Annotated in this window: 177 protein-coding genes, 2 tRNA genes, 3 pseudogenes and 1 riboswitch (1 of these 183 only partly in view); of the genes and pseudogenes, 77 read left to right on the top strand and 105 right to left on the bottom strand. The window is 59.7% G+C overall.

Annotated features, from left to right (window positions below):
* The 5 genes from fis to LOY38_RS26480 form a co-directional block, all read left to right on the top strand.
* A protein-coding gene (fis, locus tag LOY38_RS26460; RefSeq protein ID WP_003186237.1) for a DNA-binding transcriptional regulator Fis crosses the window boundary here: on the top strand, window positions 1-123 show its final stretch. It extends 198 nt beyond the left edge of the window; 123 of the gene's 321 nt are visible here — the last part of the coding sequence; its start codon lies beyond the left edge, outside the window; its stop codon occupies window positions 121-123.
* A gap of 80 nt (window positions 124-203) precedes the next feature.
* Window positions 204-1,811: a bifunctional phosphoribosylaminoimidazolecarboxamide formyltransferase/IMP cyclohydrolase gene (gene purH, locus LOY38_RS26465; protein WP_258697743.1), complete on the top strand. Its 1,608-nt coding sequence runs from the start codon at window positions 204-206 to the stop codon at window positions 1,809-1,811.
* A gap of 152 nt (window positions 1,812-1,963) precedes the next feature.
* Window positions 1,964-3,259, top strand: a complete 1,296-nt coding sequence (purD, locus tag LOY38_RS26470) for a phosphoribosylamine--glycine ligase (RefSeq protein WP_258697744.1) — start codon at window positions 1,964-1,966, stop codon at window positions 3,257-3,259.
* A 99-nt stretch (window positions 3,260-3,358) separates the two neighbouring features.
* Window positions 3,359-6,136, top strand: coding sequence for a hybrid sensor histidine kinase/response regulator (locus tag LOY38_RS26475; RefSeq protein ID WP_258697745.1), 2,778 nt, complete (start codon window positions 3,359-3,361; stop codon window positions 6,134-6,136).
* Between the two features lie 64 nt (window positions 6,137-6,200).
* Entirely contained in the window at window positions 6,201-6,797 is a 597-nt protein-coding gene (locus LOY38_RS26480) for a MarC family protein (protein WP_017336334.1), read from the top strand.
* Between the two features lie 16 nt (window positions 6,798-6,813).
* Here LOY38_RS26480 and LOY38_RS26485 read toward each other — a convergent pair whose 3' ends face one another.
* Complete coding sequence (locus tag LOY38_RS26485) at window positions 6,814-7,521, bottom strand: hypothetical protein (protein ID WP_258697746.1); 708 nt, start codon at window positions 7,519-7,521, stop codon at window positions 6,814-6,816.
* Window positions 7,522-7,580: 59 nt separating this feature from the next.
* Window positions 7,581-8,405, bottom strand: coding sequence for a hypothetical protein (locus LOY38_RS26490; protein WP_258697747.1), 825 nt, complete (start codon window positions 8,403-8,405; stop codon window positions 7,581-7,583).
* 242 nt (window positions 8,406-8,647) lie between these two features.
* Between LOY38_RS26490 and LOY38_RS26495 the strand changes: the two genes are divergently transcribed.
* Window positions 8,648-9,298: a hypothetical protein gene (locus tag LOY38_RS26495; RefSeq protein ID WP_258697748.1), complete on the top strand. Its 651-nt coding sequence runs from the start codon at window positions 8,648-8,650 to the stop codon at window positions 9,296-9,298.
* A gap of 122 nt (window positions 9,299-9,420) precedes the next feature.
* On the opposite strand, the gene LOY38_RS26500 is transcribed toward LOY38_RS26495, so the two are convergent.
* The 6 genes from LOY38_RS26500 to cobG form a co-directional block, all read right to left on the bottom strand.
* Window positions 9,421-16,455, bottom strand: a complete 7,035-nt coding sequence (locus tag LOY38_RS26500; protein WP_258697749.1) for a TcdA/TcdB pore-forming domain-containing protein — start codon at window positions 16,453-16,455, stop codon at window positions 9,421-9,423.
* 76 nt (window positions 16,456-16,531) lie between these two features.
* Window positions 16,532-23,617 (bottom strand): TcdA/TcdB pore-forming domain-containing protein, encoded by a 7,086-nt coding sequence (locus tag LOY38_RS26505; RefSeq protein WP_258697750.1) that lies wholly within the window; start codon window positions 23,615-23,617, stop codon window positions 16,532-16,534.
* Between the two features lie 587 nt (window positions 23,618-24,204).
* Window positions 24,205-25,908, bottom strand: coding sequence for a precorrin-3B C(17)-methyltransferase (gene cobJ / locus LOY38_RS26510; protein ID WP_258697751.1), 1,704 nt, complete (start codon window positions 25,906-25,908; stop codon window positions 24,205-24,207).
* The gene (locus tag LOY38_RS26515; protein ID WP_258700795.1) at window positions 25,908-26,639 is read right to left on the bottom strand and encodes a precorrin-2 C(20)-methyltransferase; all 732 of its coding nucleotides are present in this window, start codon (window positions 26,637-26,639) and stop codon (window positions 25,908-25,910) included. Before LOY38_RS26515 ends, cobJ begins: the two co-directional genes overlap by 1 nt.
* Window positions 26,639-27,265 (bottom strand): precorrin-8X methylmutase, encoded by a 627-nt coding sequence (locus tag LOY38_RS26520; RefSeq protein WP_007937188.1) that lies wholly within the window; start codon window positions 27,263-27,265, stop codon window positions 26,639-26,641. Before LOY38_RS26520 ends, LOY38_RS26515 begins: the two co-directional genes overlap by 1 nt.
* Complete coding sequence (cobG, locus tag LOY38_RS26525) at window positions 27,258-28,580, bottom strand: precorrin-3B synthase (protein WP_309475861.1); 1,323 nt, start codon at window positions 28,578-28,580, stop codon at window positions 27,258-27,260. Before cobG ends, LOY38_RS26520 begins: the two co-directional genes overlap by 8 nt.
* 144 nt (window positions 28,581-28,724) lie before the next feature.
* Here cobG and cbiE point away from each other — a divergent pair, with 144 nt between their 5' ends.
* The 25 genes from cbiE (at window position 28,725) to LOY38_RS26650 (ending at window position 55,188) form a co-directional block, all read left to right on the top strand.
* Complete coding sequence (cbiE, locus tag LOY38_RS26530; RefSeq protein WP_258697753.1) at window positions 28,725-29,936, top strand: precorrin-6y C5,15-methyltransferase (decarboxylating) subunit CbiE; 1,212 nt, start codon at window positions 28,725-28,727, stop codon at window positions 29,934-29,936.
* Complete coding sequence (locus LOY38_RS26535) at window positions 29,929-31,026, top strand: cobalt-precorrin-5B (C(1))-methyltransferase (RefSeq protein WP_258697754.1); 1,098 nt, start codon at window positions 29,929-29,931, stop codon at window positions 31,024-31,026. The genes cbiE and LOY38_RS26535 overlap by 8 nt, the downstream gene beginning before the upstream one ends.
* Complete coding sequence (locus tag LOY38_RS26540) at window positions 31,023-31,757, top strand: cobalt-precorrin-6A reductase (RefSeq protein WP_258697755.1); 735 nt, start codon at window positions 31,023-31,025, stop codon at window positions 31,755-31,757. The genes LOY38_RS26535 and LOY38_RS26540 overlap by 4 nt, the downstream gene beginning before the upstream one ends.
* A gap of 270 nt (window positions 31,758-32,027) precedes the next feature.
* Entirely contained in the window at window positions 32,028-32,426 is a 399-nt protein-coding gene (locus tag LOY38_RS26545; protein ID WP_258697756.1) for a DUF2946 domain-containing protein, read from the top strand.
* A gap of 48 nt (window positions 32,427-32,474) precedes the next feature.
* The gene (locus LOY38_RS26550; protein ID WP_258697757.1) at window positions 32,475-32,954 is read left to right on the top strand and encodes a copper chaperone PCu(A)C; all 480 of its coding nucleotides are present in this window, start codon (window positions 32,475-32,477) and stop codon (window positions 32,952-32,954) included.
* A 21-nt stretch (window positions 32,955-32,975) separates the two neighbouring features.
* Window positions 32,976-33,413: a DUF2946 domain-containing protein gene (locus tag LOY38_RS26555; RefSeq protein ID WP_258697758.1), complete on the top strand. Its 438-nt coding sequence runs from the start codon at window positions 32,976-32,978 to the stop codon at window positions 33,411-33,413.
* 84 nt (window positions 33,414-33,497) lie between these two features.
* Window positions 33,498-35,615 (top strand): TonB-dependent copper receptor, encoded by a 2,118-nt coding sequence (locus LOY38_RS26560; protein ID WP_258697759.1) that lies wholly within the window; start codon window positions 33,498-33,500, stop codon window positions 35,613-35,615.
* A gap of 124 nt (window positions 35,616-35,739) precedes the next feature.
* Complete coding sequence (locus LOY38_RS26565; protein ID WP_258697760.1) at window positions 35,740-37,119, top strand: PepSY domain-containing protein; 1,380 nt, start codon at window positions 35,740-35,742, stop codon at window positions 37,117-37,119.
* Between the two features lie 150 nt (window positions 37,120-37,269).
* A complete protein-coding gene (locus LOY38_RS26570; RefSeq protein ID WP_258697761.1) occupies window positions 37,270-39,390 on the top strand; it encodes a TonB-dependent siderophore receptor in 2,121 nt (706 codons plus the stop codon).
* 184 nt (window positions 39,391-39,574) lie between these two features.
* Window positions 39,575-40,363 carry an ABC transporter ATP-binding protein gene (locus LOY38_RS26575; RefSeq protein ID WP_258697762.1) on the top strand — a complete coding sequence of 263 codons (789 nt, stop codon included), beginning with the start codon at window positions 39,575-39,577 and terminating at the stop codon, window positions 40,361-40,363.
* Window positions 40,360-41,307: an ABC transporter substrate-binding protein gene (locus tag LOY38_RS26580; protein ID WP_258697763.1), complete on the top strand. Its 948-nt coding sequence runs from the start codon at window positions 40,360-40,362 to the stop codon at window positions 41,305-41,307. The genes LOY38_RS26575 and LOY38_RS26580 overlap by 4 nt, the downstream gene beginning before the upstream one ends.
* Window positions 41,304-42,314, top strand: a complete 1,011-nt coding sequence (locus tag LOY38_RS26585) for an iron ABC transporter permease (RefSeq protein ID WP_258697764.1) — start codon at window positions 41,304-41,306, stop codon at window positions 42,312-42,314. Before LOY38_RS26580 ends, LOY38_RS26585 begins: the two co-directional genes overlap by 4 nt.
* A 528-nt stretch (window positions 42,315-42,842) precedes the next feature.
* Complete coding sequence (locus LOY38_RS26590; RefSeq protein WP_258697765.1) at window positions 42,843-43,214, top strand: DUF6124 family protein; 372 nt, start codon at window positions 42,843-42,845, stop codon at window positions 43,212-43,214.
* Between the two features lie 385 nt (window positions 43,215-43,599).
* On the top strand, window positions 43,600-44,865 hold the full coding sequence (gene urtA, locus LOY38_RS26595) for an urea ABC transporter substrate-binding protein (RefSeq protein ID WP_258697766.1): 1,266 nt from the start codon (window positions 43,600-43,602) through the stop codon (window positions 44,863-44,865).
* 140 nt (window positions 44,866-45,005) lie between these two features.
* The gene (gene urtB, locus LOY38_RS26600) at window positions 45,006-46,508 is read left to right on the top strand and encodes an urea ABC transporter permease subunit UrtB (protein WP_258697767.1); all 1,503 of its coding nucleotides are present in this window, start codon (window positions 45,006-45,008) and stop codon (window positions 46,506-46,508) included.
* Window positions 46,508-47,587, top strand: a complete 1,080-nt coding sequence (urtC, locus tag LOY38_RS26605) for an urea ABC transporter permease subunit UrtC (RefSeq protein ID WP_258697768.1) — start codon at window positions 46,508-46,510, stop codon at window positions 47,585-47,587. Before urtB ends, urtC begins: the two co-directional genes overlap by 1 nt.
* A complete protein-coding gene (gene urtD, locus LOY38_RS26610; RefSeq protein WP_258697769.1) occupies window positions 47,584-48,453 on the top strand; it encodes an urea ABC transporter ATP-binding protein UrtD in 870 nt (289 codons plus the stop codon). The genes urtC and urtD overlap by 4 nt, the downstream gene beginning before the upstream one ends.
* A gap of 139 nt (window positions 48,454-48,592) precedes the next feature.
* The gene (gene urtE / locus LOY38_RS26615) at window positions 48,593-49,291 is read left to right on the top strand and encodes an urea ABC transporter ATP-binding subunit UrtE (RefSeq protein ID WP_007907370.1); all 699 of its coding nucleotides are present in this window, start codon (window positions 48,593-48,595) and stop codon (window positions 49,289-49,291) included.
* Between the two features lie 30 nt (window positions 49,292-49,321).
* Window positions 49,322-50,161 carry an urease accessory protein UreD gene (locus tag LOY38_RS26620; protein ID WP_258697770.1) on the top strand — a complete coding sequence of 280 codons (840 nt, stop codon included), beginning with the start codon at window positions 49,322-49,324 and terminating at the stop codon, window positions 50,159-50,161.
* A 158-nt stretch (window positions 50,162-50,319) separates the two neighbouring features.
* Window positions 50,320-50,622, top strand: coding sequence for an urease subunit gamma (ureA, locus tag LOY38_RS26625; RefSeq protein ID WP_007937143.1), 303 nt, complete (start codon window positions 50,320-50,322; stop codon window positions 50,620-50,622).
* A gap of 9 nt (window positions 50,623-50,631) precedes the next feature.
* The gene (locus LOY38_RS26630) at window positions 50,632-51,165 is read left to right on the top strand and encodes a GNAT family N-acetyltransferase (protein WP_258697771.1); all 534 of its coding nucleotides are present in this window, start codon (window positions 50,632-50,634) and stop codon (window positions 51,163-51,165) included.
* 5 nt (window positions 51,166-51,170) lie between these two features.
* Window positions 51,171-51,704 carry a GNAT family N-acetyltransferase gene (locus LOY38_RS26635; protein ID WP_258697772.1) on the top strand — a complete coding sequence of 178 codons (534 nt, stop codon included), beginning with the start codon at window positions 51,171-51,173 and terminating at the stop codon, window positions 51,702-51,704.
* Entirely contained in the window at window positions 51,704-52,012 is a 309-nt protein-coding gene (locus tag LOY38_RS26640) for an urease subunit beta (protein ID WP_008011171.1), read from the top strand. Before LOY38_RS26635 ends, LOY38_RS26640 begins: the two co-directional genes overlap by 1 nt.
* Window positions 52,013-52,138: 126 nt before the next feature.
* Complete coding sequence (gene ureC / locus LOY38_RS26645) at window positions 52,139-53,839, top strand: urease subunit alpha (protein WP_258697773.1); 1,701 nt, start codon at window positions 52,139-52,141, stop codon at window positions 53,837-53,839.
* Window positions 53,840-54,060: 221 nt separating this feature from the next.
* Window positions 54,061-55,188, top strand: coding sequence for a sensor histidine kinase KdpD (locus LOY38_RS26650; RefSeq protein ID WP_258697774.1), 1,128 nt, complete (start codon window positions 54,061-54,063; stop codon window positions 55,186-55,188).
* A gap of 123 nt (window positions 55,189-55,311) precedes the next feature.
* Here LOY38_RS26650 and LOY38_RS26655 read toward each other — a convergent pair whose 3' ends face one another.
* Both LOY38_RS26655 and LOY38_RS26660 read right to left on the bottom strand, forming a co-directional pair.
* Window positions 55,312-55,617: a chaperone modulator CbpM gene (locus LOY38_RS26655; RefSeq protein ID WP_258697775.1), complete on the bottom strand. Its 306-nt coding sequence runs from the start codon at window positions 55,615-55,617 to the stop codon at window positions 55,312-55,314.
* Window positions 55,618-55,641: 24 nt separating this feature from the next.
* Window positions 55,642-56,589: a DnaJ C-terminal domain-containing protein gene (locus LOY38_RS26660; RefSeq protein WP_258697776.1), complete on the bottom strand. Its 948-nt coding sequence runs from the start codon at window positions 56,587-56,589 to the stop codon at window positions 55,642-55,644.
* A 297-nt stretch (window positions 56,590-56,886) separates the two neighbouring features.
* Between LOY38_RS26660 and LOY38_RS26665 the strand changes: the two genes are divergently transcribed.
* On the top strand, window positions 56,887-58,161 hold the full coding sequence (locus tag LOY38_RS26665; protein ID WP_258697777.1) for an Hsp70 family protein: 1,275 nt from the start codon (window positions 56,887-56,889) through the stop codon (window positions 58,159-58,161).
* Between the two features lie 122 nt (window positions 58,162-58,283).
* Here LOY38_RS26665 and LOY38_RS26670 read toward each other — a convergent pair whose 3' ends face one another.
* The 3 genes from LOY38_RS26670 to LOY38_RS26680 form a co-directional block, all read right to left on the bottom strand.
* Entirely contained in the window at window positions 58,284-59,297 is a 1,014-nt protein-coding gene (locus LOY38_RS26670) for an AI-2E family transporter (RefSeq protein ID WP_258697778.1), read from the bottom strand.
* Between the two features lie 119 nt (window positions 59,298-59,416).
* Complete coding sequence (locus LOY38_RS26675) at window positions 59,417-59,722, bottom strand: PsiF family protein (protein ID WP_258697779.1); 306 nt, start codon at window positions 59,720-59,722, stop codon at window positions 59,417-59,419.
* Between the two features lie 72 nt (window positions 59,723-59,794).
* Window positions 59,795-60,583 (bottom strand): helix-turn-helix transcriptional regulator, encoded by a 789-nt coding sequence (locus LOY38_RS26680; RefSeq protein WP_258697780.1) that lies wholly within the window; start codon window positions 60,581-60,583, stop codon window positions 59,795-59,797.
* Between the two features lie 98 nt (window positions 60,584-60,681).
* Between LOY38_RS26680 and LOY38_RS26685 the strand changes: the two genes are divergently transcribed.
* Complete coding sequence (locus LOY38_RS26685) at window positions 60,682-61,557, top strand: DMT family transporter (protein ID WP_258697781.1); 876 nt, start codon at window positions 60,682-60,684, stop codon at window positions 61,555-61,557.
* Between the two features lie 103 nt (window positions 61,558-61,660).
* On the opposite strand, the gene LOY38_RS26690 is transcribed toward LOY38_RS26685, so the two are convergent.
* The 3 genes from LOY38_RS26690 to LOY38_RS26700 all read right to left on the bottom strand — a co-directional run bounded on the left by LOY38_RS26690 (window position 61,661) and on the right by LOY38_RS26700 (window position 63,605).
* On the bottom strand, window positions 61,661-62,551 hold the full coding sequence (locus LOY38_RS26690) for a triacylglycerol lipase (RefSeq protein WP_258697782.1): 891 nt from the start codon (window positions 62,549-62,551) through the stop codon (window positions 61,661-61,663).
* A 109-nt stretch (window positions 62,552-62,660) separates the two neighbouring features.
* Window positions 62,661-62,966, bottom strand: a complete 306-nt coding sequence (locus tag LOY38_RS26695) for a multidrug efflux SMR transporter (RefSeq protein ID WP_258697783.1) — start codon at window positions 62,964-62,966, stop codon at window positions 62,661-62,663.
* Window positions 62,967-63,605, bottom strand: coding sequence for an FMN-dependent NADH-azoreductase (locus LOY38_RS26700; RefSeq protein WP_258697784.1), 639 nt, complete (start codon window positions 63,603-63,605; stop codon window positions 62,967-62,969). It abuts the gene before it with no gap.
* Window positions 63,606-63,714: 109 nt separating this feature from the next.
* On the opposite strand from LOY38_RS26700, the gene LOY38_RS26705 reads away from it, so the two are divergent.
* On the top strand, window positions 63,715-64,671 hold the full coding sequence (locus LOY38_RS26705; protein ID WP_258697785.1) for a LysR substrate-binding domain-containing protein: 957 nt from the start codon (window positions 63,715-63,717) through the stop codon (window positions 64,669-64,671).
* Between the two features lie 35 nt (window positions 64,672-64,706).
* Here the strand turns inward: LOY38_RS26705 and LOY38_RS26710 are convergent, their stop codons facing one another.
* Window positions 64,707-66,782 carry an AsmA family protein gene (locus LOY38_RS26710; protein WP_258697786.1) on the bottom strand — a complete coding sequence of 692 codons (2,076 nt, stop codon included), beginning with the start codon at window positions 66,780-66,782 and terminating at the stop codon, window positions 64,707-64,709.
* Window positions 66,783-67,206: 424 nt separating this feature from the next.
* Here LOY38_RS26710 and LOY38_RS26715 point away from each other — a divergent pair, with 424 nt between their 5' ends.
* The 7 genes from LOY38_RS26715 (at window position 67,207) to LOY38_RS26745 (ending at window position 72,487) form a co-directional block, all read left to right on the top strand.
* Window positions 67,207-67,719 (top strand): hypothetical protein, encoded by a 513-nt coding sequence (locus LOY38_RS26715; RefSeq protein ID WP_258697787.1) that lies wholly within the window; start codon window positions 67,207-67,209, stop codon window positions 67,717-67,719.
* Window positions 67,720-67,875: 156 nt separating this feature from the next.
* Window positions 67,876-68,508 (top strand): TetR family transcriptional regulator, encoded by a 633-nt coding sequence (locus LOY38_RS26720; RefSeq protein WP_258697788.1) that lies wholly within the window; start codon window positions 67,876-67,878, stop codon window positions 68,506-68,508.
* A gap of 275 nt (window positions 68,509-68,783) precedes the next feature.
* Complete coding sequence (gene ureE / locus LOY38_RS26725; RefSeq protein WP_258697789.1) at window positions 68,784-69,284, top strand: urease accessory protein UreE; 501 nt, start codon at window positions 68,784-68,786, stop codon at window positions 69,282-69,284.
* Window positions 69,281-69,955, top strand: a complete 675-nt coding sequence (locus LOY38_RS26730; protein WP_258697790.1) for an urease accessory protein UreF — start codon at window positions 69,281-69,283, stop codon at window positions 69,953-69,955. Before ureE ends, LOY38_RS26730 begins: the two co-directional genes overlap by 4 nt.
* A 23-nt stretch (window positions 69,956-69,978) precedes the next feature.
* Entirely contained in the window at window positions 69,979-70,593 is a 615-nt protein-coding gene (ureG, locus tag LOY38_RS26735; protein WP_258697791.1) for an urease accessory protein UreG, read from the top strand.
* A gap of 28 nt (window positions 70,594-70,621) precedes the next feature.
* Window positions 70,622-71,194, top strand: coding sequence for a HupE/UreJ family protein (locus LOY38_RS26740; protein ID WP_258697792.1), 573 nt, complete (start codon window positions 70,622-70,624; stop codon window positions 71,192-71,194).
* Between the two features lie 165 nt (window positions 71,195-71,359).
* On the top strand, window positions 71,360-72,487 hold the full coding sequence (locus LOY38_RS26745; RefSeq protein ID WP_258697793.1) for an AGE family epimerase/isomerase: 1,128 nt from the start codon (window positions 71,360-71,362) through the stop codon (window positions 72,485-72,487).
* Between the two features lie 119 nt (window positions 72,488-72,606).
* Here LOY38_RS26745 and LOY38_RS26750 read toward each other — a convergent pair whose 3' ends face one another.
* The 8 genes from LOY38_RS26750 to LOY38_RS26785 all read right to left on the bottom strand — a co-directional run bounded on the left by LOY38_RS26750 (window position 72,607) and on the right by LOY38_RS26785 (window position 82,697).
* Window positions 72,607-73,377, bottom strand: a complete 771-nt coding sequence (locus LOY38_RS26750) for an SDR family oxidoreductase (protein WP_258697794.1) — start codon at window positions 73,375-73,377, stop codon at window positions 72,607-72,609.
* A gap of 836 nt (window positions 73,378-74,213) precedes the next feature.
* On the bottom strand, window positions 74,214-74,930 hold the full coding sequence (locus LOY38_RS26755) for an ABC transporter ATP-binding protein (RefSeq protein ID WP_258697795.1): 717 nt from the start codon (window positions 74,928-74,930) through the stop codon (window positions 74,214-74,216).
* Complete coding sequence (locus LOY38_RS26760; RefSeq protein WP_258697796.1) at window positions 74,927-75,799, bottom strand: ABC transporter ATP-binding protein; 873 nt, start codon at window positions 75,797-75,799, stop codon at window positions 74,927-74,929. Before LOY38_RS26760 ends, LOY38_RS26755 begins: the two co-directional genes overlap by 4 nt.
* Window positions 75,796-77,055, bottom strand: coding sequence for a high-affinity branched-chain amino acid ABC transporter permease LivM (livM, locus tag LOY38_RS26765; protein ID WP_408980643.1), 1,260 nt, complete (start codon window positions 77,053-77,055; stop codon window positions 75,796-75,798). The genes LOY38_RS26760 and livM overlap by 4 nt, the downstream gene beginning before the upstream one ends.
* A gap of 28 nt (window positions 77,056-77,083) precedes the next feature.
* Window positions 77,084-77,998 (bottom strand): ABC transporter permease subunit, encoded by a 915-nt coding sequence (locus LOY38_RS26770; RefSeq protein ID WP_007939055.1) that lies wholly within the window; start codon window positions 77,996-77,998, stop codon window positions 77,084-77,086.
* Between the two features lie 267 nt (window positions 77,999-78,265).
* Entirely contained in the window at window positions 78,266-79,399 is a 1,134-nt protein-coding gene (locus LOY38_RS26775) for a branched-chain amino acid ABC transporter substrate-binding protein (protein WP_258697798.1), read from the bottom strand.
* 364 nt (window positions 79,400-79,763) lie between these two features.
* The gene (locus LOY38_RS26780; RefSeq protein ID WP_258697799.1) at window positions 79,764-81,047 is read right to left on the bottom strand and encodes an FAD-binding oxidoreductase; all 1,284 of its coding nucleotides are present in this window, start codon (window positions 81,045-81,047) and stop codon (window positions 79,764-79,766) included.
* Window positions 81,048-81,206: 159 nt separating this feature from the next.
* Window positions 81,207-82,697 carry an aldehyde dehydrogenase family protein gene (locus LOY38_RS26785; protein ID WP_258697800.1) on the bottom strand — a complete coding sequence of 497 codons (1,491 nt, stop codon included), beginning with the start codon at window positions 82,695-82,697 and terminating at the stop codon, window positions 81,207-81,209.
* A gap of 186 nt (window positions 82,698-82,883) precedes the next feature.
* Here LOY38_RS26785 and LOY38_RS26790 point away from each other — a divergent pair, with 186 nt between their 5' ends.
* The gene (locus tag LOY38_RS26790) at window positions 82,884-83,795 is read left to right on the top strand and encodes a LysR family transcriptional regulator (RefSeq protein WP_258697801.1); all 912 of its coding nucleotides are present in this window, start codon (window positions 82,884-82,886) and stop codon (window positions 83,793-83,795) included.
* A 96-nt stretch (window positions 83,796-83,891) separates the two neighbouring features.
* Here LOY38_RS26790 and LOY38_RS26795 read toward each other — a convergent pair whose 3' ends face one another.
* On the bottom strand, window positions 83,892-84,701 hold the full coding sequence (locus tag LOY38_RS26795; RefSeq protein WP_258697802.1) for a helix-turn-helix transcriptional regulator: 810 nt from the start codon (window positions 84,699-84,701) through the stop codon (window positions 83,892-83,894).
* A gap of 174 nt (window positions 84,702-84,875) precedes the next feature.
* Here LOY38_RS26795 and LOY38_RS26800 point away from each other — a divergent pair, with 174 nt between their 5' ends.
* The 5 genes from LOY38_RS26800 (at window position 84,876) to nadE (ending at window position 89,113) form a co-directional block, all read left to right on the top strand.
* Entirely contained in the window at window positions 84,876-86,333 is a 1,458-nt protein-coding gene (locus tag LOY38_RS26800) for a sodium:alanine symporter family protein (protein WP_258697803.1), read from the top strand.
* 131 nt (window positions 86,334-86,464) lie between these two features.
* Window positions 86,465-86,722, top strand: coding sequence for a hypothetical protein (locus tag LOY38_RS26805; RefSeq protein WP_258697804.1), 258 nt, complete (start codon window positions 86,465-86,467; stop codon window positions 86,720-86,722).
* Window positions 86,723-86,725: 3 nt separating this feature from the next.
* Window positions 86,726-86,887: a hypothetical protein gene (locus LOY38_RS26810; RefSeq protein ID WP_258697805.1), complete on the top strand. Its 162-nt coding sequence runs from the start codon at window positions 86,726-86,728 to the stop codon at window positions 86,885-86,887.
* A gap of 167 nt (window positions 86,888-87,054) precedes the next feature.
* A complete protein-coding gene (gene pncB, locus LOY38_RS26815; RefSeq protein WP_258697806.1) occupies window positions 87,055-88,281 on the top strand; it encodes a nicotinate phosphoribosyltransferase in 1,227 nt (408 codons plus the stop codon).
* A gap of 4 nt (window positions 88,282-88,285) precedes the next feature.
* Window positions 88,286-89,113: an ammonia-dependent NAD(+) synthetase gene (gene nadE / locus LOY38_RS26820; protein WP_258697807.1), complete on the top strand. Its 828-nt coding sequence runs from the start codon at window positions 88,286-88,288 to the stop codon at window positions 89,111-89,113.
* Window positions 89,114-89,303: 190 nt separating this feature from the next.
* Here nadE and azu read toward each other — a convergent pair whose 3' ends face one another.
* Window positions 89,304-89,750 carry an azurin gene (gene azu, locus LOY38_RS26825; RefSeq protein ID WP_258697808.1) on the bottom strand — a complete coding sequence of 149 codons (447 nt, stop codon included), beginning with the start codon at window positions 89,748-89,750 and terminating at the stop codon, window positions 89,304-89,306.
* A gap of 344 nt (window positions 89,751-90,094) precedes the next feature.
* On the opposite strand from azu, the gene LOY38_RS26830 reads away from it, so the two are divergent.
* The gene (locus LOY38_RS26830) at window positions 90,095-90,682 is read left to right on the top strand and encodes a TIGR00730 family Rossman fold protein (protein ID WP_258697809.1); all 588 of its coding nucleotides are present in this window, start codon (window positions 90,095-90,097) and stop codon (window positions 90,680-90,682) included.
* A gap of 68 nt (window positions 90,683-90,750) precedes the next feature.
* Window positions 90,751-90,939, top strand: coding sequence for a hypothetical protein (locus LOY38_RS26835; RefSeq protein ID WP_253546718.1), 189 nt, complete (start codon window positions 90,751-90,753; stop codon window positions 90,937-90,939).
* 224 nt (window positions 90,940-91,163) lie between these two features.
* Here LOY38_RS26835 and LOY38_RS26840 read toward each other — a convergent pair whose 3' ends face one another.
* The 12 genes from LOY38_RS26840 to rnr form a co-directional block, all read right to left on the bottom strand.
* Window positions 91,164-92,054: a transglutaminase family protein gene (locus LOY38_RS26840; protein ID WP_258697810.1), complete on the bottom strand. Its 891-nt coding sequence runs from the start codon at window positions 92,052-92,054 to the stop codon at window positions 91,164-91,166.
* Window positions 92,054-94,540, bottom strand: a complete 2,487-nt coding sequence (locus LOY38_RS26845) for a circularly permuted type 2 ATP-grasp protein (RefSeq protein ID WP_258697811.1) — start codon at window positions 94,538-94,540, stop codon at window positions 92,054-92,056. The genes LOY38_RS26840 and LOY38_RS26845 overlap by 1 nt, the downstream gene beginning before the upstream one ends.
* Window positions 94,541-94,628: 88 nt before the next feature.
* The gene (locus LOY38_RS26850) at window positions 94,629-97,904 is read right to left on the bottom strand and encodes a DUF2126 domain-containing protein (protein ID WP_258697812.1); all 3,276 of its coding nucleotides are present in this window, start codon (window positions 97,902-97,904) and stop codon (window positions 94,629-94,631) included.
* A 175-nt stretch (window positions 97,905-98,079) separates the two neighbouring features.
* The gene (locus LOY38_RS26855; RefSeq protein WP_258697813.1) at window positions 98,080-98,598 is read right to left on the bottom strand and encodes a hypothetical protein; all 519 of its coding nucleotides are present in this window, start codon (window positions 98,596-98,598) and stop codon (window positions 98,080-98,082) included.
* A gap of 113 nt (window positions 98,599-98,711) precedes the next feature.
* Entirely contained in the window at window positions 98,712-101,015 is a 2,304-nt protein-coding gene (locus tag LOY38_RS26860) for a YgiQ family radical SAM protein (protein WP_258697814.1), read from the bottom strand.
* Window positions 101,016-101,219: 204 nt separating this feature from the next.
* A complete protein-coding gene (gene dnaB / locus LOY38_RS26865; RefSeq protein WP_253417023.1) occupies window positions 101,220-102,617 on the bottom strand; it encodes a replicative DNA helicase in 1,398 nt (465 codons plus the stop codon).
* A 135-nt stretch (window positions 102,618-102,752) separates the two neighbouring features.
* Window positions 102,753-103,199: a 50S ribosomal protein L9 gene (gene rplI / locus LOY38_RS26870; protein WP_008035347.1), complete on the bottom strand. Its 447-nt coding sequence runs from the start codon at window positions 103,197-103,199 to the stop codon at window positions 102,753-102,755.
* Window positions 103,200-103,218: 19 nt separating this feature from the next.
* The gene (locus LOY38_RS26875; RefSeq protein WP_008009810.1) at window positions 103,219-104,112 is read right to left on the bottom strand and encodes a hypothetical protein; all 894 of its coding nucleotides are present in this window, start codon (window positions 104,110-104,112) and stop codon (window positions 103,219-103,221) included.
* A 36-nt stretch (window positions 104,113-104,148) separates the two neighbouring features.
* Window positions 104,149-104,379 (bottom strand): 30S ribosomal protein S18, encoded by a 231-nt coding sequence (gene rpsR, locus LOY38_RS26880; RefSeq protein WP_002551829.1) that lies wholly within the window; start codon window positions 104,377-104,379, stop codon window positions 104,149-104,151.
* Between the two features lie 28 nt (window positions 104,380-104,407).
* Window positions 104,408-104,830 (bottom strand): 30S ribosomal protein S6, encoded by a 423-nt coding sequence (gene rpsF, locus LOY38_RS26885; RefSeq protein ID WP_007902678.1) that lies wholly within the window; start codon window positions 104,828-104,830, stop codon window positions 104,408-104,410.
* A 304-nt stretch (window positions 104,831-105,134) separates the two neighbouring features.
* Window positions 105,135-105,902 (bottom strand): 23S rRNA (guanosine(2251)-2'-O)-methyltransferase RlmB, encoded by a 768-nt coding sequence (gene rlmB, locus LOY38_RS26890; protein ID WP_018928494.1) that lies wholly within the window; start codon window positions 105,900-105,902, stop codon window positions 105,135-105,137.
* Window positions 105,899-108,538 carry a ribonuclease R gene (gene rnr, locus LOY38_RS26895; protein ID WP_258697815.1) on the bottom strand — a complete coding sequence of 880 codons (2,640 nt, stop codon included), beginning with the start codon at window positions 108,536-108,538 and terminating at the stop codon, window positions 105,899-105,901. The genes rlmB and rnr overlap by 4 nt, the downstream gene beginning before the upstream one ends.
* Window positions 108,539-108,764: 226 nt before the next feature.
* Between rnr and LOY38_RS26900 the strand changes: the two genes are divergently transcribed.
* The 4 genes from LOY38_RS26900 to LOY38_RS26915 all read left to right on the top strand — a co-directional run bounded on the left by LOY38_RS26900 (window position 108,765) and on the right by LOY38_RS26915 (window position 111,983).
* Window positions 108,765-108,851, top strand: a tRNA-Leu gene (locus LOY38_RS26900).
* A 166-nt stretch (window positions 108,852-109,017) separates the two neighbouring features.
* Window positions 109,018-109,104: transfer RNA gene (locus LOY38_RS26905), tRNA-Leu, on the top strand.
* 303 nt (window positions 109,105-109,407) lie between these two features.
* On the top strand, window positions 109,408-110,418 hold the full coding sequence (locus tag LOY38_RS26910; protein ID WP_258697816.1) for an extracellular solute-binding protein: 1,011 nt from the start codon (window positions 109,408-109,410) through the stop codon (window positions 110,416-110,418).
* The gene (locus LOY38_RS26915) at window positions 110,418-111,983 is read left to right on the top strand and encodes an iron ABC transporter permease (protein WP_258697817.1); all 1,566 of its coding nucleotides are present in this window, start codon (window positions 110,418-110,420) and stop codon (window positions 111,981-111,983) included. Before LOY38_RS26910 ends, LOY38_RS26915 begins: the two co-directional genes overlap by 1 nt.
* 124 nt (window positions 111,984-112,107) lie before the next feature.
* Here LOY38_RS26915 and LOY38_RS26920 read toward each other — a convergent pair whose 3' ends face one another.
* The 12 genes and pseudogenes from LOY38_RS26920 to LOY38_RS26975 all read right to left on the bottom strand — a co-directional run bounded on the left by LOY38_RS26920 (window position 112,108) and on the right by LOY38_RS26975 (window position 127,106).
* Window positions 112,108-114,042, bottom strand: coding sequence for a methyl-accepting chemotaxis protein (locus LOY38_RS26920; RefSeq protein ID WP_258697818.1), 1,935 nt, complete (start codon window positions 114,040-114,042; stop codon window positions 112,108-112,110).
* 138 nt (window positions 114,043-114,180) lie between these two features.
* Window positions 114,181-115,474 (bottom strand): annotated as a pseudogene (locus LOY38_RS26925) (adenylosuccinate synthase).
* 54 nt (window positions 115,475-115,528) lie between these two features.
* Window positions 115,529-116,716, bottom strand: coding sequence for an ATP phosphoribosyltransferase regulatory subunit (locus LOY38_RS26930; RefSeq protein ID WP_109627704.1), 1,188 nt, complete (start codon window positions 116,714-116,716; stop codon window positions 115,529-115,531).
* 317 nt (window positions 116,717-117,033) lie between these two features.
* A complete protein-coding gene (hflC, locus tag LOY38_RS26935) occupies window positions 117,034-117,903 on the bottom strand; it encodes a protease modulator HflC (protein ID WP_258697819.1) in 870 nt (289 codons plus the stop codon).
* Window positions 117,903-119,075 carry an FtsH protease activity modulator HflK gene (gene hflK, locus LOY38_RS26940; protein ID WP_258697820.1) on the bottom strand — a complete coding sequence of 391 codons (1,173 nt, stop codon included), beginning with the start codon at window positions 119,073-119,075 and terminating at the stop codon, window positions 117,903-117,905. Before hflK ends, hflC begins: the two co-directional genes overlap by 1 nt.
* A gap of 96 nt (window positions 119,076-119,171) precedes the next feature.
* Window positions 119,172-120,473 carry a ribosome rescue GTPase HflX gene (hflX, locus tag LOY38_RS26945; protein ID WP_258697821.1) on the bottom strand — a complete coding sequence of 434 codons (1,302 nt, stop codon included), beginning with the start codon at window positions 120,471-120,473 and terminating at the stop codon, window positions 119,172-119,174.
* Window positions 120,474-120,485: 12 nt separating this feature from the next.
* Window positions 120,486-120,746 (bottom strand): RNA chaperone Hfq, encoded by a 261-nt coding sequence (hfq, locus tag LOY38_RS26950; protein WP_007902656.1) that lies wholly within the window; start codon window positions 120,744-120,746, stop codon window positions 120,486-120,488.
* Between the two features lie 93 nt (window positions 120,747-120,839).
* Window positions 120,840-121,811, bottom strand: coding sequence for a tRNA (adenosine(37)-N6)-dimethylallyltransferase MiaA (gene miaA / locus LOY38_RS26955; protein ID WP_258700796.1), 972 nt, complete (start codon window positions 121,809-121,811; stop codon window positions 120,840-120,842).
* Window positions 121,811-123,721 (bottom strand): DNA mismatch repair endonuclease MutL, encoded by a 1,911-nt coding sequence (gene mutL, locus LOY38_RS26960; RefSeq protein ID WP_408980545.1) that lies wholly within the window; start codon window positions 123,719-123,721, stop codon window positions 121,811-121,813. The genes miaA and mutL overlap by 1 nt, the downstream gene beginning before the upstream one ends.
* Complete coding sequence (locus tag LOY38_RS26965) at window positions 123,718-125,148, bottom strand: N-acetylmuramoyl-L-alanine amidase (RefSeq protein ID WP_309475862.1); 1,431 nt, start codon at window positions 125,146-125,148, stop codon at window positions 123,718-123,720. Before LOY38_RS26965 ends, mutL begins: the two co-directional genes overlap by 4 nt.
* Window positions 125,149-125,619, bottom strand: coding sequence for a tRNA (adenosine(37)-N6)-threonylcarbamoyltransferase complex ATPase subunit type 1 TsaE (gene tsaE / locus LOY38_RS26970; protein ID WP_008009834.1), 471 nt, complete (start codon window positions 125,617-125,619; stop codon window positions 125,149-125,151).
* Window positions 125,607-127,106 carry an NAD(P)H-hydrate dehydratase gene (locus tag LOY38_RS26975; RefSeq protein WP_258697822.1) on the bottom strand — a complete coding sequence of 500 codons (1,500 nt, stop codon included), beginning with the start codon at window positions 127,104-127,106 and terminating at the stop codon, window positions 125,607-125,609. The genes tsaE and LOY38_RS26975 overlap by 13 nt, the downstream gene beginning before the upstream one ends.
* Before the next feature lie 63 nt (window positions 127,107-127,169).
* Between LOY38_RS26975 and queG the strand changes: the two genes are divergently transcribed.
* Window positions 127,170-128,234: a tRNA epoxyqueuosine(34) reductase QueG gene (queG, locus tag LOY38_RS26980; RefSeq protein ID WP_258697823.1), complete on the top strand. Its 1,065-nt coding sequence runs from the start codon at window positions 127,170-127,172 to the stop codon at window positions 128,232-128,234.
* 96 nt (window positions 128,235-128,330) lie between these two features.
* Here queG and LOY38_RS26985 read toward each other — a convergent pair whose 3' ends face one another.
* Together LOY38_RS26985 and orn are read right to left on the bottom strand one after the other, a co-directional pair.
* Window positions 128,331-128,942: a trimeric intracellular cation channel family protein gene (locus tag LOY38_RS26985; RefSeq protein ID WP_258697824.1), complete on the bottom strand. Its 612-nt coding sequence runs from the start codon at window positions 128,940-128,942 to the stop codon at window positions 128,331-128,333.
* Between the two features lie 212 nt (window positions 128,943-129,154).
* Window positions 129,155-129,697, bottom strand: a complete 543-nt coding sequence (gene orn / locus LOY38_RS26990) for an oligoribonuclease (protein WP_007939601.1) — start codon at window positions 129,695-129,697, stop codon at window positions 129,155-129,157.
* Window positions 129,698-129,804: 107 nt separating this feature from the next.
* Here orn and rsgA point away from each other — a divergent pair, with 107 nt between their 5' ends.
* Window positions 129,805-130,836, top strand: coding sequence for a small ribosomal subunit biogenesis GTPase RsgA (gene rsgA / locus LOY38_RS26995; RefSeq protein ID WP_258697825.1), 1,032 nt, complete (start codon window positions 129,805-129,807; stop codon window positions 130,834-130,836).
* Window positions 130,837-130,926: 90 nt separating this feature from the next.
* Here rsgA and LOY38_RS27000 read toward each other — a convergent pair whose 3' ends face one another.
* The 9 genes from LOY38_RS27000 to motA form a co-directional block, all read right to left on the bottom strand.
* Window positions 130,927-131,196, bottom strand: coding sequence for a hypothetical protein (locus tag LOY38_RS27000; RefSeq protein WP_258697826.1), 270 nt, complete (start codon window positions 131,194-131,196; stop codon window positions 130,927-130,929).
* Window positions 131,197-131,564: 368 nt separating this feature from the next.
* Complete coding sequence (locus LOY38_RS27005) at window positions 131,565-132,521, bottom strand: DUF6708 domain-containing protein (protein WP_258697827.1); 957 nt, start codon at window positions 132,519-132,521, stop codon at window positions 131,565-131,567.
* Window positions 132,512-135,205, bottom strand: a complete 2,694-nt coding sequence (locus LOY38_RS27010; RefSeq protein ID WP_258697828.1) for a toxin VasX — start codon at window positions 135,203-135,205, stop codon at window positions 132,512-132,514. Before LOY38_RS27010 ends, LOY38_RS27005 begins: the two co-directional genes overlap by 10 nt.
* Entirely contained in the window at window positions 135,202-135,768 is a 567-nt protein-coding gene (locus LOY38_RS27015; RefSeq protein WP_258697829.1) for a DUF4123 domain-containing protein, read from the bottom strand. Before LOY38_RS27015 ends, LOY38_RS27010 begins: the two co-directional genes overlap by 4 nt.
* Window positions 135,765-137,858, bottom strand: coding sequence for a type VI secretion system tip protein TssI/VgrG (gene tssI / locus LOY38_RS27020; RefSeq protein WP_258697830.1), 2,094 nt, complete (start codon window positions 137,856-137,858; stop codon window positions 135,765-135,767). The genes LOY38_RS27015 and tssI overlap by 4 nt, the downstream gene beginning before the upstream one ends.
* A gap of 292 nt (window positions 137,859-138,150) precedes the next feature.
* The gene (locus tag LOY38_RS27025) at window positions 138,151-138,606 is read right to left on the bottom strand and encodes a type VI secretion system amidase immunity protein Tai4 (protein WP_258697831.1); all 456 of its coding nucleotides are present in this window, start codon (window positions 138,604-138,606) and stop codon (window positions 138,151-138,153) included.
* Between the two features lie 101 nt (window positions 138,607-138,707).
* Window positions 138,708-139,874, bottom strand: a complete 1,167-nt coding sequence (locus tag LOY38_RS27030) for a sterol desaturase family protein (protein ID WP_258697832.1) — start codon at window positions 139,872-139,874, stop codon at window positions 138,708-138,710.
* Between the two features lie 112 nt (window positions 139,875-139,986).
* Window positions 139,987-141,033, bottom strand: coding sequence for a flagellar motor protein MotB (motB, locus tag LOY38_RS27035; RefSeq protein WP_258697833.1), 1,047 nt, complete (start codon window positions 141,031-141,033; stop codon window positions 139,987-139,989).
* Window positions 141,034-141,036: 3 nt separating this feature from the next.
* Window positions 141,037-141,888, bottom strand: coding sequence for a flagellar motor stator protein MotA (gene motA, locus LOY38_RS27040; protein WP_258697834.1), 852 nt, complete (start codon window positions 141,886-141,888; stop codon window positions 141,037-141,039).
* Between the two features lie 166 nt (window positions 141,889-142,054).
* Here motA and LOY38_RS27045 point away from each other — a divergent pair, with 166 nt between their 5' ends.
* From LOY38_RS27045 to LOY38_RS27060, 4 genes are all read left to right on the top strand, one after another.
* Entirely contained in the window at window positions 142,055-143,587 is a 1,533-nt protein-coding gene (locus tag LOY38_RS27045; protein ID WP_258697835.1) for an HDOD domain-containing protein, read from the top strand.
* A gap of 155 nt (window positions 143,588-143,742) precedes the next feature.
* Entirely contained in the window at window positions 143,743-144,558 is an 816-nt protein-coding gene (locus LOY38_RS27050; protein WP_258697836.1) for a rhodanese-like domain-containing protein, read from the top strand.
* An 18-nt stretch (window positions 144,559-144,576) separates the two neighbouring features.
* On the top strand, window positions 144,577-145,437 hold the full coding sequence (gene asd, locus LOY38_RS27055; RefSeq protein WP_253417043.1) for an archaetidylserine decarboxylase: 861 nt from the start codon (window positions 144,577-144,579) through the stop codon (window positions 145,435-145,437).
* Between the two features lie 135 nt (window positions 145,438-145,572).
* Window positions 145,573-147,363, top strand: coding sequence for a molecular chaperone (locus LOY38_RS27060; protein ID WP_258697837.1), 1,791 nt, complete (start codon window positions 145,573-145,575; stop codon window positions 147,361-147,363).
* A 99-nt stretch (window positions 147,364-147,462) separates the two neighbouring features.
* Here LOY38_RS27060 and serB read toward each other — a convergent pair whose 3' ends face one another.
* Window positions 147,463-148,677, bottom strand: coding sequence for a phosphoserine phosphatase SerB (gene serB / locus LOY38_RS27065; protein ID WP_258697838.1), 1,215 nt, complete (start codon window positions 148,675-148,677; stop codon window positions 147,463-147,465).
* 134 nt (window positions 148,678-148,811) lie between these two features.
* Here serB and LOY38_RS27070 point away from each other — a divergent pair, with 134 nt between their 5' ends.
* A complete protein-coding gene (locus tag LOY38_RS27070; protein ID WP_258697839.1) occupies window positions 148,812-150,347 on the top strand; it encodes an AhpA/YtjB family protein in 1,536 nt (511 codons plus the stop codon).
* A 378-nt stretch (window positions 150,348-150,725) separates the two neighbouring features.
* Here LOY38_RS27070 and LOY38_RS27075 read toward each other — a convergent pair whose 3' ends face one another.
* The 9 genes from LOY38_RS27075 to LOY38_RS27115 form a co-directional block, all read right to left on the bottom strand.
* On the bottom strand, window positions 150,726-151,439 hold the full coding sequence (locus LOY38_RS27075) for a membrane integrity-associated transporter subunit PqiC (RefSeq protein ID WP_258697840.1): 714 nt from the start codon (window positions 151,437-151,439) through the stop codon (window positions 150,726-150,728).
* A gap of 176 nt (window positions 151,440-151,615) precedes the next feature.
* A complete protein-coding gene (gene parC, locus LOY38_RS27080; RefSeq protein WP_258697841.1) occupies window positions 151,616-153,883 on the bottom strand; it encodes a DNA topoisomerase IV subunit A in 2,268 nt (755 codons plus the stop codon).
* 7 nt (window positions 153,884-153,890) lie between these two features.
* Complete coding sequence (locus LOY38_RS27085; RefSeq protein ID WP_258697842.1) at window positions 153,891-154,415, bottom strand: TIGR02281 family clan AA aspartic protease; 525 nt, start codon at window positions 154,413-154,415, stop codon at window positions 153,891-153,893.
* Window positions 154,412-155,401: an esterase-like activity of phytase family protein gene (locus LOY38_RS27090; protein ID WP_258697843.1), complete on the bottom strand. Its 990-nt coding sequence runs from the start codon at window positions 155,399-155,401 to the stop codon at window positions 154,412-154,414. The genes LOY38_RS27085 and LOY38_RS27090 overlap by 4 nt, the downstream gene beginning before the upstream one ends.
* Window positions 155,401-157,305 (bottom strand): DNA topoisomerase IV subunit B, encoded by a 1,905-nt coding sequence (gene parE, locus LOY38_RS27095; protein WP_258697844.1) that lies wholly within the window; start codon window positions 157,303-157,305, stop codon window positions 155,401-155,403. Before parE ends, LOY38_RS27090 begins: the two co-directional genes overlap by 1 nt.
* Window positions 157,306-157,346: 41 nt before the next feature.
* Window positions 157,347-157,955, bottom strand: a complete 609-nt coding sequence (locus tag LOY38_RS27100) for a YqiA/YcfP family alpha/beta fold hydrolase (protein ID WP_258697845.1) — start codon at window positions 157,953-157,955, stop codon at window positions 157,347-157,349.
* 203 nt (window positions 157,956-158,158) lie between these two features.
* Entirely contained in the window at window positions 158,159-158,974 is an 816-nt protein-coding gene (cpdA, locus tag LOY38_RS27105; protein WP_258697846.1) for a 3',5'-cyclic-AMP phosphodiesterase, read from the bottom strand.
* 111 nt (window positions 158,975-159,085) lie between these two features.
* On the bottom strand, window positions 159,086-159,538 hold the full coding sequence (locus LOY38_RS27110) for a DUF1249 domain-containing protein (RefSeq protein ID WP_007939629.1): 453 nt from the start codon (window positions 159,536-159,538) through the stop codon (window positions 159,086-159,088).
* Window positions 159,529-160,146 (bottom strand): NUDIX domain-containing protein, encoded by a 618-nt coding sequence (locus LOY38_RS27115; RefSeq protein ID WP_258697847.1) that lies wholly within the window; start codon window positions 160,144-160,146, stop codon window positions 159,529-159,531. Before LOY38_RS27115 ends, LOY38_RS27110 begins: the two co-directional genes overlap by 10 nt.
* Before the next feature lie 228 nt (window positions 160,147-160,374).
* Here LOY38_RS27115 and LOY38_RS27120 point away from each other — a divergent pair, with 228 nt between their 5' ends.
* Window positions 160,375-161,121 carry an RsiV family protein gene (locus tag LOY38_RS27120; protein WP_258697848.1) on the top strand — a complete coding sequence of 249 codons (747 nt, stop codon included), beginning with the start codon at window positions 160,375-160,377 and terminating at the stop codon, window positions 161,119-161,121.
* Here the strand turns inward: LOY38_RS27120 and cytX are convergent.
* Together cytX and thiC are read right to left on the bottom strand one after the other, a co-directional pair.
* Complete coding sequence (gene cytX, locus LOY38_RS27125) at window positions 161,090-162,382, bottom strand: putative hydroxymethylpyrimidine transporter CytX (RefSeq protein WP_258697849.1); 1,293 nt, start codon at window positions 162,380-162,382, stop codon at window positions 161,090-161,092. The two genes, LOY38_RS27120 and cytX, sit on opposite strands and share 32 nt — an antisense overlap.
* Window positions 162,383-162,531: 149 nt before the next feature.
* Window positions 162,532-164,421 (bottom strand): phosphomethylpyrimidine synthase ThiC, encoded by a 1,890-nt coding sequence (gene thiC / locus LOY38_RS27130; protein WP_258697850.1) that lies wholly within the window; start codon window positions 164,419-164,421, stop codon window positions 162,532-162,534.
* A 162-nt stretch (window positions 164,422-164,583) separates the two neighbouring features.
* Window positions 164,584-164,689: riboswitch (TPP riboswitch) on the bottom strand.
* Between the two features lie 192 nt (window positions 164,690-164,881).
* Here thiC and LOY38_RS27135 point away from each other — a divergent pair.
* Window positions 164,882-166,314, top strand: a pseudogene (locus LOY38_RS27135) (TolC family outer membrane protein).
* Window positions 166,315-166,432: 118 nt separating this feature from the next.
* Here LOY38_RS27135 and waaA read toward each other — a convergent pair.
* Window positions 166,433-167,710, bottom strand: coding sequence for a lipid IV(A) 3-deoxy-D-manno-octulosonic acid transferase (waaA, locus tag LOY38_RS27140; RefSeq protein WP_258697851.1), 1,278 nt, complete (start codon window positions 167,708-167,710; stop codon window positions 166,433-166,435).
* Between the two features lie 22 nt (window positions 167,711-167,732).
* On the bottom strand, window positions 167,733-168,623 hold the full coding sequence (locus tag LOY38_RS27145; RefSeq protein WP_258697852.1) for a LysR family transcriptional regulator: 891 nt from the start codon (window positions 168,621-168,623) through the stop codon (window positions 167,733-167,735).
* Between the two features lie 103 nt (window positions 168,624-168,726).
* On the opposite strand from LOY38_RS27145, the gene LOY38_RS27150 reads away from it, so the two are divergent.
* The 4 genes from LOY38_RS27150 to LOY38_RS27165 all read left to right on the top strand — a co-directional run bounded on the left by LOY38_RS27150 (window position 168,727) and on the right by LOY38_RS27165 (window position 172,135).
* Window positions 168,727-169,059 carry a multidrug efflux SMR transporter gene (locus tag LOY38_RS27150; RefSeq protein WP_258697853.1) on the top strand — a complete coding sequence of 111 codons (333 nt, stop codon included), beginning with the start codon at window positions 168,727-168,729 and terminating at the stop codon, window positions 169,057-169,059.
* Window positions 169,060-169,149: 90 nt separating this feature from the next.
* A complete protein-coding gene (locus LOY38_RS27155) occupies window positions 169,150-170,325 on the top strand; it encodes an FAD-binding oxidoreductase (RefSeq protein ID WP_258697854.1) in 1,176 nt (391 codons plus the stop codon).
* Entirely contained in the window at window positions 170,322-171,134 is an 813-nt protein-coding gene (locus LOY38_RS27160) for an aldo/keto reductase (RefSeq protein ID WP_258697855.1), read from the top strand. The genes LOY38_RS27155 and LOY38_RS27160 overlap by 4 nt, the downstream gene beginning before the upstream one ends.
* A 32-nt stretch (window positions 171,135-171,166) precedes the next feature.
* On the top strand, window positions 171,167-172,135 hold the full coding sequence (locus tag LOY38_RS27165; protein WP_258697856.1) for a metal ABC transporter ATPase: 969 nt from the start codon (window positions 171,167-171,169) through the stop codon (window positions 172,133-172,135).
* 135 nt (window positions 172,136-172,270) lie between these two features.
* On the opposite strand, the gene hldE is transcribed toward LOY38_RS27165, so the two are convergent.
* From hldE to msbA, 4 genes are all read right to left on the bottom strand, one after another.
* Window positions 172,271-173,692: a bifunctional D-glycero-beta-D-manno-heptose-7-phosphate kinase/D-glycero-beta-D-manno-heptose 1-phosphate adenylyltransferase HldE gene (gene hldE, locus LOY38_RS27170; protein ID WP_258697857.1), complete on the bottom strand. Its 1,422-nt coding sequence runs from the start codon at window positions 173,690-173,692 to the stop codon at window positions 172,271-172,273.
* 102 nt (window positions 173,693-173,794) lie between these two features.
* Window positions 173,795-174,400: an adenylyl-sulfate kinase gene (gene cysC, locus LOY38_RS27175; RefSeq protein WP_258697858.1), complete on the bottom strand. Its 606-nt coding sequence runs from the start codon at window positions 174,398-174,400 to the stop codon at window positions 173,795-173,797.
* Window positions 174,393-175,097: a sulfotransferase family protein gene (locus LOY38_RS27180; protein WP_258697859.1), complete on the bottom strand. Its 705-nt coding sequence runs from the start codon at window positions 175,095-175,097 to the stop codon at window positions 174,393-174,395. Before LOY38_RS27180 ends, cysC begins: the two co-directional genes overlap by 8 nt.
* Window positions 175,098-175,282: 185 nt before the next feature.
* The gene (gene msbA, locus LOY38_RS27185) at window positions 175,283-177,085 is read right to left on the bottom strand and encodes a lipid A export permease/ATP-binding protein MsbA (protein WP_258697860.1); all 1,803 of its coding nucleotides are present in this window, start codon (window positions 177,083-177,085) and stop codon (window positions 175,283-175,285) included.
* 151 nt (window positions 177,086-177,236) lie between these two features.
* On the opposite strand from msbA, the gene LOY38_RS27190 reads away from it, so the two are divergent.
* Both LOY38_RS27190 and LOY38_RS27195 read left to right on the top strand, forming a co-directional pair.
* Window positions 177,237-179,102, top strand: a complete 1,866-nt coding sequence (locus LOY38_RS27190; protein WP_258697861.1) for a bifunctional O-antigen ligase/aminoglycoside phosphotransferase family protein — start codon at window positions 177,237-177,239, stop codon at window positions 179,100-179,102.
* On the top strand, window positions 179,102-180,325 hold the full coding sequence (locus LOY38_RS27195) for an acyltransferase (protein ID WP_258697862.1): 1,224 nt from the start codon (window positions 179,102-179,104) through the stop codon (window positions 180,323-180,325). Before LOY38_RS27190 ends, LOY38_RS27195 begins: the two co-directional genes overlap by 1 nt.
* 4 nt (window positions 180,326-180,329) lie before the next feature.
* On the opposite strand, the gene LOY38_RS27200 is transcribed toward LOY38_RS27195, so the two are convergent.
* The 17 genes from LOY38_RS27200 to glnE form a co-directional block, all read right to left on the bottom strand.
* Complete coding sequence (locus LOY38_RS27200; RefSeq protein WP_408980644.1) at window positions 180,330-180,878, bottom strand: CatB-related O-acetyltransferase; 549 nt, start codon at window positions 180,876-180,878, stop codon at window positions 180,330-180,332.
* 78 nt (window positions 180,879-180,956) lie between these two features.
* Entirely contained in the window at window positions 180,957-181,841 is an 885-nt protein-coding gene (locus LOY38_RS27205; protein ID WP_258697864.1) for a glycosyltransferase, read from the bottom strand.
* Entirely contained in the window at window positions 181,838-182,992 is a 1,155-nt protein-coding gene (locus tag LOY38_RS27210; protein WP_258697865.1) for a glycosyltransferase family 4 protein, read from the bottom strand. The genes LOY38_RS27205 and LOY38_RS27210 overlap by 4 nt, the downstream gene beginning before the upstream one ends.
* Entirely contained in the window at window positions 182,989-183,873 is an 885-nt protein-coding gene (locus LOY38_RS27215) for a DUF6625 family protein (RefSeq protein ID WP_258697866.1), read from the bottom strand. The genes LOY38_RS27210 and LOY38_RS27215 overlap by 4 nt, the downstream gene beginning before the upstream one ends.
* 51 nt (window positions 183,874-183,924) lie before the next feature.
* Window positions 183,925-185,358, bottom strand: coding sequence for a PIG-L deacetylase family protein (locus LOY38_RS27220; protein ID WP_258697867.1), 1,434 nt, complete (start codon window positions 185,356-185,358; stop codon window positions 183,925-183,927).
* Between the two features lie 8 nt (window positions 185,359-185,366).
* Window positions 185,367-186,263: an antimicrobial resistance protein Mig-14 gene (locus LOY38_RS27225; protein WP_258697868.1), complete on the bottom strand. Its 897-nt coding sequence runs from the start codon at window positions 186,261-186,263 to the stop codon at window positions 185,367-185,369.
* On the bottom strand, window positions 186,263-187,393 hold the full coding sequence (locus LOY38_RS27230) for a glycosyltransferase (protein WP_258697869.1): 1,131 nt from the start codon (window positions 187,391-187,393) through the stop codon (window positions 186,263-186,265). The genes LOY38_RS27225 and LOY38_RS27230 overlap by 1 nt, the downstream gene beginning before the upstream one ends.
* The gene (locus LOY38_RS27235; protein ID WP_258697870.1) at window positions 187,377-189,134 is read right to left on the bottom strand and encodes a carbamoyltransferase; all 1,758 of its coding nucleotides are present in this window, start codon (window positions 189,132-189,134) and stop codon (window positions 187,377-187,379) included. Before LOY38_RS27235 ends, LOY38_RS27230 begins: the two co-directional genes overlap by 17 nt.
* Before the next feature lie 330 nt (window positions 189,135-189,464).
* Window positions 189,465-189,800, bottom strand: coding sequence for a YceK/YidQ family lipoprotein (locus LOY38_RS27240; RefSeq protein WP_258700799.1), 336 nt, complete (start codon window positions 189,798-189,800; stop codon window positions 189,465-189,467).
* A 238-nt stretch (window positions 189,801-190,038) separates the two neighbouring features.
* On the bottom strand, window positions 190,039-191,490 hold the full coding sequence (locus LOY38_RS27245; protein WP_258697871.1) for a lipopolysaccharide kinase InaA family protein: 1,452 nt from the start codon (window positions 191,488-191,490) through the stop codon (window positions 190,039-190,041).
* Complete coding sequence (locus tag LOY38_RS27250) at window positions 191,490-192,242, bottom strand: lipopolysaccharide kinase InaA family protein (RefSeq protein ID WP_258697872.1); 753 nt, start codon at window positions 192,240-192,242, stop codon at window positions 191,490-191,492. Before LOY38_RS27250 ends, LOY38_RS27245 begins: the two co-directional genes overlap by 1 nt.
* Complete coding sequence (locus LOY38_RS27255) at window positions 192,239-192,973, bottom strand: lipopolysaccharide kinase InaA family protein (protein ID WP_258697873.1); 735 nt, start codon at window positions 192,971-192,973, stop codon at window positions 192,239-192,241. Before LOY38_RS27255 ends, LOY38_RS27250 begins: the two co-directional genes overlap by 4 nt.
* The gene (gene rfaP, locus LOY38_RS27260; RefSeq protein ID WP_258697874.1) at window positions 192,973-193,779 is read right to left on the bottom strand and encodes a lipopolysaccharide core heptose(I) kinase RfaP; all 807 of its coding nucleotides are present in this window, start codon (window positions 193,777-193,779) and stop codon (window positions 192,973-192,975) included. Before rfaP ends, LOY38_RS27255 begins: the two co-directional genes overlap by 1 nt.
* Window positions 193,779-194,900 (bottom strand): glycosyltransferase family 4 protein, encoded by a 1,122-nt coding sequence (locus LOY38_RS27265; protein WP_258697875.1) that lies wholly within the window; start codon window positions 194,898-194,900, stop codon window positions 193,779-193,781. The genes rfaP and LOY38_RS27265 overlap by 1 nt, the downstream gene beginning before the upstream one ends.
* Window positions 194,900-195,961 carry a lipopolysaccharide heptosyltransferase RfaC gene (rfaC, locus tag LOY38_RS27270; RefSeq protein ID WP_258697876.1) on the bottom strand — a complete coding sequence of 354 codons (1,062 nt, stop codon included), beginning with the start codon at window positions 195,959-195,961 and terminating at the stop codon, window positions 194,900-194,902. Before rfaC ends, LOY38_RS27265 begins: the two co-directional genes overlap by 1 nt.
* Window position 195,962: 1 nt before the next feature.
* Window positions 195,963-196,997, bottom strand: coding sequence for a lipopolysaccharide heptosyltransferase II (waaF, locus tag LOY38_RS27275; protein WP_258697877.1), 1,035 nt, complete (start codon window positions 196,995-196,997; stop codon window positions 195,963-195,965).
* 306 nt (window positions 196,998-197,303) lie between these two features.
* Entirely contained in the window at window positions 197,304-200,243 is a 2,940-nt protein-coding gene (gene glnE / locus LOY38_RS27280; protein WP_258697878.1) for a bifunctional [glutamate--ammonia ligase]-adenylyl-L-tyrosine phosphorylase/[glutamate--ammonia-ligase] adenylyltransferase, read from the bottom strand.
* A 384-nt stretch (window positions 200,244-200,627) separates the two neighbouring features.
* Between glnE and aceE the strand changes: the two genes are divergently transcribed.
* The 5 genes and pseudogenes from aceE to msrA all read left to right on the top strand — a co-directional run bounded on the left by aceE (window position 200,628) and on the right by msrA (window position 210,813).
* Complete coding sequence (gene aceE / locus LOY38_RS27285; RefSeq protein ID WP_253417082.1) at window positions 200,628-203,273, top strand: pyruvate dehydrogenase (acetyl-transferring), homodimeric type; 2,646 nt, start codon at window positions 200,628-200,630, stop codon at window positions 203,271-203,273.
* Between the two features lie 11 nt (window positions 203,274-203,284).
* Window positions 203,285-205,252 (top strand): dihydrolipoyllysine-residue acetyltransferase, encoded by a 1,968-nt coding sequence (gene aceF / locus LOY38_RS27290; protein WP_258697879.1) that lies wholly within the window; start codon window positions 203,285-203,287, stop codon window positions 205,250-205,252.
* A gap of 409 nt (window positions 205,253-205,661) precedes the next feature.
* Window positions 205,662-207,055 (top strand): annotated as a pseudogene (locus LOY38_RS27295) (alkaline phosphatase D family protein).
* A gap of 232 nt (window positions 207,056-207,287) precedes the next feature.
* Window positions 207,288-209,981, top strand: coding sequence for a bifunctional diguanylate cyclase/phosphodiesterase (locus LOY38_RS27300; protein WP_258697880.1), 2,694 nt, complete (start codon window positions 207,288-207,290; stop codon window positions 209,979-209,981).
* A gap of 184 nt (window positions 209,982-210,165) precedes the next feature.
* Entirely contained in the window at window positions 210,166-210,813 is a 648-nt protein-coding gene (gene msrA / locus LOY38_RS27305; RefSeq protein ID WP_258697881.1) for a peptide-methionine (S)-S-oxide reductase MsrA, read from the top strand.
* 155 nt (window positions 210,814-210,968) lie between these two features.
* Here the strand turns inward: msrA and LOY38_RS27310 are convergent, their stop codons facing one another.
* The gene (locus LOY38_RS27310) at window positions 210,969-211,808 is read right to left on the bottom strand and encodes a 23S rRNA (adenine(2030)-N(6))-methyltransferase RlmJ (protein WP_008009107.1); all 840 of its coding nucleotides are present in this window, start codon (window positions 211,806-211,808) and stop codon (window positions 210,969-210,971) included.
* Window positions 211,809-212,113: 305 nt separating this feature from the next.
* On the opposite strand from LOY38_RS27310, the gene LOY38_RS27315 reads away from it, so the two are divergent.
* Both LOY38_RS27315 and LOY38_RS27320 read left to right on the top strand, forming a co-directional pair.
* The gene (locus tag LOY38_RS27315; protein WP_258697882.1) at window positions 212,114-212,677 is read left to right on the top strand and encodes a type VI secretion system amidase effector protein Tae4; all 564 of its coding nucleotides are present in this window, start codon (window positions 212,114-212,116) and stop codon (window positions 212,675-212,677) included.
* Window positions 212,674-213,090, top strand: coding sequence for a type VI secretion system amidase immunity protein Tai4 (locus tag LOY38_RS27320; RefSeq protein WP_258697883.1), 417 nt, complete (start codon window positions 212,674-212,676; stop codon window positions 213,088-213,090). Before LOY38_RS27315 ends, LOY38_RS27320 begins: the two co-directional genes overlap by 4 nt.
* 68 nt (window positions 213,091-213,158) lie before the next feature.
* On the opposite strand, the gene LOY38_RS27325 is transcribed toward LOY38_RS27320, so the two are convergent.
* The 7 genes from LOY38_RS27325 to putP all read right to left on the bottom strand — a co-directional run bounded on the left by LOY38_RS27325 (window position 213,159) and on the right by putP (window position 224,074).
* Window positions 213,159-213,476: a hypothetical protein gene (locus tag LOY38_RS27325; RefSeq protein ID WP_258697884.1), complete on the bottom strand. Its 318-nt coding sequence runs from the start codon at window positions 213,474-213,476 to the stop codon at window positions 213,159-213,161.
* Between the two features lie 358 nt (window positions 213,477-213,834).
* Window positions 213,835-214,251, bottom strand: a complete 417-nt coding sequence (locus LOY38_RS27330) for a hypothetical protein (RefSeq protein WP_258697885.1) — start codon at window positions 214,249-214,251, stop codon at window positions 213,835-213,837.
* Between the two features lie 81 nt (window positions 214,252-214,332).
* On the bottom strand, window positions 214,333-214,689 hold the full coding sequence (locus LOY38_RS27335) for a hypothetical protein (protein ID WP_258697886.1): 357 nt from the start codon (window positions 214,687-214,689) through the stop codon (window positions 214,333-214,335).
* Window positions 214,689-219,470, bottom strand: coding sequence for an RHS repeat protein (locus LOY38_RS27340; RefSeq protein ID WP_258697887.1), 4,782 nt, complete (start codon window positions 219,468-219,470; stop codon window positions 214,689-214,691). Before LOY38_RS27340 ends, LOY38_RS27335 begins: the two co-directional genes overlap by 1 nt.
* Window positions 219,470-220,207 carry a DUF4123 domain-containing protein gene (locus LOY38_RS27345; RefSeq protein ID WP_258697888.1) on the bottom strand — a complete coding sequence of 246 codons (738 nt, stop codon included), beginning with the start codon at window positions 220,205-220,207 and terminating at the stop codon, window positions 219,470-219,472. Before LOY38_RS27345 ends, LOY38_RS27340 begins: the two co-directional genes overlap by 1 nt.
* Window positions 220,197-222,215: a type VI secretion system tip protein VgrG gene (locus tag LOY38_RS27350; RefSeq protein WP_258697889.1), complete on the bottom strand. Its 2,019-nt coding sequence runs from the start codon at window positions 222,213-222,215 to the stop codon at window positions 220,197-220,199. Before LOY38_RS27350 ends, LOY38_RS27345 begins: the two co-directional genes overlap by 11 nt.
* A gap of 374 nt (window positions 222,216-222,589) precedes the next feature.
* Window positions 222,590-224,074: a sodium/proline symporter PutP gene (gene putP, locus LOY38_RS27355; RefSeq protein ID WP_258697890.1), complete on the bottom strand. Its 1,485-nt coding sequence runs from the start codon at window positions 224,072-224,074 to the stop codon at window positions 222,590-222,592.
* Window positions 224,075-224,534: 460 nt separating this feature from the next.
* Here putP and putA point away from each other — a divergent pair, with 460 nt between their 5' ends.
* Together putA and LOY38_RS27365 are read left to right on the top strand one after the other, a co-directional pair.
* Window positions 224,535-228,488 (top strand): trifunctional transcriptional regulator/proline dehydrogenase/L-glutamate gamma-semialdehyde dehydrogenase, encoded by a 3,954-nt coding sequence (gene putA / locus LOY38_RS27360; protein ID WP_258697891.1) that lies wholly within the window; start codon window positions 224,535-224,537, stop codon window positions 228,486-228,488.
* A 253-nt stretch (window positions 228,489-228,741) separates the two neighbouring features.
* Window positions 228,742-230,544 (top strand): acyl-CoA dehydrogenase, encoded by a 1,803-nt coding sequence (locus LOY38_RS27365; RefSeq protein WP_258697892.1) that lies wholly within the window; start codon window positions 228,742-228,744, stop codon window positions 230,542-230,544.
* Window positions 230,545-230,686 lie beyond the last annotated feature (142 nt).

The following is a 230,686-nucleotide window of genomic DNA, read 5'->3' on the forward strand; positions in this document are numbered from 1 at the left end:
GAGGCTCCCCTGCTCGAAAGCGTGATGAACTACGTCAAGGGCAACCAGACCAAGGCCAGCGAGCTGCTCGGGCTGAACCGGGGCACCCTGCGCAAGAAACTCAAGCAATACGATTTGCTGTAAGCATTCAATCAAACCAGAAAGGCGCCTGCGTAAACCGGTCGCCTTTTTTGCTGACTCCTTTGCTTTTGATGGACATTGAAATGACCGACCAGACTACCCGCCTGCCGATCCGCCGCGCCTTGATCAGCGTTTCCGACAAGACCGGGATTCTCGAATTCGCCAAAGAGCTCGAAGCCCTGGGCGTCGAAATCCTCTCCACCGGCGGGACATTCAAGCTGCTGCGCGACAACGGCGTTGCCGCAGTGGAAGTCGCGGATTACACCGGTTTCGCAGAAATGATGGACGGTCGGGTGAAAACCCTGCACCCGAAAATCCACGGCGGGATCCTCGGTCGTCGCGGTATCGACGATGCCATCATGAACGAGCACGGCATCAAGCCGATCGACCTGGTAGCGGTCAACCTGTACCCGTTCGAAGCCACCATCAACAAGCCAGGCTGCGACCTGCCGACCGCGATCGAGAACATCGACATCGGCGGCCCGACCATGGTCCGTTCGGCAGCCAAGAACCACAAAGACGTGGCAATCGTGGTGAATGCCAGCGATTACGCCAACGTCCTGGAAAACCTCAAGGCCGGCGGCCTGACCTATGCTCAGCGTTTCGACCTGATGCTCAAGGCCTTCGAACACACCGCCGCCTACGACGGCATGATCGCCAACTACATGGGCACCGTGAATCAGGCGGCTGAAACCCTCAGCACAGAAGGTCGCAGCGAATTCCCGCGCACCTTCAACAGCCAGTTCATCAAGGCTCAGGAAATGCGCTACGGCGAGAACCCGCACCAGAGCGCGGCGTTCTACGTTGAAGCCAAGCCTGCCGAAGTCGGCATCGCCACCGCGACCCAACTGCAAGGCAAGGAGCTGTCGTTCAACAACGTGGCCGACACCGACGCCGCGCTGGAATGCGTGAAGAGCTTCGTCAAGCCGGCCTGCGTGATCGTCAAGCATGCCAACCCGTGCGGCGTGGCCGTGAGCCCGGACGCCGAAGGCGGTATCCGTCAGGCCTACGAACTGGCCTACGCCACCGACACCGAGTCCGCGTTCGGCGGCATCATCGCGTTCAACCGCGAGCTGGATGCTGAAACCGCAAAAGCCATCGTCGAGCGTCAGTTCGTCGAAGTGATCATCGCCCCGTCCGTCAGCCCGGAAGCCCGCGCCATCGTGGCTGCAAAAGCCAACGTACGCCTGCTGGCCTGCGGCGAGTGGTCGGCTGACCGCGTTCCGGCCTGGGACTACAAACGCGTCAACGGCGGTTTGCTGGTGCAAAGCCGCGACATCGGCATGATCGGCAGTGAAGACCTGAAAGTGGTGACCAAGCGCGCGCCAACCGAACAGGAAATCAATGACCTGATCTTCGCCTGGAAAGTCGCCAAGTACGTCAAGTCCAACGCCATCGTCTACGCCAAGAACCGTCAGACCATCGGTGTCGGCGCCGGCCAGATGAGCCGCGTGAACTCCGCGCGCATCGCCGCGATCAAGGCTGAACACGCAGGTTTGCAGGTAGCCGGCTCGGTGATGGCTTCCGACGCGTTCTTCCCGTTCCGCGATGGTCTGGACAATGCGGCCAAGGCTGGCGTGACTGCTGTGATTCAGCCGGGTGGTTCGATGCGTGATGCTGAAGTGATTGCTGCGGCGGATGAAGCCGGCATCGCGATGGTATTCACCGGCATGCGCCACTTCCGTCACTGATTTCTTTGTTTGATCGTACCCACGCTCTGCGTGGGCACGCAGCCCGGGACGCTCCGCGTCCCTCGGACGCAGAGCGTCCGTAGAGGCATTCCCACGCAGAGCATGGGAACGATCAGTCCCCACAGAATTAGCGTCATCCGAGGTTTTTTGAAATGAATGTTTTGATCATTGGCAGCGGTGGCCGTGAACACGCCCTGGCCTGGAAAGTGGCTCAGGATCCGCGCGTGCAAAAGGTTTTCGTTGCCCCGGGCAACGCCGGCACCGCCATTGAAGCCAAGTGCGAGAACGTCGCCATCGACGTGCTGGCCCTCGAGCAGCTTGCAGATTTCGCGGAGAAAAACGTTTCCCTGACCATCGTCGGCCCGGAAGTACCGCTGGTCGCCGGCGTTGTCGATCTGTTCCGCTCCCGTGGCCTGGATTGCTTCGGCCCGACCGCTGGCGCTGCTCAGCTGGAAGGTTCGAAAGCCTTCACCAAGGACTTCCTGGCGCGCCACAAGATCCCGACCGCCGATTATCAGAACTTCACCGAGATCGAGCCAGCCCTGGCTTATCTGCGTGAGAAAGGCGCACCGATCGTGATCAAGGCCGACGGCCTGGCCGCCGGTAAAGGCGTGATCGTGGCCATGACATTGGCCGAAGCCGAAGACGCCGTGCGCGACATGCTGGCTGGCAACGCATTCGGCGACGCCGGTTCCCGTGTGGTGATCGAAGAGTTCCTGGACGGCGAAGAAGCCAGTTTCATCGTCATGGTCGATGGCAAGAACGTGCTGCCGATGGCCACCAGCCAGGACCATAAACGCGTCGGCGACGGTGACACCGGTCCGAACACCGGCGGCATGGGCGCTTACTCCCCGGCTCCGGTCGTCACGACCGAAGTCCATCAGCGGGTCATGGACCTGGTGATCTGGCCGACCGTGCGCGGCATGGCCGAGGAAGGTAACGTTTACACCGGTTTCCTCTATGCCGGCCTGATGATCGACAAGGCTGGTAACCCAAAAGTCATCGAGTTCAACTGCCGTTTCGGCGATCCTGAGACCCAACCGGTGATGCTGCGTTTGCAGTCGAGCCTGGTGTTGCTGGTCGAAGCTGCCCTGGCGCAAGCGCTGGACAAGGTCGAAGCACAATGGGATCCACGTCCGAGCGTCGGTATCGTATTGGCCGCTGGCGGTTACCCGGGTGACTACGCCAAAGGCGTCGCCATCAACGGTCTGGATGCAGCCGCGGCACTGGAAGGCAAAGTCTTCCATGCCGGTACTGCACTCAAGGACGGTCAGGTGGTGACAGCCGGTGGTCGAGTGCTGTGTGCAACCGCCATGGGCGCCAGCGTCGACGCAGCCCAGCAGCAGGCTTACAAACTGGCGGCTAAAATCGACTGGGAAGGCTGCTTCTACCGCAAGGACATTGGCTACCGTGCCATTGCCCGTGAGCGTGGCGAAAATCAGGAATAAGCCATCCATTCGGCCAGGCAAGGGCTTGCGGCCCTTGCCGGACTATTCCGGCGCCGCGCATAGTTATATTCTGGCATCAACCTACGAAGGGATTTCGCCGTGCGCTGGCTCAGGATCGCCATAGGCTTCACCGTCACTCTGCTGACCTTGCTCTGCATGCTCCCGGCCCAGGCCACGCAAGGCAGTGGGTGGGCGGTATTGCTCGACGAACAGGGCGACCTGCAGCTGAGCGACATCCGCTCCAGCCGCTACACCAATCAATTCAGCCCCATCGAACTCGACCACCTCACCGCGGCCGGGCCCGAGGGTGCGCTATGGCTGCGTTTCAGGCTAGCGCCCGGCAAGCACGAGCAATTGCTGCGGGTATTCGCTCCCGACCTGTCGCACCTCAATCTGTATGTGCTCGACGGCGACCAGCTGATCGATCAACTGAATACCGGTACCCGGCAGCCCCAGACTGAGCGTCCCCTGCCCAGCAGTGACTTCATGTTGCCGCTGCCACAAAGCGACAAAACCCTCGACGTCTATTTGCGGCTGGTCTCCGAACATCAGTTGCGGCCTTACATCACCCTGCAATCGGCGGTCGTGACCGCGGCCACTCAGAGCCAGACGTTGATCTACGGCCTGCTGTTTGGCTGCATCGGGATGCTGATCCTGCATAACCTGACCCGTTACGCCTACACCCGCTCGCGCAGCAGTCTCTGGCTGGCGGCGTGCGAAGTGTTGTTGCTGCTCAGCCTGGTGCTGCTGCTGAACCTGGCCGGCCCATGGTTGCCGAACTGGCACGCCGTGCAAACCCCCGGCGCCTATCTCGCCTTGCTGCTGACCGCACCTTGCGGCCTGATGTTCGCCTACTGCTTCTTCGCCCCGCTCGGCCCCCACCCGCTGAACAAATTGCTGCTGGGGGACATCCTGTTCATCGTGGCCTGCGGCCTGCTGTTGTTGTTCGTCAATACGCTGCCGCTGAACCTGATCACGTACGCGCTGGTTGCCCTGGCCGGCCTGAGCATGCTGTTCGTCAGTGCCTATCACTGGCAGAAAGGTTATCGCCCGGCACGTCTGTTCGTGGCGGCCATGGTGGTGTTCAACCTCGGCACATTGATTATCCTGCCGGCGCTGCTGGGGCTGACCCTTGTCGCCCCGCAAGGCCTGATCATCACGCTGTTGGTGTTTATCTGTATCAGTGGCCTGTTGATGAGTGTTGCCTTGGGCGAGCGGCAGCGCAGCATCACCGAAGACCGTTTCAGCGTCAGCCGCGACCTGGCCGCCAGCAATGCCGAAATCAATGCCAAGGCGGAGTTCCTGGCGAAGATCAGCCACGAAATCCGCACCCCGATGAATGGCGTGCTGGGCATGACCGAACTGCTGCTGGGCACACCGTTGTCGGTCAAGCAGCGCGACTACGTGCAGACGATCCATAGCGCCGGTAACGAGCTGCTGACACTGATCAACGAAATTCTCGACATCTCCAAGCTTGAGTCAGGGCAGATCGAACTGGACGACGTGCAGTTCGACCTCAACGCCCTGATCGAAGACTGCCTGAGCATCTTCCGCGCCAAGGCCGAACAGCAGAACGTCGAGCTGATCAGCTTTATCCAGCCGCAGGTACCACGGGTCATCAGCGGCGATCCGACGCGCCTGCGCCAGACCTTGCTCAGCCTGCTGGAAAACGCTCTGAAGAAAACCGACGAAGGCGAAGTCCTGATCGTCGTCGCGCTGGATGAGCGCAGCGCCAAACCGCGGCTGCGCATCGCCGTGCAGGACAGTGGCCAGCCGATGGAAGCGCAAGAACGCGACGCGCTGATGCATGCCGAACTGCACAGCAAGCACTTCCTCTCGGCTAGCACCCTGGGGGGCAATCTGGGGCTGGTGATTGCCCGTCAGCTGATCCGTTTGATGCAGGGCGAGTTCGGCATCAAGAGCGGCGCCAACCAGGGCAGCACATTGTGGCTGACCCTGCCGCTGGACCCGGACCGTCTCGAACATCCGACTTCGGACCTGGACAGCCCGTTGCAAGGCGCACGGGTACTGGTGGTGGACGACAACGATACCTGTCGCAAGGTGCTGGTACAGCAATGCAGCGCCTGGGGCCTGAATGTCAGCGCCGTTCCGTCCGGCAAGGAGGCCCTGGCGCTGCTGCGCACCAAGGCCCACCTGCGCGATTACTTCGACGTGGTGCTGCTGGACCAGAACATGCCCGGCATGACCGGCATGCAACTGGCCGCCAAGATCAAGGAAGACCCGAGCCTGAACCACGACATTCTGCTGATCATGCTCACCGGCATCAGCAACGCACCGAGCAAGATCATCGCCCGTAACTCCGGGATCAAACGCATCCTCGCCAAGCCAGTGGCCGGCTACACCCTCAAGACCACCCTTGCGGACGAGCTGAACCAGCGCAACAAAGGCCCGGCCATCTCGCAGCATCTGCCCACAGGCCCTACCCTTCCGGTCAAGGTGCCGAGCGATTTCCGTATTCTGGTGGCCGAAGACAACAGCATCTCGACCAAGGTCATTCGCGGCATGTTGGGCAAACTCAACCTGCAACCGGACACCGCCAGCAATGGCGAAGAAGCCCTGGTGGCGATGAAGGCCCAGCGTTACGACCTGGTGCTGATGGACTGTGAAATGCCGATCCTTGACGGTTTCTCTGCCACCCAGCAATTGCGTGCCTGGGAAGTCGGCAACCAGCGGATTCGCACCCCCGTGGTGGCGTTGACCGCACACATCCTTGCCGAGCACAAAGAACGCGCGCGCCAAGCCGGCATGGACGGGCACATGGCCAAACCGGTCGAGCTGTCGCAACTGCGCGACCTGATCGAGCATTGGGTTGCCCAGCGTGATCAGCAGAACCGGGCAGCGGTTCAGACTTCTTGAGCCGACAGCCCCCGCAGCGCCTGATAGACTCCCCCACGACTTCCCTCGCCAGTGAGCTTGCACCATGCTCCACGTGTTGTTCAGCGTTTACCTGAAGATGCTGGTGCTCTACAGCCCGTTCTTCGTGTTGTCCTGTTTTATCAGCCTGACTCGCGGCTATTCGCGCAAGGAGCAACGACGCCTGGCTTGGAAAGTGGCAACCGCCACCCTGGTTTCCAGCGTCTTGCTGTATCTGTTCGGTCGCGTGATTTTCAATGTCTTCGGCATCACCGTGGACGCCTTCCGCATCGGCGCCGGCAGTGTGCTGTTTATCTCGGCATTGGGCATGGCCCAAGGCAAATCGGCGGTGCAGACCGACAACGTGCAACAGGACGTGACTATCGTCCCGCTGACCATCCCCTTGACGGTCGGCCCCGGCACCATCGGCGCCTTGCTGGTGATGGGCGTGAGTCAGCCACATTGGGACGACAAACTCACGGCGATTCTCAGCATTGCCCTGGCCAGTTTCACCGTCGGCGTAGTGCTGTATCTGTCGAACCGTATCGAACGGATTCTGGGTGATCAGGGTTTGCAGATTGTCAGCCGATTGATGGGGCTGTTCGTGTGCGCATTGGCGGCGCAAATTATTTTTACCGGCGTGAAAGGCTATCTGGTTCCCTGAATACACAAGGCAGGATTTAAAGCCCTCGGCCCTCGCTTTCGCCAATCGATAGAGAGGGCTCAATCTCGATACATTGAGTGCCTCGAAGCCCCCCTAACCACTGCACGGTATCTTCCCTGTATTCGTTAAAGTGATCCTGATTAAAACGAGCCCGGTAAAACCGGCGTCTCACGGCACCGTCAACTTTATTCAACCCAACCTCTTTCTCAAAGACATGTTCGCCTATTGCTCCGCGAGTAGCGAAAGACACAGACGTCATATTCAAAAACCCATCCTCCTCCACAATACCTGTCATCACCCTTACCCGCGTCGTCTCTGCGCCGCCCCCCAAGAGGCAGTGTTCTCGAAAGACTTGTGCCGCGTCCGAATCGGGCGACAACGTCGCGACTTTATTCATTACAGCTGAAACAGCCGCTACCTGATGTTCGGGAAAATTACGGTTAACGGATTCGGCGAGTACCCTCCTCACTGAAAACGTCGCATCAAAAGACCTGGAAAACACCTCATCTGTGTCTTCCTTCGCGTAAAAGGTCCAACCACAGGCAGATAAGGTGTTCGTAAAGACCTCAAACCATTGCGAGTCATTCAAACCGCCAGGAAAATCCTCGTCAGCTGCAAGTTGAGAAAATAGAACAGTATCAAGCACGTCTTGTTTCCTGGCAGGCAATAAAGCCTGCGGCACGACCAGAAGACTGCATGCATTTAAATAAAAAGAATATCTCACTTCCGTACTCCCCCCGCCTAAAAACAGGCCAGTGACATTGGTCACTGGCCTGACAGGTTTTATTGGGCCTCGTTTTTGCGTCGCTGAAACCTTTTACTCAGGACCGCCTTATAATACTTTCCAAGGTACCCTTCCAGATCCTCCTTTATTGCCGCATAACGAAGGGGGTTAAAGGTAATGTAAGAGTTACCCCGGAAGATAGTACGACTGGATGTTTTCCAGTCGAAAAAAACAACCCCGGTTTCCTTGTCGCCACCGTCGCTATCGATCGACGCTAACGACGTAATAATAAGACCGTTCGCCAGTTGGTCACATGGCATGACCGTCAACCTGACGCCTTTGCTTTTGGTCACTTCACGATGAAACAAATCAATCGCTTCAGGTTCCTTCTTTAGCGCGTCCAATGTCGAGTCGACAATTGCGCTGAGAGCCGTTGCCCCTGGAATTGCCGCTTTCGCCGCCTCAACACCAGCCTTGATAATATCGGTAACAATGTTATCCATTGTCAATTGATGAGAGCTCTTCTCATAGGCGGTATAACCGGAGTCCGCGACAAGACAACCCGCCTCATCCATGCACTGTAGAAAGGCGAGGTACCAGGCTTTCGGATCATTGCCAGGAACTTCATAGCTCGCCTCCAGCTTCGAAAACTTAATCAGATTTTCGATAATCGCCATGTTTTCAAGGGAAATATTTGCGCCATAACCCACCAGCGTATCGGACAATACTGCGGCATCCAATTCTTTGGCTGGACTAGTAGGGTCTATTGCTGCAAATGCCTTTACGCGAGCAACAGAGGGCTGCATTAATTGGCGCTTACTAATACGCGCCTTTATCAACGCAACGCTTTTATCAAGGCTAACGGCACTTCCCATAACTTCCATATTCAACATTCCTTTGATGAGTCAATTCATGCTCCCTGTGGGCATGCATTGAATTTATCGCACAGCACTCCAACGAACAAACCGAATCTTGATTCCACATATGTACAACACCCCCTCACCCGGCCAACAAGCAAAAAAACATATTAAGAACAAATTCCATAGCGTTACTTCATCTCAGCAAATGCAATCTACTTGAGTTACTTTGCACGTAAAGCAACTACCAAAATTAATCAAGAAGACTTATGAGCAACAACACACCCTGCGGAATGGTCACAGGCCACAATCTTATCTCGTGTATCGGCGAACTATCCTTGCAAGACTTTGATGACATGACAGACTGCACGCGAATTGCAACAAGATCAGCCGACCTCGGCCATGGCCGCTTTGCCAACTCACAAGACTGGCTGGAAGAATATGTTCGCACGTTGATGTTTTTGGGATGGTCGCTCCATGAAGGCGTCATCAGGACACGTACACGCTCGGATATCACCGGGAGCGTTGCCGACCTCCTGGTACGCAGTGCGCAATCCATGAGCGACTCAAGGCAAGGGAACGCCATGATCGACACCCTGGATGCTTTGAAGCCCGAAAAGCCCGTCGTGCGTTCACTGGATGAAGAGAGTCGTAAAGGGCGTCGCTTCCAGGTAGCACCCTCGCGTTACGATTCAAGTGGAAACCTTCATATGGCGGTTTTTAATCTCGAACTGGTTGCCAATACCGAGAAGAGCGGCTTTTTGTTTTGGTCTTGGGAGAAACAAACAGCAAAAATCGTCCAGCAGAGTGCCTTTCTTAAATTGGACAGAGAGGTACTCGACACCAAAAGGGAATTCATGGAGAAGAAACTCAGAGATCAAATCATGAAGCGGTTTGCCTTGGCGAAGAGACAGCCATAAACCCTGCGATAAATGAGCCCCGAAAGGCGTTGCTGCTCCGATTGAAGCAACAACGCCCCGCAGAGGCGCGCAACGCAAGGCTGGCCATTCCACAGACCATCACCTCGCGCCACAGGTCATCTTTAAGGGGTCAAAGGTTCCGTGACGGCCATCTTCGTCATCAGTGCCGCAAGCTGATTGTCTTCGTCTTCGATAGCCAACGCTTGCACCAAGTCATCCTGGGTAACAGTCATCGTAGCGCCATGCACCTGAAGGCGCAGCGTCACCGGGTTGTGCGAGTTTGAATCGGCGAACTGATCGCGCATGATCAGCGTGTGCCCGGTGGCCGGGTCAGTCAACAGCAGCTGCCCTTCGACCCGACTGACCCTCCAGGTATCCTGGGCGCCCGTCTCTACGATCAATGTGCCCGGCATCACCGAACGGCGACCATCAACCACAATGCACTCAAGCTGCTGCCAGACAGCGCTCGACAAACAGCAGCTGATCGCACTCGATCCATAACTCAAGACCAACTGACTGACGCCGTCAGGTATCAACGGCATAAGGTCCTTGAGTTCGCCCTGAAACTCCAGCGACAACACCTCGCCCTCCCGACGTGCAACGCTGCTCTCCAGCCATACGTCCCTCGAAGCGCTGTAAGTCACTTGGCTGGGCACTTCGTGGAGCAAGGCCGTTTTTTTCTGTCGAACACCCAGCAGTCGGGTTTCAAGGCCCGTATTGACCTCGCCAACCACCTGATCAATGTCCACGACGTACCATTGATACCCCGAGTGACCGCCAACCGATATAAACGCTTCGTGGGGATGCTCGCTCACCAAAGCTTTCAAGGCGTGCCTCACACCCGCATCGTAAGGATCATTCGTTCCCTGCTTCGCCATCACCCAATCTCCCGTGACGCCGACAATACGTGCCGGCTCACCGAAGCGCATCTCGAGTTCGACGCCCTCAAGCGTTCGCCCTCGCAGACCGGTTTCATGTGCCCATACGTGAGCAAAAGACCATTGCGACCAAACCTTTTGAGGCGCAGGCAGCAGGTCCTGCCGCAGAAGCTGCTGGCCATTTTCAAAGAGTATCTGTAGTTTTTCAGGCTCAAAAAACGCTTGACGATAGAGCTGGCCAGCGGACACATCCAACAGCCAGCCCGCCTGATCATTTGGCGTCGTTGCCACTAACCGCACCACCTTTTCCGGTCCGAAGTCAGCCATTAACCATCGATGGTCGGTGTACCAGGCGCACAGCTTTGCGCCTCCCCTGCCGTTACCCAGACCAAGAATCGCAAAGCTCAACGCTTGATACTTCCTGGCAACAGCCTCAACCTCTGTCCACCACTCAAAACCAATGCCCAACGGCCCCCTGGCATCCTCCAGCCAGTCTTCCGTTATCGCGGCCAGCTGCGATCGCCCTTGGTCATCGATATCGAAATACAGCCCCTCCCTGGTCAACGCGACATAGCGCCCTTCATTGGCGACGACCTCAATCACATTGTAGAGATCGATGCGCTCGGCCTGCGCATCCACGCCAGTGACTGCCGGCCCGATCTTCTGGCGATAGAGAGTGTGATTGTGCTTGTCATAGAACAGGAAGACATCGCCCGCACTCGTGGTAGGTGTCAGCAATAACGGGCTCACCGGCCCGCCTGGCCCTTCTGTCTGCGACATATCTGGACGGATCACCAAGCCATCGGCGTCACGCACCCAAGTGCTGACCGGATCCTTCTTACCCTCAGTCAACGGTGTGATCGAGACAAACGCCGCCGGCTTATAGTCCACGACCTTCACTTGAGTCAAAGGCCACAGTTTCGAATCCTTGACCAACAGTTCGTAATCCCAAAAGAAGTTTGACCACCCCTTCATCACATCCTTGAGCAGCAGGTTGTGCTGACGTTCGGTCAGATGGCATGCGATCGCCATCAGCTTCACTTCCTCCTCGCCCAACAGGTAGATCACCTCGGCTTCACGCCCGGTGCGCTGTGTCACCTGCTGAACGATGCGGATGACTCCGTGCCCGAGGTCTTGAAACACCGAAATACTCGAACCGGGCACCGGATCCATCAGACGATAGAATCGATGGACCTGCCCAGTGACCACGTCAGAGCGCCAGATGAGCGCTTCACGGGAGCAATAAAAATACGCCTGCTCCCCCATCACCGCGCCCAGCCTGGCTTGGTTTGCCAGCGCTGGCGGCAAGTCGCGAGCGTAGATAAAACGATCACGGGCCTGCTCATAAAAAGCCGTGGTCAACTGTGGTTCTTGCGGGTCTGCGAACGGAACCGGGAAATTCTGTACCGCAGTGAATGGGCTGGCCAAACGATTGGTGCGGGCCAGTTTCCTGACCCGAGCCTGGATCGTTGCAGTGTCGACAGACGGGTCGGCCTCCAGCTCTTCGAGCAACACCTGCCGCGCTGTCCAGTCAACCCGAAACGAGTTATGCGAAGTCTGGACAATCAATTCAGGCGTACCCATGACCTGGACATCGACAGCCCCAAGTTTCAGCTGACCCTCGCCGACATCAATATCCTCTTCGCTCAACCAGAGCGCATGTAGCGTCCAGGCCATCGGACGAGATTTCTGAGCCTGTGACAAACTGACTGATCGCACACCCGGGTTGAGTGTCAATGCGCAATGGCCACCCAAACCTTCAATGCTGTAGGACAGTTTGCCGCGCAATATTTTTGGCAGTTCGGGCACCAGCAACGAACGTGGTTCCTCATCCAACAAGATGTTGATTGTTGTCTCGACTTCCACCGGATACAGATTATGCAAGATGTACTCGGAGGGAAACTTGTAAAAGGTAAACCAGAATTGGCGACCGCCTGCTGCGTCGTACTCCAGTTTCAGTGCAGTTTCAAAATGCTCGGAACGCGTGGTCGAAAACGGCAGCGCCGAATAATTGAACCCGAACCAGGTCTTGGCCACGCAAGGCAGCACGAGGGCCTGAAAGGTCGTCGGATCGGTAATCGTGGCATGCTCCGATAACCCGAAGTGCTGTCGAATATTGATGGCTTTTGAACGATCGATATTCGGTTCCGGCGGGTGCAGCGCGGAGGTATTGGCCGAGAAAATTTCCTGGCTGTCGAACGTCAATTGTTTGTTGCGCAAATCAATCTCGCGAATGACCGCGTAAGGATTCGGATAAAACACCCCCTCTCTGACCGAGTGACCGCCCGAGCGATATGCATTGTCGACGCGATTCAGGTACTGACCGATCCGCCGCCCTCGTTCCAACGTGCCGTTGAACCCTTCGACCAGTGCGCTCACACCAATGGCCAATCCGCCGAGGATCACTCCGGCCCCGCCAAGAAACGCAGCGGCCGTACTGGCACCTGCCAGTCCGGCGCCCACACCGGCCACCGACAGTGCCAACCCCGTCGAATCGAACGCCAATTGCGTGCCGTATTGCGCCTGTTGCAGATCGTCCTTGGCATTGGCCAGCAGATAGATATCGAAACCCAGAGTGGCGAGTTGCAGCACTGTGGCCAGACCGTCCCGGGCAATATGCCCCAACGCGTTGACCACCACCGAGGAGGTGGTCCGGGCCACCAGTGGTGCATCGCTCAACGCCACCCGGAACAACTTGACCAGTTCCACGACGTCGAGCAGATTGCCATGCGCCAGTTGCGCGTAACTGAGGTAGCCATGCATTTGCACGGCAGTCGTCAGGCTCCGGTCTTCATTGATGTCGCTGACTTGCTCATGGGACTTGAGCGCCATCAGCAACGCCTGAACCGTAAAAGCCGCATTCAGGGTATGCACGGCGCTGACGTCGGTCGGGTCGACCTTGCCCGGTACTGACGGCTTGACCGACAGCGTCTGAAAAGTCTCCGTCAGGTAAGAGCGGATTCGCGACAGTACACTGTCAGTGCTCGACACCCTGACGGTGCGCGCGGGGTCCTTGAGATTGACCAGGCTGATTTCATACTGACCACCAGGCATTTCTCGCACACTGTCGAACACCGGCGCAAAGTCTCGCCCAAGGTTGTTTTCCGCGTGTAGACGAGCTGCACTGTTCTGAATCTGTCCTGCCCAGTAGCGAGCGTCCAGTTCGTTCAGTCCACGCCCCAGTCGGGCATTTTCCGACAACGAACGCGCCCTCAACGCGGCGTGATGCTCCCATGGTGTCACCGTCACACCGGGACTGATCGGATCATGGCTCAACAAACCCGATACATTATTGTGTGATGGCAGCGGCTGATCGGCGATAGCCGGGCCATTGAGGTCGACGACGTTGAACGTTGCGTCCATCAAGTGACTGATGTCATACGGTTTGGCCAGCTCCGGGCTGCTCAGAAATTGCTCAAGCGCGCGGTTCAGGTCCTGCGCCTGTTCAAACCCGAAAACACCGAAATTCGGATCGTAGAAGCGGTAGGCACTCGCCCCCCCATTGACGATTTTTGCGACCAGCAGGGAATGGCTTTCGGTGTTGAGCATCAAGGTGCAGGTAGACGTCCTGGTCTCTAGTGCATGCATGACCTGATCCAGCCGGGACGCACCCAACAGGATGCCCGACCGCGCCATTGGCACCGTACGCAGTTCATCGAGGGTTGTTAGAAAAGCGTGGGTTTCATTGGCGTCGGGCGAGAGGTTGGCATTGGCCAGCCTGCCGCTCAGAGCGTCCACGGCCGAGGGGCCCTTTTCAAGGGCCGCTGCCATGGCCAACACCAGTGGATAACAGCGTCTTCCGGGATCGCCTTCACCCCGAACCAGCAATCCCTGAGGCATCAACCTCCCGCTGGAAGCGCCCTTCGCAATGAAAGTTTCCAACACTGTGGCGCTGCGCTCAAAGATAAGGTGACGCAGCTCGTATTCGGCCTGGAACCTGATCCTGGCAACGTGCTCACCCCATTGTCGGACACTCATCGGCTCCGCGAAGGCCAGCACCTTGAGCACTTGCGCACTAGGGACATCCCCGTGAAACGTCGACGGCTTTTTGAAGCCGGCCTCGAACCGGGGATTTTTTTGCTTGAGCAGCGTTTGCTCGATGGCTTCATAACGCGCCGCGAGGCCACGCTCGGCGGTATTGGAGGCAAGAGCCCGAGTAGCCTTCCAGGCTTCGCCGAAACCTTGTTCGTCGAGGGTCTGCGCTCCGAACAGACCACCGAGCACGACACGTTGCAAAGGGCTCAACTGGTTCAAGGGCAGCGAACCATGTTCAATGCGGGAGAACATTTCGTTCAGGTTGCCCACCGATTGCGCCCCGTCCGACTTCGGCAGTTCGCTGACCGTTTGTGCCAGGATCTGCTGGCGCTCAGCAAAACTGATGGACAGCGGTTTGTCTAAGGTTACTTCGCCACTTAACTTGTCGTTCATCGCCCGGATGAAGCGCTCGCCCTGTTCATCGAGCAGTCGTTGCAGCACGTCAGTCAACAAAACCGGCTTGCCTTCGATGACTGGCCATCCTTGTTTGAAGGTCAGGGTCTGCCCCTTCAGCAACTCCGCAAGATTGCCGGTATATCGAGCCTTATATTTGCCGTCGCGCCAACTCTGCTGTTCTTTCGACACCCACTCTTCATGTTCTGTGACATTGTCGACCCACCCGCTAATGGTCTCTTCTTCTGTCGCACGGTTGTATCCGGTGTCGAGTTTCAGCTGATCTTTCAGCTGCGCCATAGTGTCCGGAGCGCAGTTGGCTTGCATAAAATCGTCCATCCCCCAAATGGCAGCTCCGGGCCCGGTCAAGAGAATCGTCCCAGCGGCCTGGGGATAGATTCCGTCGCGATGGTAATTACCTATGGCGTTGAACAGTTTGGGAATATTCGGATCCCTATAGTCCAGGGGACGGTGTGTCAGCTCACTTTCCCGCTGAAGGATTTCTTGAGCGAACTGCCCGGCCAAATCGCTATCCCAATGAGCACCCGTTTCGATGATTTTCTGTTCCACATCGAGCAGCAAGTCGTAATTGCTGCGAATGCGCTTCATGATCGAATCAACCATTCCGGACTCAGGATGAGCCATGATGAAAGCGTTCATCTCTTTGTTGCCAAGCGCCGTTCCCAAACGAACACCTTCCTGTGGAACGGTCAGCCCTTTGGTCGCGGCAAAAATATCAAGCACGTCAGGACTGCTTTCTGAAAACTTGACTAAAGCTTCCCGGTCTTCGACGGGTACTGACTCCACGTGACTCTTGTACCTATTCTTGTCACGCTTGGGCATCAAGGCAGGATTACCATTGAGCAACAACTGCAAGACACCCAACTTTTGACCGAAGGAATACTTGCTGATGTCTACACCGCCCAACTCTTCGACCAATGGCGGCAGATAGTCCAGGTCACTGTAAGTACCGCCCTCCAGGCTTTGCGCCTGAAGTCGAACCACATCCGAAGCGGCGGCCAGATTCCCGCGAAACGACACTTCGCGCTCATAGACGTCCCACAGAAAGTGAGAGCTGAATGCCGCGCGGGCATCGCGTACCCGAACGTGCTCCCCCGCCATCGCCAAGTGACTCTCCAGGTATCGCGCCCTCGCGGCTTCAAGCGTGACCCGATCCTGCCCATAGGCGTTGACCAACAAATCTATGCGCGCATCGTCACCTTTGCCGCCACGTTGTTGAACAGCTTTGACGTGTTCGAACATTTGCTGTCGCAGAACCACCACACGACGTTCGACAAGTTCAAACAGATCCTTGAGCCGGGTCAGTTCCGCCCCCCCCGTCTCCATGGCATGCGCCTTGGCGGCTTGGGTAATAATCCGATTGGTATCAAAAGCCATCAGCGCATCAGGGTCATACCAAAGATTCAAGGTATAACCGTCTTTACTCAGCACTTGCTTCCAGATATTGAAATAGTCGCGCTGATTATCCCCGAACAGGGCGCCGCCCACCCAGACAAAGTGCAACTTTTTTGGCACAGGTTTGGCAGCGCTCAACAGTTCGACTGTTGTATTTAAACGCCGCAAGTAGTCCGCCAACTTATCCTGAACTGCTTGTAGCGCGGTACTTGAACCCCTTGGACTTATTGATTCAAGTGTTTCCTTCAAAAGGCTTACTGGCGTCAGCCGGGCCTGCGGACTCGATGCTTCGACAGCACCTTCGTAGTAACGCAAGGCTGCATCATACTCCGGCACGGTTTCGAAACCATTCAACGCCGACTCCAACTCGCTGCGCTCAAACAATGTCGAAAGAGCGTTAGCTTGATTAAGCGCTACAGGGGTTTTACTGTTCACTATCATTTCCTTATGAATAAAAATCGACAGCCACTCACACACTGAACAGGTCCAATGTGTGAGTAGCTTTCAGAATTTAACTTTCGACTGTTTCTACTTTTCCGACCGGCAAAAGTTTATTGAGCAATATGCTGTTCGAGGTGTCCTTTCTGGCGAGCAGTGCACTCACCAGTGTCGATACCGCAAAGGACTGATAGCCGCTCATTGCCAGAAATACATCTCCGCGCAAGGCTGGGTCCACCGCAAATACCTGACGGAAGATCAAACTGTGCCCGCTGTCGGAATCAACAATCACCAAGTGTTCATCAACCCGGTTCACCCACAACTGATCCACAACTACGATATCCCAGATCAGTTTTCCTGGGACCGAAGGCGTGTGATCAAGCGAATAGCGGCAATCGACGATGACCGATTCAAGCTTCAACCACGCCGCCCTGGTAAGCCGACTGGTTATCGAACCTTGACCTATTTTGAGAACCAGGATGCTGACATCATCGGCAATCAACGGGAGTAGGTCCTTGCCCATCTTCGGCCCTTCGACCGTTAGGACTTCGTCATTTCGCTGAATATAGACAAGGGGCCCGACCTTGTTTTCTTGCGGATAGGTGTGCAAGAAACCATCCGCGTATTCGTGCAGCATCACATTGGTTTGATTCTGAGTGCCCACCAGCGCGTATTGCGCGGCAGTGTCGATAGTCGGAATCCGGATCAACCGTCCGGTCCGGACCACGTACCATTGCAAGTAGTCAGGGTCTTTGACGCAAAGAAAGTCAGCGCATCGATGTTCGTTCGCCAGCGCCGCCAATCCGTCACGCAATTCACCTTCCAGTGCAGCGACCCAATGGCTGTCAACGCCCGTAATCCGTGCCGGTTCGTTGTGCTGTAAATCCATCTCCACGCCTTCACGAGTCGTTGCCCTCAGGCCAGCGCCTTCCACTGTCACGTCGATAAAGGTCCAGGGCGCCCACTCCTGCATGGGGGTCGGCAATGCCTCAGCCTGTAACAGCTTCGTTCCCTGGGCAAATGCCGCGTCCAAGTGGTCCGGATCGATAAAACCTTGGCGGACAATCTTGCCGGTTGAAAGATCGAACAGCCAGACGGCCTGGTTGTCCGGAGTAATACTCAGCAACCGTACTTCTTTCCCCTGCCCCAGGTCCGCGAGTAGCAGTCGATCATCAAGGTACCAGGCGCACAAACCGGCATTGCCCTGCAAGCCTGTCAAGCCCAGGATGGCAAAGCTCGACACCGGGTACTGTGTCGCCACCGTTGCGAGTGCGGACCACCATTGGGTTCGATCTTTGAGCCAGGACTCAGTCAACCCGCCCAATCGCAGATGCCCGTCCGGCATCATATTAAAGAACAGGCCGGAGTCGGTCAGCGCAAGAAAGCCCTGCTCAACGGCGACAACATTTTTCAACCCCTGTGGGCCGATTCCGCTGGAGGACCATTGTGCGCGACCATTCACTATCGACCTTTGCTGTCGCACGAGTCTTCGGTCAGTTTTGTCGAAGGTGACAAACACTTCACCCTCGACCCCAGCGGGAGCGATGAGCAGAAGGTCGGCCAAAGCCTTGATCGAGTCTGTCCATCCCCGCAAACGGTGACGCCTGGCCGGTGCACGGATGGTCAAGCCGTCACTGTCCCGGACCCAGATCAGATCTCGACGCTTGTCATCCAGCTGCCAACAAATCGATACCAGTGCACCGGGACGCCAGTTCACGGTATTCGTTGATTCTCTCGGCAATATATAATCGCCCAGCACCTGCTTCCAGTCAGTCAGCCTGTCCGCGTCCAGAACTGGCTGGAGTGCGGGAACCAGACCCAGGGTGATCGAACTTAGCCACACCGCACGGTCATGGATCAGGTAGGTCAGTTCATCATGCTGACCGTCCTTTCGAATGAACTGCTGCACGACCTGGACAGCACCATGGGCCGTCACCTCGCATCGGATAATGGTCGCTTTGCCCTGCGGTATGAGTAGACGATAGCTCTGAACCAGCGTGCCGGTGGTTGCGTCGACCTGCCAGACATCAAAACTCTCAGGGTGATAGAAGTAGGCAAAGTCCTCCGCCACTGCTCCCAATATGGCCTCATCGGCCAATATCACTTTTGAATCGCGTATATACAGAAAGCGATCCCGAGCCGAGTCGTAATACGCGGCCACCGTCCTGGGCTCATCCGGCTTTTCGAATGGAACGACAAACTCATGAACGGGGGTATATGGCATGGCCAGTCGATGCTCAAGGGCCAGTGACTTGAAATGATCCAGCAACGCTTGCTCCCCGAGCGCCGGATCCGCATCTTCTTCGACCACCTCCAACCGCAGGGCAACAAGATCAACGCGCATGATCTTGTTACCAGCCAGCTTGAGCAATACATCGTGAGCGCCATTGCCACTGAATTTCACATCCAAGGTGTTTGAAACAAGTCGACCCGCGGCTTCTATCCGGATGTCTGCCTCCGCCAGCCAGGGAGCCAGCAGCACCCAGCGCATCGCATTATGACCCGGCGCATTGAGTTCGAGGCTCACACCTGGGTTGAGCAGTACAGAACATAGAGCACCTGCCCCTTCTATCCGGTAGGAAGCCATGCCGTGCCACATCTTCGGCAGCACGGGCACCACCAGAGAGCGCTCGATGTTGTCGAGACGAACGTTGAAAACCGTTGGCTTGTATACGGGGTTCAACCGGTTGACCACGTACTCACCGGGAAATGAGTAGAACGAAAACAGGAACTGCCATTGCCCCTGTTCGTTCTTTTTCTCCAGCCGACGTGCCGTGTCGAATCCACCGGCATGACGAAACGTGACAAACGGCAGCAACTTGTATTCGTAGCCGTACCACGTCTTGGGTGTGCAAGGCAGAACGATCGTTTGCCCTGCCTGCGGTGAGAAAGGTGCCGAGCCGGGCAATTCAAGACCCTGGCGAATGTCGGTGGCGCGAGCGTAATCCACGTCGAAATCCGGAACCCCAAAATGGTCCCGAAGCGGAAACAGCTTCGGGCTGTCGAAACGGACAGTGGATGCGTGCAAATCCAACTCGGCGAATACCAGCGATGGATGTGCAATCCAGGCATTCGACGCCTTATCCAGGTGATAGCCGCCTTGCAAATAAGCCTTTTCCAGCCCATCGAAAAACAGCGCGACCTCCTTGGCCTCCTCCGCAATGGTGGCAAAACCTTCGGCCAGCGCAGCAACGCCCACCGCCAACCCGCCCAGAATCACCCCGCCGCCTCCCAATACCGCAGCAACCGTACCCGCACCTGCAAGTGCGGCACCCAGGCCTGCAGCGGCCAATACCACGCTGGCGGAGTCGAACGCCAACTGCGTCCCGAACTGTGCCTTTTCAATGTCATTGGCTGCGTGGCTCAATTGGTAAATATCAAAGCCGACATTCACCAGTCCCAACACCGTACCCACCCCTTCGTTGGCAATATGCCCCAAGGCTCTTTGCACGAGTGGCGCGCTGGTTCTGGCGATCAGCTTTTCATCGTCCAGTGCCTGGCGAACCAGTTTTACAATGCCAATGACATCCACGACATTGCCATGGGCAAGCTGGGCATAGTTCACATAAGCATGCAGGCGAATAGCGGTGGTCAGCGCATTGTCACCACCACTTGCCGCGCCTTCATGATGTCGCAGCGCGTTCATCAAAGCCTGTATGGTGAAACCGGCATTGAGCGTATGGACACTGCCCGCCTCAGTCGGATCGAACTCGGAGACTGGCGACCGTTGTTTGCTGGCCAACGTCTCGAAAAGCCCGGAGAGAAACGCCTTTATCCTGAGAAACCGGTGATCATCACTCGTGACATGCGCCATGGTCTGCTCAACCTTGGGGTCGACCAGACTGATCTTGTATTCCCCGCTCGGCGTAACCTCCAACGTCTCGAACAACGGGACGGCATCCGCCGATAATTGGTGCTGGGTCTGCAACTGCCTTGTCGCCTGGGCGATCTGTTCTCCCCACCAGTGAGCATCCAACTCCAGCAAAGAGCTGCCCAGCGCTACATTGCTCACCAGCGATCGCCCACGGGCACTGGCCACGCGTTGTCGAACCCGTGACAGCGTTTGTTCAGGCAAAGCGCCGGGTTTGGACAAGCTTGACACTTCGATACCGGACGCCAGCACCATCTTGTTCAGGCTGACGCCGTCGAGCTCGATCAGATCGAAGGTCGGCCTCTGCGCATCGCCAAAGGCTGCGTAATGCCTGGCCATCTGCTTACTGACGAAAAAGTGCGTCAATGCATCATTGAACGCCAGGGGTGTAACAAACTCGCAGATTCCGAAGTTCGGGTCGTAAAGAAGATAAATGCTGCGCTCGCCTTCGAAGACTTTCGCCACCAGCATCGAGTGGTTGTCCGAGTTGAGCATCATGGTAGTAGTGGCTGTTTTCTCTTCCAGCATCGCTACGATCTGAGTCAGTTCAGAGCGCATCAATGGCTTGCCGATGTCATCGACAGGGGCATCACGCAGCTCTTCGATCATGTTCACAAACACCCTTGAATCACTGGCCTCAGGCTCAGTGACGGCCAGGTAAAAGCGCTCCCGCAATGTGTTTGCCGCATTGTTGCCTTTATGAAGAGCAGCAGCCATGGCCAGCGCCAATGGGTAGCAGCGCCCGGCGACCCGGTCGCCCGTGCCTTCGAGCAACAAGTCCTGTGGCACCATTTTGAAACTGCCTTGATCGAAGCTCGCCAGCACTTCTCCCATTTGCTCGCTGATCCGGTCGCGGTATTCGAGTTTCGCCACGCGCTGAATTTTAGCGACCTGCTTGCCCCACTGGCGCAAAGTCAGCGGTTGTTCCAGTGCATCTTTCTTCAGTCCCAAGGCGGTTTCGGAATACGTCGGGGGCTGATCGACAGGGCTTACAAGCCCGGCCAGAAAAGCCGGAGCCTGGCGCTGGTACAGCGCGTACTCGATCACCGAGTAACGGCCCGCCGTCCCCAGTTCGCGGAGGTTGCTGGCCAGCTTCTCCAACTGCGGGCGAGCCGCATCAAGGCTGCGATTATCCAGGGTTTGCGCGCCGGTCAAGGCACCGAGCAACAGACGTTGCAAGGGGCTCAACTGAGCGACTTCGACACTACCCTTGGCGAGTCGACTCAAGAGTTCATCAAGCGACAACTGTTGCGTCTGCGGATCGCTCAATGATGCAGGGGGCAGTGTCCTGGCACTTTGGGCGCGGATCGACTGACGCTCATCGAAACTCAGTGAGACAGCCTTGTCGAAGGTCACCGCACCGTTATGGCGGCGATTCATCATGCGCATGAACGGTTCACCCAACTCATCGGCCAGATGCTGCAACAGGTCGGTGGACAATACATGGCGCCCCTCGATCACCGGCCAGCCTTCATCGAAATCAATGCTCTGGTGCTTGAGCAGTTCTGCCATGTTTCCTTTGTAATGGGCTTTCAATTCGCCGTCGGTCCAGCGCTTTTTTTCCGCTTCGAGCCAAGCCTCCATGTTCTCAGCGTTTTCTTTCCACGAGTGGTCCCTATCCTCCTCCGTTGCGTTGTTGAACCCTGTGTGCAACCGTAAGGCATCCCGAAATGCATCAGCGCCACCCGGCGTCAAAAGCTTGCTTTCGTAGTCCACTAGACCGGCCCGCACAGCCCCCGGCCCCGTCAAGAATATCGAGCCCTGAGCTTGGGGACGGATGCCGTCACTGAAGTAATCGCCTATCCCCCTGCACAAGTCACTGGCCCGAAAATCATCGCCGCCGGCTTTTTGATCGAAGATATCGAATTCGTCCCTGAGCACTTCCTCCGTTAACCTATAAATGCTATTGCCATCGTGGTATTTGATTTTGCGCTTGTCGGCCTGAAGTTCAACTGCCAGCAGTACACGCTGGTGGATCTCGAAGCGCTCGATGATGGCTTCCAGCGCGGCCGACCCTGGATGGCTAATAATCAGCGCATTGGACTCGCCGTTGTCGATCATCGCCAACCGCAAACTGTCGGGCTGAACATCGCGATCCTTGAGTGGAGCAAACACCTGTTCTAACGTAGGCGCACTTTTGGCAAACCGCTCCAGGGCATCGCGGTGCGTCGCGGGGATTCGCCCGATATAGTTGGTATAGCGACTGCGCAAATTCTGGCGGTTCGGCATCCAGTGAGGATTGTGGTCCAGTAACAGCTGCAAAATACCGAGCCGTGCGTCGAACTCCAGTTCGTTAATTGCAATGCCTGCCAGTTTCTGAACAAGCGGCGGCAAGAAATCCACATCGTTATAAATCCCGCCTTCGCCGTATTCGACCAGTACCCGCACAATGTCCGAGGCCGCTGCGAGATTGCCGCGCAAAGACATTTCACGGTTATAAAAACCTCCCAGCCGAGAGAATGCCTGGAGCTCATGAACATCGCGCAACCGGATGTGTCCATCATTGAGGCTGGCCATGACTTGAGCGTTTTTATCCCGCAGGGTCTGCAGGATTGCCTCGTCCTGACCATAGCCGCGAACCAGTAAGTCCATGCGCGCCTGATCAGCACTCTTACCGAGTTCGATCGCCTGATTGATGTGCCTGTACATCTGGCGCTTCAACGCCGTGGCTCGTTCTTCATAAAGATCGGCCAAATCATGGCCGGAGGTAACCTTTTGCCCTTCACCGGACAACACATCAGCCTTTGCCGCCTCGACAATGATTCGGTTGGTTTCGTGTACCAGCAACCCATCACTGTCATACCAGACATTCAGCCCGTAGCCATCCTTGGCCATCACCTGCTTCCAAATGTTGATGTAGTCGCGCTGAATCTCCCCGACGCCGCCCCCAAGCCAGACAAAATGCAGATTTTTCGGCACTTCGGTGGCGGGTAACTTCAGCTGTTCAAGGCCGTTGTGCAGGCGTGCCTCGAAACCCTCCACTCTGTTGTAGATGTCCGCCAAATCAGGAGCCCCGGCAACGCCAGGACTCGTTGGCGGTTCCGACGCGGCGGCGCGGCGGCTCCGGCCACCGCCCTCCAAGGCCCCCAACGCTTGCTTGAGCAGCCCCAACGGCTCCAACAGTTGTGGAGAGTCCTGCATACCGATACAACCGGAGTAATATCGGAACACCGCATCGTATTGATCGGTGCCCTTGCGCGATATCAAGGCCTGTTCAAGGTCCTCACGTTTAAACAGATCCACAAAATTGACGTAGCCATCCGCAATCGAGAACTTAGACTCGCTCATAAACAACACTTCCATTTATCGTATATAAATAGCCGGGATCGACTTTAGACATTCATGATCCCACACCCACGTTCAGGCACTCGCACACTCCACTGATTTGCAATAAGTACAAAAAAGCGTCGCCATTCCTAGACGAGCATCGAGAACACCCACAGATTTAACATTGAGCAAAACGTTACATAAGCTTTATAAAATCAACCAATATCAAAAACACAAAAGCAAAACTAACCCACCACTTGAACATTGCTCAAGCAACAAGAAATTCAATTAATTACGAAGCCAATATCACATTCAATGTTACAGATTTATGCACACTAACTCGTGGAGTGGCGACCTATACACTAGAGCCGCGAAAAACCCTTTATAAGCCTGACCTCATAACAATCATCTTAAGTAATGAGTTGTCACGCCTTGAAAAACACCGACATCAAAGTAAAACTTCCTACAACGCAGGATCAAAGTTCTTCCTGGACAGACAACCCAATCCCACTCAAATGACCGAACAGGCTTACGCCCACAAATGCCGTAACAATCGGGGAAATAGCGGGATTCAGGTGATGAAGGCGGCCCGAACGGGCCGCCAGGGTTCAGCAGAGGGGTTTGCTGCCATACCAGCGCGGTGTGTATACCCAGTCACCCCCTTCGGCGCGGGGGAACACGCAGGTGGTGGACGAGCCGATCAGCACCATGGTGCGCATGTCCACTTGCTCCGGTGTGAGCGCACCGAGTGTGGTCACCCGCAGCGTCTGGCCGGGCCGACCGATATCACGGCCCAGAACCACCGGGGTTTCAGGCGTACGGTGCTGTGCGACGATTTCCAGAGCACGGCCCAACTGCCATGGCCGCGAACGGGAAATCGGGTTATAGAAGGCCAGCGCCAGATCCGCTTCCGCAGCCAGATCCAGGCGCTTCTCGATGATCGACCACGGCTTGAGGTTGTCCGACAGCGACATCACGCAGAAGTCATGCCCCAGCGGCGCACCGGCCTGAGCGGCCGTCGCGAGGGAAGCGGAAACCCCCGGCAGAATCTCCAGATCGACGTTGTGCCAGGCCGGATCGCTCGACTCGTGCAACGCCTCAAGCACCGCTGCCGCCATGGCGAACACACCCGGGTCGCCGGACGACACCACGATCACCGAACGGCCCTGAGCCGCCAGTTCGAAGGCGTGACGGGCACGCTGCATCTCCTCGCGGTTGTCGGTGCAATGCTGCACCTGATCGGAGCGGAAGGGACCGGCCATACGCACATAGGTTTCGTAACCCAGAACGTCGGTGGCCCGCGCCAGTTCGGCCTTCACGGCAGGCACCATCAATTCGGCCGCGCCCGGTCCGAGACCGATCACCGCCAGACGCCCGCGCGGGCGGCCAATCTGTGTCACGTCCAATGGCTGCGCCGCGACGGCGATGGCCAGGCACTGCGCCACCGCAATGATCGTTGCATCGGGCACCGCGCTGCGCGCCAACTCACCGCCATCGGCTGCCGCCGCTACGAAGCGCAGTGGCACACCGAGCTCCAGCGCCGCTTCACGCAATGCCGCACTGGCGATCAAATCATCAGCCGCCACCAGGCACGCCAACGCTTGCACTGCCACTTTCGCCTGCTGCAATGCCGCGCGAACCCTGTTCGGCAGATCAGCCACTTCGGCACTCACCGCCACCGCGACGCTGCGCGGATAAATCAGCAGTTCGTTGGCGCTCGCCTCACGCTCGGCAGTGCCGACATGGATCGAACGCTGCGCCTGCGGATCTTCCGGCAGTTGCGCCTGATCCAACCACGGCGCCCCTCCTTCGATACGCACGCCGTGCCCGGCGAGCAGGTCAGAGACGAAACGCTTGCCCAGCTCCAGATCGCCGAGGGCATAACCGCTGGGCGGATTGAGCAGGCAGGTGCCAAAGCGCAATTCACCACTGGTGGTGATCGCCGCAGCGACCTGCAACCCGGCAGCGATCTCTCGCGCCATGACATTCACCCCGCCGAGGCCGCCAAGCAGCGGCACCACCGCGCTACCGTCTTCAGCCACGGCCAGCACCGGTGGCTCGGCCCCCTTCTCCAGCAGCAACGGTGCCAGGGTACGAATCACAATCCCCGCCGCGCAGAGGGCGATGATCGGCGTGTTCTGTTGATAAAGCTCGCGCAGGGTTGCGCCGAACTCGTGATAAACACGGTCAGCGCCTTCCACCCGTGCGGCCAGTCCATGGATCAGTGCGCCGGGGTATAGCTGCGCAATCTTGCGTGCGGTCGCGAGGCTGCCATTGCCGAGAATGACAATCGCCGGAGCGGAATGGGCCATCAGCCTTGCCACCTTTCACCGGGAACGATGATCAGCGAGAAATACGGCGAGGACATCGGCTCGACCTGATCCAGCGGCACGATTTTCTGATTGGCCATGGTCGCGCGCTCCACGTACAGCGCGCGCTCCGCCAGACCGAGCTCTTCCAGCACCTGACGGACCTTGGGGAAGTTGCGCCCCAGTTTCATGATCACCGCCGCATCGGCATCGGCCAGGCGCCGCTTGAGGTCTTCGTGGGGCAACACACCCGACAACACCGACAGGCTCTGGTTGCGATACACCAACGGCGCACCGAGTACCGACGCGCCGCCGAGCATCGAGCAGACACCCGGCACGACTTCGGCTTCATAACGCTCGGCCAGACGATCGTGCAGGTACATGTAGGAGCCGTAGAAGAACGGATCGCCTTCGCAGATCACCGCCACGTCACGGCCCGCATCCAGATGCGCGGCGATTTCTTCGCCGGCGGCATCGTAGAAATCGCTGATCACTTGTTCGTACGACAACGGCGCCGGCAGCGCTTCGGTGGTCACCGGGTAAACCAGCGGCAGCAGGGTTTGTGCGTCCTGCAGATGCGCTTCGATGATGCCGAACGCATTGCCCTTCTTGCCCTTGGCGACGAAGTACGCCACCACCGGTGATTCGCGCAGCAGGCGCAAGGCTTTGACGGTAATCAGTTCCGGATCACCGGGGCCGACGCCCAGGCCAATCAAACGTCCAGGTTGCTGCATCATTCGATCTCCGTGGCGAGGGCGTTGACGGCGGCGGCGGCCATGGCACTACCACCCAGCCGGCCTTGCATGATGACGAAAGGAACGCCACGGCTGTCCGCCGCGAGCATCGCCTTGGATTCGGCGGCGCCTACGAAGCCCACCGGGAAGCCGAGGATCAGCGCCGGTTTCGGCGCGCCGGCGTCGAGCATTTCCAGCAGATAAAACAGTGCGGTCGGCGCATTGCCGATCACCACCACGCTGCCTTCCAGGTGCGGGCGCCACAGCTCCAGCGCGGCGGCGGAACGGGTATTGCCCAACTCGCGGGCAAGCTCCGGGACGCTGTCGTCGCGCAGGGTGCAGATCACTGGGTTATTGGCAGGCAAACGCGCGCGGGTCACGCCTTCGCTGACCATCCGCGCGTCGCACAGAATCGGCGCGCCAGCGGCCAGTGCATCGCGCCCGGCCTTGCCGGCGCCTTCGGAAAACTGCAGACCGTCGATGGCCTCGACCATGCCGCAAGCGTGGATCACCCGCACCGCGAGTTTCTCCAGGTCGGCCGGAATGCGCGCGAGGTTGGCCTCGGCACGAATGATCGCGAAGGAGTTGCGATAGATCTCCTGACCGTCGCGGATGTAATCAAGCATCAAAGGAACTCCGTGAGCGGGCGTCGAGCAAGGCCGCGACCGCTTCAATAGTAAGGTTGCGTGCGTGCAGCGCGCCGAAACCCGGCTGCGCTGCATCGCGAAAATAGAGGTCGTAGTGACCGGGTGAGACGGCCAGCAAAGTCACTGGCGTGACGTGCGCCGCCGCGCAGGAACGCGCGCAGCCAGACAGATGCACATCAAAGACTTGGCCGTGACGTTGCAGCAACGCCGCCAGTTGCAGGGCATCACCCTTGGTGTCGGACAGGCCTTTGCCGCAACCCGCCGAACCGGTGCAGGCGATCAGATGCGCCAAGGCATCGTCTGCCGAACAGCGCAGGCCCAAACTTTCCAGGCTGTGGATAACTTGAGCGGCGTCGTCTTCGTGGATATCTGGCAGCAGCAGGCTTTGCCAAGGTGTGAAGCGCAGACTGCCATCGCCCCGTTCACGGGCCAGTTGTGCCGCGCCCCGAAGCATGGCGGGATCGAGCCGGCCCAGAGGCGGCGTCGCGCCGACATAGACACGACCGGTTTCACGCTGAGGATGAGCGCCTATGTGCAGAACACGAGAGTGCAGAACGCTTGAGTTCGTAACGCGCGGCTCGCTCACGATGGACAGTAGCGGCACACGTTCGGCCACTTGAGCGACAAACCCGGCCACCGGGTATTCGGCCAGCAGATGACGCATGCGCGTCTGGTCGGGACGCGCCAGATCGAGGAACAACTCAAGCACCGCGATCACCAACGCATGGCCGTCCTCCAGTCGCACCGCGCCCGACGGAGCCTGGGTCGGGCAACCCGCCAGACCGAAGGCCAGCACGCACTCACCCTCTAGCTCAACGACGCTCAACCACAGGTCGTGAGGATGTTCGAGCATCGCCAGGCTTTCGCCGCCATCGAGTTGCACGGCAAATTTGGCGCTCAACTGGTGAAAACGCTCATGGCTTTGCAGGCTGGTGAGGATCTGTTCGGCCAGCGCACGCGTATCAAAGCGCATGTGCCGGTCAATCCCCGCGGTCGGGCTAAGCATCAAATTGCGCACATCGTCGCCCGCCGCGGTATGCGGGCCTAATTCTGCGGCGAGCAGGCTGTCGATCAAGGCCGCCTGCTCGCTGCCAATCCCGCGAATCTGCAGGTTGGCGCGGTTGGTCGCCTCGATCACGCCCCCGGCAAAGCGTTCGGCCGCACTGGCCACCGCCTCAGCCTGAACCGCGCTGATCGAGCCGCCATTCAATTTGATCCGACAGATACCGCCATCCAGTGCCGGGACAATACGCAGCAACCCCGGGCAGGCCGAGGGGCGTAAGGCGGTGGACATCGGGCGTTCGTTCAAAGGGGCGACCGGCTGTGTGGGAAAGGCGCTTCGCGGGCGAAGGCGCGGTATTATGCCTGCTTTGTCCGACGGCATGAAAAGCCTGCCCGTCGGAACAGTCCGTTTGTGGACTTTTTTTGAGGACGGCAGATGTCACCCTGGCTGACAGTAGTAGGTATCGGTGAAGACGGCTTCAAGGGCCTGGGCAAGAACGCCCGTCGCGCCCTGCTGGGCGCCTCGCGGATCTTCGGCGGCCAGCGGCAACTGGATTTATTGCCGGTGTGCATTCGCGGCGAGCGGCAGCTCTGGCCCAGCCCGTTTTCCCTTGAACCATTGCTGGCACAGCGTGGCGAGCCGGTTTGTGTGCTGGCCAGCGGCGACCCGATGTTCTTTGGCGTGGGCGCCAGCCTTGCGCGGCAAGTGCCCGCCGAACAGATGCTGATTCTGCCGGCGCCCTCTTCTTGCTCTCTCGCGGCAGCGCGAATGGGCTGGCCGTTGCAGGACGTGGTGACGCTTTCGGTAGTCGCCCGCCCCGTCGCCGCGCTCAACGCCCATGTGTTCAGTGGTGTGCGCTTGCTGGTGTTGAGCAACGACGGTCAGAGTCCGGCGGCCATCGCGGCGTTGCTGCGCGAGCGCGGTTTCGGGCCGAGTCGCCTCACCGTGCTGGAACATCTGGGCGGCGAAGCCGAACGACGCATCGAAGGTGTCGCCAACGATTGGACTGACCCGGCGATCGCCGACCTGAACCTGATCGCCATCGAATGCATCGCTGAAACGAACACCCCGCGCCTGTCCCGACTGGCCGGCCTGCCGGACTCAGCCTTCCAGCATGACGGCCAACTGACCAAGCGCGATGTACGCGCCATCACCCTCGCCCGCCTTGCTCCGACACCCGGCGAACTGCTGTGGGACGTCGGCGCTGGCAGCGGTTCGATCGGCATCGAATGGATGCGCGCTCATCCGAGTTGCCGGGCGCTGGCGATCGAAGCTGATGAAGGGCGGCAGCTGTTGATCGAACACAACCGCGATGCCCTCGGCGTCCCCGGCCTGCAATTGATTCGTGGCAAGGCACCACAAGCCTTGGTCGGACTCGAACGCCCGGATGCGATTTTCATCGGTGGCGGCGTCACCCGCGAAGGTGTGCTCGACACTTGCTGGGCGCAACTCAAACCCGGTGGCCGGTTGATCGCCAACGCCGTCACCCTGCAAAGCGAAGTGACCCTGATGGCCTGGCGTGAACGGCATGGCGGTGAACTGACCCGCATTCACGTCGCTCAGGCGCAACCACTGGGCGAGTTCGATACCTGGCGTCAGGCGCTGCCGATTACCTTGCTGGACGTGACGAAACCCCTCGATGCGTGACGAAACCGCCGAACAACCCGCCCCGCTGCGCAGCGGCCTGACCACCGGCAGCTGCGCCACCGCCACCAGCCTCGCGGCGGCACGCCTGCTGCTTGGTGGCGTTGAAGCGGACGCCGTCGAGATCATTCTGCCCAAAGGCAAACGGGTGCAGATGCGCCTGGAATTCTGTCGGCTGATGAACGACGGCGCCGAAGCCGGAACGATCAAGGACGCCGGCGACGACCCGGACGTGACCCACGGCGCCCTGCTCTTTTCCCAGGTGCGCCTGCGCAGCGAGCCAGGCATCCGCTTCAGCGCCGGCCGTGGCGTGGGTACCGTCACCCGTCCCGGGCTGGTGCTGAACGTCGGCGAACCGGCGATCAACCCGGTGCCGCGCAAGATGATCAGCGAGCACCTGACGCGGCTGGCCGAGGAGCTGGATTACCAGGGTGGTTTCGAGGTCACGGTGAACGTCGAGGACGGCGAAGCCCTGGCGCTGAAAACCATGAACCCGCGACTGGGGATTCTCGGCGGCTTGTCGATCCTCGGCACCAGCGGCATCGTCCGGCCATTCTCCTGCGCGGCTTACATCGCCTCGATCCATCAAGGCATCGACGTGGCCAAAACCAACGGTTACCTGCACATCGCCGCGTGCACTGGCAATGCCAGCGAAGACACCATGCGCCGAGTCTACGATCTGCCGGAAATCGCCCTGATCGAAATGGGCGACTTCGTCGGCGCGGTGCTCAAGCATTTGCGCAAAGTGCCTGTGGATAAACTCAGCCTGTGCGGCGGCTTCGGCAAGATCAGCAAACTGGCGGCCGGGCACATGGATTTGCACAGTCGGCATTCAAGCATCGACCTGCCGCAACTGGCTGAATGGGCCGCAGCGGTTGGCGCCGATGAGGCGTTGCAACAAGCGATCCGCGACGCCAATACCAGTCAGCAGGCGTTGGCGATGGCCAGCGCCGCCGGGATCGCGCTCGGCGACGCGGTGTGTCAGCACGCCCTGGACTTTGCCCGCAGCGTGGTGCCGGCGCAGGTTCAGGTCGAAGTGTTCGCCATCGATCGCCAGGGCGGGATTGTCGGCCATGCGGGAGTTTTCCAATGAAGCGTGTGTTGTTGCTCGGTGGTGTGACTGAAGCATTGGCCATTGCCCGGACCCTGGGGCCGGAACACATCTATAGCCTGGCCGGTGTCGGGCGTGTGCCAACGGATCTGAACTGCCAGGTTCGGGTTGGCGGCTATGGCGGCGCTGAAGGTCTGGCGCAATTCATCCGGGATGAAGGCATTGACCTGCTGCTGGATGCGACCCATCCCTACGCAGCGCAAATCAGCCAGAACGCCGCCACCGCCGCGAAGTTGAGCGGCATTGCTTGCTGGGCTTTGCGGCGTCCGGCCTGGCAACCACAAGCCGGGGATGATTGGCGCGAAGTCAGTGACTGGGCCGAGCTGATCGAAGCGCTTAAGTCTTTCCGTCGACCGCTGTTCACCCTCGGACGCGAGCCGCTGCAGCACCTGCACGAAATCCCGCCGGAGCAATTCTGGACCTTGCGTGCACTGGACGTTTATCCGGGTAACGAGCGCTGCGAAGTGATCGGCGCGCGTGGGCCGTTTCTGATCGAGGATGAACGCGAACTGTTCGAACGTCGGCAGATCGACGTGCTGATCAGCAAGAACAGCGGCAGCACCGCCACCGAGCCGAAACTGGAAGTGGCGCGGGAACGTGGAGTGCCGGTGCTGGTGTTGAAGCGGCCGGTGTTGCCGGGGGTTGAGCGGGGGTTTGAGGCGGTGGATGAGGTGCTGGCAGAACTGGGGAAGCGCAATCTAACGGACGCGTAAATAATTGTGGCGAGGGAGCTTGCTCCCGTTGGGCCGCGAAGCGGCCCCCCTATCTCAAAAAAGAAAGGGACCGCTGCGCAGTCCAACGGGAGCAAGCTCCCTCGCCACAGGATTGTGGATTAGCCTCAACTCATCCGGCATTTCCAATCGATACCGCTACACTCGTTTGAAGTCTGCTGCGACACCACACCGCACGCGGCCTTTTTACTTATCATCCCTGATCAGGCTAAATAGCCGCGCCTGATTGCCCACTCAACCGGATCTGCCCTCATGTCCCGACAACGGCTTGCATTTGCCTGGATCGCCTGCTTTGCAGTGCTGTTCAACATGCTCGCCATGCCGATGTCCGGAGCGATGGCGCAGACGGCGAAATCGCCTGCCGAGCAGTTGTTGTGGGGCAGTTTCTGTACTTCCAGCGGCACGAAGCTGGTGGCGATTTCCCTCGGCGCTATCGAGCAGAAAGCTCCGCAGAGCGACGACCATTCCAACATGCAACATTGCTGGTGTTGCTCGGGTTCCGCACCGTTAGTGGCGCTACCGGGGCATGCTCCGCAATTGTATTTCGCGCGATTCGAGGCCAATCGAAGCCTGCCGCCTGCCACGCTCGACACACCGACACCGCGCCAGCAATGGCCCAGTCTCAACCCCCGCGCGTCCCCTCTGGTGTGATTCCTTCTCGCAAGTGACCTGCGTTTTGAATCGTTCTGGAGAACTGCCATGTTGAACAAACTCATCGTTCTGGCTGTGTTGCTGCTGCCTGCCTGTTTTGCCAATGCCCACGAATACAAGGCTGGCGAGCTTGAGATCGCCGATCCGTGGTCGCAAGAGTTGCCGCCCAATGCGCCCACCGTCGCGGCGTATTTCGTGATTCACAACAGCGGCAAAACCGCTGACCGGCTGCTCAGCGTCGGATCGCCGATATCCGGCAAGGCCGAGTTGCACGAACATGTGATGCAAAACGATCTGATGAAAATGCAGCAAGTGCCCAGCGTCGAGGTTCCGGCTGGCGGCGAAGCCACCTTCGCGCCGATGGCGTATCACGTGATGCTGCTGGAGCTGAAAGACCGCAGCCTGTTGAGCGACGGCAAGCGCTTTCCGCTGACGATGCACTTCGAGAAGTCTGGCGATGTGACGGTCGAGGTCACGGTGCAGAAAAAGGCACCAGACGGCATGCAAGAGCATATGCACGCTCAGTAATCGCCCGCGTTGAAATCGCCCATGCGCCCGCTTGGCGCCAGGTCATCCGTGCAACGTCGTCAGTCAATGAGCCTGACGCGTGGCAGCTGGATCAGCCTGTTCGCCATGCTGATGATCTTTATCGGTCCGCTGATTTCTCAGTCGATGCCGATGGATTCGCGCGCCTCGATGTCCTTGAGCATGTCGATGGACATGCCCATGGACATGTCGGCCATGGAGCATGGCGCGCAACCCGCCGCCGAGCACTGCCCACCCAAAGCCGACCATCATGCGCTCTGGGAAAAATGCGGCTATTGCAGCCTGCTGTTCAATTGCCCGGCGCTCACTGGCGGCCAGTCCTTCGTCGCCTTCAACAATCCACAGACAACCACCTTCACCACACCCTTCACCCGCCTGGGCCACGCCCGGCAAACCTTCTTCCCCGGCGCCCGCACCCGCGCGCCGCCCATCGTCGCGTAAACACCCACCTCCGCTCTCACACGGTTTAGAAGACAGCCGCAGGTTGCCGGCCGTGTCGTTTACGACTGTTCGATGGAAATTGTCATGTCCAGGTTTTCTGCTGACACACGTTTGGGCACTGCCCAGGCTTCTCTTGCCCTGAACCAATCCTGCGTTCGTTTCAGGCAGGCCACCGCCGTCCTTTGCGGCTTGCTGCTGACACCGATGGTGCTGGCCGATGAACACACAGGCCACACCGAAGAACTGAGCCCGACGGTGATCACTGCCATTGCGCCAAGTTCGCCGCTGACCATCGTCACCAACCCCAAGGACCCGCGCCAACCGGTGCCGGCCAGCGACGGTGGCGATTATCTGAAGACCATCCCCGGTTTCGCGCTGGTACGCAACGGCGGCACCAACGGCGATCCGGTGCTGCGCGGCATGTTCGGCTCGCGCCTGAATATCCTCACCAACGGCAGCATGATGCTCGGCGCCTGCCCCGGCCGCATGGACGCGCCAACCTCGTACATTTCACCGGAAACCTACGACAAACTCACCGTCATCAAAGGCCCGCAAACCGTGCTCTGGGGGCCCGGCGCATCGGCTGGCACCATCCTGTTCGACCGCGAGCCGGAAAGCTTCGGCGAACTCGGCACCCGGGTGAACGCCAGCGTGCTGGCCGGTTCCAACGGCCGCTTCGACAAAGTGGTGGACGCCGCTGCCGGCGGGCCGCTGGGTTACGTGCGGGTGATCGGCAACACCGCGCATTCCGACGACTACAAGGACGGCGACAACGACACCGTGCCTTCGCGCTATGACAAGTGGAACGGCGACGTTGCTGTCGGCTGGACCCCGAGCGCCGACACGCTGCTGGAGCTGACTGCCGGCAAAGGCGATGGCGAAGCCCGCTACGCCGGGCGCGGCATGGACGGTTCGCAGTTCTTGCGCGAAAGCCTGGGCCTGCGCTTCGAACAATCAAACATCGGTGAGGTACTGGATAAGGTCGAGGCGCAGGTCTACTACAACTACGCTGACCACGTGATGGACAACTACACCCTGCGCACACCGTCCGGCACCGGGATGATGGCCGGCCCCATGGCCTCTAACGTCGACCGTCGAACCCTCGGTGCGCGAATCAAAGCCACTTGGCGCTGGGCCGATGTGCAGCTGATCGGTGGCCTGGATGCGCAAACCAACGAACATCGCCAACGCAGCGCGATGGGCGTCGACGCCTACAAGGATGTGCCACGCAACAAGGACGCCGACTTCCACAATTACGGCGTGTTCAGCGAACTGACCTGGTACGCCGCCGACCGTGATCGGCTGATCACCGGTGCACGACTGGATCGCGCCTCGGCCAAGGATTACCGGCAGACCATCGGCTCCGGGATGATGGCCCGCTCGAACCCAACGGCCGACGACACCCGCGCCGATACGCTGCCGAGCGGTTTCGTCCGTTACGAACATGACCTGGCCGACAGTCCGACCACGCTGTACGCGGGCCTCGGTCATGCCCAGCGCTTCCCGGATTACTGGGAGCTGTTTTCGCCCAACTCAGGCCCTGCCGGTTCAGTGAATGCGTTCGACTCGATCAAACCGGAAAAAACCACCCAGTTCGACTTCGGCCTGCAATACAAGACCGAAGACCTCGAAGCCTGGGCCTCGGGTTACGTCGGCCAGGTGCGTGACTACATCCTGTTCAACTACACGCCCGGGATGATGGGCACCACCTCACAAGCCGAGAACATCGACGCGCGAATCATGGGCGGCGAACTCGGTGCGGCCTACAAGCTGACAGCCCACTGGAAAGCCGACGCGACCCTCGCCTACGCCTGGGGCAAGAACAGCAGCGACGGCACCGCCCTGCCGCAAATGCCGCCGCTGGATGCACGTTTCGGCCTGACCTACAGCGAAGACAACTGGAGCGCCGGCGCCCTGTGGCGGGTGGTCGCGGCGCAGAACCGCATCGACCGGAACAAGGGCAACGTGGTCGGCAAAGACTTCGACACAAGCTCGGGCTTTGGCGTGTTTTCGCTCAACGGCGCGTACCGGATCAACAAGAACTGGAAGGTCAGCAGTGGCGTCGACAATTTGTTTGGCAAGGCTTACGCCGAACACTTGAACCTGGCGGGCAACGCCGGTTTCGGCTTCCCGGCCAATGATCCGCAAGCCATCAACGAACCGGGGCGCACGCTCTGGACCAAGGTGGATATGAGCTTCTAAAAGCTTCGCGGGCAAGCCCGCTCCCACACGGGCGACGTTGAACCTGTGGGAGCGGGCTCGCCCGCGATCGGTTGCGCAGCAACCGCACTAAAGAACAAAAACCTACGCCTGGCGGAGCACACGAATGAAACACCCCAAACCGAATTTCTACAACCTGGCCTGGCGCTGGCATTTCTATGCCGGCCTGTTCGTCGCACCCTTCATGGTCATGCTGGCCCTGACCGGCATCATCTACCTGTTCAAACCGCAACTCGATCCGTTGATGTACGGCAGCCTGCTGAACGTCCCGGCCGCTCATCACACAGTCACCGCCGACGACCTGCTAAAACGCGTGAAAGAGGCGTATCCACAAGGCCGGATCAAGCAGTACCTGCCACCGGTCAACGCCGAGCGCAGTGCACAATTTGTGGTGATCAATGAAGGTCATGAACTGAACGTGTTCATCGATCCGTACCACGGCGACATCCTTGGCGAGCAAGACGCGAAGAAGAATCTGCAAGCGATTGCGCGCTCGATTCACAGCGAATTGATGATCGGCACCGTCGGTGATCGGCTGGTGGAACTGGCCGCCGGTTGGGGCGTCGTGCTGGTGGTCTCCGGGCTATTTTTGTGGTGGCCGCGCGGCCAGTCCGCCGGGGTTCTCTGGCCACGTTTGAACAGTCGTGGCCGCGTGCTCTGGCGTGACCTGCACGCAGTGACCGGTTTCTGGGGCGCGGCGTTCTTGCTGGTGATGCTGCTCAGTGGCATGACCTGGACCGGGTTCTGGGGCAAGCAATACGCCAACCTCTGGAACCGCTTCCCGGTCGCCATGTGGAATGACGTGCCCAAGTCCGACGTCGAGGCCCGCAGCCTCAACAGCGCCACGCGCCAGACCGTGCCCTGGGCCATGGAGAACACGCCGATGCCGATGTCCGGCGACCACGCTGAACACATGGCTCACACCGGCACACAGGCCGGTCCGGCAGCGCCGACCATCAGCCTGCAAGACGTGCAGAACATCGCCGTGCAGCGCAAGGTCGAGCCCGGCTACAGCATCACCTTCCCCACCACGGCCACCGGTGTGTTCACCCTCGCGGTGTTCGCCGACGACCCGCGCAACGACGCCACCCTGCATATCGACCAATACACCGGCGACGTCCTCGCCGACGTGCGCTGGGAGCATTACAGCAACGTCGCCCGGGCCACGGAAGTCGGCGTGATGCTGCACGAAGGCAAGATGTTCGGCCCGTTCAATCAGATCATCGTGCTGCTGATCTGCCTGATGATTTTGCTCAGCGCCGTCAGCGGTGTGGTGATCTGGTGGAAGCGTCGCCCGCAGGGCAAATTCGGCGTGCCGCCGCTGCGTCATGATCTGCCGAAGTGGAAAACCGCGATGGTCATCATGCTCGGGCTGGCGGTGATGTTTCCGTTGGTGGGGGCTTCGCTGGTCGTCGTGTGGGCATTGGATTGGACGCTGCTGTCGCGCTTGGGCCGGCAAACTGAATCCACCTCACCTTCATCATGAAACAGGCGAGATGCGCGGGATAGAGGGATCTGTAGACTTCCGGCGCTTATCTCCCGGTCATTTTTAGTGTTACTGTATAACTCAAATGTACCGCCTTGCCCGCAGCCGGATGCTGCGGGTTTTCTTTTGAAGAAGTGACTCACCGCCTCGATGAACAAGTACCTCTTGTCCGGCCTCTGCCTGCTCGCGATGAATAACAGCGCCCAAGCGCAGCCGCTGACTCTGCCGACCGGCACCATTACCGCACCGGCCTTTGACGACGACACCGTCAGCCTGAACACCCCGACCACCGCCGGTTCACGCCTTGATCTGACGTCGCTGGAAACCCCGGCCAGTGTCGAAAGCCTGACCGGCGAACAAGTCCGCTCGCGTGGTGATCGCAACGTGCAGGACGCGGTGTCGCGCAGCACCGGGATCAGCCGCACCGGTACGCCCGGCGATGGCGGCACGTCGTTGTCGGCGCGGGGTTTTACCGGGCAGGGTTCGGTGATGCAGTTGTTCGACGGCAACCGAATGTACTCCGGCATGGGCACCGTGACCTTCCCGGTCGACACCTGGTCGGTGGAGCGGGTCGATGTGCTGCGCGGCCCGGCGTCGGTGCTGTACGGCGAAGGCGCGACCGGCGCAGTGGTCAACGTGATCCCGAAAAAGCCCTTTGAAGGCGAGATCGAAAACCACGTTCGCCTCGGTTACGGTTCCTACGACAGCCAGCAACAGGCCTTCGACAGTGGCGGTTCGTTGAGCGATACGTTGAGCTACCGCTTGAACCTCAATCGCCTGCGCAGCAACGGTTGGGTCGACCGTGGAGATTCATCCAGCGACTTCATCAGTGCCGCCCTGCGTTGGCAGGCAACGGATGATCTGGCCTTCACCCTGGCCCATGATTACGGCGATCAGAAGCCGATGAATTATTTCGGCACGCCGCTGATCAACGGGCACTTCAAAGAGAGCCTGCGAGACAAGAACTACAACGTCAGCAATGACAAGCAACACTACAACGATCAATGGACGCGCCTGACCAGCGACTGGCAGATTTCCGAGAACATCAGTTCGAGCAATGAACTCTATTACCTCAAGGCCCAACGTCGCTGGCAGAACGCCGAGAACTACAACTTCGACCGCGATAACCAACAACTCAGCCGTAGCGGCTATTTCGGCATCGGCCACAAGCAGGAACAGGTCGGCGACCGTCAGACCTTCACCTTCAAACACTCGCTGTTCGGTCTCGACAGCCAGACCGTGACCGGCGTCGATTACAACCGCATCCGCTTCCAGCTCGACAGCAACTCGCCGTTCACTGACGTCTTGCCCGATGGCCAACCGGTCGATCTGTATCACCCGCAGCGCGGCAACTTTGAGAGTGCCGATCCGTACCGCGATCAGTTCCAGTCCACCACCAGACAAATGTCGGCCTTCGCCGAGAACCGCACCCAGCTGAGCGAACGCTGGTCCCTGGTGACCGGTGTGCGCCGCGACTACGTGCACGTGGACCGCGACAACCTGATCGATGGTAGCCAAAGCGACAAGCCCCTGACCGGCAACAACTGGAAGGCTGGCCTGGTGTTTGCCGTGACACCGGACACCTCGTTCTATGGCCAGTACGCCACCAGCACAGATGGTGTCGGCGGTTTGATTTCCCTGAACCCGAGCCAACAGCAATATGACCTGGCTAGCGCCAGGCAGACCGAAATCGGTGTGAAGCAGATGTTCTGGGACCAACGCGGCGAATGGACCCTGGCGGCCTATCGCATCGTCAAAAAGAAACTGCTGACCGATGATCCAGGCAATCCGACGCTCAAGCAGCAGGTCGGTCAGCAATCGTCCAACGGGCTGGAAGCCAGCCTCGATCTGCAACTGCCGCACGCCTGGCAGTTGCAGGCCAACGCCGCCATCGTCAAAGCCAAATACGATGACTTCGAAGAGGTGGTCAGTGGTGTGCCAGTGTCGCGCAACGGCAATCGCCCGGTGGACGTGCCACGGCGCACGGCGAATCTGTGGCTGAGCAAAGCGATCAACGATGACCTGAAGGCCGGGGCCGGTGTGCGCTATGTCGATGCGCGTTTTGCAGACATGACCAACCAGAACGAACTGCCGAGCTACACCGTGGTGGACGCCACGCTGTCATGGAAAGCGCTGCGTAATACGACGCTGGGGGTGCAGGTGAACAATCTGTTTGACCGTCAGTACGCGCAAAGCCAATACAATGAGGGCCAGCAGTGGATCCTCGGCGAGCCGCGATCGTTTTTTGTCACCGCTGATTACACCTTTTAAAAGATGGAATGCTCTTGTGGCGAGGGAGCTTGCTCCCGCTGGGTTGCGAAGCGACCCCAAAACCAGGCGCGCCGGTTTTCTCTGACACTGCGCATTGTCTGGTTTTGCGACTGCTGCGCAGCCGAGCGGGAGCAAGCTCCCTCGCCACAGGTGTGTGCTGACTTGAACGATCATCAGGAATGAAATGACCTCGCTGAACCTCACGAACCTCGCCTGGACACCCCTGGGTCACGGCCATTGCCATCACCAGTTCCAGCTGCGTGACGCATCGCTGCACGTGGCTGCCGGTGAGTTCGTCGGGTTGATCGGCCCCAACGGCAGCGGCAAAACCAGCCTGTTGCGTTGCGCCTATCGTTTCAGCAAACCGGAAAGCGGTGAGGTCAAACTCGACCATCACAACGTCTGGAAGCAATCCTCTCGTTGGTGCGCGCAACGCATCGCGGTGGTGTTGCAGGAGTTCCCCGATGCCTTCGGTTTGACCGTCGAAGAAGTGGTCGCCATGGGCCGCACGCCGCACAAAGGCCTGTTTGATGGCGACACCCTTGAAGACCGAAAACTCGCGACCAACGCCCTCGAATCGGTCGGCCTCAAGGGCTTCGAAGACCACGCCTTCGCCACCCTTTCCGGCGGTGAAAAACAGCGTGTGATCCTCGCCCGCGCCCTGGCCCAGCAACCGCAATTGCTGATCCTCGACGAGCCGACCAATCACCTCGACCCGCGCTATCAGCTGGAGCTGTTACAACTGGTCAAACGCCTGCAAATCGGCACGCTGGCGAGTATTCACGACCTCAATCTGGCAGCGGCTTTCTGCGATCGGCTGTACGTAATCAATCACGGTCACATTGTGGCCAGCGGCCCCCCCAAAGAAGTCCTGACCGCACAACTTTTGCACAACGTGTTCGGCGTCGACGCCCTGATCGATGACCATCCCTTGCACGGCTACCCACGAATCACCTGGATAACCCAACCATGACTTTGCGTTCCCTGTTTTGCGTCGCTCTGTTGCTGGGCAGCGCCCAAGCATTGGCCGAGGCCACCCATTACCCGCTGACCGTCCAGAGCTGCAACCGCGAAGTCACCTTCAAGGCAGCACCGAAACACGCGGTCAGCCATGACATCAACATGACCCAGATGATGCTCGCCCTCGGTCTCAAACCCAGGATGGCGGGGTATAGCGGCGTGACGGGCTGGAAGTCGGTGACGCCCGAGATGCAGACCATCCTCGATGGCTTGCCGGAGCTCGCGGCCAAGTACCCGTCGGTGGAAACCCTGCTCAACGCCAACGTCGATTTCTTCTTTGCCGGTTGGGATTACGGCATGCGCGTCGGCGGCGATCTCACGCCGCAAACCCTGCAACCGCTGGGCATCAACGTCTACGAACTCACCGAGTCCTGCGCCTTCGTCATGAAGCGCCCGCCGGCCAGTCTGGAAGACACTTACAACGACCTGCGCAACCTCGGGAAAATCTTCGACGTGCAGGATCGCGCCAACACCGTGATCGCCCAGATGCAGGCGCAAGTCGCCGACATCCGCAAGGATCTGCCGACGGACAAACCTCGGGTGTTTCTCTACGACAGCGGTGAGGACCGGGCCATGACTTCCGGGCGCCTCGGCATGCCACAGGCGCTGATCGATGCCGCCGGTGGGCGCAACATTCTCGACGACGTCGAGGCGAGCTGGACCCGGGTGAATTGGGAGAACGTGGTCGAGCGCAATCCGCAGGTGATCGTGATCGTCGACTACGGCGAAGTCACCGCCGAGCAGAAGGAGCAATTCCTGCGCAGCAACCAGGCCCTGCAATCGGTGGACGCGATCAAGAACCAGCGTTTCATCGTCATTCCGTACGTGCAGGCCACGCCCGGGATCGACAACGTGCTGGCGGTCGAAACCCTGGCCAAGGGTTTCCACGGCGAATGATCGATCGTCGCTATGCCTTGTTGCTGATCGCCCTCGGCGCGCTGTTGCTGGTGTCGTGTGTGGTATCGCTGGGCTTCGGCCCGGCGCGGGTGCCGGTGGAGGTGGTCTGGCGGATATTGCTGCACAAGATTGTTGGTGTCGGTGTTGCGGACTGGACTGCCGGCCAGGAACACATCGTCTGGCTGATCCGCGTACCGCGCATGTTGCTCGGAGCGCTGGTGGGTGCCGGCCTGGCGCTGATCGGCGCGGTGCTGCAAGCGGTGACGCGCAATCCATTGGCTGATCCGCACCTGCTTGGCGTGACCTCCGGCGCGACCCTCGGCGCGGTGATCGTGGTGTTGCATGTCGGTGAAATCGTCGGGGTGCTGACCTTGCCGATTGCCGCGTTTATTGGCGCGTTGTTGAGCATGTTGATCGTGCTGATGATCGCCAATCGCAATGGGCGGCTGGACAGTGATCGGCTGCTGCTGTGCGGCGTGGCGGTGTCGTTCGTGATGATGGCGATCGCCAATTTGCTGTTGTTTCTCGGTGATCACCGCGCCAGTTCTGCGGTGATGTTCTGGATGCTCGGCGGGCTCGGGTTGGCGCGTTGGGAATTGCTCGCGGTGCCGGCCGCCAGTGTTTTGCTTGGGTTGGTGTTGTTGCTGGGGATGGCTCGGCCGTTGAATGCGTTGATGGCGGGTGAACAGACGGCGGTGACCCTCGGCCTCAATGCTCGCACCGTGCGGCTGCGGGTGTTTTTGATTGCCTCGTTGATGACCGGGGTGTTGGTATCGATCAGTGGGTCCATCGGGTTTGTCGGGCTGATGGTGCCGCACATTGCGCGGCGGTTGGTCGGGGCTGAACACCGGCGATTGCTGCCGGTGTGCGTCTTGTTGGGCAGCCTGTTCCTCGTCTGGGTGGATGTGGCCGCACGTACCCTGATCGCCCCGGAAGACTTGCCCATCGGAGTAGCCACTGCGGCGATTGGCGGGTTGTTCTTCATCGGCCTGATGCGCCGCCGCTGACTCCACAAGGACACCACTGGACCTGTGGGAGCTGGCTTGCCTGCGATGGCGGCGGCACATTCAACATTTCTGTGGCTGACCCACCGCTATCGCGGGCAAGCCCGCTCCCACAGGGATGTATGGCTCCGCATACCCGGATTTGATCGTTCCCACGCTCCCGCGTGGGAATGCCGCCAGGGACGCTCCGCGTTCCGCTGTTGAATGTTTAACGGATGTGTCAAAACACGGAACTTTCCCACGCCTTTTTCAGGTTGTTCGTCGGACGCGAGCCCTCTAGTCTTGGGCTGTCGCTGAAAACTCAGCGATCGGGTGTGAGAGCCCGGAAGAGGTTTTAATCCATCGCCAGTACCACCATAATCGCCGACAGCTTATCCGCTGCCTGCAATGCTCTATGGCGGCTGTGTGCGGGCGGACTTCGGTCCGGCCGGGTTTGATCCTCTACCGGTTTCTCACTCCGCACATAGCTGCCACCACTCCGTCGCGTGAGAAACGACGAGTGATGGCTTCAACTGATTAGAGGACATTTCAATGAATAAGAAACTCGTACCAGACCCACCCTTCAATACCACCACCCCCAACGCCGAAGCCTCGCGCACCGAAGAATTACTCAAAGACCGCGAAGCCATAAAACGCGCCCTCGACTACTACCTCGATCCCCCGGCGCCCTACACCGAAAAACCCCGCCGCCCCAGCACCATGTTCATCGTCGCCCCGAATATGGATACCGAAAGCCTCCTGGCCCACGCCTGTGAATCGTTGGCCACAGCGAGTGTCCTGGCCAGCGATTCCGCCAACAACCTGATCGGACCGCAGCGCTATACGGTGTTGGCGATTCAACAGAGCATCATGCTGGCAGAGCTGGCGGTGAACCGGGCGCTGGATAACGTCGATCCGGCGTAGACCGCGTTATCGTTCATCGCGAGCAGGCTCGCTCCCACAGGGATTATCGTCGTCCACAGATTCCGCGTACGACACACATCTACTGTGGGAGCGAGCCTGCTCGCGATGGCGGCGGCACATTCAATACTCTTGTGACTGACTCACCATCTTCGCGAGCAAGCTTCGCTCCTACAGGAGCCAGGCAATATCTGCGCCCCAATGTGGCGCACCTCTTCGCACCAACGCGCCAATCGCGATCCTTCATGGTGCGCCGCCCACACCGCGCAACCGCTCTAATACGACATTTCCTTGCCCTTCCCCGACCGGGCACAGCCCTTGCTAAAGACCCTTCAGTCGTCCGCATCTGCCAACCATAAAAAACTTTAACGTTCATGGAGATCGCACAATGAAGCGTCGCAGTTTGATCAAGGCTTTCACACTATCGGCAAGCATTGCCGCGATGGGCATGGCCTGGACGGTCCAGGCCGCCGAGACCATCAAGGTCGGTATTCTGCATTCGTTGTCCGGGACCATGGCGATCTCCGAAACCTCGCTCAAAGACATGGCGTTGATGACCATCGACGAAATCAACGCCAAGGGCGGCGTGAACGGCAAGATGCTTGAACCTGTAGTGGTTGACCCGGCATCGAACTGGCCGCTGTTCGCCGAGAAAGGCCGGCAGTTGCTGACCAAGGACAAGGTGGCAGTGGTGTTCGGTTGCTGGACGTCGGTGTCGCGTAAATCGGTGCTGCCGGTGTTCGAAGAGCTCAACGGCCTGCTGTTCTACCCGGTGCAATACGAAGGCGAAGAGATGTCGCCGAACGTGTTCTACACCGGCGCGGCACCCAACCAGCAAGCGATTCCGGCGGTGGAATACCTGATGAGTGAAGAAGGCGGCAGCGCCAAGCGTTACTTCCTGCTCGGCACCGACTACGTCTACCCGCGTACCACCAACAAGATTCTGCGCTCGTTCCTGCACTCCAAAGGTGTGGCGGACAAGGACATCGAAGAGGTCTACACCCCATTCGGCCACAGCGATTACCAGACCATCGTGGCCAACATCAAAAAATTCTCCGCCGGTGGCAAGACAGCGGTCATCTCCACGGTCAACGGCGACTCCAACGTGCCGTTCTATAAGGAACTGGCCAACCAGGGCCTGAAAGCCACCGACGTTCCGGTCGTGGCGTTCTCCGTGGGCGAAGAAGAATTGCGCGGCATCGACACCAAGCCGCTGGTGGGCAACCTCGCGGCGTGGAACTACTTCGAGTCGGTCGAGAACCCGCAGAACAAGAAATTCGTCGCCGACTGGAAAGCCTACGCCAAGAAACACAACCTGCCGGGCGCCGACAAAGCGGTGACCAACGACCCGATGGAAGCCACCTACGTCGGCATCCACATGTGGGCGCAAGCGGCGGAGAAAGCCAAGTCCACCGACGTCGACAAAGTCCGCGAAGCCCTGGCCGGCCAGACCTTCGCTGCGCCGTCCGGCTACACCCTGACCATGGACAAGACCAACCACCACCTGCACAAGCCGGTGATGATCGGCGAGATTCAGGCCGACGGTCAGTTCAACGTGGTGTGGCAGACCGAAGGGCCGATCCGCGCCCAACCGTGGAGCCCGTTCATTCAGGGTAACGACAAGAAGCCGGATTATGCGGTGAAGAGCAACTGATTCACCCCGCTTAGCCTGATCGTTCCCACGCTCTGCGTGGGAATGCCTCAACGGACGCTCTGCGTCCGCTTTGGGACGCGGAGCGTCCCGGGCTGCATTCCCACGCGGAGCGTGGGAACGATCAATACAGGACACTCGCTATGCCCACCGCCCTTTACCGCTTGATCCTCGTCATCGCACTTTTGTTACCGATGGCCACCCACGCCGGCGACGCCGAAGACTTCGTCGCGGCCAATCCCTTGCAGCAAGCAAAACTGCTGGAAGCCTGGGCCGCGCAACCCGATCCGGTCCGTATCGAACTGATCAACGCCCTGCAACAAGGCGAATTGACTGTCGATGGCCAGCCTAAAATCCTGCGCCTGAATAACCGCTTGCGAGGTCTGATCGACACCGCTTTGGCCAGCCACCAATTACTCGCCGCCGACGCACAAATCCGCTTGGCCGCCGCACAGCAATTGCAGAAAAGCGCCAAACCCGCGCAGCTGAAATTCCTCGACCAGCAACTGGCTGGCGAAAAAGACGAAACCGTTCACGCCGCCCTGAGCCTGGCGCTGGCCAATCTGCAGCTGGTAGACACCGATCCTGCCGTGCGCCTCGCCGCTGTGCGTCTGCTCGGTGAAACCGGCGACCCACTGGCCCGCACCCGCCTCGAAGGGTTGCTGGAACCCGGCGTCGAAGCCGACGCCAGCGTGCGCACCGCCGCTGAAACCAGCCTGGCTCAGGTCAAACGCAAACTGCTGATCGGTGAGATCCTCGGGCAAGCCTTCAGCGGTATGTCCCTCGGTTCGATTCTGCTGCTGGCGGCATTGGGGCTAGCAATCACCTTCGGCCTGCTCGGCGTGATCAACATGGCCCACGGCGAGATGCTGATGCTAGGCGCCTACTCGACTTACGTGGTGCAATTGATGTTCCAGCGCTTCGCCCCGCAAGCCATTGAGTTCTATCCGCTGATTGCCCTGCCGGTAGCGTTTTTCGTCACCGCTGCAATCGGGATGGCACTGGAACGCACGGTGATTCGTCATCTCTACGGTCGCCCATTGGAAACCCTGCTCGCCACGTGGGGCATCAGCCTGATGCTGATTCAGTTGGTGCGCCTGGTGTTTGGCGCGCAGAACGTTGAAGTGGCCAACCCGGCCTGGCTCTCGGGTGGGATTCAGGTGTTGCCGAACCTGGTGCTGCCGTACAACCGTATCGTGATCATCGCGTTCGCCTTGTTTGTGGTGGTGCTGACCTGGCTGCTGCTGAACAAGACGCGCCTCGGTTTGAACGTGCGCGCCGTCACCCAGAACCGCAACATGGCCGCCTGCTGCGGCGTGCCTACCGGGCGCGTCGACATGCTCGCCTTCGGCCTCGGCTCGGGCATTGCTGGCCTCGGCGGCGTGGCGCTCAGCCAGATCGGCAACGTCGGCCCGGACCTCGGCCAGAGCTACATCATTGACTCGTTCCTGGTGGTGGTACTCGGCGGTGTCGGTCAACTGGCCGGCAGCGTGCTCGCCGCCTTCGGGCTCGGCATCGCCAACAAAATTCTCGAACCGCAGATCGGTGCGGTGCTGGGCAAAATCCTGATCCTCGCGCTGATCATTCTGTTCATCCAGAAACGTCCGCAAGGCCTCTTCGCACTGAAAGGACGGGTGATCGACTGATGAATCAGCCTCTGATACTCACGGCCACACAAAAAGCCGGCCCCAAGGTCACGATCGCCGTCGGTGGAGTAATCCTCGCTCTGCTGCTGGCGTTGCCATTGCTGTCGTTGTTGCCAGCAGACAGCATCTTTCATGTCTCGGCTTACACGCTGACGCTGGTGGGCAAGATTCTTTGCTATGCCATCGTCGCCCTGGCGCTGGATCTGGTCTGGGGTTACGCCGGCCTTTTGTCGCTGGGTCACGGTCTGTTCTTCGCCCTCGGCGGTTACGCCATGGGCATGTACCTGATGCGCCAGGCTTCGGGTGACGGCTTGCCGGCGTTCATGACGTTCCTGTCGTGGACCGAGTTGCCGTGGTACTGGACCGGCACCAGCAGCTTCCTCTGGGCCATGTGCCTGGTGGTGCTGGCGCCGGGTTTGCTGGCGCTGGTGTTCGGTTTCTTCGCCTTCCGTTCGCGGATCAAGGGCGTGTATTTCTCGATCATGACTCAGGCCCTGACCTTCGCCGGGATGCTGCTGTTTTTCCGCAACGAAACCGGGTTTGGCGGCAACAACGGTTTCACCAACTTCCGCACCATCCTCGGGTTCGGCATTACGGAACCGGGGACGCGTGCGGTGTTGTTTTTCGCCACGGTGCTGTTGCTGGTGGCGAGCCTGTTCATCGGCTGGCGGCTGGCGCAAAGCAAGTTTGGCCGAGTACTGACCGCGTTGCGCGATGCCGAAAACCGCCTGATGTTTTGCGGCTACGACCCGCGTGGTTTCAAACTGTTCGTGTGGGTGTTGAGCGCGGTGCTATGCGGTTTGGCTGGCGCGCTGTATGTGCCGCAAGTCGGCATCATCAACCCGAGCGAAATGTCGCCGACCAACTCGATCGAGGCCGCCGTGTGGGTCGCCTTGGGTGGTCGCGGCACGCTGATCGGGCCGTTGCTTGGCGCCGGAGTGGTCAATGGCATGAAGAGCTGGTTCACCGTGGCATTCCCGGAATACTGGCTGTTCTTCCTCGGCGCGCTGTTCATCGTCGTGACGTTGTACCTGCCTAAAGGCGTGATCGGCCTGCTGAAAAAAAGAGGTGAACAATGAGAGTCACTGCGACGGCGGAATTCATGCTCGAACCGGCCTTTTTCCCCGTGGAGCCCAACAAGGACGCCGGCAGCAGCCGCGACGCCATCGGCCTCGGGCAACGCGTGGGCCCCGGCCTGAATACGCGCCACGGCACCATCCTGACCCTGGAAGACATCAGCGTCAGCTTCGATGGTTTCAAGGCGCTGAACGATTTGAACCTGTACATCGGTGTAGGTGAATTGCGCTGCATCATCGGCCCCAACGGCGCGGGCAAGACCACGCTGATGGACGTGATTACCGGCAAGACTCGCCCTAGCCATGGCAAAGCCTGGTTCGGTGAAACCCTCGATCTGACGCAGATGAGTGAAGTGCAGATTGCCCAGGCCGGCATCGGTCGCAAGTTTCAGAAACCGACAGTGTTCGAAGCGCTGAGTGTGTTCGAAAACCTGGAGCTGGCACAGAAGACCGACAAGTCGGTATGGGCCAGCCTGCGGGCACGTCTGAGCGGCGAACAAACAGATCGCATCAGCGAGGTGCTGGAGACCATTCGCCTGACCGCTTCGGTCAATCGCCCGGCGGGTTTGTTGTCCCACGGTCAGAAGCAGTTTCTGGAAATCGGCATGTTACTGATGCAAGACCCGCAACTGCTGTTGCTCGACGAGCCGGTGGCAGGCATGACCGACGCCGAAACCGAATTCACCGCCGAGCTGTTCAAAAGCCTGGCCGGCAAGCATTCGCTGATGGTGGTCGAACACGACATGGGCTTCGTCGGCTCGATCGCCGACCACGTCACCGTGTTGCACCAGGGCAGCGTGCTGGCCGAAGGGTCGCTGGAACAGGTGCAGGACAATGAGCGGGTGATCGAGGTGTACCTCGGTCGCTAGACCTGCAAATACAAAACCTGTGGGAGCGGGCTTGCCCGCGATGAGGCCTGCACATCCAACATCTTTGTTGAGTGACACACCGCCATCGCAGGCAAGCCAGCTCCCACAGGGTTCTGTGTGGAACAGAAGGAATTAGAACATGCTGCAAGTCGACAAGCTGCACCAGTACTACGGCGGTAGCCACATCCTGCGGGGCCTGACGTTTGAGGTGAAGGTCGGCGAAGTCACCTGCCTGCTCGGGCGCAATGGCGTGGGCAAGACCACCCTGCTCAAATGCCTGATGGGTTTGCTGCCGGCCAAAGAAGGCGCGGTGAACTGGGAAGGCAAACCGATCACCACATTCAAGCCGCACCAACGGGTGCATGCCGGCATCGCTTACGTGCCTCAGGGCCGGGAGATCTTTGGCCGACTGACCGTGGAAGAAAACCTGCTGATGGGCCTGTCACGGTTTCCCGGCTCTGAAGCCAAGGAAGTCCCGGCGTTCATCTACGAGCTGTTCCCGGTCCTGCTGCAAATGAAGCAACGGCGTGGCGGTGACTTGTCCGGGGGGCAGCAACAGCAACTGGCGATCGGTAGAGCACTGGCCAGCCGTCCACGGTTGCTGATTCTCGACGAACCCACCGAAGGTATCCAGCCGTCAGTGATCAAGGAAATCGGCGCGGTGATCAAGCAACTCGCAGCGCGGGGCGACATGGCGATTCTGCTGGTGGAGCAGTTCTACGATTTCGCCGCCGAACTGGCCGACCAGTATCTGGTGATGTCTCGGGGAGAGATCGTGCAGCAGGGTCGTGGCGAAAATATGGAGGCCGAGGGTGTACGCGGTCTGGTTACGATCTAATCTGTAGCGTCCTAACGATAATTAGAAAATATGACCTTACCTGCCCACACCATCCTGTTCACCCCCAGCTGGCATGCCGAGCTGGAACTGGGTTACGCCCGTTTCGGTGACAGCACACGCCCGGTCCAGCGCCGTCACAAAGGCCCGCTGCGGGTGCAGAAGCATCTGTATGCCGAAGGCCCCGAGGTGTGTCAGCACATCATCGTCCACCCGCCGGGCGGGATTGCCGGTGGTGATCGGCTCGACATCTCAGCCAGCGTCGGTACGCACGCCTGGGCGCAAATCACCAGCCCCGGCGCCGCCAAGTGGTATCGCGCGGCCGGGCCGGCTTATCAGAAACTCGACTTGCGTGTTGCCGCCGGTGCTACGTTGGAGTGGCTGCCGCAAGAGACGATTATCTTCAGCGACGCTCAGGCGGAACTCAGCACGAGCATTGATCTGCAAGGCGATGCACGGCTGTTCTACTGGGACGTGGTGGCATTGGGTCGCCCGGCCAGTGGCGAACGCTTCGACCTCGGGCATTTTCAGGCGCACCTGGACATCCGCCGCGACGGCCAGTTGCTGTGGCACGAACGCCAGCGCATTGTCGGGAACGATGGTTTGCTGGACTCGCCGATAGGGCTGGATGGCCAACCGGTGTTTGCGACGTTGCTGGTGACGGGTGAAATTGATAGCGAATTGCTGGAGAAGTGCCGCTCGCTGAGCAATGACGTGCGCGGGGATCTGACGCAGCTGCCGGGGCTTTTGGTCGCCCGATGCCTGGCCAGTGAAGCGCTGTTGGCGCGAGGCTGGCTGATCGATTTGTGGCGGTTGCTCAGGCCAGCATTGCTTGGCCGAGAAGCCGTCCCGCCCAGAATATGGGCCACCTGAATGATGCTTTTATGTGGGAGCGAGCCTGCTCGCGATAGCAGTCTTACAGCCAACATCTCTATTGGATGTGATGGCCCCATCGCGGGCAAGCCCGCTCCCACAGGTTTTGTATTTACAGATCCGAATACCTTTTTATCTGCCCGGATGGATTCCAAACGATGGACCTGACCCCACGCGAAAAAGACAAGCTGCTGATCTTCACCGCCGGCCTCGTGGCCGAACGACGTTTGGCTCGCGGCGTGAAGCTCAATTACCCGGAGGCCATGGCCTATATTTCCGCGGCGTTGCTCGAAGGCGCGCGGGACGGCCAGACCGTGGCCGAGCTGATGCATTACGGCACCACCCTGCTCAGCCGCGAACAAGTGATGGAAGGCATCCCGGAAATGATCCCGGAGATCCAGGTCGAAGCGACGTTTCCCGACGGCACCAAACTGGTCACCGTTCACCAACCGATCGCCTGAGGCCGCGCCATGACTTTCCACATCCGCGATGCGCTGCACGCCGATCTGCCAGCGATCCGCGATATCTACAACGACGCCGTGCTCAATACCACGGCGATCTGGAACGAACAGGCCGTGGACCTGGGCAACCGCCAGGCCTGGTTCAGCGCCCGGCAAGCCCAGGGTTATCCGGTGCTGGTGATCGTCGACGGCGACAACAGCGTACTCGGCTACGCTTCTTTCGGTGACTGGCGGCCGTTCGACGGGTTCCGCCACACGGTCGAGCACTCGGTGTATGTGCGCAACGACCAGCGCGGCAATGGCCTCGGCCCGCGCCTGATGGAAGCGCTGATCGAACGCGCCAAAGGCTGCAACAAACACGTGATGGTCGCCGCCATCGAAAGCGGTAACGGCGCCTCGATCCGACTGCACGATCGGGCCGGTTTTGTCGTCACCGGCCAAATGCCGCAGGTGGGTACCAAGTTCGGCCGCTGGCTGGACCTGACCTTCATGCAACTGATTCTCGACCCGGGCGTAATGCCTCCCGGTCCCCACAAGGAGTGATACCCATGAACGCCGCCCAACTGCGCCGCGTCAACGTTGAAAGCTTTGCGCACTATCGTCAGGGTTTGATTGATTTGCTGCTCGACGCCGTCGGCTATGGCGCCAGTGTCGGGTTCATGGCGGATCTGGACGCCACCCAGGCCCGAGCCTATTTCGATGAAGTCCAGGACAACCTGAACAAAGGCAACGTGCTGCTCTGGGTGGTGGTCAAGGACGAACAGGTACAGGCCAGCGTGCAACTGACGTTGTGCCAGAAAGCCAATGGGTTGAACCGCGCCGAAGTGCAGAAACTGCTGGTGCGTGAACACGCCCGTCGTCGCGGCCTGGGCCAACAGATGATGCATGCCCTTGAACTCGCTGCCCGCCAACACAAACGCGGCATGCTCTACCTCGACACCGAGGCCGGCTCCCCCGCCGAAGACTTCTACAAGGCGATGGGCTACACCCGCGCCGGCGAAATCCCCGACTACGCCTGCGACCCGAACGGCCAGTACAAACCGACTGCCCTTTACTACAAGATTCTCCAAGGAGCCCATTGATGATTCCCGGTGAATACCAGATCCAGCCCGGCGACATCGAACTCAACGTCGGCCGCCGCACCCTCAGCCTGAAGGTGGCCAACAGCGGCGACCGGCCGATCCAGGTCGGCTCGCATTACCACTTCTTCGAAACCAACGACGCCCTGACCTTCGACCGCGCCGCCAGCCGCGGCATGCGCCTGAACATCCCCGCCGGCACCGCCGTGCGCTTCGAACCGGGACAGAGCCGCGAGGTCGAGTTGGTGGACCTGGCCGGGCATCGCCGGGTGTTCGGCTTTGCCGGACGGATCATGGGCGACCTCGACTGACTGATCGTTCCCACGCTCTGCGTGGGAATGCATCCCGTGACGCTCCGCGTCACATAACGGCGGACGCAGAGCGTCCATGGCGGCATTCCCACGCAGAGCGTGGGAACGATCAATGAAGGAACTGCAATGAAGATTTCCCGTCAGGCCTACGCCGACATGTTCGGCCCCACCGTCGGTGACAAGGTCCGTCTGGCCGACACCGAGCTGTGGATCGAAGTGGAACAGGACTTCACCACCTACGGCGAAGAAGTGAAATTCGGCGGCGGCAAAGTCATTCGCGACGGCCAGGGCCAGAGCCAGTTACTGGCCGCCGAGGTCGTCGATACCCTGATCACCAACGCGTTGATCATCGACCACTGGGGCATCGTCAAGGCCGACGTCGGCCTCAAGGACGGGCGCATCGCGGCCATCGGCAAGGCCGGCAACCCGGACATCCAGCCGAACGTCACCATCGCGGTCGGCGCCAGCACCGAAGTCATCGCCGGTGAAGGCATGATCCTCACCGCCGGCGGCATCGACACCCACATCCACTTCATCTGCCCACAGCAAATCGAAGAAGCGCTGATGAGCGGTGTCACCACCATGATCGGCGGCGGCACGGGACCTGCCACCGGCACCAACGCCACCACCTGCACCTCCGGGCCATGGCACCTGGCGCGCATGCTCCAGGCCGCCGATGCGTTCCCGATGAACATCGGCCTCACCGGCAAGGGCAACGCCAGCCTGCCGGAACCGTTGATCGAACAAGTCAAGGCCGGCGCCATCGGCCTCAAGCTCCACGAAGACTGGGGCACCACCCCGGCGAGCATCGACAACTGCCTGACCGTGGCCGACCAGTACGACGTGCAAGTGGCGATTCACACCGACACCCTCAACGAGTCGGGCTTCGTCGAAACCACCCTCGCCGCCTTCAAGGGCCGCACCATCCATACCTACCACACCGAAGGTGCCGGTGGCGGTCATGCCCCGGACATCATCAAGGCCTGCGGTTTTACCAACGTGCTGCCGAGCTCGACCAACCCGACCCGGCCGTTCACCCGCAACACCATCGACGAACACCTCGACATGCTGATGGTCTGCCACCACCTGGACCCGAGCATTGCCGAAGACGTGGCCTTCGCCGAAAGCCGCATCCGCCGGGAAACCATCGCCGCCGAAGACATCCTCCATGATCTCGGCGCCTTCTCGATGATCAGCTCCGACAGCCAGGCCATGGGCCGGGTCGGCGAAGTCATCACGCGCACCTGGCAGACCGCCGACAAGATGAAAAAACAGCGGGGCCCGCTGCCTCAGGATGGTGAAGGCAACGACAACTTCCGCGCCAAACGCTACATCGCCAAATACACGATCAACCCGGCAATCACCCACGGCATCAGCCATGAAGTGGGTTCGGTCGAGGTGGGTAAATGGGCGGACCTGGTGCTCTGGCGTCCGGCGTTTTTCGGGGTAAAACCGACGCTGATCCTCAAGGGCGGTGCTATCGCGGCCAGCCTGATGGGCGACGCCAACGCTTCAATCCCGACACCGCAACCGGTGCACTACCGCCCGATGTTCGCCAGCTACGGCGGCTCACTGCACGCCACCAGCCTGACCTTTATCAGCCAGGCGGCACAGGAAGCCGGTTTGCCCGAAGCCCTGGGCCTGAAGAAAAAAATCGCCGTGGTCAAAGGCTGCCGCGACGTGCAGAAAACCGACCTGATCCACAACGATTACCTGCCGAACATCGATGTCGATCCGCAGACCTATCAGGTCAAGGCCGACGGCGTGTTGCTCTGGTGTGAGCCAGCGGATGTGTTGCCGATGGCGCAGCGTTACTTCCTGTTCTAGATTTTCTGATAATCCTGTGGCGAGGGGCTGCCCAAGGCAAGCCTGATGCCAGTCAGTCAAGCGAAACCCGCTCCCACAGGCTCCGCGGCTTGACTGACTGGCATTAAGGCAAGCCCCCTCGCCACAGATGCATACAGCTCCCGCACATCTGCTTGAGCATTCGCTCGACTGATATGGGGCTAAGATGCGACTCCCGCCCTTTGCTCCACAGGTAATCGCCCATGCGCCTCAGTGATTTCATCGTTCAGAACGTAGACCGTATCGTCGATGAATGGGAGCAATTCGCCAAAACCATTACCCCCGCCGCCGAAAACATGGACAGCATGGCTCTGCGCGATCATGCAAAAGCGATCCTGCTGGCCGCCACACGGGACATGAACAAGCCTCAGTCCGCCAGTGAACAACTGGCAAAAGCCAGGGGCGAAGGTCCGGAAAAAACCCCGAGCCTGGACGAAGCCGGTGCCAACCATGGCGAGCTGCGGCATACCGTGGGTTTCGACCTGGTGCAGATGACCTCGGAGTTCCGCCATCTGCGCGCCTGTGTGATCCGCTTGTGGGTCAACAGCCTGGACTCGCCGGATCTGGCCTATTTCCAGGACATGATCCGTTTCAACGAAGCCATCGACGAAGCCCTGGCCGAATCCACCGCGGCGTATGCCGAGCAGGTCAATCGTTCCCGGGACATCTTTCTGGCGATCCTCGGCCATGACCTGCGCGCACCGCTGCAAGCGGTGAGCATGTCCACCGAAATGCTGATGCGCAAAACCACCCTTGAGGGCGACGCATTGACCTGTGCGCTCCACATCAAACGTGGCACCCGCCACATGGCGGTGATGGTCAGCGATTTGCTCGAGCTGGTCCGCAGTCGCCTGGGCAAGCGCCTGCCGATCGAACCGGTGCCCATGGATCTTGCCGATGCGACGCGTGACGCGATTGCCCAAGCCTACGCCGCTCGTCCGCAATGCGATCCGACACTGAACGTCGAAGGCGATGCCCAAGGTGTGTGGGATGGCCGAAGGCTCAATCAAATGCTGCAAAATCTGATCGGCAACGCATTGCAGCACGGTTCGAACCACAGCGCGGTCAAACTGACCCTCAGGGGCGAAGCGGACAGTGTTCGGCTCACAGTGCATAACGACGGCACGCCGATTCCGCCCGAGGCGATCGACACGATCTTCGATCCGCTGGTACGCAGTGCCGACGAAGAACTCGGCGGGCCGACCACCAGCCTCGGTCTGGGACTGTTCATCGTCAAGGAAGTGGTTGAAGCGCATCAAGGGACGATCGAGGTCAGTTCCAATGAGACCGATGGCACGCTGTTTACCGTGGTGTTGCCCAGGAAGGTGTGAGGCAGGAAGACCGCGTTGTCGTTCTTCGCGAGCAAGCCCGCTCCCACAGGGGAATGCGATCGAATGTGGGAGCGGGCTTGCTCGCGAAAGCGTCCTCAAAGGCAATACAAAAACACAGAACGATTATTCGATCAGCAGCCGCCCCAACCGCTGCCTGAGCATGCGGTTCTCGGCCCGCAGTTGCCGGACCTCTTCAAGCAGGTCCAGCGCCAGGGCAACGCCTTCCCATTCCAGCTCCAGATCGCGCCGCAGCTTGGCGGCGCGCTTGGCCAGTGCCAGCTCATAATCGGTGAAGCGCCAATCCTTGGGCAAGGCTCCCTGAGGTTCAAGGATGCCGTGTTCGACGATCTCGATCACGTGCACGTCCGACAGTTCGGTCGCCTCGCAAAATTCTGCCAGGTCCAATAGAACGATCACGGGGTCGCTCATGATTGGCTACTCCTTATCTTTGAATCAAAAGTTCTCTCGTGGATCGAAAGCGGCTTTTTTCGCCAACTCCTCCCACAACTCTTTGACGTCATGGTCGAGCTTTTTCGGCATCACCGCCTTGAGCTGCACGAACAGGTAGCCACGGTGGCCGGCCTTGTGCAGCAAACCGTGGCCCTTGGCGCGCATGCGCTGGCCATTTTGGCTGCCGGCCGGGACCTTGAGGTTGATCTTGCCGGTCAGGGTCGGCACCGCGACTTCGGTCCCCAGCGCCAGCTCCCACGGTGCCAGCGGCAAGGTGATGATCAGGTTCTCGCCTTCGACATCGAATTTAGGGTGCGGCGCAAAACGAATGGTCAGGTACAGGTCGCCATTGACCCCGCCGCCAATGCCCGGAGCCCCCTGGCCCTTGAGGCGGATGCGCTCGCCGTCGGCTACGCCGGCAGGGATCTTCACGTTCAGGCTTTTGCTGGTGTTGCTGACATGCTGGCCGGCAGCGTTGTACTGCGGTACCTGGAAGCTGACCTTCTTCGATTCGGTCGAGAGGGTTTCTTCCAGAAAAACCGGTAATTCCATTTCCACGTCTTGCCCTCGACGTCCGGCGCTATGGCCCGACCGTCCACCACCATTGAAACCCGGACCACGGTTGCCGAAGATCGAACTGAAGAAGTCCGAGAAATCGCCCGTGTCCTGACCACCACCACCGAAACCACCGCGGCTCTGCCAACCCGGCGGGCCCTGAAAGGGCTGGCCGTGGTGGCCGTATTTGCGCAAGTCGTCGTATTCGGCGCGCTTGTCGGCGCTTTTCAGCGCTTCATAGGCTTCCGACGCGTCCTTGAATTTGGCCTCGGCATCCTTTTCCTTGCTGACGTCGGGGTGGTATTTACGCGCCAGCTTTCGATAGGCGGCCTTGATCGCCTTATCGTCCGCGGTCGGTTCCACACCGAGAATCTTGTAATAGTCTTTGAAGTCCATCGAGGGAATCACCATCCATTATCGAAATCGCGCAGCTCGGTACAGCATGCTCTTGTTTGCAGCGTCTGGATTGACCAATCTCAACTTTGTGACCGGGCAGCGCATCAGAAGTTTATCGGCAGCGGGGCGCGGTTCTTGCAGTCGCCCCAAGGGTTGCCAAGTCTATGCAGGGAAGTTTGGGGGTGATGGACCATCTTTCAAGCGCTGACCGCTGCGATTTAACAGATAGTCGGCCTTCGAATCTTCGCCGCACTGGCATACACTGCGCGGCCGTTTTTTAACCGGAACTTGAAAGACATGAAAAACGCATCTCCAGCCCGTGCCTGTGGTATCGACTTCGGCACGTCCAACTCCACCGTCGGCTGGCTGCGCCCCGGCATGGAAACGCTGATCGCGCTGGAGGACGACAAGATCACCCTGCCCTCGGTGGTCTTCTTCAATATGGAAGAACGCCGCCCGGTGTACGGCCGACTGGCGCTGCACGAGTACCTGGAAGGTTACGAAGGCCGGCTGATGCGCTCGCTCAAGAGCCTGCTGGGCTCCAAGCTGATCAAGCACGACACCAGCGTCCTCGGCACGGCGATGCCGTTCAAGGACCTGCTCGGGCTGTTCATCGGTCAGCTGAAAAAGCGCGCCGAAGCCGCCGCCGGTCGGGAGTTCGAGGAAGTGGTGCTGGGCCGCCCAGTGTTCTTCGTCGATGACGACGAACTGGCCGACCAGGAAGCAGAAAACACCCTGGTGGATGTAGCACGCGCCATCGGCTTCAAGGACGTCTCGTTCCAGTACGAGCCTATTGCAGCGGCGTTCGACTACGAGTCGACCATCGAAAAGGAAGAGCTGGTACTGATCGTCGACATCGGCGGTGGTACGTCGGACTTCTCGCTGGTGCGCCTGTCGCCTGAGCGCCGCAACCACGACAACCGTCACGACGACATCCTCGCCACCGGCGGCGTGCACATCGGCGGGACCGATTTCGACAAGCAGCTGAGCCTGCAAGGCCTGATGCCGCTGTTCGGCTACGGTAGCCGGATGAAGAGCGGCGCCTACATGCCCACCAGCCACCACATGAACCTGGCGACCTGGCACACCATCAACTCGGTGTACTCGCAGAAGTCGACCCTGGCCCTGGGCAGCATGCGTTACGACATCGAAGACACTGGCGGCATCGATCGCCTGTTCAAGCTGATCGACCAGCGCGCCGGCCACTGGCTGGCCATGGAAGTGGAAGAAACCAAGATCCAGCTGACCCACGCCGACAGCCGCCATGTGCCGCTGGATCGCATCGAGTCCGGTTTGAGCGTGGAACTGACCCGAGCGCTGTTCGAATCGGCCATCGACAACTTGCTGGAGCGGGTGCGCAACAGCGTGACCCAATTGCTGAACGACGCCAATGTACGGGTCGATCAGGTGGATACGGTGTTCTTCACCGGCGGTTCGAGCGGGATTCCGGCGCTGCGCAACAGCATCTCGGCGATGTTGCCGAACGCGCAGCATGTGGAAGGGAACATCTTCGGCAGCATCGGTAGCGGGTTGGCGATCGAGGCGATGAAGCGTTACGGCACCCTCGCATAATGATCGTTCCCACGCTCTGCGTGGGAATGCCGCCATGGACGCTCTGCGTCCGCTGTTGAGGCTGTGACGCGGAGCGTCACGGGATGCATTCCCACGCAGAGCGTGGGAACGATCGGGCGGGGTTACACCATCCCCGCCAGCTTCAACTCACTCTTCAGATACGCGTAGTAAATCGGCCCCGCCACCACCCCCGGCAGGCCGAACGCGGCTTCGAACACCAGCATCGCCAGCAGCAACTCCCACGACTTGGCACTGATCTGCCCCCCGACAATGCGTGCGTTGAGGAAGTATTCGAGCTTGTGGATAAAGATCAAATAACCCAGTGCCGCCACCGCCACCCAGATCGACAGCGACAAGCCGACGATGGTGATCAAGGTGTTCGACATCAGGTTGCCGATCACCGGCAGCAGGCCGAGCAGGAAGGTCAGCACGATCAGGGTTTTGGTCAGTGGCAGCTTGATCCCGAACATCGGCAGGATCACCGCGAGGAAAATCCCGGTGAAAAAGGTGTTGAGCAGCGAAATCTTGATCTGTGCGAATACGATGTTGCGAAACGCCTGGACCAACAGGTGCAAACGGTCGAACAGCGCCGCGGCCAAGGGTTTGCGCTTGGTCACGTCCGGCACGCGCTGCAAGGCGATGATCGCCCCCAGCACCATACCGATCAGCAACGTCACGAACATGTGCGCCGCGTCCTTGCCCACCAGTTGCAAGTCGCTGAGATGCTTGCTCATCCACTCGCCGATGGCCACCCGGAACTCGGCGGCACTGGCCGGCAAATAAGCGTCGATGAACGGCGGTAACTGCCCGCGTGCGCGGTCGACCACGACCATGAATTTGTCGAGAGAAGCGCCGGGGTTTTCCGCCTCGTGCAACAGAAAACTGATCGCACCGGCAAAGATCAGTGCCAGCACACTGACCACCAATGTCCCCAGCAACGCCACCGCCAGCCAGCGCGCACGCCGACCTTCGATCAGCCGCTGCAACTGCGGCGTGAGCATGTTGACTAGTTCGAACACCAACAACCCGGCCAGCAGACTGGGCAGCAATCGCAGAGGGATCACCAGCAGCAAACCGCCAAAAATGATGACCCAACTGATGAGCAACAGAACGTGACGCTGAGAAAACGCTGACATACAGCCTCAAAACGAACGACGTAAAAGGATTGGCAGTCTGCCAGCGTTCCGGGGCGAGCACTAGGGATTGTATCGGTCGACCTTACCGGCCACAAAGCGTCCCGATCTGACCTCCCTGCTTATTTTTTCTTCAGGCACTCGCTCATGAACGCTTTGCGCGCATCGCCCTTCAGGGCCTTGGTTGTGGCATCGGCGTTACAGGTTTTCATCTTTTCCTGTTGAGGTGTCATGGGTTTGGCGGCATCGGCGGCCGGCGCGGCTTTGAGGCAAGTGCTCATGAAGACTTTGCGCTCGTCGCCCTTGAGGCTCTTGGCGGTAGCGTCGGCATTGCAGGTGGTCATCTTGTTCTGTTGGGCAGTGGCGGCGAAACCCTGGGAGCAGAGCAACAAACCGATCAACAACAACGGGGCACGCAACATCTTCATGGAGTTTTCTCCTTGTTACCGCACCGATGGGTGCGGCCTCGCTCTGAAGTGTAGACAAAGCCTGTTACACGTTCACCTGCTATCGAGGTGGCTGCGTCGATACTGTTCCGGCGTACACCCGGCCTGGCGCTGAAACATCGCGATAAACGCCGAGCCGGTGCTGTAACCCATGTCGAAGGCGATTTCCTGAATGTGACGGTGGCTGTCCAGCGCTTCGATCGCTGCCAGAAACCGCAACCGTTGCCGCCACTCCCCGAAGCTCATGCCCAATTCACGGACAAACTGCCGCGCCAGCGTGCGCTCGCTGACATGAATGTTCGCGGCCCAATCCGCCAATGGTCGGTTGTCTCCGGGGGCGGCCTGCAGGGCTTGCAGAATACCGAGTAACCCGGGGTTGCTGGCGTAGGGCAAGTAACACTCTTGCATCGGCGCCTGTTGCAGTTGGTCCACCAGCACTTGAGCCAGACGCTTGTCCGCGTCGTGCTCGGGAATTTTCACATCGCGGGCGGCGAAGTCTTTCAGGATCGCCTTGAGAATGTCGCTGATCGCCAGGGTGCAGGCCTGCTGCGGCAGATCACGGCACAGCATCGGCGCCAGGCAGACCGCGCGATAGTTGATCGGCTGATTGCTATAGAAACTGTGCTCGGTCCCGGGCGGCACCCACACCGCGTATTGCGGCGGCGACATGAAACGGCTGCCGTCGACATCCATGTGCAACACACCATGGGCCGCGTACTCCAGCGTGCCCCACGGATGCCGGTGAGGCGCGGCGTATTCGTGGGCGTTGAAGTCGGCGTAGCGGAAATACACTGCTGACGGCAGTTCGCTGAAATCCAGCAGATCGATGTGTTTGCTGTTCATGCTGTCCGGAATCAGAGGCAGGTTGTCTGGATTGCAGTATAGGCTTTGATACAGACAGACGGATAATCCCCCTTCATTAACATTCTGGCTTTTTTCCGATGCAATACGCTTATCCCCTGCTGGCCATTTTCATTTGGGCCGGCAACACCGTGATCAATAAACTCGCGGTCGGCGCGATCTTCCCCGCCGAAATCGGTTTCTACCGCTGGCTGCTGGCCGGGATTCTGTTCACGCCTTTCATGCTTAAACCGGTGATTAGCCACTGGCCGGCGATCCGCCCGAACCTGGGCAGGATTTTCATCCTTGGTGTGCTCGGCATGGCGGTTTATCAGAGCCTGGCCTACTTCGCCGCGACGCTGACGTCGGCCACCAACATGGGGATCATTCTGTCGCTGATGCCGTTGATGTCGCTGGCCATGGCGATGGTCAGCCTCGGCCAACGCCTGACCGCCGGCGCACTGGCCGGTGCGGTGTTGTCGTTTGCCGGTGTTTTGGTGGTGGTGTCGTCCGGCAGCCTCGGCGCATTGCTGGAGCATGGGGTGAACCTGGGCGACGCGATGATGCTGATCGCCACGCTGGCTTATGCGGTTTACAGCACCCTGTTGAAAAAATGGCAGCTGCGTTTGCCGCCGCTGGTGTTGCTGTATTTGCAGGTGCTGGTCGCGGTGGTGGTGCTGTTTCCGTTGTTTCTTGCTTCACCGAAAATCGGCCCGACCCTGCACAACATTCCACTGGTGCTTTACGCGTGCCTGCTGGCCTCGATGCTTGCGCCGCTGGCGTGGATGCAGGCCGTGGTGCGCCTGGGGCCGAGCCGGACCACGCTGTTTTTCAATTTGCTGCCGTTGATTACGGCGCTGATTGCGGCGGTGGTGCTGCATGAGCAGTTGGCGCTGTATCACTTGGTGGGTGGGGTGTTGACGTTGGGTGGGGTGATTTTGTCGGAGCGGTGGACCACCGTGCTGGGGCGTGCGTAACCATTTGTGGCGAGGGAGCTTGCTCCCGCTCGAGCGCAAAGCGGTCGCAATATATGGGGCTGCTTCGCAGCCCAACGGGAGCAAGCTCCCTCGCCACAAGGGGCTAAACCCCGGCCGCCTTCAACCTCGCCGCATGTTCGACAAACAACCGCACCGGCTCTGCGCCCTTGCCCACCAACCCCAGCGACTGGTTGACGATATCGAAGTGATCCATCGGGTATTCATCACCAATCACCGTCCCCAGATGCGAGCTGTAACGCCCGACCATCCCGTCACAATGCCCCGCTTCACGCACAAAGGTTGTGGCAAACAACCGGCAACTGCGATTGGTCCCGTCGAACAGGTTGCACCCGCGATCGGTCTTGCCCGGTTGTAAAGTCCCGGACCAGGAGTAATAACGCACGCCGTTAACCTCTTCCGGCCCCTGCCCGCCCCAAGTGTCAGGCAACCCCTGTGGATAACGCTGATTGAACAGCGCCACGCCTGCCGTGGTCAGCGATTGGTGCGAAGCCGGGATATCCACCGGCAGTCTCGGCCCCCGATAACCGGTTTCCAGCAGGCACATCAACGCGCTGATCAGCCACAGCAAAAAGCTGAGCAGCCGGCCTTTGGCGCTGTCAGCCGGATAATTTTCATGTAGGTAGTCCGCCAACTCCGAGCCATGGTTGGGGCCGGCCACCGAGGTCACCGACGCCACCTGGTCCGGGCGTTTTGCCGCGGCATAACGGGCGGTCAACGAGCCTTGGCTATGGCCGATCAGATTGACCTTCCCGGCTCCGGTTTCGCGCAGAATCTCCTCGATCCGTGCCAGCAATTGCTCGCCGCGTACCTCCGTGGAATTGAGCGGCGAGACCTGCACCGCGATCACGGTCGCCCCATCCCGGCGCAACGCCGAAATAATGCCGTACCAATAGGGGTAGAGCAGCAGACGGATAAACCCGAGCATCCCCGGGACCAGCACCAACGGGTAACGCGTGGCGGAACCTTGCGACATGGATGAACAATCCTTGTGAGCGGTGAGATGAAGCAAGGCTGGATGCAAGGCATCAGCCAAGCATCGTCACCCAAGATGACAACTCGACGACCCGTCTATGACAGCCACCCTACTTCAACCCTGCCACGCCTGCCACAATCAGCCCGACCGACACCAGCTTGAGCATGGTCAGGCTTTCACCGAGTAGCGCAAAACCGAGGAACACCGTGCCCAGCGAACCGATGGCAGTCCAGATCGGGTAGGCGATGCTCACCGGCAACTCGCGCATGGCCAGCGTCAGAAAATAAATCCCGCCCACCGCGGCCACCACGGTGATCACCGAGGGCCAAAGCCGGGAGAAGCCTTCGGCGTACTTCATGCCCATGGCGAAGGTGACTTCGAACCCGGCGGCGATCAGCAAGAACAGCCAGGCCATCTACAACTCCCTGGCCATCGCCAGCAAACGCTGCTCGGCCTCGGCCACGGAAACCTGGAAAGTACGCTCGGCAGACTCTTCGCCCTCGGCGGCGACAACCGTAATGTCGGTGATGCCGATGAACCCCAGCGCCGTGCGCAGCAACGGATCGGCATGGTTCATCGCTTCCAGCTCACCACCCGGCCCGAAGCCGAATCCGCCGCGACTGGTGACGATCAACGCTTTCTTGCCTCGCACCAGGGGTTCGTACTGAGCGACGCCGTTGTCCAGGGTGTGATTGAACGTCAGCCCGAGCCGCACAATCTGGTCGATCCAGGCCTTGAGGCCGCTGGGCACGCTGAAGTTGTACATCGGTGTGGAAATCACCAATAGATCATGGCCGAGTAACTCCCCCACCAATTCATCGCTGAGTGCCAGGTCGGCCTGCATCGACAGCGGTCGCGCTTGCGGCTCTGGATGAAAAGCGGCCGCTACGAAGGCTTCGTTGACGGGTGGAATCAACGCCCGACCGACTTCACGGCGAGTCAGTTGCGACTGTGGGTGGCGGACCTGCCAGGCGCAAAGAAATACCTCGGCCAAACGCCGGGAGTGAGAACGGTCGCCACGGGGGCTGGCGTGAATGGCAAGAATTCTGCTCATCTGAATCTCCTGAAGACTAAACTCAAACTGTTTGTGGCTCGCAGCTTGAAGCTGGCGGCCGCGTCTATTCAAATGAGCAAAAATCAGTTTGGATGAATCCATTTCATCCATGAAGTTTCAAATGTTTGCCTCGTTACCGCTGACCGCCCTACGGGCCTTCGAATCCGCCTCGCGCCTGCTGAGTTTCAAGGCCGCCGCCGAAGAGCTCTCCGTGACGCCGACGGCGGTTTCCCACCAGATCCGCTCCCTGGAAAACTGGCTCGGCGTGCCGCTGTTCGAACGACTGCCACGGCAGGTGCGCCTCACCGAGAGCGGCGAACGGCTGTTCCGCAGCCTGCACGGCGCCCTGCTGGAAGTGGCGCAAAGTGTCGATACCTTGCGCCCGCAACGCAGCGGCACGAGCCTGACGGTCTCCACCACGGCCGCCTTCGCGGCCCTCTGGCTGGTGCCAAGGCTGGGCCGGTTTTACGCCCGCCATCCGAACATCAGCCTGCGGCTGGACACTCACTGCGAAGTCATCGATTTGCATCAGGACGCCAGTGTCGATCTGGTGGTGCGTTACAGCCTCGACGATTACCCGAACCTGTATGGGCTGTGCCTGTTCGACGAATCCTTCGGGGTCTATGGCTCGCCTGAACAAGTGGCCCTGGCAGCCAGTCGGGTACCGACCCTGATCAGCGTGCGCTGGCACAACTCCAAGCTTTACGCCCACGGCTGGGAGGCCTGGTGCGCGCAGTCCGGCGAAACCTGGCTGGCCGGGCAACCGGCGGTGCGTGAATACGACGAAGAGCATTACGCGCTGCAAGCCGCCATCGCCGGGCAAGGTCTGGTGCTGGCGAGCAATATTCTGGTGTCGGAAAGTGTGGCCAGCGGTTTGCTGGTGGCTTATCGGGGTGGCATTCAGGTCGACGGGGCCGGATACAGCGCGCTATGCGTGCCGGGCCGTGAACGGCATCCGCCAGTGCGGGCATTCTTTGCGTGGTTGCAGGAGGAAGCTCGGTTGTCGGGTCTATTGCCAAGATCGCAGCCTGCGGCAGCGCCTACAGGAGAACTCATTTCCCTGTAGGAGCCTGCGAAAGCGTCATAACAGACGCCAACGGATTACCGGGTTGGCTTAACCGTCACCGGCGCCTTCCCGGCCTTCATCTGCTCCAGCAACGGCGCACATTGATTGGGCTCACCCGCGCTGGGCGCTATCAGCGCCAGCAAGCCCGCCGCTGGCGCGGCAATCACACCCAATGCCACCATCCCCGCCCCACGCAACATCAATGGCACCGCTTTCACACCCGCATCCGGCTTGATGAATTTGCCCCGCACATACAGCGGCGAACGCAGCGAAATCAAACGCCAACCCTTGGATTCCGGGCTGATGGTGAGGTCCAGTTGCTCGGTCGCCATGTTCGCCGTGCCATCGATGTAGACGATCGCGTTCTCGGTATCGAAGACGAACAGCCGCGTGGTCGCCAGCCCACTCTTGATGTCGAAATCGGCCGCCGCGCAGTTGATCCTCACTTCCTTGTCGCCAAAGATTTTGCCGACCACATAGTTGCCGACGTTCAATCCCGCCAGTTCCATCAATTCGCGGCTGATCGCGCCATCATTGATCAGCATTTTCAGATTGCCATCGGCAGTGCCCAGCAATTTGGCCACCGAGTTGCCCCGTCCGGTAAGGTCGGCGTCGCCATTGAGTTCACCGAAACTGGTTTTCATCAGATCAAAGGTGGGAAATAGCTGCTCGAGCTTGAACTTGCGCGCGGTCAGTTTGGCCTGGCCTTCCAAGGGCTCGGTACGTCCGTTCAGACGAATCTGCGCATCCAGGTTGCCGCCGGCCACACCGAAACGCAGGGGTTCGAGGCTGAGCACGCCATCCGTCAGCACTAGATGAGTGTAGAGATCGTTGAACGGCAGTTTTTCGTTGTGAACAATGCGCTTGCCGGTGAACTCAACGTCGGCATCCATGGCGCGCCAGCGTTCGGTCTTGAACTCTTCGACCGGCAGCACCTTGTCTGTCGGCTGCTTGCTTTCACCGCCACGGGCCGTTTGCTTGGCATTGGAGTCGGCGCCGATCAGCGGGGCCAGGTCGCTAAACAGCAGTTGATTGGACACCAGCGCCCCGCTGAGCTTGGGCCTTGGCTGGCTCGCGACATAAGCCAGGTTGCCGTGGATGTCACTCTCGCCGATCTTGCCGTTGAAGTCCTCATAACGGTACACCGCCCCGCCCGGTTCATGCAGCTTGGCGGTCAAGTGCCCGTCGGTGGCGTACGGCGGAGTATCCGGGAGCGTCACGCCGATCAGCGAATAGAGATTGCCCAGGCTGGCACCGGCCAGTTTCAAGCGCAAATCCAGGGCGCCGAGGTTCAATGGATCGGTGAGCGTGCCGGCCAGCTCGACGCTGGTGTCGGCGATTTTCACTTGCGCCTGAAGCGGGAACGGCCTGGTGGCATCCTGTAAGGCCAGCAACCCCCCGATTTTGCCTTGGCCGGCCAGATTCTGGCCGTGGTATTGGCCTTTGACCTTCAACGCGAACGCGTAATCCTGCGGCGAACCGCCCTTCTCAAGCGCGGTTTTCGCCGCTTTGTCGCCGACGATGTCACTGAACGGAATCGGCTTGCCCAGCGGATCGATAAGCAAGTCGAGGCGGGTTTTCAGGCTCTGGTCGTCGAGCGTGACATGGCTCTTGTCGAAGCCGATGGCACCAATGTCCAGCGCCCAGTGTGAAGGCTCGGCGTTCGGGTCCTTGGGATCGAACTTGAACGTCCAGTTGGCGCGGCCGTCGGCCAGACGCTGCAGGTCGGCATTGGGCTCGGTCAAATCGATGCGCGGGATCACCACCCGCTGCGTCAGCAAGGCCAGCGGCGAGATGCGCAGTTCTACGCGCTTGAGGGTGGCCATCTGCGGTCGCTTCGACCAGTCCGGGCTGCCCAGGCTCAGGTCCTCGGCCACCACATGTGGCCACGGCACCCAGGCCCGCCAGCCGCCCTCGTCGGGCTCGCGCTGCCAGACCACCGCGAGGTTGCCATTGATGGCGAACGGACGATGCAGTTCTTCGGACACTTTGGCGTTCAGGGGCGGCTTGATCCGGTTCCAATCGAAGAACGCGATGATCAGTACCAGAACGGCCAGCAGGACAACGAGGCTGGCGAAGGTCCAGGCAAACATTTTACGAGTGCGCGTCATTGCACAGGGCTCCTGAATACGACTGAGCGCCCGGACAGCGACGCACCTATGAAACGTTAGGCCAGAACCGGCCTGCCATGAAATCTACGACTGGAAAATGGCCCGCAGGTTTAATCCGCAGGCCGATTCGAACGCAAATAGCCGTCCCCCCCCGCTCCCACAGAGGTCGCGTTTACCGACAGGCATGGGTCCCGCCCCCTCATTTTTAGCGTTACCGACCCCGCACTTTTGCGAGGCGAAAATGAGTCGAAACCACCCACCTCAGTGCAAAAACGCTCGCCGGAAACGCCCGTCCTAGAGCCTTTCGGCTAAACAATCAATTCCGTTGATTATTACCATTGCGTTTATGAACTTTTACATCGACTTATCGAGAGTAGCATTGCCCTCGTACCCACTTTATCGCCCTCCCAAGGAGCAACTCATCATGAAACGCGAATTACTGCTTAGCCTGACCCTCTCGATGTTAGCCAGCACCGCTTTTGCTCTGCCGGCCGCTGATCAGGCCACTCCACAAGTCAAAGACAGCCACTCGGTGTTCAGCCAAACCGTTGCCGAAGGCGGTAATGATCGCCTGAAAGAAAAAGGCCTGATCACTCAAGATGGCTCAGGCCGTACCCCACAAGGTCAAACCCTGGCCGCTGACGGTACCGATCGCACCCCACAAGGCCAAACCCTGGCCGCTGACGGTACCGACCGCACCCCACAAGGCCAAACCCTGGCCGCTGACGGTACCGACCGTACCCCACAAGGCCAAACCCTGGCCGCTGACGGTACCGATCGCACCCCACAAGGCCAAACCCTGGCCGCTGACGGTACCGACCGTACCCCACAAGGCCAAACCCTGGCTGCTGACGGTACCGATCGCACCCCAAAAGGCCAAACCCTGGCTGAAGGCGGTGGTGACCGTGTGATCGAACGCAACAGCGCTGTGAGCTAAGCCCATGGTGGCCCTGAAAAAAGCCCAATCCCCGGATTGGGCTTTTGACTTTATAGAAGCCGAATTTCCCCGCGTTATCCCCCGATAGTCGTTCGACGCCAGCGAAGCCGATTTGCTAGAGTGCGCCGCTGTCCCTGTCCAGAAAACACTCTTGCGATGCTGCCCCGCGCCGAACAGAAACAACAGACCCGCAACGCCCTGATGGACGCTGCCCGCCACCTGATGGAAAGCGGCCGAGGATTCGGCAGCCTGAGCCTGCGGGAAGTCACCAGAACCGCCGGGATCGTCCCCACCGGTTTCTACCGGCATTTCGCCGACATGGATGAGCTGGGCCTGGCGCTGGTGAGCGAAGTCGGTCAGACCTTCCGCGAAACCATCCGCCTGGTGCGCCATAACGAGTTCGTCATGGGCGGCATCATCGATGCCTCGGTGCGGATCTTTCTCGATGTGGTCACGGCCAATCGTTCGCAATTCCTGTTTCTGGCCCGCGAGCAGTACGGCGGTTCGCTGCCGGTGCGCCTGGCCATCGCCCGCTTGCGCGAAGACATCAGCTCGGACCTGGCGGCCGACTTGGCGCTGATGCCGAAACTGCAGCATCTGGACATTGCCGGCCTGAGCGTCATGGCGGATCTGATCGTCAAAAGCGTGTTCGCGACCTTGCCGGACATTATCGATCCACCAGCGCAGGCGTTGCCGGAGCATCTGACGCCGCAGGCGAAAATTACCCAGCAGTTGCGGTTTATCTTTATTGGCTTGAAGCATTGGCAGGGACTCGGCAGTACCGAGTAAACAATTCCCCCCTGTGGGAGCGGGCTTGCTCGCGAAGAGGGAGTGTCAGTCGACATCAATGTTGCCTGGCACACCGCCTTCGCGAGCACGCCCCCTCCCACACCGTTAATCGCGCCGCATTTTGGTGCGCCGAAAACCCTCTCGCACCAACTTCAATCAACCCCCTGCAACACTCTGAGTCTCCCTCTTCGCTCTGACAGGCATTTCCCGCGTCTCACCCGATTGGCAAGCCCCTTGCTCTAGCTACAACATCGTCTATTGCTGGAAGCCTTCCGATGCTGGTGATTCACCGCAGAATCGACCCTCAACCCGTCTGGGCCGCCGAGTTACACCTGACCTTCGAAGCCCGGAGCAAAAGCCGCTTGCGCTGTTTCAGTGCCGAGGGTGAAGACGTCGGGTTGTTTTTGGAGCGCGGTCAGCCGCCGCTGTTTGACGGCGAATGCCTGCGAGCCGAAGACGGGCGCGTCGTTCGCGTTTGCGCTCGCCCCGAACAACTGCTGCACGTCACCTGCGCCAACGCCTTCGAACTGACCCGCGCCGCCTATCACTTGGGCAACCGCCATGTGGCCTTGCAAGTCGGCGACGGCTGGTTGCGCCTGCTCGACGATTACGTGCTCAAGGCCATGCTTGAACAGCTTGGCGCCAAGACCGAAAACATCGAAGCACCGTTCCAGCCAGAACACGGTGCCTACGGCGGCGGCCACCACCACTCGCGACACGGCGACGAGGATTTCAACTACCCGCCGAAACTGCACCAGTTCGGCGTGCGCTTATGAACCCGGCCTGGGCGCTGCTGCGTCTGGCCAGCCCGCAGCTGCCGATCGGCGGCTACAGCTATTCCCAAGGTTTGGAGATGGCTGTGGATAACGGCCGCGTGAACGATCCCGACAGCGCGCGACGCTGGATCAGCGATCAGTTGTTGCTGAACCTCTCCCGTTTCGAAGCACCATTGCTACTCGCCCATTGCACCGCCGCGTCCGAAGAAAACTGGGACGAGTTGCTGCAACGCTGCGAAGAGCATCGCGCCAGCCGCGAAACCCGCGAGTTGCATCAGGAAAGTCGGCAGATGGGCTATTCGCTGCAGCAATTGCTCAACGGCTTGCCGGAACTGGATGCGCCAGCCCGTGCTTTCCTCGACCAACGCCCCGAACCGCATCTGGCCCTCGGCTGGGCGCTGGCGGCCCGCGCCTGGCAAATCAGCCCGCAAGATGCGCTGGCCGCCTGGCTCTGGAGCTGGCTGGAAAATCAATTGGCGGTGCTGATGAAAACCCTGCCCCTGGGCCAGCAAGCCGCCCAGCGCCTGACCAGTGAGCTGCTGCCGTTGCTGCAACAGGCGCAGCAAGACGCCACCCGAATCAACCCCGAACACGTTGGCAGCGCCGCTTTCGGCCTGTCCCTGGCGTGCATGGCCCATGAGCGCCAGTACAGCCGTCTGTTCCGTTCCTAGGGCCTTTTATTTTGGAGAATCACATGAACGCACAACCTCTGCGCGTCGGCATCGGCGGCCCGGTCGGTTCCGGCAAAACCGCCCTGACCCTGGCCCTGTGCCTGGCTCTACGTGAACGCTACAACCTCGCCGTCGTGACCAACGACATCTACACTCGCGAAGACGCCGACTTTCTGGTGCGCAACGAAGCCCTGGCGCCGGAGCGGATCATCGGCGTGGAAACCGGCGGCTGCCCGCACACGGCGATCCGCGAAGACGCCTCTATCAACCTTGAAGCCGTGGATCAACTGAACCGGCGCTTCCCGGGGCTGGACCTGATTCTGGTGGAGTCCGGTGGCGACAACCTCTCGGCGACCTTCAGCCCGGAACTGTCCGACCTCACTATCTACGTGATCGACGTCTCGGCCGGCGACAAGCTGCCGCGCAAGGGCGGGCCGGGGATTTGCAAATCCGACCTGCTGGTGATCAACAAGATCGACCTCGCGCCGCTGGTGGGCGCGTCGCTGGAGATGATGGACAGCGACACCAAACGCATGCGTAACGGCAAACCGTTCGTCTTCAGCAACCAGAAAACCGGCCAGGGCCTGGAAGCGATCATCGCCTTCATCGAACGCCAGGGTCTGCTGACTGCGGCCTGACCACACTTATCAACAAGGAAGCTTATCCATGACACTGAAACGCATTCTGGGCGCCATGGCCCTGCTGCTGACTCCAGCCATTGCCTTCGCTCATCCGGGCCATGGCGACAATGGTTTGATGGCCGGTATCAGCCACCCGATCGGCGGCCTCGATCACTTGCTGGCGATGGTTGCCGTAGGGTTGTGGGCGGCGCAGCAGAAAGGTGCTGCGCGCTGGGCACTGCCGTGCACGTTTGTTGGCACCATGCTGATCGGCGGCTTGCTGGGTTTTGAAGGACTGAACCTGTCGGCGCTGGAAAGCGCGATAGCGGCATCGGTATTGGCACTGGGCCTGGCGGTGGCTTTGGCGGTGCGTCCACCATTGAGCCTGGCGGTGGCTGCGACCGCGTTGTTCGCGCTGTTCCACGGCGTGGCGCATGGCCTGGAATTGCCGGACATGTCCAGTCCCTGGGCGTACGCGGCGGGGTTTGTGGTGGCGACGGCGGCTTTGCATGCAACGGGTTATGCGGTGGTTCGAGTGCTGCCTCAAGCGGCGGCACCATTGGTTCGGCTGGCCGGTGCGGCCTCGGCGGCGACCGGGGTCTGGTTGTTGGCAGGCTGACTTTTTTATCGCCTGTTCTGGCCTCTTCGCGAGCAAGCCCGCTGCCACAGATCGAGTGTGGGAGCGGGATTGCTCGCGAAGGCGGCCTGACAGACACCGCGTCTCTCGGGCCTGCCTCTCTGCTACCATGTCGCGCAATCGCCCCTGCCGTGACGACGCCAGCCAATGCCGCCTGTTTCCCGCTCTGCTTCCCAGCCTGAATTGACCGCCCTGTTCGCCTCGGTGCAACAGCACTTCCAGAACGTGATCGTGCCGCTTTGGCAAGGCCCCGGCTGGAACGCCGACATGGCATTGCCTTTTGAAGCGCTGGACGCCGAACATCGACCGCTGCCCCCTCAGCGCTACCGGGCCATGGCCTGCGCGCGGCAGTTGTATCTGTTTTCCAGCCTGATCGGCCAAGTGCCCCAGGCCGAAGAACGTGCGGCGGCGCTGTTCCGTTCCTTGCAGCGGCATTTCCACGATGCCGAGCATGGCGGCTGGTTCTACAGCATCGACCCGCAAGGTGCGCCGCTGGATCAACGCAAAGACCTCTACACCCACGCCTTCATCCTGTTCGCCTGCGCTCATTACTGGAGCAAGGTCCGCGAACCGCTGGTGGAGTCGGTGCTCAACGCCGCGCTGGAAGTTGTGGCGCAACGTTTCGCCACGGGCGACGGCCTGTACGAAGCCAGCCTGGACCGTGACTGGTCCTCGCTCGAATCCGGGCCGCTGCAGAATCCTTTGATGCATTTGGCCGAAGCCTTCCTCGCCACCCTTTCGGTGCGCGAAGACGCTGCTGTGCAAGGCGCGCTCGCCGAGTTATGCACAGCCATGCAGAAGCGCTTCATCGATCCGCAACACGCGGTGCTGATGGAGAAACCGCTGGGGGCTGTGGATAACTGGTTCGAGCCGGGCCATCAGTTCGAATGGTATTTCCTGCTGCAATCCTCACCGCTGCTGCGTGGCTCGAAACTGCACACCTCGCTCGAACGCGCGTTTGCGCTCACCGAGCAACGAGGTGTCGATCAGCAGACCGGTGCTGTGCGAGCGATGCTGGAACTGGACGACCGCCCACGCGACGCGACCCAACGCATCTGGGCCCAGGCCGAATACCTGCGCGCCCTGACCTTGCGCCCGGGCAGCGAAGCATCGGTGCAGCACCAATTGCAGGCGTTGCAACAGCGCTTTCTGCATGGGGGCGGTTGGTATGAGTGTCGCGATGAGCATGGCGAAGTGAGCCGCAAGGACATGCCTTCGACCACGCCTTATCACTTGGCAACCTGTTATCGCGGGTTGGCCGAGTATCTCGGCTGAGTTTTTTGTGGCGAGGGGGCTTTTGCCCCCGTTGGGCTGCGCAGCAGCCCTTGTGTTTTGTCAGTTGCATCGCAGGTGGCTGCTTCGCACCCGAACGGGGGCAAGCCCCCTCGCCACAATTACGCCTTGCCACCATTACGCTCAATGGCAAACCCGCTCCAGGTCTGGCTCACCGGCATCAGCTCGAGGCTGTTGATATTGATGTGGGCCGGCGCGTTGAGCACCCAGAAAATGGTCTCGGCGATGTCTTGCGGCTGGATCGGCTCGGCACCGGCGTAAGTGGCGTTGTAACGCTCCTGATCACCGGCAAAACGCACCAGCGAGAACTCGCTCTCGCACAGGCCCGGCTCGATGTTGCTGACCCGTACACCCGTACCTTGCAGGTCGCAGCGCAGGTTCAGGGAGAACTGTTTGACGAACGCTTTGCTCGCGCCATACACGTGGCTGCCCGGGTACGGGTAATTGCCGGCGATGGAGCCGAGGTTGACGATGCTGGCGCCACGACCATGAGCGATCAAACGCGGCAGCAACAGGCGGGTGCTGTACATCAGGCCTTTGATGTTGGTGTCGACCATGGTGTCCCAATCATCAAGATCGCACTTGGGGGCCGGGTCCACGCCCAGGGCCAGGCCGGCGTTGTTGATCAGCCCGCGCAACTTGGCGAAGGACGGTGGCAGATTGGCAATCGCCTCCTCCATGGCCTTGCGATCCCGTACGTCGAGTACCAGGCCATGGACCTCGGTCTGCTTCGACAACTCGGCGCACAGGGCATTGAGGCGCTCTTCACGACGACCTGTCAGCACCAGCTTCCAGCCGGCCTCGGCAAAACGACGGGCACAGGCTTCACCAAAACCGGAAGTCGCGCCGGTAATAAACAGGGTGTTGGACATCGTGTTCTCCTTGCTTCGACTGATCGACAGCCCTTGGAATAGAAAATCAGCTCGCAGCATGCCCGGCCTTGTCCACAGCGGCAACCGTCGAAAAAAACGTACAAAAAACGATCAATGCTGGCAACGCCATATGCGCCGTGGGTTGCAGCCATGTACGCGCACCTTATCCACAGGCCGGTCCACAGTTTCCGGGGGCAAGTGGAAAAGCTGCAAGCCGCTGTCCACAAGGCTTTGCGGGCAGATTAGAAAGTTTTTTGCTTGACCCTCGGGGGCCTGCTGTGTAGCCCCGGGCAATTCGCACGACCGAGCGGGCAAACCGACGATGGCGCCAAGCCAGTAACTACGGCCCTCAGCCGAGTCTTTCCAGAGTTTAATCACAGACTTATCCACAGGCTTGTCCACCTCGATTCATACGGTGTTCGCCCATAATAAACAGGTTGACAACGCCGGCTCGAGGGCCAGCAAAAACACCTGATCAAAAAACAACCACACCTCTGCAAGCCACGGATTCAAAGGCTTGCAGCCAGCTACTCCCACGTTATTCACAGCCAGCTCCACAGCAAACGGGGACAAGTCAAAACCGTGACAAAACAGCAATTTGCAGCGGCTTTATGTCGCGCTTTGCGAGGTCATGAATATTGTTTTCCACAATTTCCCAAAAGCACACCGCCCATGTGGGAGCGAGCTTGCTCGCGATAACGGTGGGTCAATGAAAAGCATGTCGACTGACACTCCGCTATCGCGAGCAGGCTCGCTCCCACAGGGTTAGTGGCGTTTCATAGATAGAAAAAAGCCCCGACGATTGCTCGTCGGGGCTCGTTGTTGCAACGCAGAACTCAGTGGCCGCCAAGGTAGGCGTTACGCACCTCCTCGTTCACCAGCAGTTCCTTGCCGGTACCGCTGAGGCGGATCTCGCCGTTGACCATTACGTACGCCCGGTCCGACAGCTTGAGGGCGTGGTTGGCGTTTTGCTCCACCAGGAAGATGGTCATGCCGGTCTTGGCCAGTTCCCGCAGGGTCGCGAAGATCTGTTTCACCACGATCGGGGCCAGGCCAAGGCTCGGTTCGTCGAGCAGCAGCAATTTCGGCCGGCTCATCAGTGCACGGGCGATGGCGAGCATCTGCTGCTCGCCGCCAGACATGGTCATGGCCCGCTGGGTGCGTCGCTCTTCGAGGCGCGGGAACAGCTCGAACATGCGCTGCATGTCTTCCTTGGCGTACTTGTCACCGATCGGGATGGTGCCCATCAGCAGGTTTTCCTCGACGGTCATGTCAGGGAACACCCGGCGGCCTTCCGGCGATTGAGCGATACCGTTGGAGGCGATGTAGTGGGACGACTTGTGAGTGATATCCACACCCTGATAGACGATTTGCCCGTCAGCCGCCCGTGGCTGGCCGAAGATCGACATCAGCAGGGTCGACTTGCCGGCACCGTTGGAGCCGATCAGGCTGACGGTTTCACCTTCATTGATGTGCAACGAGACTTTCTTCAGGGCCTGGATCGGTCCGTAGAACACGTCGATCTCTTTCAGTTCGAGGATCGGTTGACTCATACCAGCTCCTCTTCGTCGGCGCCCAGGTAGGCGGCAATCACTTTCGGATCGTGTCGGATCGCTTCGGGTCCGCCCTCGGCGATGACAACGCCGTGGTCCAGCACCACGATGTGGTCGGAAATGCTCATGACCATGCCCATGTCGTGCTCGATCAGCACCACGGTCAGATCGTGCTCGTCGCGCAGCAGTCGGATCATCGCGCTCAGCGCTTCGGTTTCCTGAGGGTTGAGGCCGGCGGCCGGTTCGTCGAGGCAGATGATCTGCGGCCGGGTACACATGGCCCGGGCGATCTCCAGACGACGCTGCTGACCGTAGGACAGTTCACCGGCCAGCCGGTTGGCGCAATCCACCAGGTCCACCACTTCCAGCCAGTAGAACGCATGGTCCAGCGCATCGCTTTCGGCCTTGCGGTAGCCCTTGGTATTGAGGATGCCCGCCAGTATGCCGCGGTTGACCCACATGTGCTGGGCCACCAGCAGGTTTTCCAGCACCGACATCTCCCTGAACAGGCGAATGTTCTGGAAAGTCCGCGCCAGACCGGCACGGTTGATCAGGTGCGTGCCACCGAACATCTTGTAGCGGAGCCGGCTGACGAAGCTTTTCGGCGATACGAAATCGATGGCCTTGAACGGTTCCCCGAGCATCTTGATGACGTTGGTTTTCACGCCTCGGGTGTTGAGCTCGATATGCCCGCCGGACGCTTTGTAGAACCCGGTCAGGCAGTTGAACACGGTGGTCTTGCCTGCGCCGTTGGGGCCGATCAGCGCGAAGATCGAGTTGCGCTTGACCTTCAGGCTGACGTCGCTCAGCGCTTTGATGCCACCGAAGTGCATCATCAGATTCTCGACCGAGAGTACGACTTCACTCATGGCGCTACTCCTTTACGCGGGGTCACACCGGTACGGCTGATCCGAATCAGGCCGCGCGGTCGCCAGATCATCATCAACACCATCAGGATGCCGAACAGCAGCACGCGATACTCGGCGAAGCCGCGCAGCAGTTCCGGGGCAACGGTCAGCACGAACGCTGCAATCACCACGCCGATGGTCGACCCCATGCCGCCGAGTACCACGATGGCGAGGATCAGTGCCGATTCGAAGAAGGTGAACGACGTCGGGTTCACAAAGCCTTGATAGGTCGCGAAGAACACCCCGGCCAGACCCGCCGTCGATGCGCCGATGGTGAACGCCGACAGCTTGACCAATACATGATTGAGCCCCATGGAGCGGCAGGCGATTTCGTCCTCACGCAAGGCTTCCCACGCGCGACCGACCGGCATGCGAGTCAAGCGGTGCTTGATGTACAGCACGGCCAGCACCACCAGGAACAACACCGCATAAATGAAGTAGTACTTCACGTCCGGGTTATAGGCGATGCCGAAGAACTCATGGAACGGAACTCCGCCCTCTTTCGCCCGTTTGCCGAACTCGATACCGAAGAACGTCGGCAACGGTGCCGCCATACCATTCGGGCCACCGGTCAGGGTCAGCCAGTTGTTGAGGATCAGCCGGATGATTTCACCAAAACCCAGGGTCACGATGGCCAGGTAATCACCGTGCAGGCGCAACACCGGGAAACCCAGGATGCACCCGGCCAGCCCGGCGGTGATCGCCGCCAAAGGCAATACCGTCCAGAAGCCCAGCCCCAGGTATTGATAACCGAGCGCCAGCCCGTAGGCACCAATGGCGTAGAACGCCACGTAACCCAGGTCGAGCAGGCCGGCCAGGCCGACCACAATGTTCAGGCCCAGGCCCAGCAGCACGTAGATCAACCCGAGGATGACCACGCCCAGCAGGTAGGAGTTGGAGAAAAACGGCAGCACCACGGCGATGACAATCATCAGCGGGATGATCCAGCGCAACCGGGATTTGTAATCGGGCGCCAGTACATGAACGCCAGAGCCGGTGCTTTCAAAGCCTTCGAGAATTCTCAGGCCTTTGGGTGTTTGCAGAAACAGGCTCAGGGCAAAGCGGCCGGTCATGACGATGGCGACAATCCAGCCCACCCTCACCGGCTCCAGATTGAAGCTGTAGCCGTCCAGGACAATGCCGACAATCGGGCCGAACACAATCAGGGCAATCAGGCCGGCAAGAATCGCGTCAACCAGGCTTTTTTTGACATCAATGGTTTTTTTTAGTGGTTGAAGACATCGCTTACACCTTCGACACAAGAGGACGGCCGAGCAGGCCTTGAGGCCGAAAGACCAGAACAAGAACGAGCAGTGAGAAGCTGAAAACGTCTTTGTAATCCGAGTTGACCAGCCCCGAGAACAACGACTCGGAGATCCCGAGAATGATCCCTCCCAGCATGGCGCCGGGCAGTGAGCCGATCCCGCCGAGTACCGCCGCGGTGAACGCCTTGATACCGATGACGAAGCCCGCGTAGAAGTCGAACGTGCCGTAGTTCATGGTGATCAGCACGCCGGCCAGGGCCGCCATCGCGGCACCGATGATGAACACGTAGGAAATCACCCGATCGGTGTTGATCCCCAGTATCGAAGCCATCTTGCGGTCTTGCTGGGTAGCGCGGCACATGCGGCCGAGTTTGGTGTACTTGATGACGTAGGTCAGCAAGCCCATCCCGACGAATGCGGCGACCAGAATGAAGATTTTGGTGTAGGTGAGTTGAACGAAGCCGCTTCCGACTTCAACGCGCCATGCACCGGTCAGCAGTGTCGGTACACCCTGTTGGCGGGCGCCCTGACTGATCTGTGCATAGTTTTGCAGGATCAGCGAAATACCGATGGCGCTGATCAACGGTGCCAGTCGGGTGGAGTTGCGCAGCGGTTTGTAGGCGACGCGCTCGATGACCCAGCCATACACCGCGGTGACGATGATGGTGAAGACCAGCGTGCCGAGCATCAGCAGCGGGAAGGATTCGATACCGAAGTAAGCCAGCAGAGCCAGACTGATCGCCGCGAGGTACGCAGAGATCATGTAAACCTCGCCATGGGCGAAGTTGATCATGCCAATGATGCCGTAGACCATTGTGTAGCCGATGGCGATCAGGCCATAGACCGACCCGAGGGTCAGGCCGTTGACCAGTTGCTGCAGGAAAATACCATCCATAACGCAATCTCACGCACTTGAGAGACTGCACAGAAGCCAGTTGCAACAGACCGGGTTCAGCCGCCGGTGCAACACGCGAGTGTGCAGCTCTACGAGAAAAGACAGACGAGCCTTCTGGCGGATACCAGTCAGCTAAATAGCGGTGAACACAATCTTTGTGGCGAGGGAGCTTGCTCCCGCTGGGTCGCAAAGCATCCCCTAAAACAGGACTGCTGCGCAGTCCAACGGGAGCAAGCTCCCTCGCCACAGGCCGGTCACACGCTCATATCACTTCTGTTTTTCCAGTTGGTGGTATTTGCCGTCCTTGTCCCACTGGTAAACCACGTAGTCGGAGACTTTCAGGTCGCCCTTGGCGTCCCAGGTCTTCTCGCCCATCACGGTTTGGACCTTGTTGGCTTTCAGCCATTTGGCGGCGTCGTCGCCCTTGTTGGACTTGGCACCGTTGAAGCCGGCAGCCAGGGCCTGAACCGAAGCGTAAGCATAGAGGGTGTAGCCTTCAGGCTCGGTACCGGCCTTGCGGAAGGCGTCTACCACAGTCTTGCTGTCTGGCAGCAGGCGTGGGTCGGCACCGAAGGTCATGTACACACCATCAACGTTCTGTGGGCCACCGGCGGTGGTCACGAGTTCGTCGGTCACGATGCCGTCATCGGACATGAACTTGACGTCCTTGAGGCCCTGCTCACGCAGTTGACGAACCAGTGGACCGGCTTCCGGGTGCAGGCCACCGAAATAGACGACATCGGCACCGGCCGCACGGATCTTGGTTACCACGGCGCTGAAGTCTTTCTCGCCACGGGTCAGGCCTTCGTACAGCACCGGCGTTACGCCGCGCTTGGCCAACTGGGCCTTGGTGGCATCCGCCAGACCTTGGCCGTAGGTGTCTTTGTCGTGCAGAACCACGACTTTCTTGCCCTTGAGCACGTCGACGATGTAGTCGCCGGCAACGATGCCTTGCTGGTCGTCACGGCCGCACATACGGAACATGGCGGCCAGGCCGCGTTCAGTGACCTGCGGGTTGGTGGAACCTGGAGTGATCGCAATGATGCCCGCTTCGTCGTAGATCTCGGAGGCCGGAATGGTCGACGAGGAGCAGAAGTGACCGACCACGCCGGCGACTTTCTGATTGGTCAGGTCCTTGGCGACCGTCACAGCCTGCTTCGGTTCGCAGGCGTCATCGCCTTTGACCAGTACGATTTTTTCCCCGTTGATACCGCCGGCGGCATTGACCGCATCGGCCGCTGCCTGTGCACCCTTCATGTACTGCTCGCCAAATGCCGCGTTGGCGCCTGTCATCGGACCCGCCACACCGATTTTCACATCAGCCTGTGCAAACGCAGAAACACCCAACGCAGCTGCCACTGCGAGGGCCAGAAAGCCTTTCTTGTAAAACGTCTGGGACATGAGGTGGTGCTCCAAGGTTTTTTTTAGTTGGCACTGCGACTTCACTGAATGCTCAGAGCAAGGGCCGTGCCATCGGTTTTTTATTCTGAAAAAAGTCGCTGCTTTATTGTTATTTCGACTGTTTCGGACCCTTTTTCATTGGGTGTGCAACCGTCTAAACCGCGCGAGGTGAAACCATTTATTTTAAAAGGCGCAACCCGTATGAGCCATCATTGCAACCGCAGCACCAAACGATGTGCAACCGGCCTGTAACAGCCTGCGTCACCGAACTGCACACTGCTGGTGCGCAACTGCTACAACCCGCACCTTTTACAGGCTAGCCGCTTCGCGAAAAAGCGCCGCTTCCAGCAACACATTTCAACAATCAAATAACGATCCGCAGGCACTGGCCTGCGTGATACAGCGAAAATCCGGCCTCGTACAGACAGCTGCGCAATCCCACACCCGCCAATGGCTGCATGGGGGCGAAGGGAATCGGCAGGGCTTGAGGATTTCCGTTACACAGATAATCAGCAAAGGCTTTGCCAACCACAGTGCCAGTAGTGACGCCCCGGCCGTTGTAACCGGTAACGGCCACCAGACCCGGCGCCGGCTCGAACAGGCGCATCAAATGATCGGGGGTGAAGGCGATGCAACCGGTCCAGGTGCATTCCCATTCCACCGGTTTCAGGTAGGGGAAGTAATGCTGCTGAACCCGGTCGGCCCAGGCTTTCAGGAACCAGGTCGGTTTCTGGTTGCCATTGCCGAGACTGCCGAGCAACAACCGCCCTTCGGCATCGCGACGGATGCTGCTGAGCACCTGCCGGGTGTCCCAGGACCCTTGACCACCGGGCAGAATCCGTTGCGCGGCGTCTTCGGTCAGCGGCACCGAAGCCACTTGATAGTAATAACCGGGGAAGAAGTTGCGCCGCAGCGCTGTCCAGTCGCCTTCGGTGTAGGCGTTGGACGCAATCACCACCTGCTCGGCCAGCACCGAACCCTGGGCGGTCTGCACCGACCAGCGCTGGCCCTGACGTTCGAGTCGGGTGACCGGGGAGTGATCGAACAGCTGACCGCCAAGACCGATGGCCGCGTTGGCCAGCCCCGTGGTGTAGGCCATCGGGTTGATCGTGCCGGCGCGCCGATCGAGCAACGCGGCGGCGATCTTTTGGGTGCCCGTGGCTTGTTCGCAGGCAGCTCCGGAGAGCAACTCCACCGGTGCACCGCGACGTTTCCATTGGGCTTCGCGACTGCGCAGATCCGCCTCGCCACGTGCGTTATGCGCCATGTGCAGCGTGCCTTCGCGGCGCAACTGGCAATCGATGTTGTATTTGTCGATCAGGCTGAACACCAGCGACGGCGCCGCACCGAGCATGCGGTTGAGCTGACTGCCGACCGCTTCGCCGAAACCGGCTTCGATTTCGTCCGGTGGAATCCACATCCCGGCGTTGACCAGCCCGACGTTACGTCCCGAACCGCCATGCCCGGCGCGATGGGCTTCCAGCACACAGACGCTTTTACCTTGTTCCAGCAGGTGCACCGCCGCCGACAGGCCGGTGAAACCGGCACCGATGACGCAGACATCCACCGTCACCTCACCCTTGAGCGCCGCATTGTCGGGCCTTTGCGGCGTCAGTTTTTCCCACAGACATTCTTCGCGTAACGGCATTGCCAGACTCCAATCAGAAACCTAACCAACACACCATTCCCCTGTGGGAGCGGGCTTGCCCGCGATAGCGTCAGCACATTCATCATCTGAGTGACTGACAGATTGCCATCGCGGGCAAGCCCGCTCCCACAGTGTTCTTCATGGGCTCAAAGGATGCACTTAGTCGAACGTAATGCCCTGAGCCAACGGCAGCTCCAGCGAATAGTTCACGGTGTTGGTCTGACGGCGCATGTACCCGCGCCATGCGTCCGAACCGGACTCACGACCACCGCCTGTTTCCTTCTCACCGCCAAACGCCCCGCCGATTTCCGCGCCGCTCGGGCCAATGTTGACGTTGGCGATGCCGCAATCGCTGCCCACCGCCGACATGAACTGCTCGGCTTCACGCACATCGGTGGTAAAGATGCACGACGACAGGCCTTGTGGCACGGCATTGTTCAGGCGCAACGCCTCTTCGAACTCGCTGTAACCGATCACGTACAGAATCGGCGCAAAGGTTTCGCTGCACACCACATCGCTCTGCTCCGGCATTTCGACGATGGCTGGCGAGACGTAATAAGCGTTGGGGAATTTGTCTTCCAGCTGACGCTTGCCGCCGAACACCCGGCCGCCTTCGCTCAAGGCCTGCTCCAGCGCGTCCTGCATGTTGTCGAAGCTGTGTTTGTCGATCAGCGGCCCGACCAGATTGCCTTCCAGCGGATGGCCGATGCGCACCTTGGAGTAAGCGGCTTTCAGGCGGGTGACGATTTCTTCTTTCACCGACTCGTGGGCGATCAGGCGACGCAAGGTGGTGCAACGCTGACCGGCAGTGCCGACGGCGCTGAACAGAATCGCCCGTACGGCCATGTCCAGGTCGGCGCTTGGGCCGAGGATCATCGCGTTGTTACCGCCCAGTTCCAAAATGCTGCGGGCAAAACGTGCGGCGATTTTCGGCGCCACTTCACGGCCCATGCGGGTGCTGCCGGTGGCGCTGACCAGCGCGACACGCGGATCATCAACCAGAGCTTCGCCGGCATCGCGACCACCGATGATCACCTGGCTCAGGTGCGGCGGGGCGTCGCTGAAATTCTTCAGGACGCGGTCAAACAGCGCTTGGCAGGCCAACGCGGTCAGCGGGGTTTTCTCCGACGGTTTCCAGATCACCGGGTTGCCGCAGACCAGCGCCAGCGTCGCGTTCCAGGCCCAGACGGCAACCGGAAAGTTGAAGGCGCTGATCACGCCAACGATGCCCAGCGGGTGCCAGGTTTCGCGCATGTGGTGGCCAGGGCGCTCGGAGGCAATGGTCAAACCGTACAGCTGACGGGACAGACCGACCGCGAAGTCGCAGATGTCGATCATTTCCTGAACTTCACCCAGGCCTTCCTGAGTGATCTTGCCCGCTTCCCAGGACACCAGCTCGCCCAGATCGGCCTTGTACTCGCGCAGGATGTCACCCAACTGGCGCACCAATTCGCCACGGCGCGGCGCCGGCACCTTGCGCCACAGTTCGAACGCATGATCTGCGCGACTGATGTGCCGCTCGACTTCAGCAGCGCCTTCCCAGTTCACGGAGGCAATCCGGCTGCCATCGATCGGCGAATGCACCGGCACTTTGCCGTTCTGGTACAGGGCCGGGTTTACACCAAGACGATCAAGCAATGCGGCAACCATGGGTCACTCCTCAAGCAAAAAACAGAAAACGTGCAGCCGGATTAATTCGACTGATGAGACCTGTAGTTTTAGCGCTCCCGAGGTTACCCAACAAACGACCTTTAAGAGAGATATCATTCCGTTTATTCATGCTGCGAATCTGCCGGTAAAAAAGAGCATCGAGAGAAACAAGAAGAAGGAAAACCAATGCTGAATAAACGCTACCTGCCGTCGATCACTGCGCTGCAGTGCTTCGAGGCCGTGACCCGGCATTTGAGCTTCACCCGGGCCGCCGAAGAGCTGAACCTGACCCAGAGCGCCGTCAGCAAACAGGTCGCGCAACTCGAAGAATTGTTGCAGCACCTGCTGTTCCGCCGGGTGCGCCGACGTCTGCAAATGACCCCGGCGGGGGATTTGTACCTGGTAGAGGTGCGAAAAATCCTCACCCAAGTTGAAATGTCGACCCATTACCTGCGTTCCTACGGCGGTGACACCGAAGTCTTGCGCGTCTCCACGCCTCCGACTTTCGGTGCGCGCTGGCTGGTGCCACGCTTGAAAGGCTGGCGCCTGCGTCATCCGTCAATTCATCTGGACCTGTGCAGCGAACAGGAAGCCGACGATCTGCTGCAAGGTCGCAGCGACCTGGCGTTCTACTTCGGCCAGGGCTCACGGCCCGGCACCGAATGCCTGAAGCTGTTTGGCGAAGAGCTTGTTCCTGTGTGTGCCCCGGGCAGTCTGCCAGACACGCCGTTCACCGATCCGACCCAACTCACCGACCTGGTCCTGCTGCAAAACGCTTCCCGCCCCCAGGCCTGGCACGACTGGTTCGACAGCCAGGGCTACCACACCGAACACAGCTACCACGGCCCGCGTTTCGAAACGTTCTACATGTGCATCCGTGCTGCCCAGGTCGGCTGCGGCGTGGCGCTGCTACCGAAGTTTCTGGTGGAAGAGGAATTGGCCGACGGCAAACTGGTCATTCCCTGGCAGCATGCAATGCCCAGCACCGACGCCTATTACCTGGCCTATCCGGAGCATTCGGCGGAAGTGCCCAAGGTGCGGGATTTTGTGAAGTGGATGCTGGAGCAGATGGACAATCCGGATGCGCCGCAAAGTTGAAATATCACGCAACCTCTGTGGTGAGTGGGCTTGCCCCCGTTGGGCTGCGTAGCGGCCCTAAAACCGGCAACCCGGTTTGTCAGACTCATCATGGCGTCACGCAATAACAAAGCGGCCATCGACGACTTTGGTTTGAGCGAGACGAGCGCGCACATCATCATCGATGGCGGGATCATCCATTCTGTAAAGCCGCACCCTGCGATACGCATTGACTCGATTGATCTGCTGTCCAAGATACTCCCAAACCACCCTCGAACACGCAGGAGTACGATGGTCACCTGCGGAAACGCCCATCTTCAAGCCATTGAGTCGAGTAATACAGCTTTTGAAGCTCGGGATGAGAATGGTTTGGCTAATCTCGTTGGACGTCAGCGACTCATAATCGATGAGGAACAAGCGATCCTGTAAGTAGTAGGCAATCCCCACGTATCGATACCGCTCAAACTCCCCATCCGTCCCAGTTATCTGTAAGCGTTCATTTCGTTCGTATACGAAATGCTGCCCCTCCTCGTACATATGCACCAGGGAGCACAGAACGGAACCGGGCTCTGTCATTGCATGGTAGTACTCGTAGTAGTAACCCGTGTGGGCTTTTAGCTGCGACGAAGACTGTTGCCGAAGGTGATCAAGCATCCGCTGCGGTGCCGTCACCTCGCTGGACGGACTGACTCGCCTTGCTTTAGCGCCGATAAGAATGATGAATTGCTCTGTCGGCAAACCTATTTCGAACTCTTCGACTCCGAAAAAATCACAGATCCGTTTAAGGTTAAAAGGTGTGGGAAGGCTATTTCCGCACAGATACTTATTAAATTGCCCACGATTAATTCGAAGTTTCCTACAGACTTCCGCGACGGATCGATAGTGACTACACAGCAGCCTTAAGTTAGCCGGAAGAAAATCGGACATACAAACCCATCACAATAGTGCCAGAAGACTCGAACATAGCATCAACCCGCATCATTTTTAACCAACTTGCGAAATTGCGCGCAGCGATAGATGACCGGATATTACGGATCCTGAAAGCTTCAGGACCTGCTACACCATTAATCCGCCAGCACTCTAAATAGCAAGGAACTTTGAATGCTTGACATCATCAACGACTTTCTCTCCGGTAAGGTTTTGATACCTTTAGTTCTTGGGCTGGGAAGCTATTTCACAATCCGCTCAAGATTTGTCCAGCTCCGATACTTCATCCATATGATCTCGGTATTACGCGGGAACTGGCATACCGGCAATCATCACTTGAGTTCATTGCAGGCATTGACGCTCAGCCTGGCCGGTCGCGTCGGAACCGGCAATATCGTTGGCGTCGGCATTGCCGTGAGCATGGGCGGCCCCGGTGCAGTGTTCTGGATGTGGATGACCGCTCTATTGGGGATGTCGAGTAGTTTTTTCGAATGCGCGCTGGGTCAACTCTACAAGCGCTGCGATGCAAACGGTCAATATCGTGGGGGCCCGTCCTGGTACATCCAGCATGGTCTGGGCAAACGCTGGCTCGGAACGATTGCTGCGCTCCTGCTTTTGGTGACCTTCGGGTTTGCCATCAATGGCCTTGAGTCCCATGCCGTATCGCATTCTCTCAACAATGCCTTTGGTTTATCGACGACATGGTCCGGACTCACGCTGTCTCTGTTACTGGGCATTGTGTTCGTGGGCGGTATAAAGCGCATCGCGGCGGTTGCCGATTTATTGGTTCCCCTTAAAGTTATCGCCTATATCGGTGTAACGCTTTACGTGATCGTGTTGCAGATTGACCTGGTCCCCGGAGTGCTGCTCAGCATTGTCAAAAGCGCGTTCGGACTGGATCAGGCTTTTGGCGGGCTGGTGGGCAGCGCAATCATGATGGGGGTGAGGCGCGGAGTGTTCTCCAATGAAGCAGGGCTGGGCAGTGCGCCTAACGTCGCCTCTGCGGCAAAAATCGCCCATCCGATAGCACAAGGCGTGGTGCAGGCGTTCAGTGTCTTCATCGATACCATCATTATTTGCACGTGTACCGCGTTGATCATTTTGCTTTCCGGTTTTTATGCTCCCGGTTTCGAAGGCGACGGAATTGCGTTGGCGCAAAACTCGCTGGCTGAGGTAGTAGGCGATTGGGGCCGGATGTTCATCAGCGTGGTACTTGCCCTGTTTGTGTTCACGGCAATGCTCTACAACTACTATCTGGGAGAAAACAGTTTACGATTCATCTTCGCAGCGCCCCACAAATCATTAATTGCGTACCGCATATCCGTATTGATGCTGGTTTTTTGGGGTTCGGTTGAAGACCTTTCCACAGTGCTCGCGTTTGCAGACATCACCATGACATTTTTGGCCTTGGTTAACCTTATTGCGATGACACTGCTATTCAATGTCTGTATGCGAATCCTGGGCGACTATGATGAGCAACGTCGCGTAGGAATAAAAAACCCCGTTTTTGACTCAAGCAAATTCAGCGATCTGGATCTCGATTTGATGGCTTGGCCCGCGATAACAAATCCTCTCCCGCCGAAGAACCCTGTTTGTGCGGATCGGCCTCCAGCTAAAGCTCAGATCGCATAAATTTCAATGAGCGCTGAGCCATTGCACTTATGCGATGGTTCTGCAGATAAGCAATGCCCAGGCAACATCATCCCCCCCCAAAAATAATTACTCTCGCCCTCATAACCCAAGCGCGTTCAAGGAGTTCGTCTATGAATCGCTACCACCCCCTTAAATCCAACGCATCTAACATTCCAACTTTCTATATAGACTCGCACGTCGCGCCCCATCTGCTATTTGAAGATGCCTGTTTCAGAATACGCGCTGCAACGAGCCTTTTAGAGGCGCTGACCTCTGTGACCGTTAAAAACACTAATGATACTGACTTTTTCCGCCTGATACTTCCGGCCTATATATTGCTACAGGACGGTGTCGACGCGCTAGACCAAATAACATTTAAAGGATTGTAAGTCATGGCCAAATCAGCGACTCATGAAATGATAAAAGCAGCAATGATCAAGGCAATTGAAACAGGGCTTATTCCTCGTCACTCCCACTTGGATGGCTATGTAAGAAGTTGGGAAAGCCTGGCGCTCATCATCCAGGCAGCGCTTGAGGCAACAGCAGATAACTGAGAAGTCGCAGGTGTTTGCATATGAAGGTGCCAGCAACATGTGATTATTCCAGCATGAACACAAAAAAAGCTGGCAATCCTCACCGCTGATATGCGCCACTAGCCCCATTCATTGAAACAGCTGCAACGCCGCTGCCCCGGGCCGCGGCCCGCCTGGAGAACCCCGTTATGAGCGAGAGTGTGTTTGCCGATCGTATCGTGCAGAACCTGCTCGACACCGACTTCTACAAACTGACGATGATGCAGGCCGTGCTGCACAACTACCCTAACGTGGAAGTCGAATGGGAGTTTCGTTGCCGTAACAGCGAGGATCTGCGCCCGTACCTGGCGGAGATCCGTTTCCAGATCGAGCGTCTGGCCGAGTTGAGCCTGAGCGCCGATCAGTTGAGCTTCCTGGAGCGCATCAGCTTCCTGAAACCGGACTTCCTGCGTTTTCTCGGGCTGTTCCGTTTCAATCTGCGCTATATCCACACCGGCATTGAAAACGGCGAGTTGTTCATCCGCCTGCGCGGGCCGTGGCTGCACGTGATTCTGTTCGAAGTGCCGTTGCTGGCCATGGTCAGCGAAGTGCGCAACCGCTATCGCTACCGGGAAATTGTCCTGGAACAGGCCCGCGAGCAGCTCTATCGCAAATTCGACTGGTTGACCGCCAACGCCAGCACCGACGAATTGTCCGAGTTGCAGGTAGCCGATTTCGGCACTCGCCGTCGCTTCTCGTACCGCGTGCAGGAAGAAGTGGTGAACGTGCTCAAACATGACTTCCCCGGTCGCTTCGTCGGCACCAGCAACGTGCACCTGTCCCGGGAGCTGGATATGAAACCGCTGGGCACCATGGCCCACGAATGGATCATGGCCCACCAGCAACTCGGCCCACGGCTGATCGATAGCCAGATTGCCGCCCTCGATTGCTGGGTCCGCGAGTACCGTGGTCTGTTGGGCATTGCCCTGACCGACTGCATCACCTCCGATGCCTTCCTCAGCGATTTCGATCTGTTCTTTGCCAAGCTCTTCGACGGCTTGCGCCACGATTCCGGTGACCCGGTGCTCTGGGCCGAAAAGGCCATCGCCCACTACCACAAGCTGGGCATCGACCCGATGAGCAAGACCCTGGTGTTTTCCGACAGCCTGACGCTGCCCAAGTCTCTGGAGATTTTTCGGGCGTTGCGCGGTCGGATCAATGTCAGCTTCGGTATCGGTACCAACCTGACCTGCGATATTCCGGGTGTCGAACCGATGAGCATCGTGCTTAAAATGACGGCATGCAACGGCCAACCGGTGGCCAAGATTTCTGATGAGCCTGGCAAGACTCACTGCAAAGACCCGAATTTCGTCGCCTATTTGCGACACGTTTTCCAAGTACCTGCCGCCCTTTCCAGTACATCAAGCAAGGAGTGAATTCATGCAAGCCGTACAGCGTGAGATTGCTGAACAGCTCAAGGTCCAACCGCCGTTCGCGGATCAACTCGCCCTCGAGGCTGAAGTCGCCCGTCGGATTACCTTCATTCAGGACTGCCTGGTCAATTCAGGGCTCAAGACGCTGGTGCTAGGCATCAGCGGCGGCGTCGATTCCCTGACCGCCGGCCTCCTGGCCCAACGCGCCATGCGTGAACTGCGCCAGCGTACCGGTGATAACGGCTACAAGTTCATCGCCGTGCGCCTGCCGTACCAAACGCAGTTCGATGAACACGACGCCCAGGCCTCGGTGGACTTCATCGCCCCGGACGAGCGCCACACGGTTAACATCGGCCCGGCGGTGAAATCCCTGGCCGGTGAAGTGGCAGCCTTCGAAGGCAAACAGGCGGTCTCGGTAGATTTCGTATTGGGCAACACCAAGGCGCGGATGCGCATGGTCGCGCAATACACCATCGCTGGCGCAGCTCATGGCCTGGTGATCGGCACCGACCACGCAGCGGAAGCCGTGATGGGCTTCTTCACCAAGTTCGGTGACGGCGCCTGCGACCTCGCACCGCTGAGCGGCCTGGTGAAAAATCAGGTCCGGGCGATTGCCCGTAGCTTCGGCGCGCCGGAGCCGCTGGTGGAAAAAATCCCGACCGCCGACCTCGAAGACCTGTCGCCGGGCAAACCGGACGAAGCGTCCCACGGCGTGACCTACGCCGAGATCGACGCCTTCCTGCACGGCGAACCGGTGCGCGAGGAAGCATTCAAGATCATTTGCGATACGTATAAAAAGACTCATCACAAGCGCGTGATGCCGTTTGCGCCGTGAGCCGTGAATGAACGAAAAAGCCCGCCGAGGAGTTGATCCTCAGCGGGCTTTTCTTTGGCTTGAGCTGAGCATTTGTCGATGCTGAAGGCCCATTCGCGAGCAAGCCCGTTCCCACACTGGGTCTGCAGTGTATACAGATCAAATGTGGGAGCGGGCTTGCTCGCGAAGAACGATAACGCGGCAGCCCGTCTTACTTCAGGGTAACAGTGCCTTTCATCATCGAGATGTGGCCCGGGAACGAGCAGAAGAAGCCGTATTTTTCCGCAGCATCGAGCTTCGACACATCGAACGTCACCGAGTCGGTTTCCTTCGCACCGATGACTTTGGTGTGAGCGATGATGCGGGCATCGCCTTCTTTCAGGTAGTTCTTGTCGATGCCAGCGGCCAGGCCGTCGGTGGCGATCGGCTGCATGTCTGCCTCTTTGCTCAGCACCCAGTTATGACCCATGACGTTTTTCGGCAAGCTGCCGGAGTGAGTCAGTTCAACGGTGAACGTCTTGCAGCTTTTGTCGATTTCAATGGCCTTGGTGTTGAAGGACATCTGATCGGTGGAGTCGATGGTCGTCTTGCACTCGGCAGCCATCAATTGGCTGCTGGCCAGTGTCAGCAGGGATACCGCAACAAGTTTGGCAAACATGGTGAATCTCCAAGGCAGGGTTAACAAAAGTGCGAATGGGCAGAAGACTGCCTGAAATCTTCGCAAGTTCCTATGACCTGAATCAAAAATTGTATACAACTTTCGGGCTATGACTCTCATCGAAACAATCTACCAGCCAGACGCCTGGCATGGCCCTATCATCAGGGCCGTCATCTCTCATCTGGAGCGCCTGTCATGTCTTTCAACAGTTTGTTGAGCAGTTTGCTCGCCGCCTATGCCTGTGGTGCCAGCGGTACTTACGAAACACCTGAACACGAAGTTTAGTCCTTGGAACGATGCAAACCTGCCTTTACTCTGTGGCCCTGATGACCGTGGAGTAAGGCATGCCTTTAGCATCCGTTTGTGTATTTTGCGGTGCCAGCACCGGCACCAATCCGGCTTATCGTGAAGCGGCTGTCGCCCTGGGGCGAGCATTGGCCGAGCGCAAGCTGACCCTGGTCTATGGTGGCGGCGCCGTCGGGCTGATGGGGATTGTGGCCGACGCCGCACTGGCGGCCGGTGGTGAGGTGATCGGGATCATCCCCCAGAGCCTCAAGGACAAGGAAATTGGCCATAGCGGCCTGACCCGCCTGGAAGTGGTCGACGGCATGCATGCGCGCAAGGCGCGAATGGCCGAACTCAGCGATGCCTTCATCGCCCTGCCTGGCGGTCTGGGCACACTGGAAGAACTGTTCGAAGTCTGGACCTGGGGCCAGCTCGGCTATCACGGCAAACCGCTGGGTTTGCTGGAAGTAAACGGTTTCTACAGCAAGTTGACGTCTTTTCTTGATCATATCGTCGGCGAAGGCTTCGTTCGCGAAGCGCACCGTGACATGCTGCAAATGAGCGAATCGCCGAAAACCCTGCTCGAAGCACTGGACGCCTGGCAACCCTCGGTACCGCCAAAATGGACCGAGCAAAAACCCAGCTAACGGCTCGGCATCGATACAGGGCAGAATATGCGCCGCTCAACCTCACCTTCGACCCCAGAGGATCGCCCATGGCTAAACCTAATTATTCCTTCGCCAAACGTCAGAGAGACTTGGCCAAGGAGCAGAAGAAAGAGGAAAAGCTTCAGCGCAAGAAAGCTACAGCTGAAGAAGAAGCAGCAGCACTGAACCCGGATACCGAAGGCGAAGTGGCTACAGACGAAGCTGAAGCACCGAAAGATCAGGCGCCCGACGCCTGAGACCCTCAGGGCCCGATGATCTGATCAGGCCCACCGGATCTGTGTCCAGGGTCAGCAACGATGTTGCTGACCCTCACAGGCCAATCTGAAAATACTCCTCCAGAACTGACTTGCACATCCCCATGTGGGAGCGAGCCTGCTCGCGATGACGGCGGCACACTTAGCAGTTACCTGACCGATACACCGCTATCGCGAGCAGGCTCGCTCCCACAATTTGATCTCAGTTACTCCAACGGCATTACTGTGACCCGAACCTCTGGATCATGGCTGCCACCGCCCAGGATCACTCCGCGCAATGGCGACACATCGGAAAAATCCCGGCCCCAGGCCAAGGTGATGTGCTCCAGCGCTGGTTGCACATTGTTGGTCGGGTCAAAATCCACCCAGCCCAGCACCGGACAAAACACCGACACCCACGCATGCGACGCATCGGCGCCGATCAGCCGTGGCTGGCCCGGCGGTGGCTGGGTCAGCAGGTAGCCGCTGATGTACCGCGCCGCTAATCCACGGGAGCGCAGGCAAGCGAGCATCAAATGCGCAAAGTCCTGGCAAACCCCACGTCGCCTCTCCAGCACTTCAACCAGCGGCGTCGCCACTTGGGTCGCTTCGGCATCGAAGGTGAATTCGCTGAAGATCTTCTCCATCAACGCCTGAACACCCAGCAGCAATGGCCGACCAAGAGGAAAGCAACTTTCGGAGAACTCGACGAAACTGCGCTTCAAATGCACATAGGGCGACTCGAACCGGTAACGGCAGGCTTCCAGCAACTCGGATGAAAGTGGCTGACTGCTGTAGGTCAGCGCGTTGCAGGTCTCTTCCCAGGCCGGCGATTGATTGAAGTCCAGCGACGGCCGGGCCAGCACTTCGACGGTGAGCCGGGCATTGACCAGTAATTCATCGTGGGGCCGCTCGAACGCCAACCGGGTCAGCGGGTTGCCGAACACATCCAGCTCATCCCGGCGCGAAGTCGGCTCGGGACTGATCTGCAATTGCTGTTCGGTGCAGCGCTGCCAGGCACAGGCTCGCGGCCACAGATGCGCCAGTTGCTGGGCCAGGGACACTGGGCTGTCGTAGTGATAATGGGTGTCGTGGAAAATCTGGTAATGGGCATTCATCAGACGGACACCGTGCGCTGGCTGACATCATCGACATGGGCGAAATGGCGCAAGGCCAGGCGATCCGACACCTGTCCGCTGGCATCGGCGATCTCTTGCAGCAGATCGGCCAGCCCCTCTATGGCGGCTCGGACACTGGCCTCGCCGAATAGCGAATTCTCCAGGCAGCCCAGATCGAAACGCGCCAGCCGCTCCACCAACTGCGGCAGACCTGTCTCACGCGGCGCGCCAAAGTCGTCGTTCAAGCGTTTCAACGTGCGGGTCACCAGTTTCAACTGGAACAGCACCGCGTGAGGGTTCTGCTCGTCGAGCAACAACAGGTCGAGCACCGGGATCAATTGCGCCACCGCCAGGTACCGCGAGCGGTAGGTGATGCTGCTGTTACCCAACTCCAGCAGCCACTCCAGCCCGGCCTGATCAAAAGCCCCGGCGCCGCGCAAAAACGCCGCCAGACTGCCGCTGAGAAATTGCAGCCGTTCGATTCGCCGACCGATCATCAGGAAACGCCAGCCTTCGTCCCGGGTCATGTCGTCCAGGGCAAAACCGGACAGCGCCGCCAGGGACATTACCAAGCGGTTGAGGAAATCCAGCAACTCGCCGAAATCCGGCTCTTCGGTTTCCAGTTCCATGGCCTCGCGCTGCAACTCCACCAGCGCTTGCCAGTTTTCCCGGGAGAGCTTGCCGCGCACCTGCGAGGCCGCCCATTGCAGACGTTGCAGATTGGAACGCAGGCTGAACGGCCAGTCATCGCCGAGCAATGCCGCGAGCAAGCGCTCCGGCAGTTCGCCTTCGTCGGGCAACAGGTGCAGCCGCTCACCAAGGTCGACCGCCGCCTCCAGCGCTTGCGGACCATCGCCATCGACATAGCGCGCCAGCATGATCCGCAGCAACCGCGCGCTGTCATCGCAGCGCTCGCAATAACGGCCAAACCAGAACAGGTTCTCCACCACCCGCGACGGAAGATACGGATCGCGGCGCACCAAGTCATGAACACCGATGGTGCGCTGGGTTTTCCATTGTTCGCCGCTGGGGGCCCGCTCACCGAGCACCCACGTGTCCTTGCTCGCACCACCGCGCTGCATCGACACCACTTCGGCGTCTGCCTCGGCCGCCACTCGGGTCAAGCCACCCGGCAGCACTCGATAACCATCACGACTGGCCACCGCATACACCCGCATGCCGATGGCCCGAGGCTGCAACTGACCGTCCTCGGCCTGCCAGATCGGCGCCTGGGAAAGTTGCGCCAATTCTTGCGCAACATAGGCATAAGGCCGAGCCTGCATGCGCCCAGCCAGCGCCCGACGCTGTTTTTCACTCAAATCACGGCCAAATACCGGCGCGAAGCTCTGGGATGGAAACGCCGGTTTGATCAGCAATTCCGGGAGCTTTTCCAACGCCTGGGCCAGTACCGGCGCTTCACCGCACCACCACGTGGCGACGGACGGCAGGATCAGTTCTTCGCCGAACAAGAACTGATTGATCCTTGGCATGAAGCCCAGCAACCCCGGCGACTCCAGTACGCCGCTGCCCAGGGCGTTGGCCACCAGCACCCGGCCCTGGCGCACAGCTTCCAGCAACCCCGGCACGCCGAGGGCCGAGTCGGTGCGCAATTCCAGCGGGTCGCAGAAATCATCGTCGAGGCGGCGCATGATCGCGTGAACCCGGCGCAGACCGCTCAGGGTTTTCAGGTAGACGGTGGCGTCACGAACGGTCAGGTCGCCGCCCTCCACCAGTGGATAACCGAGCTGACGCGCCAGGTACAAATGTTCGAAATAGCTTTCGTTGAAGCGACCCGGTGTCAGCACCACCACCAGCGGCGCTTCATCGTCACACGGCGCCTGGCGAGCCAGGGTTTCCTGCAAGGTGCGGAAGAACCCGGCCAGGTGCTGCACTTTCAAATCCCGGTACAACTCGGGGAAGGCCCGGGACACGATGGTGCGGTTTTCCAGCGCATAACCGGCACCGGATGGCGCCTGGGTCCGGTCAGCGGTGACCCACCAACGACCGTCAGGCGTGCGCGCCAGGTCCACGGCATACAGATGCAAAAAGGCCCCGTCAGGCGGAGAAATACCCTGACAAGGCCATAAAAAGTTGTTGTGCCCGAACACCAGCTCGGCCGGCAGCAGTCCTTCAGCGATCAAACGCTGCGGGCCATAAAGGTCGGCCAGCACCGCATTCAGCAAACGCGCCCGCTGGGCAATCCCGGCGGACAATTGCTCCCACTCATCGGCGGCAATCACATGGGGCAACAGGTCCAGCTCCCAGGGCCGGTCGGCGCCCTTGGGATCGGCATAGACGTTGTAGGTCACGCCGTTTTCCTGAATTTGCCGGGTCAACAACGCCTGGCGCTGCACCAGTTGTGTCGGGGTGCTGCGTTGCAATTGGTCGAACAGCCGACGCCAGTGCGGGCGCACCGCGCCGCTGTCGTCGAGCAGTTCGTGATAAGTGCCCGCCGTCAGCGGGTAGCGGTCAAGCAGGTCAGGCATGGAAAGCTCGGCAGACAGCAAAGAACGGTCAGACTAACGCAGGCTCATGACGCCCGGATAGACGAAAAATCCGAGCGTCGTGTAGGGCTTAGAAACGTCGTAAATCGAGCGTCATCGGCAGCTCGTCGTTAATCGTCACGTTCGGTATAGGAAGTTTCCCTGGGGTGTGCCCGATTCGGAAGAATCGCGCCATGCGTCGGCTCTCCGCTTCATTAGCGTTCACCGGCAAGCTGTCGTAATTGCGCCCGCCCGGATGGGCGACGTGGTACTGGCAGCCGCCCAGCGACCGTTCCATCCAGGTGTCGAGCAGGTCGAACACCAGCGGCGCGTGGACCGGGATGGTCGGTTGCAGGCAGTTGGAGGGCTGCCAGGCACGAAAGCGCACGCCTGCGACGAATTCGCCAACCCGGCCGGTCGGTTGCAGCGGCACCGGAATGCCGTTACACGTCAGCAAATAACGTTGCGGCGCCAGTCCCGTGACTTTGACCTGCAAGCGCTCCAGGGACGAATCCACATAACGCACCGTGCCGCCCACCGCGCCCTCTTCACCCAGCACATGCCAAGGCTCCAGGGCCTGACGCACTTCCAGCTCGATACCACTGACGGCGTAGTCGCCGACCTTGGGAAAACGAAACTCCAGATGCGCGGCAAACCACTCGGCGCGCACGGGATAACCGGCGGCATCCAGATCGACGATGACGTCGGCGAAATCCTGCTCGATAAAGTGCGGCAGCAAGAAGCGATCGTGCAGTTCGGTACCCCAGCGCGCCAGTTTCGGCGGCGCATAGGGTTCGCGCCAGAATCGCGCCACCAGCGCCCGCAGCAACAATTGCTGCGCCAGGCTCATGCGCGCATGAGGCGGCATTTCAAAGGCGCGCAACTCCAGCAAACCGAGGCGCCCGGTGGCGCCGTCGGGTGAATAGAGTTTGTCGATGCAGAACTCTGAGCGGTGGGTGTTGCCGGTGACATCGATCAACAAGTTGCGCAGCAGTCGATCCACCAGCCACGGCGCGCATTCTTCCCCCGGCTTCGGCATCTGGGCGAAGGCGATTTCCAGCTCATACAACGAGTCGTTACGCGCTTCGTCCACCCGTGGCGCCTGGGATGTCGGGCCAATGAAGAGTCCGGAAAACAGGTAGGACAAGGACGGGTGGTTATGCCAGTAACTGATCAGGCTGCGCAGCAAATCCGGACGACGCAAAAACGGTGAATCAGCCGGCGTCGCACCACCCAATACGAAATGGTTACCGCCGCCGGTGCCGGTATGGCGACCATCGATCATGAATTTCTCGGTGGTCAGGCGAGTCTGGCGTGCTTCTTCGTAGAGAAATTCGGTGCGTTCAACCAGTTCGTCCCAAGTGGCGGACGGTTGCACATTGACCTCGATCACGCCCGGATCCGGGGTGATGCGAAAGTTGCTCAGACGAGGATCGCTCGGCGGTTCATAGCCTTCCAGCAACACCGGGCAATGCAGCTCCTGAGCCGTCGCCTCGATGGCGGTGACCAGTTCCAGGTAGTCCTCGACCTGCTCCAACGGCGGCATGAACAGGTACAAGCGGCCATCCCGAGCCTCGGCGCAGAATGCGGTGCGGGTCAGCCAGTCTGCGGATTCGTCGACCTCGATATCCCGTTCGACCGCTTCGGCCGGCGTGCCCGGACTGTTCAACTGCTGAGTGTCCGGCAGCGCCGGGAATTCCTGGTTCGGGTCGTTGGGGTAAATGAATGGATACTCGGCCGCTTTCACCCAAGGCTGCGACCCCAGCGGCAAGCGATAACCCAGCGGCGAATCCCCCGGTACCAGCCGGCAGTGTTCATCGCGCAGGTACCAGCGACCGCTCTGCCATTGATCACCCTTGGCGGTGCGGGCCAGCGGCAGGACCTGACCGATCACCTTGTCCAGGCCCTGGCTGAAGACTTTGCGCAGCCGCGCCCGCTCCAATGGTTCTTCCAGGCGCGAATCTTCGGCGCTGACGTTCTGCGGCAAAGCGCCTTCGCGCCAGAGGTAATAGAAATTGTCTTCGTAGGCCGGAAACACGAAGCGTGTCGGAATTTTCAAGCGCTCGGCGACACTCGCCAGAAAACGCCCGGCCAGTTCGCCATCGGCGCCGTAGTCTTCCTGCTCATCGGCGATCAGCGCGCTGTTGTGCCAGATCGGCACACCATCCCGCCGCCAGTAGCAATTCAACGACCAGCGCGGCAGTTGTTCACCGGGGTACCACTTGCCCTGGCCGAAATGCACCAGGCCTTTGGGCGCGTAGTGCTTGCGCATGCGCTGGAACAGTTCGGCGGACAGGCGACGCTTGTCCGGGCCGAGGGCGGCGGTGTTCCACTCGGCGCCGTCGGGGTCATCGATGGAAACGAAGGTCGGCTCGCCGCCCATGGTCAGGCGTACGTCGCCTTCCAACAGGTCGGCATCGATCTGCCGGCCCAGCGCCTGAATCGCCAGCCATTGATCTTCGGTGTAGGGCTTTGTGACGCGCGGCGCTTCCCAAATCCGCTCCACGGACATTTCGTGGGTGAATTGACACTCGCACGGTTCCACCAAGCCACTGATCGGCGCCGCAGAGCCCGGATCGGGACTACACGCCAACGGAATGTGTCCTTCACCGGCAAACAGCCCTGAGGTTGCGTCCAGGCCGATCCAGCCGGCGCCGGGCAAGTAGACCTCGCACCAGGCATGCAGGTCAGTGAAGTCCACCTCGGTGCCCGAGGGGCCGTCGAGGCTTTTGACATCGGCGGTGAGCTGGATCAGGTAGCCGGAGACGAAACGCGCCGCCAACCCGAGGTTGCGCAGCAGTTGCACCAGTAGCCACGCCGAGTCGCGGCAGGAACCGGAGGCGTGTTCAAGGGTGTGTTCGGGGGTCTGGACGCCGGGCTCCATGCGAATCAGGTAGCCGATGTCTTCACTCAGGCGCTGGTTGAGGGCGACCAGAAAATCGACGCTGGGCAGCGGCGTGCGGTCGATGCCGTCCAGGTAGGCTTGGAACTTCGGCGTCAGGGGCAAGGTTTCCAGATAGGGGGCCAGCTCCTTGCGCTCATCGGCGGCATAGGTGAACGGGATTTTTTCCGCGTAGGGCTCAAGGAAGAAGTCGAACGGATTGAACACTGCCATTTCTGCCAGCAGGTCGACTTCGATCCGCAGCTCATCGGTTTTTTCCGGGAACACCAACCGCGCCAGGTAATTGCCCTGAGGGTCCTGTTGCCAGTTGATGAAGTGCTGCTCGGGCGAGACTTTCAGCGCATAGGACAAAATCCGCGTGCGACTGTGGGCCGCCGGGCGCAGGCGAACGATCTGCGGACCGAGCTCGACAGCACGGTCGTAGCGGTAGTGTGTGACGTGATGCAATGCGACATGAATCGACACGGCGAGCCTCCTGCGAGCCTTAAGCGTATTCGAAAGCGCGCAAGACTTATGCCACCCAGCAGCGCAGGCACTTTCATAGATTTGCTTAGGGCAGTACAGCACCAAAATCGGGCGATGCGGGAAATTGCTTTGGGCCAGGTGCACGCAAATGTAGCAAGCCGCTACTGCGTGAGCCTCACAGGGTGTGCTTCAGGCTCGCTTCGAGCCGCTTGATCCGCTGGCGGATGCGAGCACCCACCTGCAAAACCCTGATCCCACGCTGGTAGCGCCGCTTGCTCATCAAGTACAAACCGATCAGCGACGGCACCGCCGCTATCCAGGCAAACCCGGCATGATTCGCCTCGACCATCACCAGCAACGTGATCGACAGACAGAACACCAGCATCGTGAACAATCCCCAGACCGCCTTGGCGTAGCCGCGAATCAGCGCGATGAAACACAGGGACATCACCAGACACCCGCCGAACATGGCGAAGATGACGTTCTCCATCATCGGGTAGTCATGTGGGAAAAATGCCGTACCGAACACCGAGCCGGTCAGTGACATGGCAAAAATCGTCATCATCATGACCGCCACATGAATCCACCCATAGCGCCGCACATACGGTTGCCAGGCCAGCCAGTGGGCGAATTTCAACTGCATGAGTTTGTCGGCGGCGGTTTGTGGCGCGGGGGATTTCTTGCGGCGGGACACGGTGTTCTTCCTTGAAGTTGAAAAGCTGCAGCCTGATCGTCCCACGCTCCTGCGTGGGACGATCAGCAAAACGCCAACCCGAAGGTTGGCATTCTGTTGTCAGCGATCAGCGTTTAGCGCGGGACAACCGGCTTACGCGCAGGCTTGGGCCCTTTGCCTTTGGCCGCGTCCTTGCGATCCTTGGCCGCTTGCTGATTGCGGGCAAACGCCGCAGCCTTGGCCTGTTCACGCTTGTCCCACGGGTTGCCGCCATCGCTGACGCGCGGTGGCAGACCGGTGTGCTGGGTCAGAATCTTGGTGGTCTTTTCCCCTGCCACTTTGTGGCTGCCGGCCGGTGTCGAGTTCTTGCGACGGGCGCTCTGGTAGCTGTCGGTCGCCGGCTGATGCAGCGGGATCAGCTGGTTCTTGCCCGGCCCGATCAGGTCGGCGCGGCCCATGCGGGTCAGCGCTTCACGCAGCATCGGCCAGCCTTTGGGGTCGTGATAACGCAAGAACGCCTTGTGCAGACGACGCTGCTCTTCGCTCTTGACGATGGTCACGCCGTCGCTCTTGTAAGTGACCTTACGCAGCGGGTTCTTGCCCGAGTGGTACATCGCGGTGGCGGTGGCCATCGGCGACGGGTAGAACGCCTGCACCTGATCGGCACGGAAACCGTTGCCCTTGAGCCACAGAGCCAGGTTCATCATGTCTTCGTCGGTGGTGCCCGGGTGAGCGGCGATGAAGTACGGAATCAGGTACTGCTCTTTCCCGGCTTCCTTGGTGTACTTCTCGAACATGCGCTTGAACTTGTCATAGCTGCCGATGCCCGGTTTCATCATCTGGTTGAGCGGACCTTCCTCGGTGTGTTCCGGGGCGATCTTCAGGTAACCACCGACGTGGTGGGTCACCAGCTCCTTGACGTATTCCGGCGACTCGACCGCGAGGTCGTAACGCAGGCCGGACGCGATCAGGATCTTCTTCACACCCGGCAAGGCACGGGCGCTGCGATAGAGCTGGATCAGCGACGAGTGGTCGGTGTTCAGGTTCGGGCAAATGCCGGGGAACACGCATGAAGGCTTGCGGCACGCGGATTCGATTTCCGGGGTCTTGCAGGCGATGCGGTACATGTTCGCCGTCGGGCCGCCGAGGTCGGAAATGACGCCGGTGAAACCTGGGACCTTGTCGCGGATCTCTTCGATTTCGCGAATGATCGACTCTTCGGAACGGTTCTGGATGATCCGGCCTTCGTGCTCGGTGATCGAGCAGAACGTACAGCCACCGAAGCAGCCGCGCATGATGTTCACCGAGAAACGGATCATGTCGTAGGCAGGAATCTTTTCCTTGCCGTATGCCGGGTGCGGAACCCGTGCGTAAGGCATGCCGAACACGTAGTCCATTTCTTCGGTGGTCATCGGAATCGGAGGCGGGTTGAACCAGACGTCCACTTCGCCGTGCTTCTGCACCAGCGCACGGGCATTGCCCGGGTTGGTTTCCAGGTGCAACACGCGGTTGGCGTGAGCGTAAAGAACCGCGTCGCCACGGACTTTCTCAACCGACGGCAGACGAATCACGGTCTTGTCGCGCGTCATCCGCGGGCTCGCCAGGATCTGCACGACCTTGGCTTCGCTCGGGTCTTCAACCGGCCCCTTTTCCTGCTCGATCGCGCAAGCCTGGGTATCTTGGGTGTTCACGTACGGGTTGATGATCTTGTCGACCTTGCCCGGACGATCGATACGCGTGGAATCGACTTCGTACCAGTCTTTCGGTGTGTCGCGACGGATGAACGCGGTGCCACGTACATCGGTGATGTCTTCGATCTTGTGACCATAGGACAAGCGCTGGGCGACTTCGACAATCGCACGCTCGGCGTTGCCGTAGAGCAGGATGTCGGCGCAGGCGTCGATCAGGATCGAGTTGCGCACCCGGTCCTGCCAGTAATCGTAGTGGGCGATGCGGCGCAGGGAGGCTTCGATGCCACCGAGCACGATCGGCACGTGCTTGTAGGCTTCCTTGCAGCGCTGGCTGTAAACCAGGCTCGCGCGGTCCGGACGTTTGCCCGCCAGGCCACCGGGGGTGTAGGCGTCGTCGGAACGGATCTTCTTGTCGGCGGTGTAGCGGTTGATCATCGAGTCCATGTTGCCGGCCGCGACACCGAAAAACAGGTTCGGCTCGCCGAGCTTCATGAAGTCGTCTTTGGACTGCCAGTTCGGCTGCGCGATGATCCCGACGCGGAAGCCCTGGGCCTCCAGCAGCCGGCCGATGATCGCCATACCGAATGACGGATGGTCGACGTAGGCATCACCGGTGACGATGATGATGTCGCAGGAATCCCAGCCGAGCTGATCCATCTCCTCCCTGCTCATTGGCAGGAATGGCGCTGGCCCGAAACATTCGGCCCAGTACTTGGGATAGTCAAATAACGGCTTGGCTGCTTGCATGTCGATAACCGGTGTTGGCTTTCATTGAATTTCGCGGGCGCGGAATATAGCACAAATTTTGACCAATTCCGACGGCTATGGTCGGAAATTGCGGCGACCCATCGCGGGCAAGCCCGCTCCCACAGGTTCGGTGTAATCCCTGTGGGAGCGGCGGTGCGGCGATCCGACTTGCCCGCGATGAGGCCCGATCAGGCGATGTAGATATTACTCATCGTCGTCGAAGTTGTAGCTACCCGGCGCCAGGTTTTCAAATCGGGTGTATTTGCCGATGAAGGCCAGGCGGATAAAGCCGATCGGGCCGTTCCGCTGCTTGCCGATGATGATTTCGGCAATGCCTTTGTGTTCGGTTTCCGGGTGATACACCTCATCCCGGTACACGAACATGATCACGTCGGCGTCCTGCTCGATCGCACCCGATTCCCGCAAGTCGGAGTTTACCGGGCGCTTGTTCGGCCGTTGCTCCAGGGAACGGTTGAGCTGGGACAGAGCCACTACCGGGCAGTTGAATTCCTTGGCCAGGGCTTTCAGGGACCGGGAGATCTCGGAAATCTCGTTGGTCCGGTTGTCACCGCTGGAACCGGGGATCTGCATCAGCTGCAGGTAGTCGATCATGATCAGGCCGATCTCACCGTGCTCACGCACCAGACGACGAGTCCGCGCACGCATTTCCGAGGGGCTGATACCCGCCGTGTCATCGATGAACAGCTTGCGATCGTTGAGCAGGTTGACCGCCGAGGTCAGGCGCGGCCAATCGTCGTCTTCCAGGCGACCGGCCCGGACCTTGGTCTGGTCGATCCGGCCGAGGGACGACAGCATACGCATGATCAGCGATTCGCCTGGCATCTCGAGGGAGTAAACCAGAACAGCCTTCTCGCTACGCAGCACGGCGTTTTCCACCAGGTTCATCGCAAAGGTGGTTTTACCCATGGATGGACGGCCGGCGACGATGATCAGGTCCGACGGTTGCAGACCGCTGGTTTTCTCATCGAGGTCGGTATAGCCGGTGGACAGGCCGGTGATGGCATTGTCGGTGTTGAACAAGGTGTCGATACGGTCGATGGCCTTGGTCAGCAGGTCGTTGACGCTCACCGGGCCGCCGGTTTTCGGACGGGCCTCGGCGATCTGGAAGATCTGTCGTTCAGCTTCGTCGAGAATCTCGGCGGCGGTGCGACCTTCCGGGTTGAAGGCGCTGTCGGCGATTTCGGTGCTGATACCGATCAGTTGGCGCAAGGTCGCCCGCTCGCGAACGATTTGGGCATAGGCCTTGATGTTGGCGACGGACGGCGTGTTTTTCGCCAGTTCGCCGAGGTAGCCGAGGCCACCAACCTGGGACGTCTGACCTTCCTTGTCCAACTGCTCGGCCAGGGTCACGACGTCGATCGGCTGGTTCTGGTCCGCCAGTTTGGCGATCGCCCGGAAGATCAGGCGGTGGTCATGCCGATAGAAATCGCCGTCGGAGACTTGATCGAGCACGCGTTCCCAGGCGTTGTTGTCCAGCATCAAACCACCGAGCACGGCCTGTTCGGCCTCGATGGAATGCGGCGGCACCTTCAGGGCAGCGGTTTGCAGATCGTATTGCTCGGGAGCGGAGATATCGTTCATGGCCACTTGGTTTGTCAGGAAGAGCTGGGATTATAAAAATCAGGAACTACAGAAAGACAAAGGGCACGACCTGTAAACAGGATCGTGCCCGATGTTACCGGCAAGCACCCAAGGGTGCCAGCCGACAAGTGCTGCTTAAGCTGCTACCACGACAACGCGTACGGTGGCTTCAACTTCGGCGTGCAGGTGCACGGCTACGTCGAATTCGCCTACGTTGCGGATGGTGCCGTTCGGCAGACGAACTTCGCTTTTTGCAACTTCAACGCCAGAGGCGGTCAGTGCATCAGCGATGTCGTGGGTGCCGATCGAACCGAACAGCTTGCCTTCGTCACCAGCGGTGGCAGTGATAGTCACTTCCAGCTCAGCCAGTTGGGCGGCACGGCTTTCAGCCGAAGTTTTACGGTCTGCTGCGGCTTTTTCCAGCTCAGCGCGACGCTCTTCGAACGCAGCCAGGTTGGCTGGGGTCGCAGCGGTAGCTTTGCCGTAAGGCAGCAGGTAGTTACGACCGTAACCAGCCTTAACGTTCACTTTGTCACCCAGGTTGCCCAGGTTGGTGACTTTTTCCAGAAGGATCAGTTGCATGTGAAAATCCTCTTAACTTTTAACCTTCACCGTTCGCGTTATCGGCATCTTTCGGCGCCGAACGACCGCGAAAATCAATCAGGCTGTCGACGATGGCCAAGACCACCAGCAACGGATAGATCAGCTGCATGAACAGCAACAGCGTGACGTACAACCCCACCAGCCAGAATTTGGCCAGTCGCTTTTGCGCCACCAGCCCGTGAATCAAGGCCAGCCCGGCGAACACCAGCGGTACGCTGCACAACGGTGTCAACATGGCCATCTGCGAACCTAAGTTAGGCCCCAGAAGCATCAACACCAGCAGCAACATCGCCGGCAAAAGCGGGATTCGGATGGCGCGAAACTCGCGACCAAAACCACCCGGGTTGTACAACAACGCCTGCCAGTAGCGCCCGACAATCAGGCTCAGCACACTGACGATTTGCAACAAGGCCGCAATCAGGCCGGTCAGGACCGGTGCAATCAGGGACGCGAAACGCGCTTGCTCGTCTACCGACAATTGCTGGTAGACATCACCGAGTAGCGACGGCATGACTTTTATCAACGCCTGCGCCAGCATCTCGATCTGGGGCGCAAAAGCCACCCCCAGCACCACTGAAAACACCAATCCCATCGCTATGCTGACCAGCAGCACGCGGTTCCAGGACTCGCTTGCGCGCAAAACCAACGCAAGGCTCGAAGACCCCAGCAGCACCAGAAGTGCCCGTGGGTCGTCGGAGTAAAGCCACCAGATCAACGCCGGCAGCAGCCCCAGAGCAAGAACGCCCAAGGCGTCCTTCAATCCGCGCCGCAGGAGCACAAGGCATCCGGCGGCAGCACCCAACCAATACAACAACGGCAATGTTGCGCATCCGGCCACTACCAGAGTGGCCTGCATACGGCCGCGCATGATGAACTCAGCTAAGGCGCGCATGCATTCAATCCTTTGCTACGTGTCGACTGCCCGGTCTCAGCGGCCGTGGCTGTCGGTGTAGGCCAGCAGGGCCAGGAAGCGGGCGCGCTTGATAGCGGTGGCCAGCTGACGCTGATAACGTGCTTTGGTACCGGTGATGCGGCTTGGAACGATTTTGCCGGTCTCGGATACGTAAGCTTTCAGAGTGTTGAGATCTTTGTAATCGATCTCTTTCACGTCTTCAGCGGTGAAGCGGCAGAATTTACGACGACGGAAGAAACGTGCCATGTAATAGGCTCCTCAAAAGGTCCGTGGATTACTCGTCAGCGTTATCGCTGGCGTCGCTGTCATCACCATCAACGCCTTCGGCGTCGGAGTGCTCAGGACGGTCGCGACGCTCACGGCGCTCACTGCGGTTTTCTTCAGCCTTGAGCATCTCGGATTGGCCGGTAACGGCTTCTTCGCGACGGATGACCAGGTTACGGATCACTGCATCGTTGTAGCGGAAGTTGTCTTCCAGCTCGGCCAGAGCCTTGCCAGTGCACTCAACGTTCAGCATCACGTAGTGAGCCTTGTGAACATTGTTGATTGCGTAGGCCAGTTGACGACGGCCCCAATCTTCCAGACGGTGGATTTTGCCGCCGTCTTCTTCGATCAGCTTGGTGTAACGCTCAACCATGCCGCCGACTTGCTCGCTTTGATCCGGGTGGACCAAAAAGATGATTTCGTAATGACGCATGAATGCTCCTTACGGGTTGTAGCCTGCCGCTCAAAAGCGGTCAGACAAGGAGTGAATGACACTTATGGACTTGCCGGCGATAGACACATGCGTGCCTGCCGTCACAGCAAGGGGCGCAATTGTAGAGAAGGGTCGAGAGAGGTGCAAGGCAATTGGTGATTATTTGAACAACCCCAATCTTCGCCCAGACACAAAACCACTGTGGGAGCGAGCCTGCTCGCGATGGGGTGCAACATTCAACATTTGTGCTGAATGTAACTCCGCTATCGCGAGCAGGCTCGCTCCCACAGGGATTACAACCGGATCAGGACTTTTTGGCGGTTCCGGCGGCTTTGACGCCGCGCTGGCGCAGGGCCTCGAACAGGCAGACGCCGGTGGCCACGGAAACGTTGAGACTGCTGACACTGCCCGCCATCGGCAGGCGCACCAGATAGTCGCAAAGGTCGCGAGTCAGGCGGCGCATTCCGCTGCCCTCCGCCCCCATGATCAGGATGGTCGGGCCGGTCAGGTCCTGCTGATACAGATCCTGCTCAGCCTCGCCCGCGGTACCGACGACCCACAAGCCACGCTGCTTGAGCTTTTCCAGGGTGCGCGCCAGGTTGGTCACGGCCACCAACGGAATCACCTCCGCCGCGCCACAGGCGACTTTCCGCACCGTCGGGGTCAGGGTGGCTGACTTGTCCTTCGGCACGATCACTGCCAGCGCACCGGCCGCATCGGCCGAACGCAGGCAAGCGCCGAGGTTGTGCGGATCGGTCACGCCGTCGAGTACCAGCAGCAACGGTGCGCCTTCGGTGCGATCGAGCAGTTCGTCGAGCATCGCCTCGCCCCAGACCTGGCTCGGACTCACGTCCGCCACCACGCCCTGGTGCACGCCTTCAACCCACGCATCCAGTTCACGGCGCTCGGCCTGACCGACGGCTACGCGATTTTCGGCAGCGAGCTCGATCAGCGTCTGAACCCGCGGATCACTGCGGCCTTCAGCCAGCCAGATCTGCTTGACGCGTTTTGGGTGGTGACGCAGCAATGCTTCTACCGCGTGCACGCCGTAGATCTTTTCCAACTGACTCATGACTTGGCCTTAGGTTTACGCGCCCCGCCGCTTCTGGCGGCTGGAGCGGAACCCGCTTTTGGCGGGCCTTTACGGTGTTTGCTTGGTTTTGCTGGCTTGCCGCCGGAGGCCTTGTCAGGCGCCGACCGCCCGGTCTTTCCCCCAGACGCCGCTTTACCGCCGCCTTTCGCTTCAGACAGCAATGCCTGTTTCATTTCACGACTTTTGCGCAACTCGGCATTTTTTGCCGCGGCATCGCTCGGGCGATAGGCTTCGACAGCCTTTTCCTTGGCAGGACGACGACCGGTTTTCGCCGGCGCCGGCTCCACAGCCGATTTTGTAGTAGCGGCGGCAGGCGCAGCGGTTTCAGCGCCACGCTTTTTGCGGCCGATCGGCGCGCTGGTGGTTTTTTCAGCCATCTCGAAGTCGATCTTGCGCTCGTCGAGGTCGACGCGCATGACCCGCACTTCAACGGTGTCGCCAAGGCGGAAACTGCGACCGGTGCGCTCACCGGCGAGGCGATGGTGCACAGGGTCGAAGTGGTAGTAATCGCCCGGCAGCGCGGTGACGTGCACCAGGCCTTCGACGTAAATATCGGTCAGCTCGACGAACAGGCCGAAACCGGTCACGGCGGTGATCACACCCGGGAACGATTCGCCCACGCGGTCTTTCATGAACTCGCACTTGAGCCAGTTCACCACGTCGCGGGTCGCTTCGTCGGCACGGCGCTCGCTCATCGAGCACTGCTCGCCGAGCTGCTCCAGGGTCGCTTCGTCGTACGGATAGATGCGCGCCTTCGGAATGGTCATCGCGCCGGCACGACGAACGTGCGGGGTGTCCATTTTCGAATGGATGACGCTGCGAATCGCCCGGTGCGTGAGCAAGTCCGGGTAGCGGCGAATCGGCGAAGTGAAGTGGGTATAGGCTTCGTAGTTCAGGCCGAAGTGGCCCTGGTTATCGGCGCTGTACACCGCCTGACTCAACGAACGCAGCATGACGGTCTGGATCAGGTGGAAATCCGGACGGTCCTTGATGCTGGCCAGCAAAGCCTGGTAATCCTTCGGCGACGGACCATCCTTGCCTTTGTGCAGGGACAGGCCGAGCTCGCCAAGGAAGGCGCGCAGTTTTTCCAGACGCTCCGGTGGCGGGCCGTCGTGGACGCGGTACAACGCAGGGATTTCGTGTTTTTTCAGGAATTCGGCGGTGGCCACGTTGGCCGCCAGCATGCATTCCTCGATCAGCTTGTGAGCGTCATTGCGAACGGTCGGACGGATTTCGGCAATCTTGCGCTCGGAACCGAAGATGATCCGGGTTTCCTGCGTTTCGAAATCGATCGCGCCGCGCACGTGACGGGCCGCCAGCAAAACCTTGTACAGCGCATACAGCTGCTTGAGGTGCGGCAGGACGTCGGTGTACTCACCACGAAGCTGACGCGCCTCGGTGGCTTTCGGCGTTTCCAGCATGGCGCTGACCTTGTTGTAGGTCAGGCGGGCATGGGAGTGAATCACCGCTTCGTAGAAGCAGTAGTCGGTCATCTCGCCGGATTTGGAGATGGTCATCTCGCAAACCATGGCCAGGCGATCGACGTGCGGGTTCAGCGAGCACAGGCCGTTGGACAGCTGTTCAGGCAGCATCGGCACGACGCGCTCGGGGAAGTACACCGAGTTGCCACGAACCTGGGATTCGTTATCCAGTGCCGAACCGATTTTTACGTAGCTGGAAACGTCGGCAATCGCCACGTACAACTTCCAGCCACCGGAGAACAGGCGCAGCTTGCCCGGTTTGGCTTCGCAGTAGACCGCGTCATCGAAGTCGCGCGCATCTTCGCCGTCGATGGTCACGAACGGCAGATGGCGCAGGTCGATGCGCTTCTCTTTGTCTTTCTCTTCGACTTCAGGCTTGAGCTTGGCAGCTTCCTTGAGTACCGCTTCAGGCCAGACATGAGGAATATCGTAGGTGCGCAGGGCGACATCGATTTCCATGCCCGGCGCCATGTAGTTACCCACGACTTCGACGACGTCGCCTTGCGGCTGGAAGCGTGGCGTCGGCCAGTGAGTGATCTTCACCTCAACGAACTGACCGATCTGGGCATTGGCGTTGCGACCTGGCGTCACCAGCACTTCTTGCTGGATCTTCGGATTGTCCGCGACGACGAAACCGATACCGCCCTCTTCGAAGTAACGACCGACGATGGACTCGTGGGCACGGGACACCACTTCGACGATCATGCCTTCGCGGCGGCCGCGACGATCGAGCCCGGAAACACGCGCCAAGGCACGGTCGCCGTCGAACACCAGGCGCATTTGCGCCGGGCTCATGAACAAGTCGTCACTGCCGTCGTCCGGGACCAGGAAGCCGAAGCCGTCACGGTGACCGCTGATGCGGCCCAGGATCAGGTCGAGCTTGTCCACCGGCGCATAGGTGCCGCGACGGGTATAGATGAGTTGAGCGTCGCGCTCCATGGCGCGCAGGCGGCGGCGCAGGGCTTCGATCTGGTCTTCTGTGGTCAGACCAAACTCTTCGACCAGCTGCTCGCGGTTAGCAGGCGAACCTCGATCAGCGAGGTGCTGAAGGATCAGTTCGCGGCTAGGAATAGGGTTTTCATATTTTTCCGCTTCACGAGCGGCCTCGGGATCGAGGGACTGCCAATCGGCCATTAGAGAGTTTTCACCTTGTCTATATGCGGGTTAGTTTGGCATAGGCGTAATGAAACGGGAAATTTCAGGCTATGACAGCCCATCTAAAGCCCTTTATCGACACCGCAAAGCTGATTTGAATGCCGCCGGTAAAATTTTCCAGGTTTTTTTGATGACAGGGGTTTACAGTTAAAAAGACGCTCCGTATAGTGCGCGCCATCGACGACGCACTAGCGCTGCCGATACTGCCCAGATGGTGAAATTGGTAGACACGCCAGCTTCAGGTGCTGGTGACCGCAAGGTCGTGGAAGTTCGAGTCTTCTTCTGGGCACCAATTTCGAGCTTGAGATTAGATCAATTTCAAGACTCATACAAAAACCCGCGAAAGCGGGTTTTTTGCATTCCAAGCTTCTGATTTATTAAAACTAAATCAGGGGTTTACAGATCAAAATGCTCTCCGTATAGTGCGCCACATCAACAGCGGCAACGCTGAAGATACTGCCCAGATGGTGAAATTGGTAGACACGCCAGCTTCAGGTGCTGGTGACCGCAAGGTCGTGGAAGTTCGAGTCTTCTTCTGGGCACCAATTCAAATTCAAGGTCACGATCTTGAATTTCACAAAAACCCGCGAAAGCGGGTTTTTGCGTTTTGTGGCGAGGGCGCTTGCTCCCGCTGGGGCGCGAAGCGGCCCCCCCTCATTCTTTTAGTCAAACCTTATTGCCCGGTTTTGCGACTGCTTCGCAGCCGAACGGGAGCAAGCTCCCTCGCCACAAAGGCCCGCCCCACCCCCTCTAGCCGACACTCCTCAGACCCGTAAGGCGCACTTGAGAAGCAATATCGTTTATCATTGTTTCAAGTTTTTGCAATGCGACAGTGAGGAACCCTGCGAATGATGTTTCGAAATACCCTGCGCCGCGGCCTGACCATCACCCTCCTCGGCCTGACACTCGCCACTCCCCTCACCCAAGCCGCCGATCCGGTTTCCCTGACACTCTATAACGGTCAACACAAGGAAGTCGGCGACGCCGTCGCCAAAGCCTTCGAGGCCAAGACCGGGATTCACGTCAATGTGCGCAAAGGCAGCAGCAACCAGCTCGCCAGCCAGATCGTCGAAGAAGGCGATCGCTCCCCCGCCGACGTGATCTACACCGAAGAATCCCCACCGCTGAACAAACTCGGCGAACAAGGCCTGCTGGCCCAGACCGATACCGCCACCCTCGCCGTTCTGCCCAAAGACTACGTCGCTGGCAACGGTACCTGGATCGGCATCACGGCACGGGTCCGCGTCATCGCTTTCAACCCCAAGCTGATTGACGAAAAAGACCTGCCCAAATCAGTGATGGAGTTCTCCGATCCAAAATGGCAAGGCAAGGTCGGCTTCGTGCCTTCCAGCGGCGCCTTTCAGGAGCAGGCCGTAGCGATCATCAAAGTCCACGGGATGGACGCCGCCGAAGAATGGCTGACCGGCCTGCGGGCGTTCGGCAAGACCTACAGCAACAACATGGTTGCGCTGAAAGCCGTGGAAAATGGCGAAGTCGCCTCCGTGCTGGTGAACAACTATTACTGGTTCGCCTTGCAGCGTGAAAAAGGCCAGCTCGACTCGAAACTGCATTACTTCACCGGTGGCGACGTCGGTGGGCTGATCACCGTTTCCAGCGCTGCGGTGCTGAAATCCAGCAAGCATCCAAAAGAAGCGCAGCAATTGCTCGCCTACATGGCCAGCGAAGAAGGTCAGCGCGTGATCACCCAGACCACCGCCGAATACCCGCTGCACAAGGGCATGGCATCGGATCGCGGTCTCAAGCCATTCAGCGAACTGCAAGCGCCGAACGTCACGCCGGCCGACCTCGGCAACGCCGAAGAAGCCCTGGACCTGGAACGCGACGTTGGCTTGAACTGATGAGCACATCGTTATCCGCCCCCGCCTTGCGCGGGAGCTACGTGCCACCGCGCAAGCGGCCGTCGATCTGGTTGTTGCTGCCGGTTTTGCTGCTGGTGGTGCTCAGTCTGTTGCCGCTGGCTTATGTCGGCCTCAAGACCTGGCAAGCCGGCTGGGCCGAGGCGCTGCATCTGTTGTGGCGGCCCTACGTGTTTGGCCTGTTGCGCAATACGCTGGCGCTGATGCTGGGCGTCACATTGGCCTGTGGTGTGATTGGCTTGTCACTCGCCTGGTTGCTGGAGCGCAGCAATCTGCCGGGACGACGGTTATGGGGCGTGATCCTGTGTCTGCCATTCGCGGTGCCGGCGTTTGTCAGCAGCTTCACCTGGGTGTCCCTGAGCGCTCACTTCGAAGGGCTGGGCGGGGCGATTCTGGTGATGAGCCTGTCCAAGTACCCGCTGATCTTTCTGCCGGTGGCGGCGACGCTGCGCAATCTCGATCCCTCTCTTGAAGAGTCCGCACGGACCCTGGGGCAGAATCGTTGGGGCGTATTCTTCAAAATCACCCTGCCCCTGCTCTGGCCGTCACTGCTCGCCGGCTCGCTGCTGATTGCGCTGCACATGCTGGTGGAGTTCGGCGCGCTGTCGATCATCGGCCTGCAAACCTTTACCACGGCGATCTATCAGCAGTTCGAACTGGAGTTCAGCAATGCCAACGCGGCAATGCTTTCTGCCGTATTGCTGGCGCTGTGCCTTATGTTGCTGTGGCTCGAATTGCGAGTGCGCGGCAAAGGCCGACATGTGCGCACCGGCCAGGGCGCGGCGCGGCATGCGGAGCAGGTTCGTCTGGGGCCATGGGCGACTGCCGGACAGCTTTACTGCTTGCTGCTGGCGATCATCGGCAGCGGCATTCCACTGGGAATGCTGGCGTACTGGCTGATGGTGGGTTCATCGGCGGCGTTCCCGGTAGCCGCGATCAGCGAGGCATTGTTATCGTCCCTGGCGCTGTCGCTAGGTGGAGCTGCGCTGTGCCTGGTGCTGGCGGTGCCGGTGGGGTTGCTGGTGGTGCGCCATAAAGGCCGGCTGGCGATCTGGGCCGAGCGCCTGCCGTATCTGCTGCATGCATTGCCAGGGTTGGTGATTGCGCTGACCCTGGTGTATTTCGCTCTGCATTATGCGCCGGTGCTGTACCAGACCTCGGCGCTGCTGCTGATTGCTTATGCGTTGTTGTTTCTGCCACTGGCGCAGGCGCCGATTCGCACTGCGCTGAACAAGGCTGCGCCACAACTGGAAGAGGCCGCGCGCACGCTGGGGGCGTCGCCTTTCAGCGCGTTTTGTCGGGTGACCCTGCCCATCATCTTTCCCGCCCTGGGCGCAGCGTTTGCGCTGGTGTTTCTGGATGCGATGAAAGAACTGACGGCAACGCTGCTGCTGAGCCCGACCGGGCTCAATACATTGGCGACGGAAGTCTGGGCGCACACTGCGAATGTGGAGTTTGCGGCGGCGGCGCCTTATGCGGCGTTGTTGATTGTGGTGTCAGGGTTGCCGGTTTACTTGCTTACGACCCGGATGTATTTGAGCCGCTGACATCGTCATCGCGAGCAGGCTCGCTCCCACATTTGATTTAGGGTGTTCACACATTTTGTGTCCACCAACAATCACTGTGGGAGCGAGCCTGCTCGCGATGAGACCCTACCAGCCAATACAAGCCTTAAGCCCTGAACTGCCCCAGGCTCGCCTTCAACTGCGCCGCCAACCCATCCAGCACCTTGCCACTGGCCGTGGTCTCCACCACCGCCTGAGCAGCCTTCTCAGCCTGCGCATGAATGGTCTCAACCCGCCCACGTACTGCCTGTGCACCTTGCGCCTGATGCGCCGCGGCCTGGGTCGCCAGACCGATCGCCGCATGCACCTGCTCGACCGACACCTGCACCGACTGCTGCAACCGCGCACTGTCGCGCAACACCAGCAAACCTTCGCTGGCCTGACGTCCGGCCTGCCCGATTGCCGCAACGGCCTCGCGCGCGCCCTGCTGCAACGCAACGATGTGCGCCTGAATGTCGCCGGTCGAGCTCTGAGTCTTGCTCGCCAGCGCCCGCACCTCGTCCGCCACCACGGCAAACCCGCGACCGGTCTCACCGGCACGCGCCGCCTCAATGGCCGCGTTCAGCGCCAACAAGTTGGTTTGCTCGGCGATCCCGTGAATCACCGTCAGCACCACTTCAATCTGCTCACTCTGCTGCGCCAGCCGCTCAATGACTTTCGCCCCGGTATCAACTTGTCCGGCCAACGCTTCGATCAGGCTACCGACTTTCGCTGAGGTCCGAGTGTTCTCATCGGTGGCCTGACGAATATCCACCATCTGCTTCAAAGCAGCCTGCATCGCATGGCTTTCAGACTGAGCTTCGTCAGCCATCTGCGACAACGCGCGCAAGCTTTCGGCCACTTCATCGCGCTGCATGCCAGCCGCGGCATCGGCGCCGGCATTGCGCAAGGTCATGGCGCCGATTTCCACGCCGGTACGCTGGGCCACATCGCCAGCCTCACGCACGATCGGCTGCAACTTATCCACAAAGCGATTGACCGCCGAGGCCATGTCGCCGATCTCATCCTGACTATTGATCTGCACGCGCTTGGTCAGATCACCCTCACCTGCCGCCAGATCATCCATGGCGGTGATCAGCATCTTCAAGCGGTTGACCACTCGACGGCCCAGCACCACCGTCAGCAACAGCAGCACACCGAAACCCACCACCACCAGGCTCATACCAATTCGCCAGCGCAAAGTCCCCGCGGCTTCCTGCACGGTACTGGTGGTATTGGCTTTCATTTCAGACGCGGTGGACTGCGCCGATTGCAGACGCCCACGCATCGCCGTTGCGCTATCAGCCGCCGCGCCTTTGAGGCTGTCACCCACCAATTGATCGCTGCTGGCGATCAACGCCGAGAAGCGCTTGTCCAGCGCCGCCAGATCGGTTTCCACGGAGGCGGTCGAGACCCCCATCAAAACCTTGCCGATCTCCACCCCATTGGGGCTGATCGAGGCTTCGAGGTAGTAGACCGACGGATCGCTCTTCGCCGCATCCAGCACCTTGTCCAGCGCCCGCTCGCCCTGGCCTTTTTCCAGAAGCGCCTTGTTGATCGGGTTCTCCCGATTGAGATAGCGCGTCAGGTGCTGGCCCGTCGCATCATCGTAGATCACGAACAACACATTGGGATTGCGCTGGGCACGGCGAGCGAACTCGGACAGGGTTGGAATGTCACCGTCCCACATGGCGCGAGGTGCGACCGAGGCCAGAAGTTGCGCCATCTCGTTGGCCGAATCCTTCAGGCCCTTCTCCAGCGTCGTACGCAGCTGTGCCTGCTCGTCCTTCAGACGCGAAGACAACCCGGCGGTCAGGCGCTGACGGGTACTGGTGGACAGGCTATCCAGGCTCGACGTGACTTCACGCCCTGCCTGCTCAAGCTCACCGGAGAGCTTTTGGCTATCAGTGCTCAGGCGCACACCCAAATCGGCTTCCAGTGCAGTCACTGTGCTCCGGGTCAGAGCGACAGCCACCAGCACCTGCACCAAAAGGGCGATACCAAGGGTAACGAACACAGGCCGCAAGAGACGGCTTTGTAACAGTGAGAGAACGGCCGACACTGGAAATCCCTCTGCTTTAACGCCATTAAATTGATGGCACTCTGAAGGCGATATTCACAGCAAAGGTCATGCCGTCCAACAGGTATAAACGACAAAGGCCCCGATTAAGGGGCCTTTGTGTTTTACATCAACGACTTATTAAGCGAACGGGTGACGCAGAACGATGGTTTCGTTGCGGTCCGGGCCCGTCGAAATAATGTCGATCGGCGCACCGACCAACTCTTCGACGCGTTTGATGTAGTTGCGTGCAGCCTGAGGCAGCTCTTCCAAGGTCTTGGCACCGACGGTGGATTCGGTCCAGCCTGGCATTTGCTCGTACACCGGCTCCAGGCCGATGTAGCTGTCGGCGTCAGTCGGTGCGTCGATCACTGCACCATCCTGGTTCTTGTAGCCCACGCAGATGTTGATGGTTTCCAGACCGTCCAGCACGTCCAGCTTGGTCAGGCACAGGCCCGAGATGCTGTTGACGTCGATGGCGCGACGCAGGATGACGGCGTCGAACCAGCCGCAACGACGGGCACGGCCGGTGGTAGCACCGAACTCATGGCCACGCTTGGCCAGAAAAGCCCCCACGTCATCGAACAGCTCAGTCGGGAACGGACCCGAACCCACGCGAGTGGTGTAAGCCTTGGTGATGCCGAGGATGTAATCCAGGTACATCGGACCAAAACCCGAACCGGTGGCGATGCCGCCTGCGGTGGTGTTGGAGCTGGTCACGTACGGGTAGGTGCCGTGGTCGATGTCCAGCAGGGAGCCCTGGGCGCCTTCGAACATGATGTCTTTGCCGTCGCGACGCAGGTTATGCAGTTCGGCGGTGACGTCGAGCATCATCGGCTTGAGCAGCTCGGCGTATTCCATGCACTCGTCGAGTGTCTTCTGGAAGTCGATTGCTGGCTCTTTGTAGTAATTGACCAGTACGAAGTTGTGGTAATCCAGCAACTCGCCCAGCTTGGCGGCGAAACGCTCACGGTGGAACAGGTCACCGATGCGCAGACCGCGACGGGCTACCTTGTCTTCGTAAGCCGGGCCGATGCCGCGACCGGTGGTGCCGATCTTCAGCTCGCCACGGGCCTTTTCACGGGCCTGGTCCAGCGCTACGTGGTAAGACAGGATCAGCGGGCAGGACGGGCTGATACGCAGGCGCTCGCGCACCGGTACGCCTTTCTCTTCCAGCTTGATGATTTCCCGCAGCAGGGCGTCGGGTGCAACCACCACGCCGTTACCGATCAGGCACTGCACGCCTTCGCGCAGCACGCCCGACGGGATCAGGTGCAAGACGGTTTTTTTCGCCGTCGATCACCAGGGTGTGGCCAGCGTTGTGGCCACCTTGGTAGCGCACTACGGCGGCAGCATGTTCGGTCAGCAGATCAACGATCTTGCCTTTGCCCTCATCACCCCATTGGGTGCCCAGGACTACGACATTCTTACCCATAACACTTGTCCTCATTCGCGCAAACTTGGTGCCGGCGGCGGCCGGCAGGAAAACTCAAGAAGCCAGTGGCGATACTTGCCAAAGCCCGTTCTGCTGAATCAATTGCCGGTCGCAGTCCGCTTCACGGGCGGCGGCCAAAGGCTGCCCAGGCAATGCCTGGACGACACGCTGACCCTCACTGCGCAACTGGCAAACCTGCTGCCAGAGTGCTGCATCCGTACTGTCAGGCATCCAGATACCGCCAGACGGTAGCTCGATCTCAGCACGCCCCAGGGTCACCAGGGTTTTCAAATCGGTAGAGAAACCGGTCGCCGGACGGGCGCGACCGAAGTCGGCGCCGATGTCGTCGTAACGACCGCCCTGAGCGATGGACTGGCCAACGCCCGGCACAAACACAGCGAACACCACACCGGTGTGGTAGTGGTAGCCGCGCAACTCGCCCAGGTCGAAGTACAGCGGCAACTCCGGGAAACGCGTAGACAGTCGCTCGGCAATCGCCAGCAAATCGTCCAGCGCCGCCAGAACAGGCGCTGGCGCATTGGCCAGACGCTCACGTGCAGCGCTCAACACTTCACGACCGCCACACAGGTCGACCAGCGCCCGCAGCATGCCCGATAGATCGGCAGGCAAGCCTTCGGTCAAGGTAATGACCTCGTCGATGGCTTTACGTTGCAATGCATCGAACAACTGTTGCTCGACTTCGCCGGACAAACCGGCGGCGCGGGCCAGGCCACGGTAGATGCCGACATGACCGAGATCCATGTGCACATCCGGCACATCGGCCAGTTGCAGCATGGCCAGCATCAGGCTGATGACTTCCACGTCGCTGCTAGGGCTGGCATCGCCGTACAACTCGGCGCCCAGTTGAATCGGGCTGCGTGAGGACGACAAGGCACGTGGCTGAGCATGCAGCACGCTACCGGCATAGCACAGACGGCTCGGGCCTTCACGACGCAAGGTGTGCGCATCGATGCGCGCCACTTGCGGCGTGATGTCTGCACGGAAACCCATCTGCCGGCCCGATTGCGGGTCGATGACCTTGAAGGTACGCAGATCGAGATCCGAGCCCGCGCCGGTCAGCAGGGACTCCAGGTACTCGATATGGGGGGTCACGACAAACTCGTAACCCCAGCTCTGGAACAGATCCAACACCTGACGACGCGCTACTTCGATACGCGCGGCTTCTGGTGGCAGTACTTCTTCGATGCCATCTGGCAGCAGCCAGCGGTCTACCGTTGCCATTACGCCATTCCCCTATGATCCGGGCAGCAAGCCTTTGGGCGAGCCTTGAGTGAAGCAGAAAATGATCGGCTCATGTGCATAAACCACGCGCATGAACAACGGGGCGAAAAGCCTGAAACCGGCTTCGCCAACCACTTTCCTCGAAAAACCTGTCGAGTCATTCAACTCGGGCGCCTGCATAAAAACAGCAATCAAACGTGCAGACGCAAAAAAGCCGGGAATTTCCCGGCTGCCGCATCATACACACGTTTTCCCAAAGGATCACCCCGCCCGAGGCTTTAGCCGCCAGGCGGGGGATGATTCAGGTCAACGCCGTATCAAGGCTTGGCTTTTTCCAGGTAACGGAAGAAGTCACTGCTCGGGTCCAGGACCATGACGTCGGATTTGTTCGCGAAGCTTTCACGGTAGGCACGCAGGCTACGGTAGAACGCGTAGAACTCCTGATCCTGGCCGTATGCCTTGGAATAGATCGCAGCGGCCTGGGCGTCACCGTCACCGCGAACCTCTTCGGATTCACGATAGGCTTCAGCCAACAGCACGCGGCGTTGACGGTCAGCGTCGGCACGAATGCCTTCGGCCAGCTCGTTACCCTTGGCGCGGTGCTCGCGAGCTTCACGCTCGCGCTCGGTGCTCATACGCTCGAACACGCTGCGGTTCACTTCCTTCGGCAGGTCGATGGTTTTGACCCGGACATCGACAACTTCAATGCCCAGCTCTTTTTCCGCCATCTTGTTCAGCGAAGAGGTGATGTCCGCCATCAGCGCATCACGCTCACCGGACACCACTTCGTGCAGGGTGCGTTTACCGAACTGGTCACGCAGGCCCGATTCCAGACGACGGGAAAGACGCTCGTCGGCAATCTGCTTGAGGCCGGAAGTCGCGGTGTAGAAGCGCTCGGCATCCTTCACACGCCACTTGGCGTAAGCATCGACCATCACGGCTTTCTTTTCCAGCGTCAGGAAGCGTTGCGTCGGTGCATCCAGCGTCATCAGGCGCGCGTCGAATATGCGCACCTTGTTCACGTAAGGCACTTTCACATGCAGGCCCGGCTGAACATCGGCCTGGACCACGCGACCGAACTGCAGCAACACCGCACGCTCGGTCTGAGCCACGATGTAGAAGCAGTTCCAGGCAACGATCGCCACGACGACGCCGACAATAAGGGCGATCAGCGATTTATTGCTCATCAGCGACTCTCCCTGGTACGTGCTTGCTGTTGCTGCAGATCGGCTGCCGCACGTGCATTCACTTCATTGCTGCTGGCTGCCGCGCCGGTCACCGGAGCACCGGGGGTGCGACCACTGTCGATCATCTTGTCCAGCGGCAAGTACAGAAGATTGTTCTGGCCTTCCTTGTTGCCGGTCACGAGAACCTTGCTGGTGTTGCTGAAGATTTCCTGCATGGTGTCCAGGTACAGACGCTGACGGGTGACTTCAGGCGCCTTGCGGTACTCGGCCACCAGCTTGGTGAAACGATCAGCCTCACCCTTGGCGCGGGAGACGGTCTCGTCGCGGTAACCGTTGGCATCCTCGAGGATGCGCTGGGCCTGACCACGGGCTTCCGGCACGACGCCGTTGGCGTAGGTTTCAGCCTGGTTGCGCGAACGCTGCTCGTCTTCACGGGCGCGGATCACGTCATCGAAGGCTTCCTGAACTTCACGCGGTGCGGCTGCGCTCTGTACGTTGACCTGGGTGACGGTGATACCGGTGCGATAGGTATCGAGGAAACGTTGCAGACGCTCCTTGATTTCGCTGGCCATCAATTCACGACCTTCGGTCAGCACCTGGTCCATGGCGGTAGAACCCACCACGTGACGCAAGGCACTGTCGGTCGCATGCTGCAGGCTGATTTCCGGCTGATCAACGTTCAGCACGAAGTCCTGCAGGTTGCTGATCTTGTACTGCACGGTCAGCGGCACTTCGACGATGTTTTCGTCTTCAGTCAGCATTTGACCCTGCTTGGTATAGGCACGCTCACGCGTGACGTTTTCCAGGTACTTGCGATCGATCGGCGGGAAATAGATGTTCAGGCCCGGGCCGACGGTTTCATAGTACTTGCCGAAGCGCAGCACCACAGCCTGCTCCTGCTCGTCGACCACGTAGACCGCGCTGTACAGCCACACAGCCGCCAGCACGGTCAAACCGATGCCGAGCAGGCCGCCAAAGCCGCCACTCTTGCCCGGACCACCGCCCTCGTCACCGCGTTTCTTGCCACCACCGAACAACCCGTTCAGGCTTTCCTGCAGCTTTCGGAAGGCCTCGTCGAGATCCGGTGGTCCCTTGCGGTCGCCGTTATTGCGGCGCTTGCCACCCCAAGGATCCTGATTATTCGAGTTGCCACCCGGCTCATTCCAAGCCATAGCGCTCTCCATCTGATAAAGCAAAGACGCACCCACGGCGCGCCGACCAATGCTACAGAATGCCTGTCACCGCGGCACAACCGCTTTCTCAGGCTTTTATTGCAAAGTGTGTTGCTCGATGAATTCCATCGGTTGCAGACCTTCGCGGCTCACGAGTCGATTCAATTCGATCCGTGGCAAGCGAACGGCCAACAGGCTGATGCCTTCTTCGTCGTGTTCTTCTTTTTGCACCGCACCGAGTTCGAAAAACTGCGCACGCAGTCGAGCAAAACGTTGCGGCAAGCGCAAGGTACCAACAAACAAATCACTGCCTAACAGTTCCGCCACAGCCTGCTTGAGCAAGTCCAGACCGGTACCGTCCTTGGCCGACAACCAGACCCGCTGCGGCTTGCCATCGGCATCGCGCTGGATCTGCGGCTCAACGCCCTCAAGCAAATCGAGTTTGTTGTATACCTCAAGGATCGGCAAGTCTTGCGCCCCAATCTCATTGAGCACCACCATGACCTGTTCGATCTGGGCCATGCGCTCGGGCTCGTGCGCATCGATCACGTGCAGCAGCAGGTCGGAGTTGCTCGACTCTTCGAGCGTAGCCCGAAATGCCTCGACCAGTTTGTGCGGCAGGTGGCGAATGAAGCCCACCGTGTCGGCCAGCACGATCGGCCCGAGGTCATCGAGCTCGAGTCGGCGCAGGGTCGGGTCGAGGGTCGCGAATAGCTGGTTGGCGGCGAAGACGTCGGAATCGGTGACCGAGTTGAACAGCGTCGATTTGCCGGCGTTGGTATAACCCACCAGTGAAACCGTCGGAATGTCAGCACGTTTGCGCCCGCGACGAGACTGCTCGCGCTGGCTGCGGACCTTTTCCAGGCGCCCCTTGATCTGCCGCAGGCGAACCCGCAACAGGCGCCGGTCGGTTTCCAGCTGGGTTTCACCCGGGCCGCGCAGACCGATACCGCCCTTCTGCCGCTCAAGGTGAGTCCAGCCACGAACCAGCCGCGTACTCATGTGCTCAAGCTGGGCCAGTTCGACCTGGAGCTTGCCTTCATGGGTGCGGGCGCGTTGGGCGAAGATATCGAGAATCAGACCCGTGCGATCGATCACGCGACACTCGAAAACACGTTCGAGGTTACGTTCCTGACTGGGCGTGAGGATGTGATTGAAAATCACCAGATCGACCTGTTCGGCTTTGACCAGGTCGCGTAATTCTTCGACCTTGCCGCTGCTGATCAGGGTTTTGGCGGTTGGCCGATGACGCGGCACGTTAAAAAACGCAACGGTCTCGGCGCCAGCCGAAATTGCCAACTCCTGAAACTCCTGCGGATCTTCGCGCGCCTCAGGGTCCTGACCATCCAAGTGAACGAGAATTGCCCGCTCACCACCACCGTGGCGCTCAAAGAACAAAGGAGACTCCTATCAGGCGTTACCTGGCTCAGCGTCACCTGCTTCGGATTCGGTTGCGCTAGGCAGACGAATTGGACGAACCGGCACCACTGTAGAGATAGCGTGTTTGTAAACCATCTGGCTGACGGTGTTTTTCAGCAGGATAACGAACTGGTCGAAAGACTCGATCGTGCCTTGCAGTTTGATCCCGTTGACCAGGTAGATGGAAACCCCCACCTTCTCTTTACGTAAAGTATTCAAGTAAGGGTCTTGTAGCGAATGCCCTTTTGACATGTGCCGCACTCCTTTAAGGATTCAATATAAAAAATAGGTAAACAGATGGCTTGGGCCGTCACACCCCCAAGGATAGACGGCAATTGCAAGGACTCAGCTCAATATGGAGATGGTCCCGAGGTATTTCAAGGCGCGCGGCAGATTGTCGCAATCGAGGCTGTCCAACCAGTGTAAATCAGCCCAACTGCGCAGCCAGGTGAACTGGCGCTTTGCCAATTGGCGCGTGGCAATGATTCCACGCTCCTGCATCTCGGCTTGCGTCAGCTTGCCATCCAGGTAATCCCAGACTTGTCGATAGCCTACAGCACGTATAGACGGCAACCCTGAATGCAGGTCACCTCTATCTCGCAGGGCTACGACCTCGTCTATGAATCCCTGTTCCAACATATTTGTGAATCTTTGTTTAATACGCTCGTGCAGTACCTGGCGATTTGCCGGAGCGATGGCCAAGTTCGCGACAGTATAGGGCAATTGTTGCAGTCCCGAAGCGGCTGCTTCAGTACTTTGCGCAGATTGTCGCAAGCGTAGCTCAGTCATGCTCTGACCACTGACACGATAAACTTCCAGCGCGCGACTGAGGCGTTGCGGATCGTTCGGATGAATACGCGCTGCGGACTGCGGATCGATCACCGCCAATTGATCGTGCAGGGCTTGCCAGCCAAGGCGCGCAGCCTCTTCTTCGATTTGCGCGCGAACGTCCGGATCGGCCGCCGGCATGTCCGCCAGACCTTCGACCAAAGCCTTGTAATAGAGCATTGTGCCGCCCACCAGCAGCGGAATTTTGCCCCGCGCAGTGATCTCGGCCATGGCTTGCAGTGCATCACGACGGAAATCCGCGGCCGAATAGCTCTCTGCCGGATCGAGAATATCGATCAGTCGGTGCGGGAATTCGGCCAGAATTTCTTTGGAGGGCTTGGCAGTACCGATATCCATACCACGGTAGACCAGCGCCGAATCGACGCTGATCAGCTCGCAGGGCAGGACTTTGGTCAGTTCGATGGCCAGGTCGGTCTTGCCGGCAGCTGTCGGCCCCATCAGGAAAATCGCAGGAGGGTGCTGGCTCATCAACGACCGCGCAAAAACAGTTTGTCCAGATCGTCCAGGCCCAGTTGGGTCCAGGTCGGTCGGCCATGGTTGCATTGACCGCTGCGCTCGGTGTTTTCCATGTCCCGCAGCAGACCGTTCATTTCCGGCAGGGCCAGACGCCGATTCGCACGAATCGCGCCGTGGCAGGCCATGGTGCCGAGCAGTTCGTTCAAGTGCGCCTGGATCCGGTCGCTTGTACCGTATTCCATCAAATCCGCCAGAACGTCGCTAACCAGTCGATTGGCTTCAGCCTGTTTCAGCAACGCGGGGATTTGCCGGATCGCCAGAGATTCCGGCCCAAGGCGCTGTAACTCAAAGCCCAGACGCTGGAACCAGGCGACGTGTTCTTCGGCGCAATCGGCTTCACGCTGACTGACCGCCAGGGATTCCGGCACCAACAACGGCTGACCGCTCAGGCCTTCGCTGGCCATGGCGATTTTCAGGCGTTCGTACATGATCCGCTCATGGGCGGCGTGCATGTCCACCAGCACCAGGCCCTGGGCGTTTTCCGAAAGAATATAGATGCCCTTGAGCTGCGCCAACGCGTAACCCAGCGGCGGAATATCGTCCTGCCCGGCCGGCAGCGCGACCGCATTGGCCTCGGGCAACGGCGCGAAGAACTCGCGGTAGGCCGCCTGAGCTTCGGCGACGGGCACACCGGACTGAGGCCGTGGCGTGTATTGATACTGATAACCGGCACCCGCGCCAGAACCCGCCGTGGTATTGAAGGTCGGTTGGGCCTGAGGCTGTTCCAGCAATGCATTGGCCGCCAGACGCATCTCGCCCTGAGGGCCGAACTCGCCGGCTTCGATGCCGGTCGGCCGGACCACGGCGGTCGCGACAGGCGCGGCCAGATGATCTTCCGGCCGCACATCGCCGAGGGCGCGGTGCAAGGTGCCATAGAGGAAGTCGTGAACCATGCGCCCGTCGCGGAAGCGTACTTCGTGCTTGGTCGGGTGCACGTTGACGTCGACGCCCGCCGGATCGACTTCGAAAAACAGCACGAACGTCGGGTGCCGACCATTGAACAGCACGTCGCGATAAGCCTGGCGCACCGCGTGGGCCACCAGTTTGTCGCGCACGGCGCGGCCATTCACAAAGAAGTACTGCAAATCCGCCTGACTGCGGTTAAACGTCGGCAACCCGACCCAACCCCACAGATGCAGGCCATTGCGTTCGATTTCGATCGGCAGCGCCTGCTCCAGAAAACCCGCCCCGCAGATCGCCGCCACACGCCGGGCGCGGGCCGCGTCATCGTGGGCTTCGTGCAGGCTGAGGATGGTTTTGCCGTTATGGCGCAGATGGAACGCCACATCGAACCGCGCCAGCGCCAGACGCTTGATCACTTCTTGCAGGTGATCGAATTCGGTTTTTTCGGTCTTGAGGAATTTGCGCCGCGCCGGGGTATTGAAGAACAAATCGCGCACTTCCACCGACGTGCCCACCGGATGGGCCGCCGGTTGCACGCGGGGCGCCATGTCCCGGCCTTCGGTCTCGACCTGCCAGGCCTGATCGGCGTCGCGAGTGCGGGACGTCAGGGTCAGGCGCGCCACGGAGCTGATCGACGCGAGGGCTTCACCACGAAACCCCAGGCTCATGACCTGTTCGAGGTCTTCCAGGTTGCGAATCTTGCTGGTGGCGTGACGGGCCAGGGCCAGAGGCAGGTCATCGGCGGAAATGCCGCTGCCGTCGTCGCGCACCCGCAGCAGCTTGACGCCGCCCTGTTCCACATCGACATCAATACGCTTGGCGCCGGAGTCGAGGCTGTTTTCCAGCAATTCCTTGATCACCGAGGCCGGGCGTTCAACCACCTCACCGGCGGCAATCTGGTTCGCCAATCGCGGGCTGAGCAGCTCGATGCGCGCAGTATTGGTCAGCACCTGGTTCATTCTTTGGCCGCCAGTTCAGTGCCGGGAATGGTCAGATGTTGACCGACTTTGAGCTCATCATTTGCCAGGTTGTTGGCGCTGCGCAAGGTGGCCGGCGACACCTGATAGCGCACGGCGATCATCGCCAGGGTTTCGCCGGGGTTCACGCGATGGTCACGCGGGCCTTGGGCGATCTTGCCGGAATCGCGCAGCCAGGCAATGTAGGTGCCCGGCGGTGGATTCTGCTGGAAGAACTGCCGCACGCCGCTGCTGATGGAACGCGCCAGCGCTTGCTGGTGGCTCGATGCCGCGAGTTTCGAGGCTTCGTTGGCGTTGGAGATAAACCCGGTTTCCACCAGGATCGACGGGATGTCCGGCGACTTCAACACCATGAACCCGGCTTGCTCCACGCGCTGTTTGTGCAGCGGCGTGACGCGACCGATGTTGCTCAAGACTTTCTGGCCAACGTTCAGGCTGGACGTCAGAGAAGCGGTCATCGACAGATCGAGCAGCACGCCGGCCAGCATGCGGTCCTTGTCGTCGAGGCTGACGTTACCGGCACCGCCGATCAAATCGGAACGGTTTTCGCTGTCGGCCAGCCAACGGGCGGTCTCCGACGTAGCGCCGCGGTCAGATAGGGCAAACACCGACGCACCGAACGCGGCAGCCGAAGGCGCGGCGTCGGCGTGGATCGAAACGAACAGGTCGGCGCCTTTCTTGCGGGCGATTTCGGTACGGCCGCGCAACGGAATGAAGTAGTCGCCGGTACGGGTCAGTTCGGCGCGGAAACCTTTCATGCCATTGACCTGACGCTGCAGTTCACGGGCGATGGCCAGCACCACGTCTTTTTCACGCTGACCGCGAGAGCCCGAGGCGCCTGGGTCTTCGCCACCGTGACCGGCATCGATCACCACAATGATGTCGCGCTTGCCGGCCGGAGCGGGTGGAAGTTTGAGTGTGGGTTCGGACGGCCTGACGGGCACGGCGGGCACGGTGGCCACAGACGGCGTTGGCGCAGGCGGTGGCGCGGCGTCGGCCGCGTTGTCGAACAGGTCGACCACCAGACGATTGCCATATTGGGCGTTCGGCGCCAGGGTGAAGCTTTTCGGCGTGACCGCTTTTTTCAAGTCGATGACCACCCGCAAATCGGTCGGCGTACGCTGAGCCGAGCGCATTGCCGTGATCGGAGTATTGGAAGTGGAGACGTTCAGTGGCGAACCGAGCGTCGCCCCATTGATGTCGATCACCAGCCGATCCGGCGCGGTCAGGGTAAAGACGCTGTGCTGGACAGGCCCCGTCAGGTCGAACACCAGTCGCGTGTTGTCCGGCGCCCGCCACAGGCGAACACTGTTGACCTTTGTCTCGGCCACAGCGTCGACGGTCACCGCCAGAAACAACAACCCTACGGCAGCAACCAACGCGCGAAAGCGCATACCTAACCCCATCATTTAATTGGATTCCAATGCCAAAGCGGCACACCACGACTCGCCACGCGAGCCCTGGGGCAAAATTTTCAGCGAACGCCCGCTGTCTTGCGGGCTAATGGTAATGGTCAGGTCGGGCTTTGGCAAAAAGCCTGCACCGTTCCGGGGCCATTCGATCAGGCACAGTGCATCGTCTTCGAAATAGTCGCGGATGCCGAGGTACTCCAGCTCCTCCGGATCGACCAGACGATAGAGGTCGAAATGGAAGGCGCGGACCTCACCAATCTCGTAAGGCTCGACCAGGGTAAAGGTCGGACTTTTTACCGCACCCGTATGTCCCAGGCCACGAATAATGCCTCGAGACAGCGTGGTTTTCCCCGCGCCCAAATCCCCCTCAAGAAAAATCAGACCATGCCCTTCGGTGGTTTGAGCGATGCGAGCGCCAAACGCGGTCATCGCCTCTTCATCAGCCAGGTACAGGGTTACTTCAGACACGGTGCTTGCTCCTCCAACAACTGACGAATGGCTGGAATCAGATCACTGGCCGCCAGCCCACGGCCGAATTTACCTTGTTGCGCGCCGGCATTGGCGTGCAGCCAGACCGCCAGGCACGCCGCGTCATACGCGTCCATGCCCTGAGCGAGCAAGGCGCCCACCAGACCGGCCAGCACATCGCCCAAACCGGCGCTGGCCATGGCCGGATGGCCCTGATGACACAGCGCAAGGCGCCCATCGGGGCTGGCAATCAGACTGCCGGCGCCCTTGAGCACCACCACCGCTGTGTATTTTTTGCTCAATGCATGGGCCGCGGCCGGACGGTCGGCTTGAACGTCGGCCGTCGATATCCCCAGCAATCGCGCCGCTTCGCCAGGGTGCGGCGTGATAACACAACCCGCGGGCAAGTTCATGCCACCTTCGGCCAACAGGTTCAACGCATCGGCGTCCCAGACTTGTGGCAACGACGCATTGGCCGCGGCCGACAACAGACTGCGCCCCCAGGCGGCTTGCCCCAGCCCCGGGCCGACGACCAGCACGGTGGCCTTTTCAAGCAGGCCCATTAACTGATTGGCCGACGAAGTGCCGAGCACCATGGCTTCCGGCAAACGCGCCAGGGCGGCCGCAACATGCTCGCCGCGAGTGGCCACGGACACCATGCCGGCACCGCTACGCAGGGCACTTTGTGCACTGAGCACAATGGCGCCGCCAAAACCGCGATCACCGCCGATGAGCAATACGTGGCCAAAATTGCCTTTGTGGGACGTTGGAGCGCGACCGGTCAGACGCGGCACATTACCGGCCGTCAGGCGACGAGCGCTGACCGTGGCCCCGATAAATGTCTCGGGGGCGGCTTGCAGATCGTTGAAGACCAGATCGCCAACCACATCCGCAGCGTCACCGGTGAACAGACCCAATTTCAAACCGATGAACGTCACTGTCAGGTCAGCCCGGACCGCAATGCCGAGCATGCGGCCCGTATCGGCGCACAGCCCCGAGGGGATATCCACCGCCACCACCGGTAGCCCACTGGCGTTGATCGCGGCAATGGCGCCGGCATACGGCTCGCGCACGTCACCGGTCAGGCCGGTGCCGAGCAAGGCATCCAGCACAATGCCGCGTAATTCGGAGTGCGCGCTCCAGCCTTGAATGGCGACGCCTTCGGCCACCGCCTCGGCATGGGCCGACGCTGCATCGCCCTGCAAACGCCCTGGGTCACCGACGGCCAGCACCCGTACGTGCCAGCCGGCACGCCGGGCCAGCACGGCCACCAGGTAACCGTCGCCGGCGTTATTGCCGTGGCCGGCCACCACGCTCAATTCGTGCGCCGTCGGCCAATGACGGACCAGCGCACGCCAGGTCGCCCGCGCCGCACGCTGCATCAATTCGAAGCCCGGTGTGCCCGCCGCGATCAGGCTCGCATCGAGCCCTCGGACTTGCGCGGCACTATACAGCGCGTCGGGTAATTCATCTTTAGTGTGCGGCATGCGTCTTCAGGCTCCGATGTCTGGCAGAATTATACGCATCTCAGCTCCGGTTTCTCTCGCCTCATGCCCGCTATTACCACAGACCTGCCCGCCCTCGCCCAATCCATCAAGGACTGGGGCCGCGAGCTGGGCTTTCAGCAAGTCGGCATCAGCGGCCTCGACCTGGCCGAGCATGAGCAGCACCTGGAGCGCTGGCTCGCGGCCGGCTATCACGGCGAAATGGACTACATGGGCGCCCACGGCAGCAAACGCTCGCACCCGGAAGAGCTGGTGCCCGGCACTTTGCGCGTGGTTTCCCTGCGCATGGACTACCTGCCGGGCGACACCGAAATGGCCAAACGCCTGGCCCAACCGGAAAAAGCCTACGTCTCACGCTATGCCTTGGGCCGCGACTACCACAAATTAATTCGTAAACGCGTGCAACAACTGGCGGAAAAAATTCAGGCGGTGATCGGCCCCTTCGGCTACCGCGCGTTTGTCGACAGCGCCCCGGTGCTGGAAAAAGCCATCGCCGAACAGGCTGGCCTGGGGTGGATCGGCAAAAACACGCTGGTCTTGAATCGCAAGGCCGGCAGTTACTTCTTCCTCAGCGAACTGTTCGTCGACCTGCCGCTGCCGGTGGACCCGCCCCACGCCAGCGAACACTGCGGTCGCTGCACTGCCTGCCTGGACATTTGCCCGACCAATGCCTTCGTCGGCCCCTATGTGCTGGACGCCCGGCGCTGCATTTCGTACCTGACCATCGAGCTGAAAAGTGCGATCCCGGAAGATTTGCGGCCGCTGATCGGCAATCGGGTGTTCGGCTGTGATGACTGCCAGATCGTCTGCCCGTGGAACCGCTTCGCCCGGCCTTCCGGGGAAAGCGACTTCAAACCCCGGCACAACCTGGACAACGCCGAACTGGCCGAACTGTTCATGTGGGACGAAGAGAAATTTCTCAGCAGCACCGAAGGCTCACCGCTCAGGCGCGCGGGTTACGAACGCTGGCTGCGCAATCTGGCGGTCGGTCTGGGTAATGCCCCGTCGAGCATTCCGGTGCTGGAGGCCTTGAAGGCACGGCGGGACTATCCGTCGGAACTGGTGCGTGAACACGTGGAATGGGCCCTGAAACAACACGGCCTCGCGTAGGAGCTGCCGCAGGCTGCGATCTTTTGATCTTAAAAAATCAAAGTCAAAAGATCGCAGCCTGCGGGCACGAGTACGGCCCAAGAGATAAGGATGTGATCAAGCCTCGTCGTTATAAACGAACTTGGGCATTTCCCAGTGGAAACGGATCGCCAGCAAGCGCAGCAGAAAGCCGCCGAACAGGGTGATCAGAATCGCCTGCTCACCGGGTAATTGCAGGTAGACACAGAGCAGATAGCACCACGCCGCGGCAAACGAGACGCTGGCGTAGAGCTCGCGGCGGAAGATCAGCGGAATGTCGTTGCAGAAGATGTCCCGCAGGATGCCACCGAACACCCCGGTGATCACGCCGCTGACCGAGGCCACCAGCATGCCGTGGCCCATTTCCAGGGCGGTCATGCAACCGATCAAGGTGAACGCCACCAGGCCCACGGCATCGAGCACCAGAAACAGCGAGCGCAGGTGACGCATCCAACGGGCGATGAAGATCGTCAGCATCGCCGCGACTGAGGTCAGCACCAGGTATTCAGGGTGTTTGACCCAGGTCAGTGGGTAATGGCCGAGCAACACGTCACGCACCGAACCGCCGCCCAACGCCGTGACGCAGGCGATCAGCACCACGCCAAACCAGTCCATTCCGCGACGACCCGCAGACAGGGCGCCAGTCATGGCTTCGGCAGTAATGGCGATCAGGTAGAGCATCAGCAACATGGCGGCGGTCCTTACAAGAAGGCGCGCAGTCTACTCAGATCGTCAGGGCACCAAAAGGGGGCAAGAGAACCTGTGGCGAGGGAGCTTGCTCCCGCTGGGCCGCAGAGCGCCCCCATTTACTGACAGCGCAATTCTTCAGATAGAACTTTACGACTGCTGCGCAGCCGAACGGGAGCAAGCTCCCTCGCCACAAAAACCCACTCCATACCCAATCAGAACTTGATGAAGTTCTTGCGGTAGTGCTGCAGCTCGGCGATCGATTCGCGGATGTCGTCCAGGGCCAGGTGGGTACTGCCCTTCTTGAAGCTGTCACGCACGTCCGGCGCCCAGCGCGCGGCCAACTCTTTGAGGGTCGACACGTCGAGGTTGCGGTAGTGGAAATAGCTTTCCAGGGATTTCATGTGGGTATAAAGGAAGCGACGGTCCTGGCAGATGCTGTTGCCACAGATCGGCGACTTGCCCTTCGGCACCCATTTCTCCAGGAAGGCGATGGTCTCGGCCTCGGCTTCGGCCATGCTGATGCGGCTGTCGCGGACCCGTTGGGTCAGCCCGGAGCCGCCGTGCTGACGGGTATTCCACTCGTCCATGCCGGCGAGGATCTCGTCGCTGTGATGGATGGCGATCACCGGACCTTCGGCCAAGGTGTTCAAATCACTGTCGGTGACGATGGTGGCCATTTCGATGATGACGTCGGTATCAGGGTTAAGACCGGTCATTTCCAGGTCGATCCAGATCAGATTCTGCGGGTTTTGCATGTGTCGGCTCCTAGGCAATGCTGCGCAGTTTAGCCTAGGCCGGTGGCCGGGCGTGCTAAACTCGCGGCCGTTTTACCTAATCGCTGCATTCTCGATACGGAACACCCATGGCCAAACGCCAACTCAATCGTCGTCAAAACTGGCGCATCGAAAAGATTCAGGGCGAGCGCGCTGCCCGCGCCGCCAAACGCGAGTCCTCGGCTGTCGAGGCACTCGAAGGCGGCGACCTGGGTCCGGAACAGACGGGCCTGGTGATCGCGCACTTCGGTGTGCAGGTCGAAGTCGAGGCCCTCGATGGCGAATTGGCCGGCCAGGTGTTCCGCTGCCATTTGCGCGCCAACCTGCCGGCGCTGGTGACCGGCGATCAGGTCGTGTGGCGTGCCGGCAACCAGGGCATCGGCGTGATCGTGGCGCAACTGCCGCGTAAAACCGAGCTCTGCCGTCCAGACAGCCGTGGCCAGCTTAAACCGGTGGCGGCCAACGTCGACTTGATCGTCATCGTCTTCGCGCCGCTGCCCGAGCCCCATGCCAACCTGATCGACCGTTATCTGGTCGCCGCGGAACACGCGGGTATTCGGCCGTTACTGCTGCTGAACAAATTCGACTTGATCGACGAGCAGAACGCCCCGGCGTTGAACGCCTTGCTGGCGGTTTACCGCACGCTGGGCTACCCGGTGCTGGAAGTGTCGGCCCACCACGGCAATGGCATGGAGCAGTTGCAGAAGCAGCTGGACGGGCACATCAGCGTATTCGTCGGCCAGTCCGGTGTTGGCAAGTCGTCGTTGGTCAACAGCCTGCTGCCTGAAGTCGAAACCCGCGTCGGCCCGCTGTCCGAGCTGTCGGGCCAGGGCACCCACACCACCACTACCGCGCGATTGTTCCACTTCCCCGGTGGCGGTGAACTGATCGACTCCCCGGGTATCCGGGAATTCGGCCTGGGTCACGTCAGCCGCGCCGACGTCGAAGCCGGTTTCATCGAGTTCAACGACCTGCTCGGCACCTGCCGCTTCCGCGACTGCAAGCACGACCGCGAGCCGGGTTGCGCATTGCTCAAGGCGCTGGAAGACGGCCGCGTGCAGCAGCAACGGATGAACAGCTATCGGTCGATCATCGCCAGTTTGCCGGAAAGCAGCTATTAAGTAGCCTGGATCATTTTCGTGATGCTACGAAAATGATCAGCAGCATCCCGCAGACACAAAAAAGCCGCGAATATCGCGGCTTTCTCATTTTCAGCGTACGGCTTTTTCCAGCTTCCAGCCCAGCGCATCCAGAGCGTCACAGCCGTCCTGAATCAATATATGTGCAGCATTGGCGAAATGCTCCAGGTCGTGACCTTCGGCGTTTTTGATGCACAGGCAGGTGACGCTATTGAGCATATTGCGGGCGGCTTTGATTCGGTGAGTGGCGGTTTCGAGGAGATCCGAGACTTTGGCTTCGGTGTCGATGTATAGCGTCGGGCCGACGCTGAAGTTGCCTTGCAGAGGGTGGTACTGGGTCATGTTTCTATCTCATCTGATAAGTGAAACTTCCACCCTTTCGCGGCTAAACGAATTGGGTGGTAGCTGTACGCGGGTTAGCCGACCGGACAGATGAACCCGGCACACCCGAAGGTGTCCCACGCACAGCCACCATAGACATGCAGATGCCAGGCAGCAAAAAGCGCCGCGATTATACGGGCGCTTGTGCATCATCTGTTACGACCGGCTAAAGTCGATCACCGATTCGTCGGTGCCGGACGAACTATAGGCGAGGTTCCGGCGAAGTAAAACCCGGTTTATGGGTCTCGGAGCCGTCCTACACCATTCTCCGAACAGTCCTCATTCCTTGATTTTTATCGCCGGTGGCTCAGTCCCATTGTGGGTATAGATCAACTCGCCTTCGATACGCCAACACCTTGCTCGTGCTCCAGATCAACAAGGCGTGTGATGGGGCCATTTGCTTTCAGGCGTTCAGTGACAACTTTTGGCCATAGGTTGCGAGAGCGGCGTTTGGCGAGGCTGTAGGTGAGTTCCTGAATGCGAAACCATGGATAAAAGAGAAAAGTCAGAACGAGCATGACTACATCGCTGCCGCCCAAGTAGTTCTTCCCGTCACTTTCCATCCGTCTTTTTTTTATGTCATTGAAGGTGTCCTTGAACCAACCGCTCATGTTTGGCTGCACTGCCAGTTGGCTTTTTACGAAAGCATCAGACTCGCTGTGATTTCCCTGCTCGTCGAAATACGGGCCGTTGTTCATATAGGAACGGATATATTCCCAAAAGCCTTTCTGCATCGCCAATGATTTGCCGAAGGGAGGGCCGAGACTGACCATCAATGCAATTTCCGGCGTTTCAAACTGCCACATGCGTATTTCCAGCGAGGTACTTTGCATGCCGCCAATGTGGGTGCCAACGAGCTGGTATTCATTAGCCACGGCGGTTATGCCATCCCATGGAGCGTGGAGCAGTACACCTTCGTGGTTGAAATACACTTCGCGAGTGCGGCGGTTGAACAGAATGGGCAACGGTAAGGGACGAAGGGTTTCCCAAAAAAAAGGAACAAGGAAAAAAGCTGCTGACATGATCAGGCCCATCGGAACGCTTTCCCACTTTCCATTGATCATTAACAAAAAAGCCATTCCTAGCCCACCCAGCCCTATCCACCCGCCAAGACCCGTAAATTGCCCCCGATCCGAATCTCCGCCTGCCTGCAAAGCCAAATAGTGTTCAGTATGCTCATCAGTAATGAACAGCTCCATTGGCTGCTCACCAGTGGGCTTATCCGCTTCCAGCAGTACAGTGGGGATAGCGCTGTATCGCGGCTGATCCAGCGTTTTCATATCCATGCCCAGTCCTTGATTTTTACCGCCGGCAGCGTCAGTCCTTCACGCGGCGAATAGATCAATTCACCCTCAATGCTCCACAAATGCCGCACGCCGTCCTCATGGTAGACGCGTCGGTATGGGGTTATGCCGGCTTGTACAGTAATCCGACTGCCACTATGCCGATCAAAATTTTCACCTGTCCATTCGACCTTTTTGACCCGCTCGGGGTGATATCCGAGTGTATCGCGCCAGACTTCATGGCCCTTGAAGTGGATCATCCCATCCGTCATCTGAATGTTTTCCCCCGGCAGGTTCAGCATCAAGTAGGTGGAGGTGACTTGCCCTTGATAGGGGTGCAACTCTCTCAGTCGGAAGACTTCAAAATTGACAGGAAACAGAATGGGATATAGACGTTCCATTGACTGGGTGTAGTTATTTGACCAACCGCTGTCCGGACGGATACCGAAATGACTGTTTTTTACCCATTTTTCCAGCGGTGAGTCAGTCGTATAGAGCCGGGCAATGACCCCGCCTACAATCACCACGGAGAGCCCCAAAAGCTTGATGCCCAAGTGGGGCACGACATCCAGTCCTTTAGAAATAGCCGCCGCATCCCCTGCTATCACGGCCGCTCGCGCAATGCGCAGTGCTCGAAACGCTTGAGCCTGGAGCCTGATACTTGCTACCGAAGCCCCGATAAGCCCCAGATTAACCGAGAAGGTATCGAAGTCACCTGGCTGGAACGCTTCAAAGGCTTCAAAACCATAAACCACCACATCAAAACAGAGGAAAGCTGATTGCAACAAAGAAGCACCTGCGGCCATTCCCATGGCTCGAACTAACGCGAGCCTCGCTGGAATAGAGTTTTTGCCGCCCTGGCTAATAGCAGAAGTCCAGCTAACCTCTGCTACCCGCTGACCAACTGCCGCACCTGCTGCTCCGACTCCAGCCAAAGCGCCGAAAGCACCAACCCATTTTTTGGTAGTTCCGCTATCTACTAACTGATCCATTGACCAATAAAAATTCAGCCCCGCCATAAACGTCACCAAAACCTTGATCGGCGCTTTATCCCAAGCCCCTTTCAGATCCAGCACGCTACTCAAGTCCACTCCTGATGCCAGATTCACCGGCAACGGTGGCAGTTTGGTGCTGGCCGGCACCAGATGCATGAACGGCACACTCTGCCCCACCGCGCCGACCAGCGGAGCGACACTCAAATGGGCTGGCGCCGCTGGGCGCGTTTCCATCAAATCGCTGTACCACTCGCCCAACTGACGCGACGTAACGCCCAAGGTCTGGATGCGCTGGTCGCTACGGGCCAGGGCCGCCGCCATGTACAAACTCCCCGCTGTGCTGGCCGAATTCTGCGCCTGATGCAGTTGCAACCCGGCCATCGGAGCGATGGCCAGAAACAAGGCCTCCACGCCCGCCGCTGGTTTGTGATGCTTCAGTTTGTCGGCGGTCTTGTTCAGTGCCTCGGCATAGCCGAAAGCACTGGCAAGCTTGCTAGCACCTTCCTGCAACGCCGCCGTGTTGTCGTTGAACGCATCGCCCAGATCGACGAGGTATTTGATTTCACCTTTGCCAAGCCGTGCGGGTAATCCGAGCAAAGCCCAAAGCAGCCAGGGTTTACCCGGCGAGTTACCGCCCAGATTCTGGGTAATCGCCTGAGCACCGATGCTGGTAGTGGCCGGCCCGAGACAAGCCGCCGCGAAATACAACTCCAATGCCTCACGGGCAATCGGTTGGGTAATGTCGAAATGGCCGCAAGCCGTGTCCATGCTCGACGCACCGGTCACTTGCAGGGTGTTGAACCACGCCACCCAGAGTTGGGCCAGACGACGCGTGTCGGCGGTATATCGGTCATTTTGGATTTCCTGATCTCTCCATAGCCGCTGGAGTTCGTCATGGCGGGTGATGGACGGCAACTGTGCACTCAGTTGCCGGTCGCCTTCGCTCAGTGACTTGATGACACTGGCCATCGCCCACGTTTCAGCGTGATGCTCCTGATAACTGTCGAACGCTTCCTTACGCACACGCATCAACGCGGCAAGGTCGAGCAGCACGCCCCACGCATCATCAATGACGGCGTAGGTCTGCTGTTCGCAAGCCTTCATCTGCTTTAGCACTTTCAACCAGTCGGGTGCGTGCTCCGTTTCGGATTGACCGCTCCAGCCGTAGCTCGTCGCATCGGTGTATTCACCAATCTGCTTGGTGACGGTGTCAACCGTGCCGCTGAACGGCGCGACACCCGGAACAAAACTGCGCATGATGCGCTGACGCACGGCGGGGTCTTTTCTGGCGGCCTGGTATTGCGCTTCACTCCAGCGAACGGGCGACCAGACCAATCCGGTAGGGTCGCCCGCTCTTAACACCAGATGGGGTTTGACCCGAATGTCGATCACCCTGCCCGCACGCGGGGTTTGGGTGAGCTGAGCTTTTTCGACCTGATATTCAACCAACTTGGGCGGACTGCTCTCCCAGACGTAGAGCCAACCGTCGCGCAACAAACGCGAGGTGTAATTGAGCGCATGCCCGGTCAAGTCAGGATGCCGAGGCCCCAACTCGGGAAACGAGCCGCTCAGCGCTGGCAAGTCGTAGGCATCGGTATCGACAGCGACGGTTGGACCGAGGGCGTATCGCAGAGGCAAAACGGCAGCGAACAGCGGGCAGGTTCCAACGCGGATTTTATTCTGGGCACTCATGCGTTTTTCTCCGAGTTGGCGGGAAGGCTCAGTGCATGCAGAAGCGGCTCAGGCAAGGTGATTTGCGCGGCCAGACCTTTATTGGCCGGTGCTGAGTCGAATTCAGGCGCTTTGTTTTCCCAAGCGCACACTGGCGCGTTGCCATGGCGTAGCCAGACGCTTTCCACACCAAACCAAAAGCCTGCTGGCCATTGCGCTCCCGCCAAACAGGCGCGTCGCAAAACCGAGCCATCCGCCAGGCGCAGCCACAGCTCTCGCTCATATTCATCAAATATGCGCAACCGACGTTGCAGGATCGGTAGCCATTGTTGTGCACTCTGTGGAGAAGCCAGCCAAACACCGTGTTGCAAGTCAGAGCCACCCCACCATGCGGCGTAGGCCGCGCTACCAAGTGAGGCATTGAGTAGAAATGGCCCCGCTGCGCCAATCGGCTCGTAGGCGGTTCCCTTGAAAAGCGATTGAGGAGCGTCTGCGCCGTAGTGCTCGTGAAGCCAATCGATAGCGTCCTCATACTGGGAACCGTCAAGCAGGAGCAGGCCTTTGTTCGGGGTGATCGGGGTCATGCTTCAGCCCTCTCTGTTAACTGATGTTCCGGGGCGGCATCGCATATCGGGCAAATGCCGGAATCGGCCTCACGAAAGACGATGTTCTGTTTGAGTAGTGCTTCCATGGGAAGGGTGTCGACAACCACTGCCTCGTCAGCTTGGGGAACTACTGACAGTGCCGCCTGCCCGGGCAGGCCCACGACCGGCGAACCACCCTCGACAATAGCGACACTGCTGAAAATCCCGCTCGAATTGATAACGATGTGCTGACCACCGGCCTGCAACGTCAAGCTCGTTCCGGCATTAATGACCACGTTGGCAGCGGTGACATGGGCCTGCGAACCGGCCTGAATCACCAACGTGCCCTCTGCCGTCGTGCTGCTGTTGCCGGTGATTGAGATGAGTTCGTTGCCGCCGATCACCGTGTTGCGCACACCTTGGGTCGTGCGCAACTCGTCGCCCTTGATCAGGCTGGTGCTGTGGTTGTCGACCTGTTCGAAGCGGTCGTTGCTGATCAGGCTGTGGCTGTCGCGGGTGATCTGTTCGCGGCGGTCGTTGCCAATTTTGGTATCGCTGTCGTTGAGGATCAGTTGTTCGAGGTCGCGTTGGGCGCGCAGGTAGATTTGTTCCTGCCCGGCACGGTCTTCAAGCGACAACTCGTTGTAACCCCCGGTGTCCGGGGAGCTGTGGCTGCGCAAGACGGTTTTGGTTTTGTGCTCGGGCAAGGGGTATGGCACAGGCGTGAGCTTGTTGGTCACGCACCCGGTGATCAATGGCTGGTCGGGGTCGCCGTCCAGATAGGTGACGACGACTTCCATGCCGATACGCGGAACGGTCACTGCCCCAAAGCCATCCCCCGCCCAACTGGATGACACCCGCACCCAGCAACTGCTTTTTTCACTGTTGAGTTCGGCCCGGTCCCACGGCAGTTCGATCTTCACGCGACCATACTCATCGCAGTAGATCTCTTCGCCGACAGGGCCGGTGACTCGGGCGGTCTGGCTGACCAGCGCCGATCGTCGTGCAGGTAGCGGTGGCCGATAAAGCACATCCCATGGAATGGCGCTGAAGTGGTTGCGATAGCCTTGGGTAAAGCCGTCTTCAGGTTTGACGTCGCTGGTGATGGCCTCTTCCAGTGACTGAGGCTGTTTTCCGGCGTGCGACACACTGAGCAACAGCCACAAATCGTTGCACGCTTTACGCGGGTGTTCGGTCAGGTTAAAAAAGTGACCACTGCGCAGGCACGGCTGATCGCTCTGGCCCTCGACCAACTGGTAATCGGCACGGTGCCGCTCCAAGGCCTGGCGAGCGAGTTGTTTGCCGCGTTTTTCGTTCTCGATGAATACGGGGTAGCGATAGTCTTCAAGCTCAGGGCTGAACTCGGCCGTGAAGCGGCTTTCCAGCAACAGACTCGGGCGTTGGAAGTCGTAGTCCCGGCGCGTGGTCGTGCTGGTGCGGCTGCGAAAGCCCATGGAAAACTGCTTGACCACCGGGTGGTCCGCCACCATGCCGGAGTCTTGTTGATAAGGGGTTTCGCCCAGTTTGGGGAACCAAGTCTGGTCGTCGGTGAACACCAGCAAATGACCGTCTGCCGAATGCTGGTGATGCCACGCGATGCCGTCCTCGGCGCACAGGCGCTGGACGAACTCCAAATCGCTTTCCCCCAACTGAGTGCAGTACTCGCGCTCGGGGCTGGTACTGACATGGAAGGTAAACGCATCGGCCTGAATGCCGTGGCCTTTGAGCACCTGAGCAATGATTTGCGGCACGGTCAAGTGCTGGAAAATCCGTTGATCGTAGCTGAACTGCAAGTAGTGCAGCGTCGATACAAGGGTCAAGTGATAACGGGTCAGGCGTTTGCCGGCTTCACCGACGAACACCTCTTCAATATGGCCATGAAGGCCTTCGCCGTTAAGTCCGAACTGGAGAAATGCAGTCTGACTGAGCAGGCTCTCCAGATCGAAATCCGGGTTTTCGCTGACCAGTTCAACCTGGATCGCGTACAAGGCACTGATGGCCTCAACACCGTCAAAGGCGAAGACTTTGAAATCGTGACGAACAGCGGGGATGTGCAGCGCGAAGTGCGCCGTATTGGCCGATCCGAACATACGCTTATCCTTAAGCAAAGAGGAAATGAAGCGCGATGTCCAAACCGTCCGTGATCTGTGCACGCGAAATTGGCGGGCACGCTAACAAGACAGGCAAAGGATGGATGTAGGACTGTTCTTTAAACCCAGAAGGAATCTTCGCAATCGAAGATCAGCCTCTCAACGAACAACAAAAATAAAGATTGGTAGGATCCCATCCCCGAAAGCACGGACAAAAAAGCCGCGACGATCGCGGCTTTTTTGTATTTCAATGCTGACCAATCAATGGCCGAACGGTTACTCGCGGCGCAGGTCAATCCTTTTTGGGTCGTGGGGGATTGTCCTGACGATAGGTGTGCTGGGGTTTGATGACCAATTGCCTGACCTGACTGTCCAATTCTTTGCTGTGATACAGGTCCAGGCATTTGAGCAGCTCAAAGCGAACGCCTTTTCGCTCTGATTCGACCAGTGGATTGTGATAATCACGAGCCAGAAACTGATCAACCAGAGTTCTACCGGCTTGAGGTGCTTGCTCCAGATCGAAATAGGTCCAATCCATAAGCGCGCTGGCACTGCTTCCGGCGTCCTGGGCGGCTTCAGATTCGCTCTTGTAGGCTGTGGCGATGCAGTCTGCCAGCACCATATCCTTGTAATTTTGCGCGTAGGTGCGCCCGCCTGCCTGTGGGGAGTGGGTCGGATCATCCTTGGCCCAACTGTTGGAAGGTGCGACTGCCCAAGCCAGAGCCAAGACCGCAGTCAAATATTTCATCAAGACAAACTCCAGAAGTTTGCGCGGTCGGTTTGATAGTTCACACCTGGCTCATTGAAATAGCAGACAAAAAAGCCGCGATGATCGCGGCTTTTTTGACCTCAGGAAACCGCTGCCGGCGGTTTCGGTTCGACGGTCTTCAGCTCAGGCTTCTGAAACGGGTACAGGTGCTGGCGCAGGATACCGCCCGGCAAGTCCTTGCCAAAAACACCGTAGCGCGTCGGCCACTCCTTGGGCGGCAACTTGAAGGTGCCGAACAGCATATCCACCAACGGCGTATGGATCGCATAGTTCTTGTAGATGTAATCCTTGTGCCGGGCATGATGCCAATGGTGATAACGCGGCAGGACCATCACATAATTCAGCCAGCCGCCGTTGATCCGAACATTGGCATGGGCCAGCACGGCCTGTACGCCGACCAGAATCACATAGGCGTTCAACGCCTGGGGCGCGAAGCCCAGCAGCATCAAAGGCACCAGCACGCCGGTGCGAGTCAGCAGAATCTCGATGAAATGAACACGCGAACCGGCGAGCCAATCCATGTGCGTGCTTGAGTGATGCACGGCATGGATGCGCCATAACCACGGCACCACGTGATACAACCGATGCAGCCAGTATTGACCGAGGTCGGCCACCAGCACCGCCAGCAAAAACTGCACAACGATCGGCAGGCTTTGTACGCTAGCCTGCAAGTTCGTCGACACCGCCCAACCGGCTATATAGCTCGACGAGGCGGTGATGAAAATCAGGATGAACTGCACCAGCATATGACTGACGAAAAAGTAGGTCAGGTCAGTTCGCCAGTGCGGACGCAGAATGTTTTGCTCGGGGTCCTTGGAATAGAGTTTTTCCAGAGGGATAAAGACGATGGCCGACACCAGCAGGGCCAGTACGAACCAGTCCAGCCCCAGCGAATACGGTGTCTGCCCTATAGAGCTGACCTGCACATTGGTGCCGCCAAGAAACACCGCCAGCCCCGAGGCAACAAGTCCGGTGATCCCCAGGCGCTTGCGCGTGTTGAGCAGGATATTCAGGGTGCCGAGGCAGAAGGACAGCACCAACCCGAGCAACAGCGTGGTGCGCGCAAACTGCTCGTCGTACACCTTGCGCAGTTCGGCGGTGGTCAGCCATTCGGGAAAGAGAAAGCAGAATACCGCCAGCAGGCTCAATAGCCCGAGCGTTGCCGAGATGTAGCCACTGACCCGGCCTTCACCAAACTTGAAGGGTGCGTTGCCATGTCGCTGAAAATAGGACTTGAGTCTTTCCATTACCGGTCTTCCATGATTCCGAAAACAAACTTGCAGTGAGTTGAGTCATTGCGACGCTGCACTGACGCAGCCAGAAACAAAAAAGCCACGACTATCGTGGCTTTTTTGCAGGTTATTGCTTGGGCGGTACAGCAGGTTTGGCCGGCTCACCCGACTTTGGCGCAGGAGCATCAAACAGATTCAAACGCTCACGAAGCTCATGGGCCGGCAGCGGTTCTTTATCCGCCGGCAATGCGTTCGGATCGGCTGGCGGCGCGGGCACTTCGCCCGGCCCGCCCTGCCCCTGCGTCGGCGCTGGCGCCGGTTCCGCACCTTGCGAACCTTCGATGGCACGCTGGGCTTTCTTGGTCAGCACGATGATGTCGATCCGACGGTTGACCGGGTTGAACGGGTTCTCCCGGTCGAACAGCGCCGACGAGGCATAACCCACGACGCGCGCTACCTGAGCGTCCGGATAGCTGCCGGCGACCAACGCGCGACGAGCTGCGTTGGCGCGGTTGGCCGAGAGCTCCCAGTTACCGAAGTCGCCGGTGCCCGAGTACGGCTTGGCATCGGTGTGGCCGCTGATGCTGATCTTGTTCGGCACCGCTTTGATGGTGTCGGCCATGGCCAGCAGGATGTCTTCGAAGTACGGTTTCAGACGGGCACTGCCGGAGTCGAACATCGGGCGGTTTTCGGCGTCCACGATCTGGATGCGTAAACCGTCCGGCGTGATTTCGAACAGAATCTGGTCCTTGAATTTCTTCAGTTGCGGGTTCTCTTCGACCTTGTTCTGCAGTTCTTGCAGCAACAGTTCGAGACGTTCCTTCTCGACCTGCTCGGCCATGCCTTCAACCTGCTCGGCGTCGATGGTCACCTTGTCTGGCTGCGGCTGAGATTTCACCTCGGGGTTGAGGGTGTTCTCCGGCGCCAGGGTCGGCGTGCCGCCCAAGTCGATGATGTACGGCGTGCCGCTTTCGGAAAACCCGACCGGGTCCTTGAAGTAACCGGCGATGGCAATCTTCTGTTCAGGCGTCGCGGTGGACAGCAGCCACAACACCAGGAAGAACGCCATCATCGCCGTCGCGAAGTCCGCGAAGGCGATTTTCCAGGCGCCCCCGTGATGCCCGCCGGCGATGCGCTTGACGCGCTTGATGATTATCGGCTGGTTATTTTCCATGACTTAGCGACCGCGAACCGCTTGTTCCAGCTCAGCGAAGCTAGGACGGTGCGCCGGGTACAGAACCTTGCGACCGAACTCCACCGCCAGCGACGGCGGCATCCCGGAAGCCGAAGCCACCAGCGAAGCCTTGATGGCTTCGTAGATGTTCAGTTCTTCCTTGGCATCGTGAGCCAGGGAGTTGGCCAGCGGACCAAAGAAACCGTAGGCCGCGAGAATACCGAAGAAGGTACCGACCAGTGCCGCACCCACGTGCAGACCGATGGATTTCTGGTCGCCTTCGCCCAGGGACGCCATGGTCACCACGATCCCCAATACCGCCGCGACGATACCGAAACCGGGCATGGCGTCGGCGATGCCGTTCACCGCGTGGGACGGGTGCTCGAGGTCTTCCTTGAGGCTGTAGAGTTCCATGTCGAACAGGCCTTCGAGCTCATGGGGAGCCATGTTGCCGGAGGACATGATGCGCAGGTAATCGCAAATGAACGCGGTCATGCGCTCGTCTTTGAGCACTGCCGGGTACTTGGCGAAGATCGGGCTCGCGGCGGCATCTTCGATGTCACCTTCGATCGCCATCATGCCTTCGCGACGGCTCTTGTTGAGGATCTCGTAAATCAGCCCCAGCACTTCCAGGTAGAAGGTGTGGTTGAAACGCGAACTGAACATGCCCAAGGACTTCTTGAGCACGTGCATCGTCATATGACCGGGGTTGGCCTGCAGGAATGCGCCAAGGGCTGCGCCACCGATAATCATCACCTCGAAAGGCTGGATGAGGGCGGCAATCTTGCCGTGGGAAAGCACGTATCCGCCGAGCACGCTCGCGAATACGACAATGATGCCGATAATTTTAGCCATAGGTAGGAGAGCACTTACTGAGTCGGGTTCAAGGTCATATTCGGAAGTTAAAAAATCTCTTCTTCTACTTATCGGCAAAACTGCGCCAGACTATAGCCAGTTCAGGCGAAAAGCCAATTTGACCCGCACCGGGCATAGGTAATGCAGACGATGATCGCGTCCAGACATGGCTAACGAAACGAACGTCCCAACACCAAAACCGACCACACTCGAAGGCTGGGTCAAGCTTCTCGATGGCGTGCGCCTGCCGGTTCCGCAAGCCAGCCACGACCGCGTCTGCAAAGCCATCCGCGATAGCCGCAGCTCACTGCGCGACATCGCCGAACTGATGCAGGACAGCCCGGCCCTGGTCTTGAGCGTGATTCGCGAAGCCAATCGCCACACCCATGGCAGCTTGACCGAGCCTGCCGAGAACCTTGAGGTGGCGATCAATCGCCTCGGCTTGAAACGCACCGAAGAATTGCTCGAGCGCCTGCCCGCCGAACCCCACTCGCAGATCCCCATCGCCCTGCGCCAGCTTCAGCTGATCAGCCAGCACGCCACCCAACAGGCCAACGGTTTTTTTGCCAGTCGCCTGGCGCGGTTGTGGCAGGACATCCATTGGGGCAGCCTGCTGTTTCTTTCACCGCTGTGGCCCATGGCGTTGACCCATCCGCAGTTGCTTGAAGAGTGGGAATTGCGGGTCATCCATAAAGGCGAGTCGGCACGCAAAGTCGAACAGCAATTGTTCGGCGTGCGCCTGCTGGAAATCTGTCTGGCGCTGGTGGACACCTGGCGTTTGCCGATCTGGGTCCAGCAGGGTTATCGACTGCTGCGCAGCGAGCAACGTGAACTGGTGAAAGTCCTGCGCATCGCTCGCGACAACGATCACCCGCTGCGCCAACAGAACCGCCTCGACGACGACCCGACGCTGCGCCGCTGGCTCAATCAGCCAGCCAATACCGTGCTGCTGGCCAACGGGCTGGCGTTGTCGGCTCAACAGGCCTGGGACAGTCCCCACTGTGAGCGTTGGCAGTACCTCACCAGTCTTTACCTGCAAATGCCGATGGATGAAGTGCAGCAACAATTGCACCAGCAAGCCGCCAACAGCGCCCGCCATCACGCCATGCCGGACCTCTGGCACCCGGCCGTCGCGCTGATCTGGCCGTGGGGCACGAATCGCGTGCACGCCGGTTTGCTGCCAGCAGCGGCGCCGACTGCCGAGGACCTGGCGAAGTGGCGTAAGCAATGTGCCGAATTGCTGGTGAAGCCAAGCCGCTTTACCAATGCCATGCACTTGACCACATCTGCCCGAGACGCTCTGGTGGCGTGCGGCATGCGGCGGGTGATGATCCTGATGGCCGATCGCACACACGCTAATCTGCGTGTGCAGCAGACCGCCGGTCTGCCAAAGGAAGTCGCCGGTCTGAACCTGATAGTCAGCCAGAGCACCGTGCTGCAACGCCTGCTCGCGCAACAGGCCCAGGTGCGCCTGACGCCGGCCAACAATGCACAATTCTCGGCCCTGTTGCCGACCAGCCTGCGTAAACAATTCGGTGGCGAACACTTGCTGCTGCGCTCACTGGTCAACAACGGCCGGGTGATCATGATCGTGGTGGCGGATCAGGGCGGTGGGCCGTTCTCGGAAATCACCGTGCAAGCTTTCGGCAAAACCGCGCAGTGCATCGAAAAGGCCCTGCACAGTTTTAGCCACCGCTAGCCGGTCAGTTAAGTGAAGGCCAAGACCTGTGGCTAGGGGGCTTGCCCCCTCGCCACAGAGCCTGGCCATCCGTTGTTTCCTGTGCCGAAATAACTGATAACAGGCCCTCATGACGCTGCGCTACAATCCTCCCCTTTGTGCTCTGGAGACCTCACATGTCTGACTTCTCTGGCTTGGCGCTGGTAATCGAACCGGGCGACCTGCTCCCGCGTCTCGACGCCCGCGAACTGATTCTGGTGGACCTGACCAGCAGCGCACGCTATGCCGCAGGGCATATCCCCGGCGCACGCTTTGTCGATCCAAAGCGCACTCAACTTGGCCAGGCGCCTGCGCCAGGCCTGCTACCGACCCAAGCCGCTCTTGAAGCATTGTTCGGCGAACTGGGGCACAACCCCGATGCGGTCTACGTCGTCTATGACGACGAAGGCGGCGGTTGGGCCGGGCGCTTTATCTGGCTGCTGGATGTCATCGGCCACAGTAACTATCACTATATCGACGGCGGTCTGCCGGCCTGGCTGGCAGAAGGCTTGCCCATGTCGATCCAGATCCCGCCTGTGGTCGGCGGCCCGGTCACCCTGACCCTGCACGACGAACCCACCGCCACCCGCGAATACCTGCAAAGTCGTCTCGGTGCCGCCGATCTGGCGATCTGGGACGCGCGCGGACCACTGGAATACTCCGGCGAAAAAGTGCTGGCAGCCAAAGGCGGGCACATTCCCGGCGCGGTCAATTTCGAATGGACCGCCGGCATGGATCAGGCGCGCAACCTGCGCATCCGCACCGACATGCCGAAAATCCTGGAACAGCTCGGTATCACCAAAGACAAAGAAGTCATTACCCACTGCCAGACTCACCATCGCTCTGGCTTCACTTATCTGGTGGCCAAGGCACTCGGTTATCCGCGAGTCAAAGGCTACGCCGGTTCCTGGGGCGAATGGGGCAACCATCCCGACACGCCCGTAGAGATTTAAGGTTTTTAAGGACAGTTAATGAATAAGCGTTTGTTTATCCTCAGCCAATACCTGCTGCCCCACCACTTGCTCTCGCGACTGGCCGGCTGCATTGCCGAATGCCGCGTGCGCTGGTTCAAGAACGCCTTTACCGCCTGGTTCGCCAAGCGTTATCAGGTGGACATGTCCCAGGCGCTGGTCGAGGACCTGACGGCTTACGAGCACTTCAATGCGTTCTTCACCCGCGCCTTGAAAGATGGCGCTCGCCCGCTGGACCCAACCCCGGGCGCGATCCTCAGCCCCGCCGACGGCGCCGTCAGCCAGCTCGGCCCGATCGAACACGGTCGTGTCTTCCAGGCCAAGGGCCACAGTTTCAGCGTGCTGGAACTGCTGGGGGGTGACGCGGCCAACGCTGCGCCATTCATGGGCGGTGATTTCGCCACCATTTACCTGTCGCCCAAGGATTACCACCGCGTACACATGCCGCTGGCCGGCACCCTGCGCGAGATGGTCTACATCCCCGGCCGCATCTTCTCGGTCAACCAGACCACCGCTGAAAACGTTCCGGAACTGTTCGCCCGCAACGAGCGTGTGGCGTGCATTTTCGACACCGAGCGCGGGCCGATGGCCGTGGTGCTGGTGGGCGCGATGATTGTGGCGTCGATCGAAACCGTCTGGGCCGGTTTGGTGACACCGCCCAAGCGCGAGTTGAAAACCTTCCGTTATGATGAAGCGGCCCGTGCGCCGATCCATCTGGAGAAAGGTGCGGAACTGGGTCGTTTCAAACTCGGCTCTACAGCTGTCGTGCTGTTCGGGCCGGATCAAGTGAAATGGGCTGAAGGGCTGGGCGCTCTTTCGCCCGTGCAGATGGGCCAGGGCATCGGCTTGCCAACCGCCTGACCCCTCGATCCGACCCCACGAACATCTTTCGTGGGGTCGGACATTTCCTCCTGCTGCGCCCCCTCCTCCAGCGCTCTTAGCTGCTACAGTCAAAGTCATTCGTTGCCCATTTCCTGGTCGGAGTTTGTCTACGGCATGAATGACACCAATCCTGCCCTGCTGCTACGCGCACCGATCCCGACGCAGTCGCGCCTGTCTTTCTGCGAAGCCACGCCTCGCGACCTCAAGCGCTGGATCGCCAACCTGCCCAAAGCCAACATCGGCGAAACCGCCCGCCAGTTGTACCAAGGCTTGAGCGAACTCAATCAACTGCTCACACCCAGTGACAATCGCCTGCAATTGCTCGAACTGCTGCGGCCCGAGGTGTATTACGTCTGCAAGCACCTGGAGCGGCATTTTCTGCATCAGACGATTGTGCTCGACGAGCGTTCGCGCAAGATCGCCAACCTTTGCCAGGCGCTGCAAAGCCACTTGGCGATCGGCTACAAGCAGATCGTCATCCGCATCGCACCGCGCTTGAGCAAAGACCGTGCGTCGCTGCTGACCCAGGCGTTGCAACGGGCCATCCATTGCCTGAACGGCGCGTTGATCCGCGCCACAGAGCTCTATTGTCCGGTGCCCGAAGGTCTGTGGCTGGAACTGCATCAGCTGTACCGGATCGGCTGTCAGTACCAACTGCAAAATACGAGCGTGCGTGATGAACTGGCCAGCCAGACGCAAAAGCTCAGCATCGAGCAAACTTACGTCGTCGCCCTTCTGCTGGGTGCTGCACGCTGCAATCAACTGCGCCAGAACCAGATCACCCGGCTCGCCGAGGTGCTGGAACCCTGGAGCCAATGGATCAAACTGCAACCGGCCCAACCGGACAGCGGGCTGTTTGCCGTCGCCCCGGATCTCGACAGCGGTCCGCGTTATCGCTCCAAGTTCCTGGCTGAACAACAGGAGAGCTTGCTGGGGATCGACCCGCAGCCCCTCGTCGCAGCCATCGAAACCCATCTGCAACAGTCGGCCGACAAGGCATCGCCGCTGCCCGTTCCGGCGGGGCTGAATCTGGATACGCTGCAACACCTGCATGCCGCCTGGAGCCAGGCCGCCGAGCGCAGTTTCCAGCGCACCGTCGGCCACGGCACGTTGACCCTGTGCGTGGGCATGAGTGCGTTGCACTTTTATCTCGGCGGGCACCGATCGTTCAATGACATCCTGAAAAAACCCGGCGCCCGCCCCGCGCAATTCTCGGCTACCGCCCCGACAGGTCGCGCCAAAGACCAATGGAGCCAGGCCTTCGACGCCGCCCCCCAAGGCACCGCCGACACACTGCTGCCCTACGAAGAGATCGAATACCCGCACCTTCAGAACGATGACAGCCATGAGGCAGCCGACCGCCAACAGCATTTCCCGACCTATGTGCTGGCGGTGATCAATCACAGCCCTGGCGGTTATTGCCTGGGCTGGCCTGGCGCAGTGCCCGCCGAGCTACAGGCCGGCGAGATAGTCGGTATCGAGGACACCGCGGGGCAAGGCTGGAGCATTGCAGTGGTGCGCTGGATCCGCCAGGTGCGGGGCGGCGGTACACAGATGGGTATCGAGCAGATGGCGCCTTGTGCCGAACCCTGCGGCTTGCAACTGATGCGCTCCGGTGACGAGCATAGCCAGTACTTGCGCGGGCTGTTGCTACCCGCCATCAGCGCCATTGAACTGCCGGCCACCCTGCTGACTCCGCGCCTGCCATTCCAGGAAGGCAATAAGGTGCTGATCAATACCAACGGCCAGGAACACCGGGCCGGGCTGGAGCGACGACTGGCGAGCACCAACAGTTTTAATCAGTTTGCCTACCGTTCGCTTGAGGCGGCCAAAAACGAAAACGCCGCGGGGAGCGGCGTGGTCGGCGCAGCGCAAGAGTTTGATTCGTTGTGGAAGTCGCTGTAACGGGGAACCCAAAAGCAAAAGATCGCAGCCTTCGGCAGCTCCTACAGGTGTTCACATACCCATGTAGGAGCTGCCGAAGGCTGCGATCTTTTGATCTTTTTAGAGCTGCCCGTCGCGATCCCGGAAGCCCAGCAGATACAGCACCCCATCCAGCCCAAGGGTGGAAATCGCCTGCTTCGCCGATTGCTTGACCAGCGGCTTGGCGCGAAACGCCACGCCCAGCCCGGCAATCGCCAGCATCGGCAGATCGTTGGCGCCGTCACCCACGGCAATCGTCTGCTCCAGACGCAAACCTTCCTTATGCGCCAGCTCACGCAGCAGATCCGCCTTGCGTTGCGCATCGACAATCGGTTCGACCGCCACGCCAGTCACCTTACCGTCGACCACTTCCAGTTCGTTGGCGAACACATAGTCGATACCCAGCTTGGCCTGCAATTGCTTGGCGAAGTAGGTGAAACCGCCCGACAGAATCGCCGTCTTGTAGCCCAGACGCTTGAGTTCGGCGAACAGGGTTTCGGCGCCTTCGGTCAGGCGCAGGGAAGCGCCGATGGAGTCCAGCACGCTGACGTCCAGCCCTTGCAACAGGGCCAGGCGCTCCTTGAAGCTGGCGCGGAAGTCCAGTTCGCCGGCCATCGCCCGTTCGGTGATCGCGGAAACCTGATCGCCCACGCCGGCGGCCTTGGCCAGTTCGTCGATGACTTCGGCTTCGATCAGCGTCGAGTCCATGTCGAACACCGCCAGACGACGGTTACGGCGGAACAGCGAGTCTTCCTGGAAGGCGATGTCGACGTTCAGCTCTTGAGCAACGCTGAGGAACTCGGCCCGCAGTGCTTGCGGATCAGCCGCCTCGCCGCGCACGGAAAACTCGATGCAGCCCTTGCCCTTGTCGGCCGGGGTATCGAGCGGCATGCGCCCGGACAGGCGATCGATATGGTCGATATTCAAACCATATTTGGCGGTGATCGAACTCACACGCTGCAATTGCTCGGCGGTCACTTTGCGGGTCAGCAGGGTGACGATGTGGCGTTTCTTGCCCTGATTGCCGACCCACAGCTGGTAGTCCGCTTCGGACACCGGCGTGAAACGCACCTGTTGCTCAAGCTCATAGCCTTTGAACAGGATGTCCTTGAGCACCGAGTTACCTTGTTCGGTATCGGGAATTTCAACCAGGATGCCGAACGACAGGGTGTCGTGGATCACCGCCTGACCGATGTCGAGAATGTTCACACCACCCTGGGCCAGAACGCCGGTAATGGCCGCAGTCAGACCCGGACGGTCGACTCCCGTGATGTTTATCAGGACGATTTCGCGCAAGGCGCACCCCCGCAGGTGGAAAAAAACCGCATTCTACCCATTTTCAGTGACCATCGGGCACCGCGAGCGCTTTGACGGTCCAAGGCCTGTCGCTATACTGCGCGTCAACTTCACGGACAAAGAGCCGAGCTCAAGTGAACCGGCCCACGCCAGTAAAAACCGATAACTTCTTTCTGCTGATCTTCCGGGCACTGCGTCATCGCCGTGTACCGATTGCATTGCGCATTGCCAGCCATAACGTGATCCTGGTCGCTCTGGCCCTGGTGATCTATGCCTGCGTGATGGGTTTGCAGTTCAAGCAGGCCATGCATGAGCAGGCGGATGCCCTGGGCGAAAGCCTGACCACCCAGACCGCTACGTCGGCCACGGAGCTGTTGGTGTCCAACGACATCCTCAGCCTGAACGTGCTGCTCAACAACCTGACCAAGAACAAACTGGTGGCCCATGCCGCCATCTACAGCGTGGATAACCGCATCCTCGCCGAAGCCGGTCAGCGTCCCAAGCATAGCCTGCTGGGCGAAGCCGAGGGCATGTACCAGAGCAAGATCACCTTCCAGGACGTGACCGCCGGGCAACTGCGCATCAGCCTGGACATGGATCAGTTCCAGCAGCCGATGACCATCAGCCTGCAAAGCATGGGCATTCTGAGTGCGATACTGCTGGCGCTGTCCCTGGCCTTGAGTCTGCGTCTGGGCCGGCACATTTCTACGCCACTGCTGCAATTGCGAGTGTGGCTGCGCAATATCGACGAATACACCCCGGCCACCGGGCGCCAGGATGAAATCGGCGATTTGGCTCGTCAGCTGCACGCCAATTTCGCGCCGGAGCCGGCCGAGCCTGAGCCCGCGCCGGAACCGGAATACGACGACAGCGATTACGAAGACGCCGACGCTAGCGAGCCGACCTTCGAAGTCCGTAACCTGCGCGATCCGAGTTTCGATGAAACCAAGCCTGTCGCCGGCCTTAAGCCTGCGCCACGGCGTATTGTCAGCACGGTCGAAGACGACGAGGACGACGAGGATCCGTTTGCCGATCTGCGTGACGACTCGGCAGACAGCGCGCCAACCCCCGTCGCAAAGTCGCAGGTATCGAACGTGCCTCAGCACAGCGCGGTACTGGCGGTGCAACTGGGCGCACAGGATCAGTTGCGTCGCCTGCCCCGCGCACGCCTGGAAGAACTGCTCAAACGCTACCGCGATTGCCTCGATCAGGCCGCGTCGCTTTACCAGAGCGAACTGCACACCCTGAACGATGGCAGCACGCTGATGCTGTTCCACACCGAAGACAGCGGCGATGACTACCTGACCAACGCCATCTGCTGCGGTGAGTTGCTGCGAGCCCTGGGCCATCAGTTGCAGATCGAAGTCGCCGACAGCGGCATCACCCTGCAATTGCAGCTGGGCCTGACCCTCGGCGACGAGTTGTTCGGTCTGAGCCAGATCGACCTGCTGCTGACTGAAACCGCTCAGGATGCACTGGCCCTGTCGCAACACAGCCGCAACCTGCTGCTGGTGGAGCGCAAGATCAGCGACGATGCGCTGATTCGTCAGCGTGCACGGATCCGCCCAATCGCAAGCCCAGAGGGTGCGTGCTGCGTAGAACGCTTGATGGAGCCTTATCCGTCGATGCTGGAGCGGCAACTGGCACGGATGCACGAACGCCGGGCGTAACACCACAGTTCCCGTTATAAAGAAGCCCGCAGGCAAGTGATTGTCTGCGGGCTTTTTGGTGACCGTCTGAAAAGATCGCAGCCTTCGGCAGCTCCTACAAAGTTCGCATACACCTGCAAACGCGGTCTACACGGTCCCTGTAGGAGCTGCCGAAGGCTGCGATCTTTTGATCTGGGCTTTTTGTTGCCTGTTCCGGCCCCATCGCGGGCAAGCCCGCTCCCACAGGGGGTTTCTGTCTTACACAGGTTCTGTATTCGCAGGGGTCAGCGCGGGAGCGGGCTTGCCCACGATGGGGCCGGCAGCGGCACCGCAGATCCCCAACCTGCAGAAACAACAAGGCCCGCATTTACGCGGGCCTTGTTTCGAATCCATCCAGGCTTAGAACCTGAACACTTCCATATCCGTGCGAATCGGTGAAGCCATCGGGATTTTTGGTTGTTTTTCCGGCTCTGCCGTCGGCGCTACAGGCTTGGCAGCCGGTTTGCGGGGTGCTTCGGCGATGGGTGGCTGGTTGGCCAGTGGCTTGAGCGCTGTCGACAGTTGCTCGGCCAGACGCTGCAGCAATACGCCTTGAGCCTGAACCTGAGCCGCAGTCCCGCCAGCGTGCTGTTCCTGCAGATGAATGATGCGGTTATCACGCACCTGACCACGACGGTCGATCAGGCGCCATTGCGCATCAAGAATTGCCGGTTGCGACTCACCCGAGTCCAGACGCGTGATGGTCAGCAGAACCTGAACATCCGGAGTAAAGCCCACTGTCGCGGGTGCCAGAACAACGCGTTGGCTGTCCAGATGACCGGCGATCTGACGCAGCAACAACTGATCGATATCCGACGACAGGCTGCCCGCCCACCGGCCATCGGCCGACGCTTGCAGGCTGCCATCCGGCTGACGCTGCAACAAGGTTTCGCGTTGCAGATAATCAGCAACCGTTACCGGGCCCAGCAATACCGCCATGCCGGCGCTTTGCGCAGGCTGTGCCGGACTTCCGCTGTCCAGCTGATACAGCGACACTGGCTGGTGCACGCTGCAACCCGCCAGGCCAAGAACGCCAGCGAGCATCAAAATAAAAGGAAGGCGCAGAGCAGTCATCGTCCCATCCAGGTGGCTGCCACAAGGCTCACCACAGTGAAAATACTCAAAAAATATGAAGAACGCTCGGCCACGCCGGCGCTTGAAAGGCCATATCATCCGTGAATATGCGTTCCGACTCCAGCGCCAAAGCGTCGATCTACGCGTTAAATCGTAGATCGAGCGCTCTAGGACGCTTAATTGAGGTTTTCGACGAACAGCGCATCCACCCTCTGAAAGCCACGTGGCAGTTTGTTGCCGCGACGCCCACGCTCACCTTTGTAGTGTTCGAGGTCGTCCGCTTTCAGCGACAAGGTACGTTTTCCGGCCTGCAGTACCAAGGTGGCACCTTCCGGCAAAACGGCGATGTCCGTGACATATTCTTCGCGACTGGCAACACGTTCACCGGAAATCCCGATGATCTTATTCCCTTTACCTTTACCTAATTGTGGCAGATCGCTGATTTTGAAGATCAGCAGGCGACCCTCGGTGGTCACCGAGGCCAGCCAGTTGTGCTCACGATCGACCACCGGACGCGGCAGAATCACTTTGGCGTTGTTTGGCAGGCTCAACAGGGCCTTGCCCGCCTTGTTCTTGGCTTGCAGGTCTTCACCCTTGACCACGAAACCGTAACCGGCGTCAGAGGCGATCACATACAGCGAATCGTCTTCAGGCATCAGCACGCATTCGAAACTCGCCCCTGGCGGCGGTGTCAGGCGGCCGGTCAGCGGCTCGCCCTGGCCACGGGCCGAGGGCAAGGTGTGGGCCGCGACCGAATAACTGCGGCCGGTGGAATCGATAAACACTGCAAACTGGTTGGAGCGACCGGCCGCCAAGGCCTTGAAGCCGTCCCCGGCCTTGTAGGAAAGCCCGGTGGCGTCGATTTCGTGCCCCTTGGCCGAACGAACCCAGCCTTTTTCCGACAGCACGACCGTCACTTTCTCGTTCGGCAGCAGATCGTGCTCGGTCAGGGCCTTGGCCTCGGCGCGCTCGACAATCGGCGAACGACGGTCGTCGCCGTAGGTTTCGGCGTCCTTGATCAGCTCGGTGCGTACCAGTTTTTTCAGCTTGGCTTCGCTGCTCAGCAGCGCTTGCAGCTTGGCTTGTTCCTTGAGCAGTTCATCCTGCTCGGCACGCAGTTTCATCTCTTCCAGTCGCGCCAACTGGCGCAAACGGGTATCGAGGATGTAGTCGGCCTGGATTTCGCTCAGGGCGAAACGCTCGATCAGTGCGGCTTTCGGGTGCTCCTCGGTGCGGATGATGTGAATTACTTCATCCAGATTGAGGTAAGCGATCAACAAACCGTCCAACAGGTGCAGGCGACGCTCAACCTTGTCCAGGCGAAATTGCAGGCGGCGACGCACGGTCTGCACCCGGAACTCCAGCCACTCGACCAGCAAGGCCCGCAGGTTTTTCAGCTGCGGCTTGCCGTCCAGGCCGATGATGTTGATGTTGACCCGGTAGCTCGACTCCAGCTCGGTGCTGGCGAACAGGTGCTGCATCAGCGCGTCGTGATCGAAGTTTTTGCGCACAGCGGGAATGATCACGATGCGGCATGGGTTTTCGTGGTCGGACTCGTCGCGCAGGTCAGCGATCTGCGGAGCCTTGGAAGGCTTGGCCTGCATCATGCCCGCGATCTGTTCCAGCACCTTGGCTCCGGACACTTGGTGCGGCAGCGCGGTGACGATGATGTCGCCGTCTTCAATGTGGTACACGGCGCGCATGCGCACCGAGCCCTTGCCGGTTTCGTAGATTTTCAGCAGATCGGCGCGCGGCGTAATGATTTCCGCTTCGGTCGGGTAATCCGGGCCCTGGATGTGTTCGCAGAGTTGTTCGACCGTGGCTTTGGGCTCATCGAGCAAGCGCACGCACGCCGTCGCGACTTCGCGCAGGTTGTGCGGCGGCACGTCGGTGGCCATGCCCACGGCAATACCGGTGGTGCCGTTGAGCAGGATGTTCGGCAAACGGGCCGGCAACACCAAAGGTTCTTCCAGCGTGCCGTCGAAGTTCGGGCCCCAGTCCGCGGTGCCCTGGCCCAGTTCGCTGAGCAGCACTTCGGAATAACGCGACAGCCGCGCTTCGGTGTAACGCATGGCGGCGAAGGACTTCGGATCGTCCGGCGCACCCCAGTTACCCTGGCCGTCGACCAGCGTATAGCGGTAGCTGAACGGCTGGGCCATCAGCACCATGGCTTCATAGCACGCCGAGTCGCCGTGAGGGTGGAACTTACCGAGCACGTCACCGACGGTACGCGCCGACTTCTTGTGCTTGGAATCAGCGTCCAGCCCCAACTCGCTCATCGCATAGATGATGCGCCGCTGTACCGGTTTCAGGCCGTCGCCGATATGCGGCAGGGCACGGTCCATGATCACGTACATGGAGTAGTTGAGGTAGGCATTTTCGGTGAAGTCAGCCAGTGACCGGCGTTCTACACCGTCCAGGCTGAGATCAAGGGAGTCGCTCATGCGGGCCTCATCGGTTCGTTGTCTGGCGCAGCAGCATGGTGCCACCGCGCTGGGTAAATTCAAGTTTGTTCAGTGCGCTCATGCCGAGCAGCACCTGATTGCCGTGCAAACCGGGCGCCACCAGCGCGCGAACGTCACGCAGCACGATGCCCCCCAGTTGCAGCCGGTCGAGACGGGTTCGATAACCCTCGCTCAAGCCATTGGCCGTGCTCAGGGTCACCCCGAAGCCTTTTTCCAGTTTCAGCCGTTCGGCCACTTCGGCCGGGATCGACACATCGGTCGCACCGGTATCGAGCATGAAATCCACGGCCTTGCCGTTGATCTGGCCAGTGGCGACAAAATGCCCCTGGCTGTTGCTGATCAGCTTCACTTCGATAAAACCTTCGCCCTGCTCAGAGCTGACGACGGTGTTGGGATTTTGCTGACGTTCCTCCCACTGACCAAAGAACCGCGTCGCCAGAAACAGCGCGGCGCACCATGCCAGTATCATCAACACCCGGCCGGCGCGTTTGCCCGGCGGTTGCTGACTCATGGCTTGGCACTCCAGCCACCTTCAGGCGCGGCAAAGCGCCAGACAATCGGGCGTTTTTCGCCGTCGTTACGTGCACCGTCGTTGTTATCAATGCCGATCCAGGCACCGTCGGCATCCACCACCAGCGCTTCCGCCAGCCCATAGGCCTGTGAATAACGACGGTTTTCCTGGAAGGCCTCGGCGGCAAACGACCAGCAACGCTCGACCTTGGCGGTCACCGCATCACGGCGGCAGACCTGAAAGGCGTTGCGTTCGAGGGTAAACAGCTTGCCGTCGAACAGTGACAGATCGGCAAAATCCCGGGAGACCGCTTTGGCCTTGGGAAATTGCGCTGGCTGCATTTCCACCCCGGCCTCACTCAGCAGCGCACAGCCACCGTTGCAGTCCCAGACCGTTTGCTGGCGCTTGATCAGCAGCAAACCGCGGCGCTCACGTTCGGCGGCCAGCCACAGCGTGTCACCGGCCGAATTGATCGCCAGGCCTTCGAGCAACGCATTGAAGTGCAACAGCATGCCGCTGGCCCGCGCTTCGCGAACCAGCATCGGCGAGATTTTCAGCCAGGACGCCGGCCCGATTGGCGGGACTTGCAGCACCGCGGCGTGGGCTTCGCTGACGACGTACCGGTTGCCGGCGCTGTCGCAAGTGATGCCTTCGAAATCCAGATCCCCGCCCCGCACGAACGACGCCACCCAGGTCCGCGAACGCAAGCCCCAGGGCAAACCGCTGTCAGGCACCAGAGGTACGTCGATGTGCACGGTTTCGGCTAGCCAGGTGTTGTTGCGGGTGTCGAGGCGATAGATTTGATCATCGTCGCGATCCGAAACGGTCCACAGCTCCTTGCCACACTGGGCCAGCCCCGACAGATTGCCGCCGCGCATGCCGTCGACAGCATGTTCGGACAACAGGCGCAGCTCGGGTGCAGGCTCCGCGCAAACCGTCACCGAAGTCAGCAGCAACGCACACGCCAGGGCCCAGCCAAACCGCATCAGCCCAGAACCTCGGCCAGGTTGCCTTTGGATTCCAGCCAGGTCTTGCGATCGCCGGCGCGTTTTTTCGCCAGCAGCATGTCCATCATTTCCGAGGTTGCGGCGAAATCTTCCAGCGTCAGTTGCACCAGACGCCGCGTGTTCGGGTCCATGGTGGTTTCGCGCAGCTGCGGCGGGTTCATTTCACCCAGGCCTTTGAATCGAGTGACCTGCGGCTTGCCGCGTTTCTTCTCGGCCACCAGGCGATCGAGAATACCGTCGCGCTCAGCCTCGTCGAGGGCGTAGTAAATCTCTTTGCCCAGGTCGATACGGTACAGCGGCGGCATGGCGACGTAGACGTGACCGGCATCCACCAGCGGGCGGAAATGCTGGACGAACAAGGCACAGAGCAAGGTTGCGATGTGCAGACCGTCGGAGTCGGCGTCGGCGAGGATGCAGATCTTGCCGTAACGCAGCTGGCTCATGTCCGCCGCGCCCGGGTCGACGCCAATCGCCACGGCAATGTTGTGCACTTCCTGGCTGGCCAGCACTTCGCTGCCGTCGACTTCCCAGGTGTTCAGAATCTTGCCGCGCAACGGCAGGATCGCTTGAAACTCTTTGTCCCGCGCCTGCTTGGCCGAACCGCCGGCGGAATCACCTTCCACCAGGAACAGCTCGGAACGCATCGGGTCCTGCCCGGCGCAGTCGGCGAGTTTGCCCGGCAGCGCCGGCCCTTGGGTAATGCGCTTGCGCTCGACTTTCTTGCTGGCCTTAAGACGACGGCCGGCGTTGTTGATCGCCAGCTCCGCCAGCAACATGCCGGTTTCCGGGTGAGCGTTGAGCCACAGGCTGAAGGCGTCCTTGACCACACCGGAAACGAAGGCGGCCGCTTCACGGGATGACAGACGCTCTTTGGTCTGACCGGAGAATTGCGGCTCCTGCATCTTCATCGACAGAACGAACGCGATACGCTCCCAGACATCTTCCGGCGCCAGCTTCACGCCGCGCGGCAGCAGGCTGCGGAATTCGCAGAACTCGCGCATGGCATCGAGCAAGCCCTGACGCAGACCGTTGACGTGAGTACCGCCCTGGGCTGTCGGGATCAGGTTGACGTAGCTTTCCTGAACGCTGTCGCCACCCTCGGGCAACCACAGCAGCGCCCAATCGACCGCTTCTTTGTTACCGGCCAGGCTGCCGCAGAACGGCTCGTCCGGCAGGCGTTCGAATTCGCTGACCGCGTCTACCAGGTAGGAGCGCAGGCCGTCTTCGTAATGCCATTCGACTTTCTCGCCGGTGGCCTTGTCTTCAAAACTGACCAGCAGCCCTGGGCACAAAACGGCCTTGGCCTTGAGCACATGCTTGAGGCGGCTGATGGAGAATTTCGGTGAATCGAAGTACTTCGGGTCCGGCGCGAAGAACACGCTGGTGCCGGTGTTGCGCTTGCCGACGGTGCCAATCACTTCCAGCTCGGTTTTCTTGTAGCCATCGGCGAAAGTCATCTGGTATTCGTTGCCGTCGCGCTTTACGCGCACCCGGACTTCGGTCGACAAGGCGTTGACCACGGAAATACCCACCCCGTGCAAACCGCCGGAGAACTGGTAGTTCTTGTTGGAAAACTTGCCGCCCGCATGAAGCTTGGTGAGGATCAGCTCGACACCCGACACGCCTTCTTCCGGGTGAATGTCCACCGGCATGCCACGGCCGTCATCGCTGACTTCCAGGGAGTGATCGGCGTGCAGGATGACCTGCACCGACGTCGCATGCCCGGCCAAGGCTTCGTCGACGCTGTTGTCGATGACTTCCTGGGCGAGGTGGTTCGGCCGACTGGTGTCGGTGTACATGCCGGGGCGTTTGCGCACCGGGTCGAGGCCCGAGAGGACTTCGATGGCGTCTGCGTTATAAGAGCTAGCGCTGGGAGTGGCCATGGGGTCTCGTCGTCAGTGTTCGTTGAAATAGGGGCAAAGCGTCACAGTGTTGTGAAGTCGATCGCCTGATACAAATCTGCGCCGATGTCGGCAAAACTCAATATTGTCGGCAGTTGCGCGGCAAAACCCTGGAAACCATGGTCGCCGCCGGCCTGAATGCGCAAGGCACAGGCCCGGTAATATTGCTGGGCGAGGCGATAGTCCAGCGTTTCGTCGCCGGTCTGCAACCACACTTGAAACCGCTGCGGATCCCGGGGCGCCAGCACTTCCAGCTCGGCCAGGGCCGTCACATGGTCGTGGCTCAATTCCCAGGTCTCATTGGTATACAGGTTTTTCTGCGTTCCCAGAAACCCGTCGAACATCCGGTGCGGACTGACGGCAGGGTTGATCAACAGGGCTTTCAAGCCATGGCGCTCGGCCAGGTGAGTCGCATAGTAGCCGCCGAGTGAGCTGCCGACCAGCAGTGGCCGCCCCAGCTCCACAATCGCCTGCTCCAGCTGAGCAATGGCCTCGCGGGGATGGTGATGCAGGGCCGGCACACGCAACTGATCGCTCAAGCCCAGCCGTTCCATCACATTGATCAACTGGCAGGCCTTTTTCGACGCCGGCGCGCTGTTGAAACCGTGGATATAAAGGATCGAACCAGACATTTGAGCGCCCTGTGCGTCGGGTAAAGAGGCGCAGTTTACAGGGAGATGGGGAGATCGGGGATATCCGCAGAAATCGGGTCGTCTTTGCGGACGCCATCGCGGGCAAGCCCGCTCCCACAAGGGTCTGAGGCGCTCACAAATCCCCTGTGGGAGCGGGCTTGCCCGCGATGGCCGCGCCTCGGTCTTTGGAAATGACAAATAAATCAGTAGCCGTTGGAGCCGTAATCAATCTGGAAATCGAAACCGGTGATGCGCTCAACGCCTGTCTCGAGCTGGCCATCCGGCAACAGCCGCAACCACCGATACCCCGGCGCCTGCTCATTTACCTTGAAATCATCGCTGCCCGGCTCGAACTGAATGCAGGTCGAGGGCGATGCCATCAGGCGAACGCCATTGCGCAGTTGATCAATTTCCTGATGCACATGCCCCCAAAGCACTGCGCGAACTTGAGGAAAGCGATCCAGCACCGCGAACAACGCCTCTGGATTGCGCAATCCAATGGGCTCCATCCACGCACACCCGATCGACACCGGATGATGATGGAAACACACCAGATGATGCCGTTGCGGTGCTTCGCTCAACGAGCGCACGAGCAACTGCAACTGCTCATCCTGCAAATACCCCGGCACCGACCCCGGCACGGCAGAGTCGAGCAACGTAACCCGCCAGTTGCCGATGTCCACCACCGGCTCCAGCAGCGCACTCTGCACGGCCGCCTCGGCCATGATCCGTGGCTCGTCATGATTGCCGGGAATCCAGCGTCCCGGTGCATCGATCTGCCGCGTCAGGTCACGAAACAATTGGTACGACTCCAGCGTGCCGTCCTGGGACAGATCGCCACTGGCAATCATCAGATCGATTCGCGGCTGCTGCTTCATTACCAGCTCAATCACTTGTTGCAGGCTGTCGCGGGTATTCATGCCTAGCAACGTCCCGTCCGCCTCGGCAAACAGATGACTGTCGGAGAGTTGCACCAGCAACGCCGGATCGGCGGTGGTCAATGTGGATACGCTCGGCAAGGCGTTCTCCCAGGGCGTGATCACGGGATTGATGAGTGCCGCAATTATGCTGGGGGACAATCAAAAGAGGAAACCTGTGAACCGGACGCAGTTCACAACTACACAGGGCTCTTAGCGCACAACGGCGTATTCGTGCCCGCAAGCTAGACAATGACTCAGCCATTCCCCCAGGAACAGATTGAGCTGAGCCTTTTCATCCGGCTGATGCATCGCGGCGTTCGGGTAAGGATAGATGCCGCGAAAGCGTCGTGCATGTTCGGCGCTGATGACTTCGGCCATCCGTGCGTCGTGGTACACCTGCACTTCCAGTTGCGGCACCGGCAACCACGGCAAGCTGTGTTCCTGACGCACTTGCAGGGTGGTGGTGTACGGACAGGCTTGCAGCACTTCCAGGGCCAGTACGCCAAGCATCTGGTCGCCCTGGGTCACGGCAATGCGCCGGGCCGCCGGATCGTTGCGCATGTCCGGCAACAGTCGCATCAGGCGCGCGTAGTTGGCCTCGCAGGAGGCTTGCAGCCCCACGAGGTCAACCCGATAGCGATCGCGCAGTTTGTTTACGACCATAACCCCCTCACTTCCACGCGGTTCAAAGCCAGCCATTGCAAGGCAATGATGCTTGCCGCGTTGGCAATACGTCCATCGCGCATGGCTTGCAGGGCATCTTCGAAGGCCCAGACCGTGACGCGAATATCTTCTGCCTCTTCCTCCAGCCCATGCAGGCCGCCAACCCCGGCACTGTCGCAACGCCCCAGGTACAAATGCACAAATTCGTTACTGCCACCCGGCGATGGAAAATACTTGGTCATCGGCCAGAGTGCCCCGAATACAAGCCCAGCTTCCTCCTGCGCTTCGCGGTGAGCAACTTCTTCCGGTATTTCATCCTTGTCGATCAGACCGGCGACCAGTTCGATCAGCCATGGATTATCGGTCTTGCCCATGGCGCCGACGCGAAACTGCTCGATCAGCACCACTTCGTCGCGCTGTGGATCGTAAGGCAGCACGCACACCGCATCGTGGCGCACGAACACTTCACGGTTGATCTGGCGACTCATGCCACCGGCGAACAATTCGTGGCGCAAGTGCACGCGGTCGAGCTTGTAGAAGCCCTCGTAGCACTTTTCGCGCCGAACGATATCAACGGTGGTCGGAATGGCGTTGGCAAAATCAGTCATGACAATCCTCTTTACTGCAAATCCGATCCGAGGCTCCTTTTTGTTACTTGCAACCCCGACTTCGCGCCATCCTAACGCGCCCGCGATGTTTGATGCAGCCCCTTTACAGTCAGCGGGATAGACGGTGAAGACGAAACCAACTCTAATTAGCTTAGTGGCGAACTGACTGCTTCGTTGATAGTCGAAGCGGGTAACTTTTCGCCTTCCCCTGTTTCATAAAGGACGCCCATGTCGCTTTTCAAGATCGCCTCCGTGGCCGCCATCGCCCTGACCCTGGGTGCGTGCCAGAGTCTTTTCCAGCCCAATTACCGGGCGCCGCTGGAAACCACCCGCGACGCTTCCGAACAGCTGAAACCGGGTTGCGCCAACCCTGAATGCCCGCTGGTGAACATCGATACGCTGCGTTTCCCGGCTGAGCCTGCGCTTGACGGCATCATCGAAAAACGCCTGCTGCAAATGACCCGCACCTCGCCCGACGCCCCTATAGCGCCGACGCTGGCAGCGTATCGCGAGCAGTTTTTGAACAGTGCCGGCCCTCGCTACAGCAGCTATCTGCAAGCCAAGGTACGTGAGCAGCATGACGGCTTGGTGATCATTGAATTGTCCAGCTACCTGGATGACGGCGGTGCCCATGGCACGCCGGGCCGCGGCTTCATCAACTACTCACGCCAACAGCATAAAGTGCTGACGCTGTCGGACATGGTGATCCCGGGCCAGGAAGAAGCGTTCTGGAAAGCAGCCCAAGTGGCGCACAACAGCTGGCTGATCAGCACCAAACTCGATCAGGAGCCGGAGTTCGTCAAGAGCTGGCCCTTCGTGAAAACCCAGAACGTGGCGTTGACGTACGGCGGGGTGATCCTCAAGTACGAAGTGAGCACCCTCGCGCCTTACGCGCTGGGCCACGTCGAACTGAAGATCCCCTACCCACGCCTGAACGGCATTCTCAAGCCTGAGCTGTTTCCCGGCCGTAGCTGAAGGCTCGACCGAGCACCAGTTGCAGCAGCCCTGCCAGAATCAACGACGGCAGGGTTGCGCCGATGTCCGGATACAGATTAGCCAGCAAATGATAGGTGCTCACCCCGCCCAACCAGGCGAGTAGCGCCGGCCAGCGCAAGGCAGCCGAGGCCACTTGGCTACTGCGTTTGCGCAGGATGAAGTGATCCACCAGCACCACGCCGAACAGCGGCGCAAACACCGAGCCGATCAACAGCAGGAAGTTTTGATACTGGGCCAATGGCGCCAGGCACGCGATCAGCGTGCAGATCACGCCGATGGCCAAGGCCAGATGCTCAACTTTCAAGCGCAACAGAATCCCGCTGGATACCGCCGCCGAATGAATATCGGCAAAGGCATTTTCTGATTCATCCAACAGAATCAGCAGCAGCGGAATTCCCAGACCGGCACCGGCCAGCGCCAGCAGCAAGGCATTCACTTCACCGCTCGGCGCGAACGCCAGGGTGTACGCCACGCCCAGACTCATCAGCCAGAAGTTACCGATAAAGAAGCCCAGTGCCGTGCCGCCGAAGACATTCTTCGCACGCTTGCCGAAACGCGAGTAGTCGGCAATCAGCGGCAACCAGGACAGCGGCATCGCGATCGCGATGTCGAAGCCCACGGCAAACGGCATCGAACCGTCACCGGCCTGCGCCCACAATACGGCCAGATCGGCCTTGGCGAACAGGTTCCAGGTCAGCCAGATGCACGCAGCCAGCAGCAGCCAGATACCCCACTTGCGCAGGATCTTGCGCACGAAAGTCAGCGGGCCGCTGACGGCGAGCAAGGTGGCCAGTGCACCGAAGAACAGCGTCCACAACAGCGGATTCGACAGCAGGCTGCCTTCGCTGAATGCACGGGCGCCGAGCAGGCTGGCAGCGTCGCGCATCACGATGATTTCGAATGCCCCCCAACCGATCAGTTGCAACAGGTTCAACACCGCCGGAAGGCTGGCGCCTTTTTTACCGAGGCTGAGTTTGAGTGCCGCCATCGACGACAGGCCGGTGTCGCTACCAATCACGCCGACAGCGGCCAGCAACAGCACGCCGACCAGCGTGCCGAGAAAAATCGCCAGCAACGAGCCGGACAGGCCCAGACCCGGGGCGAGCAGCGCGCCGGTCTGCAACACCATCAGGCCAATGCCGAGGGAGAACCACAGGGAAAACAGATCGCGGCCGCCGAAGACGCGTTTGTCGGTCGGCACCGCGATATCCGGGGAGTAAGTGCTGGGTTGGATGCTCAAGGGTGTTATCTCAGAGGAACATTTGTTGTTTTTTTGATCGCTATCGCGGGCAAGCCCGCTCCCACAGGGGATGTGTGTACGACACAAGCCATGTGGGAGCGGGCTTGCCCGCGATGGGGCCCTCTCAGGCCCCGACCTTTCGGATCAAATCAAACCTTCTTGTACAACTGACTGCCTTCCTGCTTGAACCGCTCAGCCTGTTCTGCCAGACCTTGCGCAACTTCCGCATCGACAGTTTCGATCCGCTGGTTAGCCGCGTATTCACGGACTTCCTGAGTGATCTTCATCGAGCAGAATTTCGGCCCGCACATAGAGCAGAAGTGCGCGACCTTGGCCGAATCCTTCGGCAGGGTTTCGTCGTGGTACGAGCGCGCGGTATCCGGATCGAGGCCCAGGTTGAACTGGTCTTCCCAACGGAATTCGAAACGCGCCTTGCTCAAGGCGTTGTCGCGAATCTGCGCGCCCGGATGCCCCTTGGCAAGGTCGGCAGCGTGAGCCGCGATCTTGTAGGTGATGATCCCGGTCTTCACGTCATCCTTGTTCGGCAGGCCCAAGTGTTCCTTCGGCGTCACGTAGCACAGCATGGCGCAACCGAACCAGCCGATCATCGCCGCACCGATACCGGAGGTGATGTGGTCGTAGCCTGGGGCGATGTCGGTGGTCAGCGGGCCGAGGGTGTAGAACGGCGCCTCGTCGCAGCACTCGAGCTGCTTGTCCATGTTCTCTTTGATCAACTGCATCGGCACGTGGCCCGGGCCTTCGATCATGCACTGCACGTCGTGCTTCCAGGCGATTTTGGTCAGCTCACCGAGGGTTTCCAGCTCACCGAATTGTGCGGCGTCATTGGCGTCGGCAATCGAGCCCGGACGCAGGCCATCGCCCAGCGAGAAGCTGACGTCGTAGGCCTTCATGATTTCGCAGATGTCTTCGAAATGGGTGTAGAGGAAGTTTTCCTTGTGGTGCGCCAGGCACCACTTGGCCATGATCGAACCGCCACGGGAGACGATGCCGGTGACGCGCTTGGCGGTCAGCGGTACGTAGCGCAGCAATACGCCGGCGTGGATGGTGAAGTAGTCGACGCCCTGCTCGGCCTGCTCGATCAGCGTGTCGCGGAACAGCTCCCAGGTCAGGTCTTCGGCGGCGCCGCCGACTTTTTCCAGGGCCTGGTAGATCGGCACGGTACCGATCGGCACCGGCGAGTTACGGATGATCCATTCGCGGGTTTCGTGAATGTGCTTGCCAGTGGACAAGTCCATGACGGTGTCCGAACCCCAGCGAATGCCCCAGGTCAGTTTCGCCACTTCTTCTTCGATGGACGAACCCAAGGCACTGTTGCCGATGTTGCCGTTGATCTTCACCAGGAAGTTACGGCCGATGATCATCGGTTCCAGTTCGGTGTGGTTGATGTTGGCCGGAATGATCGCGCGACCACGGGCGATCTCTTCACGGACAAATTCGGGGGTGATGATTTTCGGCACGCTGGCGCCGAAGCTGTAGCCGGCGTGTTGCTGGTCCAGCAAGCCTGCGGCACGGGCCACTTCGAGCTTCATGTTTTCGCGGATGGCGACGTATTCCATCTCGGCGGTGATGATGCCTTTACGGGCGTAGTGCATCTGGCTGACGTTGGCCCCCGGCTTGGCGCGGCGCGGGTTGTTCACGTGGGCGAAACGCAGCTTGGTCAGCTCCGGATCGGCGAGGCGTTCCTGGCCGAAGTTGGAGCTCAGGCCAGGCAGACGCTCGGTGTCGCCACGGGATTCGATCCACGGCGAACGCACATCGGCCAGGCCTTTGCGCACGTCGATGATGACGTTGGGGTCGGTGTACGGGCCCGAGGTGTCATACACCACCACCGGCGCGTTGATTTCGCCGCCGAAGTCGGTCGGGGTCACGTCCAGGCTGATTTCGCGCATCGGCACGAGGATGTCGGGGCGCGTGCCCTGGACATAGATTTTTTGCGAGCGGGTAAACGGCTGAACCGATTGCTGATCGACCTTGGCCGAATCACTCAGGTTGGTTGCGATTTTTGATTTTGTAGTCATCACGGGCTCTCCAGACAGCATCCAGGCAGTGGATTTTTGTCGGAGCGAACCTGTAAACGAATGGACGCACGGATGCTGGAAACCAGCTGTGCTGTGCTCAATACTCGAGGGGTGTTCGACTGTCGAACAACATCCCGGACGAAGCACAAGAGGACTCGCCGGGTGACGAGAAATCTTGTTCCCTACGCAGGCGCTAACCTGATCAGGTTCAACGGGATCCGAAATTATTCGATCTCAGCCTCATAGCAAGGCACCCCGACAAGAACCCGGCCAGTCTAGACATAACCGGCAAAGAACGCCAACACCGCAGCAAACACCATGATGAGTGGCGCAATTACCGGATTGTTGCCGTGCCTGCGTGCAACTACACTCGCTACGCCGTGCGGCGCCTTGACGCTGCAGGGCGCCCCACCGTAGCCTTGCAGCTCAAATTATCAGCGTAATTTTTAGGGATGGCCTCATGCTGCGCAAACTCTCACTGGCCCTTGCCGTGTCTTGTGCGTCCAACGGAATGGCCTGGGCAGCTGAAGCGCCCTTATCGACCAGGACTGACCTGGTCAGCGTCTATCAGGAAGCGGTGGACAACAACGCCGATATCGCCGCCGCCCGCGCCCAATACGGCGCCCAGAAGGAAGTTGTGCCCCAGGCCCGCGCCGGGCTGCTGCCCAACCTGTCGGCCGGTGCCGACATAAACAACACCCGTACCGCGCTCGATCAGCCATCGGTGATCTCGACCCGCAGCGGCACGGCGTATCAGGCGACCCTGTCGCAACCGATTTTCCGCGCCGACCGCTGGTTCCAGTTCCAGGCCGCCAAGGACGTCAACGAACAGGCCGCCTTGCAACTCTCGGCCACCGAACAGAACCTGATCCTGCAAAGCGCCGAAAGCTATTTCAACGTGCTGCGCAGCCAGGACACCCTGGCCTCGACCAAGGCCGAAGAAGCAGCCTTCAAACGCCAGCTCGACCAGTCCAACGAGCGCTTCGACGTCGGCCTGTCGGACAAGACCGATGTGCTGCAATCCCAGGCCAGTTACGACACGGCACGGGCCAACCGGATTCTCGCTCAGCGTCAGGTGGATGACGCGTTCGAAGCGCTGATCACCCTGACCAACCGTCAGTACAACTCGATCCAGGGCATTGTCCATACCTTGCCGATCCTGCCGCCAGCGCCGAACGACGCCAAGGCCTGGGTCGACACCGCCGCCAAGCAGAACCTCAATCTGCTGGCCAGCAACTACGCGGTGAGCGCCGCCGAGGAAACCCTCAAGCAGCGCAAGGCCGGACATGCACCCACCCTGGATGCAGTCGCGCAATACAAGAAAGGTGACAACGACGCCCTCGGCTTTACCAACCCGAGCGCGACCGGCGTGCGTTACGGCGGCGATGTGGAACAACGCACCGTCGGCCTGCAATTGAGCATTCCGCTCTACAGCGGCGGGCTCACCAGCTCCCAGGTGCGTGAGTCTTATTCACGGCTGGATCAAACGGAACAACAACGCGAAGCCCTGCGTCGCCAAGTCGTGGAAAATACCCGCAACCTGCACCGCGCCGTCAACACCGACGTCGAGCAGGTGCAGGCACGCCGGCAGTCGATCATCTCCAACCAGAGCGCGGTGGAAGCGACCGAAATCGGTTATCAGGTGGGGACGCGCAACATCGTCGACGTGCTCGACGCCCAGCGTCAGCTGTACACCTCGGTGCGCAACTACAACAACACCCGCTACGACTACATCCTCGACAACCTGCGTTTGAAGCAAGCCGCCGGCACCTTGAACCCGGGGATTTGCAAGACCTGACGCGTTATCTCAAAGCCGACTACAACCCGGACAAGGACTTCCTGCCACCGGATCTGGCCAAGGCTGCGGCGGAGCAATTGAAAGCGAAGCCTTAAAAAGCAAAAGATCGCAAAAGCAAAAGATCGCAGCCTTCGGCAGCTCCTACAGGGTGTACATCAATCCCAATGTAGGAGCTGCCGAAGGCTGCGATCTTTTTGTTTCAGGCAACTCGGTCTAACGCTCGATCAACCGCCCCAAGCCATCCATCAACCGCTGCAACGCGCCCTGATTGGTGCGCATCACCTTCAGCCCCGCCTCGGCCATCCGCTGCGCATCGCGCGGCAGTTCTAACAGCCGCTGCACTGCCAGCGCCAGACTTTCGGCATCATCGACCTCGGCCAACGCCCCGGCGCTGCGCAACTGTGCGGCGATCTCGAGGAAGTTGAACAGGTGCGGCCCGCTGAGCACCGGTTTGGCCAGGGCTGCCGGCTCCAGCAGGTTATGCCCGCCGTTCGGCACCAGGCTGCCACCGACGAACGCGCTGTCGGCCAAGGCGTAGAGAAACAGCAACTCGCCCATGGTATCGCCCAGCAGCACCGACGTGCCGGCGGTAACCGGCTCGCCTGTCGAACGCCGTACCGTGGCGAACCCCTGCTGCCGGCACAACTCGAACACCGGGTTGAAGCGCTCCGGATGACGCGGCACCAGAATCAGCAAGGCGTCGGGATGACTTGCCAGCAGCCGACGATGGGCAGCCAGCACCACTTCGTCTTCACCTTCATGGGTACTCGCGGCGATCCACACCGGACGCTCCTGCGCCTGCCATTGCCCACGCAACTCGGCGGCACGCTGCAACAATTGCGGGTCGATGGTCAGGTCGAACTTGATCGAACCGGTCACTTCGACAGTTTCCGGGCGCGCCCCCAAATCGCGAAAACGCTGCGCCTCGGTTTCAGTCTGCACCGCGAACAGGCTCATCTCGGCGAGCATCGGACGGGTCAGTTCAGGGAAGCGGCCATAGCCCTTGGCTGAGCGTTCGGACAGTCGCGCATTGGCCAACGCCACGGGAATTCCGCGCTTGGCGCATTGATGGATATGGTTGGGCCAGAGCTCGGTTTCCATGATGACCGCCAGTTTCGGTCGGGCCCGATCAAGGAATCGCTTTGCTGCGCAGGGCAAGTCGTAAGGCAAATAGCAGTGCTGAATGCGCGGCTCGTCGGCGAACAGCGCCTGGATGCGCTCGGAGCCGGTCGGGGTCATGCAGGTGACGGTGATCGGCAGCGTCGGATAACGTTGCAACAAGGCACGAATCATCGGCGCCGCGGCGATGCTTTCGCCCACCGACACCGCATGCACCCAGAGGCCGTCCGGTTTCATCACCGGCAGCGCGAGGGAGAAGCGCTCGCCAATGCGCCTGGCGTACGCCGGCGCCTTGCGCGCCCGCAGCCAAAGCCGAATCGCCACCAATGGCAGCCCCAGGTAAAACAGCGCGGTGTAGAGAGTTCTATTCATGGCGGCGGAGTTTATCGGTTTTTTAGCCGATCGCCTGCAAGTGCACGGCAAAACGTTCCGCCAGCCAACGAGCTGCCGGGCCGAGGGGCTCGTCGCGGCGCCAGACCAGTTCGACAATCAATGCCGGCGGAGTCCATTCGCTGGCCAGTTCGACCATCAGATTCTGATACGCCGGGTACTGCACCACATGGCGCGGCAACCAGGCCCAGCCGAGACCACGCATCACCCATTCGGCCATCACGTAGAAACTGTCGGCGCGCCAGACCTGCGGGCTGGCCGGCTCGCTGCCGGGGTAGACGCTGGACTGCGTGGACATCAACAACTGTCGATGCTGTGCCAATTGCTGACAATCGACCTGCGTCTGCTTCGCCAAGGGATGCCCCACGCCGCACACCGTGACCATTTCGACGCTGCCCAGCACCCTCCGCTCAAGGGCTTCGGGAATCTGTTCGTGATAGAACAACAAGCCCAGATCGGCCCGACGCTCCACCAATTTGCGCGCGACATCACCCTGAGCGGCGCTGGTCAACTGCACTTCGAGGCTGGGAAACTTTTCTGCCAGAGCCTCGAAGCTTTCCACCACCGCTTGATAGGGCATCGCCTCGTCCTGAGCCACCCGCAGGCTCGCTTCCTGGCCGCGCATCATCGCCAGTGCCCGGCCGTTGAGGCGCTCGCATTGGCGCAGCACTTCCCGCGCCTCTTCAAGCAGGGCGGTGCCGGCTTCGGTGAGTTTCGGCTGACGACCGCTGCTGCGATCGAACAGGCTGACGCCCAAGTCTTCTTCCAGCAGCGCAATCGAACTGCTGACCGCCGACTGCGCCTTGCGCTGATCCCGCGCCACCGCGGAAAACGAACGTTGTTCCGCGACGCTGACAAACAAGCGCAGCTGTTCCAGATTCCATTGCATGTTCATGGCTCAACCCATCTTCAAAACAGATAGGTAATGACTTTACCGCATCTGGCGGATCTCTAAAATGCCGACCTCAGAGAGCAACGCTTCATACGAGGATTGACCCATGACCGCTTACTACTACCTGGCCATCGCCATCTGCGCCGAAGTAATCGCTACCGTTTCGATGAAAGCGGTCAAGGGTTTCAGCACGCCATTGCCGCTGCTGCTGGTCATCGTCGGTTACGGTATTGCTTTCGGGATGCTGACCCTGGTGGTGCGCAGCGTTCCGGTGGGCGTGGCCTACGCGGTGTGGGCCGGCATGGGCATCGTGATGGTCAGCGTCGCGGCGCTGTTTATCTACGGGCAGAAGCTGGATGTACCGGCGATGCTGGGGATGGCGCTGATTGTGCTGGGGGTCGTGGTTATTCAGCTGTTCTCCAAGACTGTCGGACACTAAAACCCGAAGCACGATCTATTGATCACCAACAAATCCCCTGCGCATCGAGTCTGTATACTGCGCCCTCGTCTTGAACACTGAGGTCGCTGCATGCCATCCGTTATTTCTACCGACGTTCTGATTGTCGGCGCTGGTGTCGCCGGCCTCTGGCTGAATGCGCGTCTGCGCCGCCAGGGTTTTTCGACCGTGCTGGTGGAAAGCGCCAGCCTCGGTGGCGGGCAGAGCGTGAAGTCCCAGGGCATCATCCACGGCGGCGCCAAGTACGCGTTGCACGGCGCCCTGACCGGTGCCTCGGAAGCCATCGCCGACATGCCGCGGCGCTGGCGTGAAGCGCTGGCCGGCGACGGTGAGCTGGACCTGTCGGGTGTACGCGTGTTGTCTGATGCTCACTACCTCTGGTCCCCGGGCACCCTCGCTGGCAATCTCACCAGTTTTTTCGCCAGCAAAGCCGTGCGCGGGCGAGTCGATCAGGTTAAAGGCGATCAATTGCCACCGGCGCTGCAAGACAAGCGCTTCAAGGGCAAGGTCTATCGCCTGACGGAACTGGTGGTCGACGTGCCGAGCCTGATCCAGCGCCTGGCCGATCTGGCTGGCGACGGTCTGTTGGCTGGTCAGCACATCGAACCGCTGCTGGAAAACGGCGAACTGGTCGGTTTGAAAGTCGACGAACGTGAGATCCGCGCCCAGCGCATCGTTCTCAGCGCCGGTGCCGGCACCGCCGACCTGCTCACGGCACTGGGCCTGAGCCAACCGGCCATGCAACGCCGGCCCCTGCACATGATCATCGTCAAAGGCCCGGGCCTCAAACCGCTGTACGCCCATTGCCTGGGCGGCGGGCCTAAGCCGCGCGTCACCGTGACCACACACCCGGCCGCCGATGGCCAGTGGGTCTGGTACGTGGGAGGCGACATCGCCGAAGCCGAAGGTGTGGTCCGCGACCCTGCGGCGCAGATCGCCAGCGCGCAAAAAGAACTCGGCAACCTGCTGCCATGGATCGACTTGAGCACCGCACAGTGGGCGACCTTGCGGGTCGAACGCGCGGAGCCGCTGCAATCGGGCCTGACTCGCCCGGACAATGCCTTCCTCGCCGAGCAGAATCGCCTGCTGGTGGGTTGGCCGACCAAACTCGCCTTGGCGCCGGACTTCGCTGATCGCGTCCTCGCCGCCCTGCAACGTGACGGCATCCAGCCGAGCCATCCGGCACCGCTGCCTGAACTGCCGAAACCGCCGATGGGCGTCCCTGCCTGGGAGCAACTGCTGCCATGAGCCAACCGACCCTGCACGACCTGCATCGCCCTTTGGGCAGCACCGGCCTGCTGGTTTCGCCCCTGGGTCTGGGCACGGTGAAACTTGGCCGCGATCAAGGGGTGAAATACCCCAATGGCTTCCAGATCCCCGACGATGACGAAGCGCGCAGGCTGCTCAAACTCGCGCGCGACCTGGGCATCAACCTGATCGACACCGCGCCGGCTTATGGCCGCAGCGAAGAGCGTCTCGGCCCGTTGCTACGTGGTCAACGCCAGGATTGGGTGATCGTCAGCAAGGTTGGCGAAGAGTTTGCCGACGGCCAGTCGCGTCACGATTTCAGTGCCGGCCATACTCGCCTGTCGGTGGAACGCAGCCTTCGACGTCTGGAAACGGATTTTATCGATCTGGTGCTGGTGCACTCCGACGGCAACGACCTGGCGATCCTGAATGAAAGCGAGGTCTATGCGACTCTTGCCGAGCTCAAGCGCGAAGGCAAGATTCGCGGTTTCGGCTTTTCCGGCAAAACCGTCGAAGGCGGCTTGAAGGCTCTGGAACAAGGTGATTGCGCGATGGTCACCTACAATCTGAACGAACAGAACGAGAAGGCAGTCATTGACTATGCTGCTGCTCACGGCAAAGCGATCCTGGTCAAAAAAGCCTTGGCCAGCGGCCACGTGTGCCTGAGCCCGGGCGTGGACCCGGTGCGCGCCAGCTTCGAGTTGCTGTTTGAACACCCGGGTGTAGCCAGTGCTATTGTCGGGACCATCAATCCGCTGCACCTCGCCCACAACGTCGCGACCGTTGCCCAGGTCCTTCGTAGCAACTGACGCCGCCCACGCGGCCTTAAGCAGGAGCCGACATGCCGCGTACGCTAATAAGAAAGAACCCGAGCAACTTCAAAACCCTGCCGTTATTCGTCGAAGCAACGCCCGAAGGCCTGAGTTACCAGAGCGTCGGGATGCCGTTGAATTTTTCCCAGACCCTGCAACGTCGCCGCCCGGTGACAGTGGCCGACAGCGAGCGGTTTGCCCTGGAGCTGGCGAACCTCGGGGTCTCGGTGCGCCTGACCCTGCATTGGCAGAATCGCGATTACTGGGTGTTGGTGCGTCAGCGTCGGCAGGACCGCGGCGATGTGGTGCTCAAGCTGATCTCCGGTTACGTACCGGCCCATGAGCTGAATCTACCGCTGCACACAGCGACCCAGGAAATTGCCGAAGAATGCCTGCTGGAAACCCCGGAAGGCTGGCTCAGCGGGCGCTTCAACGACACCTGGCTGCCAGCGCCCTATTCGTCCGCCCTGCATTACCGCGAAGCCATGCCGTTTCGCCTGACGCCCCTGTCCGGCTCGGCGCGCCCGGTGCGCTGCGCCAACATGCCGCTGATCGAACGCCCGCGGGCCTACGTGCATTTGCCGACCGCATCGCTGCAATTGATCTACGACTTGCGCCTGGAGGTGCCCAAGGAAGCCAAATCCCTGAGCCTGTTCCATGTGGACGAACGGCTGGAGGGCGATCAATTGGTGGCCCGGCTCGATCGCAAACGTCCCGATTTGTACTTGATGCCACTGCAGGACGGCCAGCCGATGGGCGAGCTCTATACGCTGAAAAAGGATCAGTTGTACCCGGCGAGTACCCGCGGGCTGTATTTGGCAGAAAGTTTTGCCCGGCAGGAAGGCTGGCTGGTGAAGGATGAGCGGATTCGCTGGAAAGATTGGGTGCGGCAACAGGGTTTGAGCCCGCCGGGCAAAGACTCCGGTTTAGCCCGGTTACGCGGGAAGGCGAAGCAACTGCTGAAAAGAATCGTGCCGCGCAAGAAAGTCAGCTCTTGAAGCAAAAGATCGCATAAAGCAAAAGATCGCAGCCTTCGGCAGCTCCTACAGGGACATGTGTACACCCATGTAGGAGCAGCCGAAGGCTGCGATCTTTTTCATGATCCTCCTACAAAGTGGAAGGATCATGCTCGGTCAGTGATTGCGGATCTTCTCGACAATCGCCGTGGTCGAGCTGTTTTCCACCAGTCCCAGCACTTTCACGGTCCCGCCGTAAGCGCTGACGATGTCTGCGCCGACGACCTGGTCGATCCCATAATCACCGCCCTTGACCAGCACGTCCGGCTTGACCTCGCGCAGCAGGTTTTCCGGGGTGCCCTCAGAGAAGCTGATCACCCAATCCACGGCGCCCAGACCTGCCAGTACCGCCATGCGACGGTCGACGCTGTTGATCGGACGACCTGGCCCTTTCAGGCGGCTCACCGACGCATCGTCGTTGACCGCCACGATCAGACGATCGCCCTGGGCCCGCGCCTGTTCGAGGTACGTCACATGGCCGGCATGCAGGATGTCGAAGCAGCCGTTGGTGAAGACAATCTTCTCGTTGTGCGCACGTGCGTCGTCGACCGCCAACAGCAATTGCTCGAGCCCCAGCACGCCACGCTCGGAACCCTCTTCACGCTGGATCGCGCGACGCAGTTCCGGCGCGCTGATCGCCGCCGTACCGAGCTTGCCGACCACGATGCCCGCCGCCAGGTTGGCCAGGGCTACCGCGTGGGGCAGTTCTTCGCCAGCGGCAATCGCCGCCGCCAGGGTAGAAATCACCGTGTCACCGGCGCCGGTCACGTCGAATACTTCACGGGCACGGGCCGGCAGGTGCAGCGCCGGATGATCCGGGCGCAACAGCGTCATGCCGTGCTCGCCACGGGTCACCAGCAAGGCACCGAGGTCCAGGTCATGCATCAGCTGCGCGCCCTTGCTCACCAATTCATGCTCATCGGCGCAACCGCCGACAATGGTTTCGAATTCGCTGAGGTTCGGGGTAATCAGGCTCGCGCCACGGTAGATCGAGAAATCCTTGCCTTTAGGATCGGCCAACACTGGAATGCCACGGGCACGGGCGGCCTGGATCAGCACCTGATGATTTTTCAGCGCGCCTTTGCCGTAGTCGGACAGCACCAGCACCTTGATGCCTTCGAGCAATTCGTCCACTTGCTCGCCCAGCGCCAGGGCGTCGGTGGCAAAAGGTTCTTCGAAGTCGATCCGCAGCAATTGCTGGTGACGGCTCATGACCCGCAGCTTGACGATGGTCGGCTGGTGCGCGATGCGCTGGAACAACGCCCGTACGCCGGCGCCCTTGAGGCTATTGACCAGGCTGTCGGCCGCTTCGTCGTCGCCGGTCACGCCGACCAGCGAGGCCGGCGCACCGAGTGCGGCAATGTTCAGGGCAACGTTGGCGGCACCGCCCGGGCGGTCTTCGATTTGCTCGACCTTGACGACCGGTACCGGCGCCTCAGGGGAGATCCGTGAGGTACCACCATGCCAGTAACGGTCGAGCATGACATCGCCGACCACCAAGACAGGGGCTTGATTGAATCGCGGCATGGACAACTTCATGGAGCAACCCACATACAAAATGAACAAGGGCGCGATATTAACACAGGGTTGGCGCTGGCTTGCGTGACGGCTGCAACCGGATGAATCGGCGGGATTTTCTGCTCATTTATTGAGCAAAAACAGCGATAACCGACGGCAAGCATCCGCGAGTTGCAGCGTATGGGTATCGATCTCGCACTCCGCCGTCAACGGTGCCTCATAAGGGCTGTCGACTCCCGTGAAGTCCTTGATTCGCCCTTGCCGGGCCGCTTGATACAAACCTTTTGGGTCGCGTTGCGCGCACACGGCGAACGGCGTGCTCACATACACCTCAATGAAATCACCCTCGGCGAACAATCGACGCGCGGCGTCACGCTCGGCGCGAAACGGCGAGATCGCCGCGACAATCACTATCAACCCGGCGTCGACCATCAGCCGTGCCACCTCAGCCATGCGCCGAATGTTTTCCCGGCGACACTCAGGCCCCATCCCCAAATCACGACACAAGCCGTTGCGCAGGTTATCGCCATCGAGCAGAAACGTGTGCAGCCCGTGCTGATTGAGTTGCAGCTCCAGCGCATTGGCCAGTGTCGACTTGCCCGCCCCTGACAAACCCGTCAGCCAGAGGCAACGGGGGTGCTGGAATTTGATTGCCGCCCGGTCGCTGCTCGACAGCGATAAAGCGTAAGGCCTGATCCGGGGAATCGGCATCGACCGGCCCTCATTCATAACCGAGCATTTCATAATCGCGCTGGTACACCCGGCGCACCAGCCGACGGGTACGCACCGAGCAGAAATCACGGGCAAGCATCGGGCGCCGCTGCTGCGAACCGTTGACGTGGGGCAGCACCGCCGAGTGGCCCAGCTGTTCGCAGACCAGCCGGAAATCCCGCTCCAGATGCTCCTGATAGCCAATGAAATCCAGCGCCAGATGCCCCAGGGAGTCGGTGAGAAAGTCTGTTTGTGCTGCAAAATGCATTTGGCGGCTGATCGTCTCCGAGTGCAGCCAGCGAGCGACGAAATCATCGAAGTCACGGTAGTGGCTGACCAGCTTCTGCGCCGCCTGATCGCGCCGGCCCAACTCGTTGCCCCGCAGAAAAGCATAAGCCGAGTAAGCCCTTTCCAGAGGATCACGAACGAAGGCGAACTTGAAACTGGCGGCAAACTGCTCCGGAAATTGCTGCTCGTACCAGTACAACGGCAAGTGCCCCGGGCTCCAGCCATCGAACATCGCGGCACACACGCTGCTCCCGGCACATTTGGGAACATGAATGAATAGACAGGAACGCTGTTCGAAGGCCTGGGGAAAACTCAGGTTGGCCGACATCGACTTGTTGATCACCTGCCGATCCACGACCGACAGGCGCCCCAGCAAAAAAGCCCGCTGCGGCTTGGGCAAGAGCTTCCAGAGATAACGTTGCAGCATGGCAATACCCGCGCGAAAGGGATGGCCCCCTCGATTGAAGTCAAAGTTCGTTCAGGAACCTTAACAAGCGCGTTGCCGAGATTTATTCCGGTTTGGTCAAGAAGCGTAAAGGTCTGGATACAATCCACCGGACGCGTTGCACGCCGGTGAATGCGAGGGTAAGCCAGGCTTACCCTCGCATCGGGTCAGGCAATGTCTTCAGCCGGGGCGTCGAGGCCCATGGCGTTCAGGCGGGCGTAGTAGCCATTCTGCGCCAGAAGTTCGGCATGGGTGCCGCGCTCGACGATCCGGCCCTGATCCATGACCAGAATCAGGTCAGCCTTCTCGATGGTCGACAACCGGTGAGCGATCACCAGGGTGGTCCGGCCTTTCATGACTTGGTCCAGCGCAGCCTGGATATGCCGCTCGGATTCGGTATCGAGGGCCGAAGTCGCTTCGTCGAGGATCAGCAACGGCGCGTTCTTCAACAGGGCCCGGGCAATCGCCAGACGCTGGCGCTGACCGCCGGACAACAACACGCCGTTCTCGCCGACCTGGGTGTCCAGGCCTTCGGGCAACTGCGCGATGAAGTCCATCGCGTAGGCGTCTCTTGCCGCTTTTTCGATGTCTTCACGGGGTGCGCCAGCCAGATCGCCATACGCGATGTTGTTGGCCACGGTGTCGCTGAACAGCGTCACATGCTGGGTCACCTGAGCGATGTGCTTGCGCAGGTTCAGCAATTTGTACTGTTCCACTTCAACGCCATCGATCAGGATCTCGCCCTTGTCGTGGTGATAGAAGCGCGGAATCAGGTTGGCCAGGGTCGACTTGCCACTGCCCGAGCGCCCCACCAGTGCCACCATTTGCCCCGGCTCGACCGAGAAGCTGATGTCATCGAGTACCTGGCGCTCGGTGCCCGGGTAGGTGAAGCTCAAGTGACGCACGTCCAGCCGACCGCTGACCGCATCGCGCTCGATGGTGCCGGTATCGACTTCAGGTTCGACATCCAGTTGCTCGAAGATACTCTCGGCGCCGGCCACACCTTTCTGGATGGTCGAGCTGACTTCGGACAATTGGCGGATCGGCTTGGGCAACAGGCCCGCCAAAGTGATGTAGGCCACCATGTCACCGGCGGACGCATCGCCACGCAGGAGCAGCACCAGGAACATCAGCACCGCCATGGCGCTGTAGATCACCAGTTGCAGCAGCGGCGTATAGATGGCGCCTGTGCGGGTCATGCGCAGTTGCTTGTCGGTATTGCCTTGGCTGGCGTTGAAGAAACGCTTTTCTTCGTAGACTTCGCCGCCGAAGCTACGCACCACGCGATAGCCCTGGATGGTTTCCGAAGCCACATGGGTCACGTCACCCATGGCAGCCTGGATCTTCTTGCTCTGTTTGCGAAATTTCTTGCTCGCGGTGCGCACCATCAAAGCGATCAACGGCAGGATCGCAACCATGACCAGCGTCAGGCGCCAGTTCATGAACAGTAGCGAGATGAATAGAAAGATCACCGTCATGCCTTCACGGATTACGACCTTGATCGCATCTGTCGCCGCCCCCGTGACCATAGTCACGTTGAAGGTGATGCGCGAAATCAGATGACCCGAGTTATGCTTGTCGAAGTAGCGGTTGGGCAAGACCAGCAGGTTGTTGAACAACTGTACGCGCAAGTCATGGACCAGCCCGAGGGAAACCTTGGCCAGGAAGTAGTTGCCCAGATAAGATCCCAGCCCCTGCCATGCCGCAATCAGGATGATCAGCAAAGGCACAGCCTGCAGCAGTTGCAGGTCACGCAGGTAAGGCACGCTTGGAAATAGCGCCGCTTCAGGGTTGGACAGGCCGTCGACGAAGTACTTGAGGATGTAGCCAAGCATTGGCTGAGTCGAAGCGAAAATCAGAAAACCGACAATGCTGATCAGGAACAGACTGATGTACGGCCGGACATAGCCGAGCAGGCGGAAGTAGATTTTCAAGCTCGATGGGCTTGCGCAGAGACTGGAGTCGGTCATATCACGCGAATGTCGATAAAAAGGACGCTGACTTTAGCACAGCTTCTTCAGGGTTCTGGCAATCGCATAAAGGCTGTTATTGTAAGCTTCACAATCAACATCAAATAGCCATCATCCCGAAATGACCGATCACAGGATTGAATCTCTCAGCATGCAACTCAGTGGTTTCAACAGCACGTCCAATCGAGTATTCGATTTCATTTGCCTCTGGATTCTTCCACTCGGCTACTTCCTGCTCCTGTGTGCGCTGTTCTTTCTGCCGGGGCGCAGCCTGCATCACAAGCTTTTTTATGGCCTGTTCAGCATTCCATCGTTTATCGCCCTTTGCCTGCGTCCCCGTGAATTCAAAGAGTTGCTGCGCGAACCGATTGTCGTCGCGGCGCTGCTGTTCGCCGCCTGGGCCTTGCTCAGCCTGAGCTGGGGACCGCCGATGGAGCACAGCGTGATTGGCCAGTTCAAACCCGCCTTGCACACACTGTTGCTGTTCGCTGGCTGCTACCTGCTGGTGCGCCACCGAAGCGAGATCGTCCAGCCCTTACTGTTCAGCGCCGCGATGGTCGGGCTGATCGCTTCGGTCTATAACCTGTTCATGTTTGCCCGCATCTACGAGCCGGGCATGCGCCTGATCGGGGGGGGCGCATTCGACAATCCACTGCTCAGTTCCCACGCATTCGGCTTTTTTTGTACCTACTGGCTGAGCTTGAGCATGACCAGCAAGCGTCGCCAGATGCTCTGGCTGAGCGTCCCGGCGATGGCAATCATGTTCGCCGCAGTGATCGCCACCGGCTCCAGAACTCCGCTGGTTGCATTGACACTGGCTGCGCTCTGGCTGAGCTTCATCAGCTGGAACCGTCGCTCTTTCGTATTGCTGAGTGCCCTGTTGATCAGCGGCGCAGCGGTTGCCGTACTGTTTTCGCGGATGATCATCGAGCGCGGCGACTCCTATCGTTTTGAAATCTGGCAGCTGGCCTTGCACAAAATTGCCGATCACCCGTGGATCGGTCATGGCTACAACGCCACCCTGACCCTCGATCCCGGCATCGGTTACACCTTGCAAGAGCCTCATAGCTTCGCCTTGGGGGTGCTCTATTACGTCGGTATTTTCGGCTTGCTGCCGTGGCTGTTCTTCCAGGTGTGGAGCTTGCTGAACAGCTGGCGGTATCGCCTGCAACCGTTGTTCATCATCACCTCGACCTGGCTGGTATTTGGCATCGGCGCAGGCCTGACCGAAGGTGGCGGGATCATCTCCCGGCCCAAGGAGCACTGGTTCCTGCTGTGGATACCGCTGGCACTGATCGCCGCCCTGAGCATCAACCAGCGTGCCAGACGCCTGTTGGCGATGCCGATCAAGATGTTGACGCCGACGGCCCTGCAACAGTTGACCGCCAATGCCCAGGTGATCGAAGAAGACGGGCTGGGGCCTAAAGTCCTGCGCCTGGTCGATGGTAGCTTCCTCAAGCTGTTCCGTCGCCGCCGCTGGTACACCTCGGGCAGCTTCAACCCCTATTCCGAACGTTTTGCCACCAACAGCCAGCAATTGCGCAACATGGGTATCCCGACCCCGCAAATTCTGGACCTGTACCGACTCAAAGACGGTAGCAGTGCCGTGCACTATTCACCGCTGCCGGGCAGTACCTTGCGCCAGGTTCTTCAAGGCATAACCGCGCCCGCGGTGCGTCAGGCGCTGGTTGAGCGTTTCGGCAAGTTCATGGCGCAACTGCATGAACAAGGCGTCTATTTCCGTTCCCTGCACCTGGGCAACGTACTGGTACTGGATGACGGTGAATTCGGCCTGATCGATCTGGCGGATATGCGCATCTATCCGTCATCGCTGAGTCTGTCCCTGCGTCGGCGCAACCTGCGTCATATGCAGCGTTACACCGAGGATCGACGCTGGCTGTTCGAAGACTACTTTGACGCGCTACTCCAAGGCTACGCCGTGATAGCGTCGAAATCCGCTGCGGATAACCTGCACAGGCAAGTGCTGGCCGGGAGCCATCCGGCCCGGACTCATTAATGGTTGAAACCAACCCGCTCATTGCGCTGGCAGCCTACCTGTTGGCCATCGCGACCGCCGCGCTGTTGTTGCGCGCCGTTCCGAAAATCGCCCGACACCTCGGGCATGCCGGTGAGAGCCGCTATGCCAGCATCGATGGGCTGCGCGGCTATCTGGCTTTCGGCGTGTTCGTGCACCATTCAATCATTACCTGGATCTTCCTGCGGACCGGCGTGATCGAATTTCCACCGAGCAATTTCTACTCACAGCTTGGTCAGGCCAGCGTCGCGCTGTTTTTCATGATCACCGGCTTTCTGTTCTGGAGCCGATTGCTCACCCAGGGGCGCCAACACGACTGGCTGGCCTTCGCGATATCGCGGCTGTTTCGTCTCTACCCGCTGTACCTGCCGCTGATGTTGATTGTGTTTGTCACCGTGTTCTACCTGCAGAACTGGGAATTCAACGAACCCGCGACGCAACTGCTCGGCCAGACGCTGGCCTGGCTGACCTTCGACCGACCGGACGTCAATCAGTACCCGCAAACCGGCATGCTGATCTCCAACGTCACCTGGACACTGGGCTACGAAGTGTTCTTCTATCTGGCCCTGCCGCTGGCCGCCATGGGGTTCATCTATCGCGGCAGCTGGCTGCAAGTGGGGCTGTGCCTGATCGGCATTTATGCCCTGTATCAATTGGTCGGCTGGGAGCACTCGCTGAAAAAGCACTTCCTGGCCAGCTTCCTCGGCGGCATCGGCGCCGCGTACTGGATTCGCCGGCCGCACCTTGTGGCCTGGAGTCAGACCCGACTGGCGGGGATCATCGCCTTGCTGGCCCTGGCGATTGCATTTACGGCATTCAACCGCGCGTTCGACCTGATGCCACTGCTGTTGCTCTCGCTGTTTTTTGTGATCGTTGCGTCTGGCAACACACTGTTTGGCGCCCTCAAACCGCGCAGCATTCGCTGGCTTGGAGAAATCAGCTACAGCGTCTATCTGCTGCACGGGTTCGTGCTCTGGGCGATAGTGCAGCGCCTGCCGTTGGTACTGCAGCTGGATACCCGGGAAACCTGGATATTCCTACCGTTGCTCGCCCTGTGCAGTTGCCTGCTGATCATCATCAGCAGCCTGACATTCCTGTACATCGAAAAGCCGGGCATCAATGCAGGAAAGAAAACCGTGAAGTGGCTGCGCCAAAAAAGGAAAGGGCAGAAAATGCTCTCGGAGACAATCGCTCAACAACGTTGAACAATCATTGGGGCTGCCGCTGACGGGCATACGCAAGGAAGCCTTCGATATCATCGCTGCAAAGTTTGTCGGCCAGGCCGTACAACTCAGCCTCCGGCCAGTCCCACCAGGCACTCTGGAGGAGGAGCAAACGCTGCTCCTCGGGGAAACGCCAACGCAGAAAGCTCGCCGGATTGCCACCGACCACCGCGTAGGGCTCGACATCGCGAGTCACCAGCGCACCCGCCGCGACGATTGCGCCATCCCCCACCGTCACACCCGAGAGTATTGTGCTGTTGGAACACAGCCACACATCGTTGCCGATGTTCACATCGCCGTTGGTGCCACTGTAACCACTGATATGCGAGGCCTGTGCAACCATCGCCGGGAACGGAAACGTGGTGACCCAGTCCGCACGGTGATGCCCACCGAGAAAAATCTGCACGCCTTCAGCGATCGAGCAATACGCGCCAATGCTCAGCGTCGAACCTTCCTTCCAGTCATGAACGTGCGGCAAGCCGTAACTGCCACGACCGAAGGCGTACTCCGGGTATCGCAGCTTGAAACGTGCCATACCCCGCTCGATCTTCGGCAACTTGCGAATCGCCCGCTTGGCGCGCTTTTCTCGATAGCGTTGTATCCAGCCCATGTCTCAGTCCTTTTCCAAGGGTGAGAAAAACAACCGCCCCAGCCCTCGCCAGGTCTTCTTGTTCCAGGCCTTGAACGGTATCTGCGCCAGCAGCTCCCGCGCCAGCTTGCGGTCGCGATTGGCGGTTTTCAGAAACATCGAGCTGAGGAATTTGTAACGCACCTCGTCGTACAGCGGATGATCGCTGAACAGCGCGTAGGAGCGCAGGATGTTGTCGACCATGAAGCGGTGATTCTTGTAGGAGTTGGTGGCGTGCTTGCGATAGCGCGCCATCAGCACATTCAGGCCATCGATGAAGTAACCGGCGCGGGTCACTTTCAACTCGATCAGCAAATCCTCCAGACGAATGTTCGGATCGAAGCCGCCTACCTTGTCCAGCGCTTCACGACGGATCATCAAGGTCGGTGCCGGCGGATAGGGCTTGCGCTCCAGGAACATGTCCTCGAAATCCAGACGGCGGAACGGCACATCGCGGCGCTGACGCTTCTCCGGGTAGAGGTTGCCGTCAGCATCGATCAGCTCGATGTTGCCAGCGCAGATCCCGACCTCGGGCTTGCCATCCATATAGGCCACCTGAATGGCGATCCGCTCCGCCAGCATGATGTCGTCGGAACCGAACGGCACGATCAGGCTGCCCTTTGAACGAGCGATGGCGCCATTGAGGGTGTTGGTCAGCCCCTGGTTCTGCTGAACCCGAAAATCGAAGCCGTGCAGCGCCTGCAAGGCATTGATCCGCTCGACACTGTCATCGCTGGAGCCGTCATCGACGACCAGCAGTTCGATATTTTCGTAGGTCTGGTTGAGGACGCTGAGAATGCTTTCCTCGATATAGCGGCCGTGGTTGTACGACGCAATGATGACCGTGACGAGGGGTTGCGCGTCGCTCATGGTTGTTCCTTGCGGGCCAGGCTCAAGCCGGAGTCGATCAGGTTCAGGTATTCCTGACGGAACACCTCGATGTCGTGTTGTTCCTGCAGATAACGGTAGGCCTGTTCGCCCTTGGCCTTGAGCTCGTCGTCCGACAGGCTCAGGTAGTTATCCAGTGCCGCGACCAGCGTCGGCACGTCCGCCGGGGTAATCGCCAGACCGCCCGCGCCCTGAATCAGCGGCAACATGGCCGGCACGTTCGAGGCGATCACCGGCAGATGCCCGCTCATGCCCTCGAGCAATGCCAGCCCCAGGCCTTCAGCCAGGGATGGCATGGTCCAGATGTCGAACGCCCGAACATACTGCAAGGCGTTTTCCCTGAACCCCAGCAAATGCGCGCGGCCGGTCAGCCCCAGGTGCTCGATTTCGGCGGCCAGGCGCGACTCTTCGCGCCCCGCCCCGATGATTGCCAGTTGGGTGTTCGGGTATTTGTCCTTGAGGGCGGCAAAGGCCTGCAACAGATAGGTGTGGCCCTTGACCGGCACCAACCGGCCCAATGCGCCGATCAAACGCACCGACGGGGCGATGCCCAACAACTCCCGGGCACGCTCGCGGCTGTGCTGCAAACCTTCGGCCTGTTCGATGTCGATGGCGTTGGTGATCGCGTAGGTATTCTGATCGGTAAAGCCGCAGTCACATTCGAGCAGGTACTGTTTGACCGCTGGCGACACGCCGACAAAGCGCCAATGGTGATCGATCAGGCGTTGGGTCTGGCGACGCCGGTAAAACCGGTCGTACTCGCCAAAACCGTGGGAGATGCCGATGCACAGCGGTACTTTCAACCAGCGGTTGAGCGCCAGCATCATGTTCACCGGTTTGAAGCGGTTGCAAATCACCACGTCGAATTTTTCTGTGCGGCAGAACTTGTACAACTCCCACATGGCGCGCAGGCGCATGCCCTTGAGGGACTTGTCGGAAAACTCGAAATACACCGAACGGTCCGCGCGGCTCAACGCCTCGCCAGGCCTGGGTTTGCCGCGCAGGAATGCCGCGGTCACTTCATAGCGATCGCTCGGCAGGGCCTTGACGATCTGCTCCGCGAGGTCGGCAAAATCATGGGCTTTGACGTTGTAGTCAGGTTGCAATTGCAGAACCTTTGACCGTTGACTCATAACTCTCCCCGGTGAAAACCAGTCGCATCGATGACCCAGGCCGGTTCGGCGGCGAGGCGCCTGATCTCGGCCGGATCGGGTGGGGGCAACCGTGACCATTCGTTGCGTTTCCAGCAAACGAAGTGGAAATACGGAAACCGGTGATCGCCATCGCGATCGTTACTCAAACAACCATTGCGCCAGTACCAGTGATGTGGAAAGTCATCCGTGCCGTCATGCCACTTGATGCAGCCACCCGGAGTGCTGAACGCTTCGGTGAATTCGCTGCGTCGACGCCACGGATTGAACTTGCCCACCAGGGAGAACAAAGGCTCGGGAAAATTCTTGCGCCAGAGGAAGATTCGACTGAACGCTCCCTCGTCCAGCGCGTGATGCGCCTGATCGGCAAAGCGCGCTTGCCAGTCCTTCATCTGCATGAACAACTCACGCTTGCGGGCGGTGTTGCGCATCAGACAGAGATGTCCCGATACCCGTCGTTCATGGGTGGAGAACAGGTCATAACTGGCCAGCCGATCGGCAGTGAAATAACTTCGCAGGTCACCATACACCAGATCAATATCGCCGAATGCCCAGAAATCATAGCCTTGCAGGCGGTCGACATGGATATGCCCCAGGGCCGGCTTGATGTCGCAGAGCTTGTACGCGGCATCAGGCGCAAAGTTGATATTCAGTCGCCGCGACACCAGCGCGCAATACTCACTGAAGCTCATGGCCTCGACAGTCACGTTGGGCGGCAGATTCTCGGGCGTGCCACAGTCACTGAACAGCAACCAGTCGATATCGGCGTTGCGTCGGCAGCTCTCGAGGAAAAACGGCATCCAGAACGGCCAATGACCGAAATACGGGATCAAGAAAAGAATACGCGGGCATGGATTGATCACAGAAATACTCACTGCTGCTTATATACGGGCCATGCTAGGCCGCGTTGTACTTCATTTCTGTCGCCCAAATGTTTCATCATGCTTCAGAAGCCAGAACAACTCGTGGCGCCTGACCGCTTTGCGAAAGAAATCGTTCTCTCCATAGATAGCTGGCACTCTACTGGCCAGCAACCACTGTATCAACCGTCGCAAACGTCGCTTGAACGGCTGGGTCGGTTGCAGATCGTGCATCATGCCCAACGCCATGGCCTTATCACGCTGAAGCGCCAAGGGCATTGGCAGGCAGCAAGGCTGCATCGACGTTACCGAATCGAATGCCGGCGGCAGGGCGATGCCATGCCCGGCGTCGCCCATTGGCCAGCGATCGTTGTCATGCAGATGATTGGCGTAGCCGAGTACGGTGATCGGCTGCCATTCCAGCCCCCTTAATGCCTCAAGGACCGCTTCCTGTGCACAAATGTGGTCGGGGTGCGGATCGAGGGTCGGGTGTGGCAATACGATCACTTCCGGACGGGCTCGCAGCAACAATTCACGCAGATCGGCCAGCAAATTGTTCCAGGTCGGCGCACCGTCGACATCGCCCGGCAGAACAAATGGATTCAACTGACGGAACAACCGGGTGTCGCTCAAGTCTGCTTCCCGCGAACCCACAGGCGTGTCCGGCGCGGCCTGCATCGCTGCCAGTTGCAGACAGAAATACCCCAGCTGTACGCAATGGGCTTCAGGCACCCCGGCCCAGCGCGGCACGGCGATACTGTCCCAGGCGCGCAAACGGCCCTTGAGACGAGCCGACTCGACCTTGTTCAGGCCCATTTGCTGATAGTGTTCGGCTTCGATCTCACCTGCGGTCAGGGTGACGATCCAGGCTTCGTCGGCCTGGCTGTACAAACCGTAGGCGGCCAATTCGGCGTCATCGGCATGGGGTGCAATCACCATCACTCGCTGACGACGGTAGTCCGGTTGCTCGAACGCCCAGAGCACAGGTTCGCCAAGTAATCGGCAGAATCGCCCGCGCAAACGCAACTCGCCTTTCGACAGCACGTGCGCCTGACCACTGAGGTTGAGGTAACGCAAGCCGTTTACACCGCGTTCGAAGGTTTGTCGGTCGGGATTATCGCCCCCCGACAATTCGACCACCGGATCGATAAAGCGCCCCAGCCAAGTGCTTTTCACCCGCAGCGCCAGCACCAGCGTAGCGTCATCGACCAGCATGACGCCCTCGTCCAGCCGCAGCCGTTCACCGTCCAAGTGAATTTTTGGCTGCGGTGTGTACGGCGGGAAGCTGTATTGGTAATCGTCTTTGGGCGAATAAAACAGATGGTCGGCGAACCACGCCTCGTGGGCGATCCAGCCCAGCACCGCGAGCACCAGCGGCAGCCACCAGGCCACCAGCACACCGATGGCGATCAACAGCATCAACGCGATCAACAGACCGATACGTTTGTTGCGCCGATGGCGCTTGAGCAGTTGCTGTTTGCGGCTCATGGGTTGGCTCATACGGTGAAGACCGGCACAGAATTGCACCAGCGGTCCTTGTACTCACGGTCGGTCCGACCAAAGGAAAACCGCAGGGGCTTACCCAACGCGCGTGCGTGCTCCCAGGCGCTTTGGGTGTTGAGGAAGCTCAGTACGCTGCCGGGGCTGAACTCGCGGGTCTCGGGATCGACACCGCCGTTGACGTACTCGACGCTGATCCACTCCGGCGCCTCGACGCGGTACACCAGTTGAATCGCAATCGGTGCGTCGTTGAGGAAAATCACCGAGCCGATCAGCAACTCACGCAGCAATTCGATCACTTCGCCCATGCGCTCGGCACCGGTGGCCGGGAACCCCCAGCGACGCTGGAACAGGTCGCAATAGATAACCGCCAGTTCACGGCTGGAAAATTCGGCAACCGGCCGCACCACGCCGCCCGCCTCTTCCAGCAGACGCAATTCCCGGCGCTGGTTGTAGCGAAACTTCTTCGACAGCTCTTCAGGTGTCCGGGCCAACGCCAGCTGTTCGGTCTGCAACTTGATGCCGGTGAAGCGGCCTTCGCTCAGCGCCGACAGGTAACGCCCGCGATGGCGCAGCGGTGCCTGGGCATCAGCGGCGGCCGGCAGGATCAACTCGGCATTGCCGAGGTCAAACAGGCCTTTTTTACCACTGCGCTTGAGCACGTCCTTGGACAGCGCCAGGTCGCGCCCCCAGGTTGGAATGGCGGCTTTCAGTTCGCCGTCCTGCTCCCACGCCAGATAGCGCACCGGGATGTCGGCCAACTGTGCCAGACGTTCGACCACCAGAGGATGAGTTGCGACGCTGCCGCCAAAACGTTGCCAGGCCTGTGCATAAGCCGAGGCGTCGACCTGCGCCCAGCCACGTTCGCGCCAGCTTTGAAATCGGTTGAGCATCAGCCCCTCGGTGCCAGTTCGGTAACGTGCGGCAAATGCCAGAAAGCGTCGCGCACCGCGCGATCGGAGAAGCGCTCACGCAAGCGGTCAAACATCAGCTCGGCACATTGGCGACGTTGCTGCTCGTCCATCGCGGCCAGATGCTGCAACCCTTGCGCCAGGTGCTCGGCATCACCCAGCGGGAACAGAATGCCCACGCCTTCGACCACTTCCCTGGCCCCACCGCACGCGGTGGCGAGCAACGGCACACCGGCGGCCATGGCCTCCAGCAACACCATGCCGAACGGTTCGTGATCGGAACTGAGGGCAAACACATCGAAGGCGCGGAAGTAACGACGCGCCTCGGGCACCTGACCGAGGAACAACACGCGATCACCGATACCCAGTTCACGCGCCAGGGCCTTGAGGTCCTGCTCCAGCCGACCGCTGCCCAGGATCACCAACTGACTGTTGGCCGGCAACCCCGGCAATGCCGCGGCGAAACCATGCAGCAACGTGGTTTGGTCCTTGTCCGGATGCAGGCGCCCGACGTTGCCGACAATCCAGGCATCCATCGATAGACCGAGGGTTTCCCGGGCCTCACGAACCGATACCTGACTGGTCTGCAACGCTGGCACATCGACACGGTTATAGAGCGTCTGAATCCGCCCGGCCGGCCATTTCGGCAAGCAACGGCGCATGTCGTCACGTACCGCATCGGAGACGCCGATCAGGCTCAGGCGCTTGCGGAAAATATTCGCGAAAAATTTGCGGGTGCTGCGCTGGTAATCGCCAAACGCATGATGCACGCCAATGACCGGCAACGAAGTACCGAGCAAGGCGATGTAGATCGGTTTGAAACGGTGAGCAATGCAGAAACTGAAGTTGCGCGACGCGGCGATCTTGCGCAGATCGCCGATGGCGCCCAGCTTCAGGCCACGAATGGCCTTGGAGCTGTACTCCATGAACAGCACTTCATCGGAAGCGCAGCTCGCGGCGACTTGGCTATCTGCAGCCCCGGTCAAAAACACCGTGGTCACGCGATAACCGGTCCCCGCAAACAGGCTGGCGTACTGCCGGGCGCAGTCCAGAAACGGCCCGTCATAGCCGTGACAAAACTGCAGCACATGGCGTTCAGCCGAGCGTGTCATAAGCGTCCGCGCCCTCTTTGACCACCAGAATGTCTTCCATGATCAGGTACTGCAGGTCGGAACCGAAGAACATGTTCAAGGCGTCGGTCGGCGAGCAGATCATCGGCTCGCCACGACGGTTGAGCGAGGTGTTCAGCGACACGCCGTTACCGGTCAGCACTTCCAGCGCCTTCATCATGTCGTAGTAGCGCGGGTTGTATTCGCGCTTGAGCACCTGGGCCCGGGATGTGCCGTCTTCATGGACGACTTCCGGCACACGGGTTTTCCACTCTTCAGCCACTTCGAAGGTGAAGGTCATGAACGGCGCCGGGTGATCGATCTTGATCATCTGCGGAGCCACGGTGTCGAGCATCGACGGGCAGAAAGGCCTCCAGCGCTCGCGGAACTTGATCTGATGGTTGATCCGGTCTGCCACGCCGACAGCACTCGGGCAACCGATGATCGAACGACCGCCCAAGGCGCGCGGACCGAACTCCATGCGGCCCTGGAACCAGGCCACCGGGTTGCCGTCGACCATGATTTTGGCGATGCTTTCCGGCATGTTCTCAAGCTTGCGCCACGCAGGCTTGCTCGGGTGACGGGCACAGGCAGCGAGCACGTCTTCGTTGCTGTAGGACGGGCCGAGGTAGACGTGTTCCATCTTCTCGACCGGTACACCACGGGCGTGGGACACGTAAGCCGCAGCGCCGACCGCGGTACCGGCATCGCCGGAGGCAGGCTGAACGAACAGTTCTTTGATGTCGTCGCGGGCAATGATTTTCTGGTTCAGCTTGACGTTCAACGCACAGCCACCGGCGAAGGCCAGTTTGCCGGTTTCCTTGAGCACATCACCCAGGTAGTGGTCGATCATCTGCAACGCCAGTTTCTCGAACAGCGCTTGCATGCTCGCGGCGTAGTGGATGTACGGCTCGTCGGCGATATCGCCTTCACGCTTCGGACCCAGCCACTCGATCAGTTTCGGCGAGAAGTAGAAACCCTTGCCCTTCTCTTTATAACGACGCAGGCCGATGACGTTGGCGTAGTCGGTGTTGATCACCAGCTCGCCGTTCTCGAACGAGGCCAGACGCGAGAAATCGTATTTGCTGGCGTCGCCGTATGGCGCCATGCCCATGACCTTGAACTCACCGTCGAGCATCTCGAAACCGAGGAACTCGGTGATTGCGCCATACAGGCCGCCGAGGGAGTCCGGATCGAAGAATTCCTTGATCTTGTGGATCTTGCCGTTTTCGCCGTAACCGAAGAAGGTCGTGGCGTACTCGCCCTTGCCGTCGATCCCCAGGATCGCGGTTTTCTCTTTGAAACCGGAGCAGTGGTAAGCGCTGGAGGCGTGGGCAAGGTGGTGCTCGACCGGCTCGATCTTGATTTTCTTCGGATCGAAGCCCAGTTGCTCGAGGCACCAGACAATCTTGTTGCGATAGCGCTTGTAGCGACGGTTGCCCATCAGGATCGCGTCGAGGGCGCGGTCCGGGGCGTACCAGTAACGCTTGGCGTAGTGCCAGCGCGCCTTGCCGAACAGGCTGATCGGCGCGAACGGAATCGCCACCACATCAACGTCGGACGGCTTGATGCCAGCCTGCTCGAGGCAGAACTTCGCCGATTCGTAAGGCATGCGGTTCTTTGCATGTTTATCGCGCACGAAGCGCTCTTCTTCAGCCGCCGCGACCAGCTTGCCGTCGATATACAAGGCTGCGGAAGGATCATGGCTAAGGGCGCCGGACAGGCCAAGAATCGTCAATGCCACAGGGGTCTAGCCTCTTTAGTCTGCATGCAGGCGCAATGCGCCTCAAAAATTAATGTGCCCTCGCAAGGGGCGAGAGACAGCTAAAGGGCGGGATTATAGCGTAAACGTGGCGGGAATGACCCTAATGCCAATCAGTTAAGGTGCGGAACCTGTGGGAACGGGCTTGCTCGCGAAGAGAGAGTGTCAGTCGACATTAATGCTGTCTGACACATCGCCTTCGCGAGCAAGCCCGCTCCCACAGGGATTGCGCTTGACTGACTGGCATTGGGAAATGCCCCTGCCCTTATCAGCGCCGTGAAGATGACGCCGAGCCCAAGCGTTCTCCTTTGCTCATCCAGGACCCGCCCGCCAGTAAATCCTGATATTGCCGTCCGTAGCCTGCCGGTAAATCGTGTAGGGCAAGGAAATCGTGTCGAAGGCACCCGAAAGGGTCAGATCCAGCAATACGAACGGCACCAGAATACCGGTGGGATCGGGCGGTGCGTTCAATACGCAAAAATCGTGAGCCAGACCGCTATAGATGCGAGGGATGGACTGGCAGTAGGTCTTTTGCTTCCTGAGGCCACGGGCGACCTCTTCGTCATCCTGCAGCACCGTGACAGCGGTCCCGCAGCCGGATAACGCCAGTGAGAAAGTGCTCAGCAATACAGCCATTTTTATCGTCAAAATCTGCCCTCCGGGAACGTCGGGCAAACTAGCATCGTGGCTATTCAGGGCACAGTTCATGGGCTCTGCAGATCATGTAGGACGATTCATAAAAACTTGTCCGTCTCTACCAGCAGGGGACTTGGCTGACAGTTCCGGCCTCTTCGCGAGCAAGCCCGCCCACATCAGGTTTATGTCGAGCACAAATTTTGTGTACGACTGAGAATCACTGTGGGAGCGAGCCTGCTCGCGATGGGATTCAGGCAGCGCTAGAGATAGCTTTGGGCAACCGCTGATCAATCACTTGGTACAGCGCACTGCCCTCGGGCCAGTTACGCATGAACCGCGCCCGGTCCCGCGCATAGGCAGGGGCGAAACTACTGACCGAGGCATGCTGACACATCGAATCCAGATCGATCAGCGCCCAGCGATCCTGCTGCCAGAACAGGTTATGGCCTTTGAAATCGCCATGGCTGATCCGCTCGCGAATCAGCTCGGCAAACAGATAATCCAGGGCCTGCAACTCGGCCTGCGGCGCTTCACCGCTTTCAACGTACGGCGCAAAGCGCTCGATGATGTCCGGCCCCGGCAAATACTCGGTCACCAGGTACGCCCGACTGCGCAGCCAGAGAAAACGCTTCTCCAGCAAGGCCAATGGCTTGGGCGTGGCGATGCCCAGGAACGCCAGGCGATTGCCTTCACGCCATGAGTGCCAGGCGCGACTCGGGCGCCAGAAACGCTTGAGCCAGTGAGCAAAGCCTTTGATGTTGTAACGCTTGACCACCAACGTGCGCCCCGCCACGTCGACCTTGCCGACGCTCGCCGCGCCGCCGGTCTTGTACAGATGGCCCTGATCGAGCAAGGCATCGGCCTGCTCCAGCACTGGCAGCATCGCGGCCTCTTCGTCACGGCGAATCGCCCGCAAGCCGAACGCTCCGCGCTGGACACTGAATAGCGTGCATTCGCGGCCGACCTTGATCAGGAAGTCCTTCAAACGCCAGCGGCGAACCTTGTCGATCTGCTTCTGCAACGCTTCCATGGGCAAGGCATGCTCACCGTTGCCCAGCAAGTAATACACCAGCAACTCTTCGGTGAAGGGCTCCAGCGATTTAGGCAACTGGGCGAAAAACACCCCGAGATTTTCCAGGACTTTGTGCTGCGACAGCGGCTTGCCAGCCGTCTCGGCACAGATCCCGGCACCATCGATCAAATACAATTGACCGCCGTGGCGCAGCAGGTTGTCCAGGTGCAAATCTTCCTGCCACAGGCCTTTGCTGTGCAGTTGCCCAATGGCGCCCAAGGCGTCGGCCAGCACCGCCGATTGTTCATCCGCCAACGCAGGCAAGTGTTCGACCTGTTTCCAGGCATCCCCCAGGCTCTCGGCGCCCTCAAGGAAATCGAACAATAGCCAGCCACCCTCACCGTCCTTCAGGCCATCGGCCAATAGCAACGGCGTGGTTAGCCCCTGCGCAGCGAGCAAACGCACGCCATCCAGCTCACGCTGAAAATGCCGCGCCGCTTTACCGCCAACCAGCAACTTGGCCAACACCGGCCGGCCGCGCCAGACGCCAGCGCCAACGTAACGCTGCCCCGGCAACACCCGCAGCAGACTCAGCAACTGCAACTCGGCAGGCCCCGCGGCATCGGCCAGTGGAATGCTCAGCGGCAGGCTTGGGCTACGTCCGGCGTTTTTCAGTTCGGACAAACGCATCAACGCGCCTCCTTATGACTGCGCCGTGCACTCAGGCGCGATACCCAGCGGTCCACCAGCGAACTGTTCAGCGGCTGATCCAGATATACCGCCAACAACTCGCGCAGCTGAATTTCGCTCCATTCCGGCGCCCGCCGCAGCAACGGCTCCAGGTCCTTGATCCGATCACGCTGGCCGAAAAACAGCGGCCGGGTTTTTTCCAGGTCAATCAACTGAGCCTGATAACCGTCACCGGTGGCCTGAAGAAAAATGTGCTTGGGGTAGAAGCAACCGTGAACCTGACGTACCTCATGCAGGCGTCGCGCCAGTCGCCCACAGGCCTTGAGAATGGCCGAGTGCTGTGCCGCGCTCAGATCCGACCAGCGCTGCAACAGCGAATCCAGATCATCCCAACCATCCAGCGCGCGGGTCAGCAGAATCGCCCGGACTTCGCCGTCGACCTTGCGCTCACCAAAAAACACCGCCTGCAGCGCCGGAATACCCAGTGCCTGATAACGACTGATGTTGCGAAACTCACGGGCAAAACTCGGCTCGCCCAAGGGCGAATGCCAGGTGCGCGTCAGGTAGTTGCTCTGGCGCTTGAGGTAGTAGCCATGGCCTTCCAGTTCCAGCCGAAACACACTGCTCCAGCCACCCCGAGCGGTGTTGGGTTCATCCACAGCTTCGAGCTGTTTGGCCCAGAGCGCGTCAAAGGTGCCGAGGCCATGGCGCTCAAGCAGCGCACGGTCTTCAGCAGCCAGAAAATCAGTCATTCGCGTCCCTCGAAAAATCTCACCACGTGCCGAATCCGTTTCTTGTCGACGGCATTGAGCCGGGTGCATTGGCGGTATTGCAGGTAGAAGCGCAGACGCTGGGTGGCCGACAGGTGATACTTGGCCACCTTGTCCAGGCAAGCCAAGTCTTTGGTGATCCGGTATTTGAGCCAGAAGCCGCGCCAGAAATCACCGTTGGGGCAGTCGATCAGAAACAGCCGGGGCTCATCGTCGATCAGCAGGTTGCGCCACTTCAAATCGTTATGAGTAAAACGGTGGTCGTGCATCGTCCGGGTATAGCCCGCCAGCTGTCGACTGATGTTGTCGACCCAGGCGCGGTCCGCCAGTTTCGGATCATGCCGATCAGCCAGGGCCGACAAATCTTCGGTATGGGGCAGCTCGCGTGTGATCATCGCTCCACGGTCGTATGCCACACCGCGCCGTTCCAGCCCCCAGGCCACTACTTCGGCGGTGGGAATGCCCCATTTGGCGAAACGCTTGAGGTTCTGCCACTCGGCCTTCACCCGCGGTTTGCCCAGATAACGGCGCAGGCCTTTGCCGGCGCCGACGTAGCGCTTGACGTAATAGTTGACGCCATTGCGCTGGACGCGAATGACCTCGGACAGTGGATCGCGGGTCAGTCGCTCGCCCTCGAGCGCGAACACCGCGTCAAGACTGCCGAAGTCTTCTGCCAGATCGCTGTAAGCAGGTTCCAGTGTCCAACCCGACATCAGAGCGCGTCCCCGTATCGCTGCTTACGCTCGTAGAGCTTGTTGGCCTTGCCTTCGAGCCATGCCAGCAGTCCAGCTTCTTCAGCCAGAATCTGGCGCAGGGGCTGTTGGAAGTACCCCTTGAGGAAACGCAGTTTGTCGCGACGGGTCAGGCCAATGTCGAGCGCCGAAAAATACAGCGCCGCCAGGTCCTTGTTGCGCCAGCGCTGGGTAATCGTCGGACGGGTCTGAGCACGGTGCAGATCGATTACCGACAGCTTGAAATCATCAAAGGTCACCGGCTTGTCGGTGTGCAGCAGGAAGTGGCAGATGTAGCAGTCGCGGTGGTTGACCCCGGCACGGTGCATCATGCCGGTCATGCGCGCGACTTCGGCGATCAAGGCGCGCTTGAGTTTTGGCTCGGGCGGCTGCTTGACCCAGTCGATGCTGAAATCTTCGAGGCTGACGGTGGGCGCCAGTTCTTCAGTGACGATGAACGAATGCTGGTCCGCCGGGTTGCTGCCTTTTTCGCCGTAGGCGACAGCGGTCATGGTCGGCACGCCGACTTCTTGCAGGCGTTGAATGGCCTTCCACTCCTGGCCCGCGCCAAGCACTGGCAGCTTGGCGGTCAGCAGATTCTTGAAGATCTCGCCCCAGCCGATGCCCCGGTGGATCTTCACGAAGAACCCGTGACCATCCACTTCAGTACGCAGTGTCCGGCGCGCTTCAAGCTCGCGGTACACCTCGCCCTTGAGGCCCTCGACTTCAGCGAACGGATCGCGTCCGGCCCAGAGGCTCTTGAACGGTTCAGCCAGCATCAACTTCATTAAGCGTGCTCCGCCAGAATCACATCGGCCGCGTGCTGCGGCATGCTGTAGAGGTCGGCCGTCTCGGCGAAGGCCAGACCGTTGCGGCTCCAGGCCGCCCGTGCATTTGCGTCGTTCAACATGCCAGTCAGGTATTGAGTCAATTGCGCCTGATCGAAGGGCTCGTCCAGCACCAGACCCGCGTCGGCCTCGGCGATGTAATGGGCGTAGCCGCACACCGCACTCACCAGCACCGGCAAGCCAGCCACCAGGGCTTCAAGCAATACCGTCCCGGTGTTTTCGTTGTACGCCGGGTGGATCAACAGATCGGCACCGAGCAGGAAACGCGGGATATCGCTGCGCCCCTTGAGGAACTGCACGTTGTCGCCGAGCCCCAATGTGGCGCTCTGCAACTGGAATACTTTGGGGTCGTCCTGGCCAATTACAAACAGTCGGGTGCGTTTTTTCAGCTCGGCGGGCAGCGCGGCCAGCGCCTTGAGACTGCGGTCCACGCCTTTGGTCTTGAACCCGGAGCCGATCTGCACCAGCAGCAGCTCATCGTCCTTCAGGTTGAATTCGGCTCGGAACCCGGCGCGAATGTCATCCGCGTCCGCTGGGCGACGACGGTCCTGGGCGATGCCCGGTGGCAGCAGATGAAAACGTTCGATCGGCGTGTCGTAATGCTTGATGAACAGCGGCTGCTGGACTTCGGAAATCATCAGCACTTCGGTCTTGGCGTCCTTGGCGAACACCGCGCGCTCGTACTCGGCGAAGTGCCGGTAACGGCCCCAGCGACGGTACAGGGAGTTGCGCAGGTTCTGCGCCTTGTCTTCGAAGCAGCCGTCGGCGGCGTAATAAACGTCCAGGCCGGGCATTTTGTTGAAACCGATCAGGCGGTCCACCGGACGCTTGGCCAGATCGGCCTCCATCCATTCGGTGAGTTTCTCATTGCGCCGATGATTGAAGAACGCCTTGACCGGCGCCACCAACACTTCGAAACCCGGCGGAACGTCACCTTCCCAGATCAACGTGTAGACGCGAATCCGATGGCCGCGCTGCTGACACTCCAGGGCGATGCGCATGAAGTCGCGCTGCAAGCCCCCGAATGGAAAGTACTTGTACAGGACAAATGCCAATTGCATCAGCGCAGCTCCTCAGCCAGTAACAACGTGCTCAGTCGGCTCGCGACACGCTCGGGATTCAGACGCGTGAAGCACAGGGGCCACTCGCGCTTCAGGTCGAACCGACGGGCATCGTCGGCCGTCGGTTGATAGGTGCATTTCTTTTGCAGGCACGGCGCGCAAGGGAAGTCGCTGGCCATGTGAATCTGCGACTTGCCGTACGCGCCGGTCAGGCCCGGGTTGGTCGGGCCGAACAGCGACAGGGTCGGCACGTCCAGCGCTGCGGCCAAGTGACCGAGACCGGTGTCCACCGCCACGCAGGCTTGCGCCCCGGCCAGGACTTTGCCGACACCCGCCAGGTTCAGCTTAGGCAGCACTTCGACGTGTTTCATGTCTTTGGCTATGCGCTCGGCGCGGGCCTTTTCGATGGGGTTGCCCCACGGCAGTTTTACCGCCACACCGAGGTACCCCACCCGCTCGGCCAGCTCGCGCCAATAGGCTTCGGGCCAGTGCTTGGTGTCCCAGGTGGTGCCATGGAGAAACACCACGTACGGATTCTTGCGCGGCAATTCCACCAGCCGTTCGACGCTCAGGCCGTAGTCGCCCAGCCCTTTAGGCAGGTCGTAACCCAGGGCCACCGCGAACAGCTGACGCACTCGCTCTACTGCGTGCTGCCCACGGGCCACGGCCAGACGCCGGGAATAGAAGCGCGCGGCGATCGGTTCACGGGCCGAGTTCTTGTCCAGCCCAGCCACCGGGGCTTTGGCATAGCGGGTCAGCAACGCGCTTTTCAGCAGGCCCTGGGCATCGATCACCAAGTCATACTTTGTCGCGCGCACGCTTTGCTTGAAGCGCTTCCACTCGCCACTCTTGATGGTCTGCCAGATGTTCTTGCGCCAGCGACGGATCGCCACCGGAATCACCTTGCCCACGGCAGGGTGCCAGGTCGGGATCTCGGCGAAGCCTTCTTCCACCACCCAGTCGAACTTGATGCCGGGGATCGCCCGCGCCGCGTCGGTCAACGCTGGCAACGCATGAATCACGTCGCCCAGCGAAGAAGTCTTGATCAACAGTACCCGCAAACTATTTGACCTCGACCACAGTGCCCAGCAACCGCTGCAAGGCTTCGTTCACCGCTTGCGGCATGAGTTGGCGCAAGCAATTGTAATGACCGAAACGGCAGGTGCGATCGAAGCACGGACTGCATTCGATGCCCAGGCGCACGATCTCGACATGTTCGGCCAGCGGTGGCGTGAAACCCGGCGACGTCGAGCCGTACACCGCCACCAATGGACGGTTCAGCGCCGCGGCCACGTGCATCAGGCCAGAGTCGTTGGAGACTACCGCGTCGGCACAGGACAGCAGATCGATGGCCTCGGCCAGGGAAGTTCCACCACTGAGGTTCACCGACTCTTCACGCAGACCGGGAATCAGCCGCGCTCGAATGTCTTCGCCCACCGCATGATCGTTTTTCGAGCCGAACAGCCAGACCTGCCAGCCCTCACGAATCCTCGCTTCGGCGACCTTGGCGTAGTGCTCGGACGGCCAGCGTTTGGATTCGCCGAACTCGGCGCCGGGGCATAGCGCCAATACCGGACGGTCGAGGGCCAGACCGAACTTGGCCAGTGCGGCGTCGCGGGTCACCGGGTCGATCTGCAGGCTCGGCCGTGGATACGGCTTCGGCAGCTCGGCGCCGGGCTCAAAAGCCAGGGCCATGAAGCGCTCGATCATCAGTGGGTAACGCTCTTTGTCGAGCGTACGCACGTCATTGAGCAAACCGTAGCGGAACTCGCCGCGCCAGCCGGTGCGTTTCGGGATGCTGGCAAAAAACGGCACCAGTGCCGACTTCAGCGAATTGGGCAGCAGGATGGCCTGGTCGTACTGACCGGCCAGGGACTTACCGATGCGCCGACGCGTCGCCAGCTCCAGCACGCCATGGCCAAGCGGGAAGCTCAAGGCTTGGCGTACTTCGGGCATGCGCTCGAGGATCGGCCGGCTCCACTCGGGGGCCAGCACGTCGATTTCGCATTGCGGGTGGCGCTGTTTAAGACACTGAAAAAGTGTCTGCGCCATCACCATGTCACCGACCCAACTGGGCCCAACGATCAGAATTTTCATGTGGTTTCCAAAAACGAGCCGGGGAGGCATACGCCTCCCCGCCTCGAGAATCCAGCACCTTCGGGGTGAGCCGTCAGGTCATTTGGACGAGCCGATTGGGGCTCGTCGGATAAATTTAATACACATCCATGTCAGCTAGCATAAATCTATGTGGCGAGGGAGCTTGCTCCCGCTGGGCTGCGAAGCAGCCCCAAAACTGCCACTGCGTTTTCATCTAACAGACCGCACAATCTGATTCGGGAGCGCTTCGCACTCCAGCGGGAGCAAGCTCCCTCGCCACAAAAGCCTGCCACGCTCATGTCAGCTTCAGCTTAACCCCAGCTCGCGCCAGATCCGCATGACCTGCCGCCGTTCATCCACGAACTGGTCGCCCGGTATCACCCCGGCGTCCTTCTGCAAGGCCTCCCGGTGAGCGGCGGAGCGGTAGGCTTTATAGGCCTCACGCAACAGGCTGGCGTCTTCGGCGGGTATCAACCCCTCCTCTTCCAGCCCTTCCAGAATGCGGATATTGTCGGTATAGCGCAGTAAGGACGGATGCGCCTCAGACCACGCCAGAGCCGCGTATTGCACCATAAATTCAATATCGACGATACCTCCGGCGTCCTGCTTGAGATCGAACGGCGCCGTGGCCTCGAAGGCATTTGCCGCCGTGCCGGCCGCCGTGCTCTTGCTGCCGAGATTATCGCGCATCTTGGCGCGCATCTCGCTGACCTCCTGGCGCAAGGTCGACAGATCCCGCGATTTGGCCAATACCGTCGCGCGAACCTTCTCGAACGCCTGGCCGACATCCTGACTGCCCACCAGCACCCGCGCCCGCACCAGCGCCTGATGTTCCCAGGTCCAGGCTTCGTTTTCCTGATATCGGGAAAACGCCCCCAATGAACTCACCAGCAAACCGGACGCACCGGACGGCCGCAGGCGCATGTCCACTTCATACAGCTGACCGGAGTTGGTCTGGGCCGTCAGCAAGTGAATGATCCGCTGCCCGAGCCGGGTAAAGAACTGTGCGCTGTCAATGGGTTTCGGGCCGTCGGTTTCCGCTTGCGGATCCGCGTCATGAATGAACACCAGGTCCAGGTCCGAACTGTGCCCCAGTTCCAGACCGCCGACTTTCCCGTAACCGACAATGATGAAGCCAGGGTCGCACAAGGTGCCGTCGGAGCACAGCGGCGTACCGTACTTGGCCACGGTCTGGCGCCAGGCCAGGGCCAGCACTTGTTCGAGGATCGCTTCGGCGAGCCAGGTCAGGTAATCACTGACCTTCATCAATGGCAGGCTGCCGGCGATTTCCGAGGCCGCGACGCGCAAGCGGTGCGCCAGTTTGAAATGTCGCAGCGCCTCCATTTGCTGCTCAAGGTCGTCTTCGGGAATCCGCGTCAAACGCTCGCGCAACTCGGCCGCCAGTTCCGGCGCCAACGGCGGCTTGAACAACCGGCCTTCGTTGAGCAATTCGTCGAGCAGCAACGGGAAGCGCGTGATCTGTTCGGCAATCCACGGGCTCGCGGCGCACAGTGTCAGTAAGCGACGCAAGGCGCCGGGGTTCTCGGTCAACAACACCAGATAGGCGGAGCGACGCGCCACGGCTTCCACCAGCGGCAGCACCCGCTCCAGCACCAGATCGGGATTGGCATGTTCCACGGCCTGAGCCAGCAAGCGTGGAATAAAAGCATCAAGACGTTCACGCCCCAGGCGCTGCATGGCGCGCAATTGCGGACTGCTGCGCAGGCTGGCCAGGGCTTTCAACGCCTTGGTGGCATCGGCGAAACCGCCCTCTTCGAGTTGACGGCACGCGGCCTCTTCATCCTGCGCCTCTTCCCATAGCGGCAGCCATTCCCCGCCGACCACCACTTCGTTCCTGGCTCCTTCCTCTTCGTCGGGATCGGCGATCACCTGACCGAAGTGCCAGGCCACCCGTCCACGCCAGTACATCAGTTGTTCGTGGAACGCCGTCCAATTGGCAAACCCGAGCATAAAGGCAATGCGCGCCTGATCCTGCGGGCCATCCGGCAGCATCTGGGTCTGGCGGTCGGCAATCGCCTGGATCGCGTGCTCGGTGTAACGCAGGAATTCGTAGCCTTCGCGCAATTCGCTGACCACCGCCGCCGGCAGGTAGCCCTGCCCCTCCAGGGTGCTCAGTACTTTTAATAGAGGACGTTGTTGCAGGCTCAGGTCGCGGCCACCGTGAATCAGCTGGAAGGCCTGGGCGATAAACTCGACTTCACGGATGCCGCCGGAGCCGAGCTTGATGTTATCCGCCATGCCCTTGCGCCGGACTTCCTGCTGGATCAGCTGCTTCATGGTGCGCAGCGCTTCGATGGCCGAGAAGTCCAGGTAACGCCGGTAGACGAACGGCCGCAGCATCTCGAGCAACTGGGCGCCGGCCACCTGATCGCCGGCCACCACCCGTGCCTTGATCATCGCGTAGCGCTCCCAGTCGCGCCCCTGATCCTGGTAATACTGCTCAAGCGCGTTGAAGCTCAGCACCAGGGCACCGGCCGAACCGTAAGGCCGCAAGCGCATGTCGACGCGGAACACGAAACCGTCGACGGTCATCGGGTCCAGCGCCTTGATCAGCCGCTGGCCGAGGCGAATGAAAAACTCCTGGTTATCCAGCGACCGCTTCACGCCGACGGTTTCGCCGCCCTCGGGGTAGGCGAAGATCAGGTCGATGTCCGACGACAGATTCAGCTCCACCGCGCCAAGCTTGCCCATGCCGAGGATAACCATCTGCTGCGGCTCGCCGCTGCGTCGCCCGGTGGGCGTGCCGAACTGCTGGCAATGCCGCTGATACAACCACTGATAGGCCTGATCGATGCTGGCATCGGCCATGTCCGAGAGGTCGCGACAGGTCTGGATCAAATCCGCCTGGCGGGTCAGGTCGCGCCAGATGATCCGCACTTGCTGGCGTGCGCGCTGGCGACGCAGGGCGCGGCCAAGTTGGTCGTCGGTTTCGGCGGCGCTCACCGCCGTCGCAATCTGTGCGCACAATTCGCCCGGAGCAAAGGCGCGGTCCAGTTCGCCGGACTGCACCAGCTCCAGCAACATCAAAGGGTCACGCAGACTCTGTTCAATCACAAAGTCACTGGCAGCGGTGACGCGGGCAAATTGCGCCCAGCGCTCAGGCGTCCAGGTGGACAGGCCATGGTCGCCGGGAAGAACCCCGACCGTCGTACGGAACGACTGCTCGGCACGGGTGACCAACGGCAGGAGTACGCCGGGCAGTTCGGCAAGCGAAGGATGGCTCATGGTCTATCCTTGATCGGCGTGCGAAGGGCTGCATGTAGTGTTTTGTGAAAATACACTACGTGATCAACTGTCGAACAAAGGTTAGAAATAGCTGAAATATCTTTATTTTTGGCAGCGACCATCAAGCTTTCACCTTTTATGGTTGGCAAAAGACCAACCTTAACGATTATTCTCACAACGCAGCCGGAGGCCACAAGCCAATCATCTGTAGTTTTACTACTCGTCTATACATTCGAAAGGCTGAAATGCCCGAAGATTTGTAGTAAAACTACACGCCGCCGGAACAACCTATCGGCAATCCAAGAATTTATAATCGTCTGCCCACAAGGCCAGTCGCAAACTCAGGCAACCGATTCTGGAAGCCTTTCCGCCCTGGAGCAAGCCATGCAAGACCTCGATCCCGTCGAAACCCAGGAATGGCTGGACGCCCTGGAATCGGTTCTCGACAAAGAAGGCGAAGACCGTGCTCACTATCTGATGACCCGTATGGGCGAACTCGCAACCCGCAGCGGTTCGCAATTGCCTTACGCCATCACCACGCCATACCGCAACACCATTCCCGTTACCCACGAAGCACGCATGCCTGGCGACCTGTTCATGGAACGCCGCATTCGCTCGCTGGTACGCTGGAACGCGATGGCCATGGTGATGCGCACGAACCTGAAAGATTCTGACCTGGGCGGTCACATCTCCAGCTTCGCCTCCAGTGCAACCCTGTACGACATCGGCTTCAACTATTTCTTCCAGGCCCCGACCGACGAACACGGCGGCGACCTGATCTACTTCCAGGGCCACACCTCGCCAGGCGTTTACGCCCGTGCATTCATGGAAGGCCGCATCACCGAAGACCAGATGAACAACTTCCGCCAGGAAGTCGACGGTCAGGGCCTGTCGTCCTACCCGCACCCTTGGCTGATGCCTGACTTCTGGCAGTTCCCGACCGTATCCATGGGCCTGGGTCCGATCCAGGCGATCTACCAGGCACGCTTCATGAAGTACCTGGAACACCGTGGCTTCATCCAGCCGGGCAAACAGAAAGTCTGGTGCTTCCTGGGCGACGGCGAGTGCGACGAGCCGGAATCCCTGGGTGCCATCTCGTTGGCCGGCCGCGAGAAGCTGGACAACCTGATCTTCGTCATCAACTGCAACCTGCAGCGCCTTGACGGCCCGGTTCGCGGCAACGGCAAGATCATCCAGGAACTCGAAGGCGTGTTCCGCGGTGCTCAGTGGAACGTGACCAAAGTCATCTGGGGCCGTTTCTGGGACCCACTGCTGGCCAAGGACGTCGACGGCATCCTGCAACGCCGCATGGACGAAGTCATCGACGGCGAGTACCAGAACTACAAAGCAAAAGACGGCGCATTCGTGCGTGAACACTTCTTCAACACGCCAGAACTCAAGGCGATGGTTGCCGATCTGTCCGATGACGAGATCTGGAAGCTCAACCGTGGCGGCCACGACCCGTACAAGGTCTACGCGGCGTACCACGAAGCGGTCAACCACAAAGAACAACCGACTGTCATCCTGGCCAAGACCATCAAGGGTTATGGCACCGGTGCCGGCGAAGCGAAAAACACTGCGCACAACACCAAGAAAGTCGACGTCGACAGCCTGAAGTTGTTCCGTGATCGTTTCGACATCCCGGTCAAGGACGATGAACTGGAAAACCTGCCATTCTTCAAACCGGAAGAAGGCAGCGCCGAAGCCCGTTACCTGAGCGAGCGCCGTACCGCACTGGGCGGTTTCGTGCCTCAGCGTCGCGCCAAGAGCTTCAACATCCCGACCCCTCCACTGGACACCCTCAAGGCGATCCTGGATGGCTCGGGCGACCGTGAAATCTCCACCACCATGGCCTTCGTGCGGATCCTCGCGCAACTGGTCAAGGACAAGGAAATCGGCCCGCGCATCGTCCCGATCATCCCGGACGAAGCCCGTACCTTCGGTATGGAAGGCATGTTCCGTCAGTTGGGCATCTACTCCTCCGTCGGCCAGCTCTACGAGCCAGTCGATAAAGACCAGGTGATGTTCTACAAGGAAGACCAGAAGGGTCAGATCCTCGAAGAAGGCATCAACGAAGCGGGCGCCATGAGCTCCTTCATCGCTGCCGGCACTTCGTACTCCAGCCACAACCAGCCGATGCTGCCGTTCTACATCTTCTACTCGATGTTCGGCTTCCAGCGTATCGGCGACCTGGCCTGGGCCGCTGGCGACAGCCGTACCCGTGGCTTCCTGATCGGCGGCACCGCCGGCCGTACCACCCTGAACGGTGAAGGCCTGCAACACGAAGACGGTCACAGCCACCTGCTGGCTGCCACCATCCCGAACTGCCGCACCTACGATCCAACCTACGGCTACGAGCTGGCGGTGATCATTCAGGACGGCATGAAGAAGATGACCGAAGAGCAACAGGACGTCTTCTACTACATCACCGTAATGAACGAGTCCTACCAGCAGCCAGCCATGCCGGCCGGTGCCGAAGAAGGCATCAAGAAAGGCATGTACCTGCTCGAGGAAGACACCCGCGAAGCGGCGCACCACGTTCAGCTGATGGGCTCCGGCACCATCCTGCGTGAAGTCCGTGAAGCGGCGAAGATCCTGCGTGAAGAGTTCAACGTCGGCGCTGACGTGTGGAGCGTTACCAGCTTCAACGAACTGCGTCGCGATGGCCTGGCCGTTGAGCGTACCAACCGTCTGCACCCTGGCCAGAAGCCTAAGCTGAGCTATGTCGAAGAGTGCCTGAACGGCCGTAAAGGTCCGGTCATCGCCTCTACCGACTACATGAAGCTGTTCGCCGAGCAAATTCGTCAGTGGGTCCCGTCCAAGGAATTCAAAGTCCTGGGCACCGATGGTTTCGGCCGCAGTGACAGCCGCAAGAAGCTGCGTCACTTCTTCGAAGTCGACCGTCATTTCGTGGTGTTGGCAGCCCTGGAAGCCTTGGCTGACCGTGGTGACATCGAACCTAAAGTGGTGGCTGAAGCCATCGCCAAGTTCGGTATCAACCCGGAAAAACGCAACCCACTGGACTGCTGAGGAGACACTCTGTGAGCGAACTCATTCGCGTACCTGACATCGGCAGCGGTGAAGGTGAAGTAATTGAACTGTTTGTGAAGGTCGGCGACCGTATCGAAGCCGATCAGAGCATCCTGACACTGGAATCGGACAAGGCGAGCATGGAAGTGCCTGCGCCTAAGGCCGGCATCATCAAGAGCTTGAAAGTGAAGCTGGGCGATCGCCTGAAAGAAGGCGACGAACTGCTGGAACTGGAAGTCGAAGGTGTCGCTGCCCCGGCCCCTGCGGCTGCCGCTGCCGCTGCGCCAGCTGCCAAGGCTGAAGCCAAGCCGGCTGCTGCACCTGTGCCTGTGCCGGCGGCTCCTGCTGCCGCGCCGGCTGCCGCCAGCATTCAGCAAGTGCACGTGCCGGACATCGGTTCGTCGGGCAAGGCCCAGATCATCGAGATCCAGGTCAAGGTCGGCGACACCGTCGAGGCTGATCAGTCGCTGATCACCCTGGAATCCGACAAGGCCAGCATGGAAATCCCTTCGCCCGCTGCGGGCGTGGTTGAAAGCATCAGCGTCAAACTCAACGACGAAGTCGGCACTGGCGACCTGATTCTGGCCCTGAAAGTGGCGGGTGCTGCTGCACCGGCCGCTGCCGCGCCAGCTCAGGCTGCTGCGCCTGCTGCCGCTGCTCCGGCGCCTGCCGCCGCAGCCCCGGCGGCACCGGTTGCCGACAGCGTTCAGGATATTCACGTCCCGGACATCGGTTCGGCGGGCAAGGCCAAGATCATTGAAGTGCTGGTCAAGGCTGGCGACACCGTCGCTGCCGACCAGTCGCTGATTACCCTGGAATCCGACAAGGCGAGCATGGAAATTCCATCGCCTGCCGCCGGTGTGGTGGAAAGCATTTCCATCAAGCTGGATGACGAAGTCGGTACCGGCGACCTGATCCTGAAGCTGAAAGTCAAAGGCGCGGCGCCTGCTGCGGCCCCGGCTCCAGCCGCTGCTGCTCCGAGCGCTCCTGCTGCACCTGCTGCTCAGGCTGCAGCCGCGCCTGCAGTTGCCGCCCCGGCCGCTGCTCCAGCCAAGCCTGGCGCCAAGGTTCACGCAGGTCCTGCGGTGCGCCAACTGGCCCGTGAATTCGGCGTCGAGCTGAGCGCGGTCAGCCCAAGCGGCCCGCACGGTCGTGTGCTGAAAGAAGACGTGCAGGTTTACGTCAAAGCCATGATGCAGAAGGCCAAGGAAGCACCGGCCGCTGGCGGCGCAACTGGCGGCGCGGGCATCCCGCCGATTCCGGTCGTGGACTTCAGCCGCTTCGGTGAAACCGAAGAAGTGCCGATGACCCGCCTGATGCAGGCCGGCGCTGCCAACCTGCACCGCAGCTGGCTGAACGTGCCACACGTGACGCAATTCGACTCGGCGGATATCACCGAGCTGGAAGCGTTCCGTATCGCACAGAAAGCCGTGGCCGAGAAGGCTGGCGTCAAGCTGACCATCCTGCCGCTGCTGCTCAAGTCCTGCGCTCACTTGCTCAAGGAACTGCCGGACTTCAACAGTTCGCTGGCGCCAAGCGGCAAGGCGATCATTCGCAAGAAGTACGTGAACATCGGTTTCGCGGTCGACACCCCGGATGGCCTGCTGGTACCGGTCATCAAGAACGTCGATCAGAAGAGCCTGTTGCAATTGGCAGCCGAAGCCGCGGCCCTGGCTGAAAAAGCCCGGACCAAGAAGCTCTCGGCCGACGACATGCAAGGCGCCTGCTTCACCATTTCCAGCCTCGGCCACATTGGCGGCACCGGCTTCACGCCGATCGTCAACGCGCCGGAAGTGGCGATCCTCGGTGTTTCCAAGGCAACCATCCAGCCAGTCTGGGACGGCAAAGCCTTCCAGCCGAAACTGATGCTGCCCCTGTCGCTGTCCTACGATCACCGTGTGATCAACGGTGCCGCCGCTGCACGCTTCACCAAGCGTCTGAGCGACCTGCTGGCGGACATCCGCACCATCCTGCTGTAACACCGGCTGGCCCTCCTTGACCGGAGGGCCCGTCGCGTTCCACGCTTTCCGAGCGCCACGCTCGTACCTCAACCCCGCCAATTTGGCGGGGCTTTTTTTTGCTTTAAACGCAATCCATGTGGGAGCGGGCTTGCTCGCGAAAACGGTGTATCAGGCGACATCAATGTTGAGTGTGCCACCGCCTTCGCGAGCAAGCCCGCCCCCCACAGATTCCGCACCTTGATTGACGGGTGTTGAGCCCTCCTCTGCGCGTTCTTCCTACATCCAAGGCTTACGTTGCTTACAACTCAAGTCCACTTCTGCCCGATATTTTTCGCGAACCAATAACTAGTCTTAGTTTCGAGGATTCCCAATAGGAACTTCGATTACTTAATCAGCTTAGTTAGCATTACCTCGAACGGATTCGAATATGTTCAAACCTACTGTCGGCCCTATCATTGGCCACACCACAACTAACCATGCCCGCATTTTCTTGCGCGGAGAGTCACAGGACAATGCCTTGGTATTTGCAGGCATCCGTTATCGACGCACTGACGAGGCACACTGGTCCAAAGGCCTATTTGCAAAACTGACCATCGTGCGGGATATGTCTGATGTGATGACACTCAACGATCTTGCCAGCGATACCAACTATGAATACCAGGCCGGCTGGTTCAGCCCCATGAGCCCGGTGCATACCGTGGAGACGGTTCAGGAGTTGCCGCTGCAATGGCCGCGGGAGATCTACCGCTTTCGCACTCAGTCCAGCAAAACCACAACGCCACGGGCGTATATCGTCGGCTCATGTCGTTACTTGCGAATGACTGCTGGCATTGCGTCGGCACCGCATCTGGGCGACCGGATTTTTGCCTCGATCACAAACCTGGCGGGACGCGCCGAGCCGCCCATCAGCGCCATGCTGATGACGGGTGACCAGATTTACGTCGACGACCTGAACCTCGTAGCCCCCGACCGGGAATACAAAGATATCCTCAGCAAGTACCGCACGGCTTTTCGCAGCCTCATATCTCGAAGTTAATGTCCGGCGTGCCGACTTACATGATCCTCGACGACCATGAAATCGAAGACAACTGGCCGGCCAACAAAAGCAAGGCCGATGATTACTTATATAAAAACGCCATTGCAGCGTATGAGTTATATCAAGCCAGCCACAGTCCCGCCCATGAACTGCTTGGCAACGGGCAAGTAAGCAGAAGACTGGAACAGTATTGGTATCAGTTCTGCGAGGGCGATATCGAATGGTTTATTACCGACAGCCGAACCCGACGCAATCTGTCAGCCAACGACCGGCGCATCCTTGACGAAGAACAGGAACAGGCGCTGCTCAAATGGCTCATCAACAGCCCTGCCCGGGTCAAATTCGTGGTCACCAGCGTCATGTTTTACCCCGACCGCAAAAGCTATGGCGATGACGCCTGGAAAGCCTTCCCGGAACAACGGCTACGGCTGCTGGAGACGATTCGCACGCGCGGCATCAAGAACGTCTTCTTCATTTCCGGCGATGTCCACGGCTCCCTGACCAGCCGCCTGACCCACACCGAGGATTCGGATTTCGAAGTTCACACCATCGTGTCTTCACCGCTGTGCAACAGCAAACTGCTGCCGTATGCCAAGGCATCGACCTTCATCCTCGATCAAGCGCTGGCCCGAACAGCCGCCGGAGACTATCGGCACGAATTGACCAGTGAAGTGATCAGCCAGGACAACTTTGCCCATCTGATCGTCGAGGCCGAACAGGTTCGCGTCAATTATCACGATCGGGATGGCAAGCCATTGCAGTCGATCAGCATCAAATTGCGTTGAACCCGAAAAGATCGCAGCCTTGGGCAGCTCCTGCGGGCTGCGATTTTTCGGCCCACACCACTACTTTCACCCATGAATTGGAGAAATCTTCGCCCCTGCCGACATATTCTTATAGCACTTGGCCTTCATGTCTCTTGTCAGTCGGTGTCGCAATGATGCAACCTTGCCGCAGGCGACAGTAAAGAGGGCGAGAGCCCGGCGCGATCAGCATATTCGAAGCGAGTTTCCCTCCATGAAAAGCCAACCCGATGCCGCCAGCCGTATGGTGGCCGAGGTAGTGACGCAGTTGCCTGTGCCCTCGCGGCTCGGCATGCTGCGTTTCGAACGGCTGAATGAACCGAGCTGGGCACTGCTGTTTCTCGATCCCAATTGCGAACGACAGTTCGGCCTGCCGGCCGTGGAGCTCTGTGCCCTGGTCGGCTCGCCCTACGCCAGCCTGATGGAGCCCGAGGCGCGCTATCAACTGCACGACACGATCCAGCAGCAACTCACCGCAAACCCGCATTATCTGATCCGCTACACCTTGCACACCGCCGCCGGCGAACTGAGCCTGCTGGAACTGGGCGAAGCTTACAAACAACACAATCGGCACCTTCTGCGCGGCTACCTGATGGTCGTAGACGGCTTGTTCATCGATGACCCCCTGCTGCCGGTGCTGGATCTGGAAACCCAGAATTCGCGCCTGCAAATCGCCCTGGAACTCAATCAACGTGCCCAGCAGGAACAACTCCAACACCTGGAGCGGGTGCGCGCCCAGCAAGACCTGATTCTGCTGCTGACCCGCCAGCGCTACAGCACCAACAACTCCCTGCAAGAAGCCGCCGAGCTGATCACCCGTAGCGCCTGCGATATCTATGAAATCGACTGCGCCAGCCTGTGGAACCTCGACGGTTCGCTACTGACGCCGATCTCGGCCTATCACCGCGCCACCCGCAATCACAAACTGCCGGAACCGATCGACGTCAGTGGTTTTCCCGATTACCTCGACGCCTTGCACACCGGCCGCGCCATCGACGCCCATAACTCCATGCGTGACCCGCGCACCCGGCACATGGCCGAGAGCCTGCGCCCCCGCGACGTCAACGCCATGCTCGACGCCAGCATCCGTATCGATGGCCAGGTGGTCGGCGTGCTCTGCCTGGAACAATCCGGTGTGACCCGCGCCTGGCAGTCGGACGAAATCGCCTTTGCCGGCGAACTGGCGGATCAGTTCGCCCAGGTCATCAACAACCACAATCGCCGAACCGCCACCAACGCCCTGCACCTGTTCCAGCGTGCAGTGGAGCAAAGCGCCAACGCCTTTCTGCTGGTCAATTGCGACGGCGTGGTGGAGTACGTCAACCCAAGCTTCACGGCGATCACCCAGTACACCACCGAAGAAGTCCACGGCCAGCGGCTGTCGGAACTGCCGGCGCTGGAAAACCTCAGCGAACTGCTGTTCGACGCGCCGTCTGCACTGGCCAAGAGCAACAGCTGGCAGGGCGAGTTCAAGAGCCGACGCAAAAACCTCGAACCCTACTGGGGTCAGTTGTCGATTTCCAAGGTCTACGGCGACAACCGCGAACTGACCCACTACATCGGCATCTACGAAGACATAACCCACACCAAGCTCGCCCAGCAGCGCATCGAGCGCCTGGCCTACACCGACAACCTGACCAACCTCGGCAACCGCCCGGCGTTCATTCGCAACCTCGACGAACGCTTCGCCCGAGACAGCGATACGCCGATCAGCCTGCTGCTGGTGGACATCGACAACTTCAAGCGGATCAACGACAGCCTCGGCCACCAGACCGGCGACAAGCTGCTGATCAGCCTGGCCCGGCGCCTGCGCAACAGCCTGAGCCCGAGCGGCAGCCTGGCGCGTTTTGCCAGTAATGAATTCGCGGTGCTGTTGGACGACACGGACCTCTTGGCTGGCCAGCAGGTCGCCAACCAATTGTTGGCAACCCTCGACAAACCGATGTTCGTCGACAATCAGTTGATCAGCGTCACCGGCTCCGTGGGTCTGGCCTGCGCGCCGCTGCACGGCCGCGACCCACAGACGCTAATGCGCAACGCCGGCCTGGCGCTGCACAAGGCCAAGGCCAACGGCAAACACCAGGTACAGGTGTTCACCGAAGCGCTGAACGCCGAGGCCAGCTACAAACTGTTCGTCGAAAACAACCTGCGCCGCGCCCTGACCCAAAACGAGCTGGACGTGTTCTACCAGCCCAAGCTGTGCCTGCGCAGCGGTCGTTTGCTGGGGATGGAAGCGCTGCTGCGCTGGAACCATCCGGAAAAGGGCATGATCCGCCCGGACCAGTTCATCAGCGTGGCCGAAGAAACCGGGCTGATCATCCCCATCGGCAAATGGATCGCCCGCCAGGCCTGCCGCATGAGCAAAGACCTGACCGCCGCCGGCCTCGGCAATCTGCAAGTGGCGATCAACCTGTCGCCCAAACAGTTCTCCGACCCGGACCTGGTGGCGTCCATCGCCAACATCCTCAAAGAAGAAGAGCTGCCGGCCAACCTGCTGGAGCTGGAACTGACCGAAGGCCTGCTGCTGGAGGCCACCGAAGACACCCACTTGCAGCTCGACCAGCTCAAGCGTCTGGGCCTGACCCTGGCCATGGACGACTTCGGCACCGGTTACTCGTCACTCAGCTACTTGAAAAAATTCCCGATCGACATCATCAAGATCGATCGAAGCTTCATCCATGAAATACCGGACAACCAGGACGACATGGAAATCACCTCCGCAGTGATCGCCATGGCCCACAACCTGAAACTCAAGGTCGTGGCCGAAGGCATCGAGACGGCCGAGCAGCTGGCCTTCCTGCGCCGCCACCGCTGCGACGTCGGCCAGGGCTACCTGTTCGACCGGCCGATCCCGGGTTCCGAGCTGATCGAAAAGCTCAAACGCTACCCGCGCGGCCCACTCGCCTGAGCACACCGCAATCCCTGTGGGAGCGAGCCTGCTCGCGATAGCGATCTATCAGTGACGTGGATTCTGACTGACACACCGCTATCGCGAGCAGGCTCGCTCCCACAGGGATAGTGCGTAACTGACCGGCATTAGGCACACTGGCAGTCTGTTTATTTACATCTCAACCTGACTGAGAGGACTGATCATGGTTCTGCGCTCGGAAATTCTGGTGAACAAAAACGTGCTCCCGACTAAAGAACAAGCTCTGCCTGGCCGCGAAACCCCGATGACCGTGCCGGAAAAGCACTTCGTCCACGACGCCCCGTTGCTGGGCCCGTTCGCGATGGACGTGGATTTCGCGATCTTTGGCCTGGGCTGCTTCTGGGGCGCGGAGCGCAAGTTCTGGCAGCGCGAAGGCGTGGTCAGTACGGCGGCGGGTTACGCTGGCGGCTTTACGCCAAACCCGACGTATGAAGAAGTCTGCTCGGGCCTGACCGGCCACAGCGAAGTGGTACTGGTGGTCTACGAGCCGGCAAAAGTCAGCTACGAACAGCTGCTGAAGATGTTCTGGGAACTGCACAACCCGACCCAGGGCATGCGCCAGGGCAACGACATCGGCACCCAGTACCGCTCGGTGATCTATGCCACCAACCCGGCGCAACTGGCTGCGGCCAAGGCTAGCGAGAAAGTATTCCAGGCCGAGTTGACCAAGGCTGGCAAAGGCACCATCACCACCGAAATCGAAGAAGCGCCGACGTTCTACTTCGCCGAGGCGTATCACCAGCAGTACCTGGCCAAGAATCCCGAAGGCTACTGTGGGATTGGCGGTACTGGCGTAACGTGCCCGATCTGATTTTCGGGCCCTGAAAGCATCGTCGGATCGCCGCCCGGACCAAGCCCGCTCCCACAAGGTGATGTGTCTGACCACTATGTTGTGATCGACATAACACCCTGTGGGAGCGGGCTTGCCCGCGATGGCGTCGGATCAGACGCCACTAATGCAATGTATCAACTCTCGGCAATCAACCAATCCATCTGCCACCCACCCTGAGTCTGCCCAAGCTTCTTGGACAACCACGGCAGCAACTCACGCAACTCTTCCTCCAGCCCCCATGGCGGATTGGCAATCGCCAACCCCGAGCCATTCAGGCTATTGGGCGTATCCAGCGGATGCACCAGCAACTCCACCCGCAACAACTTCGGCGCGCCCGTGCCGGCCAGGTCCTGATAAAAACGACGCAACATGCGCTGGTCCTTCACCGGATACCAGATCGCCGCCACCGTCTGCCGCATCCGGCCAATCGCCTCTTTCAACGACGCCGCACAACGCTGCATCTCATCGAGCTGCTCGAACGGCGGATCAATCAACATCACCGCCCGCTTCTCCTGCACCGGCAACATCGCCCGCGGCACATGCCAGCCTTCGCCCAGGTGAACCTTCACCCGACGATCACCGGCCATGTTGTCCTTGAGCAGCAAGCCGTCTTCGGGGTGCTTCTCGTTGAGCATCAGCCGATCCTGCGGCCGCGTCAGCCGCCGCGCCAACTCCGGCGACCCCGGGTAATAGCGCAACTGGCCATCCGGGTTCATGTCGTGCAGCACCTTCATGTAATCGGCGGTCAACGCCGGCAAATCCGGCTGATCCCACAACCGCGCGATCCCTTCCAGGTACTCACCGGTACGACTGGCCTGATCGCCCTGAAGGTCATACAGACCAATACCGGCGTGAGTGTCGAGATAGGCAAACGGCTGCTCCTTGCGCGACATCAGGGCGATGAGGCGGGTCAAAGTCAGGTGTTTGAACACATCGGCGTGATTGCCGGCATGGAAGGCGTGACGATAATTCATGATTGCTCCTGCGAAGGCCGGGAAGTTTACCTTGTACGGCGCAGAACGTCAGGGGTTCGCGGCTGAGCGGGCAATCTGCCCGGCAATCATCCCAACGCAGAAGCAAGAAAACGATCACACCCCCCGTAGGAGCTGCCGGAGGCTGCGATCTTTTGATCTTGCTTCTGCGACAAGGGGACTTGCCCCCGCTGTGAGCTGGACGCCTCATAAAACAGCTACTATTCAAGAGCAGTTGGAGCCAAAGGCGTGACTATCATTCCGAGCGCATTTGGAAGCGAAGCTATCAACATGGAAGGTGAAGCATAATGGCTATCAATTCTGACGACGCCTCATTCAGCATCTCTATTAAAAGACCCCGTTTTAGCAATTTATGGAACGCATACGCAGAAGTAGGACATAAGTCATCCATAGATGTTTATGGCCTTGTCGGAGGCCCCGTCGAAGCGGCAAGGGCAGACAAGCCTGACGCCTATGCAAATGCTTGCGCCTTAAGAATAAGCAGGGCATTTAACTACGGCGGATACAAAATACCCAAAGGCACAATCATACCCAATACCCCTATCTATCGGCTTGCCGGAGCAGACAAACTCCCCTATATCATGAAAGTGGTAGATTTTCTTGCCTTCCTGAAACATAAGTGGGGCGAACCCGACCACACAATAACCCAAAGCAATTTGAGTTATATAAATGGCAAGAAAGGCGTCATCATTATGGAAATCGCCGGATGGAGCGACGCAACAGGGCATGCAACCCTTTGGGATGGGGGCATGACCGGTGACGACAGCGACTACCATCGGCAAGACAGCCATACTTATGACAATCCAAATGTAAAATTAAAAAAGATAAATTTCTGGAAATTGAAGGAATGACACGCTCACGGGCAATTCTGCTTTTACTTCTATTCATTTCGGGCCGAGCGATATCTGCGGAAGCGTATATCGACAAAGCTCGGGAAACATTGAAAGACTATGGATTAGCCAACTGCATATCCAGCCAATTCAAAGGCGAATCAGAAATAAAATCTGATATAGGCCTCGCCATTGGGGCCTACTCAGCAATGGGAAAAGGCCAGCATCTAATAATACAAAATGAAGACACCCTGGAAGTCACACACAATCCATACATGGAAACCGAAAAATTCATGCTTGACGCCTACACAAACTTTTCATCGGTCAGCAAACACTCAGATAAAAAAATGGTTTTTTACGCTTGCCTTGAGATTTACAACTCTGAAGAGCTGAACACGTTCATAAAATCTCAGGATCAATATTTACCAAAATAAACGCTAAAAATCGAAAAATACATGATCCTTCCTACAGCCATGTGGGAAGGATCACCGTCTCGCCAATGTTACGGTTGCGCCCGTAACCGTCGCCCAATCACATCCAGCACATCACAGCCATCGCGCAATGGAATGGCGCAGAGCAAGGCAAAATCGCTGAGAATGAAGGACTCACACTCGACCGAACCGCGCATCGATATGTTCTCAAGCACCTGAGTGACTGCGCGAATTCGGTAGTTGCCAGCGTCATGCAAAACATCGAGCGGCGCGTGGGTATCGACGAACAGGGTGGGCATGTCGGTGCAGTTGCTGGTGAGGGCCATGAAGCGGTTGTCGGGGTGAGGGATTGGCTTTTCGTAGGGTGGATCAGGTGTAAGAGTTTTCATTTTTGAGAGACCTTGGTGGATGAATTCAAGCTACCACCGGCCTTTCCTACGGGCTTGGGTGGCAGCCGTACGCGAGAGTAGGAAACTGAGGAGATCCACCAAAACTCAGCCACGCCGAAGCGTGTCCCGCGTACAGCCGCCGCGAACGATGTTACGGACACAAATTAAGTGCCGCAATCAAACGACAGCGCTGATGCGCGGTGAATTTCCAAGGGTTCCTACACCCTGCCACTGCATATGCAGCGACAGCCAAAGACTATCCATGGATCTCACCTCGCACCAGTTCATGGAAACCGATACGTTTTGAAGGAAACTTCCGACGACCTTGCCCAGAAATTTCGCTGCCGTGCCTCCTCTGTCACCAAGTAGATTGGTCTTCAAGACTGGCCTTGTGTAGGTCGGCTTTCCATTCTTCGCTTGCCAACTTATATATATCTTCAAAAAATCCACGAGGATCGTCTATCTCTGTTTCATCCCAAGCCATAGATGTATTGGCGTCGTAGTCGCTTTCAAACTGAGTAGAAAAATCAAAGTCTGGCAGCTTCAAAGCCTCCTCAAGCACCTTGAACATCAAGAATCTGTGCCTACAAGTAAGATCATCAAAATCATTTAGCAGAAACCCCCTGATAATCTTCTCTCTGTCATCCTTGTTATTTGGATCATATGCCGACAAAGTAACGCCCAGAGTATCCTCAAGATCATAAGTAGAAATACCTCCCAGCCAATACGAAAGCAAAGGCTCAAACGGGAGATCAAACAAAGGCCACTTCAACATTGCACTCATCCTAATCAAGGGCAGACCGAAATGGGACAGATTTATTTGATACTATCTCCCTCCAATAACTTCAGGCATAATTCACGCTCCATTACTTTCCGACTGATAACACTTCAAACGATCCAGCAAAACTTCCATAAACCGACGCTGATCTTTAACCTCATCATCAAAGTACGTATCCACCCTTGTGAACACCTCATCAAAGTTTTCCCCCATATCTAAGTAATACAGTATCGTATCGATAAACCATTGACGCTCATCTGCCCGATACACTAGAAAATCTGGCTTCAGCAAAAGATCAAACAACTCAGCCAACTCACGATCATCATTTACATCTTTAGATACTATTATTTTTTCTCTTTCTTCACTTTTTGTATTTTCGATATCAAAGGCAAAAAGCAAGCTTCTCAAAACAACCATGCTCGGTTTTGGCTTCATCACCTGAACTCCGTGTAAGACGTTATCGCATCACCATCGTCATTTAGTATGACAATAGCCTTGTTCTGCTCCCCATACTCAAGCCCTCTTCTTTTGTAGCCCTCGCCAACTTTACGCCCAAAATCTATTGGCTCTCTAGAATTCAAAAGACCACTTTGTCTAAATATTAGTTTCGCCCTGTAAATGGCATTTAGTTGATCCCGATGGGAAACAAACTTAGTCGCTGCACTTGGTATCACAGGCTGCCCCCTTCTCCTTCCCTCTGTATAAAACTTAATCTCACCCGTCGCGGGGTCCTTACCTGTACTCACACGATCCAGTTGAGATTGAAGAGTCGTTTGAGCTCCATGCCTTTGTAAAAAGTGAGCTTTATCTATCGAGTCTTCCATTTCTTTTAATCGTCTAAATGCAACCGCCTCCGCCAACTCATCAATCCGCGCCCTCCGCTGATCACCTGTCAGCTTCGGCAGCGCCGGCTCACCTTCATCAACCTTAGCGCCAGTCGTATCATCCGGCGCCCCACACCCAGGTTTGTTCGGTGGCGGACAATTCCCGCTCAACCCCAACGGATCCACCCACCCCGTCGGATTCGGCGTGTACTGGTACTGGTTCAGCCCACCCGCCAACTTGACCGGATCCGGCGTCAGATACCGACCAACCTCCGGATCATAGTACCGATGCCGGTTGTAGTGCAGGCCGCTTTCGACGTCGAAGTATTGCCCCTGAAAACGCAGCGGCTGATCGAGCTGCTCTCCCCCTCCGAACGCCAGATGCGTGACCTTGCCATAGGCGTTGTACTTCGCCGACCAAACGATCTCACCACCGTAATCTGTCAGTTCCTGCGGCGTACCGAGGTGATCGAGTTGGTAGTAGAACGGGCAAGCCTTGCGCGGGCCTTTGCCGTCGAGCATCGCCAGCGGACGGAAACTGCCCGGCTCGTAGACGTAGCTGCGGTAATGCTCGTGGCTACTTTCAGCGACGAGGTTGTCGCCCTGCCAGAAGAACTCGGTAGTTTTGCCGTCAACGGTTTTGGCGATGCGGCGGCCGAAGGCGTCGTAGCGGTAGCTTGAGCAACGACCGTCCGGGGTGGTGACGCCGATAAGCCGGTGCTGGCAGTCGTAGCGGTATTCGGTGACGAGTTTCTGTGCGGTGCCGCGGCGTTCGCGGATCAGGTTGCCGAAGGCGTCGTAGTCGTAGTGGCGGTCGCCCTGCATGAGTAGGCGATTACCGAGCACCTTCGCGGCGCCGGGGCGGTCCTGCATCAGCAGGTTGCCGGCCGGGTCGTGGGCGAAGGTTTCCGGTGGGTCGTCGCGGGTGTGGCGCACGCGGGTCAGGCGGTTGAGTGCGTCGTAGTAATAGCTGCGCTGGCCATGACGGCTGTCGGCGATGGTTGCCAGGTTGCCGTTGACCGCATACCCGTAATGGCGCATGTACAGCGGACTGGATTGCTGGTTGATGGCGTGGGCTTGTAACCGGCCTTGTTCGTCGTAGTGGTATTGGCTGGTGAGCTGACCTTGTTGACGCTGCTGTTCGCGGCCGAAGGCGAATTGGTGGGTGGTGAGGCGTGTGCCGTTGAGGTCAATGGCCGTCAGCGCGCCGCCCTTGGCGTGGTGGTAATCGAGCTTGCTGCCGTCCGGCAGACGCAGGCGGTTGAGTTGGCCGCAGGCGTCGTAGCCATAACGCAAGGTGCCCCAGCCTTGGTGCTCGGTGATCAGGCGATCCTGTTGGTCGTACTCGAATTCCAGCGGATGGTCGTGGCCGTCGTCGACACTGGTCAGTCGGCCCAGCGAGTCGTAGCGATAGTCGACCTGGATGCCGTCGGGCAGGGTCTTGGTCAGCAACCGTCCGGCCGAGTCCCGTTGATACCCCGTAACCCGCTGCGAGCCGTCATCGCCGAACTCGGTTTTTTCCAGCAGGTGGCCATTGAGATCGTAGACGTACGCGGTGCGGCGGCCGTCGAAGCCGGTTTCCTGTCGGATCAATCCGTTGGGTGTGTAGTCCAGGCGATATGTTTCGCCAGATTCGTTTTCGATCTCCGTGAGCAGTAGCTGCGCGTTGTCGTAGCGATACCTGAGTTGGGTGCCGTCGGGGTTGATCCGGCGGCTGACCAGGTGCAGGTCGTCGACGTATTCGTAGCGGGTGATGCGGCCCAGTTCATCGCGTTCGGCGGTGATCTTGCCGTAGGCGTTGTAGCTGAAGGCGCGAGTGGCACCGGTAGGAAGCGTCGTCTGAACCAGTCGGCCGATGGCATCCCATTGGTATTGGGTGAGCGCACCGTGTTCATCCTGACGGGTAATCTGCCGACCCAATACATCGCAGGAAAAGCGCCGCTGCCCACCGTCGGGCAAGGTCTCTTCGAGCAACTGGCCCAAGGCATTCCAGACGAACACATGCCGGCTGGTGTCCGGGTAGCGGATCGACAGCAAACGCCCCTGAGGGTCGTAGTGGTAATGGGTGACCTGACCATCGGGATCGGTGGCTTCGGTGACATCCCCCTGGGCATTGCGCTGATACTTCCACACCGCTTTACCGCGATAGCGCGCATGCAGGAAACCGTTGCGGTATTCGTAGGCCGTTGGCTCGTCTTCCGGCGGAATCAGCGCGACCAGCCGTCCGACTTCGTCATAGCGGTATTCAGTGACGGCCCCGAGCGGATCCTGCTCGGCCAGCAAGCGGCCCTGATCGTCATAGGCCTTGAGGTGTTCGCCACCGTCCAGCTCGACCTTGCGCACCAGCCGCGCCCGGTCGTCATGGACATAAACCTCTTCGCTGCCGTCGATGTTCTGGACGGTGACGCTGCCCTCGTCATCCCAGACGTACCGGGTGTCCATCTGCGAAAACGACGCCCAGTGCCGAACACATCTGGCCGACTTGCCAGACCGTTCCCACTCCCAGAAGAAACTCGCCCCACCGGCCAGCTGCCGCTGCAGGATCACGTGCTGGTCGTCGTAGTCGTAACGTTCGCTCTCGCCGGCGGCGTTGCTCGCCTCGATCAGTTGATCGCATTCGTCGTAGCGGTAACTGACCAGCGTCTGCTCGGTGTGCCAGGCCTCGGCGAGGGTCTGCGCCGGGACAAACACCTGATAGTCGACGGCGATCAGATGAGCGCGGTCATAGCGCAACAGCAAGGCGCGACCGGCGCCGTTATCGAGGCGTTGAATGCGTTCCTGGCGGTCGCGGGTGAGGCGCAGGCGGTTGTCGTACGCGTCGCTGATCGCCGTCAGCCGACCGTGATGAAAGTGATAAAAACGTGCATCTTCGCCAGCCTGGGCGAGGATCAATTCCTCGGGGGCAGCGCCGAGATAAATCGCGGCGCGCGAGAGGCTGTTGTGGATCGCCGGGCGTTCAGCGGACGGGATAGGGAAAGTGGTGCGGCGGTTTTCGTGGTCGATCCAGATGACCTGATCACCGTCGATTTCCAGTCGATGGGCGAGCGAATGGCTCCAGCCAAAACCCAGGCCGCAGTCGATCTCGGCGGCGCTGGTGCGATAGAGCCGGGTGAAGTCAAACGGCAGGATGCCGTCCAGCGAACCATCGGTGAGGGTCAGCAGTTCTTCACCGGTGACCATCGATACCGGGCAGCCATTTTTGCAGGTCGACGGCGCGCAAGTGGCGCTGTCACCGTTGGGGTTTTTCGCTTGATCGGGGGAGTCGTCGTGGTGTTCGTCTTTCTTCAGCGAAGCGTTGCGACGTGCGCTCCAGCTCAATTGCATCCGGCCTTTTTTCATGCCCGCCGCGATGCCACGCGCGGCGACTTTTTTGTAGCGGTCGACGTAGCTGACGAAGTTATTGATGATCGTGAAAATCGCCTTCACGAGACGCAGAACGGCACTGAGTAACTGCGCGGCTCGATCAGCCAAACGCATCGTCAAATAGGCGATGCCGGCGCCCGCCCCGGCGAACGTCAGGACGATGCCAATCAGGATGTCGATCAACAGCTGCACTACCACCATCGACACCGCTTCGGCGGTTTTGCCGGCGATTTCGCTCGGTGGCAGCATGTCCAACCACAGGCTGGCGCAGCGCACCAGCAGGCACAGCGCGGCTTCGTCACTGGCTAGCAACTGGGCTTTTTCCATGACATCCGGTGCGGTTTTGGCGAGCTTCTCCAGCGCTGCGGCGCTTTCACCCAACCGCTCTGCGAATCTCGCCGGATCCTTGAGAATGTCCGACAGCAGGCTGATGCCGTCCCACACACCTTCAATGGCCGCCCAACTGCCCGCGAGCATTCCATTGCCTACAGCCACCGAAGACGATTGCGACCACTTCGGCTTGAACGTCCGCCATTCATCGCGCAGCCAGCTGTCGAGTTCCTTCGTCAGGCCATCGTAGGAAGAGAAAAGATCTTCAACTTGCTGTGGTGTGACTTCGTTGTGGACGTGAATGCGGTAGAACTTGCCCTCTTCCCCTCGGAATGTTCCCTTGCCGTTGTTATCGAGTGTGACCGGCGTCGACTCCCCGCCCTCCTGCGCAATCACATCGACCTGAATATTCCCCACGGGAATGTCATAAACCGATTCGAACTTGCTCTCGATCTCGAGCTTTCCGCCTTTCGGGCACTGCACGACTGTGGAGAGAAAGTCGTCGTCGCCACTGCTCACCACGGTGCTGGCATTGCCGAATCTGATGATCCGTTCCATGCCCATCAGCGAAGGCAGATCGGCAGCGTGACTGGCCGTATCTGCCGCCCGGCTGAACCAGTGCTTGAGCTGTTCGCGGTAGAGCGTCAGGGTGTTCGGAAAACTGTCGAGCTCCTGCTCGATGCGCACAATCTGATCCATCAGCTCAGCTCCGCCATCAGGTAATCCACCAACGCTTGTTTCGCTGCTTGGGGCAGGTCCGGCGCTTCAAGAAAACTCGCGGTCTTGCGCCGCAAAACGCTTTCGGAAAACGCTTCAAACAGGTCTGGGCGGTCTTCGCTCAGCCACTTCAGCAGGTTGTTGATTCGGGTGACTTCAGACTGTGCGGCGAGCTGTTCCAACAACGTCGCCGGGACTTTCCACCATGGAAAAACGAGGGAGGTTTTCAGCGCGCGACCACCGATCTCGTGCGCCTGACCATTGATCAGGCAACGCCCGATCAGCGGCAGCAGCTGCACGGAATCGACCTCGGCGGATTGCAGAATTGGCAGCAGATAGCGCCCATCCCAGAACCGAAAAAATACCTTGTCGCCATTGGGCAGCAGCGCTTGTGTGAGAGAGCGCAAGTGCTCGACCAGCGCTTGATGACTGGCCGCAGAAACCGCCAACCAGCCCCAGTCACGAGACTCAGTGGCGGCAACCCACTCCAGAAACTCACTATCCGCAGCGACGATTCCGACATAGGGCATCACCGCTTCCCACTCGGCATACGCGGTGTCAGCCCAAATCGGGCTCGGCGCTTGAGCTGAGATCGAGCGTTGCCAGGCTTTGAACGGTTCAGCAGCACTGGCGCTGCTGAAAATCGCGAACAGCTGCTCCGCCGGTTTCAGCGGCTGGCGCTCCAGCCAGGCGTGAGGTGACAAGGCATCAGGCGGCACAAACACCGTCCTTGCAGCGCTCGCATTCTTCGCAGAACGGCGCGTCGCTTTGCAGGCTGAGTATTTGTGCGGCACTGAGCAGCGCCACCGGGGCGGCGGCGAGTTTCAACGGAACATCCGGCAGGCTCGGCGCCGAAGCCATGGCCGCCATCGGTGCGCCACCGACCTGGATCGGTACGCTGCTGAAAATCCCGCCGGGGCCGATGTTGATCCACTGCCCGCCCGCCTGAATGGTCGCGCTGGCGCCGCCGTCGATGACCACTTGCTGGCCGGCGCTGACGTGGAACTGCTGACTGGCATTGAGGGCCTGACTGGTCACGCGAATGTGCCGGTCACCGGCCACCACCAAGTGATCGTCCAGCCGCACTTCGGTCTGGCGCTGACCGTGGGTGATGCGTTTTTCGTCAGCCTTCAGTTCATGGCGGGCGGTGCCGGTAACGACGATGCTGCGAGCGTTATCGACCTGCACCTGTTGATCATTCAGTACGTGCTGGGTCCAGTTTCGCTGGGCGCGCAGGTAGATTTCCTCGGCGCCCTTGCGATCCTCGATGCGCACTTCGTTGTAACCGCCGCCGCCGGGACTACTTTGGCTGCGGAAAATGCTGCGGGTCTTGTCCGCCGGCAGATCGAGCGGCACCGGGGTCGCCGCGTTGGGTAGGCAACCCATCACCAGCGGTTTGTCCGCATCGGCGTCGACGAACCCCACCAGCACTTCCATGCCGACGCGCGGAATCATCACGCTGCCGTAACGGTCATGCGCCCAGCCAGTGGCGACACGCAACCAGCAACTGGAATGCTCGTTGAGCTCACCGTCACGGTCCCAGGCGAGCTGAACCTTGACCCGACCGTACTCGTCGCAATGGATTTCGCTGTCAGTCGGGCCGGTGACCACGGCGGGTTGATAGCCGAGCATGCGCGGCTTTTCCGGCCCCAGTGGAGGGCGAAAGGAAACGTCCCACGGCGTCGCCAGAAAGGTATTGCGATAGCCCTGGAAATCATCCGGGCTGTCGCTGGTGGCCGACTCTTCCAGCACCTGCGGCTGCCGGCCCCGGTGCTCGATTTCGGTGATCAACCACAGGTCATTCCACGCCTGGCGCGGGTGTTCGGCGAGGTGTAGGAAATGCCCACTGACCAACGCAGATTCGTCGCCGCGACCTTCGGCTTGGCGGTAATCTGCCCCGTGGCGCTCCAAGGCCCGTTGCGCCAGATGCTTGCCATGTTCGCGATCAGTGAATTGGCCGGGGAAGTGGTAGTCCTCGAGCACCGGTCGCTGCTCGCTGTCGTGGCGGCTTTCGAGTTGCAAACGCGGTTTACGGAAGTCGTAGTCCCGGCGAGTGACCGCTGTGGTCCGGGTTTCCAGCCGCACGTTGAAACGTTTGATCGCTGGCGCATCTGCCGCCATCCCACTGCCTGGCAGGTACAGCGTCGGCTCGGGCAGCCGGGGGAAAACCGTCTGGTCATCGCCGAACACCAACAGATGCCCGTCGGGGCTGTGCTGGAAGTGGTAGTGAATACCTACCTCGGCACACAACCGCTGGATGAACGCCAGATCGCTTTCGGCGTACTGCACGCAATACTCGCGTTCGGGGTAGTCGCTGCCGAGCCGGAACTCGAAGGCATCGCGCTGGATGCTGTGGTCTTTGAGGATTTGCGCGACGATAGTCGGCACGCTTTTGTGCTGGAAAATCCGCTGATTGATACGCTGACCGAGGTACGCCAGACGCGGCACGAGACTGATTTGGTAGCCCGTCAGACGCTGGCCGGAATCGCTCTGGCCGACGCGAAAAATCTGACCGTGAATACCGGAACCTTGCGCATCGAAACTCAGAAAGGCCTGACGATGCAGCAGGCTTTCGAGCTCCAGATCCGGGCGCTCGCTGACCAGTTCCAGGTCAAAGCGGTAGGGTTGGCTGATGGCTTCCTTGCCCGTGAACTCAAGTACCTTGAGCTCATTCTGGACGCCGTCGAGGGTCAACGTGAAACGCGGTTGATTGGCTGGCGCGAACATCCGATGTGTCTCTACAGAATGAAGGCGGGCGATTCTGCATGAGCGACAAGGGGTGTTGAGGGAGGGACAGGGAAATCAGATTTGTCCTGCTTTTTTAGGGATTTTTCCTTCAAAAATCGGGATAGAGGACTACAGACTTTCCTGTCAGAAGCACCACCGAACAACTGTGGGAGCGGGCTTGCCCGCGATAGCGGTGGGTCAGGTAATGCATTTGTGACTGACAGGGCCCTATCGCGGGCAAGCCCGCTCCCACAATGGAACTTCGATGTTTCACGCCCTGCGTCAAAAGAAACAGCGCAAAAAAACGGCCCGCTTCCAGTAGGAAGCGGGCCGTTTTGTTGTAGCCGAAAGGTCAGAGCATCAGCTCATCCCCATCACTGGTTCAGGCGGAAATCCTTCTCGGCCGCAGCAAAGCGCTGAAGCATGCCGGCGGTCGGTGCGCCCCTTTTGCTGACGAAGTAGATCGCCAGGCTGGCGAAGATGAAACCAGGGATGATTTCGTACAGGCCCAGCAGTTCGAAGTGTTTCCAGACGATCACGGTGATCGCGCCGACCAGGATGCCGGCCAGTGCGCCGTTGCGGGTCATGTCTTTCCAGATCACGGAGATCAGGACAACTGGACCGAACGCGGCACCGAAACCAGCCCAGGCGTAGCTGACCAGACCCAGTACACGGTTTTCCGGGTTAGCCGCCAGAGCGATGGCGATCAGGGCAACCAGCAGCACCATGGCACGGCCGACCCAGACCAGCTCAACCTGGGAAGCGGTTTTACGCAGGAAGGTTTTGTAGAAGTCTTCGGTCAGGGCGCTCGAGCACACCAGCAGTTGGCAGCTCAGCGTACTCATTACCGCCGCCAGAATGGCCGACAGCAACACACCGGCAACCCACGGGTTGAACAGGATTTTCGCCAGTTCGATGAACACACGCTCGTGGTTTTCGGTCACGGGCATCGCCAGGGCAGGGTTTGCCGAGAAGTAAGCGATACCGAAGAAACCTACAGCGACGGTGCCGCCCAGGCACAGGATCATCCAGGTCATGGAGATGCGACGTGCCTTGGCAATCGACTTGACCGAATCCGCCGCCATGAAACGCGCCAGGATGTGCGGCTGGCCAAAGTAGCCCAGACCCCAGCCCATCAGCGAAATCACGCCGATGAAGGTGGTGTTTTTCAGCATGTCGAAGTTGCTTGGGTCTTGTGCTTCGATCGCCAGGAACGTGGTGTCGATGCCGCCAGTGGCCAGCAGCACGATGATCGGCGTCAGCAGCAAGGCGAAGATCATCAGCGTGGCTTGTACGGTGTCAGTCCAGCTCACTGCCAGGAAACCACCGACGAAGGTGTAGGCAATCGTCGCCGCGGCACCGGCCCACAGCGCTGTCTCGTAGGACATGCCGAAGGTGCTTTCGAACAGACGGGCACCGGCCACGATGCCGGAAGCGCAGTAGATGGTGAAGAACACCAGGATCACGACCGCGGAGATGATCCGCAGCAGGCCGCTTTTATCTTCAAAACGGCTGGAGAAGTAATCCGGCAGGGTCAGTGCATCACCGTTGTGCTCGGTCTGCACGCGCAGACGGCCGGCGACGAACAGCCAGTTCAGGTAAGCACCGATGATCAGGCCGATGGCGATCCAGCTTTCGGAAAGACCGGACATGTAGATGGCGCCTGGCAGGCCCATCAACAACCAGCCGCTCATATCGGAAGCACCGGCAGAGAGTGCAGTCACGACGCTGCCCAGGCTACGACCGCCCAGAATGTAGTCAGAAAGGTTGTTGGTGGAGCGATAGGCCATGAAGCCGATCAGCACCATTGCTGCGATGTAGATCACGAACGTGATCAGGGTTGGATTGCTTACGCTCATTGAGTGACGCCCTGGCATTGTTTTTATGTAACGGCGGCTGGTGAACCGCTCGCAAACGAAGACGTTTGACAGACGATTCGGGATCCCGCGCATTTATGACTGATGTTTCCCCAGGAAAGCCATCAGCCGGCGCACCGATCTTTTTGACCGGTTGCACCTTGGCCGCGAATGCTATTCAACAAAGCAAATAAGGTGCAACCAGTTTCGCCAGAATAAGTTGCACCTAGTCGGATTATCTTGAAAAGGGTCGTTTTTTGCTCCTTTTCAGGGCGTTTTTCGCATTGCGCTAGAAGCAAAAGCACCAAGCAGGCGCGGGAGATGTGTACCAGAATTTATTTCCTGACGAGCCGCCGATTATTCCGACAAAAAAGGGTTGCACCCGGTTGCACCTCGACCAACGCACAGCTAATCTTGCCGCCAGCTGATGCCACGAGGTCGTGGCAAACATGAGGATAAAAATATGGCTACCACCACCCTTGGGGTCAAACTTGACGACCCGACCCGCGAACGCCTCAAGGCCGCCGCGACCTCGATTGATCGCACGCCGCACTGGCTGATCAAGCAGGCAATTTTCAATTACCTGGAAAAACTCGAGGGTGGTGCAACCCTGACCGAGCTGAGCGGTTTGACCGGCAAAGACGCCGACGACGCTGGCGAAGTCCATACCGATCACGCGCACCAGTGCTTCCTGGAGTTCGCTGAAAGCATCCTGCCGCAATCGGTGCTGCGTGCGTCTATCACTGCCGCTTACCGTCGCCCGGAACCCGAAGTGGTGCCGATGCTGATCGAGCAGGCGCGCCTGCCGGCCCCGATGTGCGACGCCACCAACAAGCTCGCCGCCTCGATTGCCGAGAAACTGCGCAATCAGAAGAGCGCCGGCGGCCGTGCCGGGATTGTTCAGGGCCTGTTGCAGGAATTTTCCCTGTCGTCCCAGGAAGGCGTGGCACTGATGTGCCTGGCCGAAGCGCTGCTGCGCATTCCGGACAAAGGCACTCGCGATGCATTGATCCGCGACAAGATCAGCACCGGCAACTGGCAGCCGCACCTGGGCAACAGCCCGTCGCTGTTCGTCAACGCCGCCACCTGGGGCTTGCTGCTGACCGGCAAACTGGTCGCCACCCACAACGAAGCCGGCCTGACTTCGTCGTTGAGCCGCATCATCGGCAAGAGCGGCGAGCCGATGATCCGCAAGGGCGTCGACATGGCCATGCGCCTGATGGGCGAGCAGTTCGTCACCGGCGAAACCATCGCCGAAGCCCTGGCCAACGCCAGCAAGTTCGAAGCCAAAGGCTTTCGCTATTCCTACGACATGCTGGGTGAAGCCGCACTCACCGAGCACGACGCCCAGAAGTACCTGGCCTCGTACGAACAAGCCATCCACTCGATCGGCAAAGCCTCCCACGGTCGCGGGATTTATGAAGGCCCGGGCATTTCCATCAAGCTCTCGGCGCTGCACCCACGCTACAGCCGCGCCCAGTACGAGCGCGTGATGGACGAGCTGTACCCGCGCCTGCTGTCGCTGACCCTGCTGGCCAAGCAATACGACATCGGCCTGAACATCGACGCCGAAGAAGCCGACCGCCTCGAGTTGTCGCTGGATCTGCTGGAGCGCCTGTGCTTCGAGCCGCAACTGACCGGCTGGAACGGCATCGGCTTCGTGATCCAGGCTTACCAGAAGCGTTGCCCGTACGTGATCGATTACGTGATCGACCTGGCTCGCCGCAGCCGTCATCGCCTGATGATCCGCTTGGTGAAAGGCGCGTACTGGGACAGCGAAATCAAACGCGCCCAGGTCGAAGGCCTGGAAGGCTATCCGGTCTACACCCGCAAGGTGTACACCGACGTTTCCTACATCGCCTGCGCACGCAAACTGCTGTCGGTGCCGGAAGTCATCTATCCGCAGTTCGCCACGCACAACGCCCACACCTTGTCGGCCATCTACCACATCGCCGGTCAGAACTATTACCCCGGCCAGTATGAGTTCCAGTGCCTGCACGGCATGGGCGAACCGCTGTACGAACAGGTTGTAGGTAAAGTTTCCGAAGGCAAGCTGAACCGTCCGTGCCGCGTGTACGCACCGGTTGGCACGCACGAAACATTGTTGGCGTACTTGGTGCGTCGTCTGCTGGAAAACGGCGCGAACACTTCGTTCGTCAACCGCATCGCCGACCAGTCTATTTCGATTCAGGAACTGGTGGCCGATCCAGTGGCCAGCATCGAGCAGATGGCTACGCTGGAAGGCGGCTTCGGCCTGCCGCACCCGCGTATCCCGTTGCCGCGTGATCTTTATGGTGCCGAGCGCGCCAACTCCAGCGGCATCGACATGGCCAACGAACATCGTCTGGCTTCCCTGTCGTGCGCCCTGCTGGCCACTGCTCACAACAACTGGAAAGCGGCGCCGATGCTCGGTTGCGCGTCCAGCACTGAAATCCCTGCGCCGGTATTGAACCCGTCGGATCTGCGTGACGTGGTTGGTCACGTACAGGAAGCCACTGTCGAAGACGTCGACAACGCGATCCAGTGCGCCCTGAACGCTGGGCCGATCTGGCAGGCCACCCCGCCGGCCGAACGTGCCGCGATCCTGGAACGTGCCGCCGATTTGATGGAAGGCGAGATCCAGCCGTTGATGGGCCTGTTGGCTCGCGAAGCCGGCAAAACCTTCGCCAACGCCATCGCCGAAGTGCGTGAAGCCGTGGACTTCCTGCGTTACTACGCGGTGCAGGCTCGCAACGATTTTACCAACGATGCCCACCGTCCGTTGGGTCCGGTGGTCTGCATCAGCCCGTGGAACTTCCCGCTGGCGATCTTCAGTGGTCAGGTCGCTGCTGCCCTGGCCGCCGGTAACCCGGTACTGGCCAAACCTGCGGAACAAACCCCGCTGGTGGCCGCTCAAGCCGTGCGTTTGTTGCTCGAAGCCGGGATTCCGGAAGGCGTGCTGCAACTGCTGCCGGGCCGTGGCGAAACCGTTGGTGCCCGTCTGGTCGGTGACGATCGGGTCAAAGGCGTGATGTTCACCGGCTCCACCGAAGTCGCTCGTTTGTTGCAACGCAATGTCGCCGGTCGCCTGGATGCCCAGGGCCGTCCGATTCCGCTGATCGCCGAAACCGGCGGCCAGAACGCGATGATCGTCGACTCCTCGGCGCTGACCGAACAGGTGGTGATCGACGTGGTGTCGTCGGCCTTCGACAGTGCTGGCCAGCGTTGCTCGGCGCTGCGGGTACTGTGCCTGCAGGAAGATTCCGCTGACCGTGTCATCGAAATGCTCAAGGGCGCCATGGCTGAATGCCGTCTCGGTAATCCAGAGCGCCTGTCCGTGGACATCGGCCCGGTGATCGATGCCGAAGCCAAAGCCGGCATCGAGAAGCACATCCAGGCTATGCGCGACAAAGGTCGCAATGTGTATCAGGTGGCCATCGCCAACAGCGAAGAAGTCAAACGCGGCACCTTCGTGATGCCGACCCTGATCGAACTGGAAAGCTTCGACGAACTGCAACGGGAGATCTTCGGCCCGGTGCTGCACGTGGTTCGCTACAAGCGCAAAGAGATCGATCAACTGATCGGCCAGATCAACGCTTCCGGCTACGGCCTGACCCTGGGCGTACACACTCGCATCGACGAGACCATCGCCAAGGTGATCGACAACGTCAACGCCGGTAACGTCTACGTGAACCGCAACATTGTTGGTGCCGTGGTCGGCGTGCAACCGTTCGGCGGTGAAGGCCTGTCGGGTACTGGCCCGAAAGCCGGTGGTCCGCTGTACCTGTACCGCTTGCTGTCGACACGTCCTACCGATGCGATCGAACAATCCTTCGCCCGCGGCGACGCTATCGCTGCACCGGACGTCCGCCTGCGTGACGCCATGAGCAAACCGCTGACCGCCCTGAAAGCCTGGGCCGACAGCAACAAGCTCGCTGACTTGAGCGCCCTGTGCGTGCAGTTCGCGGCGCAATCGCAAAGCGGGATCACCCGTGTACTGGCGGGCCCGACCGGCGAGCGCAACAGCTACGCCATCCTGCCGCGCGAACACGTGCTGTGCCTGGCGGACGTCGAAGGCGATCTGCTGACTCAACTGGCGGCGGTGTTGGCCGTCGGTGGTTCGGCGGTGTGGCCGGACGCTGAACCGGCCAAGGCTTTGTTCGCACGCCTGCCGAAAGAAATCCAGGCTCGGATCAAGCGGGTTGCCGACTGGACCAAGGACGAGGTGGTGATTGATGCGGTCCTGCATCACGGCCATTCCGACCAGTTGCGTGCGGTCTGCCAGCAAGTGGCCAAGCGTGCCGGTGCGATTGTCGGGGTTCACGGCTTGTCGCAGGGTGAAACCAACATTGCGCTGGAACGTCTGGTGATCGAGCGTGCGTTGAGCGTTAACACCGCTGCGGCGGGTGGTAATGCCAGTTTGATGACGATCGGCTAAACCGCAACAAGACCGGGCACCTGCAATGGGTGCCTGGTTTACACATTACCTGTGGGGCTTGCCCGCGATAGCGATGTATCAGTCACTGATGATATTGACCGGTCTGACGCCATCGCGGGCAAGCCCGCTCCCACAGTTGCTTGTGTCGCCTGCTAAGCCGCCGCTCTGCTGCACCATCACGCTCATCAATCATCCTGTTCAGCCTCTATTCCCACGCCTAGACTCGGTCCATTCCAAAATAAGGTAGGCCGCCATGTCCGAGACGTTGCTCAGTTCCCGTAATCTGGCTTTCGAGCTGTATGAAGTCCTCGATGCCGAGGGCCTGACCCAGCGTGAGCGGTTCGCCGAGCACAACCGCGAGACCTTCGATGCGGCCATCGGCACTGCCCGCAGCATCGCCGAGAAGTTATTCGCCCCGCACAACCGCAAGGGCGACGAGAACGAGCCGCGCTATGAGGACGGTCAGGCGATTCTGATTCCGGAAGTGAAACCGGCGGTGGACGCCTTCCTCGAAGCCGGTTTCCTCAACGCCGCGCGCAGTTTCGACGCGGGCGGCATGCAACTTCCTACGCTGCTGTCGCAAGCGTGCTTTGCGCACTTTCAGTCGGCCAACGCGGCGTCGACTTCTTACCCGTTCCTGACCATGGGCGCGGCCAACCTGATCGAAAGCTTCGGCACCGATGAGCAGAAGCAACGCTTCCTGCAACCGATGATCGACGGCCGTTTCTTCGGCACCATGGCCCTCACCGAGCCCCACGCTGGCTCGTCGCTGTCGGATATTCGAACCCGCGCAGAGCCTGCGTCCGACGGCACCTATCGACTCAAGGGCAACAAGATCTTCATCTCCGGTGGCGATCACCCGCTGTCGGAAAACATCGTGCACATGGTGCTGGCCAAACTGCCAGACGCACCGGCCGGGGTGAAGGGCATTTCGCTGTTTATCGTGCCCAAGTTCCTGGTCAACGGTGACGGCAGTCTCGGCAAGCGCAACGACGTGTTGCTGGCCGGGTTGTTCCACAAGATGGGCTGGCGTGGCACCACGTCCACCGCGCTGAACTTCGGCGACAACGGCGAGTGTGTCGGCTATCTGGTGGGCAAGCCGCACCATGGCCTGAGCTACATGTTCCAGATGATGAACGAGGCGCGGATCGGCGTCGGCATGGGCGCGGTGATGCTGGGTTATGCCGGTTATCTGTACTCACTGGAATATGCCCGCGAGCGTCCGCAAGGTCGGGTGCCGGATAGCAAGGACCCGACCACCGCGCCGGTGGCAATCATTCAGCATGCCGATGTCAGACGCATGCTGCTGACGCAAAAATCCTACGTCGAAGGGGCCTTTGACCTCGGGTTGTACGCAGCGCGGCTGTTTGACGACACCACGACGCTTGAGAGCGAAGCCGAGCGCAAACAGGCTCATGAGCTGCTGGATCTGCTGACGCCGATCGTTAAATCCTGGCCGTCGGAGTTTTGCCTGAAGGCCAACGAACTGGCGATCCAGATTCTCGGTGGCCACGGTTATACCCGTGAGTACCCGGTGGAGCAGTACTACCGCGACAACCGCCTGAACCCGATTCACGAAGGGACTCACGGCATTCAGTCACTGGATTTGCTGGGGCGCAAGTTGGCGCAGAACGGGGGCGCGGGGCTCAAGCAACTGATCCGCCTGATCGCCGACACCGCCGAGCGAGCGCAAGCGTATGAATCGCTGACGCCGCTGCGCGAACCGTTGGAGAAACTGGTCGCACGCCTGCAAACCGTGACCATCGGCCTGCTGACCGATCTGGCTCAAGGCAAGGTCAATAGCAGCCTGGCGAACTCGGCGCTGTATCTGAAAGTGTTCGGGCATATGGTGATTGGTTGGCGTTGGCTGGAACAGGCGATTCGCGCCGAGGAAGGATTGGCCAAGGGGAATGCGGCGGATGAGAGCTTTTATAAAGGCAAGCTGCAGGCGGCGCGGTATTTCCTGACGTGGGAAGTGCCGGGTTGTCACCATGAGCTGGCGATTCTTGAGGCGCGGGATGATGTGTGCCTGGCGATGCGGGATGAATGGTTCTGACCGAAGCTTTGTGGCGAAACTGGCATCCAATCGCGGGCAAGCCCGCTCCCACAGGGATCTCTGTTGTTCACAGATAATGTGTTCCACGCACAAATCCTGTGGGAGCGGGCTTGCCCGCGATGGCGTCAGTACAGGCAACACA

Origin of the sequence: Pseudomonas sp. B21-015, from assembly GCF_024749285.1 — a bacterium.
Taxonomy (GTDB): domain Bacteria; phylum Pseudomonadota; class Gammaproteobacteria; order Pseudomonadales; family Pseudomonadaceae; genus Aquipseudomonas.

Coding starts and splice junctions, on each gene's coding strand:
- purH (WP_258697743.1), top strand. CDS start 204: ATGACCGACCAGACTACCCGCCTGCCGATCCGCCGCGCCTTGATCAGC.
- purD (WP_258697744.1), top strand. CDS start 1,964: ATGAATGTTTTGATCATTGGCAGCGGTGGCCGTGAACACGCCCTGGCC.
- LOY38_RS26480 (WP_017336334.1), top strand. CDS start 6,201: ATGCTCCACGTGTTGTTCAGCGTTTACCTGAAGATGCTGGTGCTCTAC.
- LOY38_RS26490 (WP_258697747.1), bottom strand. CDS start 8,405: ATGGAAGTTATGGGAAGTGCCGTTAGCCTTGATAAAAGCGTTGCGTTG.
- LOY38_RS26495 (WP_258697748.1), top strand. CDS start 8,648: ATGAGCAACAACACACCCTGCGGAATGGTCACAGGCCACAATCTTATC.
- LOY38_RS26505 (WP_258697750.1), bottom strand. CDS start 23,617: ATGAGCGAGTCTAAGTTCTCGATTGCGGATGGCTACGTCAATTTTGTG.
- cobJ (WP_258697751.1), bottom strand. CDS start 25,908: ATGGCCCATTCCGCTCCGGCGATTGTCATTCTCGGCAATGGCAGCCTC.
- LOY38_RS26515 (WP_258700795.1), bottom strand. CDS start 26,639: ATGCAGCAACCTGGACGTTTGATTGGCCTGGGCGTCGGCCCCGGTGAT.
- LOY38_RS26520 (WP_007937188.1), bottom strand. CDS start 27,265: ATGCTTGATTACATCCGCGACGGTCAGGAGATCTATCGCAACTCCTTC.
- cobG (WP_309475861.1), bottom strand. CDS start 28,580: ATGTCCACCGCCTTACGCCCCTCGGCCTGCCCGGGGTTGCTGCGTATT.
- cbiE (WP_258697753.1), top strand. CDS start 28,725: ATGTCACCCTGGCTGACAGTAGTAGGTATCGGTGAAGACGGCTTCAAG.
- LOY38_RS26535 (WP_258697754.1), top strand. CDS start 29,929: ATGCGTGACGAAACCGCCGAACAACCCGCCCCGCTGCGCAGCGGCCTG.
- LOY38_RS26540 (WP_258697755.1), top strand. CDS start 31,023: ATGAAGCGTGTGTTGTTGCTCGGTGGTGTGACTGAAGCATTGGCCATT.
- LOY38_RS26545 (WP_258697756.1), top strand. CDS start 32,028: ATGTCCCGACAACGGCTTGCATTTGCCTGGATCGCCTGCTTTGCAGTG.
- LOY38_RS26550 (WP_258697757.1), top strand. CDS start 32,475: ATGTTGAACAAACTCATCGTTCTGGCTGTGTTGCTGCTGCCTGCCTGT.
- LOY38_RS26555 (WP_258697758.1), top strand. CDS start 32,976: ATGCGCCCGCTTGGCGCCAGGTCATCCGTGCAACGTCGTCAGTCAATG.
- LOY38_RS26560 (WP_258697759.1), top strand. CDS start 33,498: ATGTCCAGGTTTTCTGCTGACACACGTTTGGGCACTGCCCAGGCTTCT.
- LOY38_RS26565 (WP_258697760.1), top strand. CDS start 35,740: ATGAAACACCCCAAACCGAATTTCTACAACCTGGCCTGGCGCTGGCAT.
- LOY38_RS26570 (WP_258697761.1), top strand. CDS start 37,270: ATGAACAAGTACCTCTTGTCCGGCCTCTGCCTGCTCGCGATGAATAAC.
- LOY38_RS26575 (WP_258697762.1), top strand. CDS start 39,575: ATGACCTCGCTGAACCTCACGAACCTCGCCTGGACACCCCTGGGTCAC.
- LOY38_RS26580 (WP_258697763.1), top strand. CDS start 40,360: ATGACTTTGCGTTCCCTGTTTTGCGTCGCTCTGTTGCTGGGCAGCGCC.
- LOY38_RS26585 (WP_258697764.1), top strand. CDS start 41,304: ATGATCGATCGTCGCTATGCCTTGTTGCTGATCGCCCTCGGCGCGCTG.
- LOY38_RS26590 (WP_258697765.1), top strand. CDS start 42,843: ATGAATAAGAAACTCGTACCAGACCCACCCTTCAATACCACCACCCCC.
- urtA (WP_258697766.1), top strand. CDS start 43,600: ATGAAGCGTCGCAGTTTGATCAAGGCTTTCACACTATCGGCAAGCATT.
- urtB (WP_258697767.1), top strand. CDS start 45,006: ATGCCCACCGCCCTTTACCGCTTGATCCTCGTCATCGCACTTTTGTTA.
- urtC (WP_258697768.1), top strand. CDS start 46,508: ATGAATCAGCCTCTGATACTCACGGCCACACAAAAAGCCGGCCCCAAG.
- urtD (WP_258697769.1), top strand. CDS start 47,584: ATGAGAGTCACTGCGACGGCGGAATTCATGCTCGAACCGGCCTTTTTC.
- urtE (WP_007907370.1), top strand. CDS start 48,593: ATGCTGCAAGTCGACAAGCTGCACCAGTACTACGGCGGTAGCCACATC.
- LOY38_RS26620 (WP_258697770.1), top strand. CDS start 49,322: ATGACCTTACCTGCCCACACCATCCTGTTCACCCCCAGCTGGCATGCC.
- ureA (WP_007937143.1), top strand. CDS start 50,320: ATGGACCTGACCCCACGCGAAAAAGACAAGCTGCTGATCTTCACCGCC.
- LOY38_RS26630 (WP_258697771.1), top strand. CDS start 50,632: ATGACTTTCCACATCCGCGATGCGCTGCACGCCGATCTGCCAGCGATC.
- LOY38_RS26635 (WP_258697772.1), top strand. CDS start 51,171: ATGAACGCCGCCCAACTGCGCCGCGTCAACGTTGAAAGCTTTGCGCAC.
- LOY38_RS26640 (WP_008011171.1), top strand. CDS start 51,704: ATGATTCCCGGTGAATACCAGATCCAGCCCGGCGACATCGAACTCAAC.
- ureC (WP_258697773.1), top strand. CDS start 52,139: ATGAAGATTTCCCGTCAGGCCTACGCCGACATGTTCGGCCCCACCGTC.
- LOY38_RS26650 (WP_258697774.1), top strand. CDS start 54,061: ATGCGCCTCAGTGATTTCATCGTTCAGAACGTAGACCGTATCGTCGAT.
- LOY38_RS26655 (WP_258697775.1), bottom strand. CDS start 55,617: ATGAGCGACCCCGTGATCGTTCTATTGGACCTGGCAGAATTTTGCGAG.
- LOY38_RS26660 (WP_258697776.1), bottom strand. CDS start 56,589: ATGGACTTCAAAGACTATTACAAGATTCTCGGTGTGGAACCGACCGCG.
- LOY38_RS26665 (WP_258697777.1), top strand. CDS start 56,887: ATGAAAAACGCATCTCCAGCCCGTGCCTGTGGTATCGACTTCGGCACG.
- LOY38_RS26670 (WP_258697778.1), bottom strand. CDS start 59,297: ATGTCAGCGTTTTCTCAGCGTCACGTTCTGTTGCTCATCAGTTGGGTC.
- LOY38_RS26675 (WP_258697779.1), bottom strand. CDS start 59,722: ATGAAGATGTTGCGTGCCCCGTTGTTGTTGATCGGTTTGTTGCTCTGC.
- LOY38_RS26680 (WP_258697780.1), bottom strand. CDS start 60,583: ATGAACAGCAAACACATCGATCTGCTGGATTTCAGCGAACTGCCGTCA.
- LOY38_RS26685 (WP_258697781.1), top strand. CDS start 60,682: ATGCAATACGCTTATCCCCTGCTGGCCATTTTCATTTGGGCCGGCAAC.
- LOY38_RS26690 (WP_258697782.1), bottom strand. CDS start 62,551: ATGTCGCAAGGTTCCGCCACGCGTTACCCGTTGGTGCTGGTCCCGGGG.
- LOY38_RS26695 (WP_258697783.1), bottom strand. CDS start 62,966: ATGGCCTGGCTGTTCTTGCTGATCGCCGCCGGGTTCGAAGTCACCTTC.
- LOY38_RS26700 (WP_258697784.1), bottom strand. CDS start 63,605: ATGAGCAGAATTCTTGCCATTCACGCCAGCCCCCGTGGCGACCGTTCT.
- LOY38_RS26705 (WP_258697785.1), top strand. CDS start 63,715: ATGAAGTTTCAAATGTTTGCCTCGTTACCGCTGACCGCCCTACGGGCC.
- LOY38_RS26710 (WP_258697786.1), bottom strand. CDS start 66,782: ATGACGCGCACTCGTAAAATGTTTGCCTGGACCTTCGCCAGCCTCGTT.
- LOY38_RS26715 (WP_258697787.1), top strand. CDS start 67,207: ATGAAACGCGAATTACTGCTTAGCCTGACCCTCTCGATGTTAGCCAGC.
- LOY38_RS26720 (WP_258697788.1), top strand. CDS start 67,876: ATGCTGCCCCGCGCCGAACAGAAACAACAGACCCGCAACGCCCTGATG.
- ureE (WP_258697789.1), top strand. CDS start 68,784: ATGCTGGTGATTCACCGCAGAATCGACCCTCAACCCGTCTGGGCCGCC.
- LOY38_RS26730 (WP_258697790.1), top strand. CDS start 69,281: ATGAACCCGGCCTGGGCGCTGCTGCGTCTGGCCAGCCCGCAGCTGCCG.
- ureG (WP_258697791.1), top strand. CDS start 69,979: ATGAACGCACAACCTCTGCGCGTCGGCATCGGCGGCCCGGTCGGTTCC.
- LOY38_RS26740 (WP_258697792.1), top strand. CDS start 70,622: ATGACACTGAAACGCATTCTGGGCGCCATGGCCCTGCTGCTGACTCCA.
- LOY38_RS26745 (WP_258697793.1), top strand. CDS start 71,360: ATGCCGCCTGTTTCCCGCTCTGCTTCCCAGCCTGAATTGACCGCCCTG.
- LOY38_RS26750 (WP_258697794.1), bottom strand. CDS start 73,377: ATGTCCAACACCCTGTTTATTACCGGCGCGACTTCCGGTTTTGGTGAA.
- LOY38_RS26755 (WP_258697795.1), bottom strand. CDS start 74,930: ATGAGTCAACCGATCCTCGAACTGAAAGAGATCGACGTGTTCTACGGA.
- LOY38_RS26760 (WP_258697796.1), bottom strand. CDS start 75,799: ATGAGTGAAGTCGTACTCTCGGTCGAGAATCTGATGATGCACTTCGGT.
- LOY38_RS26770 (WP_007939055.1), bottom strand. CDS start 77,998: ATGGATGGTATTTTCCTGCAGCAACTGGTCAACGGCCTGACCCTCGGG.
- LOY38_RS26775 (WP_258697798.1), bottom strand. CDS start 79,399: ATGTCCCAGACGTTTTACAAGAAAGGCTTTCTGGCCCTCGCAGTGGCA.
- LOY38_RS26780 (WP_258697799.1), bottom strand. CDS start 81,047: ATGCCGTTACGCGAAGAATGTCTGTGGGAAAAACTGACGCCGCAAAGG.
- LOY38_RS26785 (WP_258697800.1), bottom strand. CDS start 82,697: ATGGTTGCCGCATTGCTTGATCGTCTTGGTGTAAACCCGGCCCTGTAC.
- LOY38_RS26790 (WP_258697801.1), top strand. CDS start 82,884: ATGCTGAATAAACGCTACCTGCCGTCGATCACTGCGCTGCAGTGCTTC.
- LOY38_RS26795 (WP_258697802.1), bottom strand. CDS start 84,701: ATGTCCGATTTTCTTCCGGCTAACTTAAGGCTGCTGTGTAGTCACTAT.
- LOY38_RS26800 (WP_258697803.1), top strand. CDS start 84,876: ATGCTTGACATCATCAACGACTTTCTCTCCGGTAAGGTTTTGATACCT.
- LOY38_RS26805 (WP_258697804.1), top strand. CDS start 86,465: ATGAATCGCTACCACCCCCTTAAATCCAACGCATCTAACATTCCAACT.
- LOY38_RS26810 (WP_258697805.1), top strand. CDS start 86,726: ATGGCCAAATCAGCGACTCATGAAATGATAAAAGCAGCAATGATCAAG.
- pncB (WP_258697806.1), top strand. CDS start 87,055: ATGAGCGAGAGTGTGTTTGCCGATCGTATCGTGCAGAACCTGCTCGAC.
- nadE (WP_258697807.1), top strand. CDS start 88,286: ATGCAAGCCGTACAGCGTGAGATTGCTGAACAGCTCAAGGTCCAACCG.
- azu (WP_258697808.1), bottom strand. CDS start 89,750: ATGTTTGCCAAACTTGTTGCGGTATCCCTGCTGACACTGGCCAGCAGC.
- LOY38_RS26830 (WP_258697809.1), top strand. CDS start 90,095: ATGCCTTTAGCATCCGTTTGTGTATTTTGCGGTGCCAGCACCGGCACC.
- LOY38_RS26835 (WP_253546718.1), top strand. CDS start 90,751: ATGGCTAAACCTAATTATTCCTTCGCCAAACGTCAGAGAGACTTGGCC.
- LOY38_RS26840 (WP_258697810.1), bottom strand. CDS start 92,054: ATGAATGCCCATTACCAGATTTTCCACGACACCCATTATCACTACGAC.
- LOY38_RS26845 (WP_258697811.1), bottom strand. CDS start 94,540: ATGCCTGACCTGCTTGACCGCTACCCGCTGACGGCGGGCACTTATCAC.
- LOY38_RS26860 (WP_258697814.1), bottom strand. CDS start 101,015: ATGCAAGCAGCCAAGCCGTTATTTGACTATCCCAAGTACTGGGCCGAA.
- dnaB (WP_253417023.1), bottom strand. CDS start 102,617: ATGAACGATATCTCCGCTCCCGAGCAATACGATCTGCAAACCGCTGCC.
- rplI (WP_008035347.1), bottom strand. CDS start 103,199: ATGCAACTGATCCTTCTGGAAAAAGTCACCAACCTGGGCAACCTGGGT.
- LOY38_RS26875 (WP_008009810.1), bottom strand. CDS start 104,112: ATGCGCGCCTTAGCTGAGTTCATCATGCGCGGCCGTATGCAGGCCACT.
- rpsR (WP_002551829.1), bottom strand. CDS start 104,379: ATGGCACGTTTCTTCCGTCGTCGTAAATTCTGCCGCTTCACCGCTGAA.
- rpsF (WP_007902678.1), bottom strand. CDS start 104,830: ATGCGTCATTACGAAATCATCTTTTTGGTCCACCCGGATCAAAGCGAG.
- rlmB (WP_018928494.1), bottom strand. CDS start 105,902: ATGAGTCAGTTGGAAAAGATCTACGGCGTGCACGCGGTAGAAGCATTG.
- rnr (WP_258697815.1), bottom strand. CDS start 108,538: ATGGCCGATTGGCAGTCCCTCGATCCCGAGGCCGCTCGTGAAGCGGAA.
- LOY38_RS26910 (WP_258697816.1), top strand. CDS start 109,408: ATGATGTTTCGAAATACCCTGCGCCGCGGCCTGACCATCACCCTCCTC.
- LOY38_RS26915 (WP_258697817.1), top strand. CDS start 110,418: ATGAGCACATCGTTATCCGCCCCCGCCTTGCGCGGGAGCTACGTGCCA.
- LOY38_RS26930 (WP_109627704.1), bottom strand. CDS start 116,716: ATGGCAACGGTAGACCGCTGGCTGCTGCCAGATGGCATCGAAGAAGTA.
- hflC (WP_258697819.1), bottom strand. CDS start 117,903: ATGAGCAATAAATCGCTGATCGCCCTTATTGTCGGCGTCGTCGTGGCG.
- hflK (WP_258697820.1), bottom strand. CDS start 119,075: ATGGCTTGGAATGAGCCGGGTGGCAACTCGAATAATCAGGATCCTTGG.
- hfq (WP_007902656.1), bottom strand. CDS start 120,746: ATGTCAAAAGGGCATTCGCTACAAGACCCTTACTTGAATACTTTACGT.
- miaA (WP_258700796.1), bottom strand. CDS start 121,811: ATGAGCCAGCACCCTCCTGCGATTTTCCTGATGGGGCCGACAGCTGCC.
- mutL (WP_408980545.1), bottom strand. CDS start 123,721: ATGAACCAGGTGCTGACCAATACTGCGCGCATCGAGCTGCTCAGCCCG.
- LOY38_RS26965 (WP_309475862.1), bottom strand. CDS start 125,148: ATGATGGGGTTAGGTATGCGCTTTCGCGCGTTGGTTGCTGCCGTAGGG.
- LOY38_RS26975 (WP_258697822.1), bottom strand. CDS start 127,106: ATGCCGCACACTAAAGATGAATTACCCGACGCGCTGTATAGTGCCGCG.
- queG (WP_258697823.1), top strand. CDS start 127,170: ATGCCCGCTATTACCACAGACCTGCCCGCCCTCGCCCAATCCATCAAG.
- LOY38_RS26985 (WP_258697824.1), bottom strand. CDS start 128,942: ATGTTGCTGATGCTCTACCTGATCGCCATTACTGCCGAAGCCATGACT.
- orn (WP_007939601.1), bottom strand. CDS start 129,697: ATGCAAAACCCGCAGAATCTGATCTGGATCGACCTGGAAATGACCGGT.
- rsgA (WP_258697825.1), top strand. CDS start 129,805: ATGGCCAAACGCCAACTCAATCGTCGTCAAAACTGGCGCATCGAAAAG.
- LOY38_RS27000 (WP_258697826.1), bottom strand. CDS start 131,196: ATGACCCAGTACCACCCTCTGCAAGGCAACTTCAGCGTCGGCCCGACG.
- LOY38_RS27005 (WP_258697827.1), bottom strand. CDS start 132,521: ATGGATATGAAAACGCTGGATCAGCCGCGATACAGCGCTATCCCCACT.
- LOY38_RS27010 (WP_258697828.1), bottom strand. CDS start 135,205: ATGAGTGCCCAGAATAAAATCCGCGTTGGAACCTGCCCGCTGTTCGCT.
- LOY38_RS27015 (WP_258697829.1), bottom strand. CDS start 135,768: ATGACCCCGATCACCCCGAACAAAGGCCTGCTCCTGCTTGACGGTTCC.
- tssI (WP_258697830.1), bottom strand. CDS start 137,858: ATGTTCGGATCGGCCAATACGGCGCACTTCGCGCTGCACATCCCCGCT.
- LOY38_RS27025 (WP_258697831.1), bottom strand. CDS start 138,606: ATGAAATATTTGACTGCGGTCTTGGCTCTGGCTTGGGCAGTCGCACCT.
- LOY38_RS27030 (WP_258697832.1), bottom strand. CDS start 139,874: ATGGAAAGACTCAAGTCCTATTTTCAGCGACATGGCAACGCACCCTTC.
- motB (WP_258697833.1), bottom strand. CDS start 141,033: ATGGAAAATAACCAGCCGATAATCATCAAGCGCGTCAAGCGCATCGCC.
- motA (WP_258697834.1), bottom strand. CDS start 141,888: ATGGCTAAAATTATCGGCATCATTGTCGTATTCGCGAGCGTGCTCGGC.
- LOY38_RS27045 (WP_258697835.1), top strand. CDS start 142,055: ATGGCTAACGAAACGAACGTCCCAACACCAAAACCGACCACACTCGAA.
- LOY38_RS27050 (WP_258697836.1), top strand. CDS start 143,743: ATGTCTGACTTCTCTGGCTTGGCGCTGGTAATCGAACCGGGCGACCTG.
- asd (WP_253417043.1), top strand. CDS start 144,577: ATGAATAAGCGTTTGTTTATCCTCAGCCAATACCTGCTGCCCCACCAC.
- LOY38_RS27060 (WP_258697837.1), top strand. CDS start 145,573: ATGAATGACACCAATCCTGCCCTGCTGCTACGCGCACCGATCCCGACG.
- LOY38_RS27075 (WP_258697840.1), bottom strand. CDS start 151,439: ATGACTGCTCTGCGCCTTCCTTTTATTTTGATGCTCGCTGGCGTTCTT.
- parC (WP_258697841.1), bottom strand. CDS start 153,883: ATGAGCGACTCCCTTGATCTCAGCCTGGACGGTGTAGAACGCCGGTCA.
- LOY38_RS27085 (WP_258697842.1), bottom strand. CDS start 154,415: ATGAGTCAGCAACCGCCGGGCAAACGCGCCGGCCGGGTGTTGATGATA.
- LOY38_RS27090 (WP_258697843.1), bottom strand. CDS start 155,401: ATGCGGTTTGGCTGGGCCCTGGCGTGTGCGTTGCTGCTGACTTCGGTG.
- parE (WP_258697844.1), bottom strand. CDS start 157,305: ATGGCCACTCCCAGCGCTAGCTCTTATAACGCAGACGCCATCGAAGTC.
- LOY38_RS27100 (WP_258697845.1), bottom strand. CDS start 157,955: ATGTCTGGTTCGATCCTTTATATCCACGGTTTCAACAGCGCGCCGGCG.
- LOY38_RS27110 (WP_007939629.1), bottom strand. CDS start 159,538: ATGGTCGTAAACAAACTGCGCGATCGCTATCGGGTTGACCTCGTGGGG.
- LOY38_RS27115 (WP_258697847.1), bottom strand. CDS start 160,146: ATGACTGATTTTGCCAACGCCATTCCGACCACCGTTGATATCGTTCGG.
- LOY38_RS27120 (WP_258697848.1), top strand. CDS start 160,375: ATGTCGCTTTTCAAGATCGCCTCCGTGGCCGCCATCGCCCTGACCCTG.
- thiC (WP_258697850.1), bottom strand. CDS start 164,421: ATGACTACAAAATCAAAAATCGCAACCAACCTGAGTGATTCGGCCAAG.
- waaA (WP_258697851.1), bottom strand. CDS start 167,710: ATGAATAGAACTCTCTACACCGCGCTGTTTTACCTGGGGCTGCCATTG.
- LOY38_RS27145 (WP_258697852.1), bottom strand. CDS start 168,623: ATGAACATGCAATGGAATCTGGAACAGCTGCGCTTGTTTGTCAGCGTC.
- LOY38_RS27150 (WP_258697853.1), top strand. CDS start 168,727: ATGACCGCTTACTACTACCTGGCCATCGCCATCTGCGCCGAAGTAATC.
- LOY38_RS27155 (WP_258697854.1), top strand. CDS start 169,150: ATGCCATCCGTTATTTCTACCGACGTTCTGATTGTCGGCGCTGGTGTC.
- LOY38_RS27160 (WP_258697855.1), top strand. CDS start 170,322: ATGAGCCAACCGACCCTGCACGACCTGCATCGCCCTTTGGGCAGCACC.
- LOY38_RS27165 (WP_258697856.1), top strand. CDS start 171,167: ATGCCGCGTACGCTAATAAGAAAGAACCCGAGCAACTTCAAAACCCTG.
- hldE (WP_258697857.1), bottom strand. CDS start 173,692: ATGAAGTTGTCCATGCCGCGATTCAATCAAGCCCCTGTCTTGGTGGTC.
- cysC (WP_258697858.1), bottom strand. CDS start 174,400: ATGAATGAGGGCCGGTCGATGCCGATTCCCCGGATCAGGCCTTACGCT.
- LOY38_RS27180 (WP_258697859.1), bottom strand. CDS start 175,097: ATGCTGCAACGTTATCTCTGGAAGCTCTTGCCCAAGCCGCAGCGGGCT.
- msbA (WP_258697860.1), bottom strand. CDS start 177,085: ATGACCGACTCCAGTCTCTGCGCAAGCCCATCGAGCTTGAAAATCTAC.
- LOY38_RS27190 (WP_258697861.1), top strand. CDS start 177,237: ATGCAACTCAGTGGTTTCAACAGCACGTCCAATCGAGTATTCGATTTC.
- LOY38_RS27195 (WP_258697862.1), top strand. CDS start 179,102: ATGGTTGAAACCAACCCGCTCATTGCGCTGGCAGCCTACCTGTTGGCC.
- LOY38_RS27200 (WP_408980644.1), bottom strand. CDS start 180,878: ATGGCACGTTTCAAGCTGCGATACCCGGAGTACGCCTTCGGTCGTGGC.
- LOY38_RS27205 (WP_258697864.1), bottom strand. CDS start 181,841: ATGAGCGACGCGCAACCCCTCGTCACGGTCATCATTGCGTCGTACAAC.
- LOY38_RS27210 (WP_258697865.1), bottom strand. CDS start 182,992: ATGAGTCAACGGTCAAAGGTTCTGCAATTGCAACCTGACTACAACGTC.
- LOY38_RS27220 (WP_258697867.1), bottom strand. CDS start 185,358: ATGAGCCGCAAACAGCAACTGCTCAAGCGCCATCGGCGCAACAAACGT.
- LOY38_RS27225 (WP_258697868.1), bottom strand. CDS start 186,263: ATGCTCAACCGATTTCAAAGCTGGCGCGAACGTGGCTGGGCGCAGGTC.
- LOY38_RS27230 (WP_258697869.1), bottom strand. CDS start 187,393: ATGACACGCTCGGCTGAACGCCATGTGCTGCAGTTTTGTCACGGCTAT.
- LOY38_RS27245 (WP_258697871.1), bottom strand. CDS start 191,490: ATGCGTTTGTCCGAACTGAAAAACGCCGGACGTAGCCCAAGCCTGCCG.
- LOY38_RS27250 (WP_258697872.1), bottom strand. CDS start 192,242: ATGACTGATTTTCTGGCTGCTGAAGACCGTGCGCTGCTTGAGCGCCAT.
- LOY38_RS27255 (WP_258697873.1), bottom strand. CDS start 192,973: ATGTCGGGTTGGACACTGGAACCTGCTTACAGCGATCTGGCAGAAGAC.
- rfaP (WP_258697874.1), bottom strand. CDS start 193,779: ATGAAGTTGATGCTGGCTGAACCGTTCAAGAGCCTCTGGGCCGGACGC.
- LOY38_RS27265 (WP_258697875.1), bottom strand. CDS start 194,900: ATGCAATTGGCATTTGTCCTGTACAAGTACTTTCCATTCGGGGGCTTG.
- waaF (WP_258697877.1), bottom strand. CDS start 196,997: ATGAAAATTCTGATCGTTGGGCCCAGTTGGGTCGGTGACATGGTGATG.
- glnE (WP_258697878.1), bottom strand. CDS start 200,243: ATGAGCCATCCTTCGCTTGCCGAACTGCCCGGCGTACTCCTGCCGTTG.
- aceE (WP_253417082.1), top strand. CDS start 200,628: ATGCAAGACCTCGATCCCGTCGAAACCCAGGAATGGCTGGACGCCCTG.
- LOY38_RS27300 (WP_258697880.1), top strand. CDS start 207,288: ATGAAAAGCCAACCCGATGCCGCCAGCCGTATGGTGGCCGAGGTAGTG.
- msrA (WP_258697881.1), top strand. CDS start 210,166: ATGGTTCTGCGCTCGGAAATTCTGGTGAACAAAAACGTGCTCCCGACT.
- LOY38_RS27310 (WP_008009107.1), bottom strand. CDS start 211,808: ATGAATTATCGTCACGCCTTCCATGCCGGCAATCACGCCGATGTGTTC.
- LOY38_RS27315 (WP_258697882.1), top strand. CDS start 212,114: ATGGCTATCAATTCTGACGACGCCTCATTCAGCATCTCTATTAAAAGA.
- LOY38_RS27320 (WP_258697883.1), top strand. CDS start 212,674: ATGACACGCTCACGGGCAATTCTGCTTTTACTTCTATTCATTTCGGGC.
- LOY38_RS27325 (WP_258697884.1), bottom strand. CDS start 213,476: ATGAAAACTCTTACACCTGATCCACCCTACGAAAAGCCAATCCCTCAC.
- LOY38_RS27330 (WP_258697885.1), bottom strand. CDS start 214,251: ATGTTGAAGTGGCCTTTGTTTGATCTCCCGTTTGAGCCTTTGCTTTCG.
- LOY38_RS27335 (WP_258697886.1), bottom strand. CDS start 214,689: ATGAAGCCAAAACCGAGCATGGTTGTTTTGAGAAGCTTGCTTTTTGCC.
- LOY38_RS27340 (WP_258697887.1), bottom strand. CDS start 219,470: ATGGATCAGATTGTGCGCATCGAGCAGGAGCTCGACAGTTTTCCGAAC.
- LOY38_RS27350 (WP_258697889.1), bottom strand. CDS start 222,215: ATGTTCGCGCCAGCCAATCAACCGCGTTTCACGTTGACCCTCGACGGC.
- putP (WP_258697890.1), bottom strand. CDS start 224,074: ATGAGCGTAAGCAATCCAACCCTGATCACGTTCGTGATCTACATCGCA.
- putA (WP_258697891.1), top strand. CDS start 224,535: ATGGCTACCACCACCCTTGGGGTCAAACTTGACGACCCGACCCGCGAA.
- LOY38_RS27365 (WP_258697892.1), top strand. CDS start 228,742: ATGTCCGAGACGTTGCTCAGTTCCCGTAATCTGGCTTTCGAGCTGTAT.